Genomic DNA, 227,342 nt, shown 5'->3' with positions numbered 1-227,342 from the left:
GGGCCGGGATATTCCGGTCATGGGCGTGATTGGCGGCGGCTACAGCAAAGACCGCGAAGCACTGGCGCGGCGGCACGGAATACTGCATCACAGCGCGCAGCGGGTTTGGCTGTCGGAGGGGTTGTAGTGCATTCCCTGTTTGCATTTGATCGGTGGGACCGGCTTTAGCCGGGAAGACTATCTGACCGACAATAGAAATGCCTCGGTCATACCTGCCCTTTCCCGGCTAAAGCCGGTCCCACATGAGAGCAAGAACTACGACAGAATGACTCATCAGGTAGAATGCCCCACCCCCACTGCCCTCGATCATCCCGCCATGTCCCAGCCCGCACAAACGCCCCGACCCTCCATCGCCATTATCGGCGGCGGCCCTGCCGGGTTGATGGCGGCCGAGGTTTTGAGTCAGGCAGGCCTGCAGGTGGATGTCTACGATGGCATGCCCTCGGTGGGCCGCAAATTCCTGCTGGCCGGGGTCGGCGGCATGAATATCACCCATTCCGAGCCCTACCCGGCCTTTCTCTCGCGCTACGCCGAGCGCGCCCCCCAAGTGGCCCCGTGGCTGCGCAGCTTTGGCGCCGAGGCGTTGTGCCAGTGGATTCATGAGCTGGGCATCCAGACCTTTGTCGGCAGCTCCGGACGCGTCTTCCCCACCGATATGAAGGCCGCGCCGCTGCTGCGCGCCTGGCTCAAACGCCTGCGCGAAGCCGGAGTAAACATTCATACACGGCATCGCTGGCTGGGCTGGAATGACGATGGCAGCCTGCGTATCGCTCATCCCGATGGCGAACTGGCAATCAAGCCTGACGCCACCCTGCTGGCCCTGGGTGGCGCCAGTTGGGCACGTCTGGGTTCCGATGGCGCCTGGCTGCCGTGGCTGGCAGAGCACGATATCGATATCGCACCGTTGCAGCCGAGCAATTGCGGGTTCGAAGTGACAGGCTGGAGCGAACTGCTGCGCAGCAAGTTTGCCGGGGCACCGCTGAAAAACGTCGCCATCGGTCTGCAAGGCCAGACGCTGCGACTGGGCGAATGCGTCATCACTGAAAGCGGCATTGAGGGCAGCCTGATCTATGCGCTGTCGGCGCCGATTCGCGAACAGATAAACCTGGAAGGCTCGTCAACCATCAGCATCGACCTGCTGCCGAACAAGCCCCTGGCCGCCGTCGAGAAAGCCCTGAACAAACCCCGTGGCTCGCGCTCCATGGCCAAGCACCTGCACAGCCAGTTAGGCATCGACGGGATCAAGGCCGCGCTGCTACGCGAGCTGGCCGACGCCGCCACCTTCAGCGACCCGGCGCGCCTGGCCCAAGCGATCAAGGCCCTGCCCCTGACCCTGATCAGAACTCGCCCGCTGGACGAGGCCATCAGCACCGCCGGAGGCGTCAGCTTCGCCGCACTGGACGAGCGTCTGATGCTGAAAAATCTGCCGGGCGTGTTCTGCGCCGGAGAAATGCTCGACTGGGAAGCACCGACCGGCGGTTATCTGCTGACCGGGTGTTTTGCCAGTGGGCGAATCGCGGGGTTGGGAGTAGCAGAGTGGTTGCGCGGGCGCTGAATGACGTAGGACCGGCTTTAGCCGGGAGGACAATCTGACCGACAATAGAAATGTATCGGTCATACCTGCCCTTTCCCGGCTAAAGCCGGTCCCACCTGTTGCGCGTCAATCTCTGCTTTTAATTACGGCTTACGCTTACGCGGCCCGGTATTGAACACCGGCACTTTGCGTACTGGCTTGGCCACCGGGGCCTGAGGTTCGACTTCGCCGCTGTCGACCCATTTGCCGAGGTTGCGTTTGCCGCCACCGCCGGTCTTGGGCTTTTTCGGTTTCTTCGGCTTTTTCAGAATCTGCCCGCTGGCGTCGGTCTCGGGGACGCGATGCTCGGGTTCGAAGCCCTGCTCGTCTTCACGGCGCAAGGTCTGACGGGTCAGCACTTCAATGGCAGCCAGTAGCTCCACTTCATCGGCACAGACCAGGGAAATCGCTTCCCCGGTCAAACCGGCACGACCGGTACGGCCAATGCGGTGCACGTAGTCTTCGGCGACGATGGGCAAGTCGAAGTTGACCACGGTCGGCAGGTCATCGATATCCAGGCCGCGGGCGGCGACGTCGGTGGCGACCAGAATCTGCACTTCACGCAGTTTGAAGCGATCCAGGGCGCGCTGGCGGGTAGCCTGGGGCTTGTCACCGTGGATGCCGTCGGCGTTGATGCCCAGGCCCTGCAGGCGTTCGACCAGTTGATCGACGCCGTTACGAGTCTTGGCGAACACCAGTACCTGGCTCCAGCGCAGGCGCTTGAGCAAGTGGATGAACAACTCGGGCTTGCGCTTCTTGTCGACCGTCACCACCCACTGCTTGACCGACGCCGCCGCCACGTTGCGCGGGCTGACCTCGATGCTCAAGGGGTTATCGAGCATCAGGGTCGCCAACTGGCGAATGGCGTCGGAGAAGGTCGCCGAGAACAGCAGGGTCTGACGCTTCTTCGGCAGCGCGGCATAGACACTGCGCAGCTCTTCGGAGAAGCCCAGGTCGAGCATGCGGTCGGCTTCGTCGAGGATCAGGGTCTCGACCTGATTGAACTTGACCGCGTTCTGCCGATGCAGGTCCAGCAGACGGCCCGGCGTCGCGACCAGCACATCGACACCTCGGCGCAGTTTCATCATCTGCGGATTGATGCTGACCCCGCCATACACGGCGTAAGTGCTCAGGGGCAGGTGTTCGGCGTACTGACGGATGGCTTCGTGGACTTGTTCGGCTAACTCGCGGGTCGGCACCAGGATCAGCGAACGCACCGAGTTGGCGGCCACTTTCGGGCCTTCCATGGTCAGGCGTTGCAGCAGCGGCAGCGCGAAACCGGCGGTCTTGCCGGTGCCGGTCTGGGCCGCAGCCATCAGGTCACGCCCGGCCAGGACCGGTGGAATGGCCTGGGCCTGTACAGGAGTCGGAGTCTGGTAGCCGAGCGCATCAAGGGCGCGCAGCAGGGGGTCGATCAGGCCGAGGGAGGCGAAAGTCATGGTAATACCGTCAGGAAAATTCAGCGCATTGAAGCAATGGGCGCCATATTACCTTGTCTAGCCTGCGCCCGCCCGACTCAGACGGTCTTGGGTTTGCGCCACTGAGGCAGGCCGATCAGCACCACGGCACTGATAATCACCGTCATCGCAACACTTTCCGCCATGCCGATATGTTCGTCGGCGAAGACAATGCCCAAGAGCACCGCCACCACCGGATTGACGTAGGCATAGCTGGTGGCCGCCGCCGGACGTACGTTTTTCAGCAGGTACATGTAGGCGCTGAACGCGACAATGGAGCCGAACACCACCAGATAGGCCAGCGCCGCCCAACCGGCGACGCCCGGCGCTTGCTCCATGTGCTCGCCCATCAGCGCACTGCCCGCCAGCATCACCACGCCGGCGACGATCATTTCCGCCGCACTGGCCATCGGCCCTGCGGGCAGCGGCAGGTAGCGGCTCCACACCGAACCGAAGGCCCAGGTCGCCGCCGCGAAGATGACCAGCGCCGCGCCATAGGGGCTGGCCTGCAGGTTGGAGCCGAGGTTGAGCAGGATCATGCCGACCAGACCCAGCAGAATCCCCGCCCATTCCAGGCCGGTATTGCGATGGCCCCAGAACAGCCCGCAAATCAACGTGAACAGCGGCACCACCGCCACCGACAGCGCGGCAACCCCCGAAGCGACCCCGGCATGCTCGGCCAGGCTGACGCCGCCATTGCCGCAGACCAGCAGCAGAAAGCCGATCATCCCCGCCGCACGCCATTGCTGCCAGGTCGGCGACGGCACGCCACGAAAGCGCAGCACGGCATACATCAGGGTCCCGGCGATGGTGAAACGCGACCCGGCCAGCAATAGCGGCGGCCAGGTCTGGATACCGATGCGGATGACCAGATAGGTCGATCCCCAGATTACGTACAAGGCAAAAAAGGCACCGATAAGCAGCAAGGGAAAGCGGCGGGCAGAAGGCATGGAAGGCTCGGATCGACAGTTATTTTTATAGGGAAAATGGACAACAACTCATGTGGGACCGGCTTTAGCCGGGAAGAGGCCGGTACAGTCAACACGTCGCCTGCGCCTGGGCCATCGTATTCCCGGCTAAAGCCGGTCCCACAAGATTAGATTCGCATTATTCAGGCACCACGATGACGCTTGAGCGTCTCGCGAATCTTCGCCGCCGGGACCTTCTGCAGCGAACACAGCAACGGATGGGACACTTCGCTCAGACCATGGGTCTTGCGCAATTGCAGGGCCAGGTGGCCGATCAGGTTGGCGGCCATTTCCGCATCGGCCATGGCCCGGTGCGCCTTGCCGGTATCGGGCAGGCCGGCAAACCGGGTCAGGGTGCCGAGCTTGTGGTTGGGGGCTTCCGGCATCAGGCGGCGGGCCAGCAGCATGGAACAGGCAAAGGCCTGCACGCGCTGGCGCTGGATGCGGGCCAGTTCGTCGTCCCAGAACTTCTGGTCGAAGGAAGCGTTATGCGCCACCAGGGGCGTCGCGCCGACGAACTCGGCGACTTCCTGCATGACCTGGGCGGCGGGCGGTGCGCTGCGCAGCATGGCGTTGCTGATGCCGGTCAGGCTTTCGATAAAGCCGGGGATGCGCACACCGGCATTCATCAGGCTCTGGTAACGCTCGACGATGCGCCCCTGTTCCATGATTACCACGGCGATTTCCGTCGCCCGGCAGCCCATGTTCGGGGACATGCCCGTGGTTTCAAAGTCGATGACCGCAATACGTTCCAACACGGGGTAAAACCTTCCTGGCAGGCAAATACAAGACAGACGCGAACGTCAGTTTTTCAGCAGCAACGCACCTTCGATGGGCACATAACGACTGGCGGCGCGGATCAGCGAGTTGGCGGTAAGGCCCGGCACGCCATAAGCCACGGCTTCGACGCCATGCTTGGCGATGATGCGCTCGAGCAACATATCGAAATCGCCATCACCGGAGGCCAGCACCACTTCATCGACCTGAGGCGCGACGTCCATGATATCGATGGTGATGCCCACATCCCAATCGCCCTTGGCCGAGCCGTCGCTGCGCTGGATGTACGGCTTGAGCTTGACGGTAAACCCCAAGTTGCGAAGGATTTGCTGGAATTGCTGCTGTTTACTGTCGCCACGGTCGATAGCGTAGGCATAGGCTTCGACTATCTGCCCGCGCTGGCTGATATCAGCCCACAGCGCCGCATAGTTGAAGTGACAGCCATGGGCCTGGCGCACGGTGTAATACAGGTTTTGTACATCGGCAAATACCGCAATCTTCTTCACCGCACATCCTCATGAAGCAGGATCCCGGAGCGGAATCGACGCCCAGTATGCCAGTTTGAGGATGATCAAGGAGATCAAAGAGCACATCGTACCTGTGGGAGCGAGGCTTGCCCGCGAATTGAGCGACGCGGTATGCCAGACACACTGCATCGAGACATTCGCGGGCAAGCCTCGCTCCAACGAGCACCAACCGTCAGACAAACGAATCGTCGTCATCCATAAAGCCGCCGCCGTCGTTACTGTCGTAGCCGCTGTCGGCAAAACCGCCGCCATTGCCACCGCCCCACGAGTCGTTGTTGCTGACCCGCTGGCTTTCGTCGCCCCAACCGCCGCCACCGTTGCCAAAGCCCGCGTCGCTGGCCTGACTCGGTTGTTGCTCGATGATTTCAACAATCTCCTGAGGCTGACTGTTGTGGTGGAACAGGCTACTGATACCTTCGGCCAGCATCACACCACCGGCCACGCCCGCTGCGGTTTTCAGCGCGCCGCCGAGGAAGCCGCTGCCAAAGGGTGCAGCCGGGGCCGCCGCCTGCTGTTGCGGTGCAGGTGCGGCGTAATTGGCTTGAGGCGCAGGGTTCGCCGGGCCATCGCGCCAGCCCCCGGAGGACGGTTGAGGCGCAGGGGCTTGCGGCTGCGACGAACCGCCACCAAAGATGCTCGACAGGAAACCACCGCTCTGGGCCGGGGCCGGCTGAGCCTGGGCACGGGCCTGCTGCAACTGCGCCTGCAAATCACGGATCTGCTGATTGAGCTTATTGACTGCCACTTCCTGCACCAGGATCGCCTGGGTCATGTAATACGGGGCAGCGGGCTGTTGGCTGAGATGCTCCTTGATCCGCGCTTCCGCTTGGGCGTCCCGGGGGGCTGAAGCGGCTTCGGCACTTTTCAGTTTCGAGAAAAGACCATCGATCAGGGTTTGCTCTTCGCTATTCATGGCGACCTCGTTAGATTGCCGTTGGAAATCGTCGCAGGGCCAAAATGGCCCTGTGTCACCGGGGTAATGGGGCCGTGGCATAGGCTTTCAATAGGTTAAATAAAAAGTTAAGAAGGCCCATGCCACGCGCAGCCTCAAGGACCGTTGTCCTTGGTTCGGCACAGGCCATGGGCTAAAGTGTCCAGCCGCTTTTTTATAGCCTTTGACCGGAAGCCCATGAACCCGCTGAACGTTATTCGTGATGCCCTGTATTTTTCCCGGCGCAACCTGGCCAGCATCATCGTGCTTTGCCTGCCACTGGTCGCCCTCGAAGCCCTGACCAAGGAAGTGCTCGACAGCACCGTATCGGACAACGCCGCCAGCGTTTATGAAGTGATCATCGGCCTGCTGTTCTACCCGCTCTATACCGGTGCACTGATCCTGTTTCTCGACGCCCGCAGCCACGGCGACACGCCGCGCAAACGCGATCTGCTGGCCCTGGCCCTGCGCCTATGGCCGACCTTCGCCCTGCTGTCGGCCATGAGCACCTTGCTGATCATGGCCGGGCTGTCGCTGTTCATCCTTCCGGGCGTGTGGATCATGATCAAACTGGCTTTTGCCGAGTACCTGCTGGTACTGCGCGGCCTGACGCCACTGGCGGCCATGCGCCAGAGCGCTGTGCTGACTCGAGGCCATTTCGTGCAGATCCTGGTCTGCCTGCTGTGCGTCTACCTGCCCCTGGTACTGCTGGGCCGCTTCAGCCTGATGATCCTGCCAGACCCGCAGAATGCCGTGGTCACCCTGCTCATCGACAGCACCAGCAGCTTCCTGCAACTGTTCACCAGTGTGGTGATGTTCCGCCTGTTCATGCTGATCACCGAGCCACCGGCCAACCCCTGAGGGCTGTCATCGCGGCCCGACTGGGCTATGCTCGGGCCACTAATAGTCCGCGAACAGCCTTGAGCCGATGCCCCGACTACCCCGTTACGTCCTGCTTGTGCTGCTATTACTCGGCCTGTCCGGGGCTGCGATCTACAGCCTGACCTGGCATCCGGCCAATCGCGAAAAACTGCCCGTCAGTTGCAGTGCCCAGACGCAGGCGCCACCTCTGATGCCGGGGCAGGCGTTGAAAGTCATGACCTGGAACATCCAGTACCTGGGCGGCAAGCGCTACGTGTTCTGGTACGACCTGGCCGACGGCCGCGGTACCGATGAGCTCCCTACCCCGGAAGACACCGCCTACAACCTCGACGAAGTGGCCCGGGTCGTTCGCGACGAGCAGCCGGATATCGTCCTCCTGCAGGAGGTCAACGACGGTGCCAAGAGCACCGACTACCAGAACCAGCTGGCCCTGTTGCAGGAGCGGGTCGTCGATCTCTACCCATGCAGCACCGAAGCTTTCTACTGGAAGGCCGATTTCGTACCGAACCGCCACATCATGGGCAGCGTCGGCATGAAACTGGCAACCCTGAGCCGCTACCGCATCGACCACGCCGAACGCCTGCAACTGCCGATCCTCGCCACCGACCCCATCAGCCGCCAGTTCCACCCCAAGCGCGCCCTGCTTGTGAGCTACCTGGCCTTGGGCGACGGTCGAGAACTGGCAGTCATCAATACTCACCTGAACACCTTCACTCTCGACGACGACACGCCGCGGCAACAAATCCAGATGACCGTCGGCCTGCTCGACAAACTGGAAAGCAACGGCACGCCCTGGCTGATCGGCGGCGACTTCAACCAGTTGCCCCTGGGCCAATACCAGCGTTTGCCCCCGGAACAACGCAGCCGCTATTCGTCCGACAGCGACCTGCACCTGCTCTGGGACAAATACCCGATGATTCCCAGCAACGACGAAGCCAGCGGCATCGACCGCGAACAGTGGCTGACCCACTTCCCCAACGACCCACGTGTCAACGGCCCGGATCGAACCCTGGATTACCTGTTCTACAGCCCGCTGCTCAAGCGTATTGATGCCAGGGTGAGGCGTGAGGACACCCTATTGATATCCAATCATTTACCGTTGGTGGGTCGGTTTTTGTTGCCGGTGCGGCCTTGATTATTTGGGTGGCCAAGTAAGAGTGGGAAATGCGCAAAAATATGCGCAGGAAAAAATCAAAAAAAATGGCGGAACGTAATAAGTATGCAGTCTACAGGCTAAAAAAAAGTGAAATAAAATGCGCACAAAATTGCGCAATCTATCTATGCTTAAGCGCAGCCACTCACCGTTTTTTCTAGGCCTGCGCCTCATCATGACGCTGATCACTTCCAAATCCTGGCTAGACCCCATTCTGCCGGATCGCCTGCCAGACTCGATCATTGAGAAAGCCGACGCCCTGCCCGCCAAGGCTGCTTTTCTTGCAGGCCGCGTTGCGCCTGAAACCGCTTACCGCCTGGCGGAACTCCTTCGCGTAACCAATACCTACTATTCGAACCTGATCGAGGGCCAGTACGCGGAGCCTGCGGCCATGCAACTGGCCCAAACCGCACCGAAGCGAGAGCGCAAGCTTCTGAAAGACCTCGCTGTAAAGCACATGGAAGTGCAGATGCTGTTCGAACGCGCGCTGAACTGGCATCCGATAGAGTTCAAGGACACCTTTTCACCGCAGCTGATCTGCGCTGTACACCGCCGCCTGTTCAGCGAAACAGACGAAGGCAATCACAGATTGGCAGACGGTCGCTTTTTAGCCCCTGGAGTCCTTCGAAGCGGCCCTGATGACGAGGTAGTGGTAGAACACCATGTAGCACCAGCAGCCAGCGCCGTTTTATCCATACTGAGTCATTTGCAAAATGGCTTCGGCATGAACCGTGATCCGCGACGACGTTTGATTGCCGCGCTCGCCTATCACCATCGACTGGCCTGGACACATCCCTTCCTCGATGGAAATGGGCGTGTTGCCAGGATGATCACTCACTTGCAGCTCACGCAATTGGGCTTGCAACCCTATCTTTGGTCGCTTTCCCGTGGCCTTGCCCGTCGACATGAGGATTACTACAGCGTGCTGGCCAGAGCTGACCGCCCACGTGAGGGGGATCTCGACGGGCGCGGGCAGATGTCTCAGAAACATTATTTTGGCTTCATCGAGTTCATGCTGGACGTCTGCCATGATCAGATCGACTACATGACTGCCGCGTTGAATAGAGACAAGCTGCGGGAACGAGTGATTCGAGCGTTTCGTACCAACGAAAAATTACTGGCGTGCGGCATCAGAGAAGAAAGCGGGCCAGCAGTCGTGGCACTGCTCACACAAGGCACGCTACCCCGAAATGAGTTCAAGACCTTCACAGGCCTCTCGCCACGGCTGGCAACCGCCGAACTGTCCCGATTAATAGAGGCCGGTATCGTCGTCAGCGCCACACCAAAATCGCGCACACTCCAACCCGGTCTACCTATCTGGTTTGCCCAGGATATTTTTCCGGACCTGCATCGGCGCTTTCAATAATTCAAACACGGGTTTGCTAGAGCGGGACCAACTTTGATTAGTCAGGTAACGGCCAACTTGTCGGCGAGCCCAGGCGCTGCCGTGTTTCAGATACGGCGCCTCGCGAACAAGTTCGCTCCTATCCTCTCACCCAAAAGCGCCTCAGCTCTTACGCGGCTTGATCCGCGCCGTCGCTTCCGCTACCAACGGATCATCCGGCCAGTAGTGCTTGGGATAACGCCCTTTCAAATCCTTTTTCACCTCGGCATAGGTTGTGCGCCAGAAGCTGGCCAGGTCCTGGGTGACTTGCACCGGGCGGCGGGCCGGGGATAGCAGGTGCAGTTTGACGATCTGGCGGCCACCGGCGATGCGCGGGGTGTCGGCCAGGCCGAAGAGTTCTTGCAGACGTACGGCGAGGATCGGCGGGTGTTCGCTGTAGTCAAGGCGGATCGAGGAGCCGGATGGCACGCTGATATGGTGCGGCGCTTGCTCTTCCAGACGCTGCGGTAACGGCCAGGGCAGCAGGTTGTGCAGGATCGAGGACAGGTCGAGGTTGCCGAAGTGGCTTAACCGCGAGACTTTGCCGATGTAGGGCAGCAGCCAGGTTTCCAGACTGTCGAGCAGGGCGGCGTCGCGGACGTCAGGCCATTCGCTGCTGTCTTGCTTGTGTAAATCAAGCTGGCGCAGCAGACCGACCCGGGCCTGCCACTGACGCAGCTCCGGCGTCCAGGGCAGCAGTTCGAGGCCTTTTCGGCGTACCAGCCCCAGCAGCGCCTGGCCGCGGGCAGCGTCGTCGAGGCCCGGCAAGGGCTCGCGGCTGAGGATCAGTTCGCCGACCCGGCGCTGACGTTCGGCGCGCAAAACGCCTTCGCGCTCGTCCCAATCCAGCTGGTCGAGAATGACCACCTGTTCGGTCAATACCGAATCGAACAACGCCGGATCAAACTCAGCCGCCAGATAGATACGCTCTTCGCGCTGGCCCTGACGACTGCCCAGGTCGGCAACCACCAGCCAGGGTTCTTTCATCAGCGCATCGACTTCGCCAAACAGCGCTGCACGGCCATTGGCCAAACGGTATTCGGCGCCGCCCTCACGGCGTTGCTGAGCGACACGATCGGGATAGGCCAGGGCCAGCAGCGCGCCGAGCCAGCGCGGGTGATCCGGGTCGCTGACCGCTTCGTTGGCCGCTCCACGCAAGTAGCCGCGATATTGCCGGGCCAGTTGTTTGGCCCGCTGCACACCGCCCTGCCCGCCACGTCCGGCACGTTCGCTGCCGGAGAGCAGATTGAGGCGGCTATGCAGGTCGGCACCGGCGCCACGCAGGATATCGCGCTCGCCCAACAGCGCCGCCACATCACAGGCCAGACTGCCCAACCCCAGCGTCTGACCGCGCAGCAGCAGATGGGCGATGCGCGGATGGGCGGGCAGTTCGGCCATGGCCTGACCATGGGGAGTCAGTTTGCGCTCAGCGCCAGGCTTGCCACTCAGAGCACCCAGACGGCCGAGCAGATCTTGAGCTTGTGCATAAGCGGCTGCGGGCGGGATATCCAGCCAGACCAGTTGCCCCGGCGCCACGCCCCAACGCGCCAGTTGCAGGGCCAGCCCGGCCAGATCGGCCTGCAGGATTTCCGCAGCGCCATAAGCGGCCAGTTGTTCATGCTGGGCTTCGGACCACAGGCGATAGCACACCCCCGGTTCCAGGCGCCCGGAGCGACCGGCACGCTGGGTGGCGCTGGCGCGGGAGATGCGCTGAGTATCGAGGCGGGTCATGCCACTGCCAGGGTCGAAGCGCGGCACCCGGGCCAGCCCGGCGTCGATCACCACGCGCACACCGTCGATGGTCAGGCTGGTCTCGGCGATATTGGTCGCCAGCACCACCTTGCGCTTGCCGACAGGCGCAGGCTCGATGGCCGCCCGCTGCGCGTTCAAGTCCAGTTCGCCATGCAAAGGGCAAAGCACGACATTGCCGCCCTCGCCCAACGCCTCGGCCAGCTGTTGATTGACCCGGCGGATCTCGGCCTGCCCCGGCAGGAACACCAACAGGCTGCCAGTCTGATCATTCAAGGCGTCGAGGACGGTCTGCACCACGCGCGGCTCGATGAATTCTCCCGGCTGAAACGGCCGCCCCCACTGCATGCTCACTGGATACATGCGGCCTTCGCTGCGGATCACCGGGGCGTCGTCGAGCAAGGTCGACAGGCGCTCGCCCTCCAGGGTCGCTGACATCAGCAGGATTTTCAGCGGTTGATCATCGCGCAGCAGCTCTCGGCCATTGAGGCTCAGGGCCAGGGCCAGATCGGCATCAAGGCTGCGTTCGTGGAATTCATCGAAAATCAGCAGCCCCACGCCTTCCAGTGCGGGGTCGTCCTGCAATCGGCGAGTGAGGATGCCTTCGGTGACCACTTCGATGCGTGTATTTGGCCCGACTTTGCTATCCAGGCGAATGCGGTAGCCGACGGTTTCCCCGACCTTCTCACCCAGCTCCGACGCCAGCCGCTCAGCCGCCGCCCGTGCCGCCAGGCGCCGGGGTTCGAGCATGAGAATCTTTTGCCCGGCCAACCAAGGCTCATGCAACAGGGCCAGGGGCACACGGGTGGTCTTGCCGGCGCCGGGGGGCGCTTCGAGCACGGCTTCATGGCGCGTCGCCAGGGCGTCACGCAACTGCGGTAGAACAGCGTCGATGGGTAGAGAAATCATGCAGGCTCCAAGGCTGGCCGCTGAGTATACGAGGCCTGCTTGATCACTCCCAGAACTGCTGCAAGGGGTGGCGCTTATCAAACACAGCCTGACCAACTGAGTCAGCGTGATTTTCGTGGGACCAGCTTCAGCCGGGAAGGGGGCAGGCGATAAAAATGTGTTAATCCTGCCTGCGCCTTCCCGGCTGAAGCCGGTCCCACATGGGCCTGTGTTTGCATCGCGACAGCGCGGTGTCAGGGAAGCTGGGGCAACCCCCACAAGGGCTATTTGAACAACGGGCAATCACCCACAGTCTTAACCTTGCTTGTATATTGGCGTTCTTTCGTTCATCAGGAGCTTTTCATGCGCATTCAATCCCGTGTCCTCGGCGGCGTGCTGGTCGCCACCCTGCTTGCTCAACTGACCGCTTGCGGCAGCATTTTCTATCCTGAGCGCCGTGGCCAGATCGACGGCCATATCGACCCGGCGATTGCCGCGTTCGACGCCATCGGCCTGCTGTTCTATATCATTCCCGGCCTGATCGCCTTCGGCATCGACTTCACCACCGGTGCCATCTATTTCCCCAACAATCAGACGTCCCAGGTTGATCCGCAAAAACTGCAACCGGCCATCAATGCCGACGGCAGCGTCGATAATTCCAAGTTGCAGGCCATCCTCAAAACCGAGCTGGGCCGCAGCCTGCCGCTGGACGATCCGCGCCTGATCCAGCACAAGGGCAGCGTGCAACAACTGGCCATGTTCGGTCTGTCACCCTCGGCCTGAGCCTTGTAAGGAAGCGTCATGAGCACCAGTCCTGAACACGCCCGCCTGTTGCGCCTTGCTACCCGGTCTTCCCTGGCCGTGGCCAGCATTCTGATCGTTGCCAAGGCCGTGGCCTGGTGGCTGAGCGGGTCGGTGAGCCTGCTGGCTGGCCTGACCGACTCGTTACTCGATGGCGCCGCCTCGTTTCTCAATCTGCTGGCGGTGCACTATGCCCTGCGCCCCGCCGACGACGATCACCGTTACGGGCACGGCAAGGCCGAGGCGCTGTCGGGCATGGCCCAGGCGCTGTTCATTGCGGTGAGTGCGTTTCTGATCGGTTTCCAGGCCATCGAGCGCATCCAGCATCCCGAGCCAATGTCAGCTCCCGGACTGGGTATCGTGGTGATTCTGCTGTCCCTGGTCCTGACCGCAGCGCTCTTGGTTCTGCAGCATCGCGTGATCAAAGAAACCGGCTCGGCAGCCGTGCGGGGCGACTCGCTGCACTACCGCTCCGACATGCTGCTCAATCTCAGTATCCTCTGCGCGCTGGTGTTGGCCTGGTTCGGCTGGCAGCAACTGGATGCCTGGTTCGGCCTGGGGATTGCTGTGTATATCCTCTGGAGCGCCTTCTCCATCGCCAAGGAAACCGTGTCGGTACTGATGGATGAGGAACTGCCCGTAGACGTCAGCGCGCGCATGCTGGAACTGGCGCGCAGCGTACCCGGCGTACTCGGCGCCCACGACTTGCGCACGCGCATTTCCGGCAACCACTGGTTCGTGCAGTTGCATCTGGAGTTGCCGGGGGATTTGACCCTGTCGGTGGCCCACGGCCTGTGCGACCGCGCCGCCGAAGCGATCAACCGTGAATACCCGAAGGCCGAAGTGCTGGTGCACGCCGACCCTCAGGAAGTGGTGATGACGTCTGCGGTCAGTTGAAGTTGACGCTATAACCGCGCTTGAGCAGGCAGTCGGTCATCGAGCGGCGATAGGCGTCAATCAGGCTCGGATCCGGCTGATAAGTGACATTGGCCGGGTCCAGGCCGGTCTGCTGCACCGACAGCATGTAGCACTCGTAGCGATCCTGCCCCATCTGCTCCTGGCTCTGGCCGTTGACCGTGGAGAACTGCGGGTCGTACTGGGTACCCGGTTGCTGGCCTTGCTGCTGCACGGGCTGTTGCTGGATCTGCTGTGGTGGCGGTTGCTGGACATAACCCGGATCGACGTTGGCCGGCGGATTGGCTACGACATAGTCCTGGGTATCCGGCTGATAGGCGTAGTAGGTGCCGGCGGCGAGAAACAGCAGCGCACCACCGACCCAGACTTCACTGGAATAGGACGGCAGGCTGCGCACCCGCGCGCCATAAGGTGGGGTCACGACGACATAGCGCGGGCCTTGTGGGCGATACCAATAGCCGCCTGAATAGAAGTAGTCCTGGCCGCGATACGGAATGCGCGAGTAGCCGCCCGGCACCCGGTCGATTTCGTAACCCGGTCGATACTGCGGGCCCGGGCCCCAGCCGTTGCCATGGCCGTCGGGGCGCCCTGGCCAGCGGTCATTGGGCCGGTAATTATTGTTGTTGCGCGGGATATCGCGGTAGTGCCCCTCGCGCGGTGGCTGAGTCTGCCAGGCTTCGCGCGGGCCGCCCTGGATCGGCAGATTGTTCTGACGCTGCTGCGCCTGCTGGCGTTCGTTCTGGCGCTGCTGATTCTGCTGCTCTTGGATCTGCCGCTCTTGATTACGCTGGTTCTGCTGAATCTGCTGCTGTTGCTGACGTTCAACCTGACGCTGCTGATTCTGTTGTTCCTGAATCTGACGCTGCTGGTTTTGCTGATTCTGCTGAATTTGCTGCTGTTGCTGGCGCTCGACCTGGCGCTGCTGATTCTGTTGCTGCTGAATCTGCCGCTCCTGATTTTGCTGAACCTGCTGCACCTGCTGTTGTTGCTGGCGCTGGATCTGTTGCTGCTGCTGTTGCTGCGCGTTGTTGTTCTGCTCGCGACGCTCGCCCCGCAGCTGATCCTGACGATTGGAATCGTCGCGATCATCCGCCAGTGCCTGAGCAGAGATGCTCATACACAAGAGAGTTACACCGGCCAACTGCCAGATGCCCGATTTCATGCTTGCCTCACTGCCAAACGACAATAGATAAGGGTTGGACTGCACCAATGGTGCGTCGTTCGCCGCACTCTAGCAGGCCGCAAGCGGTGTCACGAACAAAGCGTACAGATAAAGAAAAAGGGGGCCACGTCTGGCCCCCTTTGGGAATTTCGTCCTGGCTCAACGCTTCTGGCGTCGGCTCACCTCATGCCGTCTTCTGGACAGTATGTAGCCCGGTAACCTGCCCAACCCTTTGGGGTTGGCGGTTGCGGCCGGCCTGATTCGGCGGGCCGCGCTGGACGCTGTGTCCGGGCAGTGATTCTGTGAAAAAGAATAGGCTTTTACGTGCGGCAGCGGATTGCGAATATTGCTCAACGAAATAGCACTTGCGCAATTTTTACCCAAAGATGAATAATTCAGCGCAATCGAACCAATAAAGGGGAATCTCGTGAGCAAACTCGACAGATATGACTTGAGCATTTTGGCGGAATTGCAGCGTGATGCCCGCATTTCCAATCAGGAACTGGCCGAACGCATTGGCCTGTCGCCCTCGCCCTGCTCGCGTCGGGTCAAGCAGCTGGAAGATGACGGCTATATTGTCCGCCAGGTCGCATTGCTGGATCGCAAGAAGCTCGGTCTGAGCCTGACGGCCTATGTGCTGATCGGCATGGACCGGCATACGCCAGAGCGTTTCGAGCACTTCGAACAACAGATCCGCAACCTGCCCCAGGTGCTGGAATGCAGCCTGGTCACCGGGATGGATGCCGACTACCAGCTCAAGGTGGTGGTGGCGGACATGGACCACTACCAGAAACTGCTGCTCGGCCACCTGACCCGCATCGAAGGCGTGACCAGCGTACGTTCGAGCTTTGTGCTCAATCAAGTCCTGGCGAGTACGGAATTGCCGTTGACGCATTTACGCACGTGAGAATCCAATGTGGGACCGGCTTCAGCCGGGAAGAGGCCGGTACATCCGATACATATTTCGGGCATTCAAAACCACCTTCCCGGCTAAAGCCGGTCCCACAGGTTAGATAGCAGACTCCTCCTACCCTGCGTACATCAGCCGCAGGCAGCGATTATGCGCAAGCGCCTATAATTGCCGCGCATTTCGCCAGCGGAGATGGGTGATGGATCCTGCGGTATTCGAAGAATGGATGATGACCATCCTGGTCACGGTCCTGATCGGTTTCATGGGCTTTATCGTCTGGGATCTGGCGAAGAAGTCCAAGGCCGGCAAGTTCGGCACTTTCATCCTGTTCTTCGCCCTGGGCCTGGGGGTGTTCGCCTTCGTCATCAAAAGCGTGGTGATCGCCTATATAGAATCCGGCCACTGATCACAGTTTCGCCGGTACTTCCCGCCACTGCCCCTGATCCAGTCCTTCGATACTCCAATCGCCGATCCTGACCCTCACCAGCCGCAGCGTTGGCAGGCCCACGGCGGCGGTCATGCGCCGCACCTGGCGGTTGCGCCCTTCCTTGATGATCAATTCCAGCCAACTCGTCGGCACGCTTTTGCGAAAGCGCACCGGCGGGTTACGCGGCCACAGCTCGGGTTCGTCCAACTGTCGCGCCTGGGCGGGTAGTGTCGGGCCATCGTTCAGTTCGACGCCATCGCGCAATTGCTGAAGCTGTTGTTCGCTGGGCTCGCCCTCGACCTGCACCCAATAGGTTTTGGCCAGTTTATGCCGGGGATCGGCAATCCGCGCCTGCAACTGGCCGTCATTGGTCAGCAGCAACAGACCTTCGCTGTCACGATCCAGACGCCCGGCCGGGTAGATGCCGGGGATCTCGATAAAATCCTTGAGTGTCGCCCGCCCTTCGCCGTCGCTGAATTGCGTCAGCACATCGAAGGGTTTATTGAACAGGATCAGCCGGGGCTCGGCAGGCGGGGCCTTGGCGACGCGACGAGGGGCGGCGGCAGGGCGACGGGGAGCGGGGCGTTGGATGCGGGACATGGGCGTTTCGGATCGTTGCAAACAAAGAGGGCCACTGTAGTGGCCCTCTCTCTGGCTGGCAATTTCTAGCTGACAATCAACGGAACGGCGGCTCGTCGAAACTGCGCAGTTTGCGTGAGTGCAACGAGTTCAGCTGTGCACGCAACAGGTCCAGGGCGGCGATACCGATCTTCAAGTGCTGGCTGACCGCACGCTCGTAGAAGGCGTTGGCCGAGCCCGGTAGCTTGATTTCGCTGTGCAGCGGCTTGTCCGAGACACAGAGCAAGGTGCCATACGGCACGCGCAGGCGATAACCCTGGGCGGCGATGGTGCCGCTTTCCATATCCACGGCCACGGCGCGGGACAGATTGATCAGCGGACGCTCCTGTGCCCAGCGCAGCTCCCAGTTGCGATCGTCGTAAGTCAATACGGTGCCGGTACGCAGGCGTTTTTTCAGCTCGTCGCCACGCTCGCCGGTGATCTGCGCTGCGGACTCTTGCAAGGCCAGTTGCACTTCGGCCAGGGCCGGAATCGGGATATTCGGCGGCAGGACCCGATCAAGAATGCCGTCGCGACGCATGTAGGCGTGGGCCAGCACGTAGTCGCCGATGGTCTGGGATTGGCGCAGGCCGCCGCAGTGACCGATCATCAGCCAGCAATGCGGACGCAGCACGGCCAGGTGGTCGGTGATGTTCTTGGCGTTGGACGGGCCGACGCCAATGTTCACCAGAGTCACACCGTGACCATCTTCGGCGATCAGGTGATAGGCCGGCATCTGGTAGCGGTGCCAGACCACACTGGCGACGATGGCCTGGGCCTCGCCGTTGTCCATGCTCTTGTCGACCACGACGTTGCCCGGCAGGACCATGCGGATAAAGCGCGGATCTTCGCGCAACTGTTCAAGGCCGTGGAGGATGAACTGGTCGACGTAGCGGTGGTAGTTGGTCAGCAGGATCCACGGCTGCACATGGCGCCAGTCGCTGCCGGTGTAATGCACCAGACGGCGCAGGGAGAAATCCACCCGCGCGGCGTCAAACAAGGCCAGGGGCAGCGGGTCGGTGTTGGCCCAGTCGTACAGACCGTCGGCGATGCCATCGGTGGCGGCGGACAAATCGGTGCTGGGAAAAACCCGCGCCAGGGCGGCAGCCGTGACGCCGGAGCCAGCCAGCTCATCACCCTGCTCAACCACGTAGGGGTACGGAATATTCTGCTCGCTGACGCCGACTTCGACCGTGACGGTAAAATCATTCATCAACGGGCGCAGCTGTTCCAGCAGGTATTTGCGGAAGGCTGCGGGGTGGGTCACGGTGACGCTGTAAGTACCGGGCAACTGCACCTTGGCGTAGGCCCGCGTGGTCGTAGGCACTTCGCCATGAGCGACGTAGGTCAGGCGCAATTCAGGATAACGAAACAGCGCACGCTGCTCGGCATCGGGTTCGACACGGTCTTTCAGATAGCGCTTGAGGGCCTGGCTCAGGGCCTTGGTCCCACGGTCATGCAGCTCGGCAAGCCGGTCCACGGCTTGCTCGGCGGTTTCAACGACAACAAAAGCTTCGGTCACGTTACGCATCCTGTCTGATCTTGCAGGCCTTCATCATGCCACCTGCGGCGAAGCCCGCGCCACCAACGCTTCGACATCGACACCTCGTGGCAATGCGCCATATACCCGCCCACCCTCACCCAGACGTCCGGCGATAAAGCCGTCACTGACGCAGGCCTGCCCCGCCTCCAGCAGCAATTTGGCCTGCAAGGCCAGGGCGATGTCTTCAGTCAGCTGACGGGCGCGGTACTGGATATCGCCGGTGTCCTTGAATGCCGCTTTCAATTGGCCGATATGCGCAGCCAGACGCCGGTCGCCATGGCCGTCGCCCAACTCATCGAACAAGGCATCGAGCACGCCGGGCTCTTTGGACAAGGCACGCAGTACGTCGAGGCACTGCACATTGCCGGAGCCTTCCCAGGTCGAGTTGACCGGCGCCTCGCGATACAGCCTCGGCAGGATGCTGTCTTCGACGTAACCGGCACCGCCCATGCACTCGGCGGCTTCGTTGATCATCGCGGGCGCCCGTTTGCAGATCCAGTACTTGCCCACCGCCGTGACCAGCCGGGTAAACCGCGCCTCATGGGAGTCATCCAGATGATCCAGTGCCCGGCCCATGCGCAGGCTCAAGGCCAACGCGGCTTCGCTTTCCAGGGCCAGGTCGGCGAGGACGTTCTGCATCAAAGGCTGTTCGCTGAGCAGCCGCCCGCCGACCTGACGATGGGCGCAATGGTGGGTAGCCTGGGTCAGGGCCTGACGCATCAGGGCGCTGGAACCGACCATGCAGTCGAAGCGGGTCATGGCCACCATCTCGATGATGGTCGGCACGCCACGGCCTTCTTCGCCGATCATCCAGGCCAGGGCACCGCGAAATTCCACCTCGCTGGAGGCGTTGGACCAGTTGCCCAGCTTGTTTTTCAGGCGCTGGATGTAGAACTCGTTGCGGCTGCCATCAGGTCGGTGACGCGGCAGCAGGAAGCAGGTCAGGCCCTTGTCGGTCTGGGCCAGAGTGAGGAAGGCATCGCACATCGGCGCCGAGCAGAACCACTTATGCCCGACCAGCTCATAGGCCTGCCCCGGACCGCCCGCGCCCACCGGCCAAGCCTTGGTGGTGTTAGCACGGACGTCGGTGCCACCCTGCTTCTCGGTCATGGCCATGCCGATCGTGGCACCTGCTTTGTGTTCGATGCCGACATTGCGCGGGTCGTATTCGCGGGCGAGGATTTTCGGCAGCCAGATCTCGGCCAGGTCCGGTTGCAGGCGCAGGGCCGGGACGCTGGCGAAGGTCATGGTCAGGGGGCAACCGCTGCCCGCTTCGGCCTGGCTGTGCATATAACTCATGGCGGCGCGAGCAACATGGGCGCCGGGCTGCGGGTCGGTCCAGGGCAGGGACGGGATGCCATGCTCGACCGCCGCCTTCATCAACTGGTGATAGGCCGGATGAAATTCGATCAGATCGATGCGATGGCCATAGCGGTCATGGCTGGCAAAGACCGGCTTGTTCTGATTGGCCAGGAACCCCGCCTCCATCAACGGGCCACCGGCCAGAGCACCGTAGGCATCGATCCGCGAACTCGCCCAACCGGCACCGAAACGCTGGGTCCAGGCCTGCAACGGCAGATCGGCGCGCCACAGGTTCAGGCCGTCCAGTGACGGCGGCTGGTTGGTGACTTCGTGGGTTTCGGCGAACTGATGCAGGTTCATGGCGGTTCTCCTGGCGATTGCGCAAGAGTCGAAGTGAAGCATGGGCAGATGGCATTAAAAAGTGCCATTCATGACGAAGTAGAGGGGGTTATTGAAGTTGCCCGGCGTATTGAATTCCGCCTAGATGCATTGCATAACGCGACCATCCAGATTGGAATGATATCTGTGGGACCGGCTTCAGCCGGGAAAGGGCAGGTACATCCGCCACATTTTCTGAATCAACAAAGGTGCCCTCCCGGCTAAAGCCGGTCCCACATCAGTTAATGGCGTTCTGCTTGAGGGGCAAACTCACATATTGGCCAAACCTCAACGGCAAACGCAGGGTAAATCGACTGCCCTGCCCTGGCATCGATTGATGACTCAACTGGCCACCCTGCAATTCGATCAATTGCCGACAAATGGCCAGGCCGATCCCCAGACCACCGTGCTCGCGGGTCATCGAGCCGTCGACCTGGAAGAAACACTGGTAGAGGGTCGAGGCATGCTTACAGTCAAAACCGATGCCGCTGTCGATCACGTCAAGCAGCAGCCAGGCATCGCCGTTGGGCCCGTACTCCGCACCCGCACGCAGTTGAATCGAGCCTTCGCGGGTAAATTTGATCGCATTGTCCAGCAGACACTCCAGGCACTGGCGCAACCTCGCGGCGTCGCCGAGCAGGTCATCGGGTAATTGCGCCTCCCGCGTCACGAGCAATGCCAGGCCCTTGGCCTGGGCTGCGGGCAGAAACTGACGATGCAACTGGGCAAACAGCCGCTCCACAGAGAAAGGCTGCTGCTCGGCATGCAGGCGACCGGCCTGCAATTCGGTCAGGGTCAGAATGCCATTGATCATGCCCATCATGTCCTCGGCGGAACCGGCAGCGGTCTGTTGGTACTGGGCAAGCTCCTCGCTGAGTTCCACCGTCTCCATCAGCTCAAGGGAACCGATCACGCCATTCATCGGGGTGCGCAGTTCGTGGGTCAGGGTCGCGAGGAATTCGTCTTTAAGACGATTGCTGGTGGCCAGCTCCTGGTTCAACTGTTCCAGGGCTTGACCGGCTTCAAGCAGGGTTTGCGCCTGTTGCGCGCGCATCAGGTTTATCCGTGCTGCCAGGGCCAGCGACAACAACGCCACTTCCAGCGCGGAACAAATCTGCCAGATGTACAGGGTAAATACGGTATTGGGCAGATAGCCGATCAGCATCAGCCCGTGAATCAGACTGCCCAGCAGAAAGATCGACCAGGCCACGACGAAATAGCGCGCCAGGGACACGCCCTTTTTCAAGGCGACGATTCCCGCAGAAAGAACCACTACTGCGAATAACATCACCAACGCAGTCACCAGCCGCAAGGCAATGGTGCAATCGGGCAGCAACGACAGCACCATGACACCGACCGCCGCGCCCATTACCAGGCGCAATAGCCAATCGATCCATTCTCCCAATCTGGGTGTCTGCAGGAAGGTGCGGGAGAACTGACAGGCAAAGAACACCGAAGCCGAGACCAGGAACGGCGTCGCCGCGTTGGTCCACCACGGGCTGTTCGGCCAGAGAAACTCAACCCCGGTGCCGTTTACCGAGACCTGATAAAAGCCAAATGAAGCGATATACATCAGGTAATACAGGTAACTGCGGTCACGCACACCGAAGTAGATAAACAGGTTGTAGACCAGCAATCCAAACAGCACACCATAGCTCAGGCCCCAGACATAGATGCTCGCGGGTTGCATTTCCAGGAAGGCGTGGCTGGACCACAGGTTGAGCGGCACCTGGATCGAGCCATGGCCAGCGACCCTCAGGTACAGGGTCATGGCCTCGCCAGGGTGCAAAGGCAGGGCGAACAGGTAACTGTTCTGCCGGATCTGGCGGCTGGCAAACGGCAGCATGTCGCCGGTGCGTACCGCCAGTTGCAACTGCCCGCTGGCGTCGGGCAGGTACAAGTCGACGTAGTCCAGGGGCGGATACGCCACATCCAGCAGCCAGTCGCGGTGAATCGCAAGGTTTTTGGGGCGATACAGCAGCTCGACTTTCAGCCAGAACGCCGAGCTGGAAAAGCCCGCGTTGAGGGCATCGGCCTGCAACGGCCGGAACGCCGCGGCCATGGCGGTCGAGCTGACGTCATGGATCGATGCCTGACCGCCTGGATCTTCCAGTACCTGCACGGCGCGGCCGAGCACCATCGTGCGGGTGTGCTCGTCGAACTCGACGGCAGCAGCCAGCAACGGCAGCCAGGCGACCAGGATTATCAGCAAATAGCGCATACGGCCCCAGCATGGCCTGCCTGATAACGCTGTTCGTCTTCCTGTCCCTGTGAAGCGAAGCGATCGGCAGATTCCTGTTTTTGGAATAAGCGTCAAACAACCTTAAACAACGGCTGGCTGTGTCAAGGCCCCTCCATGACCTGTCTAACCCAGCGCAATAGAATGTACATCTTGCCGCTGGAGAAGCGCGAAAGTTCAAGCATAGCCGCTCTGCGTGGGAATGGCGTAATGTTTTGGCTTGTAACGGAAGGCTCTAGTACGGGCCTTTCAAGACTTTAAAACGAAAAAAAAACCATTTTCGGTGCGATCAGCGCACTCTTTTCGCTTAAAAAATCCCTCCAGCCCCAGCGGCCCGGAAAAAGGTTTAGTGGTAAGCTCGCGCGCCATGACTATCTATAATTCCCGTCCCGTTGTCCTCTGCCTTTCCGGCCACGATCCCAGTGGTGGTGCCGGTCTGCAGGCAGATATCGAAGCCCTGCTCGCCCAGGGTTGCCATGCCGCTCCGGCAGTCACCGCCTTGACCGTGCAAGACACCGTTAATGTCAGCGACTTCCGCGTACTGGATCGCGAGTGGGTCCTGGCCCAGGCCAATGCCGTGCTCAATGACTCCATCGTTGCGGCGGTGAAGCTGGGCATGCTCGGATCTTTGGAGATGGTCGACACCGTCGTCGAACTGTTGCAGGCGCACCCACATTTGCCGCTGGTCTGCGATCCGGTGCTGCGTGCCGGTGGCGGTGGTCGTCTGGGCAAGGACGAAGTCGGTTATGCCATGCGCGAGCGCCTGCTGCCGCTGTCGAAAATCGCCACGCCCAACCTGCCCGAAGCACGGATTCTCGCCGAACTGCCGCAAGGCTCGGCGGATGAATGCGCGGCCAAATTGTTGCCTTTCGTCGAGCACTTGCTGATCACCGGCGGTCACGGCGACGAGCAGGAGATCCATAACCGCCTGTACAGCCGCGACGGCACGACCCGCACTTTCACCTGCCAGCGTCTGCCCGGCAGCTACCACGGTTCCGGCTGCACCCTGGCCAGCGCCCTGGCTGGCCGCCTGGCACTTGGACAGGATCTGGTCAGCGCCGTCGAGACAGCACTGGACTACACTTGGCGCACGTTACGCGACGCTGAACAGCTGGGCAAAGGGCAGTTCGTGCCCCGCCGCCTGCCCCTGGATTTCTGCTCGTAACGCCACGTCATGAGGCACCTTTATGAAACTGCGTGGCCTGTATGCCATTACCGACAACCAATTGTTGGCTGGCAAATTCCTGTCTTACGTCGAGGCGGCCCTTGAGGGCGGCGTCACCCTGCTTCAATACCGCGACAAGAGTGGCGACGATTCGCGTCGCTTGCGCGAGGCCAGCGAGCTGCTCAAGTTATGCGAGCGCTACAAGACCCAACTGATCATCAACGATGACGCCGAACTGGCCGCCCGCCTGGGCGTGGGCGTGCATCTGGGGCAGACCGACGGCTCGCTGCCCGATGCCCGGGCGCTGCTTGGGCACAAAGCGATTGTCGGCGCGACCTGTCACGGCAAATTGGAGCTGGCTGAACGGGCCAAGGCCGACGGTGCCAGCTATGTCGCCTTCGGACGCTTCTTCAACTCCCAGACCAAACCCGATGCCCCGGCCGTACCGCTGGAACTGCTGGAGCAGGTGCGGGCCAAGGTCCACCTGCCCATTGCGGTGATCGGCGGCATCACCCTGGACAACGCGCCGCAATTGGTTGCCCATGGCGCCGATCTGCTGGCCGTGGTGCATGGCCTGTTCGGCGCAGACACCCCGCAGGAAGTGACCCGTCGCGCTCGGGCCTTCAACGATCTGTTGAGAAAATAAGCCTGAACCTGCCGGTCAGTTGCGGCTGACCAGCTCGAAGGCGAACTCAGCCATACCGTTGTTGTTCTCCAGCGCCAGCAGGGCGCGCTTGCGCTCGACGCCGCCGGCATAACCCGTCAGGTCGCCACTGGCACCAATCACCCGATGACAAGGGACAATGATCGAAATCGGGTTCTTGCCATTGGCTGTGCCGACCGCCCGGGAATGCCCGGCGCTCAGGCCCATCTTTTTCGCCATTGCGCCATAAGACAACAACTCGCCGTAAGGGATGCGCGCCAGTTCGCGCCAGACCTGCTCCTGAAACGGCGTGCCGCGAAAGCGCAGGGGCAGTTCGAACTCACGGCGCTGCCCGGCAAAGAACTCGGTCAATTGTTCCTGAGCCATGCTGATCACTCGCGGTACATGGCGCACGTCGGTGACCAGGACCAACTCGGGGTAATACTTCTGTCCGACGAAATACACGCCGGTCAGGGCGTCATCTTCGGCGCGCAGGGCGATGTCGCCCAACGGGCTTGCGACCAGATAGCCGGGAATCATTGCTTTGCCTCCTCGTATAAACGCCAGACATGCACCGTGGCATAGGCCCGCCAGGGCGCCCACTGACTGGCGTGTTCATTGAGTTGCGCGGCCGAGGCACACGCAAGATGTTTCTTCAGCACGGCATCCCCCTCGGGAAAGGCATTGGGCCAGCCCAGAGCACGCATGGCGATGTACTGCACCGTCCACTCGCCGATACCGCGAATATGCCGCAGGGCCGCCAGGGTTTCCTCCAAAGGCACCAGTGGTTCCAGAACGACGCGCCCTTCAGCGACTTCCCGGGCGACGGCAATGATCGCCTCGGCGCGAATGCGGATCAGGCCGGTGGTGATCAGTTCTTCCGCGTCCAGTGAAGCCAGCGCCTCGGCCATGGCAAAGGCGTGGGTCAGACCGTGGGGCGCATCCGCGACGGGAGTACCGAAGCGCTCGGCGATACGCCCCAGCACGACTCGCGCCCTGGCCACGGAAACCTGCTGGCCGACCACCGCACGCACGGCAACTTCAAAGCCATCCACCGCCCCAGGTACGCGCATGCCGGGTAAATCGGCGGACAGCAGATGCAAATGCTCGTCCACCAGATCGGGCCGGCAACCGGTGTCGAACAACCGCCGCAAACGCGCCAGCACTTGTACGATTGCACTTTGCAGCGAGGCCGAAACCGTCACCACCAAGGCGTGCCGCTGCGGCGCATGAGTCACACTGACCCAGCCAGTCAAGCGCTTGCCACCCTGCTCGACTTCCAGAGTGCGGGCATAACAACTGCTGTCGATATGCTCGACCCCGGCAATGCAGCGATGAGCGAGAAAGGCCAGCACGCCCTCCCAGGCATAGGGTGGCCGGTAGGACAGCTCGAAGCGCAGCGTGGCGGCACCGGGCACATGCACAGCTTTTTTCAGGCGCAGGGGATTGAGCCCGTATTGCGCCTGAAACACGTCATTGAAGCGCCGCACGCTGCCAAACCCCGAAGTCAGGGCTACTTGCGCCATGGACAGGCCGGTGTCGGTCAGCAGGCGCTTGGCGATCAGGAGCCGCTGGGTCTGCACATAATCGAGCAGGGAAACACCGAACTCGGCCTCGAAGATCCGCCGCAAATGCCGGTCCGTCACCCCGACCCGCGCCGCCAGGGCGACCAGATTACGACCATTGAGATAGCCATCCTCGATCAGCCGCGCCGCTGCCTGGGCCAGGCGACTGGACATATCGATCAGGCCATGACCGGGTGCCAGTTCCGGGCGGCAACGCAAGCACGGGCGGAAACCGGCCTGTTCGGCTGCAGCGGCGTTCGGGTAGAAGCTGCAATTCACAGCTTTCGGCGCGCGCACCGGGCACATCGGGCGGCAATAGATACCGGTCGATGACACCCCCATGAAAAACCAGCCATCGAAACGGCGGTCACGGGCGACAAAGGCGGCGTAGCAGACTTCGGGATCGAGAGTGTTCATGGCTCGAACTGTAATCCAGCACTCGGGGAAAGTCTGGCTGGATTCGGACATCTGCCTCCCGAGCGGGCTGGCACAGACGTCGTGGGAGCGAGGCTTGCCCGCGAAGAGGCCGGTACATCCGATATATATGCCGAGGATGGAAAATCGTATTCGCGGGTAATTCGCAACGCCGCCCGCTCACCACAATAGACCCCATGCAGCAATTCGCATACAGGTTGAGCCCCCCGGCATTTGTTATAGTGCCCCTCCTCTCGCCCCGCCGGGCGTAAACAGACTTTCCGGTTCACCAGCAGAGACCCGACCATGTCCCGTTCTGAAACCCTGTTCGCCAACGCCCAGAAACACATCCCCGGTGGCGTCAACTCACCGGTTCGCGCTTTCAAGAGCGTGGGCGGTACGCCGTTGTTCTTCAAACATGCGGTCGGCGCCTATGTCACCGATGAAGACGACAAGCGTTATGTCGATTACGTCGGTTCCTGGGGGCCGATGATCCTGGGTCACAGCCATCCGGAAGTGTTGGACGCCGTGCGCAATCAGCTGGAGCACGGTCTGTCCTACGGCGCGCCGACGGCCATGGAAACCGAGATGGCCGACCTGGTCTGCTCCATCGTGCCGTCGATGGAAATGGTGCGCATGGTCAGCTCCGGCACCGAAGCGACCATGAGTGCCATCCGCCTGGCCCGTGGTTTCACCGGTCGCGACAGCATCATCAAGTTCGAGGGTTGCTACCACGGCCACTCCGACAGCCTGCTGGTCAAGGCCGGTTCCGGCGCCCTGACCCTGGGCGTGCCGAGCTCGCCGGGCGTACCTGCCGCATTCGCCAAACATACCCTGACCGTGCCGTTCAACGATCTGGAAGCGGTCAGCGTCCTGCTTGCCGAAGTCGGTCAGGACGTGGCCTGCATCATCGTCGAGCCGGTCGCTGGCAACATGAACTGCGTGCCGCCTGCTCCTGGCTACCTGCAAGGCCTGCGCGCGTTGTGTGATCAATACGGCGTGGTGCTGATCTTCGACGAAGTGATGACCGGCTTTCGCGTTGCCCTCGGCGGCGCCCAGGCTTACTACGGCGTAACGCCGGACCTGAGCACCTTCGGCAAGATCATCGGCGGCGGAATGCCGGTGGGCTGCTTCGGTGGCAAGCGCGAAATCATGTCGCATATCGCCCCGCTGGGCCCGGTCTATCAGGCCGGTACGCTGTCGGGCAACCCCCTGGCCATGGCGGCGGGCCTCACTACCCTGCGCTTGATCAGCCGTCCGGGCTTCCATGACGAGCTGAGCGAATACACCCGCCGCCTGCTCGCTGGCCTGCAAGAGCGCGCCGACGCCGCCGGTATCCCGTTCGTAACGACCCAGGCGGGCGGCATGTTCGGTCTTTATTTCAGCTCCGCCAGCGCCATTGTTACCTTCGAAGACGTCATGACCAGCGATGCAGAACGCTTCAAGCGCTTCTTCCACTTGATGCTCGAAGGTGGTGTGTACTTGGCGCCGAGCGCGTTCGAAGCCGGCTTTACTTCTATCGCCCACGGCGAAACCGAACTGAAACTGACCCTCGATGCGGCCGAGAAGGCGTTTGCGGCGCTGAAATAAGTCTGGAAAACCTATATGGGATTCCTTGTGGGACCGGCTTTAGCCGGGAAGGCGGCAGCATGACTGATACATCTGTATCGTCTACTCCATCGCTTTCCCGGCTAAAGCCGGTCCCACAGCCGCCCCTACGGACTATCAATCCTGAGCAAAAACAGGCATTTCAAGCCCGTGCAGCAGAAAATCCGTAAAGACTTTGTAAGGTTGGCCCCGCTTATTTCATAATGCGCAGCCAGCACGTTTAGCTGGACGGGTACGCCCGCACCTTTTCAGAGGTATGTCGATTCCCATGAACCGCACCGGCCGCACCCTTGCATTGGGCTGCCTGTTGCTTATTCATCCCCTGCTGGCGAATGCAGGTGGCAACTCGTTGTTGATCCCAGCGGTGGGTCGCTGCACCCTCAATACCCAGCCGGACAACCTGCCGACGGCGCTGGCTGCCTGTCAGGAAGCCGCCAAGGCCGGGGATGCGCAGGCGCAATACGAGTTGGGTGAATTTTACTACGACGGTAAACACGCCCCTCGTGACTTGGCGCAGGCGCTCAATTTCTTTGAGAAAGCCTCGCTGCAGGGCCATGCCCAGGCGCAGTACCAGCTTGGCCTGATGTTCTTCAAGGGCGAAGGTGTGCAGGCCAACAATATTCAGGCCTACATCGTGCTGAAGATGGCGGCGGTCAATGGCTCTGAAGATGCGCTGGACAGCGCGGATGAAGTGTCATCGCACATGCGCCGTGACGAGCTGGAAGTGGCTACCCAGGTGCTGGGCCAGATTTTCCGCAATTACCTGCAAGAGCTGCAGTCTGCCGAAGGTCGTTCGCCCTTCGCGCCCCTGCCTGATCCCAACAGCACAGCCCCGGCGCCTGGCGCTGCGGCACCCGCACTGGCACCGCAACTGCAACCCCAGCAGAACTGAGGCCGGTTACTTCTCCGGCATCGGCATGGGGAATGGCATTACGTTGCTGGTGCCGCGCGCTTCACTGATCTTTGGCGTGCCCATGCGCTCGACCTCGTCGATGCGCACGATCGAATGCATGGGCACGAAGCTGCGCACGACGCCTTCGAACTGCGCCTTGAGCTTTTCTTCGCTGGGATCAACCACAACAGTCGTGCGCTCGCCGAAGACGAATTCCTCCACCTCCAGAAACCCCCACAGATCACTTTGATAGATCTGCTTGGCGTACATTTCGAACACTTGTCCCTGATTGAGGAAAATCACCTTGTAGATTGGAGCTTCGCGTTTGGTCATGGCAGGCGGGTATTGATCGGCACGGTAAAAAGAAGAGGCGAACTATATGCCCATTCGCCAGACGACGCTAGGAACCCGCAAGCGCCGTCCCTATAATGCGCGGTTCTTTGAATCACCTGATGATCAAGCATGGCCAAGAAGCTTTATATCGAAACCCACGGTTGCCAGATGAACGAGTACGACAGCTCGCGCATGGTCGATCTGCTGGGCGAACATCAAGCCCTGGAAGTCACCGCTCGCGCGGAAGATGCCGACGTCATCCTGCTCAATACCTGCTCGATCCGCGAGCGCGCTCAGGACCGGGTGTACTCCCAGCTGGGCCGCTGGCGTGAACTGAAACTGGCCAACCCGGAGATGGTGATCGCCGTCGGCGGTTGCGTGGCCAGCCAGGAAGGCGCGGCCATTCGTGATCGCGCGCCCTACGTGGACGTGGTATTCGGCCCGCAGACCCTGCACCGCCTGCCGGAAATGATCGATGCCGCTCGGGTCACGCGCCTGCCCCAGGTCGACGTGTCGTTCCCGGAAATCGAAAAATTCGACCACCTGCCCGAGCCCCGGGTCGATGGCCCGAGCGCCTATGTCTCGGTCATGGAAGGCTGCAGCAAGTACTGCACCTTCTGCGTGGTGCCTTATACCCGCGGCGAAGAAGTCAGCCGCCCGTTCGATGACGTCATTAGCGAGGTCATTCACCTGGCCGAACACGGCGTGCGCGAAGTGACACTGCTGGGGCAGAACGTCAATGGCTATCGCGGCACCACCGAAGGCGGCCGCCAGGCTGACCTGGCCGACCTGATTCGCGTCGTGGCCGCCATCGACGGCATCGACCGCATCCGCTATACCACCTCGCACCCGCTGGAGTTCTCCGACAGCCTGATCCAGGCCCACGCCGAAGTCCCGGAGCTGGTCAAACACCTGCACCTGCCAGTGCAGTCGGGCTCGGACCGCGTGCTGGCGGCGATGAAGCGCAACCACACCACCCTCGAGTACAAGTCCAAGCTGCGCAAGCTCAAGGCCGCCGTGCCGGGCATCAGTATCAGTTCGGACTTTATCGTCGGTTTCCCCGGCGAAACCGAGAAAGACTTCGACAACACCATGAAGCTGATTCAGGACGTGGGTTTCGACTTCTCGTTCTCCTTCGTCTACAGCCCGCGCCCCGGCACTCCGGCGGCCGACCTGAAGGACGACACTCCGGAATCACTGAAAAAAGAGCGGCTGGCCGCCTTGCAGCACCGTCTGAATCAGCAAGGTTTCGAGATCAGCCGACAAATGGTCGGCAGCACCCAGCGCATCCTGGTCACCGACTACTCGAAGAAAGACCCTGGCGAACTGCAGGGACGCACGGAAAACAACCGCATCGTCAACTTCCGCTGCGACAACCCGAAGCTGATCGGTGAGTTCGTCGACGTACACATCGATGACGCGCAACCCCACTCCCTGCGCGGTTCGCTGCTGATGTAATGCCCGGCAGGTGCAAGCTCTGATGAGTTTTAAACACGTCAGAGCTTTCGCACACACCCTGCCGGGGTTATCCTTCGGTCCATATCCATTGCCGTCGGGCGGCTAAAAACAACCTTGAACGCACCCATAGAACCTCATCATTTCATCCTCGAACCCTTTGAGGCCCATCGCTTCGCCAATCTGTGCGGGCAATTCGACGAGCATCTGCGCTTGATCGAGCAACGCCTGGAAATTGAAATCCGCAACCGCGGCAATCAATTCGAACTGATCGGCACGCGCCAGAACACCACCTCAGCCGAGAACCTGCTGCGTCGTCTCTATCGCGAGACCAAGGGCACCGAGCTGTCTCCGGACATGGTTCACCTGTTCCTGCAGGAATCCGGCGTCGAAGGCCTGGATAACCATCCGGCCGCCGAACCCGGCGTGGCCCTGCGCACCAAGAAAGGCATGATTCGCCCGCGCGGCCTGAATCAGCAGCGCTACGTGAAGGAAATCCTTGGCAACGACATCAACTTCGGCATCGGCCCTGCGGGTACGGGCAAGACCTACCTGGCAGTGGCCTGTGCGGTGGATGCCCTGGAGCGCGAGCAGATCCGTCGCATCCTGTTGGTGCGTCCGGCGGTCGAAGCGGGCGAAAAGCTCGGCTTCCTGCCCGGCGACCTGGCGCAGAAGATCGATCCGTACCTGCGCCCGCTCTACGACGCGCTGTACGAGATGCTCGGCTTCGAATACGTGGCCAAACTGATCGAGAAGCAGGTGATCGAAGTTGCGCCCCTGGCCTACATGCGCGGTCGCACCCTTAATAACAGCTTCATCATTCTCGACGAAAGTCAGAACACCACCGTCGAGCAGATGAAAATGTTCCTGACCCGAATCGGCTTCGGTTCAACCGCCGTGATCACCGGTGACATCACCCAGGTCGACCTGCCCAAGGGCACCAAGTCGGGCCTGAACCATGTCATCGAGGTGCTCAAGGACGTGCCGGGCATCAGTTTCACCCACTTCAAGCCCAAGGACGTGGTGCGCCACCCGTTGGTGCAGCGCATCGTCGAAGCCTACGAGCGTTACGAAGGCCGCGCCAGCGATGAGACCAACGGTTTCAGCCGGGATACGCGCCGCGATGCTTGAGCTGGATCTGCAAATCGCCAGCGACGCTGACGCCCCCACCGAAGCCCGGTTTCGCCAGTGGTGCGAAATGGGCCTGCGTGCGCGCAGCGCCGACTCTGAGCTGACCATTCGCCTGGTCGACGAAGCCGAAGGCCGCGAACTGAACAACACCTGGCGGCACAAGGACTATGCGACTAACGTGCTGTCCTTCCCCGCCGACGTTCCCGATGATCTGCTGGATATCCCCCTGCTTGGCGATCTGGTTATCTGCGTGCCCGTCGTGGCCCGGGAAGCCGCCGAACAGGGCAAGGCACTGGACGCCCACTGGGCTCATCTGGTCATTCACGGTTGTCTGCATCTGTTGGGTTTCGACCATATCGACGATGAAGAAGCCGAAGAAATGGAAGCACTGGAACGAGAGTTGCTTGCTGAGTTGGGCTATCCGGATCCTTATGCCGACGACGAAAGCGACGAACACCCCCATTCAGAAACACCAAGCAAGGACCACGAGTAAGGGCTATGAGCGAAGACCGATCGAGCAACGGGCAAAAGTCATGGCTGGGTAAACTCACCCAGGCTTTTGCCCACGAGCCGAAAAACCGCCAGGAGCTGCTTGAGCTGCTGCGCGAAGCCCATCAGAACAAATTGCTGGACAGCGAAGCCCTCGCCATCGTCGAAGGCGCTATCCAGGTGGCTGATCTGCAAGTGCGCGACATCATGGTGCCGCGCTCGCAGATGATCAGCATCAAGGCCAGCCAGACACCCCGCGAGTTCCTGCCGGCGGTCATCGACGCGGCGCACTCGCGCTACCCGGTGATTGGCGAGAGCCACGACGACGTACTCGGCGTGCTCCTGGCCAAGGACCTGCTGCCCCTGATCCTCAAGCCGGACGGCGACAGCGACGACATCAAGAAGCTGCTGCGCCCGGCGACTTTCGTTCCCGAGTCCAAGCGCCTGAATGTCTTGCTGCGCGAGTTCCGCGCCAATCACAATCACATGGCCATCGTCATTGACGAATACGGCGGTGTGGCCGGGTTGGTGACCATCGAAGACGTACTCGAACAGATCGTCGGCGATATCGAAGACGAACATGACGTCGAAGAAGACAGCTACATCAAGCCACTGCCCAGCGGCGATTTCCTGATCAAGGCACTGACGCCCATCGAGAACTTCAACGAGTTCTTCGACAGCGAATTTTCCGACGATGAGTTCGACACCGTGGGCGGCCTGGTCATGAATGCCTTCGGTCACTTGCCCAAGCGTAACGAAATCACCGAAATCGGTGCGTATCGTTTCCGCATCCTGAGTGCTGACAGCCGTCGTATTCACTTGCTGCGCCTGAGTCCGATCTCGCGCTCTTAAGCTCTGAATCCTGCCAAGGAACGTAGTACATGCATTGGATCACCCGCCCCGGCTGGCCCGGTAATCTGCTGGCCATGGCGGCTGGTGGCCTGACCACCCTGGCCCTGGCCCCGTTCAATATCTGGCCATTGGCGCTGGTGGCGCTGATCGTGTTCTACCTCGGCCTGCGCGACCTGAGTTCGCGCCAGGCCCTGTGGCGCGGCTGGTGCTACGGTTTCGGCCTGTTCGGTGCGGGCACCAGCTGGATTTACGTCAGCATCCACACCTACGGCGACGCCCCGGTGCTGCTGGCCGGCTTCCTGATGCTGCTGTTCACCGCCTCCATTGCCTGGTTCTTCGCCTTGCCTGCGTGGCTGTGGGCGCGCTGGATCCGCCGCAGTGAGGCGCCCCTGGCCGACGCTCTGGCTTTTGCCGCCCTGTGGTTTGCCCAGGAAATGTTTCGCGGCTGGTTCCTCACCGGCTTCCCGTGGCTGTACTCCGGCTACAGCCAACTGGACGGCCCGCTGTCGAGCCTTGCGCCCATGGGCGGCATGTGGTTCATCTCATTCTGCCTGGCCCTGACCGCCGCCCTGCTGTGCAACCTGTGGCGTCTGCGCGAGCGCAAATCGTTCCTGGCTGCGGGCGTGGTTTTGCTGCTGGCCCCGTGGGTAGTGGGTCTGGCGCTGAAAAACCATGCCTGGACCTCACCGTCCGGCGCGCCGCTGAAAGTCGCGGCGATCCAGGGCAACGTCGCCCAGAGCATGAAATGGGACCCGCAACAGCTCAACGCACAACTGGCGCTGTACCGTGACCTGACCTTTACCGCCCGCCCCGTGGACCTGATCGTCTGGCCGGAAACCGCCGTGCCGGTGCTCAAGGAGTCCGCCGAGGGCTTCCTGTCAGTCATGGGCCGCTTCGCCGCAGACCGCCATGCCGCGCTGATTACCGGTGTGCCGATCCGCCAGAAAGGTGGACGCGGCGAGTACCGCTACTACAACGGCATCACCGTGGTCGGTGAAGGCGACGGCACTTATCTGAAGCAGAAACTGGTGCCCTTCGGCGAGTACGTGCCCCTGCAGGACCTGCTGCGCGGCCTGATCAGTTTCTTCGACCTGCCCATGTCCGACTTCGCCCGCGGGCCCGCCGATCAGGCGCTGCTCCAGGCCAAGGGGTATCAGATTGCGCCGTTCATTTGCTACGAAGTGGTCTACCCCGAGTTTGCCGCAGGCCTGGCCAAGCGCAGTGACCTGCTGCTGACCGTGAGCAACGACACCTGGTTCGGCACCTCAATCGGCCCGCTGCAACACCTGCAGATGGCGCAGATGCGTGCTCTGGAGGCCGGACGCTGGATGATTCGTGCCACCAACAACGGCGTGACCGGGCTGATCAACCCGTTCGGGCAGATCACCGAACAGATTCCGCAGTTCGAGCAAGGCGTGCTGTATGGCGAAGTCACACCCATGCATCAACTGACCCCGTACCTGCGCTGGCGCTCCTGGCCGCTGCTGATTCTCAGCGTTCTGATCTTTGCCTGGGCACTGGTGGCGAGCCGGATTGCCAAGACAGTCTGACGAACGCGGCATGCAATCCTTATGCGGTGAACTCAGGGCGAATGTGGGACCGGCTTTAGCCGGGAAAGCAAAGGTAAGATCGACGTACTTCTGTCATCCATACCATTGTCTTCCCGGCTAAAGCCGGTCCCACGGTTCTCATAAAGCTCCTCAGCGATAAATCAACGGATAAACCACCATTCCCGCCGCTTCATTGAGCAATTGCCCGCTATTGGACAACTCCTGAGCTTCAGGCAGCCAGCCGCCGAACAATCTACCGTTATCGGCACTGAGGAAACCCACCGGCGCGCCGATCACGCTGAACCCGGCCTTCTCGAAACACCAGAGCGCCCGACGCATGTGCGCAGCCTGAGTCACGACAATGACCCGCTTGATCCCCAGCGGCTGCAGCAACGCCGCGCTCATCGTGGCGTTTTCCCAGGTCGTGCGGCTGAGGCCTTCCTGCCAGCGTACCGTTGTGCCGAAATCATTGGTCAGGGACTTGGCCATGATCGCCGCTTCACTCGGTGGCTCGCCGTAATGCAGCCCACCGGTAGTGAGGATCGGCAGGCCGGAATCCTTCGATAGCCGCGCCGCAAAGCGCATCCTTTCCAACGCCCCGCCCGTGGGAATATCTTCGCCCCAGGTCGGATCACTGCGCTCGCGCCCTGAACCCAGCACCACAATGGCATCGGCACGCTGGGCCAGAGTCGTCCACTCGCCCAGGGGCAGCGGCGGGACCGTCTCCACCTTGCCTGCCGCCCACTGCACCACCACCGGCAGGCTCATCAGCCACAGCCCGCCCAGCCCCAGGGCGAAGCAACACGCCGCCAGACGCGGACGTGACCGGTGCAGGAACAAGGCCAGCAGCAGCAATAGAAAAAGCCCGCCAGGCGGCAGGAACAGCGTCTTGAGCAAATATCGAACAGGCATCAGGCATCTCCATGGATGCCCGAAGCCTAGAAGGATTGACGCTAAGCAACAATGCTTATCAGGCAGGCTCGCGGCCCGCGAAGGATTAACGCTTGAGATTGGAACCCGAACTGTAACGCTTTGCCTTGGCTGCCGCCTGTGCGCGCCGTTGATCGGCCAGCCAGAACACCTTGGCAGAACGCTGCGCCATGGCAGGTGGCGCCATGGCCTCACGCGGTCTTTCTTTGGCAATGTCGCTGGCTGCCATGACGCCCTTTTCAAGATAGGCCTCGATCAATTCGAACTCGGCCCGGCTCAAGCCTCGCAATTCCACGACAGCGGGCGACTCATCACGCAGTCGAAACGCTGTTTTCGCTGTTTCCAGAGCCAACCCCAGACGATTGATCAAGCTTTCGTACAACTCAGGGTTTGTTACTGTGCGCTGCCACTCTGTCATCCGCTCACCTCGCCGAAGATAAGACATACCCTCGACATATGAGCTTAGCGCCGCCTGCAAAACCCACGTGATGCCGCGACAGACGGCGGCGCAAGGGCCTGCAACAGCAATCAGGGTTTCCCTCGATAGTCGGCGCTCATGTATGCTACGGCGCTTCCTGTCATTCCACTTCCGCTCACTTGAGCCCGAACGCACCGCACAGGCAGTTTTCAATGTCCGGCAAGCGGTGCCGACCAGACTCGGCGAAGCCATGAAGAGGTCAAGGGTCAACATTCTTTAGTCAAAAGTAGCCATGCACGAACTCTATCAGCCCCGCGAAATCGAAGCCGCCGCCCAAACATTCTGGGAAGAGCAAAAGTCTTTTGAAGTCAGTGAACAGCCAGGCAAGGACACGTACTACTGCCTGTCGATGTTTCCTTACCCCAGCGGCAAGCTACACATGGGCCACGTGCGCAACTACACCATCGGTGACGTGATCGCGCGCTACCAGCGCATGCAGGGCAAGAACGTCCTGCAACCCATGGGTTGGGACGCCTTCGGCATGCCGGCGGAAAACGCCGCGATGAAGAACAACGTCGCCCCGGCCAAGTGGACCTACGAAAACATCGCCTACATGAAGACCCAGCTCAAAAGCCTGGGCCTGGCGATCGACTGGTCCCGGGAAGTCACTACCTGCAAGCCGGATTACTACCGCTGGGAACAATGGCTGTTCACTCGCCTGTTCGAAAAAGGCGTGATCTATCGCAAGAACGGCACCGTCAACTGGGACCCGGTCGACCAGACCGTCCTGGCCAACGAGCAAGTGATCGATGGCCGCGGCTGGCGTTCGGGCGCGGTGATCGAAAAACGCGAAATCCCGATGTACTACTTCAAGATCACCGCCTATGCGGATGAGCTGCTGTCGAGCCTCGACGAACTGCCGGGCTGGCCTGAACAGGTCAAGACCATGCAGCGCAACTGGATCGGCAAGTCCCGCGGCATGGAAGTCCAGTTCCCGTACGACCAGGCGTCGATCGGCGAAGCCGGCGCCTTGAAAGTCTTCACGACCCGTCCGGACACCCTGATGGGCGCGACCTATGTTGCAGTGGCTGCCGAGCACCCACTGGCCACATTGGCTGCCACCAACAATCCTGAGCTGCAAGCGTTCATCCATGAATGCAAGAGCGGCAGCGTCGCCGAAGCCGACGTCGCCACCCAGGAAAAGAAAGGCCTGCCGACTTCGCTGTTCGTCGAGCACCCGCTGACCGGCGAGAAACTGCCAGTATGGGTCGCCAACTACGTGCTCATGCACTACGGCGACGGCGCGGTGATGGCGGTTCCGGCGCACGACGAGCGTGATTTCGAGTTCGCCACCAAGTACAACCTGCCGATCAAGTCCGTGGTGCGCACCAGTGCCGGTGACGAGAACCCGGCGCCCTGGCAGGCTGCCTATGGCGAGCACGGCCAACTGATCAACTCCGGCGAGTTCGACGGCCTGGACTTCGCTGGCGCCTTCGACGCCATGGAAGTGGCGCTGATCAAGAAAAACCTCGGCCAGTCCCGCACCCAGTTCCGCCTGCGCGACTGGGGCATCAGCCGTCAGCGCTACTGGGGCTGCCCGATCCCGATCATCCATTGCGACAGCTGTGGCGACGTGCCGGTCCCTGAAGACCAGTTGCCGGTCAAGCTGCCGGAAGACGTGGTGCCGGACGGCGCTGGCTCGCCCCTGGCGCGCATGCCCGAGTTCTACGAGTGCATCTGCCCGAAATGCGGCGCAGCGGCCAAGCGTGAAACCGACACCATGGACACCTTCGTCGAATCGTCCTGGTACTTCGCCCGCTATGCCTCGCCTCACTACGAAGGCGGCATGGTCGATCCGAAAGCGGCCAACCACTGGCTGCCGGTCGATCAGTACATCGGCGGTATCGAACACGCGATCCTGCACCTGCTGTATGCGCGGTTCTTCCACAAGCTGATGCGCGACGAAGGCCTGGTCACGTCGAACGAACCGTTCAAAAACCTGCTGACCCAGGGCATGGTCATCGCCGAGACCTACTACCGTCTCGAAGCCAATGGCAGCAAGACCTGGTTCAACCCGGCCGATGTCGAGCTGGAGCGTGACAGCAAGGCCAAGATCATCGGCGCCAAACTGATCAGCGACGGCTTGCCGGTCGAGATCGGCGGCACTGAGAAGATGGCCAAGTCGAAGAACAACGGTGTCGATCCTCAGTCGATGATCGACCAGTACGGCGCCGATACCTGCCGCCTGTTCATGATGTTCGCCTCGCCGCCTGACATGAGCCTGGAATGGTCCGACTCCGGCGTCGAAGGCTCGCACCGCTTCCTCAAACGCGTCTGGCGTCTGGCCCAGGCCCACGTCAACGCCGGCCTGCCAGGTGCCCTGGACAAGGCGTCGCTGAACGATGAGCAGAAAGCGATCCGTCGCTCGATTCATCTGGCCGTCAAACAAGCCGGTCAGGATGTCGGGCAGAACCACAAGTTCAACACCGCCATCGCCCAGGTGATGACCCTGATGAACGTGCTGGAAAAAGCTCCGCAGGCTACCCCCCAGGACCGCGCCTTGTTGCAGGAAGGCCTGGAAACCGTGGCCCTGCTGCTGGCTCCGATTACACCGCACATCTGTCACCAATTGTGGAACGCCCTGGGCCATGCCGACCCGATCATCGACGCTGGCTGGCCAGTGCTCGACGAGACAGCGCTGGTTCAGGACAGTCTGCAACTGGTGGTTCAGGTCAACGGCAAGCTGCGCGGCCAGATCGAAATGCCCGCCAGCGCCAGCCGCGAAGAAGTCGAAGCGGCTGCTCGTACCAATGAAAACGTCCTGCGCTTCCTCGATGGCCTGACGATCCGCAAAGTGATCGTGGTCCCTGGCAAGCTGGTCAATATCGTAGCAAGTTGATGGGATCGGGCGCCCGGCCGACCGGGCGCCGAACAAACTGCCAAGGGTCGCGAAGCCGGCCCAAACGGATTCAAGGGGAGCATCAAATGATCAAACGCAACTTGCTGGTTATCGGCCTCGCCGTAGTGCTGAGTGCCTGTGGTTTCCAGCTGCGTGGCACCGGTTCCACCGAAATCGCGCTCAAGGAGCTGGATCTGTCGGCGCGTGACGCCTATGGCGATACCGTCAACCTGCTGCGTCGGGTACTGCAAGGCAGCGGCGTGAAGATTTACACAGGTGCCGAATACAAATTGATTCTGGTCAGTCAGCCGGAAACCCAGCGCACCGCCAGCTACTCGGGTTCGGCGCGTTCGGCCGAATACGCCCTGACCTCGACGCTGAACTATGAGATCCACGGTTTCAAGGATCGCTTGCTGCTCACTGATCATGTGCAAGTGGAAAAAGTCTACGTCCACGACGGCAACAACCTGATCGGTTCCGACCAGGAAGCCGACCAGATCCGTGGCGAAATGCGTAACGAGCTGGTACAGAAAATGGTCGTGCAGCTGCAACAGCTGACGCCTGAGCGCCTGCAGACTCTGCAACAGCGCGCCGATGACGTCGCTCGCGCCGAAGCCGAAGCCCTGGAAAAGGCGCAGAAGGTTCGCGACGAGACGCCACAGCAGTCGCCTCTCGAAATCCCGTCCAAGTAAGGCTTGGGGGCCGGTTCGCCGGCCCCTGCCTCGTCTGACCGATGAAACTCGCCCCCGCACAACTCGGCAAACACCTGCAAGGCACGCTGGCACCGGTCTATGTGATCAGTGGCGATGACCCCTTGCTGTGCCAGGAAGCCGCCGACGCCATCCGCGCCGCCGCCCGCCAACAGGGCTTCGACGAACGACAGGTATTCAGCGCTGACGCCAGTTTCGACTGGGGCACGCTGTTGCAGGCGGGTGCCAGCATGTCGCTGTTCGCTGAACGCCGCCTGCTGGAACTGCGCCTGCCGTCGGGCAAACCCGGCGACAAGGGTGCCGCCGCCTTGATGGAATACTGCGCCCGCCCTGCCGAAGACACCCTTCTGCTGATCAGCCTGCCGAAACTCGATGGCAGCGCGCAGAAGACCAAGTGGGGCAAGGCGCTGGTCGAGGGTGAGCAGACTCAGTTCGTGCAGATCTGGCCGGTGGATATCGGCCAACTGCCGCAATGGATTCGCCAGCGCCTTTCGCAGTCCGGTCTGGCGGCCAGCCAGGATGCGGTCGAGCTGATTGCCGCAAGGGTTGAAGGCAACCTGCTAGCCGCCGCCCAGGAAATCGAAAAGCTCAAGCTGATGGCCGAAGATGGCCAGATTACCGTCGAAACCGTGCAGGCGGCCGTGGCCGACAGCGCGCGCTTTGACGTCTTCGGCCTGACCGATGCCGTGCTCAACGGCGAAGCGGCGCATGCCCTGCGCATGCTTGAAGGCCTGCGTGGCGAAGGGGTCGAGACGCCGGTGATTCTCTGGGCCCTGACCCGTGAACTGCGGGTGCTGGCCAACCTGGCCATGCAGTTCAGCCAGGGCGTGCCCCTGGACAAAGCCTTCAGCTCCGCCCGCCCGCCGATCTGGGACAAGCGCAAGCCGCTGATGAGCAAAGCCCTGCAACGCCTTTCAGCCAAGCGCTGGAACCAGTTGCTGGTGGACGCCCAGCAGATTGACGCGCAGATCAAGGGCCAGGCCTCGGGCTCGCCGTGGAGCAGCCTGAGCCGACTGGTGCTGTTGATGGCCGGGCAGCGTCTGTCCCTGCCCTGATCGGATCTGTGGGACCGGCTTTAGCCGGGAAAGGGCCGGTAAATTCAGCACATCCCGTTCATCTGGAACGATGCCTTCGCGGCTAAAGCCGGTCCCACAATGCGATCTCCCGCCTCTCAATCCCATAGCACACATCTATTAGACACAACCCCCGCTGTGTCCGATGATTGCCGCCGCGTCACCCACCTGCATAGAGAGCATCGCCATGAGCAAGCCAAAGAAACGGCCAAACAAGGCCAAGTCCATCGTCGCCCAGCCCTTGTTCCGCAGCCGACAGGAACAACCTACCAAGGGCAAAGGCAGCTACCGCCGCGAAGCCTTCCAGTCTAAAAGCTGGGAGGCTTCTGACTTTCTGGCGGCCTGAAAAGCGACGAAACGCCGCTCAGGGCCCTTTCCACGGGCAGCCGTGTTAAGGTCTGCACCTATCGGCAATCCCTTGGACCCCAGCATGCCCTCTTGTTTTTCCCGTCGTTGGCCAATCCGCCAGCTGTTCGCTGCTTCCAGCCTCGTCGTTCTGGTCGCCTGCGCTGAAAAACCCACCGCCGCCGTCGCCACACCGCTCCCAACATTGCCCACCGCACAACCCGCCTTGCCGGTTCTGCCGGTCACGCCAATGCCCAACAGCGCGCCGGATACCGCCCTCGATTTCACGCCCACGATCAGCTTTGCCGACTGGCAAGCGGGCTTTCGCGTGGATGCGCTGAAAGCAGGCATTCGTGCCGATCTGTTCGACCGCGCGTTCGCCGGAGTAACCCCGGACATGAGCGTGGTCAAGGCCGACCGCAGCCAACCCGAGTTCACCCGCCCGGTGTGGGAATACCTCGACGGCGCCATCTCGCCAGTACGCGTACGCAAGGGCCAGGCCCTGCTCGCGCAGTACGCGGATGTGCTGCAAGGCATCGAGCAGCGTTATGGCGTGGATCGCCAGGCGCTGGTGGCGGTATGGGGCATGGAAAGCAGCTTCGGCCAGTTCCAGGGCACTCAGTACGTGATCCGCTCCCTGGCGACCCTGGCCTACGAAGGCCGTCGTCGCGCCTTTGCCCAGGACCAGTTGCTCGCGGCCCTGCAGATCCTGCAACACGGTGATATCCAGCCGGAGCAGATGCTCGGCTCCTGGGGTGGGGCCATGGGCCAGACCCAGTTCATCCCCACCACCTATAACACCCACGCTGTGGACTTCGACGGCGACGGTCGCCGCGATATCTGGAACACGCCGGCCGATGCACTGGCCTCGACGGCTCATTACCTGCAGAGCAACGGCTGGCAAACCGGCCAGCCTTGGGGCTTTGAAGTGCAACTCGCCCAGGGTTTCGACTATGCCCTGGCCGACGCCGCAACCCGCAAGAGCGTCGCCGAATGGCAACAGCTTGGCCTGAAGCTGCCCAACGGCGCACCGCTGCCCGTCGGCTCACTGCAACAGCAAGCGGCACTGGTATTGCCCGCAGGCTACCGAGGCCCAGCGTTCCTGGTTCTGGATAACTTCCGCGCCATTCTCAAGTACAACAACTCGACGTCCTATGCGCTGGCGATCAGCCTGCTGGCCGACCGTTTCAAGGGCGGTGGTTACATCCAGGGCGAATGGCCACGCGGTGACCTGCCCCTGAGCCGCACAGAGCGCATGGAGCTGCAATCCCTGCTGTCGGCCCGCCAGTACGACGCAGGCACCCCTGACGGCATTATCGGCGCCAATACGCGTAAGGCGATCCGCAGCTACCAGCAATCCCTGGGCTGGCCGGCTGATGGCTATCCGACGCATGAGTTGCTCGACAAGCTGCGCCAGCCTTGAGGTGGTAATGCCTGTACAGACCGTGTGGGACCGGCTTTAGCCGGGAAGAGGCCGAGTCATTCGATAAACATCTATTGCCTGACAGACCGCCTTCCCGGCTAAAGCCGGTCCCACCTCAGCCAAGGCAATAAAAAACGGGCCAAATAGTGATATCCGGCCCGTTTTTTTATCGCGTCAAATCAGGATCAGAGCATCGCCTTGGCGATCTTGGCCTGTTCGTCGGCATGGTACGAGGAACGCACCAGCGGCCCCGACGCGACGTTCTTGAAGCCCATCTTGTAGCCTTCCTCGGCGAACCAGGCGAAGGTGTCCGGGTGCACGAAGCGCTGTACTGGCAAGTGGCTGCGCGACGGTTGCAGGTACTGGCCCAGGGTCAACATGTCGATGTCGTGCTCGCGCATGCGCTGCATGACTTCGATGACTTCCTCGTCGGTCTCGCCCAGACCCAGCATCAGACCGGATTTGGTCGGTACGTGGGGCACCATCTGCTTGAAGCGCTGCAGCAGGGTCAGCGACCACTGGTAGTCCGAACCCGGACGCGCAGCCTTGTACAGGCGCGGCACGGTTTCCAGGTTGTGGTTGAACACATCCGGCGGCTCGGCAGCGGTGATTTCCAGGGCAACGTCCATGCGGCCACGGTAGTCAGGGACCAGAGTCTCCAGCTGCACGTTAGGCGACAGCGCGCGGATTTCACGGATGCAGTCGGCGAAGTGCTGAGCACCACCGTCGCGCAGGTCGTCGCGGTCCACCGAGGTGATCACTACGTATTTCAGGCGCAGGTCGGCGATGGCGATGGCCAGGTTCTTCGGCTCGTCCACGTCCAGTGCTTTCGGGCGACCGTGGCCGACGTCGCAAAACGGGCAGCGACGGGTGCAGATATCGCCCATGATCATGAAAGTCGCGGTGCCGCCGGAGAAGCACTCGCCCAGGTTCGGGCAGGACGCCTCTTCACAGACGCTGTGCAGCTTGTGCTTGCGCAGCAGTTGCTTGACACGATCGACCTCGGGGGAAACCGGGATACGCACGCGAATCCAGTCCGGCTTCTTCGGCAGGTCAACGGTCGGAATGATCTTCACCGGGATACGCGCAACCTTCTCGGCACCGCGCAGCTTTACACCGGCCTCGACTTTCGGGCGGGGCGCACGGTCGGAGACATCGAGCGTCGGGATCAGGGTTTGCACAGCGCTTTGCGCAGTATCAGTAGCAGTAGTCATATCAGTCGATTCCGCCCGTTAGGGTCGTCTGCTCAGCATAGTCGAGGTGTTTGACGAGCTGCGCGCGCAGCCGGGCACTTACCTCGGCAAATTCAATCGGGCCTGCATGGTCGCGCAGCTGGGTCATTGCCAGCCCCGCATAGCCGCAGGGATTAATTCGTCCAAATGGCTCAAGGTCCATATCCACGTTCAGTGCCAACCCGTGGAAGGAACAGCCATTGCGAATCCGCAGTCCCAGAGATGCGATTTTCGCTCCATCGACATACACACCCGGTGCATCGGGCTTGGCGAAGGCGTTGACACCATAATCAGCCAACAACCCGATCAGGCTGCGTTCGATCCGGCTGACCAGATCACGCACGCCGAAACCCAAGCGTCTTACATCCAGCATCAGGTACGCAACCAGTTGCCCAGGCCCATGATAGGTCACTTGGCCACCACGATCGACCTGTACGATCGGAATTTTGCCAGGCAGCAAAACATGCTCCGGCTTGCCCGACTGTCCCTGGGTGAAGACCGGCGGGTGCTGCACCAGCCAGATTTCATCCGCAGTTTCGCGGCCACGCTCGTTGGTAAAACGCTGCATGGCCTGCCACGCGGGCTCGTAGTCCAGCAGGCCGAGCTCGCGAAAGCCCAGGACAGCATCGGTCATCAGAGCACCATATGCACGACACCCGTAGCGCGCAGGGCACTATTGATATCGCGCAGTTGGTCTTCGCCCGTAGCGATGATGTGCAACTGGACGGTGGTGTACTTGCCGTTGCTGCTCTGGCGTTCGGCCATGGTCTTGAGGTCAAGCTTGGCGTGCTTGCCAAGGATCTCGATAACCATGTCCTTGAACCCCACAGTCGTATCACCGATCACCTTGATCGGGTAGTCATTGCAGGGAAACTCGATTTTGTGCGACTTGACGTCTGGCTCTGTCATGGCAGTAAAGGTCTCACAAGCCGTGAAGACGGACGCGCCCGCCCTGGATAAGGGCGGGCGCGCGGTGCGGCATTGCCTACTGGATATAATCAGTTGAACAAGCCGTAGAAGAACAGGCGGATGCTATCCCACACGCGGCGGAAAATGCCACCTTGCTCGACACCATCGAGGGCGATCAGGTTGGCACTGTGTACCACCTTGTCGTCCATTTTCACTTCCACTTTACCGATCACGTCGCCCTTGGCGATAGGCGCGACCAGCTGCGGGTTCATGCTCATGCTGGCGGTCAGCTTCTTCATCTCGCCTTTAGGCATGGTCATGGTCAGGTCTTCGGCCAGGCCGGCCTTGACCTGACGCTCGGTACCTTTCCAGACGGTGGCCTGGGCCAGTTCGGTGCCCTTCTGGTAGAAACTCTGGGTTTCGAAGAAGCGGAAACCGTAGGTCAGCAGCTTCTGGGTTTCAGCCGCACGGGCCTGTTCGCTGTTGGTACCGAAGACCACGGCGATCAGGCGCATGCCGTCACGTACAGCCGAGGACACCATGCAGTAGCCGGCTTCTTCGGTGTGACCGGTTTTCAGGCCGTCGACGGTCTTGTCGCGCCACAGCAGCAGGTTGCGGTTAGGCTGCTTGATGCCGTTCCAGAAGAATTCCTTCTGCGAGTAGATGGCGTAGTGCGCCGGATCTTCGTGAATGATCGCCCGGGCCAGACGCGCCATGTCGTGCGCCGACGAGTAGTGGTCAGGGTTCGGCAGACCGGTCGGGTTCATGAAGTGACTGTTGGTCATGCCAAGGTCACCGGCCGTCTTGTTCATCATGTCGGCGAACGCATCTTCGCTACCGGCGATGTGCTCGGAGACCGCGACACTGGCGTCGTTGCCGGACTGGATGATGATGCCGTGCAACAGGTCGCTGACGGTCACCTGGCTGCCCACCTTGAGGAACATCCGCGAACCACCGGTACGCCAGGCGTTTTCGCTGATGGTCACCGGATCGTTCTCGCCGATCTGGCCACGACGGATTTCCAGGGTCGCGATGTAGGCGGTCATCAGTTTGGTCAGGCTGGCCGGGGCCAGGCGCTGATCACCGTTGTTCTCGACCAGCACGTTGCCGCTGTTGGCATCCATCAGCACATAGGCCTTGGCTGCCAATTGCGGGGCGGAAGGCGTCATCTGCTCGGCAGCCCATGCGGCCGGGGTGATGATCAGCGGTACAAGCAGGCAAAGGCGTTTTGCAAAGGTGGTGATGTTCATCCGTCTCTCGAAAATGCTAATGGGCAAACATGCCCTCGCGGGCAAAGCTGATCAGGTCGGTGAACGCGTCGGCGCTCTCTGCGACCTGCGGCGCCAGGCTACTACCCCGGCTGACAAGACCCCCTGTTCGACAGGCGATCCTGTGAACAGTTGCCTGTGACGCTTGCTCTTATGGCAACTCATGTCGGACAGGCAACCGTAAAACCTTCAATTACTCCGCAGGAATCACGCTGGCCTGGCCCAGATTGGCCGACCGAACGCTGTTCTGCAGCTGCTGGGCTTCACCCGGCGTGCCGACTGGCCCCATCCGAACCCGGTAGAGCGTCTGCTGATTGCGTGCTATTGAACTCACGAATACTGGCGCTTGCACCATCGCGCTCAATTTCGACCTCAGGAGTTCCGCAGCGTCCGGATTGGCGAAAGCGCCCACCTGGACTAACAGACCAGATTGCGGTCCTGAACCGTTTTTTTTTGCGTCGATCTGGATGGGCACGGCCGGTGCCGCGTGCTGTTGCGGCGGCGGCGTGTACTGCTCAATGGTGCCGGTCGAGGCGGTCAGGGCCGGTGCCGCAGCCTGGGCCGTCACTTGCGGCTGATCAACCAATAGCGGCGCTGGCTGACCACGCTGGGCCCACCATTCCTGCGGATCGATCCCCTCGACCTTGACCCTTGCGGTGCCGATTTCGGCATAACCGAGTTTTTTCGCCGCAGCGTAGGACAGATCGATGATGCGGTCGGAGTAGAACGGACCCCGGTCGTTGACCCGCAGGATCACGCTGCGGTTGTTGTCCAGGTTGGTCACTCGCACATAACTGGGCAGCGGCAGGGTCTTGTGCGCCGCGCTCATGCCGTACAGGTCATAGACCTCGCCATTGGCGGTGTTCTGGCCATGAAACTTGGTGCCATACCAGGACGCCGTGCCCGAAGCCACGTAACGTTTGGAGTCGCTCAGCGGGAAATAGGTCTTGCCCAGCACCGTATAGGGGTTGGCCTTGTACGGGCCGTTGTGCAGGGTCGGCGTGGCATCGGGAATGCGCGAGACATCGACATCCCACCACGGCGCGCCGTCCTTGTGGGCACGGTTGATATCCAGGCCCGGTTTCGAGCGGATGGCATTACCCTGCTGCGGCGAACGACTGGTCGTGGAGGTGCAACTGACAACCAACAGACCCAATGCTGCGTAGGCCAAAACCTTGATTGATGTGCGAATCGACAATGATCGCATTACTTGACGCCCCGGGCTTGAACCAGCAAATCAGAGAGCTGATGCACGGCCATGGCGTACATCACGCTGCGGTTATATCGCGTAATCGCGTAGAAATTCTTCAGACCCATCCAGTATTCCGGGCCATTGTCGCCATCCAGGCGAAACGCGGTGACCGGCAGGTCGTCGCGCAGCGCATCATGACTCGCCCAGCCCAGGGCTCGCAACTCCCCAACGGTCTTTACTGGCTCGATACCGGGGCTCAGGCCCTCTTCAGCGCGGTCGCCGCGTATGGTAGCGCGACTGACCACCGGTTCGCCCGCGACCCAGCCATGTTGCTTGAAATAGCTGGCAACGCTGCCGATGGCATCATCGGGATCGCTCCAGATATTAATGTGACCATCGCCGTCGAAATCCACCGCATAGGCGCGAAAACTGCTCGGCATGAACTGCGGCAGCCCCATGGCACCGGCGTAGGAACCCTTGATGGTCAACGGATCGACCTGTTGCTCACGGGCCAGCAGCAGAAACTCGCGAAGCTCCTTGCGGAAGAAGTCGGCGCGCGGCGGATAGTCGAAGCTCAAGGTCGACAGTGCATCCATCACCCGGTAGTTGCCGGTATTGCGACCGAAAAAGGTCTCGACACCGATAATCGCCACGATCACCTGGGCCGGAACGCCATATTCCTGCTCGGCACGGGCCAGGGCAGCCTCATGCTGGCGCCAGAAGTCCACGCCACGGGCAATCCGTGCACTGGTCAGAAACATCGGACCGTAGTCCTTCCACGTCTTGACCCGCTCGGCCGGACGCGAGATCGCGTCGAGAATCGCCTGCTTGCGCTCAACCTCGCGGAACACATCAATCAGCTGTTCGCCGGCAAAGCCGTAGTCGCGGGTCATTTCACCGACGAACTGGGCCACCTTGGGCGAGCCTTCGTATTCCCCGGCCGCTGCGTCCTGCGCAGGGCCAAGGATGCCGACCAGGCCGACCAGAGGGGCAAACCGCGCCGCCCGGTTGAGCATTTCCCGCATTGAATTCTTCACCTTAATCAAACCTGTGCGATCCACTTACGATGTGTATGGATCGACATCAAAACCCCAAACGCTGACAGCAGTGTCACCAGCGAAGTTCCTCCATAACTAATGAAGGGCAAGGGCACGCCCACCACCGGCAGCAGGCCACTGACCATACCGATGTTGACGAAAACGTAAACAAAAAACGTCATGGTCAGGCTGCCGGCGAGCAATTTGCCGAACAGCGTCTGGGCCTGGGCGGTGATCATCAGGCCACGGCCGATCAGCATGACGTAGATCACCAGCAAGGCGCAGATACCGACCAGACCAAACTCCTCGCCCAGTACCGCAATGATGAAGTCGGTGTGGCTTTCCGGCAGGAAGTCCAGGTGCGACTGGGTGCCCAGCAGCCAGCCCTTGCCGAAAACCCCGCCCGAACCGATGGCTGCCTTGGACTGGATGATGTTCCAGCCGGTGCCCAACGGGTCGCTCTCCGGATCGAGGAAAGTCAGGATCCGCTGCTTCTGGTAGTCGTGCATGATGAAGAACCACATGCCCACGGCCACCGGCACCGCAGCGGCGATTACACTGATGATCCAGCGCCAGCGCAGGCCGGCCATGAACAGCACGAAGGTCCCCGAAGCGAGAATCAGCAGCGAAGTACCCAGGTCGGGCTGGCGCACTATCAGGATGAACGGCACGCCGATCAGCCCAAGGCTCAGCACTACGTGCTTGAGATGCGGCGGCAGGGTGCGCTTGGACAGGTACCAGGCAATGGTCGCAGGCATGATGATCTTGAGGAATTCCGAGGGCTGGAAGCGGATCACGCCCGGAATGTTGATCCAGCGCGTCGCCCCCATGGCGTTGTGGCCCATGACGTCCACCACCACCAGCAACAGCACGCCGATCACATACAGGACCGGTACCCACCGCGCCATGAAGCGCGGTTCGAGCTGGGCGATGGTGACCATTGCCACCAGACCGATACCGAACGAGCTGGCCTGCTTGATCAGCAGGTCCCAGTTCTTGCCACTGGCCGAGTACAGGACGAACAGGCTGCCCGCCGCCAAAGTCAGCAGCAGGATCAGCAACGGGCCATCGAGATGGATACGCTGCAGAAAAGTCGCACGACGACGCATCACGTCATCGCTGGAAAGGATGCGATCGAAATTACTCTTCACGGGCCGCAGCCTCCGGATTGGCAGAACTGGCGTACTCAGGCTTGAGCAAGCCGTCCGGGCCCAGCAACCAGGCATCCATCACCTGGCGGACCACGGGTGCAGCGACGCCGGAACCGGCCTCGCCGTTCTCCAGCATCACTGCAACGACGATTTTCGGCGCATCGGCCGGGGCAAAGCCGACGAACAGGGCATGGTCGCGATGACGTTCCTGAACCTTGGAACGGTCGTACTTCTCGCCCTGCTTGATGGCCACGACCTGGGCTGTACCGCTCTTGCCGGCAATGCGATATTGCGCACCGATGGACGCCTTGCGCGCGGTGCCCCGGGCGCCGTGCATCACCTGTTGCATACCGTGATTGACCTTGTCCCACGACGTCGGGTCGTGCAGCACCACGTTGGGCATCGGGTTCGGGTCAACCGGCGGCACACCGTCGATGGTCTTGGCCAGGTGCGGCCGGTTCCAGATGCCCTTGTTGGCTACCAGGGTCGTGGCCTGGGCCAGTTGCAGCGGCGTGACCTGCATATAGCCCTGGCCGATCCCGAGGATCAGGGTTTCGCCGGGGAACCAGGCCTGGCGCCGGGTAATGCGCTTCCAGTCCCGGGACGGCATCAGCCCGGGGGACTCTTCGAACATATCCAGCGAGACCTTCTGACCGATGCCGAACTTGTTCATGTAGTTGGCCAGACGGTCGATGCCCAGCTTGTGGGCCAGATCATAGAAGTAAGTGTCGTTGGAACGCATGATCGCGGTGTCCAGATCCACATAGCCGTCGCCGGTGCGGTTCCAGTTGCGATATTTGTGATCGTAGTTGGGCAGCATGTAGTAGCCGGGGTCGAATACCCGGGTCTGGGCCGTCACCACGCCGCTGTCCAGACCGGCAATCGCCACCACCGGCTTGATCGTCGAGCCGGGCGGATACAGGCCGCGCAGCACGCGGTTGAACAGCGGCCGGTCGATGGAATCACGCAGTTCGGCGTAGGCCTTGAAGCTGATGCCGGTGACGAACAGGTTGGGGTCGAAGCTTGGCGCACTGACCATCGCCAGTACTTCGCCAGTAGCCGGATCCATGGCCACAATGGCACCACGCCGCCCGTCCAGCGCTTTCTCGGCGGCTTCCTGCAACTTGATGTCCAGGCTCAGCACGATGTCCTTGCCGGGCACCGGATCGGTCCGTTTGAGCACCCGCAGCACGCGGCCACGGGCGTTGGTCTCGACTTCTTCGTAGCCGACCTGACCATGCAGCTCGTCTTCGTAGAAACGTTCGATGCCGGTTTTGCCGATATGGTGGGTGCCGCTGTAATTGACCGGATCGAGACTTTTCAGCTCTTTCTCGGCAATTCGCCCCATATAGCCGACAGAATGCGCGAAATGCGCGCCTTGCGGGTAATGCCGGACCAATTGCGCCACCACCTCCACGCCGGGCAGGCGGAACTGGTTGACGGCGATGCGGGCGATTTGCTCCTCAGTCAGTTCGAACAGGATCGGCACCGGCTCGAATGGCCGACGCCCCTGCTTCATGCGCTTCTCGAAAATGATCCGGTCGTCCGGGGTCAGCTCCAGTACTTCAACGATGGTATCGAGAATCTGCGCCCAGTCGCCGGAACGCTCGCGGGTCATGCTCAGGCTGAAACTGGGCCGGTTATCCGCGATCACCACACCGTTGCGGTCGTAGATCAGGCCACGGCTGGGCGGAATCGGCTGCACATGCACCCGATTGTTCTCCGACAGCGTGGAGTGATAGTCGTACTGAATGACCTGAAGGAAATACAGCCGCGCAATCAGCACGCAGACCAGCACCACCACGGCCACTGCACCGACCACGACCCGGCCGCGCACCAGACGGGCGTCTTTCTCATGGTCTTTTAGGCGGATCGGCTGAGACATTTCGGCGAGGTACGCAGGCTATTTGTGATAGGGGTGCCCGGACAGAACGGTCCAGGCACGATAGATCTGTTCGCCGATCAGAATGCGTACCAGCGGATGCGGCAGGGTCAGCGGCGATAGCGACCAGCGCTGTTCACTGCGGGCACAGACTTCCGGCGCCAGCCCTTCGGGGCCGCCGACCATCAGGTTGACCGTACGCGAATCCAGGCGCCAGCGGTCAAGTTCCGCCGCCAGCTGCTCGGTGCTCCAAGGCTTGCCGTTGACTTCAAGCGTGACGATCCGCTCGCCCGGTTGCACCTTGGCCAGCATGGCTTCGCCTTCCTGACGGATCAGACGGGCCACGTCGGCGTTCTTGCCACGGGTATTGAGCGGAATTTCCACCAGGTCCAGCGCCAGCTCGGATGGCAGACGCTTGGCATATTCATGCCAGCCTTCTTCCACCCATTTGGGCATGCGGGAGCCGACGGCGATCAGACGCAGTCGCACGGTCGTATGCCTTATTCGTTACCAGGAGTATGGTGCGCGCCGCTGGCTGCACGGCTCTGCTCGGCTCCCTGCCACAGGCGTTCCAGGTCGTAGAACTGACGTGCTGCCGCGGTCATCATGTGCACGATGACGTCGCCCAGGTCCAGCAGGACCCAGTCGCTTTCGCCCTTGCCTTCTTCGCCCAGAGGCTGTGCGCCCTTGGCCTTGACGTTCTCGCGGACCTTGTCGAGCATCGCGTTGATCTGGCGATTCGAGGTACCGGTAGCGATGACCATGTAGTCGGTCAGGCTGTGCTTGTCCTTGACGTCGATGACCAGGATGTCCTGGGCCTTGACGTCTTCCAGGGCTGCTTTGGTCAGTTCAACCAGCTCTTCGCCGGAAACGGAGATTTTTTGCTTTGTCATATAAAACTCATTCAACTCATTTATGTGGAAAGCCTGAACGCTAGTCGAAAAAGCGTACTCAGGTCGTCCCATCAGTGTTCGGCGCACGGTACAGCCCGTGTGCATCGATGTAGGCCAGTACCGCGTCTGGCACCAGAAAACGTACCGACTTACCGCTGGCCAGCAGTTGGCGGATCTGGGTGGCAGACACCGAAAGCGGCGTCTGCCAGACGAATGTAATGTGTCCGCCCGGCCCTTTGAGGGCCTTCGGATCGCTGACGGCGCGCGCCGCCAGCAGGTTGCGCATGGCGTCGGGCGACTCGCTGTCGGCGTCCGGGCGCTGCAACACCACGATATGGCAGTGCTCCAGCAAGGCTTCCCAACGATGCCAGGTCGGCAGCCCGCAAAAGGCATCCCAACCCAGCAACAGGAATAACTGGTCCTCTGCGGCCAACTCGGCCCGCATCGATTCCAGGGTGTCGATGGTGTACGACGGCTTGTCGCGAAGCAGTTCGCGATCATCCACCGTCAGCGGTGCAACCCCGGCAACCGCGCACTGGACCATCGCCAGACGGTCCTGCGCCGAAACGCTGGGGGTATCCCGATGAGGTGGCCTGGCGCTGGGCGTCAGGCGTAACTCATCGAGTTCAAGCAGGGCTGCCACTTCCAGCGCGCCCCGCAGGTGTCCGATATGCACCGGATCAAAGGTGCCACCGAGCATGCCAATGCGTCGGGGCTTTCCGGGCTCGCTCAAGTCAGGCTGGCTCCTGTCCGCGCAACTGCTGGCCATCGCCGATGACGATGTACTTCTCGCAGGTCAGGCCTTCAAGCCCTACCGGGCCGCGGGCGTGCAGCTTATCAGTAGAAATGCCGATCTCGGCACCCAGACCGTATTCAAAGCCATCGGCGAAGCTGGTCGGGGCGTTGATCATCACCGAACTGGAGTCGACTTCAGCCATGAAACGGCGAGTCTGGCCCTGATGGTCGGAGACAATGGCATCACTGTGGTGCGAACCATAGTGATTGATGTGTTCGATAGCCTGGTCGAGACCGGTGACGATGCGGATCGACAGGATCGCGTCCAGATACTCGGTGTGCCAGTCCTCCTCGGTAGCCGGGATCACATCGATGATGTCCCGGGTACGCTCGCAACCGCGCAGCTCGACGCCTTTTTCGCGGAACTGGGCCGCCATCTGCGGCAGGAAATCCGGCGCGATGGTCTGGTCCACCAGCAGGGTTTCCATGGCCCCGCAGATACCGTAGCGATAAGTCTTGGCGTTGAAGCAGATGCGCTGGGCGCTGCTCAGGTCGGCATGAGCGCTGACATATACGTGGCAGATACCGTCCAGGTGCTTGATCACCGGCACGCGGGCATCACGACTGACGCGCTCGATCAGGCCCTTGCCGCCGCGCGGAACGATAACGTCAACGTATTCAGGCATGGTGATCAGCGCGCCGACCGCCGCGCGATCGGTGGTCTCGACCACTTGCACCACCGCAGGCGGCAGGCCGGCGTCGGCCAGACCGCGCTCGATGCAGGCGGCGATGGCGCGATTGGAATGAATAGCCTCGGAACCGCCACGCAAGATGGTGGCGTTACCCGACTTCAGGCACAGGCTCGCGGCATCAATGGTCACGTTCGGACGCGACTCGTAGATGATCCCGACCACGCCCAGAGGCACGCGCATCTTGCCAACCTGGATACCGGACGGCTGGAAATTCATGTCGCGGATCGAGCCGATGGGATCCGGCAGGTTCGCCACCTGACGCAGCCCTTCGATCATCTTGTCGATGCGCATGGGGGTCAGGCTCAGGCGTTCCAGCATTGCCGCTTCAAGGCCATTGGCGCGACCGGCGGCCAAGTCCTGCTCGTTGGCGGCAGACAACTGCTCACGGGCTGCATCCAGGGCGGCAGCGGTGGCGAGCAGGGCGCGGTTTTTCTGCGCAGTGCTGGCACGGCCGATGACGCGGGAAGCCTCGCGGGCAGCACGGCCCAGGCGGGTCATGTAGTCAAGAACGGACTCAGTCATGGTCTCAGAGGTCTTGGCAAAGAGGAAAGCGGCGGATTATAGCTGTCAAGCGTGACTAACGACAGCGCAGACAGGCGGATGGTCGAAACAACTTGTAAAAGCATGTCGCGGCGCGATTCAGCTGCAATTAAGACGACCCTTGGTAAGATCGCGATCCCGTCCGCCCAGGCAGCGCCCGCCATGCCCAACGCTCTCCCCGATGAGTTCTTCAACCGCGATGCCCAGACCCTTGCCCGAGGCCTGCTGGGCAAGATCATCCGGCATAAGGTCGGCGAGCTGTGGCTGTCGGCACGCATCATCGAAACCGAGGCCTATTACTGCGCCGAACGGGGCAGTCACGCCTCACTGGGCTATACCGAAAAACGCAGGGCGCTGTTTCTCGACGGCGGCCACATCTATATGTACTACTCCCGGGGAGGCGATTCGTTGAATTTCAGCGCCGAAGGACCGGGCAATGCCGTGCTGATCAAATCCGCCTACCCTTGGCTCGACGCCCTGTCAGATGCCAACAGCCTGGCGCAGATGCAACTGAACAACCCCGACGCCAGTGGCGCAATGCGCACACCGCAACGTCTGTGTGCCGGCCAGACACTGCTGTGCAAGGCCCTGGGCCTGAAGGTCCCGGACTGGGACGCCCGGCGCTTTGATCTGCAGCGACTTTACGTCGAGGATGTCGGGCTCAAGCCGACAGCCATTATCCAGACCACCCGCCTTGGCATCCCCGAAGGCCGCGACGAACACCTGATGTATCGCTTCGTCGAGGCCGACCATGCTGCCTTCTGCACGCGGAACCCGCTGCGGCGCGGTCAGGTCGAAGGTCGCGACTACTTTTTAATCGATCAAGGAAACTGATCCATGGGGCCCTGGCTCGACAGCATCACCACCTGGCTGGCGGCCAACCCTTCGTGGCTATCCGTGGCGATTTTCCTGGTGTCCTTTACCGAATGCCTGCCATTGCCGGAATCATCGTGCCTGGCACCGTGGTGTTGTTCGCCGTGGCGGCGCTGGCGGGAAGTGGCGTGCTGCCATTGCAGGAAGTCCTGCTGCTGGGCTTCCTTGGCGGCCTGCTGGGTGACGGCGTGTCGTACTTTATCGGTCGCTATTTCCACCAGAACATCCGCCGCCTGCCCGGCCTGCGCCATCACCCGGAATGGATCGGAGGCGCCGAGACCTACTTCCAGCGTTATGGTATTGCCAGCCTGCTGGTCGGGCGTTTTATCGGCCCGCTGCGGCCCATGCTGCCGATGGTTGCGGGCATGTTCGACATGCCGTTGCCGCGCTTCATTGCCGTCAGTGTCGTGGCAGCAGCCGGCTGGTCAATGGTCTACCTGATTCCGGGCTGGGCTGCCGGGGCGGCGGTACGCCTGCCGCTGCCGGAGGGTTTCTGGCCCCAGACGGCAGTGGTCGCAGGCGGGCTGGCGGTGCTGCTGGGGTTGAGCATCCAGGCCAGCCTGCGCAATAAACGCTACGCCACGCCCTTGATTGCCCTGACCAGCCTGATTTTGCTGCTGGCGGTGTTTCTCGGCTGGCCGTACCTGCCGCAATTCGACCAGGGCCTGATGACTCTGGTGCAGGAACACCGCAGTGATGTCGCACAAACCTTCGTGGTGATCGTGACCCGCCTGGGCGATTTCAGGACCCAGTTCGCCGCCGGCGCCCTGCTGGTGGCGGCCCTGGCCATCGCCCGGCAGTGGCGCCATCTGCTGTTCGCCGCCGGCGCCACCGTCGGCGCGGCCCTATGCAACGGCGCGATGAAAATGCTCTTCGCCCGCGCCCGCCCGGAAGTCCTGCTCAACCCGCTGACCACCTACAGCATGCCCAGCGGCCACTCTTCAGCGGCATTCGCGCTGTTCATGAGCCTGGCGGTACTGGCCGGACGCGGCCAGCCGACCCGCCTGCGCCTGACCTGGCTGCTGCTGGGCTGCATTCCGGCCGCATCGATTGCCATGTCGCGGGTCTATCTGGGCGTACATTGGCCGACTGATGTGCTGGCGGGGATGCTGCTGGCGTTCTTCACCTGCGCTACCAGCCTGGCCATCGTCCAGCGCCATACCTCACTGCCGGCGATGCCCATCCGGGTCTGGTGGCTGGTCCTGCCGCTGCTATTGGCGTTGTTCGCCATCTGCGGCGCACTGGAACTGCCCCATGCCCTGGCGCGTTATCAATACGAGGCTCACGGCTGAAGATCACCCTGCATCTCGTCGAGCAGGTCCTGAATGGCGTCGAGGCGTTCTTCAGGATCATCGATACCCAACAGGTCAACCTTGTCGTTCTCGTTGAACGGCAGCAGATAAGCCAGTTGATTGCTCAGGGACTGCTGGCCGCTGGCATTGAGACCCATATTCAGGGCAGCAACCATGGGGTGTTCGGCCAGTGCAGTCAGCAACGCCAGCAGGTCGGCGTCTTCTTCCTGCAGTGGCTGTTCTGCGGGCTCTTCAAGCCACTGCACCTGAGCGATCAGTGACTTGTCGCGCTGCACCTCGGCGCTGTGCACGCGAAAACGTCGGCCGCCCATGACCCGGATACCCAGCAGGCCGTTGTCCTGCTGCTGAAAGTCCGTGACCAGGGCTTCACAACCGATCTGCGAGAAGCCGGCAGGCAGTTCGCCCACTTCGCTGCCCTCGGTGATGCAGACTACGCCGAACCCCTCGCCCTGCTTCATGCAGCGGCCGATCATGTCCAGATAGCGTGCCTCGAACAATTGCAGATCGAGCACGCACCCCGGAAACAACACAGCATTGAGTGGAAACAGCGGCAAAAGCGGCAGCGTCATATTCAAACCCTTAAACAAGCAGAGACACGGTCAATGGCAGGAACAGCGCCGTCGCCACGCCCATCAGGCTCATCGCCAGGGCGGCAAAGGCGCCACACTCCTCACCTTCCTGCAAGGCCACGGAAGTGCCCACCGCGTGAGCGGTCAGGCCCAGCGCCATACCCCGCGCGGCATGGCTGTGCACACCGGCCCAGGTCAACAAGGCCGGGCCGAATATCGCGCCGATCACGCCAGTAATCAAGACGAACACCGCCGCCAACGCCGCAACACCGCCCATCTGCTCGGCCACCAGCATGGCGATGGGTGACGTCACCGACTTGGGCGCCATGGTCATCAGGATCATGTGATTGGCCCCCAACAGCCAGCCAATCAGCAGGCACAGCCCTGTGGCAAACACCCCACCCACCACCAGCGTAGTCAAAATGGGCCAAAACAGCTGCCGAATGCGCCGCAGATTCAGATAGAGCGGCACCGCCAGGGCCACCGTCGCCGGGCCCAGCAGAATGCCGAGGATTTCCGTGCTCTTGCGGTATTCGGCGTAATCCAGCCCGCAGCTGACCAGCATGATGATCACCACCGACATCGAGGCCAACACCGGCTGGAAAAACACCCAACGGGTTTTCTCATAACAGGCCATGGCCAATTGATAAGCGCCCAGGGTCAGAGCGATACCGAACAAAGGATGGTGAATCACCGACGCCCAGGCGCCCTGCCAGTCAAGAGTCATGATGCTGCGTCCGGCGATCGATGAGTTTTTGCATAAGCCAGCCGACGAAGGTCAGGGAAATCACCAGGGACAGCACCAGCGAACCGGCGATGGCCCAGAAGTTTTCGGCGATGGCGGTGGCATAAATCATGATGCCCACCGCAGGCGGCACCAGCAGCAGCGGCAGATAACGCAGCAGGCTGCTTGCCGCGACGCTGACGGGCTCACTGACCTCGCCGCGCACCATCAGGTAGCCCAGCAGCAAGACCAGGCCAATGATCGGCCCCGGCAGAATCGACAAGAACAGGTGGTTCAGTGCAGTGCCCAGCAATTGGAACAGCACCAGCCAGGTCAGGCCCCGTAGCAGCATAAAAACAACTCCGACAAATTCGCGGCCCATTATAAGCACGCCTGCACACTGTCTATGGTTAGCCATTCGCATAGCCAAGCGACCTTGACCAACTGCCGTGCGCATGCTGATCTTGGGTATCGCCCGCAACCGTTGCGCGGGCGTTCCAATAAAAACAAACGCACCCCATGGAGAGATCAATGCCCTACGTACCTGCAGCAGCGCTCAAGGACTATATCGGCAAGGAACTGGGATGTTCCGACTGGCTGACCATCGATCAGGAACGCATCAACCTGTTTGCCGAGGCCACTGGCGACCATCAGTTCATCCACGTCGACCCGGTCAAGGCGGCACAGACACCCTTTGGCGGCACCATCGCTCACGGTTTTCTGTCGCTGTCGCTGATTCCGCAACTGATGGAGAACCTGCTGGTTCTGCCCGAAGGTCTGAAAATGGTGGTCAATTACGGCCTGGACAGCGTGCGCTTCATCCAACCGGTGAAAGTCGACTCGCGCGTTCGTCTAAAAGTCGAACTGACCGAAGTCACAGAGAAAAAGCCCGGCCAATGGCTGCTCAAAGCCACTACAACACTGGAAATCGAAGGCCAGGACAAGCCTGCGTTCATTGCCGAACCCCTGTCGCTGTGCTTCGTGTAACACCCTTAAAACACGAAACAGTCGGTTCTGACTGTTTCGTCCCTCTTCCCCGCTGCGGCATACTCCCCTCCGGCTGTGATTGAGCGATTGGCTCGATCACGCCTGAATCACATTTTTCGGGACCCGACATGCGCGCGCTTGCTCCACTCGCTCTGACCCTTCTGATTGCTGCCTGTGGCAATGGCGAACCGCTATCACCGCCTGACGCACGCCTGCCCGACGGCGGCCGCTATCGCGGTGACGTGGTCAATGGCCTGCTGCAAGGCAAGGGCCGGGTCGACTACCCCAACGGCAGCTGGTATGCCGGGCAGTTCCAGAATGGCCAGTGGCATGGCCAGGGCGAGTGGCACGCGAGCAACGGTGACATTTACAAAGGCGGCTTCCTCAACGGCCTGTTCGACGGCCAGGGCACCCTGACCACCGGCACCGGCAGCTATGTCGGCGGCTTCAAGCAGGGTCGCCGCGATGGTGAAGGCACCCTCAAGGAACGTGGCCTGACCTACCGGGGCGCGTTCAAGGCCGACCAGTACGACGGCCTCGGTCGCCTCGAGTTGGAAGACGGCAGCCAGTATCAAGGCGTATTCGCCCACGGCAAGCCCAACGGCGAAGGTCAGCGCAGCGACGGCAGCGGCAATCAGTTCAGCGGCAAATTCGTCAACGGCCAGTTGGAAGGCAACGGTAACTTCAACAGCGCCGATGGCGACCAGTACGCTGGCGGCTTCCACAACAACCAGCTCAATGGCAAAGGCCGTTACGAAAACAGTGACGGCGACGTCTGGGTCGGCCAGTTCAAGGACGGCGCACTCAATGGCAAGGGCGAGCTGATCGGCGCCGATGGCAGCCACTACGTCGGCCAGTTCAACAACTGGCGTTATTCCGGCGAAGGCCGCCTGCAACTGGCCGATGGCAGCCTTTATATCGGCGAGTTCGACGACGATGCCTACGACGGCCAGGGCGTGCTGGTCGGCGCTGACGGCAGCGTTCAGGGCGGCACCTGGGCCAACGGTCAGCGCGTGCGCGACGGCCTGGGCAAATTGCTACCCGACCCGCTGGAAGAAGGCATCCTGGCCCAGGGCCCGCTACTGGAAAAAGCCCTGGCCGCCGTGCCGGTGTCCACTCCGGCAGTCGAGCTGTACAGCCTGGTCGTCGGTGGCGACGGCAAGCAGAGCGTGTTCATGCGCGAAGCAGACTACGTCAATAACCTGCTGGCCTCGCGCTTCGGCGCTACCGGCCAGATCACCCTGGTCAATCATCGCGATCACATGGGCGACCGGCCCATGGCGACCCGCGAGAACATCAGCCGCGCCATCCAGACCCTGGCCATGCGCACCGGTCCGGAAGACCTGGTGTTCATTTATCTGACCAGCCACGGCACCCACGATCACCAACTGGTCCTCGACCAGCCGCGCCTGGAACTGGCCGACCTGCCTGCCGACGACCTCGCCGCAGTCATGGCCCCGCTGAAAAACCGCGACAAAGTCGTCGTGATCTCGGCCTGCTACTCCGGCGGTTTCATTCCAGCCCTCAAAGACGAACGCACCGCCGTGATCACCGCCTCCCGGGCCGACCGCGTGTCCTTCGGCTGCTCCGAGGAAGCGGACTTCACTTACTTTGGCGACGCACTATTCGCCAAGGCGCTGGTCGAAACAGATGACCTGCAACAAGCGTTCAATGAAGCCAGGGCCGAAGTGGCCAAGCGCGAGATCGCTGACAACTTTGAAGCGTCCGAACCGCAGATCTGGGCGCCCAAAGGGGTCATCGCGCACTGGCAGCTGCTGCGCAAAACCCAGGCGGAACGGGCCCTGAACACAACGACAATGGTGCGCAAGGAAGCGAAAACCACCGCAAGTCACTAAGGCGCCTAAGCTGTAACGATCAAGGAGAAAGTTTATGTACTTGACCCCGCAATACATTTTGCTCGCAGGGGCCACCGGCCTGACCGGTGAACATCTGCTCGATCGCTTGCTCAGTGAACCTACGGTCAGCCGTGTATTGGCGCCGACCCGCAGACCACTGGCCGAACATCAGCACCTGGAAAACCCGGTCGGCGAACTGGCCAGTCTGCTGCCTGAGTTGCACGGTCAGGTCGATATCGCCTTCTGCTGCCTGGGCAGCACCATCAAACAAGCGGGCTCGCAGGAAGCCTTTCGCGCCATCGACCTGGATCTGGTCGTGGCCTTTGGCAAACGCGCTCGCGAACTCGGCGCGCGGCACCTGCTGGTGACCAGCGCGGTGAACGCCGACCCTGAATCCAGCGTGTTCTACAGCCAGGTCAAGGGCGAGATGGAAAAAGCCCTCGAAGCCCAGGACTGGCCGCAACTGACCATCGCCCGCCCCTCGCTGCTGGTCGGCAATCGCACGGAAACCCGCTGGGCCGAGCAACTGGCCGCACCTATCGCCAAGCTGATCCCCGGCAAATACGGCGCCATCGAAGCCTGCCATTTGGCCCGGGCGCTGTGGCGACTGGCGTTGGAAGAACAGGAAGGAGTAAGGGTTGTCGAGTCGGATGAGTTGCGCAGGTTGGGGAAATAGCGTCGTCGCGCTACACCATTTGAATTGGAATGACTTGTGGGAGCAGGCTTGCCTGCGAAAGGGCCAGTTCAGCCTGCACATTTTTCTCGGTACTGATCGCCTTCGCAAGCAAGCTTGCTCCCACGGGAGTCTGCTGAGCGATAGCGCGGTGTCAGGGACGCCGGGAAAGCTCCTACAATCCCCCACTCGCCTGAAACCCCACCCCCAACACCGTCAGCACCGACAACGGCAGCAGCAAGGTATCAAGCAAGGCACTGCCAGGCAGATCCAGAGCCGGGTAGCGTGGCGCCTCAGTGCCAAAACGGTCCTTGGCGCAGCATCCGCCCTGCATCGCATACAGGTCCAGGCGCGTCCCCGAGTACACCACCGGCGCACCGGGTTTTGCGGCGTCCAGCGTACTGACGCTGGCGCAGCCCGCCGTCATCAGCATCAGCGCAGCCAGCAGCAGCCTATTCATCGGTGCCGAAATGACGCTCGCCCCAGCGCGGCAGCATGTCCTGGGGAATATTCAGCAGGTTGAGTACCCGGGCGACGACGAAATCGATCAAGTCGTCGATGGTTTGCGGCTGATGATAGAAGCCAGGCGATGCCGGCAGAATCACCGCGCCCATATTCGACAGCTTGAGCATGTTCTCCAGATGAATACTGGAATACGGCGCCTCGCGCGGTACCAGAATCAACTGGCGACGCTCCTTGAGGGTGACATCCGCCGCGCGCTCGATCAGGTTATTGCAGGCGCCCGTGGCAATCGCCGACAGGGTGCCAGTAGAACAGGGCACCACCACCATGGCCGCAGGCGAACCGGAACCGGAGGCCACCGGCGACATCCAGTCATCGCGGCCATACACGCGAATCTGCCCCGGCGCGGCGCCCGTGTACTCGGTGAGAAAGGCTTGCATCATGCTCGACTTGGGCGGCAGGCGCACATCGGTCTCGGTCGCCATGACCAGTTGCGCCGCCTTGGAGATCAGGAAGTGCACTTCGCGATCTTCCCGCACCAGGCAGTCGAGCAGGCGCAGACCGTACTGCGCCCCCGAGGCGCCGGTCATGGCCAGGGTGATGCGCTCGGGACCGTTCATGCCGATCATTGCAGTGCCTCGGCCAGTTTGCCGTGCAGGCCGCCGAAGCCGCCGTTGCTCATGATCACCACGTGGGTGCCCGGCTGGGCCTGGCTTTTCACCAAGGCAATAATGGCTTCGAGGGAATCACAGACCAGCGCAGGCACTGAACACAATGCCGCCGTGGCGCCCAGATCCCAGCCCAGATTGGCCGGGGAATACCAGACCACCTGATCAGCCTGCTGCACGCTTTCCGGCAAGCCATCGCGGTGAGCGCCGAGCTTCATGGAGTTGGAGCGCGGTTCGATGATCGCAATCAATGGCGCATCGCCGATCTTCTTGCGCAAACCGTCCAGCGTCGTCGCGATAGCCGTCGGGTGGTGGGCGAAGTCGTCATAAATAGTGATGCCGCGCACCTCGGCGACCTTTTCCATACGGCGTTTAACGCTCTTGAAGGCGCTCAGGGCTTCGATGCCAAGGGCCGCCACAACACCGACATGCCGCGCCGCCGCCAGGGTCGCCAGGGCGTTGGCAACGTTATGCTGGCCGGTCATGTCCCACTCGACCATGCCCTGTACCTGGCCGTCGAACAGCACTTCGAAACGCGAGCCGTCTTCACTGAGCAGGCGCGCCTGCCACTGACCGCCCTGGCCGGTGGTCTGTACTGGCGTCCAGCAGCCCATTTGAATGACGCGGGCCAGAGCAGGCTCGGTGGTCGGATGAATCACCAGGCCTTCGCTCGGGATAGTCCGTACCAAATGATGGAATTGCCGCTCGATCGCCGGAAGATCCGGGAAGATGTCGGCATGATCGAACTCAAGATTATTGAGAATCGCGGTGCGTGGGCGGTAGTGGACGAACTTGGAACGCTTGTCGAAGAAGGCGCTGTCGTACTCGTCGGCCTCGACCACGAAGAAGGGTGTGCCACCCAGACGCGCTGAGACCGCAAAGTTCTGCGGCACACCGCCGATCAGGAAGCCCGGGCTCATGCCCGCATGCTCCAATACCCAGGCCAGCATGCTGCTGGTGGTGGTCTTGCCGTGGGTACCGGCGACGGCCAGGACCCAGCGCCCTTGCAGAACATGATCCGCCAGCCACTGCGGGCCGGAAACATAAGGCAGGCCCTTGTTCAGCACGTACTCGACTGCCGGGTTGCCACGGGACAAAGCATTGCCAATGACCACCAGATCCGGTGCCGGATCGAGTTGGGCGGCATCGTAGCCTTGGGTCAGCTCAATGCCTTGCGCCTGCAACTGAGTGCTCATAGGCGGATAGACGTTGGCGTCGGAGCCGGTGACTTTATGGCCCAACTCTTTGGCGAGCACCGCCAGCGAACCCATGAACGTGCCGCAAATACCGAGGATATGAATATGCATGACCAACCCCTGAAAACATGGGCGCAGGTTAGCAGAAATCGCTCCCCGATCGTCGCCTCAGCGCTCGATGCCGTGCTTGCGCAGCTTGCGGTACAAGGTATTGCGGCTGATCCCCAGTTGCTGGGCGCAATGGCTCATGTGCCAGCGCTGGCTCTCCAGTATCGCGAGCAATGCGCTGCGCTCGGCCTCCTCCAGAGGGCGGTCAGTCACTGCCGCGCATGGCGTAGCGACACTGCCGTTGCGGATAGTGGCGGGCAGATCATCCAGACCGATACGGCCGTCCTCGCTCAAGGCCGTCAAGGTACGCAACACTGTGCGTAACTGGCGGACATTACCCGGCCAGTTGAATGCCAACAGAGCTTGCCGCGCCGAGTCATCGAGGCTGACCACCTGCCCGCCCGCCTCCTGGGCCAACAGGAAATCGAGCAGACCGGACTTGTCACTGCGCTCGCGCAACGGCGGCAAAGCGACTTCCAGGCCATTGAGACGGTAATAAAGGTCTTCGCGGAAACTGCCATCGCCGACCCGCTCCAACAGATTGCGGTGAGTCGCGCTGATGATCCGCACATCCACCGCCTGAGCCTCGCCGCCGATGGGCACCACCATGCGCTCCTCCAGCACCCGCAGCAGGCGGGTCTGCAAGGCCAGTGGCATATCGCCGATCTCGTCAAGAAACAACGTGCCACCATCGGCCTGCTGCAACTTGCCGCGCATGCCTTCCTTGCGCGCGCCGGTAAAACTTCCGCCGCGATAACCGAACAGCTCGCTTTCGATCAGGCTTTCCGGGATGGCCGCACAGTTGAGCGCGACGAAGGGTTTGTCGCTGCGCAGACTGGCCTGATGCACGGCCTTGGCGAATGCTTCCTTGCCGGAACCGGTTTCGCCATTGACCAACAAGGGCACGTCACGCTCAAACACCCGCAACGAACGGCGAAACGCCGTTTGCAGGGCGGCGTCTTCCAGGCAGATGCCGATTGGAACACGCACCGGGACCAACGCAGGTTTTGCCAGAGTCGGCGCATAAGCCGCCGGCGCAGTGGCGGCCGGAGCGCGCAGGGAGGCGAAAAAACCACGACCATCGCGGGTACGCAAAGCCCAGCAGGCCAGGGCCTCGGCACTGGCGCGAGACAGCAGTTGATCCAGCGAACAGTCGAAATAGCGCTCCACCGACTGCCCCAGCATATGGCTGCGACCCAAACCGAGCAGGTTGATCGCACTCTGGTTCAGCGCGGTAATCCGTCCTTCGCCGTCAAACGCCAGCAAGCCCTCGCTGAACAGCCCAACGGACTCGGCCTGAACATGGAAACGCAGCAGCCACTGATCATCGCAATGGCTGAGGAAATAACTGCTTTCAATCACCTTGGCCGACAGATTGACCAGGGCCATGGTGTGAAACTGGCTCTGCCGGGAAACATCCTGGCGCGCCGACGACACATCCAGCACCGCCAACAGATCGCCATGAGGATCGAACACCGGGCTCGCCGAGCAGGTCAGCCCGGTATGACGGCCGCGAAAGTGCTCGTCCCGATGAATGGTCAGGGACTGGCGCTCGACCAGGCAGGTGCCGATGCCATTGGTGCCCTCGCAGGCCTCGCTCCAGTCGGCGCCCAGCCACAGCCCGGCGCGTTCGAAAATACTGCGCTCGGCAGGCGCGGTGACACAATTGAGGATCACCCCACGGGCATCGGTGAGCAGCACCGCATGGCCGCCGGACAACTGCTGATGCAGGCTGGTCATCTCGCCACCGGCTATTTGCAGGACCTGATGCAGGCGCCCGCGACTTTCCAGCACGCGCTCATGTTCAAGCACGGTGGGCGCATTGGCGTGGGCGGGGTCCAGGTGATAGTCCTCCAGGCAACGCAGCCAGGAGCGGGCAATCGAAGGATCGCTGCCGGGGCCGGTCACATGGGCCTTGCCCTCGGCGACCGTGAGGACTTGCTGGGCATGGCGGGTCAGATGATTGCTGTGCACTTTTTATTATTCTCCGAAGGAGTTGCCGCCCAGCATCCTCCTCGGCGCCGCGCATTGCAATGCGCGCTGACCGGCGAGTCACAGGCTGTGCCAGCAACGGTACAAAGTGTCACTCATAGCTGTGTCAGGCTCGCGACAACGCTGTTCATACGCCGCCACGACAGTGGATAAACCCCCTGAAAACATGGCCTTTCCCGGCAGTGGCCCGGCCTTTGCTCTACGCTTTGGCAAGCGCAAATTGCGCGTAGACGTACCGTAGCTCGAAGCTACCCCCGTAAAGCTATCCCCTTAAAAACAAGAACCAGGAGATATCAACATGCGTTATGCCCACCCCGGCACCGAAGGCTCGCTCGTGACCTTCAAGACCCAGTACGGCAACTACATCGGCGGCGAATTCGTAGCGCCAGTCAAAGGCCAGTACTTCGAGAACACCTCTCCGGTCAACGGCAAGCTGATTGCGCAATTTCCTCGCTCCACTGCCGAAGACGTCGAAAAAGCCCTTGATGCCGCCCATGCCGCAGCCGAAGCCTGGGGCCAGACCTCTGTGCAGGCGCGTTCGCTGGTCCTGCTGAAAATCGCCGACCGCATCGAAGCCAATCTGGAACTGCTGGCCATCACCGAAACCTGGGACAACGGCAAGGCCGTGCGTGAGACCCTCAACGCCGACATCCCCTTGGCCGTTGACCATTTCCGCTACTTCGCTGGCGTATTGCGTGCCCAGGAAGGCAGCGCTGCAGAAATCGACGGCAACACTGTGGCCTATCACATCCACGAACCACTGGGCGTGGTCGGCCAGATCATCCCGTGGAACTTCCCGCTGCTGATGGCCGCCTGGAAACTCGCACCGGCCCTGGCTGCCGGTAACTGCATCGTGCTCAAGCCAGCCGAGCAGACCCCGCTGGGCATCAGCGTGTTGATGGAACTGATCGGCGACCTGCTGCCGCCGGGCGTGCTCAATGTCGTGCAAGGTTACGGCCGTGAAGCCGGCGAAGCCCTGGCCAGCAGCAAGCGCATCGCCAAGATCGCCTTCACCGGCTCGACCCCGGTTGGCTCGCACATCATGAAACTGGCGGCGGAAAACATCATCCCGTCCACCGTGGAACTGGGCGGCAAATCGCCGAACATCTTCTTCGAAGACATCATGAACGCTGAACCCGAGTTCATCGAGAAAGCCGCAGAAGGCGTGGTACTGGCCTTCTTCAACCAGGGTGAGGTCTGCACCTGCCCGTCCCGCGCACTGGTTCAGGAATCCATCTATCCGCAGTTCATGGAAGCGGTGATGAAGAAGGTTCTGAAAATCAAACGCGGCGACCCGCTGGATACCGACACCATGGTCGGTGCCCAGGCCTCGCAGCAACAGTTCGACAAAATTCTCTCCTACCTGGAAATCGCCCAGGGCGAAGGCGCCGAGCTGCTGACCGGCGGCAAGGTCGAGAAACTGGAAGGTGACTTGTCCACCGGCTACTACATCCAGCCGACGCTGCTCAAAGGCAACAACAAGATGCGCGTCTTCCAGGAAGAAATCTTCGGCCCGGTGGTCAGCGTCACCACCTTCAAGGACGAAGCCGAAGCCGTGGCCATCGCCAACGACACCGAGTTCGGTCTGGGTGCCGGCCTGTGGACCCGCGACATCAACCGCGCCTACCGCGTCGGCCGCGCCATCAAGGCCGGTCGCGTGTGGACCAACTGCTACCACCTGTACCCGGCACACGCCGCGTTCGGTGGCTACAAGAAGTCCGGCGTTGGTCGCGAAACCCACAAGATCGCGCTCGAACATTACCAACAGACCAAAAACCTGCTGGTGAGCTACGACACCAATCCGCTGGGCTTCTTCTGATAAGTCCTGTTGTTTGAAACCAATGGCTCCTGCGGGGGCCATTGTCATTCCTGACGCTGGCCCTGTGGGAGCGAGGCTTGCCCGCGAAAGGGGCAGTACATTCAATAGATTTCTGTGAGTCGAAAATAGCCTTCGCGGGCAAGCCTCGCTCCCACAGGACTGGCGCACCAACACGGAGCGTCGGTGCCTCATTCACCGCCCTGAATCATTCGATTCATCACCGCCTGCCCCACAATTGGCGCCCCACGCTTTGATGGAGTATTAATTGCTTACCCTTGTCCAAAGACCAGGCCCCGCCTCACCGCAGGCCGTCATGGAGAATCTGTATGGCAAGCTTTTCCCATTCTGTCGGCGCCCAGACCTACCGCTTTGACAGCCTAAGGCAGGTCATGGCCAAGGCCAGCCCGGTGCGTTCCGGGGACATGCTGGCCGGGGTTGCCGCCAGTAATGATGGCGAACGGGTCGCGGCGCAGATGACCCTGGCCAATATCCCGCTCAAGCATTTCCTCGAAGAAGCGCTGATTCCCTACGAAAGCGACGAAGTCACCCGCCTGATCATCGACAGCCACGACGCCGTCGCCTTTGCCCCGGTCAGCCACCTGACTGTCGGCGGCTTTCGTGACTGGCTGCTCAGCGATGCCGCCGACGAACACAGCCTGCGCGCCCTGGCGCCTGGCCTGACCCCGGAAATGGCCGCTGCCGTGTCGAAGATCATGCGCGTACAGGACCTGATCCTGGTGTCGCAGAAAATCCGCGTCATTACCCGCTTTCGCAACACTATCGGCCTGCGCGGCCGCCTGTCGACGCGTCTGCAACCCAACCACCCGACCGACGACCCTTCCGGCATCGCCGCGAGCATTCTCGACGGCCTGCTGTACGGCAATGGCGATGCCATGATCGGCATCAACCCAGCCACCGACAGCACCTCATCCATCGTCGCCCTGCTGGAGATGGTCGACGCGATCATCCAGCGCTACGACATTCCGACGCAATCCTGCGTGCTGACCCACGTCACCACCTCCATCGAAGTGATCAACCGTGGCGTGCCAGTGGATTTGGTGTTCCAGTCCATCACCGGCACCGAGGCGGCCAACACCAGTTTCGGCATCAACCTCAAGCTGCTGCAGGAAGGCTACGATGCTGGCCTGAGCCTCAATCGCGGCAACCTGGGGCAGAACCTGATGTATTTCGAGACTGGCCAAGGCAGCGCGCTATCGGCCAACGCCCACCACGGCCTTGATCAACAGACTTGCGAGGCCCGGGCCTACGGTGTCGCCCGGCATTTCAAACCCTTTCTGGTCAACACCGTGGTCGGTTTTATCGGCCCGGAATACCTGTACAACGGCAAACAGATCATCCGCGCCGGGCTCGAAGATCATTTCTGCGGCAAGCTGCTCGGCGTGCCCATGGGCTGTGACATCTGCTACACCAACCACGCCGAAGCCGATCAGGACGACATGGACACCCTGCTGACCCTGCTGGGTGTGGCCGGGATCAACTTCATCATGGGCATTCCCGGCTCCGACGACATCATGCTCAATTACCAGACCACTTCGTTCCACGACGCCCTCTACGCCCGGCAGACTCTCGGCCTGCGCCCGGCGCCGGAGTACGAAGCCTGGCTGGAACGCATGGGCATCTTCACCCAGGCGGATGGTCAGGTACGCTTCGGCGACAGCCTGCCACCGGCCTTCCGCCACGCCCTGGCGCATCTGGCATGAGCGGGCGCGACGTGAACCCGCCCAATCCCTGGCTGGAACTGCGCCGCCTGACCCCGGCGCGTATCGCCCTGGGCCGCACCGGCACCAGCCTGCCGACCCAGGCGCAGCTGGACTTCCAGCTCGCCCACGCCCTGGCCCGGGATGCCGTGCATCTGCCCTTCGATCACACAGGCCTGCGCAAGCAACTGGCCGTCAAGAGCCGCGACAGCCTGCTACTGCACAGCGCCGCCAGCGACCGCGACACCTATCTGCAACGCCCGGACCTCGGCCGTCGCCTCAATGATGCCTCGGCCGAACAATTACGCGAATACGCCCAGGCCCATCCAGGTGGTGTCGATCTGGCTATCGTCGTCGCTGACGGCCTGTCCTCCCTGGCCGTACACAATCACAGCCTGCCATTTCTCTCGCGCCTGGAAGAGCAGGCGCAGGCCGAAGGCTGGTCGTTGTCGCCGGTGATCATGGTCGAACAGGGCCGAGTCGCCGTCGCCGATGAAATCGGCGAACTGCTCGGTGCGAAAATGGTGGTCATCCTGATTGGCGAACGTCCCGGCCTCAGTTCCCCGGATAGCCTGGGCCTGTATTTCACCTATGCTCCAAAAATCGGCCTGACCGATGCCAGCCGCAACTGCATTTCCAATGTGCGCCTGGAAGGCCTGAGTTATGCCATGGCGGCACATCGCTTGCTTTATCTGATGCGTGAGGCCTGTCGCCGTCAACTCTCCGGCGTGCACCTCAAGGATGAAGCGCAACTGCAAACACTGGACACCGACACACCCGCCAATGGCAGTAATGATAATTTCCTGCTCGCGGCGCCATCGGATTAAGCATTAGATTGCGCTTTCTAAAGCCATTGGGCAGCATCGCGCAAACGCCCACAGAGAAGTTGAGGCCCCACCATGCGGATCATTCAAGCCACGCTCGACCATCTGGACTTGCTGACCCCCCTGTTCGTCAAATACCGCGAGTTTTATGGCGAGCTGCCCTACCCTGATTCTTCACGCAGCTTCCTGGAAAAACGCCTGCGCCGGGAAGAGTCAGTGATCTATCTGGCCCTGCCGGACGATGACGACAGCAAGCTGCTGGGCTTTTGCCAGCTCTATCCCAGCTATTCCTCACTGTCGCTCAAGCGCGTGTGGATCCTCAACGACATTTACGTCGCCGAAGACGCCCGCCGCCAATTGGTCGCCGACCACCTGATGAAACAGGCCAAGAAAATGGCCAAGGAATCCCATGCCGTGCGCATGCGGGTGTCCACCAGCAGCAACAACGAAGTAGCACAAAAGGTCTATGAATCGATTGGCTTCAAAGAAGACACTCAGTTCAAGAACTATGTGTTGCCGATCAACGAATGACGCTGCTCTTTAAATGGGAATGCGTTTTTTGCTGCTCGTACAGAACCAATGTGGGACCGGCTTTAGCCGGGAAAGCGTGGGCAGGATCGATATATTTTCATCGCCTGCCATACCACCTTCCCGGCTAAAGCCGGCCCCACAAAAATCTCACATCCCATTACGCAATTGCCGACAACCTCTTCACATCGTCTCCCTCTATAATGTCGCCCACTTCTCAGTAGTACTTCTTCAGCGCACGGCCCGGTATGGGCTATCGACACAGGTGCCCCCCATGGATTTCAACCCTTTAGACCTTATCCTGCATCTCGACGTTTACCTCGATATGCTCGTCAATCAATACGGCACCTGGGTCTACGCGATCCTGTTTCTGGTGATCTTCTGCGAGACAGGCCTGGTCGTGACGCCCTTCCTGCCCGGCGACTCCCTGCTGTTTATCGCCGGCGCTGTTGCAGCCGGCGGCGGCATGGACCCGATAGTACTTGCAGGCCTGCTGATGCTCGCGGCGGTCCTGGGTGACAGCACCAACTACATCATCGGCCGCACCGCCGGGGAAAAACTGTTCAGCAACCCCGACTCGAAAATCTTGCGCCGTGACTACCTGACCCGCACCCACGAGTTCTACGACCGCCACGGCGGCAAGACCGTGACCCTGGCGCGCTTCCTGCCGATCATCCGCACCTTCGCGCCATTCGTCGCCGGTGTCGGGCGCATGTCCTACCCGCGGTTCCTCGGTTTCAGCGTCCTGGGTTCGATCCTCTGGGTCGGCGGTCTGGTCACCCTGGGCTACTTCTTTGGCAATATCCCGTTCATCAAGAAAAACCTGACCTTCATGGTCCTGGGCATCATTCTCATCTCGCTGCTGCCGATGATCATCGGCTTCGTCCGCAGCCGCATGTCCCGCACCGCCGACGCCCGCTAAGGCATGTGGTCGCTGCGCGACTGGCGGCGACGACGCACGCTGGCCAAACATCCCGTTGCCCCGCAAGTGTGGCAACGAGTGCGCCAACGCCTGCCGATCCTCGACGGCCTGAGCGCCGAACAGGACGGCTGGCTGCGCGACAACAGCGTGCTGTTCCTTCTCGCCAAACAACTCACTGCCCTGCCCGGCGTTGAACTGGACGACGAGCAGCGCCTGTTTCTCGCTGCCCAGGCGCAACTGCCGCTGCTCAACCTTGGTGATCTCAACTGGTATCAGGGCTTTCATGAGATCGTCCTGTACCCGGACGACTTCCTCAGTCCCCAGCGCCATCGCGACACCAGCGGCATCGAACACGAGTGGGATGGCGAGCACAGCGGCGAAGCCTGGCTGCAAGGTCCTGTGATTCTGGCCTGGCCGGGTGTGCTCAGCAGCGGCGGCTGGGACGGCTATAACCTGGTGATCCACGAACTGGCGCACAAGCTCGACATGCTCAACGGTGACGCCAACGGCCTGCCGCCGCTGCACCGCGACATGCGCACCAGCGACTGGGCCAACGCCATGCAAAGCGCCTACGACGACCTCAACCGCCAGCTTGATCACGACCCCGATTGCGAAACCGCCATCGACCCCTACGCCGCAGAAAACCCCGCCGAATTCTTCGCCGTGACCAGCGAATACTTCTTCAGCGCCCCCGACCTGCTTATGACCGCTTATCCAAAGGTCTACGCGCAACTGAGCGCCTTCTATCGCCAGGACACCCTGGCCCGCCTGAACGCACTGCCCCGCAACGCCGACGCTACCAACGTCTAGGGACTAACGTCGCGCATGGCAACGCCCGTGGAATATGCCTATAATCCGGCCCACTTTTTGGCTTAATCAGCCGAAACCTGTCTGGTCAAACTAAGGGGGCAATGCCCAATGAGCTACAGCAAGATTCCGGCTGGTAAAGACCTGCCGAACGACATCTACGTCGCGATCGAAATTCCGGCCAACCACGCGCCGATCAAATACGAAATCGACAAAGAATCCGATTGCCTGTTCGTTGATCGCTTCATGGCCACCCCGATGTTCTATCCGGCCAACTACGGCTTCATCCCCAACACCCTGGCCGACGACGGCGACCCCCTCGACGTGCTGGTCGTGACCCCTTACCCGGTTACTCCAGGTTCGGTGATCCGCGCCCGTCCGGTCGGCATTCTGAACATGACTGACGATGGCGGCGGCGATGCCAAAGTCATCGCAGTACCGCACGACAAACTGTCGCAACTGTATGTCGATGTCAAAGAGTACACCGACCTGCCGCCACTGCTGCTGGAGCAGATCAAGCACTTCTTCGAGAACTACAAAGACCTCGAAAAAGGCAAATGGGTGAAGATCGACGGTTGGGGCAACGCTGACGCAGCTCGCGCCGAGATCATGAAATCGGTAGCCGCCTACAAAGGCTGATACCTGCTGCAAACCCTCGGAGCCGCTCGCCATGAGCGCTCCGAAGGTGCTGCCCCTCCTGCACTCCTCCCTCTCTGCTCTCCCGTCCGGCCCCAAACCGCGCTTTTGTATTACCTGCAAAATGGAAACAATGCACTTTCAATAAACAACTGTTGAAACTTGCAGCGTGACAACACGCGCCTTAAACATCGCGTGACAGGCAGAAAATACGACGCCTTATAAAATTCAATTATTTACCACCTGCGAGATAATTACAGAAGTTTCCTACAACTAAGTAAAAACCCTGTAGTCCATTGCATCGAACTGCAACTTGATGCCTCGCACATTTGAACGCCATGTTTATTTAAACAGGGCAAAGAGCCTCGTAAACTCCCACCCCATGAATACATCAGGTGATCGACTACGTGCCCTCCTGCGGGAGTGCCATCTCTCTGCAACGGACTTCGCCGCCAACCGCAAGGTCACGCCGCAACACGTGAACAATTGGTTCAAGCGCGGCATTCCATTGGCTCGTCTGGACGAGGTGGCTGAACTACTGACCGTCAACGCTCGCTGGCTGAAAACCGGAGAAGGCCCCAAGCATCCCAGCGAATCCGCCAACGAAAACAACGGCGGCGACAACGCGCACCTGCACCATCAAGGCCGAGGCCTGATGCGCGGTGACGCGGAAATACCGCTCTATAAAGAACGCGCCCCCAACCACGAACGCCAACCGGACGAAGAGGTGATAGTGCCCGTCCCCGGCAAAAAAATCCGCTTGCCGCAATACATCCTGCAAGCCATGAACATCGACATGGCCAACACTTTCTGCGTACCCATGACCGGCCGCAACATGGCCGACAAGATCCAGGATGGCTCCCTGATCGGCATCGACCGCAGCCAGACCCACCTCATCGACGGCGAAATGTACGCCGTGGAACACAGCGGCATGCTGCGCATCGCCTACCTCTACCGCCGTCCCGCTGGCGGCCTGCGCCTGCGCAGCCACAACCACCCCGAATACCCCGACGAATACCTCAATGCCAAGCAACTGGAGCAACAACAACTGCGCATCATCGGCTGGGTGTTCTGGTGGTCCACCTTCAACCGCCGACAGGAAGCACCCTTCCCCTGACCTGTAACATTTGCGCACTGTCCATTAACGACAAACACCAGTATCATCCGCGCCACGTTTTACGCAGCCGCCACCCACACGGCGACGGCCGCGACAACGGGCTCGGTGATACACCGACCCCGTCCAGACAACGCCCTTTCAGGGCACCCTTTGCAGGCGATTGCGGTTTACCAAAAATATTCCAAGATTGCCCACGAGAAGCCGGCCACAAGCCGGCTTTTTAATGCGCCACGGAAATCCACCAAGGTCCACGAACCCTATGAATTACGGGGCTCTAGACGTATTATCAGTCTATGGAGATCCATGGACGACCAGTGAAATCCGCGTCCAAAGTGTGGGTCAAGGTGTGGGTCGGCTGAGAGGTGCGGTGTGGGCAAGCTAACGAGCAAGACAGTGGAGTCACTGGCCAAAGCCGCAGAGCCTGGGAAGACCAACGACGGCGATGGGCTCTACTTCCAGGTATCAAAAAGCGGCGCCTCGAGCTGGATCTTTCGCTATAAACTTGAAGGTCGAAGCCGTGAAATGGGACTGGGTCCTTTCCCTACTGTGCCCCTCAGCCAGGCCCGCCAACTAGCTGCGGACCACCGCAAAGTCCTCAATACCGGCGTCGACCCACTATCCGCCCGCGACGCGCAGAGAGAAGCGAAACGCGAAGCTGAACGACAGGCCTCCGCGCGCAGCGTTACGTTCAAAGATTTGGCAACCCAGCACCAAGAGGCACATGGCGCCGGCTGGTCAGACAAATGGCGTAAAGGCTGGCTGCGCAAACTTGAACTGTATGCCTTCCCCACCATTGGCCAACTCTCGGCTGATGCCATCCAGACCGACCACGTCCTCAAGGTGTTGCGCACTATCTGGGCAACCAAGACCCGTACTGCCGATGAAGTGCGCGGCCAGATAGAACAAATATTGGACGCTGCCAAAGCTCGCCGTTTGCGAGAGGGAGACAACCCGGCCCGCTGGCGCGGACACCTGGATAATCTGTTGAGCAAAGCAGAAAAGAAAAAGGCCCGGCAGCGCCAGCATTTCCCGGCGATGCATTGGCGCGACCTGCCGCCGTTGATGAGCACGCTAGCGGGGATACCCAGCCGCGACGCTGTGGCCGCCCGCCTGCTCATTCTGACTGGCGCTAGATCTCACATGGTTCGCTTTGCCCAATGGTCCGAGTTTGATCTGGATAAGGCGATCTGGACGCTTCCTGGGGAGCGCATGAAGATGAAGAAGCCGTTCAGTATTCCTCTTCCCCTTGAAACAGCAGGAATGCTGAAAAGCATAGATCGCACCGACTCGGCTTATCTATTCCCTGGGCAAGGGAAGAGCGGCGTTATTCACGCCAATGCCGTACGCACGCTGCTGCATAAGCTCGGGCATGCCGACATTACTCGGCATGGCTTTCGCTCTACCTTTCGGGATTGGGCGAATGAGTGCACTCAGTATCCGCGAGAGCTGTGTGAGCTGGCACTTGCTCATGATGAGCGGGATCAGACGGAAGCGGCGTATTCGCGGTCAGACTTTTTAGAGAAACGTCGGGCATTGATGGCTGACTGGGCCGCGTTCTGTGTAAATGCTGCGGATTTACCGATTGAGAAACCCCAGTTCTAGCTTGCCGAGCTTTCAATGGCGGATCCGCGAGCATCGGGCGTGAGCCAAGCATCAATAAGAACTCTCCCAATCGGCAGCTATCGGCCGATTCTGTTGAAAAAGTAGATCTCCTGCCTGGCCTGCGGCAAAATCAGGTCATCGGCCATCCGGCCCATACATTTCATGACAGACGACGGGACAGTTATGGCTATGCCATAAGTCATTAATATGAATTCGCGTCGCCAGTGCATTGGCGACGGCAGGTCCAGCCGCGTGTGCGTTTCAAAAATCAGGTTTTGAAGCGCAAGACCAGCTCATTGAGGTTTACGGCAAGGCGCGATAGCTCATTACTGGCGTTCAAGGTCTGTCGAGTACCTTCACTGCTTTCAATTGCCAGATCCCGAATGCTGATCAAGCTGCGATCAACGTCCCGCGCCACATGGGCCTGCTCTTCTGATGCCGTGGCGATTTGCAGATTTCGGTCATTGATTTCGAGTACGGAATCGTTGATCTGCTGCAGAGACGCGCCAGCCTGCTCTGCCGTTTGGCGAGTGCTGTAAACCTCTGATGTACTTTTTTGCATAGATTCCACCGCCGCTGACGAGCCTGCCTGGATCGTCGCAATCATTTGCTCGATTTCCTGCGTCGAGGTTTGCGTGCGATGTGCCAGTGCTCGTACTTCATCAGCGACGACGGCAAACCCGCGTCCCTGCTCGCCTGCTCGGGCGGCCTCGATAGCGGCGTTCAACGCCAGAAGATTGGTCTGCTCGGCGATTGAGCGGATGACGCTGAGCACTTTGCTGATGTCCTGTGCCTGGCTGGCCAGCGCTTGCACCTGGCCCGAAGAAACTTCTACCAGACCAGTAAGGCTCCGCATCGCAGTCAAGGTTTCTGCTACTCGTTTGTTACCGAGCTCCGCCGACACGCTGGATTGTTTTGCCGCTTCTGACGTAGAGGTGGCATTACGGGCAACCTCTTCAACCGCAGCGCTCATCTCGTTTACGGCCGTGGCCGCCTGTTCGATTTCACTATTCTGTTTTTGAAGGGTGCGATCCGCACTTTCGGTGATGGATGTCATTTCTACTGCGGCGGTGCTGAGCTGATCGGACGCCCCGGAAATTTCCCTGATGGTGCTACGCAGATTGCTGAGCATCTTATTAAGCGCCTGCATAAGGCGAGAAGCCTCATCTGTTCCTGTGACTTCGAGCTGGCGAGTCAGATCACCCGTCGCAATGTCTTCTGCCAGTTTTAATGAAGCGCTCATTGGCGCCACAATACTTCGAGTGAAGGCAATCGCCAAAAATACCGTTAGCGCGGAGGCTATCGCAAGGACCGCAATTAGAATATTGACACTGTGATCATAAACACCTCCGGCCTCGACGCCCGATTTTACTGCCTCGTTGGCATTTTGTTCCCGCATCACGTTAAGTTTTTCCTGGTAGGCAGTAGCTCTCTTTGCTTGCTCGGTATTAGAAAAGGCGACAGCTTTGGTTCTGTCTGATGTATCAAGTTCAAGTAGTTTATTGAGACCGTCTATATAGTCATTCATCGCCGCATTTGCTTGTCCAAACTGAGCTAGGTCTTGCTCCCCTGAAATTAAGTGAGTTCGGTAGTACTCGCTTCGAGCTTTGAGTGTTTGTATGGCATCCTTGATCTGTGCCTCTGCAACCCTATGGCTCTCAGGGTCTGTGCTATTGAGCATCCGGACGCTTTCCAGGCGCGCATGCAGCAGGGCGATCTGGACATCGTCGAGGACCTGAATGCTGGGAAGCGAGTTAGTCTCAATATCCTGCTCGGCGCTCCTGAGGTGCAGGATCTGGACATAGGAAAAGGCACCCAGGCCGATCAGCAAGGTGGTGATAACACCGAAACAGAGAGCTGCTCTAGGGGCAAGGTTGATTGATCTAAGGTTCATGAGGGCCTCCAGCGGCCAAATTCGTAGTCGAAGCTGAAGTCCATTTCAATCTATAGCTGCCTGTTAAAACTATAAATCATTAATCCAAAACCGCTAGTCTTATTTGGTATTAAACGTTTGGCATAGTTTGGGTTTTTTCTTGGCGTCAGAAAATCCTGCATACCATGGTTGCTGTTTTTTGTTTCAATTCCTGTTCAGCTTAGGTTCAATTTTCTTTTTTCAAGAAGCCCGTAATATGCTAGATGCTGTGAAGTGCAGAGACTGCTTTATCCTGACTCTATTCAACTGTAATTGGGCTCCGAGACAGTGCCTGTTTGGCTGTTGTTACACAGTTTTTAGGTGTGAGATTGAATCACTGCAGGGGCCGTTTGTGACTTGGCGTCGGATGAAAAGCTGTCCACACCCCTAACGTCCGAGGAACCGTCTTAACCTGACGTCATCTCATGATTTCATGAGGGAGGTTTGGTTGACCTAACATCGTGTCCGGGATCAGTTGATGTTCAGATAGCCATCAGAATGTATCGTCTAGCTGCACGCCAGGCAGTGTTCCCAGCCGAACAGCGCATCCAGCAGATAGTGCTTGTCTCAGCCGATAGGCAAACATACTGACACGCACAATCCGCCCTTTACCCCTGCTTCGCCCAGGCTGACCGTGGCGCCCGTGCGTTCAGCTATCGCCTTGACGATGGACAAACCAAGCCCCGAACCGATTTCATGGCCGCTCAGGCAGCGATAGAACGGGTCGAACACCCGCTCACGCTCTTCGGCCGCAATACCGGGGCCGGTGTCCCGAACTTCGATCAGCGCCATGCCGCGCTCGGTCTTCACCGATAAATCCACCTGCCCACCCTCCGGGGTGTAGCGGATGGCGTTATCGACCAGGTTTTTCAGCAGCGCGATCAGATCGACTTCATCCATCAGTATCCGCGCATCCTCTTCGCCCTCTACGCCAATATCGATCTGGCGGACTTCGGCCAAGGGCAACAAATCTTCCAGTACCCGACGAAACGCTGCCTGAACCGACAGTGGCGCACTCTGCTGGCTGGGGGCCGACTGAGCCCTGGCCAAGGTCAGCAATTGATCGATCAGGTTGCGCCCGCGCTCGATACCCCGACGCAACGGCAGCAGGCGCTCGTGGGCGGCGGCGGGCAGCTCCACAGCAGCCAGACGCTCGGCCTGCAAGGACAGCGCCGTCAGCGGTGAGCGCAGCTCGTGGGCAGCATCGGCGACAAAGCGGCGCTGGGTCTCCATGGACTGGGCCACGCGTTCGAGCAGGCGGTTGATCGCCACGACAAAGGGGCGGATTTCCACGGGCAGGTGGCTTTCGTCGATGGGGTGCAGCTCCTGTTCGGCGCGCTGATCGATTTCCGCCGACACCACGGCAATGGGGCGGAACAATTTGCGCACCAGGTCGCCAACAACCAGCAACAGCACCGGAAACAGGATCAGAAAGGGCAGCAGACTGCGCCAGGCGCTCTCACGGGCGTCCTTGTCGCGGGCGCCGACCTCTTGGGCCACGGCGATACGCTCGCCATGGGCAGTGGTCCTGACCAACACTCGATAGGGCTCACCGGCCACCTGCAAGGTCGAAATGCCGTCGGCCAGGGTGGTCGGCAACGGCAGGGGCGTGTCGCTATCGCTGCCCGGCACGGCGCGAACGCCATCGGCCAGGTACTGAACCGTGACCCGCGACTCTTCGTCGTCGCCTGGGGTGGGTTGGTGGTCGGGGTAGGTCAGGGTCATGTGTTGGCGATCGAACAGGATGGCCACCTGACGCAGGTTTTCGTCCTGCATTTCGTGGGCTTCATCGAAGGCCGAAGCAAAGGCGAACACACCGGCCGCGAGGGCGACAATCAGGATGGCCAGCGACAGCATGACGGATAAGCGCAGTTGCACCGATTCCCTCAGGCGCTTTTTGAAACCATCCATCCGACACCTCTGACGTTCTTGATGACCTGGGTGCCGAGTTTGCGCCGTAGCGCATGGATCAGAAATTCCACGGCATTGCTTTCTACTTCGTTGCCCCAGCCATAGATGCGGTCTTCCAGGTCGCTGCGCGAGAGAATCGCCCCCGGCCGGATCAGCAGGGCCTGCAACAGGGCGAATTCGCGATTGGAGAGTTGAACACTGGGAAATTCGGCGGTGGATGCTTCTTTGCTGGCAGGGTCCAGGGAGACCACGCCATTACCCAGCAAGGGTGCGGCATTGCCGCCCTTACGCCGCAGCACCGCGCGCATGCGAGCCAGCAGCTCAGCCATTTCGAAGGGTTTGAGCAGGTAATCGTCGGCGCCGCCATCCAGACCGCGCAGACGTTCATCGAGGCTGTCCCGGGCGGTGATAATCAGTAAGGGCACCGGGTTGTTGTTTGCGCGGATGGTGCTCAACACCGCCTGGCCATCCTTGCCAGGCAGACCGAGGTCCAACAGCACCAAGTCATAGTGCTGGGTGTCGAGCGCGGCGAGGGCGAGCACGCCGTCGCGGACCCAGTCGGCCGCGTAGCCGGCGTCGCGCAGAGCCCCCTGAATGGCTTCGCCAATCATTGGGTCATCCTCGACGAGCAATATCCGCATGCTTCCTCCTCGGTTACCGATAGGCAGGTATTATTTCTTGCCTTGCAGCGTATCAAAAACTTTCATCAGGTCCGCCATGGCGGCCTTGCAGTCAGACTCATTGGGGCTGCTGGCGCGCAGGGCCGAGAGAGACCGGTCGATGGCCTTGTCGAGCAGGTGCCAGTCGCTGGCGGCACGGGGCTTGATACCGGCTTCGGCGGAGTCCCAGGTTGTTTCGAGATCCTTGATGCGGTTTTTTGCTTTCGGCAGCTCATTTTTGCTGACCAGGTCGCTGACATCGGCGGCGATACTGCGAAAAGCCGAGAGGTCACCCAGTTTCGAGGCAGCGGCATTCTGCCCGTCAGCCTGCAGCACTATCGCACCCGATGCTTCCTTGGGTTTGTCCGCAGGTTTCGAGCAGCCGGTGGCGATGCTCAGCAGGAAAATGGCGGAAACGATGGCGGCGTGACGGACAGCATTTTTAAAGTAGCGCATAAGGGTTCCTTGATTGCGTTGGTAAAAGTTATTCAGCGAGGTATTTACGGGAGATGACGCCGAACTGGGCGACGGTCACCAGAATGAAAATGACGCAGAAGAAAATGGCACTGGTCCAGGTGGCGCCCATACCGAGGCCGCCGTAGGTCTTGGCCTGGGTCAACAGGTCACCGAAGGAAGCGCCGAATGGGCGGGTCAAGATGTAGCCGATCCAGAAGGTCAGCACCGCATTGCCGCCCAGACGCCAGGCGACGAGGGTGGCGGCCAGCAGCGCGGCGAAAATCAGCATGCCAAGGGTAAAGCCCAGGCCCAGCGCTTCAGTGGCGAGATCGCCAGCGGCGGTGCCGAGGGCAAAGGTGCAGAGCACCGTGGCCCAATAGAACATTTCCCGCCGGGGCGTGACGATGTCATGGATGGACAGGGTGCCTTCCACTCGATACCAGACGAAGAAAATGGCCGCCAACACCACGGAGAACACGGCGGTACTGGTGTACAGGCTGACATCCAGCATGTCGGTGAGTACGTCCGTGATCTGGGTGCCGACGATGCTCACCAGCACCACGGTGAGCCAGTAGATCCAAGGAGTGTAGGCTTTTGCACGCATCTGGCCGAACAGCGCAATGGCCAGCAGGACCGCCATGCCGATCGTGGTGACGCCTGCGCCAAGACCGGCATCGACAGCAAGAAAGTCTGCCGCCGTCTCGCCCACGGTCGTGGACATAATCTTGATCACCCAGAAGGCCAGGGTGACCTCAGGGACCTTGTTTAGCCAACCGGCCATTGTCGGGTTCATTGTCGATAGTCCCTCCAGGACAGCGCTTCAAGTGGCGCAAGGGAGAGACTACGCAGGGAAACTTAGGTGGGACTGAGGGCCAGAAAACTCCCGCGTAGCACACCCAAACCCCATGGGACCGGCTTTAGGATCGAAGTCGTAGATCATGCATGGTCTTGGGTGTCGAGAATTATGTTGCTGTAAAGCCAGACGTAAGCACGAAGAGTTCTTCCGCGCGGAGCCAGCATATGTATCTGCTTTTCATCGGATTTTATTACACACTGGGTAAATTCGATTTGCGTACTGCTCTAAGTTATGTGGCTATGTGGACTCCTTGGAATAAGTCAGAGACTAGGCCTATCCTATTGATCTAAAGGATAATTTCCCAACGCGGTGATTGACAATTTCTATAGCTGAGCTAAAGTCAAGTGATCTATGGTAGGTTAATTTTGCAATATTATAGATGTAGTCACTGCTGCTGTTGTTGTGTCAGTTATTTAAAAGGGAGTTTAAAATGCGCATTCTTGTCATCAGGAATGGACTTAAGGAAAATGATAGTTTTGTGAACTACATGCTATGTAATGGCCATCATATAGAAGGGACTTCCTCAGGGATCACAGGGCTAAACCTTGCCATCACAAAAAAATTTGATGCTGCGATTATCGATATAGATTTGAACGACATCTGCGGAATCATGCTTTGTGGTATTTTACGCGCACACTCTGATTTATCTATAATACTGATCGGTACTCATAAGAATCTGACTGAATGCCTTGCTGGATTTGAAGCCGGGGCTGATGACCTCTTAATTCGCCCACTTGCTATGAGTGAGGTTTTGGCTAGGCTGGAGGCGATAGTATCGAGGCGGCAGGATTGTTTTAATCAGGTTTTGAAAGTTGCAGGACTTAACTTTAATGTTGGCACATTAGAAGTGAGTCGAGATGGACTGCCTTTAAAGTTAAACCCTATAAGTCTTAAGCTGCTTGAAATCATGATGAAAAAAAGCCCTAAGCTTGTTGAGAGGGAGGTTCTTGAGAAAAATGTTTGGGGGGATAATAAATCTGCCGGCGAAAGCCTTCGCACTAATATCTATTTGTTACGTCAAGAAATTGATAAAAACTTTGAAAAGCCTTTAATTCATACAGTCTATGGCCGTGGATATAAGGTTTCGGGATGACTATGTTCTACGGTTTGCTCTAAAACCTAAGTCCTCCTCGAATGTCTCGACGCCCCCCGCCCGATAGGCCGCTTTCACATGGAAGCGTCCATTTGGTAATGGCCGTTTGAGTCGACTCAGCCAGCACTTGAACGACTGCTGTAGGTCGATTCTGTTGAAAAAATCGGCTATGGGGTTCCGCGGGAGAAAAATACGCATCTCAGGTTGAGATCATTACTTTTGGATGAGGCTTCGAGGCTCATATTTGACGTAGCTGCGCGTAAAAATGGCGTTTCCCCCGGTCAATTTCCGGGCAGTTTAAACGGAGAGACTTTTTCAACACTATTGGCCGCGTTCCGCCATCTATGAGCCAACAGCATGGCCCGACCACCTCTCAAAAGCTGCCGCAAGTCGGGCATGCCGAGTCTGCCAGACGGCAAACTGATACCTTCTTTTATTCTGTATCTGAGTCTTTTCTAGCCAGGCAGTGCTTCATACAGTGCGCGAAGCGGGTCGGCAGCCACCCGTTTGAGGTCGGTTGGTAAATCGGCCAAACCAAGCTCCTGTTCCAGACTTCCCCGGAATCCCGAAACGCCCGATAAAGCTCCGCATCCCCGGACAGCCGATAAGGCTTTGAGCTGCTGAATTTCCGGTGGTTGCGTTGGCGATCGACAAAGATCCACTTAGGCCGCGATCTGCGGTGCAGGCCACACGGTAAGACGAACATGCTCAACATCGAGGGCATCGTGCCGATACAACTCTTAGGTATGGCTCGGAAAAATGCGCTACGGAAACTATGAAAAATCTGCCCAAATCCTTTAAGTTGGAGTACCGTCACTCCAGTGTTGCGCTGACTCGCAGCTCTCTTTTTAATTTTGTCGCCTTGTTGTTCGGGGTTTTCTTGCTGGCGAGCTTTATGTTGCTTTTCCTGGCAAGGGATCTAGATAAAACCGAGGAAGAAGAAAGCGCTTTTTACACCGCCAAAGCAGTGCATGCCTCAGAGAGGAGCGTGGGTTCGACGCTTAAGGACTACGCATTCTGGGGAGACGCTTACAAACACCTTCATTTACAGGTAGATCCTGAATGGGCCTTTGTTCGCCAGAATATTGGGGCGACGCTCTATAAAGACTTCGGGTTCCAGGGTCTGTTCGTCGTCGACGAGGGCGGCAGTACGGTATATGCAGTAATCAACGGCGAGCTGAAAAATGTCGCGATTGAGGACTGGCTGGGGCAGCCATCAGGCGCTTTGGTTGCCCAAGCGCGGAAGGTGGCTTTGGAGGAAACGCCTGTAACCTCCTTCATGGACGTGAATGGTGTTCCCGCTATTGTCGCCGCCGCGGCCATAACCCCTGGCACCGATCCGACGGTCAAACCCGATGGTCGAGCTGCGTCTGTGCTGATATTTGTCGACTTACTGACCGACGACAGACTGGCGAAGTTGGGCCGGGATTTCGGAGTGAAAGATCTTCATGTCGCCACGCCAACCGAACGGCATCAAGAATCATATTTCGCGCTTGGAGATGATGGCGAGGGCGGTTACTTACGCTGGACGCCGCCCACGCCGGGGCATCGCCTTCTTGCCCTTGGGCTACCTCTGACGGGCTTCGCTGCTTTGCTGGTCTGCTTGATGGCATGGGTGATTTTGCGCCGAACCACCGCTGCTGCAAGTGCGCTGGATGAAAGCTACCTTTCGCTGCAGCGCAGCCAAGCGGCCCTGGCCACAAGCGAGGCCCGGTTTCGCGATGTTGTCGAAGCGAGTTCAGACTGGGTCTGGGAGATTGATCAGGATTGGTGCTTCACCTATCTTTCCGAGCGATTTGAAACCGTCACCGCGTTCTGTCGACAAGACTGGATAGGCGTATCCATAGACTCGTTGCTCAGCAATCAGATGGGGACTGTTTCGCGGTGGCTGTCGATCTCAAATCGCAAACCGGACATAACGATCTCCTGCCGCTACATCGATACCCATGGCGAGGAACGTGTCACCCGTCTTTCTGCTCGGCAACTACCGGAAGGGGGGTTTCGCGGGACCGCCACTGACATTACTGAGGAGGTCGAAGCGCGCCGGCGTATTGAGTTTTTATCTCAGCACGATGCTCTAACAGGTCTTCCAAACCGTGTCAGGCTGCAAGAGTTTCTGGATGGGAAACTCAAGGCGCTGCCGACCAAAGAGCAGCCGCTGGTCATGCTCAGCCTGGACCTAGACAGGTTCAAACCCGTGAATGATCTGCTGGGACACGCTGCTGGGGACAGAGTGCTTAACGACATTTCAGCTCGCTTGTCGGAGTGTGTTCGCCACGGAGATCTGGTAGCGCGGGTAGGCGGAGATGAGTTCGTGCTGATTCTCACCGATGCAAAGGACCCGGAGGAAGTTGAGTCGTTATGCCGCCGCCTCATTGAGGCGATCGAACTTCCGGTGGTGGTCGATGAACAGGAAGTTTTTGTCAGCGCCAGCATTGGTATCGCGATGGCGCCGACCGACGCACGAGAGGCTGCCGAATTGCTACGTTACGCAGACATCGCCTTATACGAGGCGAAAGCTGGCGGTCGCAGCACCTGGCGTTTTTATGCCGGTGACATGAATACCCGTATCATCGAGCGGCGTCGCTTAGAGAGTGATCTGCGTTTCGCGATCAAGCATGGTGAACTGAGGTTGCACTTCCAGCCCCGATTCAGGATTGCTGATGGCAAGATGGTAGGCGCCGAAGCATTGGTCCGCTGGCAACATCCCCAACGAGGCCTGGTATCGCCGGAGAAATTCATACCGATTGCAGAGGAAACAGGGCTGATTTTGCCGCTTGGCGATTGGGTCATGAGAACAGCGTGCAGCTACGCAGCGCAATGGCCGTCCCACCTTTTCGTTTCGGTGAATCTCTCTCCCGCTGAATTCAAGCGCGGCAATCTGATTGAACGGGTTCAACAGGCTCTCGCTGAGAGCAGCATTGCGCCGACTCGCGTGGAGTTCGAGATCACAGAGGGTGTGATGCTCGAAGACGCCGTAGGTGCTTTGGAGGTAATGCACAAGCTCAAATGCCTGGGGGTTCGCATCGCGATGGATGACTTTGGTACCGGATATTCTTCACTAAGCTATCTTCGGACCTTTCCATTTGATGGCCTGAAGATAGATCGCTCCTTTCTGACCCGCCTGGGTGAGAGTGAAGACGACCAGACCATCGTTCAGGCGATTGTCGGTCTGGGTAAGGCGCTTTCGTTGACAGTGACGGCGGAAGGTATTGAAACGGCCGAACATCTCGCATTGTTAAAGGCCGTAGCTTGCGAAGAGGGCCAAGGCTACTTCCTGAGTCGTCCATTGGAAGCGGAGGCCTTTGATGCATTGCTGGGCGAGACGTACAGCTCGGAAGTCAATATGAAAAGTTGAGTGAAGGGATGCTCCGATGAGTAATCAAGTCCGTTCAATTTCACAGCTTGAACCTGACCATCCGACGGCCAATACCCACAACCGGAATAGCCGGACTGAAACCCCTTTGAACCTGATAAGGGTTTTCTGCTGAATTGTCGCAACGCTTTTGCGAAGGTGCCTCACATCATGAGTGAGGCCATCCATGAAGCTACCATTGCAAATTTCGCTAATAAGCCCTGTCGTCCTGAAAGCCCTCTGCGCGGTCGGTTTAACTTGCTGGTGTGGGTATCAGCAATACCAGATTTACCACCTGAGCGCTGCGCTCGCGGGTACGGTGACCCAGGACAGCATCGGTTCACTGATCCAGCGCATCAATAGCGTGGAAGATCGGCTCGATCAAAGCGCAAAAGCACCGTCAGTCACGATGGAAGATTTTCGTGCCGGGCAACAGGCCCTGTCCAATCGTATGGATACCCTTCAGACGCAGATCAAAAAAAATCAAGAGTCCACGCAAGCCCCTTCACAGTCAGCAGCTTCGATGTTGGACATCGTTGCACTGGAGGCGAAATTTGAAGGGCTATTTGCACTCAATGGGACGGTGGCGACAGGCAGAAATCGGCCGATTCTGTTGAAAACAGTCGGATTTTCAAACTGGAAGATTTCGAGATTGATCGTCTCTTCAGAACCTGTTCACCACGTTGCGTGGCTTTTCGCTTCTGCGTTGATCGATGCAGCTTGGTCGATGGGTTGATTTGAAGGTTTTTGCTGATTCCAGGCGTACCTATCCCGTAGTCGGTGGCCCTTGAGAGGTCAGTTTCGCCAGTCTTCTTAAATTCTGTACCGCAGCCGCCAAGGTAAATTCGTCGTTCGCCCCGGTCATTCCTCGTAGTCGTAACCGATCCAGTTTCAGGATTCGCTTAAGGTGAGCGAACAACATTTCGACCTTCTTGCGTTCATGGCGAGAGCACACGTATTGAGGTGTCTTGGCTGCGCATTCCACGCCATCCGGCCACCCAGCCCACCAACATCCGGCCACCTGTTCCACGGTCATCCGGCCGGGCAGTCGGAGCGCAGCGACGCAGGTTTGCATTGTTAGTCTGAAGTCTCTGTCGCCGTCAATTTCGTTGCGCGCCTGCGCATCGATTCGCCCTTCAGTTCGATCCGATAAGCGTTATGCACCAGCCGGTCTAGGATCGCGTCGCCCAAGGTCGGATCGCCGATCAGCGCATGCCATTTGTCCACCGGCATCTGGCTGGTCACCAGCGTCGAGCGGTTGCCGTAGCGGTCGTCCAGCAGCTCAAGCATGTCGCGTCGTTGCGCGGCGGTAAAAGGCGCCAGGCCCCAGTCGTCCAGGATCAGTAAGTCGGTCTTGGCATAACCAGCCATCAGTTTGGCGAAGCGGCCGTCGCCGTGGGCCAGGCCCAGTTCCTCCAACAAGCGTGGCAGGCGCAGGTAGCGCACGCTGTAGCCGTCGCGGCAGGCCTTGTGGGCCAGCGCGCAGGCGAGCCAGGTTTTGCCTACGCCGGTTGGGCCGCCGATGATCAGGTTCAGGCCGTCGCGCAGCCACTGGCCGCTGCCCAGCTGCAGGATCATGGCCTTGTCCAGGCCACGCGGGCTGCGGTAGTCGATGTCTTCCAGGCAGGCGTTGTGGCGCAACCGCGCAGCTTTGAGGCGAGTGGTCATGCGGGCGTCTTCGCGCTCGGTCACCTCGCGGTCGACCATCAGGCCGAGGCGTTCGTCGAAGCTGAGATCGTTGATGTCAGGCGTTGCGTGTTGTTCGCCAAGCGCCTTGATCATGCCGTGCAGGCGCAGGGTTTGTAGCTTGTCGAGTGTCGGATTTGGCAGCATGTTCGTGCTCCTTTTTCAGGTCAGTGGTAGTAGCCGGGGCCACGCAGGTTGATGTGCTCGTCGGGCAGTAACGGCAGGTTTTGCTGGGCCAGCGGTAGCCGTTCCAGTCCTTGGCGCAGTATCGATTCGAGGCTTTTGTAGCTACATGCACCCAGTGCCAGCGCACGCTGGCAAGCGGCTTCCAGCCGCTCTTCGCCGTGCTGTTTGCTCAGGCGCAGGATGCCCAGGCAGGCGCGGAAGCCGTGCTGCGAATGGATTCGGCGTTCGAGGATGTAGGCGATAACGCCAGCGGTGTTCGGCCCTGTCTGCTCGGCCCAGCGGATCAGCCGTTGCGGCGTCCACTCGGCATGTTCGCGGTGGCTCTTGGGCATGTGCTCGATCTGGGTGGTGTGGCGGCCTTTATGGGGCGAGCGCAGATGGCTGGCCACACGTTGGTTGGCGTGGAAGCACTCGACGGTCTGCGCGGTCAGGCGTACTTCGAGTTGGTGTTTCACCAGTTGGTATGGCACGGAGTAAAAATGGCCGTCGACTTCGACGTGGTAGTCGATGTGCACCCGTACCTTTTTCCACTCGGCGTAGATGTAAGGGTGTTCCGGCAGCGCTTGCAGCGCCGGTTGGTCGATGCTCTCGAAGGCTGACCGGCGTGAGCCGGGCAGTTTCTTGAAGGGCTTCTGATTGAGGCGATCCAGCAGCAGCGCGATGGCTGTGTTGAGTTCGCCCAACGAGAAGAACTGGCGGTTGCGCAGCACCGCCAGGATCCACCGCTCGACCACTTGCACGCCGACTTCGACCTTGGATTTGTCCTTGGGTTTGCGCGAGCGAGCGGGCAGCACGGCCACGCCGTAATGCTCGGCCAGATCGCGGTAACTGGGGTTGATGTCGGGCTCGTAGCGATGTGCCTTGGTCACGCCGCTGCGCAGATTATCCGGCACCAGGATCTGTGCGGTGCCGCCGAAAAAAGCAAAACAGCGGGCGTGCGAGCCCAGCCAGTCGGGCAGTTTCTGCGACCAGGTGGCTTCGGCGAAGGTGTAGCTGGAGGCGCCGAGGACGGCGACGAAAATCTGGGCCTGGCGGATCTCTGCGGTTCGCCGGTCGATGATCGGCACGGTCTGACCCGCGTAATCGACGAACAGTTTTTCGCCGGCACGGTGTTCCTGGCGCATGACCACGTCGACCTTGGCGGCCCAGAGGCGGTAGTGCTCGCAGAACCAGCTGTATTGGAAGCCTTGCGGATGGGTGAGCCGATACTCTTGCCAAAGCAGGGCCAGGGTTACGCCGGGGCGGCGTAGCTCGGCGTGGACATGAACCCAGTCCGGTACCGGACGTTCATCACTGGGGACAGCGGGCGGCGGCGGAAAAAGATGCCGTTGCAACTCGGCGTCAGTCAGCGCAGACGGCCAGGTAAGACCGCTGGCAGCAAAGCGATTGAGGTACTCACCGACGCTAGCTCGACCTACTTGCAAGCTGATAGCGACCTGGCGGGCAGATAGGCCGACCTCGAATTTGAGACGTAGCACTTCTCGAATCTTACGCATGGATAACCGCTCCACGACGACCTCTCTGCTTCGATAAAAGAGGTCGATGGTAGTGAATTAATCCTGCGTTGCTGCCTGCCTTAAGGGTGGCCGGATGACCGTGGAATGGGTGGCCGGATCATCGTGGAATCAGTGGCCGGATGTTCATGGAATAGGTGGCCGGATGGCTGTGGAATCCGCAGTCTTGGCGATGCGCCGCGCAATATCGCGCGCTGCTTCATGGACGCTGCGTGCGATTTTTCTAAACGAAGTGTTCGGACAGCAGCGCTCTTTCATTGTGCATTTAGAGCAGTCTGTTTGCCGGGATCGAAAGATGATGGTGTCGGCTTTCGTGACATGTGAGCGCTGATTCTTGAAGGCACGTCACTCGCTACGCAACGCTTGTCCGGCGGGGCAACGATATTGCTGCGCGTCTTCATCCCATTGAAAATCACCGATCGCGAGGCTGTTGTTCTTGCGCTCGGTTTTGTCCCAAACCGGCACATGTGGCTCGATGTCTTTTTCGTCCACCATCCAGGCCAGCATCGGTGCGGTTCCGTAAGCTGTATCGCCGATGAGCCGATCAGGCTTGATGTCGAACTGTTCTTCGACCCGCTCGATCATGGTCTTGGTGCTCTCGACCTCGGCAGTTCGATGCGCTGGCGTCGGCTCCACGTCCATGATCACGCCATGCTCGACATCAATCAGATAGTTCGTCGAGTAGGCGAAAAACGCCGGGCCTCCTGGCGCTGCGGTCCAACGGGAAAGTGGATCAGTCAGTGACAGGCGCTTGGGCAGTGCTTCGGCCAACGCCTCTTCATCCAGCGCTTCAAGGTACTCACGCACGGCGCGAGTACTCAGCGACGGATCGAGCCAGTTGATTTCATCATCGCCAGGTACGCCACGTTGCCGACTGGCATCTGCCTTGATGACGCTGGCGTCGACCGCAAACCCTTCGCCCTTGACCAGACCTGCGTCCATGCAGCGACGCAGCACCTCGTTGAATAGCCAGCGAAACAGCGAGCTGTCACGAAAACGACCGTGGCGGTTCTTGGAAAACGTAGAGTGATTGGGGACTTCGTCTTCGAGGCTCAAGCGACAGAACCAGCGATACGCCAGGTTCAAATGAGCCTCCTCGCACAGCCGACGTTCGGAGCGAATGCCGTAGCAGTAGCCCACCACCAACAGGCGAATCATCAGTTCGGGATCAATCGATGGGCGCCCGATTGGGCTATAAAAATCGGCGAGATAATGGCGCAGATCGCTGAGATCAAGGCATCGATCAATGCTGCGCAGGAGGTGATTGGCTGGGATGTGATCTTCAATGTTGAACGAGTAAAACAGTCTCTCTTGTCCGCTCGACAATTGCCCCATCATGCTGCGAATCCTCCCGCTGGCCGATGACCTGATTTTGCCGCAGGCCAGGCAGGAGATCTACTTTTTCAACAGAATCGACGCATTGCAGTCCGTCGGCACTGGTGCAAATCGGCCGGACGGACATTCGATGTGGTTCGCTTCACCCTCAAATCCGCAAAGAAATCGTCGCATAACACCGAGTGTTATGCGACGGCTCGGCAGGGGACTAATTGACAGCGGTGCTGTTGCACCATTCAGAAGTTGCGATATCGCACAGCGAGCAAACCTGGAATCCCGCTGCAATGCCATGGGCTTCTTCGAACGCAGAGCATCTGATTACAAGGAAGGTGCTTTAAATAAGAAAAACAATAGGTTACGGATTTTCTTATTACGTGGCATGGGACCGGGCGCCTTGATCTACGGTAGGCTTTTGGCCCTTATTACGTGCTTCAACCCCGGCGTTTGTCCCTGTCTACGTCATCAATACGCAGCCCACAGCTTGACTGCTGAGCCCAAAATCTTCGCCAGGTATCAGCCTTCGGAATAAGCCATTACCAAATTGCGGCCGTTTTGTTTAGCTTTGTAAAGAGCTTTATCTGCAAGCAGCAATAGCTCGTCGTGGCCCTGAGAACTCAACAATGGGACATAACCCGCTACGCCGATGCTTACGGTCACCCGCCCTGGTTCAACTGAACTGCTCTCGATGTTGGCTTCCTCAACAGCGCTTCTGATTGCCTCAGCGAGAAGCGCGGCTCCCGTCATATCGGTTACTGGCAAGATAACAGCCATTTCTTCCCCACCGTATCGCGCCGCGAGGTCTGTAGGTCTGCCCACAGCGTTTCGTACGAGCTTAGCGACTCGACGCAAACACTCATCCCCTGCAGGATGGCCATATGTATCGTTATATTTTTTAAAGTGGTCAATATCTAAAAGCAGCAGTGAAATAGGGGTCTGATTGGACTGGGCTTGGTCGAAGCTCTTGGCGAGTACTTGATTGAAATGTCGGCGATTGGCCAAGCCTGTTAAGCCATCTTCAGTAGCCAGTATTTGAAGTTCACCATTGTCAGCCCTAAGTACGATTTCATCATTGGCTCGCTGCTCGATACCACGCATCGTCCTGAACCCCAGATACAGGATGACAACGAGCGTAGCGGCCGTTGCGATGATGGTGAGGAAGAATCCTCTTTGCCAGGAAGCGAATGCATAGTCCTCTGTCATGCCGACTGATAGTCGAATTGGGTAACGGCTACTGCTGGCATAACCGACCATGCGCATAGCGCCGTCTACAGGGGAATTAAAAGTAAGCACCCCTCGCGTGCTACCGGCCTGGATCGCTTTGGCAACAGGGGCGTTTCCGATATTTACTGCTATCAGATCTGGGATAAACGGATAGCGGACAAGCTGAACGCCATCGGTTCGCGCCATGCTGACGATGCCATCTGGACCAAGATCCAATGACCTGAAGAACTCCAGGAAGCTTTCAAGTCTCAGGGTCGCGAGGGCAACGCCAGCAAACGCACCTTTAGCATCTTCTAGGCGGATGGATACTGTCATGATCCATTCCCCCGTTGTGCGGCTACGGATAGGAGGACCTATGTAGGGGGAAAGACTTTCATTCTTTAAATGGTGTTGAAAATACTCACGATCCGCATTGTTGCGCATAGGGGTGTTGGGGGAGAGGGTCGTCATCACCCAACGACCGTCCGCCGCGTAGAAAAATATGCCTTGAATCTCGGATTGCCAGTCGGCGCGGGTGCGCGCAATCCCTAGCATTCGCTCCAGATTCTCAGGGGTCTCACCGTCATGACGGTAACGTTCAGCCAGCCCGACCAGGATCATGCTCGCATAGGTAATAGAGCTCTCCGCTGAGCGCAGTACAGATGAAGATAAGTTCATAAGTTCGGCGTTACGAGTTGCTTTTTCGTCACGGTATTGAAAGTACAGCAGCCCCCCCGTAAAGGTGCATAAGGCAGCGCATGCCACGAAAAGCAACATAATCGCTTGCACTCCCAATCGGCCCGAAGCCGGCATGAGGGATGTGACAGCCGCTGGAGTACTGGTCATAGGCAGGCGCCTGCGTGGCAAACGTTAAAGAATGGGGCTCACCCCCCTTACAGCTATGTCGGCCAAAATTAAGAACGGATTAGCTGCATTAAAGCACCACAGATCGAAAGGGTGCCGCTCTTTAGAGAATCAATTGGCTTTGGGGATGCGCGGCTGATATCCGGGCTGCGTCCCGCATGTTCATAACGCCGTTTATGTTCAATTACCCCCTACAGAACAGCCGCCCCGGCGTGCTTTTTTGCGACGACTGGAAGCCAGACCCCGCATACCTGGTTTACCATTGTGGGGGCTCGCGGTTTGAGCAGCGCTAGTGAACAGGAGAACCGCGTGTCATTACCCATCACCGCCCGGCAGTTGGCCGCGCTGCGGGCATTGCAACAGATGAACCCCGAGCTGGGACAACTGACCAGTGCGATCGCCTTGGCGTTCGATGCGTCGCAGATCGATAACCCGCAGTTGGCCCGGATCATTCTGGAGAACAGTTGCCGGCGTATCGCTGCCGATCAGTCCGGCAGTAAGGACGCATTGATCCAGCACCTGGAGACCTTCGGCAACTTGAACTGTCTGTCGCCGGCGCAGGTCACTGACTTTACCGACCGCATCAGGAAGATGAGCCAACATGCCTCAATGTATCCAGGAAGAAGCACTGCGCGCCATGATCGAGGGCGGCGCCGTGCGGGAAGTGCTGGTCAGTCGTGAGGAAAAATGGACCCTGGCCGTGCGCCTGGGCGGGGCCGGCAGTCGCTGGTTGCGGTGCGCTCGCGCCGTGAAGCACTGCGCACCTGGGCGAGCCTGACCGCTGTGGGTCGGTTCGCCGAGTCGGCGGGTATAGCCACCTTCCAGGTCGAGATCTGATTTTCTCTTAGAAGCCAGCCGGCTCTCAAGGAGACTCTCGGCCAATACAGACGGTTCATGACAGACCGCTATGGATCCTCTCCCGCCCGTCGTGACAGGCATCGAGCGGCCAGGAGCGGACTGTTTCCCAGTAAATAAATCTGTCCCCTTTTCCCTGCTGCTTATCAACTTAGGAAAAAATATTCCGAAAGCAACACAAGAGCGTCAAGTCGATGTCTTTCGTTGGCTAGGATGAGTGCATGCGTTTAATACCTGCGCAATCTCGTCAACGTTCAGGTACCTATCATAGGATGATGTTCGAACCACAGCGAAAGTGTTAAGCATGCGCTGATAAACGTCCATCATAGGGGAATGTGAGTTGAGATATCTGCCCTTGAATCGTTCGAACCGATCAAGATCGTTAACAAGCGTTGATGCAACCCCTATATATCTCGATTCATTATTACCATCAAACCCCCGAAATGTAGGATTTACCCCAAACGGCTTGGCCTTCTCAATAAGCGCTTTTTTGTCGTCGGCAGAAAGCTCAGCGTAGGATTCTTCAATCCAGTCCCACATTTCAAGTACATCCAAAATTTCTCTTAGGCTTTCAGGTTCATCCTGTTCAGTAAAGGGGATGCCTGGGTATTTCCATGCGATACTCCACTCACTTTCTGAGTGGATCGCCGACCTTATGAAATCTGGATCTATCTCGCTGTCTACTCCGAGCTTGTCGTAAAGTTCGCACAGCATCAAAGCGATTATTTTTTCACCGTCTGTAAACTTCATATGATCGCCACTCCTTATTTCACGTCTTCCATGCGTTCGTCAGATATCTGCTTGGCGACTGGCATGAAATTATTGATTTCAATATAAATCAAGGTACCGGCCTTTATAACACCTTCCAAATCAGACTTATTAGCCACAGCTGGCAAATTATTCAATATAGACTTTGAAAGGTTAACTGCATGACTTTCGATATCAACACTAAAAAGATGTCCATGTTCTGAGAGGGCCTGACAATAACTCTCTAGCGCTCTAGATATGTGAGAAAGATCAATACCCTTAATCTGCTTGACTTGTCCAGAGGGCCCTATAGGAGAGATAGTCTGCAATATCGTCCTAGTAGCATGCAGGACCTGATGCGCCTCAGCACTTTGCCTGGAGCTAATCATTCGCGAATACAGTGTATCGGCTTTTGATGCCGAGCCAGATGCATTTAATGCCTCACGCCATGCCCATATAGCGCTGCCGATAGAAGCGATTGACGAGACAAGACCGAGCCACCACATAAAAACTGTTTCCACGCAGCCTCCCTGCCATATGACTTCGCTTTAGGCATTGAAGCTTATCCTCATCAAGCCGCAACCGCCACGCCCCTTTTCTCCCCCAGCACCACCGTCAGCGGCCTCAACGCCTGCCCATCTAGCCGACCAACCACACGGAACAGATCCTGAATAACCCAGCTCCATTACGAAACCAGGTGGGTGGGAAAGGGGACAGATTTATTTACTGGGTGACCGTGCGCTTCTGGCCGAAAGTTGCCCGTGTGCGGGATCTACTCGCCTCTAGGGCAAATCAAAAATTTTACAGTCATACATCACCGCAATGACCCTCCCCCACCCTGGAGCTAACTCATGTCATTGCAATGCCCTCTCTGTAACTCTCCCCAAATCGCATCCATCAGAACCGCCATGAAGATAGGTGCGGCCATCGGTGCCGTTGGCGGCGCAGCACGAGGCGCCAGCTCTGCGCTTGCTGGCGGTCAACTCGGTGCATCTGTTGGGGCCATCGCCGGTCCCGTCGGCGCCACCCTCGGTGCTGCCTCCGGCGCGGTTCTAGGCGGCCTTGTCGGTGGCGTAGGTGGATGCGTACTCGGCGCCCAGCTCGGAGAAAAGCTGGATCGTCATGTCCTGATGAACAATCTCTGTCTCGCCTGCGGCCATCGCTTCAACTTGCCTACCTGATTCAAAACCTCCCAATCCCTCTCCGGCATGACGACTGCGCAGCGCGCAGTCGTCATGCCTTTCTGTGTCTGAAGGAATACCACCATGGCTCATCAAATCGAACAAATGGCTTACGTCGGCACCACGCCCTGGCATGGCCTGGGCAATCAACTGACTCAAAAACAACCTCTCGAAGTCTGGCAGCACGAAGCCGGCATGAATTGGCAGATCCAGGAAAGCCCGGTTCATTTCAAATCCGATGCAGTTGGGCACCTGGGCGCGATTCATTCCTTCCCCGAGCAGAAAGTGCTTTTTCGATCAGATACCAAGGAGCCTCTGTCGGTGGTCTCACAGCGCTATCAAGTCGTGCAGCCGCGCGAAGTGCTGGAGTTCTACCGAGACCTCACGGAGTTTTCGGGCTACGAGCTGGAAACCGCTGGCGTATTGAAGGGCGGCCGCAAGTTCTGGGCATTGGCGCGTACGGGTCAGCATACGGTGCTCAAAGGGAAGGACCAGATCAACGGCTATTTGCTACTGGCAACCTCCTGCGACGGCACGCTGGCCACGACGGCGACGCCCACCACCGTGCGTGTGGTTTGTAATAACACGCTGAGCATCGCAATCAACGGTGCCGCCCAGGCGATCAAGGTACCCCACAGCACACGCTTCGATCCGAAGCTGGTCAAGAAACAACTCGGAATTGCCGTCTCGCAATGGGATGAGTTCATGTATCGGATGCGGCATCTGGCAGAGCGCAAAGTGAAGTCGCATGAGGTCACGGACTTTCTTACGCGAGTGCTCTGCGATACCCAGCCTGCCACCTCAAAGCCCGGATCGCGCCCCAATGAGCGAGCACAGCGTCAGGTGCAGAGCTTGTACGAAGGCCGTGGTCGCGGTTCAGAGTTGGAGGCCGCACACGGCACTGCCTGGGGATTGCTCAACGCCGTCACCGAGTACGTCGACCATGAGCGCCGCGCCCGGAGCAATGAGTACCGCATGGATTCGGCCTGGTTTGGCCAAGGCGCCGTCATCAAACAGAAAGCCCTCAGTGCAGCACTGCTGCTGGCTGCCTGACTTCAACCTCTCCCTTTAAAGCGCGTCCCCTGGACAAGGCAGCCTGTCGGGCTGCCTGCCACCCCATTAATCAAACATCTCAACGAATGGATATGACCTTACAGGTTGTATTTCATAAGGAGCTAAGTCATGCAGAACACATCCTCCAACGCAGACCAGACATGGTTCTACGAAAACAAAGGCGAAAGAAAAGGAGCCTTCAGCCAGCAGCAAATCATCAATCTGATCAAAACGGGCAAGCTGAGCTACGGGTCGATGGTGTGGCAAAAAGGAATGCCCGACTGGGCGCCGATCGAGCGCACCGAACTGCGCCGGCATCTGGAGGAGGTCTCCCCGCCTCCGCTTACAGGCGCTGCGGTCAGCAACAAAGTCGTTTGGGTATTAGCCTTCGCTCCGCTGATTGGCTACATGCTTGAATCGTTCATCGCGGGCTTGCTGGGCAGCACTCATGGCCAGTGGGAACGCGCCATGTCGGAGAACCGATATTGGTACGTGACCGTGATACTCAATATCGCGCTGTGCCTGTTCGATGATCGTCTGATGAAGCAAGCCGGATATGATATGCGACGCTTCAAGTGGTGGGTATTCATCGTACCTGTGTACCTCTACCAACGCGCCAAATTGCTTAAGCAAAACCAGGCGTGCCTCATCGCTTGGATAGTGTGCTTCTTCATTGGCATATCCGCGCACCAGGCCTGATCGCTGGCCTGCTCGACTGTAAAACTCTTCCCCATTAACGTCCGATCGGCTCTGCCGGTTGGGCGTTTTTTTATGCTTTGAGGAGATGCTCATGAAACCCATGCAAACGGCTCCATCGTCGCGTCAGCATCGCCCAGCCCTACGTTTGGTCGGCACCAAAACCCTGTCTCGGGAAGATTGGTTGACCGTGCGCAAACGAGGCATCGGCAGTTCGGATGCAGCTGCAGCAGTCGGTCTCAATCCTTACAAATCACAGCTCGAACTGTGGTTGGAAAAGACTGGCCGTGACGAGAATTTACCGAAGTCCGACCCTCTGGATGAAGACAGTCCCGCGTATTGGGGAAACGTGCTGGAACCCATCGTGGCCAGGCACTACAGCAAACACACGGACCACCGTGTGCGGCGGATCAATGCTGTTTTACAGCACGCAGACCCAACGCTGCCATGGATGCTCGCCAACATCGACCGAGAGGTGATTGGCGCGAAGGATGTGCAGATCCTTGAATGCAAAACGGCCGGCATCAACGGCGCAACGTTGTGGCGAGAAGGTGTTCCGGAGTACGTGCAACTACAGGTCATGCACCAGCTCGCCGTAACCGGCAAGCAAGCTGCGGATGTGGCCGTCCTGTTGGGCGGGCAAGTGCTGGAAATTCATCGGATCGAGCGTGACGAGCAAATGATCGCAAATCTGATCGAGCTCGAACGCCGGTTCTGGTACTACGTTGAAACGGATACCCCACCCCCAGCCGACGGCAGCGCATCGGCCGAGACGGCACTGCGCTGCCTATATCCGCAAGACAGTGGAGCAACACTGGATTTGCGCAACCAGGCAGGCCTGGCCGCCGCGCTCCTGGAACTGAAGGTGGTACGCCAAGCCATCGCCGACAGAGAAACACGGGAGGCCGAACTGAAACAGGTTCTGCAACAAGCCATGGGCAGCGCCAGTCGCATGGAACTGTCCACAGGTCACGTCAGCTGGAAGAAAGCCAAAGACAGCTCAGTACTCGATGTAGAGCGCATGCTCAAAGAGAAGCCGTACCTGCAACTGCGCTACGCCAAGATCAAGGAAGGCAGTCGACGCTTTCTGATCGGCTGATGCGATCCCCTCAACACTTCAACTCCCCCTCAGGCCACCAGGACAACCGTCTGGTGGCCTTTTTTATTTCCGCACCCAGGAGATTTCACCATGTTGAAAGGTTTAGCCATAACACCGCCATTGCTCGGCCGGATTTCGATAGGAAAGGTCGTTGAGAAAAACGGTAAACGCTTACCGGAAAAGGACGATCAATTCACGATCACTTCGCAGGTCCAACTCAAGGATGGTTGGCTCGCCCATCCCTTGGACGAGGAACTGCGCAGCGCCCAGGGCGGTAAAATTCGTAGCATTCCAATCCGCTTATTGTTTAACGCGCCAGAGCTGAATTTTCGCGCCGAATACAGCCTGTTTGATCGGCTTACAGGGAGACCTGTGTGCGTCGGCAATGGCGAAACATGTAAGCGCCGCAGCCCGAACGGGATTGAGTCGTTGTCATGCCCGTCTCCGGACGCCTGCCCATTGGCCCAGGGAGGCGCCTGCAAGCCCTACGGTCGATTAAATGTTGCCATTGGCGATGATGATCCCTTGGGCAGCTTCGTTTTTCGCACCACGGGATTCAACAGCATCCGCACCCTCACTGCCCGTTTGGAATACCTCAAAGCCGTCTCCGGCAATCGACTGCCATGCCTGCCACTGGAACTTCGTCTGCGGGGTAAATCGACACGTCAGAGCCGAGGCACACCGATTTTCTATGTCGACATTACCGTGCGTAGCGGCACTTCGCTGGAGTTAGCCTTGAGCCAAGCAAGGGAGATAAATGCTGCTCGTCAGGCTTCGGGATTTGACCAGGATGCATTGGACGAAGCTGCTCGGCTCGGATTCGCCAACGGTGCTTTCGAAGACAGTGAAGAAGAAGCCGTGGCCGTTACTGAGGAGTTCTTCCCTACAGCGACACCAGAGGAAACCAGCAGCCAACGCACGCAACGCCACTCACCGGCACAGTCGTTGAGCACAAGGCTGCAGGCTCGAGCCAACGCTTAACTCCATTCATTCGAATGAACTGCCATTCCCCACTCATTTAGGAGTCCGCCATGGTGCTGATGCGATTTCTTGGGATGTTGTTTGTATTCGTCTGCGTGCTGTCCGGTTGTGCATTGGCGGTGGGAGCGTTGCTGCTCATGCTGAGGTTCTGGCCATTACTACTGATCGTTCTGCTCGCGCTGCTGATACTCGGTTCACTCCCCCATGAGGGTGAGTGACTCCTCCTCGTTTGACTGCAATCGCCGAGGGCGTATCAGTCGTTCAACATCCTCATACTTCAACTTGGGAGACACGACCATGACCAATCGTTGCCTGATTTGTAACTCGCCCGTCGTTCTGACAAAAGATGCAGCCAAAGCGATCGCGCCTGGATGAGGAAGGTCAAGTCGTTCGCTAATCACTGGAGGGAGGCAGCCGGCGGTTCCATCAGAGACGCTGGCGCCACACCAAGCGCTTCCGCAAGTTTGAAAATGTTCAACAACGCGATATTTCGCATCCCGCGCTCGACCCCTCCGAGATAACTACGCGCCAAACCGCTCTCCAGTGCTAAGCGTTCCTGAGACCATCCTTTCTCCTTTCTGATCTCAATCAGCCTTAGGCCGAACAAGGTCCGAGGGTCAGTCGTCATCTTTCTCTCCCCTAAAGGAAAGGATGCTATGAGTACCCCCTCTATCAGGCCACGCCCTATGAGTTCACGCTCTATGAGTGACAAATTTTTCTGACACATCTATCATGGCCACTATGAGTAACATCAGAGCAAATCAAGATGGCAACATCGAAAGCCCTAGAAACCCGCTACTTCGGCACTGCAGCCGCTCATCTATCAGCCTCAGCCATCACAGAGATGGGGCTCGTTCGCCTCGAGCTCCTCATACCTCAACAGCAAACAGTCACGATGCAGGCCGGGAAGGAAAGACTGAGTCTGTGTGAGAGTCAGTCGCAGAGTCACTTACCTACCTTTGTTGGAGGAACCATGCTTCGCAAGGGCCCTCAGCCTACTAAGACAAATTTAGCGACGGTAGCCAAATTCACCTCCTTTAACCTCAAAAAAGGGGCTTAGCATGACCATTGCCAGCAACAAACAATTTGAAAAAATCCCAACCAGTATTGATGACGTCTTCATACTCGAGAAAACTAGATTCGAAGATCATCGAGGAGTTTTCATAAAAACGTTCAGCGAACGCGCTTTTCGTGAACTGGGCTTATCCACTAACTTTAAGGAAGCCACTTACAGCATCTCAAAAAAAGGGGTGATCCGTGGCTGCCATTACCAACAACATCCTTATGGTCACGCAAAATTAGTAAACGTAGTTGAAGGCGAAATACTTGACGTGATAGTAGGCATTGGCGGTAAAATGAATACACGCAATAGAGGCAAAGTCTTTTCCACCATCTTATCAAAACAGAATAACAGATCACTGTATATTCCGGACGGATACGCCCATGGCTTCCTGTGCCTCAGCGACTGCGCAATTGTTAGCTACCAAACCACATCAATATACAACCCTGAAAACGATACCGGGGTTCACTACAACTCCTTTGGCTTCGACTGGCCCATAGACAACCCAATACTAAGTGACAAAGATCAGAAACTAAATAATTTTCAAGGATTTCAAATTTAGCCCCTATCATTTTTTTGGCAAAAATCTGCATATTTAACGAAACAATAGGCGCCTCCAGCCTATGTTTTTGGATCCGTATCTGTTCTTACCCCACAACAGGAAATAAGCATGAGAATTCATAGTAGCGATCTACTATACAGCACCCCTAAAGTAGTTACGGGCTCAAAATTATCCGAAACAGATATGCTAGCCATAGCCATCTATAGATATCCAAACAAAAAACATATAATTTTAAAACATTGGATAATCATCGATATTGTAGATACAGAAGTAAAGCCGAAGGAAACAAGGCGCACAAAAACAAGCCCTACGGTTGTCTACTACTCTTTAGCCGACAACAAGCCATCAGAAATTCCAAAGAAAGATATTCAGTCATATAGTGACTACCAACTCTCCTACAATGAAGGCTTTTTCGAAACCGAAGAAACCGTTTATCTATTAATGGGCAATGGGTTTCGCAAAACTGCCAGTGCCCGCTTAGTTCACCTCTTGAAAAACCATATCCAGTCTCAATAGAAATTGTGCTTCCAGACACCAAATCTTGGCCCGCATGTATAACCTCGCATGCCATTCGCAATGTTAGTCTCTTAATGGGTTAAGCCGATCATAATTTATAATCTACGACTAAGATCCGCAACGCCGCAAGAGATGGTAGACCCAACCATAAACTACTGTCGCAAGCCTTATGAGCTTTCGACAACATGACAGACGACAGGCCGTTATCAGCAATAGTCAAGCAGCCTTCTAATATAAAAAATAAAATGGAAATCATATATTTAATCCCTCCATTACTTTCACACCTAACCCCTTACGAACCAACCTCACAGAAACTGGCAGTGTCAAGTAGCATGGACCGGCCATATCGGCCGAAAGATATTTAATCTGTATAGAAGTTAACTCTTCATCCGGCAGCACTAAAAACAGCTCCTCCGTCTGAAGCACCTCACCCGCCCTGACAAAATCGGCATCAAAAACTGCGGAAAGGGTGTCCTTGTTTTGTCCTAGTTTGGCTTTCACCGCCATGGGCTCAATGTCACTCCGTGGGTGAGGAAAATCAATCCACGCTTTGTGCAATGGTCTCGATCGAAGCCCTTTTCGGATTGAAAGCCGAAAATCATTCGAACCTGAAGGCGCACTGATCTCGACCCGCAGTGCCCTAACCGGCTCAGATGAGAGGTTTTTTAGCTCCAGTCTGAACCCGAAGGAAGCCACCTTTTCTCGAACAAACTGAGCTTTATCCCAATAATAGTCTTCATTAGTTGGCTCGGTCTCACCCATCACCTTACTGTCCCACCAGCTAGTCTTTCTTAGTTTGGGGTAACGGAATTTACTTTCTAAGCGGTATTGAATATAGTCAATGCTAAATGATTCTAAACGCTGCCCTGCTGAATCTATGGGTGTAACACTGAAACTAGGAGCTCCCTTTGACTGTAACTCCAAATCTTCGAGCCCCATGCGCGAAATTTCATCCAGGCTAGCCAGCTCATTACAAGAACCGCGCCGAATGTAAACCTGGTGCGGCAGCACCCCGGCAAACCTCTTCCTGGCGTGGAAAGGTCGAGGCTGCGCCTCAATGGTGTAGAGGCCTAGAGTTCTATCAGCGTATTTGACGGTTCGATACGAGAACCTAATTGGTCGATTGACGTTGCTGCTCAGGAACTGCTGCATATCTGCATCACCATCATCGCCATCGGACCCTATGCCGATCACCTCACGGGTGCCGTCCTTAATACCAACAAGAATGTACGCAGGAGTAGTTCTGCGGGTGTTCGCAAAGGCTAGAAAATCTTTAAGGATTTTTGCTTTATCACCCATGTCTGCGCCACGAAGCGAATATTCGTATTTGTAGTCAACTACGTTACCTTCCCCTAGCTCTAGGAGATGAGAAATCAGTGCGCTATCATCCATTCATAAAAACTCAAGATCGGAAATTAGGTTACTCGAATCCTACCGCGCTAGTGGGGGAATGGGCATTCTTATTTACCCATTATTAATCGAGCTTTGCCGCTGACTTGATCCAGCGCTGCGCGCCTCCTTGACCACGCCTAACGATTCGGTAGCAAGGGCCAGCAAATCAAGGCATCCTGAGGACCGACGGGCTCTGCCAGCCTCATTACCACCCTCCGGCAACCTCCCGAAATGCTGCATGTCTAATCTCCCACGGAAACCTTGATAGCCCCTTTTTTTAACCGATGTAGGCGGCCTTGATGACGTTTGTAGACAAGTACGTTAAAGAAATCCTCGCACTGGAAGTGGCGTTGTTCCATGCCAAAGCCCGTATGGAGGAAGGCGCCGATGCGGAAGCCCTCCATGACCTTAGAATTGCCATCCGCAAAATCCGCAGCTTGCTGATCCCCGTACGGGCGGTGCCAGGAATGAGTGGGCTACGTGCAGCAGCCGCACAGGTTGGCAAACTGACCACCCCTACGCGTGATCTTGAGGTGATGGCAGACGAGCTTGACAGTCGACTTATGCCCCAGGCCGCTTCAGCGCGGCGCTCCAGGCTAGAAGCCGAGTACCGTCAGATTCTGGCTGATCCCGGGCTGCTGGATCTTTTCGAGGAAATGGATGAGTGGCCTTCTACATTCAGGGCCTCTGAGCCTGGGAGCAACTCGGAAAAGCTACGTCGCCTGGTGATCAAATCGCTGACCAAACACGTCGACCGCCTACACTGTGCCCTGAACGACGATAACTTCGACCGTCATGAGCTGAGGATTCTGGTTAAGCGCACGCGCTATTTGACAGAGGCCTTCCCGAAGCTCTCGCCCCTGTCGCTAAAAGCGGCCAAGTCACTTAAAGCCGTGCAAGCAGCGTTAGGCTCATGGCACGATCATTTTCAATGGTGCTTGAAAGTGAAGCTTGAGCCCGACCTGAAGCCGCTTGAGTCAACCTGGGCTGAAGCCTCGGAGGGTGAGTTGCAAGAGGCAGAGATGGAAATAAAGAAATTGCGCGATCTTCTTCCAAAGCTCTGAATCGGGTAACAATCAACCGTGTTCCACCGAAATCAGATACTGCGAAAGGGGAGCATTTCAGCGAAGGTGTTTGTTGTCTGAAGCGTATCGCCCCCACGCTGAGCTTGCCTCTGACACAGCGTCGCGGTACTGATCATGCTCGGCCCACTCCTCTTCGCTCGACGGATATGGATTGGAGTCGATGTAATTACGGTATTTCGCGTAAGCCTCTGCGAAATGCTGCTCTAGGCGCTGCGCCTCTAAACGGTAGACTTCACTCATCATCCTGCACCCTCATTGATTGTTGGGCGCCGCCACCGTTTACAAAGACCTATTCAGGCCTGAGCGGCTACAGCTCTGTTTTGAATATCAGATGCACAGCGCAAGAGCAGATGGCGAATCGGCTCACGCACGTTGCGCTTGTTCAACTCTTTCGTGCTTAACCATCGGCAATCATCAATTTCGTTGCGTGGACGTGGTTTCTTAGGTAGCAAAAGCTGGGCCTCGAACAGAAAGTGCACGACATCGCCCTGTTCATATTCAGAGATGTACGATAACTCATCGAAAGCCAGACCCGTTTCCTCCACCATTTCTCTTAGCGCAGCCTGCAAAGGTGTCTCTCCCTTTTCAACACGCCCGCCTGGCAAATTCCATTTTGCATGGCGCTTGCGCACGAAAAGAATCTCCTCCTCGCGACGATAGATGATGGTTGCTCGGTGCTTTAAACCTTTCTGCTTGTTCTTTTCAGCTTCCAGGACGCCCATATTTTTTCTCGCTTGGCAGTGTTACCACGCCGTTGAAGCCGATCGAGGCCTAAGGCGTAATCACCATAGTTGCACCTGAGTGGTGTCAGCCTGATGACGGTGTTAACGGGCTAAAATCGCGTGCAATCACTGCTGTACGCCAGCACTTAAACCTTGACCGTCGGCAGGTTAGGCAGTTCATAGTTTCGTCAATAACGCTGTTGATCGAACGGAGAAGACTGATGAAACCACCTAGCCGACCGCTGGGTTCGGTTAACTTGGGAGTACCTCTTGGCGCTACGATCGAGGCGCCAGCGAGGCAGGCTAATTAACAGCTGAAAGCCGGCTGGATGGTCGAAAATATTGCTGCGAGCGAACCCGCCCCTCTGTGGCATCAAGCGACTCATGATTGCTCAGCAGCGTGACCGCACGATCAACTCCCAACGTCATTAATCCGATTAATGATCTCGCCCTATAGCCACAAATGCCTTAAGCATTTAGCCGCGAGATCACGTCATTTAAGCCAACTGACAGGTCATGCAGATTCTCACTTGCGGATTGCGTGCGCAGGACGTTGCTTTGGTTGGTAGTCGCTATCGAGGTGATTTCGGTAAGGTTGCGCGAGATGTCATCGGCAACCGAGGTCTGCTCCTCTGCTGCAGTGGCGATCTGACGGTTCATGTCACGAATCGCCTCCACGGCATTGGTAATCTGCGCTAATGACGAGCCGGCCATGGCTACTTGATCCACACTTTCCTGACTGCGCGCCTGGCCGCTTTCAATAGCTTGTGCAGCATCGATGGCGCCCGTCTGTACGGAACTGATGATTTGGTTAATCTCGGCAGTTGATGCTGCCGTGCGTTGAGCCAGGGTGCGTACTTCATCAGCTACCACGGCGAAACCACGCCCCGCATCGCCGGCTCGCGCAGCTTCAATGGCGGCGTTCAGAGCAAGAAGGTTGGTCTGATCGGCGATACTCCGAATGACTTCAAGCACTTTGCCAATCCGACCACTATCACTTTCAAGGCGGCGAATGACATCGGCTGTATTGCTGATCTCCGCGCGCATTTCATTGATCGCTTTGACGGTAGCATCCATGACCCTGCTGCCTTCCTGCGAACTGCGGTCTGCTTCGTCTGCGGCGTGCGCTGCTTGAGCTGCATGACGAGCAACCTCCTGCGCCGTGGCGGACATTTCGGTCATCGCGGTAGCCACCTGATCGGTGCGCTCAAACTGCTCATGGGTACCCTGGGCCATCAATGCAGCAATGGCTTTCAGCTCGCCGCCTGCACTGTCCAGATCGGTGGTGCTGCGCTTGAGGCGGGTGAACGTGTCAGCGAGAAAGTCACGCAGCGTGTTCGCTGCCACGGCTAGTCGACCAAGCTCGTCTCGGCGCGTTACCGTGACGCGGTCGCTGAAGCGCCCCTGGCTCAACTGCGCCACGTACTCGATAAGCATACTGATCGGGCCGACGATGTTGCGATTAACCATCCACAAGGTGAGTAAGCCCACCAACAGAACAGAGGCCAGCATCACGAGGGTACCAATCAAAATCGTCTGATCGGCACTGTCGCTGATCACGTTCGACTGCGCGTCGCTCAACTGACGCAGGCTACCCACCAGCTCGCTCATTTGATCACTGGCCGCACGGTCTACTCCTTTGACCGCCTGGTCGCCCGCGACCGGATCACCGCCGGCGGCCACGTACGCGTCACGCCCCTTACGATAGGCAACCCCTAGCGCACGATGCTCCTCACGTAACTTTTCTACTTGGGACTTCGTTGCCGAATTCAAATCTTTCATGGCATTCAGACGGCCCAGGGTGTCCTGAACTTGCCGCTCTTGATCTTCGAATTGGCTCCAAAACTTGTCCCGATCAGCAGGTTGTTTGCCGCGTAGCAGAACGTTCTTCCACTCCTGAACCTGGATCTTGAACTGCAGGTTGGCCTGGTCTACGAGCTGCGACGCATGCAGGGGGCCATTAAGCAGACCACGATAGGCTTGAACATTACTGGACAGGAAATGGAAACAGGCCAACGCAATCAAGAGCACCAGAACCAAACTGCCACTGAGCAGCGCCAAAATCTGCAGTCTCAGGGATTTAAACATGCGAGGAATCTCATCAGGGGTAAGTGCGGTTTTTCGGAGTTATCAGTCCTAGAACCTCAGAAAATTTTCTGCTTGTCACTTCCCTGTGCCACCGTGCCGAAAAGGCAAGACGGAGGGCTTGCCTCAGCTGCTTCGACCTCACGAGGAAATTCTTTAAGTGCCTTTTACGAAATCAGACTGGTGGTGGAAAAGTGCCGCATCCCAAATCACGCAGTGGCGCGCTTGAATGAACTGGATAGGCTGAAGGTAGACTAGAAAAGCGGCCTTACTGCTGCCAAATCCGCCCAAAAAAATGGCCGCCCGCAAGGCAGCCATCAAAAAGGGAGTTTCACTTTGATACGAGGTGTTCGCTAAACAGAATTAACCGTAACAGTGAATAGTTTCAATTTTGCTATCGGCATGTGCGTCATGCCCTGGCCGAGTACATAGCTCGGATCTACGTCGGAGCTGATAGCGATGAAGGATTTATCCTGGCCACCTGCAGCTTACGCATCAGATCGATTTTCTTGCTGCGGTGTGCCTGCATGCGACTGAGCACATCATCCAGACAGTGAATGGCTTTGAGAATGTGTGGGCCTTTATTGAGCATGACGCACTCCGCGCGTGCGCCAGCAGCTGCATCGGTTATTTCAGCGCGAGACGGACTCCCCGACTTAGCCAGCGACTCCAGCACCTGGGTTGCCCAGATCACGGGCACATGGGCGGCCTCGCAAATGCACAGCATCTCCTCCTGCAACTCCGCCGTGCGCTCGAAACCATTCTCGACGGCAAGGTCTCCCCGCGCGATCATGATGCCCAATTTCGGCAACTGCATGCCGGCGATCAGCAATTCGCCGAGATTATCAAAACCGCGCCGGGTCTCTATCTTCAACACCACGCCCATGTCCAGGGCGTCGAGCCGCTTGAGATGGGAAATAAGAGATTCGACATCCTGTGCAGTGTTGACGAAGGACATCTGCACCACGTCCGCATGCTCACAGGCGAACTCCAGTGCCCGGATGTCGCTTTCGGACAATGCATCCAGTTTCAGCTCGCTCTCTGGCAGATTGATGCCCTTGTCGCTCTTTAACTTGCTACCACCCGGCGCGTGGTTGATCAGGACGTGCAGAACCTCCGACTCCACAGCCTTAATCACGCCGCCGATCTTGCCGTCATCGAACCACACTGGCTCCCCGACTTTTACATCCGCAAAGATCGATGGCGGCATACAGCCGACGGTAGCTGGCGTCACCACCTTGCCGGCGGTGTCGAGCACCGCAGGCTGACCTGAGTGAACGTCCCGCGTAAGAGTCAATCTGTCCCCTTCCCTCAACCTGATGCTCTGCTCCTGCTTTCGAAAGACATCGAGCACTCGCCCCGCCTTCTTGCGGCCATTGCGATGTTTCAGGTGGAACGTCACTCCAGGCACCAGATAGGCGGTCTTGGCCAGCTCAACCCAGCAGCCACTGTCGGTGACTTCAACGACGTTCATCTGCCGCCGGGAATCCCGGGCATCGCGGAAGGCGACGATGTCTCCGGGCTCAAGCTGCAACAGCCAATTTTCAGGCAGGCGTACGCTCTGAGGCAGATCGGGAAAGGTCTGCTCAGTGGCATGCAGCCATAGCCTGGCGGGCCTGGTCACCCGGCCAAACATATCGCGCTCTGGTCGGACACGGATAACAGCCGGGGGCGGATCAATCACCCCCGTTCGCAGCTTTGGCCCGGCCAAATCCATCATGACGCTGCATGCCTTGCGGGTGGTCTGCTGCGCGTGGCGAAGCTGCCGGATCATCTGCAACCAGGTCTCAGGATCGTCGTGGGCACAATTGATACGCTGGCAATCCATCCCGGCATTCAGCAACTCTTCCAAAAACTCTGGATCCGAGGCGGCCTCAGAGGGCATCGTCACCATGATGCGAACGCCGCGCTCTGGCGCATTACCGCCAAACAAAGCCTCGGAATGACTGTGCAGCAGTTCTTCCCCCTGATCAGGCCCAACCATGCATGCCGAATTAACGCTGCCACTGCCCGAAGCCAGTCGTTGCAACACCTCGATCACACGATCCAGGGATGCCATGACGTTGGCCTCGCACCGCCCCAACGATGAAAGTCCAAGCTTTGCCAGCTTGTGTTGCAGTGGCCGGATGTCATGCCTGCGCAAGGCTAGGTAACTCAGAAGGTTGGCGGCGCTCAGGACATGATTGGGATGAATGTGCATGCCTTGAAGCTGGTTTTGTGCAGCCACCATCTTTGATCGTAGAAACAACACCTCGCGCAACGCGGTGCTGATTGCCTGGTCGTCCAGGGTCGTCACTGTCGCAGGTTGGCTGGCAATCATGGTCAGGCTCCCCTAGAAGATCGAGTGGAACAGCCAGAAAAGCGCAGCCGACAGGGCCATGGCGGCAGGCAAAGTGAATACCCAGGCCAGCATCAGGTTGCGCACAGTGGCCATTTGCAGTCCGCTGCCATTGGCGGCCATGGCTCCGGCAACGCCGGAAGACAGCACGTGGGTGGTAGACACTGGCAAGCCAAAGGCATCGGCGGCACCGATGGTGGCCATGGTGACCAGCTCTGCACTCGCTCCCTGCGCATAAGTCAGGTGTGCCTTGCCAATCCGTTCGCCAACGGTAATGACGATGCGGCGCCAGCCCACCAGGGTGCCAAGGCCAAGGGCAATGGCCACGGCGATCTTGACCCAGAACGGAATGAAGCGCGTGGCCTCGTCAATCTGGCGCTTGAATTCCTTGACGTTGGTGCGGGTGTCGTTAGAGAAATCATCCAGGTGTTGAGTGCCCAGCAGGCGGATGCTTTCCGATGTCAGAAACATGTCATTGCGCACGTTGGTCATGGCTTGAGCCGGGACTTTGGCCAGGGTGCCGTAGTTCTTCACCTCGTCGGCAATGATCCCAGTGACTGCAGCAAGTGCTGGTAGCGTGTCGGGGCTGGCTTTGCGGGTGCGCACATACTCCATCAGGGCCGTGTGCGGATCTTCGACCTTGCGCCCCTGCACTGCCTCGGTCAGCCCCCGATGGGTGACCTGAGCCACGGCGACGAACTGGGTGGTCTGGGTCACCGGCACCGCACGATCCAGGGCGTATGCCATGGGTAGCGTGCCGACCAGGATCAGCATGATCAGACCCATGCCCTTTTGCCCGTCGTTGGAACCGTGGGCAAACGACACGCCACTACAGGTCAGAATCAGCAGACCGCGAATCCAGGGCGGTGGCGGACTGTTGCCTTTGGGTTCCCGGTACAACTCCTTCTGCTTGACCAGGGCCTTCAGCAGAAACAGCAGTCCCGCAGCGCAAACAAACCCTACCAGAGGCGAAAGCAGCAATGCATAGGCCACTTTGGAGACCTGCGACCAGTCCACGCTGTCGGCAGCAGAACGCCCTTGAAGCCAGGCATTAGCCAAACCAACGCCCAGAATCGATCCGATCAACGTATGCGATGAGGACGCCGGCAGCCCCAGCCACCATGTGCCCAAGTTCCAGATAATGGCCGCGATCAACAACGCAAAAATCATGGCAAAACCGTTTGCCGATCCAACCTGCAAAATCATGTCGACTGGCAGCAGTGCAATGATGCTGAAGGCGACGGCACCACTGGAGGCCAGCACACCGCTGAAGTTACAGATGCCCGACCAGACGACCGCGACATTGGCCGGCAACGAGTGGGTGTAGATCACCGTGGCCACAGCGTTAGCGGTGTCGTGGAAACCGTTGACGAACTCGAAGCCCAAGGCAATGACCAGGGCAAGACCGAGCAGACCGTAGGGCAACCAGGTAGTGGCGACTGCGCCAGCCTCATCGACATCTTCGAAGATCCCCCAGCCGCTGACAATTACGCCAATGGCAAGCAGGATGAAGAACAGGGCAATGCTGCGCGGTGTGAGCGCATGATCCAGCTTGGGGCGCGACGGGTGCAGTGATTCGGTGTGAGTGGCTGAATTATTCACGTTGTTTGCTCAGCTCAAGATGAGCTTTCAACGTAGTCAGCGCACATGACGCTTTTCTTACCACGCTTGCCTCCCCGTCAGATTTGCGGCGGCATGCGACTAACGGCAACTGACGCCCTCAAACTATTTTACGTATTACGTCAGGTCGCCTATATTACGTTTCGGTTTTACGACAACAGACAACATTGCGTTCTCTTTTAAGCCCCGGCTAAAGAGGGCCGCGCTTCATACAGGGACGTACGATGCCGTCATCACTCGATGTATTGCGCACCCAGATTCTGGACGCCGAGCCAGTACTGAAATGCCTCGATGCCGAGATGGAAAAGATTCAGTTTGACCCACTGATTCCCGCCAGCGTAGTTGCGGCCAATGAAACGGTCGGGCGGGTCATCGAAACCCTGCTGGCGAACTTCAAGGCCAACCCGATCCTCGCCCCCCTGGCCGAAGCGCTTAAATCCCAATATCTGGAAGGCATCGAAGAGCAAGTCTCGGCCGCCAGAATGAGTCACTGAAATCACTCGTGATCGGGGCGATGATCAGCGCCCCTTCTTCAGCAATGTCTTCACCTGGCTCATCAGACCCGGCACGTCGACGTCAGTCACCACCTCTACCCCTCGCTCGCCCAGCCCCGGCCCCTTGCCTTGGGGCCAGGACAGCGTATTGCCGTAGCCAGCGGTAAAACTGGTATCGATATCGACCAGCACCGTCATCTGATGCCGAATAAGTGAAGGGTCCAACCAGACCCCGGCGGCAATTTCGTCCCACATGGGTAGCGACTGGTCGTACTTTTTCAGGTACTGGCCAAGTTCAGAACCGCTGCGGGCAATATCTTCGTCGTCAGCCTTGGTCCACAGGGTTCGCGTGGACGGATCCACCGGGACCTGGGTAATCCGCCGCCAGGGTTCGTGCAGGACGAGGGAGGCTGCCTCCGGATCGAAACGCATGTTGAACTCCTGACGGGGCGTCTGCCGGTATTCGTCGGCAAAAGCGTTGTCCGCAGGCGAAGGCAGAAAACTGCCACCCATGAACACCAGTTCCCTGGCCTGGACAGCAAATTGCGGATCGAGCCGCGCAGCCAGGGCCACATTGGTCAACGGTCCGCCGGACCAGATCGTCACTTCGCCGGGATATTTGCGCACCATGTCCACCATGAACTGCGCAGCGCTGCCGCTGGCCGGGCGGGTATGGGGCAAGCCTTGGGCAAACGCGGGAATCTCGAACGGAGTTTGCGGATGCTTGCCCGGCACACCCGCACTCCAGGCGCCCTTGTAGACCAGCGGGCCATAGATGGTTTCCCAGCGACGGGTGCGTGCTTCACTGTTGACCAAGGGGAACACCGCCCCCGGATACACCGGCACGTCAGTGCGCCCCACCACTTCCAGCAGGCGCAACAGGCTGGCGACATTCTCGTCGCGCCAGCCGTCACCACTGGACACGGTAAAACCTAATACTTCGACATCCGGCGCATACAGCAGCATCAATAAGGATTTGAGATTGGAACCGGCGGGCCCCAAGGCATCCTGATCGACGATGATCTTGCGCTTGGCACTGGCAGCGTCCGCCAGCGCGCTACCGAGCAGTAACGTCACTAACAACGCCACCGTATGAAATGCACGCAGCCCGCCGCGTTGAATCCTCATGCACCGCTCCTTATATAAACGCCGGGTCAAGGCACCGACAGCACCAGCAGCTTGGTATTGACCGTCTCGAAGCCGTTGTCGGAGACCATCATCAGCGAGCGCCGCCCATCCGCCAGACGCGGCCCCCAGGCCATGCCCTCGAAGTTATAGGGCCGCAGGGACAGTTGTCGACCGAAGTCGAACACTAATGTCTTGTTCAGCGGATTGACCTGCGCCTCGGCCAGACGCCTGATGCCCGAGATATCAGCACCACCCTCCAGAGAAACCCGGTACAGCCGACAGCGAAAATCGAACGCGCCTGCCTTATTCTTCGCCCCTGAACGCTCCAGCACCAGCATGTCGCTGGGGCCATCGAGAAGGATTTCGCTGATGCCGTTGTCGGCTATGCCGCCCACGCCCGGCGCCTGGATCGGGTCGAGACGATAGGCGAACTGCTGCAGCAGATTGCCCTGGCGGTCCAGGCGTGAGATGCGGGCCAGACCGCCCTGTTGCAGGCTCGACATTGGACCGTCCTGCAACAGCGCATCCTCCACCGATACCCAGAACGAGCGGCCCCCCGGATCGAACGTCAGCCCTTCGAATGACTTGTTGCTGCGCGGTCCATTCTGTCCTGCCGGGTCGCGCTGCAAGGGCACCGGTAACGCAAGTTCGGCCGTGCAACCGCCATGCTTGTCGGCGAAGCTGATCGACGGGCCGATGCCGCGCTTGTAATAACCCTCAGAGGACCATAGCAACCCACCCAGCGGGTCAACACGCACCGCCTCGCCATCGGACACCGGCCCCTCCTGACTCAACGGCACGTAGCGCTGCCCTTTGCAGTCGCTCAATGGCCAGACCGCATTCAGTTTCAGGTCATAGCGCTTGCCGGTGTTTTTCAACACGCCGGTATAAAGACGGCCTGCACCATCCTGGGAGTGCTCGTCGGTGATGAAATACCAGCGGTCCTGGCCAGCATCGTAGTCCAGGCCGGAAAGGCCGCCCACTGCCGTGCCGCCCACATGCAAGCCTGCGGGCAGGTCGACCAGGTCAATGATTTCCGGGGCTGACGCCGCTCTCGCCGCGGGTGCGAGCACTTGCGCGCCCCCCAGCAATAGCGCTGCAAACACAGCGCGAGCGCGCATTCAGAAAGTCTCCACGTTCACGCTCAGCACCACATTGCGCGGCGCGCCCTGCATCAGGCTTGGCGAGGAAGAGCTGTAGGTCACCCAGTACTGCTCGTCGGTGAGGTTATTGACCACGGCATTGAGGGTGGTTTTCTTGCCGAACAGCTTGGTCTGGTATTGGGCGCCGACGTCGAACAGGGTGTAGCCATCGACCTTGAGGGTGTTGGCCGCATTGAAGTCATAGCTCGAGTAGTAATTGGCACCCAGGCTGAATGCCCAGCCCTGCAATGCACCGGGGGCGTAGCGAATGCGACTGGCGGCCTGGAAGTCGGAGACGCCCGCCGCACTGTTGCCCTCGAGGCCCGGCACACCACGGTATTTCGAGTCGAGCCACAAGCCGTTGGCCGAAAGCGTCCATTCGTTGGCCAGGCTGATCTCGCCGCCCAACTCGGCGCCCTTGTAGCGAACGTTGCCTTGCTGGCGGAAGGCGTTAGTGCTGTCGGTGTACTGCGCGCCACGGTCGATCTGAAACAGCGCTGCCGTGCTGTTCCAGCCCTGGCCTTGGGTCTTGATTCCCAGCTCGTACTGCTTGCTTTCGATGGGAGCGAACACTTCGCCGTAGTTGGAGTTGCTGATACTGGCCACGCCGCCCTTCTCCAGGGACTCCACATAGCTGGTGTAGATCGTGGTGTCCTGCCACGGGCGGTACATCAGGGCGTAGGTCGGAGTGACCTTTTTCTCCTGATAGTCACCCGCCGCCCCAGTCAGTTGCACGCCGGTGTTGCGGTCGTAGTTCTTCTGCTGGAAGTCTGTATAGCGCCAGCCGGCGATGACCGACCATTGCTCGGTCAGGTCGATGGTGTCGGCAACAAAGGCGGCGTCCTCATCGATATCGAGGAAGCGGTGGCGATTGTGCCCTGCGGTACTGGTGGAGTAACCGGACAGATCAACCGGATCGTAAAGGTTGCCGCCGTTGATGGTGGCACTGGCCGCATTGGCGTCACGGCGCTGCAGGATGTCCAGGGATGACGCCCCGAGCACCAGTTTGTGATAGAGCGGACCGGTCTGAAAACTGCCTTCCAGGGATGCCTGCAACTGGCCGGAGGTAAAGGTTTCGAGTTGTGCAGACTGGGCAATCCGGTAGCTGCCGTTGTTATTGAGCAGGTTCAGGCTGCCTTCGCGCCAACCGGTATATTGCTCACCGTAGCGGTAATGCACATTGGCGGTCCATTCCGGCGACAGTTCCCACTTGAAGCCAGTGGTAGCCAGGGATGTGCGCGTGCGGAAATACGAGCCGTCTTCGGCGAGTTTACTGTCGCCGGGGATGGTGTGAGGGATATCTACGCCGGTGCCCGGAAAAATCCCGTAGTAAACGCCCTTGGACAGGCGCGTCGATTGCAGTGCATCGAAGTCCCAGGTGAGGCTGTCGGTCAGTCGCGCATCCAGCGCCAGGGAACCGGAATCACGGCGTACGTGGCCGCCATCAACATAGGTGTCACCACCCTCGTGCACGGCATTGACCCGATAGCCAAAGCGCTGTTCCGGGCCGAAACGGCCGCCGTTATCGACGCTTTCCGAAAACACACCGTCGGACTTGTAGCGCGCGCCGAAGTCCAGCACCGGCGCATCGGTCGGGCGCTTGAGCTGATAGTTGACCACCCCGCCCGGTGAACCAAAGCCGTACATGAAACCCGACAGGCCCTTGAGCACCTGTACCTGTTCGACCATCTCCAGCGGCAATTCCGCGCGGTTGACGTAGTTCAGCCCGTCGACTTTGTAACCATTGACCTGATCAAGCAGCAGGCCGCGCACCGACACATAGGACACGACACCAGCAACGGCACCGGAGGTCTGGCGCACCGAGCTGTCCCCGGCCAGCACTTCATCAATACTTGAGGCCTGGCGCTCGCGAATGTCCTGGGCATCGACGGTCTTCAACGAGAACGGCGTGTCGATCTCGGCCGTGCTTCCCAGTGCGCCATTAGCCGTCACCCGCCGCAACGATTTCACCGGGGCGTCGGTACTGGCCGACGAGGACGCTGATACCTGCACATCCGGCAGCACCACGGCTTCGCCACTGGCCTGCACACTGGCCGCCTGGGCCAGCGGTGTCAGCGCGAAGCCGCCCAATCCGGCGCATAGCGCGCCTGCCCAATACAACGCTTGCTTCGATTTGCCTGCCTGATAAGCCATGTCCTGTCTCCCAACAAATGCCGAACAATGAGTGGTTATGGCTTTTCACGAGGCGCAGAAACCCGTAACAGCAAAATCGGGGTTTGCCGCCATCATGAATAAGCCGATTACAAAGAAGCCTTTACCGCATGCTCAGAGCGCGTCTTTCACCCACAGGTAAAAGGCGAATACCCCGTCCAGCCCAATCAGAATCGCCGTCAATCGCACCCACTGCCGCCGCGCCAGGACAATAACGGTGTAGCTGAAACAGCCCATGGCCATGCCCACCATCAAGTCCGTGGTGAGCAGGGTTACCAACAACATCAATACAGGGGGAATTGCCGTTTCTGCCTGAGTGAAATCCAGGTCGCCAATGGACTTGAGCATCAACACACCCACCATCACCAGGGCGACAGCACTGGCCTGTGCCGGGACGCAATGGATCAGCGGCCAGAACAGAATCGATACGGCAAACAGCCCTGCCACCACCACGGCCGTCAGCCCCGTGCGCCCGCCGGCCTCCACACCTGCGATCGATTCGACATAGGCAGTCACCGTTGTCGTGCCCACTGCGGCACCGATCACGCTGCTCAGCGCATCGCTGGAAAACGCAGCGCGGGCATTGGGGATGTCCTGCCCCGGAGCCTGCAGATGAGCGCGCCGGGTGACGGCAAAGAGAGTGGCGGTGCCGGAAAAGAATTCGGAAATAAGGAAATACAACGTCACCGGCAGCAACAGTGAAAAGTGGGTAAATAAGCCTTTCAGGTCGAAGGCCAGGAGCATCTGCGGATTGAACGGCGGCAGCGCGAAAACAGCCTGCGGCGTAGCGGTCAACGGCATGCCATCGCTGCCAGGTACGAGCAGGCCGGCCACACTGACTCCGACGATTCCCAGCAACAGCGCACAGGGCACGCGCAGGGCCATCAGCACCGGGGTCAATAGCAACCCTGCCAACGCCAATAGTTGTGCCGGCTGACCGAAAGGCCCGAGGGTCATCGTACTGTCTGGCAAATTGTGTATGAGCCCGCAGTTACTCAAGCCCAGCCAGGCAATAAAACCGCCGATGGACAAGCCGATGCCTTGTTTTATCGGCTCGGGAAAGCCCTCAATGATACGTTGCCGCCAGCGGCTCATTGACAGCAGAAAAAACAGCAGGCCATTGCAGAAGATCATGGCCAGGCCAATCTGCCAGGACACGCCCATCTTGCTCACCAGTACTTGGGCGAACACAACATTGCTGCCCATTCCCGGCGCCAAGCCGATGGGCAGATTGGCCCACAGCCCCATCAGCAGCGTGCCGACCACTGTCGCGATCACCGTTGCCCACAGCAGGTCGGCCTGGGCGATACCGGTAGGCGCCAGAATCGCCGGATTGAGCACGATGATGTAGCCCATGGTGGCGAACGTGGTCAGGCCTGCCACCAGCTCACGACGCGCCGTGGTGCCCTGCTCTGCCAGGCGAAAAAACCCGCGCCAAGCCGAAGGGCGCGCAGCCGCGACTAAGGCACTGACAGGCCCGCGACTCACATCGCCACCCTGGGCAGCTCGACCGCCAGCGGCCCGTACACCGCGCGACATACGGCTTCACACTTGGCCAGGTCGAAGCGACCGTTGCTGCGCACGCCCGATTCCATATCGATCCAATACGCATTGCCGCTACCCAGGTCGAGCTGTTGCAGCACGCTGCGCACATTCTGCGGATTGAGACCGCCGGAGTAGCCACAGAATGGAATATTTCCTTTGAGTGCAATCCACTGCCCCGGCTGAATACCGGTGCCGAATGACACATCGTAAAGCCAGTCGACACCGGGTACCTCAGGGAACGCCGCCTGACATTGCAGGGCTGCACGCATGCCGTGACGAGAGGCGAAGCGCATGCAGTGCTCGATCTGTTGCGCATTACTGCCGCTGAAACCGTGATTGATCTGCAAGCGGGAAAAGCCGTCCAGGTGCAGATCCGGCTCACCACCGCCGGCAATCAGCGCCGCCGGCACGCCACAGATATGGGCCGACAGACGCAAGCCACTGCGGCGGATGCGCTTGACGGTTTCGGCATCCGGAAACAGGGCGTTGTCGAGTCGAGCCGGGTCGATCAGCACGCCCCATTCGATCGGATACTGCTCCGACAGCGCACGCATGCCGGGAATCAGCGCGTCGCTGTCAACGCCAGTGAAAGTGATGAAGGCCGGGGCCAGAAATGCAGGATTACTCATAAATAGTCCGTATCGCTCAGCGCACGCTTGCTGGAAATGGTTGAAGGTCGGCAGAGCGCAGTCGGCTCTCGACATCGACGCGTTGGGGATAGCCGCTGCGGGCACCGAAGGCCTGCACGGCGAAACCGGCCGCAGCACAGCCGAACGCCATGGACTCAGCCAGCGTGCCGCCTTGCAGGGCACAGGCCAGAAAAGCCCCGGCAAAACAGTCGCCAGCACCGGTGCTGTCTACGGCGATCTCAGGAAAACCCGGGTGCTGATAGCTTTCAGTGCGGCTGACGGCCATCGCGCCATCGATGCCCAGGGTCACGATCAGCAGGCGCGGGCCGCGGCCGAGCAACTCTTGCAAGCGCTCAATGGAAGGTGGCTGCCCGGTCAGCTCACGGAAGCTGTCACCGTTCATGAACACCACCTCCGCAGCACTGAGTAGCGCATGGAAAGTCCTGGTGTCCGGGACCATCGCCGCTTCGATATCAATGATTACATCGGTACCGAATCCCTGAGCCGCCTCGGCCTGGAGGAGAAAGCGCGGAAGGTCATAAGGCGCGCTGTAGAACGCCCGGCTTTGCTCAAGCAAGCCAAACATGTCCGCGACCGGATCCAGTGGCGCGGTCATGGCGCTATAGACAAGGGCCTTTTCGCCATCGGGCGGCACCATGATCAGCGCCGAAGCACTGGTCGCCCCAGGCGTACGCGTCACATGCTCAGTGCTCACGCCGAAACGGGAAAATTCGGCCAGCAGCATGGCGGCATAGACGTCATCCCCTACCCGGCCACAAACGCTCACCGTCAGCCCCAGGCGACTGGCCGCACAGGCCACATTCGACTCAGTACCGCCCGCAAAGCAGCCAAGCATCTGCCCCAGACGCTTTTCACCAGCCACGGGAACCCGACGGGTCGAAAAATAGATATCGACACAAGGATCCCCCACCATGAACAGGTCCGATGACCGGTCCGGACGTTGGGCAAACAAAAGGCCGGCGTTACTCAGGTCGCGGCTCATCGTGCGGTCACCACGGCAACCCGAGTGATCCCCGCGCGCTCGATAGAGGCCATGGCCTTGGCCACCGCGCCGTAATTCACCGAAGTATCAGCCTGCAAACGCACCCGGGTCTCGCTGTCCACAGACTTGATAGTTGCCAGTCGCGCTTCCAGCATCCCGGCATCGATCTCGTCCTTGTCAAGGAACAGTTTGCCGTCTCGATCGACACTCACGGTCACCGGGTCCTTCTGCTGCAGAGGCGCCACGGCATCGGTCTTGGGCAACGAGACTTTGATGGAATTGGTCATCAGCGGCGCAGTGACCATGAACACCACCAACAGCACGAGCATCACGTCCACCAGCGGTGTGACATTCATCTCACTGAGCACTTCGTCGCTGTCCTGGGTCGAGAAGGCCATTTCAACTTGCCTCCTTGAAGCTTCTGGTGTTCTGTGCGATCGGCTGCTGGCCGATGGTGAACACACTGCGTTGCGCCAGGCTGTAGAAGTCGTGGGCAAAGTCATCCATGTAGGCGATGGACAGCTTCAGGCGGCGCAGGAAAAAGTTGTAGATCAGCACGGCCGGCACAGCGACCGCGATACCCACCCCGGTAGCCAGCAAAGCGTGACCGATGGGCCCGGCAACTGTTTCAAGGCTGGCGGAACCGGTCTGGCCGATGACCTGCAAGGCATTCATGATTCCCCATACGGTGCCGAAGAGGCCAATGAAGGGCGACGTGCTGCCAATACTGGCAAGCACCGCCAGCCCGGCCTCCAGGTGTCGACGTTCTTTCTGGATCTGCTGTTTCAGATGCCTTTCGACACGTTCGGAACGGTCGATGGACTGGGCCAGGGCGCTGCGCGAGTGCTCTTCCAGGCTCATGGCATCCACCCCCGAAGCGGCGATGCGCGCCAGGCCTCCGGGCAATTGGCCAGCCTGTTTCACTGCAGACGACAGATCGGGCGACGCCCAGAACGCCTGCAAAAAACGTCGGCTCTCACTTTTCTGTCGGCCGAACTGCATCACCTTGATCATCAGCAACGCCCAGGTGACAACGGAAAATGCGATCAGCGCCCACAACACGGCGGGTACGATCAGCGGAGTCAATGAGTCGAGCATATGGGTTTCCTTTTGAATGAAGGGTTCAGGATCACTTGGGCAATTTGAAGTCGATGACTTGGGTCGCCGTGCCGGAAACGGCTGTGTCTCCCCGCTTTGCCGGTAAAAACTTCCAGGTGCGCACGGTTTCGACGGCTGCGTCGTCCAACAACTCATGGCCACTGGAGCGAGTAACACTCACCGAAGCCGCGCGGCCTTCTGCGGTGACATTGATGCGCAATTCCACCCTGCCCTCCCATAAGCGGCGCAAGGCCATCTGCGGATAGGCCGGGGCCGGATTGCCAAGACCTGCAAGACTGGAGACCGCAGCGGTTTCCTTTACCGGTGCCGGTGCGGGAATTGGGCTCAGGGCTGGCGCCGGGCCTGGAGCGGCAACAGGCGCCGAGGGCTGAGCCGGCTCGATACGCTTGGTCACTGGCACGGGTTTCGGCTTGGTCGGCCCAGGCTTCACCGGCGCAGGCTTGGGTGGTGGCGCCACGGCTTCGGCGTCCTCCGGCGCGGGCGGCTCTATCGATTGCTCGACTGGCGCAGGTTCTGGCGCGGGCTCAGGCTCGGCAGGCGGCGCAGGTGTTGGCGCGGCTTCGGCGGCAAACTCGATGGACATCTCCTGCGGCTGAGCCGGGGTGATCCGCTCTGCAGACTGAGAGCTCCACCACAGCAACGCGCCATGCACGATCACGGACAGCAACACCATGAGCATGATTGTCCGCGGCAGCAGCCCGCTCGCCGGAACGTCCAGCACGCTTAGGCGAAACGGCGCAGCAACAGCCTCCCGGCGATGGGTGGGAAGAAAATCCTGGTCATCCAGGACGAGGCTTGCAGTGTGGTTGGCCATGGGCAAATGCCTGTCTCCATCTTCACATCGAACGGACCGAATGCTCCTCGAACACCAACGGAGCACCGGGCACCTTGTCTGGCAAAAGCAATACCCGTACCAATTGGTACGTACCTTTACTCAAGTAAGGCGAATATCCGCAATATGGCTATGCAATATGACATTGCGGCTACAAAAGCCTGTTCATGGCCACTATTTTTCAATAAAGGTACGTACCTATAAAGAATAAAGGCAAGAAATCGGTGCGCAGGGAACAGCCCATGCGCACTTTTTGTTCAAGATCTGCGGGCTTTTATGGTATCTGGGGGTGTTGGAGAAGCGATGGATCCGCCTGGCAATGCGCCCTTGGCTGGCGCATTGGTTCGTACCTTGGAAAGAGGATGTCGGTCAGTTACCGCCCCATTGCGTCACCTTGTTCTTGTAGCGATAGGACGGCCCGTAGCGCATTTCGCAGTACTCAATGGGCACACGCCGCTCAGACATGGTGACGCGCTCGCACAGCAACAGCGGCGCGCCCTTATCGAGATTCAGCAGTGCGACATCCTGCTCGCAGGCCAGTATCGAACCGATGCTTTCCAGCGCGACACTCGGTTGAATCTGCAAATCCTCGACCAACAACCGATACAACGAGCCCTTGCGCTCCAACTGCTCACGGCTGAAACCTTGGCCCTTAGGCAGGCACAACCAGGAATCCTGAATACCAATGGGCTCACCATCGATCAAACGCACGCGTTTGACGTGATGCAGAACCGTATCAGGCTTGATATTCAGGACACTGGCGATCGCCATGCCGGCAGTGACCTTTTCAAAAACAAGCACCTTCTGCCCGGGTACACCGCCACGCCTCAAGGTGTCGAGGGTGAAACTGCCAATCGCCTTGGCCATATCCCGCAACGGCGCCGAGGTGATGAACGTACCCCGGCCGTGATCGCTGTAGATCATCCCCTCTTCATCAAGCAAGCGAATCGCCTTGCGCACCGTATCCCGGCTGACCTTGTAATGCAGGGCAAGCTCACGCTCCGGCGCCAGTGGCTCCTGATCATTCAACTCTCCCGATTCGATCTGCTGGCGCAGGGTATCGGCCAATTGTTTATAGAGAGGGACTGCGGCCTCGTTACTCTGGGTAGGGTCCATGGGGGGCAAGGTATGGCTTCCGTTATGACTGGCGCGAGGTCGGTAGCTGAGGCCGACCGAATTGGTACATACCAGTTAATCCAAATTTTGGAAGTTAGGCAACCGGGATGATGCACGCTCTTATCGTTTGCCCCATGAGAAATCGGGGGCACTGAAGTCGCGCAATGAGGTTTTTATATCGGTCACGCAAAGGCTGGCAGTGAGCGCTCCCTGGCGGGATCCCAGTGGCACGAGCTCAGCCTCTGCTGCAACCAAATGCTCGGCATCGACTACCATAATCCTTGGTAGCTGCCTTGCAGAGATTGCTGACCCGATGGAAGTATTCCTTCATCTGCAGGTGGCCATCATGAGAGAGGAGGTACTGAGGATTAGCAGGGACATGTACCAGTCCATCAGCGTCTTCAAAAGGAACTCTCAGTGCATTCGCCCAAGCAGATTGAAGCCGACTGTATAGATTCTCCTTACCCGAGTTGAAGCGCCCCACGGCGTACGAACAGGCGCTGCATTTTGCAGACACCTGGGAGGAGGACGAAGAGGAGCAAGTCGAACAGGATGCGCTGACGTTCGCGGTTGACCCTGAACATCTTGTTTTCGACCTAAGGGACATTCTTGAGTCACCTAGGCTGACAGCAGACGAGCTGATTGCAATCATCGTTGAAGACGAATTCGAGCATCCCCTTGCCCCGGCCCATGACGAGTTGCGCGATAGCTTGCTGGCTACCAGGGAATGGATCGAGGCGTTGTTCATGGCCAACGAGGACTCGCCGGTTGTCGATGTTCTCGAACGGACATTGGCCGACCCAAGCATGGCGCACCTAGACAGCTAGTCGTAGCTCGAGTCGCACTGGCCGAACGGCTCTATCAGGAGCATGAAGGCCGCGTTACATATCCTGCGCTGATAGCTCTATGAGCCTGTCAGCACGCATATACGCTGAGTAAGTATATTGAGCGCCTCATGAGTGCTGAGGTAGCGAGTCTCGTCGCTGCTGAGGCATGTCAGCCCTACCGGACTGAGTTCTAGCCCAACGTCCTGACACGCCTGCCGGAACACGTGGAGATGCTCATCGACCTCGTAAGCGCATCGATCATCGAACAGCTTCACCATTTGCTCTATGTGGTGAAAATAACGCGATAGCCGGGTGGTCTGGACTTGTTCATCATCAGTATTGAGTTTGCTTATGTTGAACGCATTATCACGCGTGTGCTTGATCGCAGTGACAAGACGCTCGATCAGCACAGAGACGTCGGATTGAGAGAGTGACACTTTTGAGGCCTGGAATTCCATTGCGAAGTACCTGATGGGATTAGTCATAACAGGTACACGCTGTGTGATTTTTAACAGCGCCTAGCTCATCCCCAACTAATCCGTCCCTTTGCTGACACCAAAGGGCTCAGACCATGCGCATCAGCCCCGACTGGTACCCAAACCCCGCTGCCGATCCCCATACGCTTTTGTAGGAGCCTTGCAGAGATAGCTCGCACGATGGAAAAGCTTCGTCAGCTCATCCATATCTCCACCACGAACGTAACGGTCGACACGATACTCAGCGTTGTCAGGTATATGCACCAGCCCCTTCACCTGATCGACTGACAGACCCAGCGCACCAGCCCAGGACTCATCCATACGGCTGATCATATTCACCCTCCCAGAACCTAGGCGCCCCACTGAGTAGTAAGCATCCCGGTTCAGCACGATTAACAGGTGGTAATGAGGCCGACGTTCCTCACCCAACTCTCTCGCCCAGACATACCGGACCTTACAGCCACGGGGATACCCACGCTCACCCACCCTTTCCTGGTGGTACTGGATCTTCTTAGTGAAAGATTCAAAGAACTTGCTTATGACTTCGTTCGTGTAAACGTAATCAGGCAGATCAACGCCCTGTGGCAGCCTGAGGTCGACTCTGAACGCCAATATCCGTGAGTACTGATCCATAGCCGCGTGGATGGTGCGTTTGAGATCGGAAAGGTATTCACGGATGAAAGGTCCCTTCTCGACCATCACAGGTAAACCGGCATAGGTATCGGCATAGTGGTAATTGAGATTGTCGTTGTCGGGGTGACGACGCGGCTTGCGGTTGATGGTATCGGTATGGTCGAGCATGGTGATGACTCCTCGGTGGATGACATAACCAGTGCGTGCTCTGTAATTTTTAACCGTTACCTCTCAGCGATATGATCACCTTTGGCTGAATGACTGATGGTACAGATCTCCGGGTCATGGGTGTCGGCGTATCAGGTGTGTATTGGGTCTAGCAGATAGTAGGATAGATAGTCATTGATCAGATCAATAAGTAGCAACTTACTAGCAACACTAGTAACACTAGTAACACCAGTAACACCAGTAACACCAGTAACACTAGTAACAGCATACTATGACAACAACCTTATAATACTAGACTATAAAGCACTAGACCATACTAATAACATTAGACTAGACTATAAAGCATAATACCCGCGCAGCAATAGTAAGACCGGCTTATCAGGAGTAAATACCTTTCAACAGCCTAGGAATATCGGTGATTTATGTGAAAAGCATATTCCGGAAATAAACTGTCTCTGATCCCCTCGTTATTACCCGTATCAACCCGAGCGATGGGCGCACCACCGCCTCTCGTCTGGAAGGAAGCGCTACAGCATAGATGCTATGACCTGCCGTAGCAGGTCATAGCATCTATACTGTTTGCTAGCTGGCCATACTAAGTTGACCTCTGGTACGCATTACAGGAGCTTCTACTAGCTCCCGTTCCGAGATCCTGGCAAGTATCCAGTCCTGGACCTCAAGCTCAATCCAACCGACAGAACGCTCGCCCAACGATACAGGCTTCGGAAAGCTCCCCTCCCCGACGTATTTGTAAATGGTCGACCGAGCTAGACCAGTCGAACCGATTACTTCTTTCAAGCGGATGATCCTCATGAACAGACTCCTCGTTATCGTTCAGAGGATCGGGGAAGATTGTGAAAATTAAATTAAAAGACTTAAGCCTAGCTACAAGATTGAGGTAAAAACCATGGAGGCATTACTCTTTAACAAGAATATCAGACCCGCTAGATAAATCCGACCGCTGCGTCTCATGATGAATCTATACATAAAGCTATACCGTGAGCCACCAGAAAAATCGAAAGGCACGCCATGTATCAAAAATGGAGCAATAACTAATTGTCACCCACTATTTTTATAGCGGGAGTGAAGAGTAACGGAACTTCTTCAATGAACTCTCTCATAGCAATTATAGGACATATACGATAGCTGAAATGACGGATGACGCCCTCAGCCTACCATTATACGCTCAACACTTCCGCACCATTACCTGCAACTTATAGCATCACCGCATAAATACATAGCTGTAAATCAAGCAATATACAACCAAAACTTCATCATTCATTGAAAAAGAAACAAGAGCAAAAAACCTACTCACCGTACCTACTTACCCCCAGCGGTCCCTCTTAAGATATTAGTTATCAGCTGACTTCCGAAAATCTTCAAACTCAAAAATACTCACAATCACGTAGACCAAAAATCGGTAGCGCTGCTGGCTCTCCACAAATTAACTCTAGCCGTAAATATCGTTTCTCGTCCATCCAGAGCATCCCATGCCCACCCCGAAATATAACAAGCATCCCCGCTATAAAAGTTTCTGCCTAGACCGCCTTAAAAATCATGATATTTAAGACAATTCATAAATTTTCACCTGTAAACATTAGGAAAAAACGTAAAAAAAATCCTAGAATTCCCTATAACAATCATAGAAATTTACGAAAATGCACACAAAAAACCTAAAAACCTGCTAGATTTTCACTAGAAGGAAATAGAATTACAAAAAATTATATATACTTAACAACTAATTAATCGGGATAAATATAGTGGATATTGTGACTGAGGAAGAAGCTAATGCCATGTTTGACCGACATATTAACGGCAACAATATAAATACTCGTCAAGATATATGGATCTGGCTCTATCTCAATAAACAGCCTAATGGTCGTCTACCGGCTGATAGTTGCAATGGGCAATCGATGAAAAATGTCACAGCCAGAGAATTGAGTCGACATCCTAAAATCAGTAACAATATTCAGATACTTAGAGATGAAAATTTAATACCTGACGAAGGGTTAAACTGGATCATAGATGACGAACGCCAATATTGCTGGCTACTTCCTGAGGTTGATCGCCTTACAGAAAGGAGATTCCCTCGCCACCTCGTTCATCTAACCGGAAGATCGCACATCATTGCAATGATTGATATTTGGGATAAAAAAGTCGAAAGGAAAGCGGCGGAAGTTAACGATCTTTACATAAAATGGCGCAGGCACATAGCACATGATACTCAGTTTTCCTGGTTCACTGATAAAAAGGAAGGTGCAAAGCGCTGTCTATGCGCGTGGGACTGGGTAGAAAGAGAACTTTCTGCAAAATATTTGAACCATTTATCAAGTACACGCCCAATTAGCAACTATCAAGAATTACTAATGTTTTTTGACCATGCGGATTTTAGCGGCCATGAACAGAAGGTCATTATCCAAGGAATTAAAAACCTCTGGAATCGTCGACAATTCGATGAGCGCAATGCAGATAAAAGACAAGTCAACATGATGCTCACCCACGCCACAATTAACAAATTAGACGACCTAGTTGAGTTACATGGCATGAAAAGAGCGCAGATCATTGAAAAAATGATAAAAATGGAGACTGAGAAAAGTTTATATTTAACACCATCTGAAAAAATGGATACATCAAAATAGCGTTGAATAGGCGTGCCGTTAATTCTGCATGATTATCTGAGGGGCCAAGGCCCATCACCATCGCTCAGACGGATATTCGAGTTGTTCTACCGCAGCTAGATTTTTCGAATCCAATATGACGCCACTGAGATCGTTAGCAATAGATCTTCACCACTCCGCGCATCCGACCAGCGCGTATTGGGCGATTCCGCCTGCTGAAATATGCTCTGCTGCGAGGAGGATGTATCACCTATCTTGATAGAAGGAATTCCTCCACGCCCTCAGAGACCGGAGTTTTGGGAATGCTCTCGAAAAAACAGGAAAATCAAAGTATGGGTCAGAATGTGGGTCGGCCATCATATAAAAATAAATTTCTTTTAATTTCAATAGCTTATTTTTTAAAAAGGCCGGCCACAAGCCGGCTTTTTAATGCGCCACAGAAATCCACCAAGATCCACAGATCCTACTATTTACTGGGCTCTAGACGTATTATCAGTCTATAGAGATCCACAGGCGACCATTGAAATCCGCCTCCAAAGTGACCAGTCGTTGCCTGATTTGTAACTCGCCCGTCGTTCTTACAAAAGATGCAGCCAAAGCGATCGCGCTGCTCATGGTTGCTCTTAACGGTGCTCTCAAAGGGGTCAGCGATCAGAAGCACATTCGTCAGTGCAATGGGATAAGAGAGGTCAAGTTGTTTGCTACTCACAGAAGGGCGGCAGCCAGCGGTTCCATCAGAGATGCTGACGCCCCACCAAGCGCTTCAGTAAGCTTGAAAATGTTCAACAATGCGATGTTCCGTGTCACCACCGGTAAACATCCCTATAGAAATGCCTGGTATGCCTTTGGAAGTATCAGTCACTCCAGCCCGGCCCCTGTTGTGGGTACCGTCCATTAGGGCATCCCCTTGCGCAATCGCCTCGCGTGACATTTGCGATACTGCAAAAAGAACAGTCAGAACAAGATTTTTCATGGGAGTTTTCATACGCTTTTCAGTGGTGGCTGTGAGGCTCACTAAAGTCCGTAGTTGCGTTTCAGTTCGACGATGCTGGCTGCTGGTGGGCCTGATCTGCGCTCAACAGCGCCGTAGGCGACAACTGCTCAGCACCTAAGGATCTGCCGGGCGCGCCGGTGTTTCCGTCGGCTGATTTTTTTACAACAGACGAAGTTTTCAACCAGCCTCATCTTTTTTAACCGGAAAGCAGCAACGAACGCGGCGTCGCTGAAGAGGATGCACAGCCAGGCGCGATTGACATTCCATGTCGATCTCGGCCCTGTACCCAGTGGCCATGGCCATGGGCAAGGGCAAGGGCAAGGGCAAGGGCAAGGGCAAGGGTTCGATATTTCCCCTTCAGGGGACGCGCACCAACATTTCAATCTCAACCTTGATTTCCGGCTTATAGAGTGCCTGAACACCAATCGTCGTGATGCTGGGCATTGCGTCCCCGAGCAGCTCGCGTAAAGCTGTGACAGCCTGACCGAAGGCTTCGCTGGTTGCATTCACGACGTAGACACGCAGCATGACAATGTCTTGAGCGGTTGCCTCCAGGTCGTGGAGTGCGGCGGCGAGGCTGGCCGTCGCGAGCTTTGCTTGGCCAGCGATGTCGTTGGGCACGTCCTCCTGGCCTGGCGTCGCTGCGATTTGGCCGGACAGGAAGGCGAGGCGACCTGGCTCAACGACACTGATGTGCGACCACCCGAGCGATCCCATATCCCACATCGCTGGCGGGTTGCGGCGGCTCACCGGCGCAGATGGAACGCGTGCGATTACCTTGATTTCGAAGTCGAAGCCCGCAAGCCAGTTGACCCCAACAGCTGTCCAGTTCGGATACGGAATCTGCGGGAACTTTTCGCTTTTTACCGCCAGGACCGCGCTCATTTGCTTTTCCGGATCCGTATGGAATGACGTCACGTCGACTATGTCATCTAACGTGCATCCTCCTGCCGCGAGCGTGGCTTCAAGGTTGGCGAAGGCCAAGCGAACCTGAGCTTCAAAATCGGGCTCGGGCGAGCCATCGGGACGGCTGCCGACTTGGCCAGATACGAATAGAAGATTGTCCGAGCGCACTGCGGCGCAATAGCCGTATGCCTCGTAGAGCGCCTGTCGATTGGCGGGATATACTGCTTCGCGCTGGGTCATATTATCGTCCTTCTCATGGGGGGCGGACATGCCTGATCAAACGTCGTCGAACTTTCCAGCACTATCATGGCTTTCACATACGCTACGTATATAAAACACGCGAGACAGCTATCCGTCAATTCCACATACGCTACGTATACGAAAAAGAGGTCGTGTTGATTAGAAAACGCCGCACCGAAACGATGGCGGAAAACCGCACCAAGCTGATTGGCGCAGCGCGCAAGGCGTTTGCGGCGTCGGGTTTTGCTGCGGCGTCCATGGATGATCTAACGGCGGCCGTCGGGCTCACCCGCGGCGCTCTCTACCATGGCTTTCGCGACAAGAAGGGACTGCTGGCGGCTGTTGTCGAGCAGGTGGACGGCGAGATGGCCGCACGTGCACATCAGGCTGGAGCATCTGCCGCAAACTCGTGGGAGGGACTGCTGGCCGAAGGCGCAGCCTATATCGAGATGGCGCTGGACCCGGAGGTTCGACGAATTGTCCTGCTGGACGGGCCTGCCTTCCTGGGTGACCCTTCGCAGTGGCCTAGCCAGAATGCCTGCCTCAACGTCACGAAACTGTCGGTCGCCGACTTGATCGCCGAGGGGGTCATGAAACCAGTCGATGTCGAGGCTGCGGCACGCCTTCTGAGCGGCGCGGCACTCAATGCGGCGCTCTGGATCGCCGCGAGCGACGAGCCAGATGTTGTCTTGCCAAAAGCGATCGAAGCATTCCGACTCATGGCCGAAGGTTTCTTGGCAAATCGAGGCTGACCGCAATAACGCCGTTTGTTTTTTGACCTGCTCCCCCAACGCGATAGCGGCATTTTCAGGAGAAGTCGAAGCTACAGGCAGTGGTTAAGATTGGGGGGTTGCGATTTCGTCAATCGTCCCCCCGCCGTCGAAGTCGACTGGCCAGATTATCTGGCTGCTGCCTGTGTCGCATTCCTTTGAGGCCAGTTGCGATGATCCGCATCGACGCCATCTAGCTCGGGGTTCAGCCTTTATACATGCTCGCCGGCCCCGACACCTCGCTCCGCCTACCTCTTTGGCAACCGAATAAAAGTGCTGCATCAAGCTCAAACACCATCAATTTACACAGATCCTCACCTTGCCCAACAACACGTTGTTCGCGTCTCACATGTCCGGACGGAAACTGCCGACCAGATCGACGTGAGTAGCCAGCGGCGCGGAGTCCAACGGAGTTCAGAACGGATCTCGACACCCCTAACTGGTCCGTCCAATTTATATTTATAAATATTGGTCTTGCCAATATTTTTATCGATGTGTAGTTTTGAAGCCTTGATCATCCCGGCGGACCGCTGTCCGCCTACAACAAAAAGAGATCGTCTGATATGTAGACTCCCCGCCAGCCGGGCGACCTCTCCCGCTTGTCGACATCCGTTGCCTGCGCGCCAGCCAAGGAGCATCAACATGCTGACTGTCATCTGTAACGAACCCGGTTCACTAACCGGCGTCGAGTGTGAAAAGCCAACCCGAATGCCTGGTGAGATTCTGATCCGCATCAAGCGCGTCGGGGTCTGCGGCACCGACCTGCACATTTTCACCGGCAATCAGCCCTACCTCCAATACCCGCGCGTGATGGGCCATGAGTTCTCTGGAGTGGTGGAAGAAACGGACAGCGCCAGCGACCTCGACACGGGCGATGTGGTCTACGTGATGCCCTATCTTTCCTGCGGCGCATGCATCGCCTGCCGCCAGGGCAAGACCAATTGCTGCACGCATATCCAGGTGCTGGGGGTTCACCGCGACGGTGCCTTTACCGAATACCTGAGCATTCCCCATGCATTCGTCCACAAAGCCGTAGGCGTGTCCCTTGATCAGGCTGCGATGATCGAATTTCTGTCCATCGGCGCGCACGCCGTACGTCGTTCAACAATCCAGGCAGATAAACGCGCACTGGTGGTCGGCACCGGCCCGATCGGTATGGCTGCCGCGATCTTTGCCAGCCTGCGGGGTGCGCATGTCACGGTTCTGGATACGCGGGACGACCGCCTGTCCTTCTGCAAAAAACACCTGAAGATTCAGGCTGCCGTGAAAATCGGCGAGGGCGACAAGGAAAGGCTTGCCGAACTCACCGAGGGTGATTTTTTCGACGTGGTGTTTGATGCCACCGGCAATGCGCGAGCCATGGAGCGCGGGTTCGAATTCATCGCGCACGGCGGCACCTACGTGATGATTTCAGTGGTGCGCGATTCCATCACGTTCTCCGACCCTGAATTTCACAAGCGTGAAGCCACGCTGATGGGCAGCCGCAACGCCACCCACGAAGACTTCCAGTATGTAGAAGAGTGTTTGCGCAACGGATTGATTCCGGACGCCGCCCTCAACACCCATCGACTGACACTCAGCGATGTCCCCAGCTCGTTCGCCACATTGCTCGACCCGAAACAAGGCGTCGTCAAAGCAATCATCGAATGTTAGGAGAGGCGTGATGAACGATAGTCAATCCTTGCTTGTGTTGACCCCCGGCGACGATGTTGCCGTGGCCCGGGGCGATATCGCTGCGGGGCAACATCTGCGCGCCGACGGTATCGCGCTGGTTGCCCGACAACCGATTCCGTCCGGCCACAAGATCGCCCTGCGTGCGGTGGTGGCAGGCCAACGGGTCCTCAAGTACGGCCAGACCATAGGCCTGGCCACCCAGGGCATCGAACCCGGCGATTACGTGCACGTGCACAACCTGGACATGCCCGCCACCAACGCCGAGCACAATGTGCAGAACCGCTATGTACCCACGGTATTGAGCCGTGAGCCGGCAACCTTCGAAGGGTTTGTCCGCGATGATGGGCGTGTCGGCACACGCAACTACATCGGCGTTATTTCCAGCGTCAACTGTTCGGCCACCGTCTGTAAACACATCGCCCATGCGTTCTCTTCCGAGCGCCTGAAAGACTTCCCCAACGTCGATGGCGTGGTGGCAATCACCCACGGCAGCGGCTGTGGCATGGGGGCGAAAGGTGACGGTATCGATATCCTCAAACGGACCTTGCGCGGGTACGCGGATCACGTCAACTTCGCCGGCGTGCTGTTGATCGGCCTGGGCTGTGAGGTCAACCAACTGACCCCACTGATGAATGAGCTGGGCGATCGCTCAGCTACGCTCAAGGCCAGCCTGATCATTCAGGAAGCGGGCGGCACTCGCGAAACCGTACAACGTGGCATCTCTCATATTGAAGAGATGCTGCCCGTCATCAACAACTTTCGGCGTACGACTGTTGCCGCCAGCCATCTACGTGTGGGGTTGCAATGCGGCGGCTCGGATGGTTACTCAGGCATTACCGCAAACCCGGCACTTGGAGCTGCGGTCGACCTGCTGGTTAAGCATGGCGGCAGCGCCATTCTTTCGGAAACGCCCGAAATCTACGGCGCTGAACACCTGTTGACGGCCCGCGCGGCATCAGCCGATATTTCGGAAAAATTGATGGCGCGTATCCGCTGGTGGGAAACCTACGTGCAACACAACGATGGCGACATGAATAACAACCCCTCGCCGGGCAATAAGGCCGGTGGCATTACTACCATCCTGGAAAAATCCCTGGGCGCTGTGGCGAAAGCCGGCACCACTGGGTTAATGGGGGTTTACCACTACGCGGAAAAGGTCGACGCCCAGGGGCTGGTGTTCATGGACACGCCCGGCTACGACCCGGTGTCGGCTACCGGTCAGGTGGCGGGAGGCGCGAACCTCATCTGCTTTACCACCGGCCGTGGCTCGACCTACGGATGCAAACCGACCCCCTCATTGAAGATCGCCACCAACACCGGCCTGTTTCATCGCATGGAATTGGATATGGACTTCAATGCCGGCGGCATTGTCGATGGCCTGGAATCGGTAGCCGAGGCAGGTGAGCGGCTGTTCCAATTGATGCTCGAAACCGCGTCCGGACGCCCCACCTGCAGCGAAGAAAACGGCTTGGGCGACAACGAGTTCCTGCCTTGGCAGATGGGCGCGGTGATGTGAAACGGTCAGCACGTCGCCAGGGCTATGGTAGCCTCGGCGAACTCTTTGATGGACGCCTTACCGATGGCCTCACCGACCCACTACCCTGAGCGAAAGCCGTACCAGAAAATCGCAGATCAACTGCGCGATTACATCGTGCAGGGGGATTTTAAACCCGGCTCCCGGCTTCCGCCCGAACGCGATTTGACGCAACTGCTCGGTGTTTCCAGACCGTCGTTGCGCGAAGCGCTCATCGCCCTGGAAATAGAAGGCGGTGTTGAAATCAAGATGGGCTCGGGCGTATATGTGCGGGCCCAGGCCCTGGACGGAAAAAACAAGACCGTAACCCTCGGCGAGAGCCCTTCTGAGCTGATGCAGGCCCGCGCGCTGATCGAAGGTGAGGCGATGATTCTGGCCTGTCTGCATGGCAAAAAAAGCGACTATCGCTATCTTCAAGACTGTATTGATGCCATGCGCGCCTCCATCGAAAAGGGTTTACCGCCCCTTGAGGACGACCGCAAATTTCACCATCGCCTGGCTAAAATGAGTGGCAACTCCGCATTGGTGCGAATCATCATGGGGCTCTTTGATGAACGACATAACCCAATTTCTGCGCACTTGAGTAAACACTCGGAGAACGCGCTGACCTGGGAAGCGGCCGTCATCGAGCATGAAGCCATACTGCGCGCCGTGGTTCAAAAAGACGTTCTCGGCGCACAAACCTGCATGCGCCAACATTTGAACTGTTCGGAAAATCGTTGGCTGCAAGCGCTTGAGCCGGAAGAGCGCCCGGCCATTGGACGAAACCGGTAGCCAGCGGTTTCGCGCTGACGACTGGCTCCGTTTTTCAAGCCTTCAGCCCAATTGTTGGCGGACCGCCAATTCCACACCGCGGATTTCTGCCAGGCCCTTGAGGCGACCGATCAGTGAATAGCCCGGGTTGCTTTTACGCTGCTGATCGTCAAGCAGTTGATGGCCATGGTCTGGACGCAACGGCAGGCGCGGACCACCTTCGCGCTCACGCCTGCGCTCTTCTGCCACCAGCGCAGCGATGACCCCCACCATGTCGACATCGCCGTCCAGGTGGTGAGCTTCGTGGAAGCTGCGTGGGTCGGCCTCGCGGCGGGTAGAACGCAGGTGAGTGAAGTAGATGAACGGCGCAAAGTGCTTGGCCATCGCCACCAGATCGTTGTCTGCACGTACACCATAGGAACCGGTGCAGAACGTCAGGCCGTTAGCCGGGCTTGGTGCGGCGTCCAGCAACCACTGGGCATCTTCGGCCGTGGACAGGATGCGCGGCAAGCCGAGTAACGCCCGGGGCGGGTCGTCCGGGTGAATCGCCATGCGCACACCCACTTCCTCAGCGACCGGCACCACGGCGCGCAAAAAATACCCCAGGTGTTCACGCAGCCTGGCTTCGTCGATGTGCGCGTAGGTGGCCAGCAAGGTCCGGAAGTCGTCCAGGCTGTAGTGTTCTTCGGCGCCGGGCAAACCGGCGATCAAGGTATTAACCAAGGCTTCACTTTGGGCAAGCGTCAGTTGCTCGAAATAGGCCTTGGCCTGCTGGATGTCCTCGGCACTGTATTCGGCGTGTGCCTGCGGGCGTTTGAGGATGAACAGGTCGAATGCCGCAAACGCGGTGTGATCAAAACGCAGCGCCCAACCGCCGTCCGCCAACTCCCAAGCCAGGTCTGTGCGGGTCCAGTCCAATACGGGCATGAAGTTGTAGCACACGATATCGATGCCGCAGCTCGCCAGGTTGCGCACACTTTGCTGGTAGTTGGCGATGTATTCGTCACGCCGTCCGCAGCCGCGCTTGATGTCCTCATGCACGGGAATGCTTTCCACCACCGACCAACTCAACCCTGCGGCTTCGATCATCTTTTTACGCGCCGCGATGGCGTCCACCGGCCAGACGTCGCCATTGGGGATGTCGTGCAGGGCGGTGACGATACCGGTTGCACCGGTTTGACGGACGTCCGCCAGGGAGATCGGGTCTTGGGGGCCAAACCAACGCCACGTCTGTTCCATGTTGTTCTCCGTTCTTATTGGGGGGGTACCGCAAGGCTGTGCAAAAGACGGCGGATGCCGTCGTGAACCAGAGCGCTATAGGCGCCATGCACGGCATCGCGAAAGGCCGCGTGAGTAGACAAAGCTGCCGGGAATACTTCATCCAGATCAAGAAAGGCATCCACCAACGATGCGCCTTCGAATCGTCCCGCGAGGTCGGCAAAGGTTGCGCTCAAGGGATCGTCAATCGTCTGCGCCGACCCGCTGGGCTGCGGCTGCGTGCAATAGCGAATCCACGCCGCAATACCCAATGCCGTGCAGGCCATGCCGCGTCCTTCGTCGAGCAACTGCTGCGCGCCGAGCAACAGGCGCTGGGGCAGTTTCTGCGAGCCGTCCATGGCGATCTGGCGCAAGCGGTGATGCAGGCTGTCATTGGCAAAGCGCGCCTTGAGATCGTGGGCATAGCGCACCAGATCGACGCCTCCCGGCATGTCCAGGGTCGGCGCCGCTTCCTGAGTCATGTAGCGCTCGATGACGCGAACCAGATCCGCATCGTTGATGGCCTCGAACACCGACGCGTGGCCGACCAACAACCCCACATAGGCCAATAACGAGTGGCTGCCGTTGAGCATGCGCAATTTCATCGTTTCAAACGGGCGGACATCGTCCACCATCTGCACGCCCTCCACCTCCCAGTCGGGACGCCCGAGGGGAAAGTGATCCTCGATCACCCACTGGCTGAAACTTTCACAGACCACGGCCGCCCGGTCGTGGCAGTCCAGTTGCTGCTCCAATCGCGTGAAGGACTCGTCATCCATGGCGGGAACGATCCGATCAACCATGCAGCCAGGGAATGCCACGTGCTCGTTGACCCACTGCATCAACCCTTCGTCCTGCAGCGCTGCCAAGGCGCTCACGGCCTGGCGCGTGCGCAGGCCGTTGTCGGGCATGTTGTCGCAGCACAACACCGTGAACGGCGCCGTGCCGGCAGCGCGACGGCGGCGTAAAGCTTCGAGCACAATGCCGGGCGGGGTACGCGGCGTTCGCGGATGGTCTATGTCATGGACGATCGCCGGGTCCTCCACGCGCAACAGCCCGGTAGCCGGGCTCAGGCAGTAACCTTTTTCGGTAACGGTAAGGGTGACAATCCGCGTCTGCGGCGCGGCCATGCGCTGCAACAGCAATTCCAGATCATGACCACCCTCGCCCACATACAGGGCCTCGCGCACTACACCAATCTCACGCAACGTTACCTGCTCGCGGTCACGGTATTCGGCCACGTGGTAACGGCCATCCTGGGCGCGCAATTGGTCTACCAACGTGCGATTGGAGCGCAGGTTAGCGCTGCACAAGCCCCAGTCACTTTCCCCATGACGGTTGAGATGGCGTTGCAGGTAAACCGCCTGGTGGGCGCGATGAAATGCCCCCAGGCCAAGATGCACGATACCGATCTCAGACGCAGGAAGACTGGAGGGCACACGTTTCACAACAGGCATCGATACGCTCCTTCTGTTCATGACTGACTAGGGCCGGCTCAAGGCCGAAACGGGCTGCGGGCTTTTGGCCTGCGCGTTACCGGTATCCGCCACCGACAGCGGCTTGACGTAGCGCGCCACACACACAGCGCCAATCACGGTCAACAGTCCCGCCAGCAAAAATGCACTGGTGAACGAACCGGTGTATTGCACCAGAAAGCCAGTCAAGGTCGGGCCTATGATGCCCGAGGTGTTGGCCAGAAAATGCATGAAGCCACTGACGCCACCCACCCGCGCGGCAGGTACGGTGTCCTGGATGATCGCCCAGTAGATGGCGCCGGTGAGGTAAAGGAAGAACACTGCCAAGGCGACGAGAATGACCGCCGGATACAGGGTTTTTACCATCCCCGCACAGGCGATACACGCGGCGCACAACAACAGGCACGTTACCAGCACCACCTTGCGGGAGAACATTATCCGTCCGGTTTTCTTAAACACGAAGTCGGAAATGAAACCGCCCAGGGCCAGGCCGAGGAAACCCAGGACCCAGGGGATGACCGTGGCGACGCTCATGTCCTTAACGTTGAGGCCATGTGCCATAGTCAAGTAACTGGGGAACCAGCTCAGGAAAAAGAACAGTGTGTAGTTATAGGAAAAGAACGCCAGGGACGTGAACAGCACCGTGGGCTGCTTGAGGTAGAACCGTAACGGGAATACCGGCTGCGCCGCCAGCTCGCTTTGGCCCTCGGCCCGCGCAATATCCTCGCCGCCCTCGCCTTCAGGCCGTTCCTTAACGAACCTGTACCACACCGCCGCCCAGACCAGGCCGATCACCATGATGATAATGAACGACATCTTCCAGCCGTAGGTGACGGCGATGAAGCCCACCACCGGCCCGGAAATCGCCCCACCCAACGGTGTACCGGACATCGACGTGCCAATCGCCCGCGCCCTGCGCTTGGGGGTGTACCAGTTGTTGATCATCTTGCTCGTAGTGACGCTCAGTGGCCCCTCCCCCATTCCGAACAGGATGCGAATGAGCACTAGCGAGGCGAAGCCAATGGTCAGCACCGTGAGACCGCTGAACATCGACCACAGCACCATCGCCAGCAACAGCGTAGTTTTCGCGCCGTAGCGGTCGGCAGCCCAACCACCGACAAAGTTGAACACTGCATAACCGACAAAAAAACTACTGAAGATCATGCCCATCTCACCCGTCGAAAGACCATAGTCTTTCTGGATGAAGGGGGCCGCAACGGACAACGCCGAGCGATCCAGGTAATTGATGACGCCTGCCAGGAACAGCATGATGATGATTAACGTGCGACCTTGACCAAACATTGGAACCTCCCGCTTCTTGTGTTTATTCGGTGAGGGTGCCCGCAGGGGCACGAGTATCTGAAGACGGCTATGGATGGGCGCCGCTCAGTTCCACGAGAACCTTGCGGGTTTGCTCGGGATGGCTTTCGATCAAATCAATTGCCCCCGGCATTTCGTCGAAGCTGACGCGGTGACTGATCATTTCCTGGACGTTCAATGTGCCGCTGGCGATCAATTCGATCACCCTTGGAAACTTGCGATTGTTCAGGCGCGATCCCACCAGCGTCAGTTCTTTCTTGATCATTTCCAGCTGCACAAGGTCGCTCGGCACCGCGTTGAAACCCAGCAGGCCGATACGCCCTGCGGGCGAGGCCAGGCGCACCATTTGCGGCATCAATGCCGGAATGCAGGCCGCGTCGACGATCAGCGGCACACCTTCGCCATGGGTCAGTTCACGCATAGTTGCCTCGACATCGAGATCCTTGCCGTTGAGCGTGCGGCTGGCACCGAGTGCCTTGGCAGTCTCCAGACGTGTATCCAGAACGTCGGTCACGGTGATATCGGTCAGCCCCAGCGCCTGGGCCATTTGCACCAGCGTCAGGCCAATCACACCCGCGCCGTAGATCAACAGGCTGTCGCCCGGCTGCGGCTGCATGCGATCAAGCACGTTCAGGGCGATGCTGTAAGGTTCAACCAGCGCCGCATGGCTCAGGGACATCGAGTCAGGCAAGCGATGGGCATTGTCCGCAGGTACACACACTTGCTCGCTGAAACCGCCATCGCGATGGACGCCAATCACTTGCAGCCGGGTGCAGACGTTCGGCCGATTGATGCGGCAGGGGTAGCAGGTGCCACAGCTGATGACCGGGTCAATGCACACGCGGTCGCCGACCTTGAGGCTCTCGACCCCCTCGCCCACTTCCCGTACCACGCCTGAGAACTCATGGCCGGTCACTCGCGGAAACCGCACAAAGGCGTTTTGCCCGTGAATGATGTGCATGTCCGAGCCGCAGATACCGGCGTAGGCGACGTCAACCTTGACTTCGCCAGGAGCGACGTGGGGCATCTCGACTTGCGCCAGGCCGTATTCAAAAGGTGCTCTTACTTGAAATGCTTTCATCGGGTAACTCCTGACAGGGCCGGTGGCACTCTGTGCTTTGTCGTTATCAATCAGTCGAAATAGCGCTTACCAGTGCCAGAGCGTGCCGTCTTCCAGGCGATTGACCGGCAGGCTGGCGCGCTTATAGGGGTATTTCGCCGCCAGGTTCTCGTCGATGTCGACGCCATGCCCCGGCGTCTCACCAGGGGTGAAATGGCCATCTTCAAAGCGATAGGCGTGGGGAAACACTTCGTCGATACGTTCGTCATGGGGCATGTGTTCCTGGATCCCGAAATTGGGCACCCAGGTATCGAAATGCAGCGCCGCGCCCATACACACCGGCGACAGGTCGGTGGCGCCATGAAAGCCGGTGCGTACCTGATAGAGCGCGGCAAAGTCGGCAATACGGCGCACATGGGTGATGCCACCTGCATGTACCAGGGTGGCGCGGATGTAGTCGATCAACTGCTCCTGGATAAGCTCCCGGCAGTCATGAATGGAGTTGAACACTTCACCCACCGCCAGCGGCGTCGTGGTGTGCTGGCGGATCAGGCGGAAGGCTTCCTGATTTTCGGCCGGGGTGCAGTCTTCGAGCCAGAACAGATTGAATGGCTCAACGGCCTTGCCCAGGCGCCCCGCTTCAATGGGCGTAAGGCGATGGTGCACGTCGTGCAGGATGTGCAAGTCATCGCCGAAACGCTCGCGAACGGCGGCGAACAGCTTGGGCACATGGTTCAGGTATTTGGCGGTGTCCCACACATGTTCGGCAGGCAGGTCGCTGTCGGCAGGTTCATAACGTTCACCGCTGCGTTTGGCCACGCCATAGGTGGTAGCAATGCCGGGAATCCCGCACTGCACGCGCACAGCCTTGTAACCCAACTCCACGTGCCGGGCGACTTCGTCCAGGCAACCTTCGATGTCCTTGCCCGTGGCGTGTCCGTAGACCATTACCCGCTCGCGGCTTTTGCCACCGAGCAACTGGTACAACGGCATCTGCGCGGCCTTGGCCTTGATGTCCCAAAGAGCGATGTCCACGGCGGCAATCGCGGTCATGGTTACCGGGCCACGGCGCCAGTAGGCCCCGCGATACAGGTACTGCCAGATGTCTTCGATACGCTGGGCATCGCGACCGATCAATGCTGGCAGCACATGTTCTTCAAGGTAGGCGACGACCGCCATTTCCCGACCGTTCAAGGTCGCATCGCCAATGCCGTAGAGTCCGGAGTCAGTGACGATTTTCAGGGTGATCAGGTTGCGGCCCGGACAGGTCACAATGACGCGGGCTTCAATAATTTTCATAAAGTCAGGCCTCTACGGCGGAAGAAAATGAAAGCATTGTCAGGCTCGGCATGGCATCACCCGGAATCAGCGCGCCGCGATGCTGGACGACTTGGGCCGCCAGGCGATGCCCCCAGCGCGCAGCCAGTTGCGGATTACCGCCCTGGAGGCGACACGAAAGATAGGCTGCGCTGAAGGAGTCGCCCGCCGCCGTGGTATCGACGACTTGCCGCACCTGCTCGGCAGGGACTTCGAAACGACCTGAGGCGCACTGGATCAAACACGAGGCCACGCCACGCTTAACGACGACTTCGCATACGCCAAAATCTGCATAGGCGTTAAACAATGTCTCGACATCGGCATAACCGAACAGTGCGGCGTCGTCCTCCCAGGTAATCAGCGCCAGGTCAGTCAGACGCAGCATCTCACCATAGGCCTGGCGCGCAACCTGGGCATCGGGCCACAAATGGGGACGGTAGTTGTTGTCGAAGACGATGCGCGTGCCGGATTCACGGGCAAGACGCAAGGCGTGCATCAGGCGCGATCGGCCACTGACCGTGAGAATCGCCAGGCTGATACCACTCAGGTAGATGTAGTCGTAATCCGCAAGGGCCCGCAATACGGCATCTGCTTCAGGGCCGTCGAACATGCGCCGCGCCGCAGCTTCGCCACGCCAATAAAGAAAGCGTCGTTCGCCAAGTGTGTCGGTCTGGATGAAATACAGCCCTGGTAGCGCATCCTTGATCACGCGCACATGTTGATCTGCGATGCCTTCGTCGCGCCAGGACTGACGCATGGCGTCGCTGAAGCTGTCAGCGCCGATGGCGGTGACGTAGTCCACAGCAATCCCGGCGGCGGGGCTCAGTCGGGTCAGGTAGACCGCCGCATTGAGCGTGTCGCCGCCGAAGGTCTGGTTGAGACCTGAGACAGGATCGCCGCGCATCTCGATCATGCACTCGCCCACCAGCGCCACTTTGAGGGGGCGAGATGAAGCGGTTTGCGGGCATTGCCCTGGAGTTACCTTCATCACTGCACGCCTTTGTTATTTTTAAAACGGCGGTTCATTTTTAATGACTAGTGTCGAGTTTAATCCGTTTTTCCATACCGTCAAGAAAAATGAAACAGCGTTTTGACTTACCAGCGTATATGCTTGGGTTTTTCGTTCCCGTCGGAGCTTTCATGAACGACAGCACCATCCAGAACAACGAACTGGTCTCCTCCGTAGGCCGAACCATGGCCATCCTTGAAGCACTGGCCGCGCATCCGGAGGAAAGCGGCCTATCGGAAATCGCTCAGAAACTCGACATGTCCAAAAGCACGGTTTACCGGTTTTTGCAGTCACTCAAGGCTCGAGGCTATGTGGTGCAGGGTGCCGAGGATCGCTACAGGCTCAGCGTCAAGCTGTTTGAACTCGGCGCCCAGGCCCTGCCCCACCTGGATATCGTCCGCGAGGCGGAACCGGGTATGCGGCGCATTAACGAATTGACAGGCGAGACGGTGCACTTGGGCATTCTTGACGAAGGCAGCATCGTCTACGTGCACAAGATCGACTCCAAATACAACCTACGCATGTATTCGCGCATCGGCCGACGCGCGCCGCTGTACTGCACTGGTATTGGCAAGGTATTGATGGCGTGGCTGGAACAGCCCGATCTGATCGCGCATTTGCAGGAAGAAAGTTTCGAGCGCCGTACCGTAAATACGTTGACCAGCATTGAGGCGTACTTACAGGAAATGGAGGTGGTTCGCGCACAGGGTTATGCCGAAGACCATGAAGAATTCGAAGACAATATGCGCTGCCTCGCCGCACCGATCCGCGACCGTTTTGGCCATGTGATTGGTGGCATGAGCGTGTCATTCCCCTGCTTTCGGTTTCGCGAAGAACTCAAGCAGGACTACGTCAAGCGGTTGATGGAAGCCACGCAGCAGATTTCCGGGCAATTAGGGTGGCACGCGAATTAGCTTACGCAATCTGTCCTGCAAAACGCTCCTGATCGGTATCCGTGCGGGCATCACGCCTTGCGTGATTAAAGCGGTTGGAGCTGCAACCGTAGAGCTCGTAGTCACCCGGTCCGTAGTCGGCACTTGCGAGCTCATAGCAATTCCCGCCGCAAACAGCCAATAATCAGGGCTCACTCCATTCCCCCAGGTTCTGAAATGGATAACCTGCCACCTCTGCGTGCGCTACAGATTTTTGACGTCGTCGGGCGCTGTGGCGGCATTACCGAAGCAGCACGACGTCTCGGAATTTCGGCTGGCGCTGTAAGCCAGCAGATGAAATTGCTTGAGGAAAGCCTTGGAGTGGGCCTGACGATGAAGGACGGCAAGCGTATTCGATTAACCGCTGTCGGCGAACGATACCACCGCAATTGTGCAGCCGCGTTTGAGAGCCTTCAGCTCGGCAGGGCAGAGGTTGAACTAGCCAAAAACACCAGCAATATGCGCGTCAGCTCCCTGCCTTCTTTGATGTCCAAATGGCTCGCGCCACAGATTTTCGGCTGGCAAGATCAATACCCTGATGTTGACCTGTTTTTGGAGGCTCGCCACGCCGAACCCGCGAGCGACGGATATAGCATTGATTTTCGCATTACCTACAGCGACCGTGTGCCGGACTCTCGCAATGCAATTGAGCTGTTCCGGGACTGCATCGTACCCGTCTGTAGCCCAAGCCTGCTCAAGGGCAGGGAGCCGATTACCCGCCCCGAACAAATTCTTGACTACCCTCTTCTTTCGATCGACTGGTTACCCAGCTTTGCTTCACCGCCATCATGGCGAGACTGGCTAACCGCGCAGCAGGTCTCTTGCGCAAAAATACCGGATGGTCATCGGGTATTTTCATTGTCATCGATGGCGATTCAAGCAGCAATTGAACACCGAGGGTTTGTGCTGGCTCAACACTCTATGGTTCGAGCAGATCTTGAATCCGGGCATCTGATCATGCCGCTTGCACAGCCTCTGTTTCTGCTGTCGTCCTATTACCTGGTCTGGAGCGAAAGCACTTTTGAGAAACCCTGGTGCCGAGACTTCCATAGATGGCTGGTCGCCCGTGGAAAAGAGCAGCATGAGATGAACCAGGCATTACTTTAGTTTTTCTAAACTATAAGACACTTTAGCTGATATTAACTAAGCCAAAAAAATCAGCTATTTTGGCTTCGTAAAAAACAAAATAAGAAATCGAGCTCTCCCGCTTTTCCATTTTGCTGCCGATCATGCAGGACTTCACAGCGCCCATTACCGCACTGTGCGCTGCCCTGTCCCGTACGCCAAGCCGGAAACGCTAATATGAAAAACCTGATAGCCGTATTGTTGCTTGCTGTAGCGTCGAATAGTTCTTTTGGCAAAGACATTACAACCATCCGGTTCGGTGTCGATCCCACATTCGCGCCTTTTGAATCCAAATCCCCCCAGGGGACACTTCAAGGATTCGACATTGACCTGGGTAGTGCAATCTGTGCCCAACTGAAAGCCAAGTGTGTATGGGTAGAAACCAGTTTCGACAGCATCATCCCGGCACTCAAGGCGGGTAAGTTTGATGCAATCCTGTCAGCCATGACCGTGAACGAAACCCGCGCTAAACAGGTGGCATTCAGCGAAAAGCTATATAGCTCGCCGACCCGTTTAATTGCCAAGACAGACAGTCCCCTATTGCCCACTCCTGCGTCGCTGGCAGGCAAAACCGTTGGTGTGGCCCAAGGCTCTACCCAAGAAGCCTACGCAAAATCCAAGTGGGTACCCAACGGGGTAAATGTGGTGAGTTACGCAAACCAGGACCTCGTCTACCCGGAGCTGCTTAATGGACGTATCGATGCGACCTTGACCGATGCGGTAGTCGGTGACCTGGGCTTCTTGCAGACCGCACAGGGTAAAGGCTACTCGTTCGCTGGTGGCCCCGTCAGAGACAGCTTTTTACTGGGCGAAGGCGTCTCTATAGGAATCAGTAAATCCAACAAAGAGATGATCGACGCGATTAACTCAGCCTTGCGAGCCCTGCATGAAAACGGGACGTATGACGCCATCCAGAAGAAGTATTTCAGCTTCGATATTTACAACGGTTGATCACTGGACTGTGAGTTATTCCTATGCCTGGTTTATTTCCAGAGACTCCTTGCTATCAGGGTTTGCGAGAGCGCTTTCTGAATGCCGCGACCAAAGCTGGCGCGGCTCTGAGCTGCTACGACCATCCACTGCCGGGGCCCTTCGGGGAGAAACTCAGCACCGATGTGGCGCTGCTGGGAAACCCGCAAGCCAAGCGAGCATTGGTGTTATTAAGCGGCACCCATGGCATCGAGGGCTACTACGGATCGGACTGCCAAAGCCGATGGCTGGACGTACTCGCCACCCGTGAGTTGCCCGATGACATCGCCATCCTGATGGTTCACCTGATCAACCCTTGGGGCACCGCATGGATGCGGCGGGTTAACGAAGACAATATTGATGTGAACCGTAACTACCTGGATTTCAGCCAGCCGCTGCCGACTAACCTGGCGTACGCCGCAATGCACGATGTTTTCGCCAGCGCCGATCTGCGCGGGCCTGAGCGTGCCAAGGCCGACGCTCGCTTCAGTTCACTGGTCGATACACACGGTTGGGCTGGGCTGATGGCGATCGTGGGTGCCGGGCAATACCAGTTTCCCGACGGGCTGTTCTTCGGCGGTCACGGCCCAACCTGGTCAAACCGCACATTAAGGCAAATCCTCGAAACGCATTTAAGCAGCGCATCGGTTGCCATGGTGTTTGATCTCCACACCGGAGCTGGTGAGTATGGTCATCCGATGCTGATGACCATTGCCCAATCTGCTTATCCGGCCCTACCCCAGGCGCAAGCTCTCTTCGGCCCTTGGCTTTATACCCTTATCACCGGCGCCAATACCGTGAGTGAAACCGGCGTTGCGGCTACGGCCGCAGGCTACACGTCACAAGCCTTACTCAATATGCTACCCAACATGCACCTACTACCCTTTGTGATCGAATGCGGTACGTGGCCCGGGCCCTCAGTTCACACTAGTTTGCGAGACGATCACTGGTTGCATCTGCACGGTGATCCGACTGACGTAGTCGGGAAAAAAGTAAAGGGCGTTCTGCTGGAGCAATTTTACCCTTGCGATAGCGACTGGCAAGAAATCGTCTGGATACGAACCCGGCAAATCTGGGAGAAGGCACTACAAGCGTTGCCTACCCTCATAAGCTCTCAGGGCCTGCGCGGCACTGAACATACGCCCCTTTACTAGAACAAGCCCACTGTCAGGAATAACTCATATGTACTTACGTAACGCCTGGTATGTAGCCGCCAGTGACGCAGATATAGGCCGTAGTTTGTACCCTACGACTATGCTGGGAGAGCCAATAGTGCTGTTTCGCAAAACAGATGGCGAACTGGTTGGCCTGGAAGACGCCTGCCCTCACCGAAAGCTCCCACTGTCTATGGGACGACTGGACGGGGATCAAGTTGAGTGTGGCTACCACGGCCTGACGTTCGACGACAAAGGTACCTGCACCAGGGCACCCACTAGCGGCCGAATTCCTTCAAGGGCGAGCGTTCATAGCTATCCGATTCAAGTTCGTTATGGGCTGGTGTGGTTGTGGATGGGCGAGCCGGCTCTGGCCGATCCCGCCAGTTTGTGCGAGGTGCCGGAGTGGGACGACCCGAAATGGGGACTCAGCCGAGGCGCAAGCATGACCGTACCCTGCCATTACCTGTATATAACCGATAACCTGCTAGACCCATCGCACGTTGCCTGGGTACATCAGTCGTCCTTTGGAAACCCCGCCTGCGCTTCAGAGCCCCTCACAACAACCGAGACTGCGAACGGAGTCATCGTATCGCGATGGATGCGCAACGTTGATGTGGCACCGTTTTATGCCCAATTCGTAACCTTCGAGGGGCAGTGTGATCGGCTGCAGCATTACGAAGTCCAGTATCCCTGCCAAGCCATTATCAAAGCGTTGTTTACGCCGGCAGGAACCGGTCAAGAGTCGGGCCCTCTGCATGAGGACGTATTTTTAATGAACTCTTATAATTTCATTACGCCAGTGGACGAGCACTCGACTCGCTACTTCTGGTTCCAGCTACGCAACTTCGAGCCAGGCAATGAAGAGGTATCGCGTCGCTTCGATGAGGACGTTCAACACGCCTTCGCTGAGGATCGTGCAGTGCTGGCGGCAGTACACAAAGGAATGATCCATCCACGCACGCCACCGATTAACTTGCCCAGCGATGCCGGGCCAGTAAAGTTTCGACGCGAACTAGCGAAGCGCATCGCTGCGCAAGATGCTGAAGAACTGCACATCAAATCTGTTTCACCATCTGCGCCAATACCGCTGCTGATTTCATAAACAGCCGAGGCTTGCGCTGGCATTCGGTAACTGGCGCCTTGATCGTCCTTGAGGCGCGAATGTCTTCATTCTGTTCACGCACCGCGGCAAAAGGTTGGCTGCCAGCCCGGCGACGGCCACAGCGAGCAAAATGTTTCTGTGCATTTTTTTTCGGTCCCTCGAACGCTTGCAAGAAGTGCAAGCGCATCCGTGTGGGGTAGACCCATCGCAACCCGGTTGGTGCTCAACTAAAAACAATACGCTGCCTGTATGAGCAGCAGCTCACACATCAAGGTAAAGAACCCAGGTCAGGGAACGGACGGCATATTCTTGCCTCGAATACGTCGTGCCGCGCTTTTCCATTCTCGGCTCAGGGAGTTTGAATGATCATCGGAATAGACCTCGGTACCACCAACAGTCTCGCGTCAGTCTGGAAAGATGGGCAGCCGCACCTGATCCTCAACGCGCTGGGCACCTACCTGACGCCCAGCTGCGTCAGTATTGATGCCGACGGCAGCATCCTCATCGGCCAGGCCGCGCGTGACCGCTTGCAGACTCACCCGCACCTGACCGCCTCGCTGTTCAAACGCTATATGGGCAGCGACAAAACGTTTGAGCTAGGTAGTCGCCAGTTCCGCGCCGAGGAGCTGGCGTCGCTCGTATTGCGCTCACTCAAGGCCGATGCCGAAGCGATGCTCGGCGAAGCAGTCACCGAAGCGGTGATCACTGTTCCTGCGTACTTTTCCGACAGCCAACGCAAGGCCACGCGTATTGCTGGCCAGTTGGCGGGGCTGACAGTCGAGCGGCTGGTCAACGAGCCAACCGCCGCCGCATTGGCTTACGGGCTGCACCAGGATGAAGACGCCACGCAGTTTCTGGTGTTCGACCTGGGCGGCGGGACCTTCGATGTATCGATTCTGGAGATGTTCGAAGGCGTTATGGAAGTGCGGGCTACCGCAGGCGACAACTTCCTGGGCGGCGAAGATTTTGTCGATGCCATTGTTCAACTGTTCTTTGCCCGCACGGCGTTGCCAGATGCCGCTCGCGACGACGGTGTATTCATGCAACGCCTGGTGGCACGGGCGGAGCTGGCCAAGCGAGCGCTGTCGGACGCAGAGAGCGCGACCATCGCTCTATTCTGGCGCGACATTGAGTATTCGTTAGTGCTGACCCAAGAGCACTTTCGCGTGATCAGTGAACCATTGCTCACACGCTTGCGTGCGCCAGTCGAACGGGCGCTGCGTGACGCCAGTATTCGCGCCAACGAGATCGACAACATCGTGCTGGCGGGTGGCGCAACCCGTTCGCCAGCCATCCGGCAGATGGTCACTCGCATGTTCGGCCGCTTCCCTGCCATGGACCTGAATCCCGATGAGGTCGTCGCACTGGGAGCTGCAGTGATGGCTGGCCTCAAAGCCAATGATCAGATGCTTGAGGACGTGGTCATGACCGACGTCTGCCCTTACACGCTGGGCGTCGAAACCGTGCACCGCATGCCCAATGGCGGGGAAGTCGATGGTTACTTTTCGCCCATCATCGAGCGCAATACCGTGGTGCCCGCCAGCCGGGTGAAAAGCTACGTACCGATCCATGAAGGCCAACGGGTGTTGAAACTGGAGATTTTCCAGGGCGAGGCGCGCCTGGTCCGCGACAACATAAAGCTGGGGAGCCTCACGGTCCCGCTGCCGCGCCTGTCACGCGAGCAAGACAGCGTCGACGTGCGTTTCACCTACGACGTCAACGGCCTGCTGGAAGTGGAGGCCACCGTCGACGCCACCCAGGAAGTTCATCACCTGATCATCCAGTCCAACGCCGGGGTCTTGAGCGAGCTGGAGATCGCAGCACGCTTGAGCGCCCTGGCCGACTTGAAGATCCACCCGCGCAGCAAACTCGAAAACCGCGCGCTGGTTGCACAGGCCGACCGCGTTTTTCAGCAGCTCAGAGGGGAATCCCGCGAGCAACTCGGCGACGAGATCGGACGCTTCGAACAGGCACTCGATACCCAGGATGAACGGCTGATTCGCGCCGCCAGGGAACGTCTGCGCAAGGCGATCGGGTATTTCGAGCGCGACAGCTTCTTCGACCCTGACTTTCAGTTCTAGATGACCATGACCACTCATTGGTGCTTCCAGCACCTGGGCATTGCCCCCACTCCCGACAAGAAAGTCATCAAAAGGGCGTATGCGCTTGCGCTCAAGAAAATCGATCAAGGGCACGAGCGCGAAGCGTTCCAGACGTTGCGGCGGGCGTACGAGCAGGCACTGAATTTTGCAGACACCTGGGAGGACGACGAAGAGGAGCCATTCGAGCAGGATGCACTGACGTTCACGGTTGATCCTGAACGCCTGGTTTTTGACCTGCAAGAGATCCTTGAGTCAGCAGGCCCGACAGCAGACGAGGTGATCGCGCCCAGCGTTGAAGACCCATTGGAGCGCCCCCCTGCCCCGCCCCGTGACGAGGTGCGCGAGAGTTTGCTGGCGACCAGGGAATGGATCGACGCCTTGTTTCTCGCCGACGAGGGCTCACCCGCGGCAACGATTCTCGAACAGGCACTCGACGACCCGCGCATGACGCATTTGGACAGCCAGTCGCGGTTTGAAGCACAGCTGGCCGATCGGCTCTATCAGGATCATGAAGGTCGCGTTGCATTGTTCAATGCTGTTGCGCAGCGTTTCGATTGGACCGAACGCAACAGTCGACCGATGGGCAGCACAGCGGCAACGCAGTGGATCTGGCAAGTGGTCAATCAGGATGTGCAATGGCGCGAGCAAGACAAAGCAGCCTGCACGCTGCAGTGCGCAGCGTTAAATGCCATAAATCTGAGCGCAACACCGTCAAGCACCGATGCGTTTAGATACGTCCCCGTTCTTGAAGAACTGCTGGAACAGTTCCCTGAATGGTTTGCCTTGCGGGTAACGTCATCGAGGCTGCAAGCCTGGCGTGAAACTTACTCGGCGATCCTGCCCGGTAAACGACGCAAAGAGCGACTCAAGGCACGCTATTTTGGTAATTGGTCACGATTTACAGCCACTTTGCTGGGACTGATGCTCTGCCTGGCGCTGGCAAAGCCGGTGCTGACAGTACTATTTTTCCCGACACCCGCACCGGCGCCCAAAGAACAACGGGAGCAAGCACCCGCCCCCTCCGAACCTGTACTCTCATTCGAATTTACCGGGGCCGTCACTCGTGACAATTGCGATGACGCTCACGAGTTCGCCCACCACTCCAACTGGCTGGAAATAGACGACGGCAACGCCAACGCACTCTTCACCACTCGTTTATTGCTTTGCCAGCAGGACGGCTTATGGAAGCAAGCCAACGACCCATTGCTCGCCTGCCTGAGAACAGAGCGCATCAAGGCACTGACTGAGGGTCGTCCGGAAGCGGTAAAGGTGTGTCAGGTGATCAACCATGACAGTTAAACCACCCGAAAACGGACAGTCTCACAGACTGCCTTAACCTCTAGCTCCGCCCCCCATCCAACCGCAATCGCCTGCGACGCGCCACCAACGCCCGCCCAAACGACAACTCGGCATACTCAATAAAAAGCCGCGCCATATGATTCAGCGCGGCCTCCTCTTTTTTGTTCTGCCGCGCGATGGGCCACATGCTATAGCGTGAATCGTCTCTAGTGCCTGTAAGGCAATATTTTCAGATTCCGAAAGTGCGTTGGATGTACTGACCTCTTCGCGGGCAAGCCTCGCTTCCACAGGGGGTAGCCGAGACGGGCGAGCTGATAAACGACCGAATCCGATTAGCCTTATTGAGTCAATGGTCAAAGGAAAAGCACACAACCCGCTTGTACCCGCTTTCGAAACACTAAAATCAGCCAAGAAAGAACGCGAGCCAGTTAGGTCATCATTCTGCTGAACACCCACTCACCAGTCAGGGCGCACCTCTTGAAGGGGGGCAAGATTTAATATTGCCGTAAAGCCATGAAAATATGGATCGCCGTTAAAATAACGCCGCCACAAACCGACTTTTTAACTGCCCAAAATAATCCTGTCCCATCCGAGGATTCTGCCGATAGCCTTGCTATCGCGGGCGTTTCAGGCGTTCCCGTGTCCGATGGTGTTCAATGCTGGAACGTGCTGTTACTGTCATGGATCGTGGCGGGTTGACACTTCCAAACTGCAAGTGAGTCTGGTCAATATGAAGGGTGACATTACCGAGCAAGTGATGTGGATTACCGGCCTGTCGGGGGCGGGTAAATCAACATTGGCCCGTGAGCTTGTCGCCAGGCTTCGCAGCGATGGTCATTCGGTTGTCATGCTCGACGGGGATGAGTTGCGCGGCGTCTTCGGCGCAACAGCCACCAATGCGCAAAACCATGGCCGAGAAGGGCGATTGGCACTGGCCATGCAGTACGCTGGCCTGTGCAAGATCATTGCGGCACAGGGACACATCGTGGTGATCGCGACCATTTCGCTGTTCCGCGAGGTTCATGCCTGGAACCGTACCCATCTCCCTGGTTATTTTGAAGTTCACTTGAAGGTGCCGTTGGAGGAACTGCGCCGTCGCGATCCCAAGGGCATATACCGACGCTTTGATGCGGGCGAGTTGCACAATGTCGCGGGGCTCGACTTATCAGTCGATGAACCGGACGCGGCAGATTGGGTGATAGCGTTTGACCCGGACCGCTCCGTACAAGCAATGAGTGATGATTTACTACAGCATTTTTACGAAAGGAAGTTGGTATGAAAACCGAATGGGATTACACAACCCTGGCCGACGCTTATCTCAAACGGCCCGACTATGCCGACGCAGCGATTGACGCAATGCTCTCGATAGCAGGTGCAGAGAAAGGCGACAAGTTTTGCGATGTCGGAGCTGGCGTCGCCCACCTGACCATGATGCTCGCCGCCCGTGGTCTGGATGTTGTGGCCGTAGAGCCCAATGATGCGATGCGAGCCAACGGCATCAAGCGCACCAGCGACCTGGCCAATGTCAGTTGGCATGAAGGCACCGGTGAAGTCACAGGCCAGACGTCCAACACCTTCGATATGGTCACCTTCGGCAGCTCCTTTAACGTATGCGATCGCCAGATGGCACTCAAGGAAACGGCGCGCATCCTTAAGCCCCGTGGCTGGTTTTCCTGTATGTGGAACCATCGCGATCTTGAGGACCCTATACAGGCCCGGATCGAAGCCATCATTAAAGAGCGGGTGCCGAGTTATGGCTATGGCACGCGTCGTGAAGATCAGACCGCAGTATTGGAGGCCAGCGCACTGTTCGGCGCTATCGTCCATCTCGATGCACGTATCATTCACGAGCAAAGCATTGAAGAGTGTCTGGAAGCGTGGCTCTCTCATGCAACGCTGGAGCGTCAGGCCGGTTCGACATTCCACGAGGTGATTGGCGCAATTGATCACTATCTGAAGAGCCTTGAGACAGCCTCGATCCAGATTCCGTACTCGACCAATATTTGGGTCGCACAGTTGAGATAATGCTGATGCCGCTGCATTTCTCCACCAAGGCCGGAACATTGGTCACCCTCCAGGGCCGGCTGATGTCCGCTCGCATCGCCCCGCTGCTGTCGTTCACGGTGAAGGACTGGAAAGTAGGTGCGCAAGCCTGTCTTCGTGATCTTCAGGAGCGAGTGGGGGCGGGGCCCTGGATCGTGCGCTCCAGTTGCCTGCGCGAAGACAGCGCGCAGGCTTCCTGCGCCGGGGCCTTTCTCTCTGTTGCGCACGTCAATGATGCAGGCCTGGTATCGGCGGTTGAACAGGTCATCGCCAGTTATGGTCAGGCGCACGAGTCAGACGAAGTTCTGATTCAGCCGATGCTGAAAAACGTGGTTCGCTCCGGCGTCGCCTTTTCCCACGACCCTAATACCTGTGCGCCCTATCGGGTAGTGAATTGGTCGGAAGGCAGTGACACCGCGTCTGTCACTGGTGGCATGGGCGGGCGGCTTTGGCAACAGGCCGCACACAGCAAAGTACCCACCCCACCCGACATAGCCCCCATGATCGCCTTGCTCGAAGAGCTGTTGGGGTTGTTCGATGGCGCGCCGGTGGACTGCGAATTCGCCGTCACACGCGAGAACGAAGGCGAAGTGCTGTGGCTGCTACAGGCGCGGCCGTTGATTCTGCCGTCGCCTGCGCAATCCGAGACAGTGCAGGCCGCTCATCTGGACAGTATCCAGCGCAAGGTCGCCAGGGGAATGCAGCCGCACCCATTCCTGATGGGCCAACGGACCGTCTACGGAGTGATGCCGGACTGGAATCCGGCCGAGATTATCGGCATTCGCCCCAAACCACTGGCGCTCTCGCTGTACCGGGATTTGGTCACTGATTCGATCTGGGCTTACCAGCGCCACAATTATGGCTACCGCAACTTGCGCAGCTTCCCGCTGATGCCGCATTTTTTCGGGCTGCCGTACATTGATGTGCGCCTGTCGTTCAACTCGTTCATTCCGGCCGACCTCGATGAAGGTCTGGCCGGACGCTTGGTGGATTACTACATCGATCGGCTCCTGGCTGAACCCACGCTGCACGACAAAGTGGAGTTCGAGATTGTTTTTTCGTGTTACACGCTGGATTTGTCACAGCGGCTGGAGCGTTTGGCCAACGCGGGCTTCCTGGAGCATGAGCTGGAGGCGATAAGCACCAGTTTGCGAAAACTGACCAATCGCATCGTTCATCCCAAGGACGGTTTATGGCGTGCGGATGCCAATAAGCTCGACATGCTGAGTTCGCGACGCGAAGAACTGCTGGCATCCAATGCCGACCCTTTGGAGCGCATTTACTGGCTGTTGGAGGATGCCAAGCGCTACGGCACCCTGCCATTCGCCGGTCTGGCCCGTGCCGGCTTCGTCGCCGTGCAGATGCTCAAGTCTCTGGTGACCGTAGGCGTGTTTTCGCAAGCTGACTACGATGGCTTCATGGGGAGCGTCTCGACCGTCAGTGGCCAGTTGGCACGCGATCGAGCGACACTGGACAAGGCGACTTTCCTCGCCCGCTACGGACACTTGCGGCCAGGCACCTACGACATCCTTTCCCCCCGCTACGATGAAGCACCGGAGCTCTACTTCGACTGGGCTCAACGTCCCGCCGTCCCGGAGCCCGCACAGCCATTTTCGCTCACCCTTCCCCAGATGCGCGCGATCGTGAAACAACTGGAGGAGCATGGCTTGCAGCCTGATCCAGTCGGCTTGCTGGACTTCATGCAGGCCGGCATCGAACTGCGGGAACTGGCCAAATTTCACTTCACCCGCAATCTCTCGGACGCCCTGGCATTGATTGCCGAAGTGGGTGCGCAGCACGGCATCAGCCGCGAAGAGATGGCCTATTGCGACATCAGTGCATTCAAGGAGCTGCACGTTGCGGCAGTCGATCCCAAGGACGTGCTGTTGAGCAGTATTGAACAGGGCAAGGCGCGATACGATAAAACGCTCAAGCTATCGCTTCCGCCGGTGATTACCCGGCCTGAGGATGTCTGGTCCTTCGAGTGGCCGGAAACCGCACCCAACTTCATCACTCAGAAACAGGTGACGGCCCCCGTCGCGGGCAGTGATGACAAAGAAAGACTCGCCGGGGCGATTGTCTGCATTCCCAATGCGGACCCGGGGTTTGACTGGCTGTTCGCCTATCCGATTGCCGGGCTGATAACCGCTTGGGGCGGCGCCAATTCACACATGGCCATTCGTGCCGGTGAATTGGGCCTGCCAGCGGTCATTGGTGCCGGAGAAGTCCTCTATCGCCGCTGGTCTGCGGCTCAGCGCTTACATGTGAACTGTCCCGGGCGCTGGGTAGAGATACTGTCATGAAGGTTGTTGCCGTGAGCCAGCGCATGGACGTGCTTGCTGAACGCAGCGAAAGTCGTGACGCGCTCGACCAGCGCCTGATCACTTTTCTTCTGACCGCTGGCTTTTTGCCGGTACCGGTACCCAACGGATTGGGCCTGCCAACACTGGACGGCGGGCTTGCTCACGACGCTTTGCATGAGTGGCTGAACAAGGTATCGCCACAGGCTATCGTGCTTTCGGGAGGGAATGACCTCGGCCAGTGCCCCACACGCGACCTGACCGAAGCCGTATTGCTTGAACATGCACGCTCGCGCAGCCTGCCGGTGCTGGGGATTTGTCGGGGAATGCAGATGATGGCGCATTGGTCCGGTGGCGAGCTAAAACCGGTCACAGGTCATGTTCGAACCCGGCATAAACTGTCAGGAAAAATTGCTGCCGAGGTGAACAGTTATCACTGTTTTTCTCTTGCCGGCTGCCCACAGGAATTCGAGGTCCTGGCGCGCAGTGAAGAGGGAGAAATAGAAGCCATCCGACACCTTAGCCTGCCTTGGGAGGGCTGGATGTGGCATCCGGAACGAGAGGACGTTTTTGCATCACACGACTGTCTTCGACTCAGGCAATTGTTCGGTGAGTAAAAACGGCTCGAACGGACTGAAGCGCCAGCAACTGGAAGCCACCTCGCCGACGCTGATTCTCCTTCGAAACTTCATAAGGTAAAACTATCGTGAAAGCCATTATCCTGGCTGCCGGACGTGGCAGCCGCATGAAAAGCCTCACAGATGAACGCCCCAAATGCCTGGTCGAGTTGCGCGGAAAGAGCCTGTTGGCGTGGCAACTTACGGCACTGCGCGGTGCAGGTATTTCCGAGATAGCCATCGTGACGGGCTACAAGCGCGAATTATTGGCAGACCAAGGATTAACCGAATTCCATAACTCACGCTGGGCTGAAACCAATATGGTGTCGTCATTGGCGTGTGCCGACAGCTGGCTACAGGCCGAGCCGTGCATCGTGAGCTATTCCGATATTTTCTATAGCCCATCAGCGGTGCTGTCGTTGATGACATGCGACGCGTCTCTGGCCGTTACCTATGACCCGAACTGGCTGGAGCTGTGGACACGGCGTTTTGGCGATCCCTTGCTGGATGCCGAAACTTTCCGACTGACACCCGACAACACCCTGGCCGAAATCGGCAGCACAGCAAAATCGGTGAACGATATTCAGGGCCAATACATGGGGCTGTTGCGTTTTACGCCCGAAAGCTGGGCAGAAATAGTTCGGCTACGCGCAGGCCTGCCCCCGCAACAGCGTGACAAAGTGCATATGACAAATACCCTGCAACAGGTCATTGATGCGCAGCAGATCCCGATCCACGCCCTACCCTATGCCGGAGAATGGGGCGAGGTAGACTCGTCCGAAGATCTTTTTCTATATCAGTAAACGAGATGATCGGACCTGTATCGGGACAGGTATTGGCATAAACAAGGGAGGTGATTTAACTCGCCCTCCCTCCCGCAACCTACAACACAAATCGCGAAACCGACGTCTTCAACTCCTGCGCCAGCCGCTCCAGCGACTGCACATTGCTATTGGCCTGCCCTACCGATTCCGCAGTCGCTTCGACCATATTGGAAATACGCTCGATATTTTCCGCGACGCTGGCACTGGCCAGGCTTTGTTCGGTGGTTGAGGTAGCGACCTCACGGACCTGCACAAGCGTGGCCGACGCTTCGCGGTTGATGTCACGCAGGGCGGTGGCGGCTTTTTCAGCCATCTGCACGCCTTGCAGCACCTGCGGGGTGACGGCGCTCATACTGATGACCACGGAGCCGGTGTCATTCTGGATGGAGGTGATCATGCTGGTGATTTCCTCCGTGGCCAGTGAGGTGCGCTGGGCCAGGTTACGTACTTCGTCGGCGACCACGGCAAAACCGCGGCCTTGCTCTCCCGCACGGGCCGCTTCGATGGCAGCGTTGAGGGCCAGCAGGTTGGTCTGGCTGGCGATGTTCTTGATGACGCTGGCAATGCTGTCGATCTCATGGGTGCGTTTGACCAGGCCCTCGATCATGCCCGAGGCCTCCTCGACTCTGACCGACACATCCTGAATGGCCTTGGCGGCATCGTTGACCAGTTGCTCGCCGTCGGCGGCCAGTTGGGTGGAGCTGGCGGAGTTCTTTTCGGTTTCCCCGGCACTGTAGGAAATGTGCTCAATGGTTACGGACATTTCTTCGATGGCGGCCGCCGTGGCCGTGGTGGCGTCGGAAGTTTGCTGGGAAGCCGAGTCCAGTTGATGCATCTGCCCGGACAGTCCCACTGCGGCGTGGCCCAGTTCGACGGCGCCCTGCTGGATGGAGTGGATCATTTCCCGTAGGTTTTTCTGCATCTGCGCCACGCTGGTAAGCAGGCTGAGTTTGCCTGAGCTGTGGACAATCGTCTGGCTCAGGTCGCCATTGGTGATGCTGCCGACCACGCTGGCGGCATAAGACGGCTCTCCACCCAGGCTGCTGTAGATGCTCCGGGAAATACGCCAGGCGACGATCACTACAGCAACTATCACTACCAGGCCGATAATGATGAAGTTAAATGCCAGCCGCCAGTAAGCTTTCTCAATATCGGAAACAAACACGCCGAAGCCGACAAACCAGTTCCAGTCTTGTATCTGTGTGACACCATTTATTTTCGGTGCCATTTCTCCGGTATCGGGGTTCTTGGTGAAGTCATCGTAGTAATAGAACTTGGCCGTGGTCAGATTATCGATGTAGTTCTGGATGCTGGTTTTGCCGTTGGCCGCCTTGCCCATATCGATCTTGCCGACCTTGTCAGCGATGGCATGAACCAGCCCCATGCCGTCAATGCCCCGTGCCCAGACATAGGCGTTGGAGCCGTTGCGCATATTGGTGAGCGCTTCGACCGCTTTAGCCTGTGCTTCGGCGCGGCTAAGCTTGCCGCTTTTTTCCAGGCCCTGGAAATAACCGACCTGCTGCGCAGCGAGGCTGAGAACCGTATGGATTTCATTGCGCTTGTCGTCCTGCATGGTGGAGTGCAGGGTGTTCAAGGCCAGGCCGCCGATGATCGCGAGGCCGAGAATGGCCGTCAGTACCAGGATGAATAATCGATGGGATAACTTCACGTCCTTCTCCAATAAAAGCCCTAAGTCAAATCCCTAAGGGGCGTTAGTTGTGTTTATTAGATAATGGCTATCGGCTATTTATCGAAGGACTTTAGTTTTGGATCCAAAAAAATATGAGTGGCTAGTTTCGATCAATCGAAACTAGCTCGAACAGCATCAGAAGGTGAAAGGCAAGTGAAACTGCACGTGTGTTTAGATTAAAAAATTGTATATGCAGGACCGGTTCATCGATCAACCAAAGCCTCGCTCCAACGTATGACCTGCGATATCAGCCCTGCGCCTTATTCGGCCCGAACCGCATCGGTAGCCTGCTCGGCTTCGTCGCTATCACCCTCGCTGCTCGAATCGGTTTCGATCTCGTAGCTGTTGATCTGCTGGCCGTCAGCGTCATACACCAATATCCGCCCCTCTTTCTCCGGGTCGTAGATGCTGTATTGCGCGTCGTTGTTGTTGGCCGACACGCTGTAGGTGTTGTACCCGCCGAGTTTTTTGACGAGTTGGTTGTGCTTGTCGATCAAGACCAGGCCATCGAAGCCTTCCTCGGGTACAGCAGCCGCCAGCCGCGCCTGAAACGGACGGATCGACAGGTAGTTCAACGGAACGGTCAGCGCACCCTGCATATCGATAGCGCCATAGCGCTCACCCTTGCGCACCACTGCCATGCCATTGGAGAACGGCTGCACCTCGTCATAGGGCAACTTGAAAGGCAGGGTCTTGCCTTGTTGGTCGATAAAGGCAAAGGTTCGGCTTTTGCTGTTTTGTATCAGCAGCGGCTGCCCGGCCGCGAAGTCGCCCAGCACATCGAAACCGGCCGGGTTGAGTTTATTGCCGCTCAGGTCGTAAAGGTCATGGCGTTTGTCATCGGCTGAGGTGGTGTACAGGAAGCCTTCGTACTGGCGCACGCCACCAAAGCGCGGTGGCAGGAGTTCCTTGCCGTCGAGGGTATAGGCGCCGTAAGTCGGCTTGGACTCATACGTTTTGTCGCCCAGCCTGCCCACCAGGACATTGCCTTGCACCTGCGGGTTGACGAACTTCATCGGCACGCTGAAGGCCTGTTTCTTCATGCTGTAGATGCCGAAAGGGCCGTTGTCGTTGCGCTGCACCAGCATCAAGTCATCGTTGATCTGTTCTTCGATACCTGCAAAAGGCAAGGCCTTGAAGTTGAGGGTGCCGGGTTGCAGGTAGTAGTACTTGACCAGCACTTCAGACACGTCATCGCCGACCGACCGTTTACCGGTCACCACCCGGTAAACCCCGGCAACATCCAGGTAGTCGATGCCGATAAAAGTGGGCTTTATTTTCCAGGCGCCGGTGGCATCGACGAAGCCGACCAGATCGGATTTCTGATCGTGAGCGATATAAATGTCCTGAACCGGCAAGCGATTGGGCAGCATCAGCTCGGTCTTGCTGACTTGTACCGGGTCGTAGACCACTATCTCGACCCTGGCGGGTGTGTCGTCATACCGGTATTGGGCCTGAATATTCTTCAGGCTGCCTGCAGCGGGCTGAAGGCTGACCGCAAGTTTCTGCAGTTCATCCTGCAGGCTCTGGCTGTCGCGATACTGGCCGAAGCTGGCTTTTACTTTGAGCAGTGCGTCATACAACTTGCGCAGGCTGGCCATTTCTTCGTCAGAAGGCAGGGTGCTGGAGTTGGAACTGCTGCTGCGCAAGCGCTTGCCTGACTCATCCAGCCCCTGCACGACAAAACTGTCGGCCCTGGGCGTGGAGATCATCAGCGCGGCGGCGTTATCCTGCAGCGACGTCAGGCGGTAGCGCTCGCTGCCCACCGTAACTTGCGGGTGATCTTTATCCAGCACGACCTTGTGATAACCGGGGTAGCTTTTATAGCTGACTTCCACGCTGACTTTATCGATGGGCTTGGCCGTATTCAGTTTGGCGTCGCTGCTGTAATAACCGGTTTCCTCATCATCGGCCTGCACTCGGGCCTCTACCACCGAATAGTCCTGTTCAGAGCCGTCGCGGAAATAAATACGCTTGAAGCGGTAGCGCTCCACCGATTCATTACTGGCGGCCGCTGCCTGTTTCCAGATGGCATCCAGCGCCTGAGTGTTCCATTTGGCCACCGAGCCCGGCACATCGATCACCTGACGAAAATCCACCGCGCCTGGAGCAAGTGCAGCCAGAGCCGCTTCGACATCCTTGCCGGTGAAGGGTTTGATGAGTTCGTCATAGGCTGGCACGACCGCCACTTGATCAACAGGCGTCGCTTTTACCGGGGTGATCTTGAGGGTCAGGCTGCTCAGCCGGTTGAGCGCATTGAGGGAGTCGCGGGTATCGGCGATCAGAAAGTTCAGGCGCTTCTGCGCGTCGGGCAACGACAGGGTGGCGATATCGTCCAGACCGCCCTCATTGAGCTGATCGGGAGCGAACTCTTCGCCACTGATCAACCCATCTTCCGAGCGACCGACCATGAAGGCGTAGGTCAGCCCCCCTGCCAGCAACAGGCCGACGACCAGAGTCGACAGCAGAACGGTCCTTGTCTTGTTGGTTTGCATGGTCATGAACTCTTGCGGCACAGCCGGGTGGCAGACACTGCTTGGTCCGGCCAGGTCCTCCTGAGTTCCCCGGCCCGCCGCAATGAGCGTACCGATTGGCAGGAATCACGACTGGTTCCGCTTTCAGGCGCGCAAAAAATGCTCGGCCAGGACGCCGGACTGTATCGGCTCCACCGAACCGGTGAGGATCACCCCGCCACTGCCGTCCCAGCTCACCTTCAGGGTGCCGCCGTCACACTCCACTTCCACCGTGTTATCCAGCAGCCCGCGACGAATGCCGTTGACCACTGCGCCGCAGCAGCATGAACCGGAGCCCATGGGAATGCCGCCACCGCGCTCCCAGATGCGCAGGCGGATATGACCACGGTCGATGATCTGGACGAAATGCACGTTGGTTTTTTCCGGAAACAACGGATGAGTCTCGATCTGCGCGCCCATCAGCGCGATATCGAGGGTGGTCAGGTCGTCGATGAAATAGGTGCAGTGCGGATTGCCCATGTTGCACGCCGCTGGGGTCGCGGGCAGTGGCAGCAGCAGGGTGTCGGCGGCTTCGCCCAGGGGGATGTCCTGCCAGTCGAGCAGCGGCTTGCCCATGTCCACCGAGATGCGTTGATCGGCTTCGCGGTGGCAGGTCAGCAGGCCGCGGTGGGTTCGCAGTACGACCGAGGAAGTACCGGCCTCAGTCATCAACAGATCAGCCACGCCACGGGTGGCACTGCCGCAGGCATTGAGCTGCGTGCCGTTGGGGTTCCAGAACACCAGCCGCGCGGCTGCATCCGCGCAATCGAGGACGACCGCCAACTGATTGAAACCGATGCCGCAATGGCGATCGCCCAGGCGTCTGGCTATTTCAGGGGTGATCGGGTCAGCCTGGCCGCGCCGGTCGACCACCATGAAGTCATCGCCGTGGGCGTGCATCTTGATGAAACTGAGGGTCATACCTTGCCCTGCTGATGAAGATGTCATTTCGCCAAATTCTATTGTGTGGGAGCCGGGCGTGCCCGCGAAAGCGATTCGTCAGACACGAAAAAAGTATTGCCTGTACCGGCCTCTTCGCGGGCAAGTCGGAACGCCGCCCGCACGCTCCCACAAATATCAATCACGCTATAGAACATTTGGTTTGGACAACCGTAGAAAATGTGTGATCCCCACCCTGAAGCCCCGTGCTAACGTCGGCCGCACATGCACTTTTGCCAGGACGATCATGAACCGAAAGCTCGCGGCGTTGACCTTCGCCACCCTCCTCGCACCAAGCCTCAGTCAGGCCGCCCCGGCCGCAGCAAAAATCACCGACGAGCAATATGCCAGCGTGCTGGCCGGGCCATGGCGCGCACCGGAAAACAGCGTGCGCGATGGCTATCGCCACCCTGAGCAGACCCTGAAATTCTTCGGCCTGCAGCATAACCAGACGGTGATCGAAATCACCCCCGGCGGCGGTTGGTACAGCGAAATTCTTGCGCCGCTGCTCAAGGACCATGGCCATTACATCGCCGCCCTGCAAGCGCCGGCCTCGGGTGATTACTACAAGAAATCCGCCGATGGCCTGAAGCAGAAGTTCAAGGCCGATCCAACCCACTATGCCAAGGCCGGTTTTGTCGAGTTCGACCCCAAGGCGCCAGCGTTCGGCAAGCCGGGCTCCGCTGACCGCGTGCTGACCTTGCGCAACGTACATAACTGGGTGATGGCTGATGACGCGCCGCAGATGTTCGCGGCGTTTTTCAAAGTGCTGAAACCGGGCGGCGTACTCGGCGTGGTCGACCACCGTGCCAAGGACGGCGCCGATCTTGAGAGCATCAAGCAAAGCGGCTACCTGCCCACCGACTACGTGGTCAAACTGGCCACCGATGCAGGTTTCAAGCTTGAGGACCAGAGCGAAATCAACGCCAACCCCAAGGACACCAAGGACTACCCGGGCGGTGTCTGGACCTTGCCGCCGTCGTTGAAACTGGGGGATCAGGACCGGGCCAAATATGTGGCGATCGGCGAGTCGGATCGGTTGACGTTGCGCTTCGTCAAACCGGGGATATAAAGCCTTTGTGGTGCAATTTTGGGGGAGCTGACACACGCCTCTGACAGCGCCCTGTCACGAGGAATAAATAGTCCACGTGGGACCGGCTTTAGCCGGGAAGACGTAAGCAGAATCGGCATCTCTATCGCCTGCTACATCGCTTTCCCGGCTAAAGCCGGTCCCACAATCCCCCCGTGCCTTAGGGGCTATCAGTGCGCCTTGTCGACAGTACGATCCAGGAACCGATGAATCTCGTTGCCAATCGCCTCGACATCGGTTTCCAGAGCGAAATGGCCGGTGTTGTAGAAGTGCACTTCTGCCTTGGCATCGTCACGCTTGAACGCCTCGGCACCGGCAGGCAGGAAGAACGGATCGTTCTTGCCCCAGACCGCCAGCAGCGGCGGCTGATACTTGCGGAAGTAGGCCTGGAATTCCGGGTAACGCTTGACGTTATTGGCGTAGTCACCGAACAGATCGAGCTGGATTTCGTCGTTGCCCGGGCGAGCAACGAAGGCCGCGTCCAGTGTGTAGGCCTCTGGCGCTACGCTGTCGGGGTTGCTCACGCCGTGGGTGTATTGCCACTTGATCGACTCGGGCTTGAGCATCTCGCGCAGGGCATTACGGTTCTCGGCGGTCGGGTCTTTCCAGTAACGCTGAATCGGGTTCCAGCCTTCGCTCAGACCTTCCTCGTAGGCATTACCGTTCTGGCTGATGATCGCCGCGATGCGCTCCGGATGCGCCACTGCCAGGCGCCAGCCGACCGGGGCGCCATAGTCGAAGACTTCAATCGCATAGCGCTTGAGCGCCAGGGCTTCGGTGAAGCCGTCCATGGTTTTTGCCAGGTTGTCGAAGGTGTAGGCGTATTTCCCGCGATCCGGGCTGTCAGAGAAACCGAAGCCGGGCATGTCCGGGGCGACCACATGATAACGGTCGGCCAGTTTTGGAATCAGCTCGCGGTACATGAACGACGACGTCGGAAAACCGTGCAGCAACAGGACGGTCGGCGCCTTGGGATCACCGGCTTCGCGGTAGAAAATCTTCACGCCCTGCACGTCTACGGTGTGATGGCTGACCACCGGCTGCGAGGGTGCCGCCTGGGCGTTGGAGCCGATCAATGCAGTCGCCAGTACCGACGCTGCCAACAACGTGTTAATGGACATGGTCTATTTCCTTTCAAGGGTTTCGAGCTGTCATCAGCTCCTTGACCGAAATAGTGCCGCCTTTCACATATAAAGATAATTCACTAATATCGAGAACCATCCTGCCAATAAATGGAAGAGTTCAATGGATCGCTTCGAGGCCATGTCACTGCTGGTCATGGTGACGGAGAAAGGCAGCCTGTCGGCGGTCAGCCGTGCCCTGCATGTTCCGCTGCCCACGCTCAGCCGCAAGCTCTCGGACCTTGAAGCATTGATCGGTACTCGTTTGCTGATCAGGACTACACGCAAACTGACTCTCACTGACGCAGGTGTCGCCTACGTCGCCGCAGCACGACGCATTCTGGAACAGGTTGAAGACGCCGAACGGGAAGCGGCCGGGGAGTTCAAGGAGCCCAAGGGCGAGCTGGTGCTCACCGCGCCGGTCCTGTTCGGGCGGCTGCATGTGTTGCCGGTGGTGACGGATTTCCTCGAGCAGTTTCCTGAAATCAACGTGCGTCTGGTGCTGGCCGACCACAACATTCATCTGGTCGACGATCACGTCGACATGGCCGTGCGCATCGGCAGGCTGCCCGACAGCAGCATGGTCGCTACGCGTATCGGCGTGATGCGCTCGGTGATGTGCGCAAGCCCGGCATTGCTGGGCAAGTATGACGAACCCCAGACCCCGCAGGCGCTGGAGGGGTTGCCCTGCGTCAAGGTCGATACGCCGCTGCCGGCAATGAACTGGCGCTTCCCGCTACCAGGCGGGGCGCACGACATAGAAGTGCCGATCCGCCCACGCTTGCTGGTCTCCACCGCCGAAGCAGCGATGCAAGCGGCCGTGCGCGGCGTCGGCGTGACCCGCCTGCTGCACTATCAGGTGGCGGATGCGGTGGAAAACGGTAGCCTGCGGATCATCCTGCGCACGTTCGAACCGGAGCCGATGCCGATCAGCCTGGTGCATGCGTCGCGAGGGTTCATGCCGCTGAAGATGCGCCGGTTCATTGATTTTGCCTTGCCGCGATTGCGCGAGGGATTGGACAGGCTGACGGCGTCTACGTGACCGTGATTGGGCTCTGTGGGACCGGCTTCAGCCGGGAAGAGGCCGGTACAACCGATACATATCTATCGTCTGTCCTTGCGCTTTCCCGGCTGAAGCCGGTCCCACAAATCAGTATCAGGCCCTCGGGTATCAGGACACCTTGAACCGCTCCACCAGCGTCGTCAGCTCGCCGCTCAGGCGTGACAGTTCGTCACTGGCTTCGGTGGTTTTCAGGCTGTTGTCAGCAGATTCGTCGGCGATGTCCCGCACTCGCACCAGGCTGCTGCTGATCTGCCGCGACACGCTGGTCTGCTGATCGGCCGCCGTGGCAATACTCATGTTCATGCTGTGGATGGACGCCACCGAATCACGAATTTCGCTCAGCACCTGCCCGGCCGCACGGGCCAGTTCGACGCTGGAATTGCTCATCTCCTCGCTCTGTTGCATCAGTGCCGTGGCATCCTTGGCACCTTCCTGCAAGGACAAAATCAAGCCTTCGATTTCCTGAGTGGACTGTTGCGTGCGCTGGGCCAGCCCGCGCACTTCGTCGGCCACCACAGCAAAGCCGCGACCGCTCTCCCCCGCCCGTGCCGCTTCGATGGCAGCATTGAGCGCCAGCAGGTTGGTCTGTTCGGCGACGGCACGAATCACGCCCAGCACGCCGTCAATGCGCTCGCTGTCGTGGCGCAGGCGGGTCATGGCCTGCCCGCATTGGGCGACGTTGGCCACCAACAGGTCGAAATGCTCAAGCGCCTGGGCAATGATGCGATTGCCTTCGATGGTTTGCTGTTCGGTAACGTGCGTGGCGTGGGTGGTGTCCCGGGCGTTTTCCGCGACATGCTGGGCACTGGCGACCATATCGGCGACCGCATGGGTGACGTGCGCGGTCTGCTCGCGTTGCAGAGTGGCCCCGGCATTGCTCTGGGAGGTCACCACCGACAGCGCCGCAGCCGCCGAGGTCAGGCGCTGGGCGCCGCCACCGATGCGGCTGATGAGCTGGCGCAGATGCTCGGCCATTTCCTGCATGGCGCCCATCATCTGGCCGATTTCGTCCTTGGTATGGCTTTCAAGCTTGCCGGTGATATCGCCGGCGGCAATCTGCCGGGCCACGGTCAGGGCACGGTTGAGCGGCGGCACAATCTGCCGGGTAATCAGCCAGGACGCACCCAGCCCCAACAGCAAGGCCAGCACGGCAGCCACGGACAATTCGCCCTGAGCCATGCGCACATCGTGGCTGCGGCCTTCAACATGCTGCTGATAAATGGACGCACTCAAGGTCTGCAGTTCGTTGGCCTGATCGAGCATCAACTGCTTGGCCTTCTGGCTCTTGAGCAGGTTGTCGCGAAACTCGGCAACCCGGTCCTGATACGTCAGCACGGCCTGCAGGGCATCGACCAGTTGCTGCTGAAGATCATCGCTGGGCAGCAGCTCCCACAGGTCGTTGCCGCGCTGGCGGATGTGATCAACGCTGGCCGCCACATGCTGATGAGCCTGATCGGTAGGGTTGGCAATGTAGTTGCGTACTTCATCGCGCAGGGCGCTCATCAGCCCTTGCAGCTCCACCGCCGTCTGCAGCGGCGCGATGCCACTGGCAGGGTTGCTGCCCAGGGTCTCGAACAGGCTGTTGAGGACCTTGTTCAGCTTGCTGGCAATATCTTCGATCACCGGGTTCATTTCACTCTGCGCGCGCCTGGCCTGATTACGCGCTATCACGAAATCACTGAAGGTCTGTTCATAGGTCTTGCGCACGGTGCGAATGCGCTCGACGGCGCCACGACCGTCTTCACCGGCACTGATACGGACCTTGTCGACGAGGGTGTCGAGCTTGCCGATTTCCCGGTTGTACGCGTCGACGGCCTGGCTCTGGCCGGTGCGGTCGAACTCGTTTTCCTGCAGGCGCACGGCAGCGATCTGACTGTCCAGGGAGATGCTGTCGACCAACGCCTCGCTACGGGTAGTGAGTTGCTTGACGCTGTACAGCGCGATGCAGGTCAGCAGCGCGGTCAATAACAGCACGGCGCCAAAGCCGGCGATCAGTTTGCCTCTGACGGAGGTGTTCATGCGCAGCGCCCCCGGATCAGGCGCATATCCACTTCGCGCTCGACGAACTGCCACTCCAATGTGCCGCGCAACAACCCCAGCAACTCGTCGAAAGCCCCGGCATCAGCGGCGTTGAATTCAAACCAGGTAAGAAAATCGAAAGGCTGGGCACTGGGCAGATCACGGCAATGAAACAGGCGCCGGGCAATGCCCGGCAGGTAGTTCATGCCCACGGCGATGTGCCGTGACTGCTCCTCGACAATACTGCGCCGCTCGTCCTGGGTCAGCCCCCACCATTGCGGGTTCTTGCGCAGGGCAATAAATGCTCCGCAATCCGCGGCAGGGCGGCCCAGCTCTGCCTGACGGGCAACCAGGGCGGTTTTTTCATCGCGGTTGACGTAGCGCTCGTTACTGGTGACGCCTTGCAGAGACCACTGCGAGGCCGATTCCGGCAGGCTCTCGGTATAGCCGATGACGGCCAGACGCGCAGCATCCGGTAAAGACTCCCCCACCACGGCGGTATTGCTCTGGATCGACCAGGAACCCTGTTCGCCAGCAACGAAGCTGAACAAGCGCTGCGATTTATCAATCATGGGGGGAGTGCTCAAGAATTCACGTCAGGCTGACGAGGGTTAATTCGCTCGGGCACGGGTATTGGTTACACCGGTAGAAAATTAATTCGAACCGTTGGAGTGAGGCTTGCCCGCGAAGAGGTCTGTACACCAGACACATTCCCTGAGCCTGGAGCATTGCCTTCGCGGGCGAGCCTCGCTCCAACGGTCAGGGTTTGACGGAGGTTTGCGCGGTGTCATGCAGTTGCGGTGGATAGCGCTGGATCAGCGCCTGGGCAAACGCCTGTTGTTGGGCAAAAGCCTTGAAGTCCGGCTTGTAGTCCATCTGCTTGGGCCAATACTGGGCAGCGATTTTGTGCCAGTAGAGAACATCGTCCGAACCAGCCACCGATGTGTGGTTTTCGCGCTGGATGTACTCCATGGGCTGATCGTCCACCCAGCGCCAGGTACGCCGCAGATCCTTCGGCTCGTCGGTCACTACCTGACGCAGATGACCGTCGATGAACACGTAAACGATCCGCACATCCGAGGTGTATTTCCCGGTATCGGTGCCGCGCAAGTCGTACAGACAGATGCCGCCGTGGTCATCCAGGGTGATGCTGACCTCGACATTGGGGTCGTAGGGCCATTGCGTGGATTTTTCCAGGCGAGCCCGATAGGTCGTGGCAGCAGGTCGCAAGCACAAGTAGGAGAAATCTTTCAGGTTCGCAGTAGGGTTGTAGACCCAGCCTTTGTCGGGCGTGGGAATCAGCCCATAGCTGTCGAGCAGCTCACTGCTGATCATCGAGTTTTTCTCACCGAAGTGACCGCGAATGCGCTCTTTCACGCTTTGCCGGGTTGTCCAAGCGGGCCAGTCCCCTTTGTCCAGCCCACACTGCACAGCCTTGGGATTGCTGCTGACGCCCTTGCGGTAGTTGAGCAGGAATTGCCGGGTGAGCATTTCCGGTTGGCGTTCGTCGGTATAGCAGTCGGTGGTGACGTCCTGGGTGATCGGCTTGCACTGCGCACAGGGCAGCAGACTCAGGTTCAGCGAAGCGATCCGATACTCAGCGCCGCGCACCTTGAGCAGGGGCGCAAAGTCCACGTCGATACTGCGCTCACCGGCAAGGCTGACCTGGCTGGCAGGCAACTGCATCGATTCAGATCGAATGACCATGCTTTCGCATTTTCTGAAACTCGGTACTGGCACGAACACCACATTGCTACCGGGCCTGCAATTATGTCGGCTGGTCGTGGTGATGGTGGTGCCGGGATCGGTCAGGTTGACTGGGTTGTAGGTAGCCTGTACCGAGACACGCCAGCCGCTGGCCAATGGCGCTTCAGGAGTGAACAGGTCGAATCTGACCCGATCCCTGTCCGCCTGCTGAGTCTGGGCGGGAGAAGGCGCTGCAGACGTGCCCCGTGCTTCGCATCCGCCAGACAGTAATAACGTAATGACAGCCAACGCCGCAGCCACGCCTTTCAATAGGACTTCCTTTTATTATTTTTTTGCCGAACGCAGCCACGTTTCGTACAGAGCCTAGACCGGATCAGGCAAATGTCGCTGCACCCATGCCCTGACGGCTGAGCAGTCCAGGGTGTAGTCCCTGTAGTAAAGCTCGTGGGAAGTTCTGGCACCGGTGCGATAGCAGATGAACTCCAGATCGACACCGACAATCGCCGCCAGATTGGAAAAGCACGACAGGTCGCCATATTCCTCGGCCATCCAGCACAATGCCTGGGTACCTGGCGAAGCGAACATGATGTTGGTCCAAGCAGCCCCTGTCGGCCCCACAACCACTTCGGCATTGACCATGATCGCGACCTGCTGGTGAACGTCCAGATCTTCCATGTGCACAGAGACAAAACCGTAGGGCTCAAGCAGATCGACGACATCCTGCTGGTTATAGCGGCGCAAATGCCCCTTGCGCGCAAGAAACACCCGCTTGGGCAAGTCAGCCATGGCGATCCCGGCGGCCAGGCTTAACCCGCTTTTGCGCAGATACTGAATGGATTCAGGCCGCGCAAAATTGCTATTGGTGGTGTTGCCGTTGCTGTTCTTGAAGTTAGGAATCATGTTGTTGGGCGCCGTGATTAGCAACAGATCCGCGACCCGGTATTTATGCTGTGTTTCCAGATAAATAAAAGGCCTGGTAATGCCCTGGCTTTCCACCAAGGCCTTGATCGACGGTATTTTCTGGCTATTGGCAGAAATCAGGATGGGGTAATCCTGATACGCCTCAGGCAACTCGGCAATGAACTGCAACTGGGAAAGAATTTCTACAACCCAGTGATAATAGTTACCCTCGCTGCCACCATTGATCAAAATGCCTTTATCAACAGATTCAACCTTGCCGCACCGCATCAGCACCAGAGACTTGCCGTGAAAAAACAAATCGCCGACGCTGTAATCGGCGTCGCGCGGTGTTGTCGTGGTCACCCGCTCCACCACCGCTCGCTCATCCGCCAGCACTACAGAACGGGATACCGAGCCCACCAGCCCGTCGCGAAAGCGATGCAGTGCGACCTCCGGCAGCGTGATTCTTTCTGCGGCTACCTCCCTCCCGACAAACCGCGGCCCCTGGACTTCAGCGGGCATTGCCGGCCGAAACACATGCACTTTGAACTCATCGGAGCTGTCCAGCCAATGCAGTTTGTAGCGCTTTAGCGCTTTTGCATGACCGGGCTTCCATTTGCGAAAGACCGCCAAGAGCGCGTCGGATATCAGCTCGGGGCTGTGGCAAATCGACTCCAACAGCAGAACCCGCAGGCAGCTGCGCAGACGCATGATCCGCGACACCGGCGCCAGGCCCGGGTGATGAATATCGATTTTTGACCAGGGGACACCCAGGTTGATCAATTGCGGATAAATGGCCGCGTAATAGTCACTGGCAATGACAATCCGGTCGAACTCGAGTTGAGCCAGTTCCTGAGGCGCATAGATCAACTTGCCGACCAAGCGCTCCCCGTGTCGCTGCGCATTGTTATCCAAAAACCCAAGGACGTCATAACGCCTGCGATGGCGATTGTAATAGTTGACGCCGCCTGAACCGGCGCCAAAAACAAGAATGCGTTCTTTCTTTTTCGACCACACAAACATACGAAACTCAGCTATGGATAGGGCATTGATCAAACGCGCACGAGTAACTCTGCGTATTGCTCTTCACTCAGATAATCCGATAATTTTTTACCGGCATGATCCTGAGCTTGCAGATCCGCGCCGTTTTTCAACAGCAGGGAAAAGGTGCGACGGCAGCGCCCGGCAAAATACGCATCCTTGGCGTACATCAAAGGCGTAGTGCCTTTGTTGTTGGGGCGACGTGCTGACGCGCCCTTCTTCAACAGCCAGTTCACCACATCGTAGGCCCCGGCGTAGCTGGCCACGATGAGCGGCGTCCAGCCCTTGATGTTGGCGTCGTTGTAGCCTGCGATATTGCCTTCCAGCCTGATGACCTCCTGCAGGTCTCCTTGCTCACAGGCCGCCAGCATCTGCGCCAGCCTGTCGAAATGGAAACGGACGTCGTAATCAATGGTCGCCACGTCCACGTAATATTCGGTTTCTGCCACGACAAAGCCCGGTTTATTGCAGGACTTCTGCGCAAGAATCGTGGCGGACGTTACGGGCTTACCCTGCCACTTCAAGAACTGGAACTCACGAAAGGCAAACGCCCTGATTTGCTTCACGCATTCCCAGGCGGTGGCGTTGGTTTTGATACTGAGACAGCCGTAGTCGATCGCCGACTTCGAATAGTAACTCGACCCGCGCGCCGACTGTGGTCGCCCCTCGGCCTGATGGTTGACCAGTCGCAGGAACCAGCGGTCCATCAATTCGCAGGCCTGCTGGGTGAATGTCAGGAAGAGTTCCCGGCAGGTCCACCAATCGGCAATCGGGAATATTTGCTGGTCGACTATATCGCCGGTATCAATACCACGGTCCATATAATGAAGCGTCACGCCCGCCTCTTCCTTACCGTCAAGGATGGGCCATACGCAGGTAAACATGCCTTTGTATTCCGGCAATTTGGAAAAGTGAATATTAAAAATAGCCGGGATCGAAAACCGCGACGGCAAGACCAGTTGGTCGAACTCCAGGGATATGAACGCCAGGGCGGCCATCTCATAGGCGGCGTCGAGGCTGATTTCTTTCACGCCCCATTGCGCTGCAGCCTGGCGCAATGATCGCTGCCAGGTATCGACTCCAGGGTCATTTTTATTACATACCACGGCAATGCAGTCAGCCGGGAAGTGCCGCAATGCCAGTTCCAGACCGTGCACGGCAATATTGTTTTTTCCTGCGATGATGATCATTGCCTGCCTGTCTCTACTTCTTTGATCCACAGCCTAGAGCAAATATTGACGACCTACGAAAGCGCTGTCCATAGCAGCGACCGCCGGTTCAAGCATTGCGTCGAAACGATCAAATATTTTCTTTAAGCGCGTTCATTTATATACAACTCCTTGCGCACTCAGGCTGTGCCGAATTTTATTATTTGTCGGCCTCGTCCATCAGTTTCTTCAGCAAGTGTTCGCGAAACTGAAGAACAGCCGCTTCGCTGATCCCGAAATACAGATTGTCCTCATCCTCGCCGGTCCGCAGCGCCCCCATTTTTTCGTTGAAAGAAATAACGCTCTCGTTACCCTTGCGCACATCGAAATGGGCCTTGTGATAACCCAGATGCTGGAAGCCGATCTGATAGATCAGAAAAGCACTCTCCAGGGCGGCATAACGGGTCTTGTCCCCGTTCAGAATCCAACTGCCCCAGCAGAATGAATCCTCGCGCAAATCATAGATACGCACGGTGCCGCAGGGCGTGCCGTCGTGCCTTTCGATGATGAAATAGAACTGGCGACCGGCGCGTTCATCATCCTTGTAGCCTTCGATCCAGAGACGTTGCGCTTCGACGCTGGGGTTACACTGGACAAGAACTGGTTATAACGCTCGTCCAGACGCAGCTTGAGAACGAAGGCTGCATCATCGGCTTCGATCAATCTCAAACGTACGGATTTTCCTTGCAGATCCATGACCACTCCAGACAAGCACTGCGTCGACCGGCCGAAGCCTACACCCGGCTTGGCACTTTCGCGAATAAAGCATCCTCGTCATGGATCCGCTGATACGGCTCAATAGCGCCATGTTGCAACTGCCGGAAGATTAGGCCAGGCGATTGCGCCGAAGCGTTTTTTTTCGCGGCCCGGATTCATTTCAAGACAAGGGGGCCGATAACATCACTGGGATCAACAGCAAGATGAGCGAATAAAGCATGCAGAGCTGCGTCAACAACCTCATGGAACACGGCGCCCACGTGTTCGGAGAAATACTCGACGTTCACCGTACCCAGGCGCTGTACCAACGGATGATCGCCGCCCGGGCGTTCGACGGCAGCCTGTTCATGGATCAGGCCGAGTATCTGGCGCAGGAAAACCACTTCAACGCCAACCCGACCAAGACCTTCAACTTCCTCAATCAGTTCGAAGAGCAGTTGCAGTTCATCGAACAGGACCCACGCCTGACCGCCGTGCTCGGCCATGTGCTGGGTGATGATTACGAAGTGGTGATCAAGAAAGCGGTGTGCGGCGTGCCGGACTCCTGGCTGCCGGAATGGATCCGCGAGAAGATCCGTGATGTCAACGTCGCAAACCTGGGGCCTTATATCAAGAAGCCGTTTCGCGACATCACTTACTTTCGCGGCATCGACTTTCATCAGGACATCATCGATTGGCCTCAGGGCCGGGTAGAACTCGATCCATCGACCTTCCTGACCCTGTATGTCTATCTGCACGATGTCAGCGAGCATGATTCGCCGCTGCACCTGATGCCCGGCACCCATCAATTCGGGGCGACACTCTTCCCTCACCGACTTGAACACCTGCATGACGACAAATGGGTCTATAGCGATGACATGGGCAACTGCACACCGTGCATTGATCAAAAATTGACCGGCGGGCCCGGCTATGTCGGCCTTTGGCACAACTGCACGCTGCATGGAACCCGCCCGGTGACCCATGAGTCGGAACAGTTCCGCCTGTCGCTGCGTTATTTGCTCGGTAAATCCAATGGCAACAGCTACAGGACCGGCATCGACGACATTAACAGCAGGATCAAGGGCGAGCTTAAACCGATCAGGACCCGCCGCGATCTTGACGAAAAAGGCGTGGCGCAGATACGCGGTAACATTATCAACAAGAGCTGACAGGCCGCGCGGCACGCTACCGAACTCCGTTGGCCGACCTGCGGCATGGGTCGGCCCGCTCTACACCACTGTTCCATGACAGGCATTCATGTAGCGATGCAGGCTTGAGGCAGGGAGTTTTCAGTTTTTCCGGCGCCCGTTCGTAAAGGTGCCAAGAGGTCATGTATGGCGGCGGCAGAACAAAAAAAACGCGTCCTTATTTTTGGCACCGGCGCAGGCGGGATCAACTTCTATAAAAGCAGTCGTGGCCGCTACAACGTGATCGGTTTTCTCGACAACAATCAGCAGAAACACGGGCAGAGCCTGTTCGGCAAGACCATTTACAGCCCGCAAAGCCTGAGCGAGCTGCACTTTGACCAGATCATTATCGCCAGCGATTACTACCGTGAAATCTACCCGCAACTGGTCGATGAACTGGCCGTGCGCGAAGAGCAGATCAGCATTTTCCATCGGCAACTGGAAGCCCCAGGCCCCGCCCAGCGTCTGAGCGCTTACCTGGAGCGCGTCGGTTATGCCTTGATGTGCCAACGCTCAGGCCTGATCAGCGAGCTGCTGTTCAGATTCTTCTTTGCCAGGCAGTACGACATCCGCCGCTACACCTTGTGCTGGCTCGATGAAGCCGCTGCCAACAAGGTGAATGTGCTGCGCCCGGCTCGCCCCGGCAGCGTACAAGGCCCGCGTTATCTTGGCCGCGAGGTGGCGCCCAGCCCCATAACCTTGCCGGAAGTGGCGCTTTACCGCTTCAGAAACGCCCAGGTCTGCTCGGTTTCGCGCTCGGTGATCCTGCCGGGCGAGCGGCTGGTCGTCGAGCGGGTGACCACCTCCAAGACTACTGCAGCTGACTACAGCGGCGCGCACCTGCTTTACCATGGCCGGGACCTGGCGCTGGTGCGCAAGGGCATTCAGGCCGAGCCTCTAGACAAGGGGCTGCTGATTACCGGCGTCAGCGAAGTGAATTACTACCACTGGGTCCTGGAAATCCTCAGTCAGCTGCAATTCGTCAGCGAGCTGCCGCGAGAGTACGACGACTATCCCGTGCTGATTTCCGCGCATAGCCAGAATATTCCGGCCATCAAAGCATTGATCGAGGCCATCGGCATCCCGCGCCCGGTGATCTTTCTCAAGAGCGTGGCGGCGTACTGCGTCGCAGACTTGCTGATGATAAGCGCGCCCAACAACTGCATCGCCAATTTCCAGGGCTCAGCGCGGGGCATCGCCGAAAACAGCTTCGCCCGGCCGGAATCGATCCGGTTCCTGCGCGACAGGGCCCTGCCCTTGGCCGCCGATATTAATCCGGCAACCCTGCCCAAGCGGGTGTTCCTCGGCCGCAAGGGTTTCCTGCGCCCATACAATCAGGCTGAAGTACTGGCGCGCCTGGAACCCCTGGGATTCACCTGCGTGTACATGGAGGAGCAGGACATCCATCATCAGGTTGCGATCATGGCCAACGCCGATATCATCATCGGCCCGACCGGTGCGGCCTGGACCAATATCCTGTTCGCCACCAAAGGCGCCAGGGCGTTGTGCTGGATGGCCGAAGAAGCCGGGGCGATTTCGTTTTTTTCCAACCTTGCAGCTATCGTCGACGTTGAAATGGATTACATCCCTTATCAGGCAAATACCTCTGACTCCAGAGAGATTTACTACAAGGGATATTCGATCAACACAGAGACCATCGTGAAGTGGCTCACGAAGGATAAGTCGGCCTCCTACAGCGAAAAGACATCATGAAAGTCCATTATTTGCAGTTGCAGGCCCATGGTGACGAGCGCGGCTCACTGATCGCCCTGGAGGAAGGCAAAAATATTCCCTTTCAGGTCAAGCGCGTCTACTACATGTTCGATACAGGCGAGGGTGTACGTCGGGGCTATCACGCCCACAAGTCCTTGAAGCAGGTGGCCATTGCCGTGCGTGGCTCGTGTCGTTTCATGCTGGATGACGGCACAGAAAAAATCGATATTCGCCTCGATAACCCCAATCAGGGATTGCTGATCGAATCCTTTATCTGGCGGGAGATGTACGACTTCTCTGCCGACTGCGTGCTCATGGTACTGGCCGACAATCTCTACGACGAAGCCGACTACGTACGCGATTACCCAACCTTCCTGGCCATGGTGACGGCATGACGATGAACATTCCCTTCCTCGACCTGAAAGCGATCAATCACGAATACGCTGATGAGTTGAAGGCGGCCTGCGCCAGGGTCATCGATTCTGGCTGGTATCTGATGGGCGAGGAACTGCGCCAGTTCGAAGCCGAATTCGCCGCGTATTGCGGGGCCAGCCACGCCATCGGTGTCGCCAATGGCCTGGACGCTCTGTCGCTGGTGCTGCGCGCCTGGAAAGAGCAAGGCAAGCTGCAGGACGGCGACGAAGTGATTGTGCAGAACAACACCTTTATCGCCACCATCGCCGCCATTACCGAAAACGGTCTGACGCCGGTACTGGTGGACATCGACCCGGCCACGTACAACCTGGATATCAGCGCGGTCGAAGCAGCCATCAACGACAAGACGCGCTTGATCCTGCCGGTGCATCTCTACGGGCAACTGGCGCCCATGCCACGCATCATGGCCCTGGCCGCCCGGCACAAGCTGTTGCTCCTGGAAGACTGCGCCCAGGCCCACGGCGCCAGCCTGCAAGGGCGCAAGGCGGGCAACTGGGGCGACGCGGCGGCATTCAGCTTCTACCCCGGCAAGAACCTCGGCGCCCTTGGCGATGCCGGGGCCGTGGTCTGCAACGATGCCGAACTGGCGAGCCTGGTGCGAGCACTGGGCAACTATGGCTCGCGCGTCAAGTATCAGCATGACCATGCCGGGGTGAATAGCCGGCTGGATGAAATCCAGGCTGCTGTGCTCCGGGTCAAGCTGGCGCGACTGGATGCCGACACCGAGCGACGCCGGTGCATTGCCGAGCGCTTTCTCGCCGAAATCCGCAACCCTTTGATCAAGCTGCCCCATGTCACCGAGCGCGGAGCGCACGTCTGGCACCTGTTTGTCGTCGCCTGCCCATACCGCGAGGACTTGAAGGACTACCTGGCCAGACACGGCATCCAGACCAATATCCATTATCCGCTGGCCATCCCTGAGCAAAAGCCCTATCGCCATCTGACGGTCTCTGCCCGAGCCCGCGATGCTGCGCTGAACCAGCAGATTTTGTCGCTGCCGCTCTATCACACGCTCAGCGATGCCGAGCAAACCTATCTGATCGCCACGCTGAACGCATTTAACAGGGAAGCAAAATGAGTATTCAGGCACTGCTTGCCAAGGATTTCAGGCCAATCGCCTTCATGGTCCATGTCGCCGAGATGTTCAATCACTATCAATCGATATGGCGGCTGCTGGGTGAGGACAGCTTCGACATCGTGATCCATGGCACCGACGAGGAACGCGCCCAAAGCCGGGCCCTGGCCAAAGCCTGGGGTTACCGCTGCTTCGAGAGCTCCAGCATCCTCAATTGCGGTCACCGCTACGACATCGTGGTCTCCAACCTGAGCATGTACGATCACGGTGATCAGCCGCTGATCAAAGCCCTGGGCAATATTCAGGTGCGTTTCATGTACGCCCTGGGCGCGGCCAGGCATAACTTCTCAGCCTGGAACAGCCACTACGACCTGATCCTCTGCTTCGGCCCCTGGGAGCCCAGGCAATTGAAACAGTGCTGCGACGCCGTGACCTTCCAGATGGGTTACCCACGTTATGACGACTACTTCCGCAAGCCGGAGCTGATCGGTGTGAGCCCGCCTGGGTTGACCCTGGACCCGGCCAAAAAAACCGTGCTCTGGCTGCCAAGCTGGAAGGAGTTGTCGTCGATCAGCCGTTTTGCCGATGCGATGGCCACGCTGTGCGACGACTACAACGTGATCGTCAAGACTCACCCACTGTCGGTAGAAGCCGAACCGCACGTGCTGGCGATTCTCGATCGCTATGAGTTCACCGCCGTGATCGTCACGGTCTACGACAACCTCAACCTGTTCCGCTGCGCCGACTATGTGGTGTGCGACTACGGTGGTACGGCGTTTGGGGCCCTGTATCTGGACAAAAACCTGCTGCTGCTGAACGTCCCCGGCGCCGAACAGAGTGACCTGACCGGAGAGAGTTCGCCGGATGTCCTGCTACGCCAGGAGATCGTCAATGTCGAGGAGGCGCAGCGCTGGGGTTTGCCTGCCCTGTTCGCCGATGACGCGCTATGGCAGGCCCAGACAAAAGCACGGCAGCGCCTTCGTCAGCAGTATTTCGTCAACAGCTATGGTTTTTCCGCCGAGATGGCCGCCATGGCCTTGTGCAACGTCGAAACCCTGCTCAAGCAAGGATAAAAACCACGCTGTTAATCGCCCAGCAAGTGGTCAAAAAACAACCGCGCCGCACTCGACAGCCCTTCCCGTGAGCGCACACACAGGCTCAGTTCACGCCGGGCCCAGGGTTCGTTGAGGTCGAGGGTGCGGATATTGGCCAGGTTGTACAGACCGACACTGCCAAGCGGCATGACGCCCAGGCCAATACCGGCCTGCACCATCAGGCCCAGGGCGTCGTAGTTGGACACTTCCATGCGGATTTTCAGCGAGCGGCCGACGTCGTTGGCCGCCTTGATCAGCTGGAAATTCAGGTGCGTGCCGCTTCTCAGGGCCACGAATGGCTCATCCAGAGCCTCTTCGAAACGTACGCTGTCGCGCCCGGCCAGGGGATGATTGTCGGGGACGAGCAGGACCAGTTTGTCTTCACGAAACCGGTAGACCTCGACGTCCGTCCCGTGGGGCAGGCGGGTGAAGATGCCGATATCAGCCTGGTTCTGGGCCACGGCCTGGGTAATCGCCAGGCTTTCGCGCTCTTGCAAGGCGATGTCGATCAGCGGGTAGCGATCCATGAACGAGCGGATCAGGGCGGGCATGAACTGGGTGATCGCGGAAATATTGGCCAGTACCTGCACCGAACCGCGCAGGCCATGGGCGTAGTCGCGCATCTGCACGACGATATCGTTGAGGTTATTCAGCGCACTGCGTGCCAGATACAGCAACGACACCCCCGCCGCCGTCGGCGTGATGCCCTTGTTACTGCGCACCAGCAGTTGCGCATCGAGCAATGCCTCCAATTCACTCAGACGCTTGCTCACCGCCGCAGCCGCAATGTGCTCACGCTTGGCGGCAGCAGCGATGGTGCCTTCTTCGATGACACTGACGAACAGGCGCAGCGAGACGGGGTCGAGCTTCATGCCATATCTCCAGGCAAACTCAAGACCGGTGGGACCGGCTTTAGCCGGGAAGAGGTCGGTGCAGTCCAAACACCTTCAGCGTCTGTACTGCAGTCTTCCCGGCTAAAGCCGGTCCCACAGGAAGCCCCGCAATCTAAATAATTACAGGGCGCCCGACAACAAATACCCGGCATTCGGCACTTTGGCTTCCAGGCCCAGGGTCTTGAGGATCTGGTAGACCGTGGCCACCGAGGCCGACAGCACCGGCTTGTCCAGGCGATCCTGCACCACCTGGATGGCAGGCAGCGAAGGCATCTGCACGCAACACGACAGCACCACGCCATCGGCCTGGCCGATATTCAGGCGGTCGGCGTGGGCGACCAGATCCATCGGGTCGAGGCGGCCGACGGCGAGGTTGTCCGAGACTTCCAGGCTGATGGAGTCGGTGACTTCGATTCCGGCGGCTTCGATGTAATCGATCACCTGCTGGGTCAGGGGCTTCATGTAGGGAGTGATAATGGCGATTTTCTTGTATTGCATCAGATTCAGGCTGTCGATCAACGCACCGGCTGAACTCAGCACCGGCGTCGGCGCCTGATTGGACTCCACGGCCTTGCTCAGGCGCGCCTGGGAAACACTGTGATAACCCGGCCCCTGGCACATGATCGCGACCAGGCAGGCATAGGCCATGACATCGACCCGCGCATCACTCAACTCCAGAGCGCAGCGATCACTGTCCACGTCCATTTTCTTCAGCTCTTCGGGGCTGACTTTCATCATGCGCATACGCGCCGAGTGAAAGGTGAAGTGCTCTTCAGGAAACAGCGGATAGCGCGACGTCAGCATCGCCGGGATCTCGGTTTCCATGGTGGTGTTGGAGCTGGGGACGATCTGGCCGATACGGAAGTTCTTCATGGTTCGCGGCTCGCAGTGATGAAAAGGCAGTCACTGCGATACTAGGAGGGCGAACCGGGGCGGCAAATCAGTCATTGGCGAGCTTGCCATCGTCAACGGCGATGGCAGCGTAGATTGAGATACGGCGATATGGTGAGAACGCCTGTAGGACCGGCTTTAGCCGGGAGAGCGCCCTCGCGGCTAAAGCCGCTCCTACAGATGTAACCTGCAGATGTAAATTACCAACGCAACCAATGCGGCCCCATGGCCGCGCCGATCAGGGTCGGTACCAGCATACCCAGCAGATACCAGATGCCCCAGAACGGCACGGCCATTTCCGGGCAATGCAGGCAGTAGGCAAGGGTCGCCAGGGAGCTGGCGAGCAGGCCGCCGCAGGCTCCGGCCAGCCTCGGTTGCGTCGGCGCCAGGCCACGCAGGGCCCAGAACACGGCGATAAAGCCCGGTATCGACAGCAGCGAGATATTGAAGGCACAGACCTTCCAGGTCTTGCCCAGCACCATGGCCACGCGCTCATCGGCTGGCGCCACGGCCAGGCCATACAAGGCGCCAACCCAGATCGCCACCACCCCGAGGGTCACCCAGAGCTTGCCGCCGCCAGCCGTCATGCCCGGGCGAGCCAGGCGCGTCACCATCAGCAGCGCGCCCACCATCAGGCTCAGGGGAAAGGCAATCTTGGCCCAGAAAATCGGGGTCGTCGCCACTTCGGCCAGATCAGGCCGCACGCCAAAGCGCAGCAGGATCACCAACAGAGCGCCCACACCGCCAATCAGGATCGCCAGGCTGAAGCGCTTGGCGATCGCCCTGGGATCAACGGGTTCGACTCCTGTCGAGAGCATGGAAATAAGATCGTCTGTGTTCATCATTTACCTCTGATCATGGCCGCCAGCGCCTTGAGGCCGCGATGCACGCCAATCTTTACCGCCGACTCGGAAAGTCCGGTCAACTGCGCCGTCTGCGCCACGGAAAGCCCCTCGAGCTTGACGTGCACGATCGGCAGTCGTTGTTTGTCCGGCAGCTCTTCGAGCAACTTGTCCAGATCGCGACTCGCCTGAGCCGGTTCAAGACAGGGCTCGGCAAACAGCTCCTCGGTGTCATCTATGGAATCGGTGAGGCCGTCGTGCCGCGAGCGTGAACGATAGAAATCGGCCAGCTTGTAGCGCGCAATGGCAAACACCCAGGCCGTCAACGGCTGCTCGGATTGATAGGTCTGGCGGCCGTTATGCACTGCCAGCAGGATCTCTTGCAGCAGATCCTCTATCTCATCCGGCTGACGCAGCAGCCGTGCCCTGAGAAAACCACGCAAATGCGTGCTTAACTCTCGCAGGAAACGCGCGTAGTCCGCCTGATTGCCCTTGAGCCCCGACAGGAAGAGCGTCTGAAGATCGATCTCTCGCCTGCGCAACGATTCGTTATGTGTAGTTCGGTCCATCAATCGCCCTGGTTACACAAAAGTTAGAAATTTTTTAATTGTTTTTCTCATAAGCGCGTTACGAGCGCGCACTCACTGAGCGCAAGGTGGGCAGTGAACTGAGAAACCCTGCCCGGCGCAAATTTTTTCACGATATTTCAAAAAATTTTTTCGATGGCTGTAACCGGTTGGCGTTTCACGACGAATTACTTCTCGGATCGCAAGCACAGCGACAAATTCGCTGAACTGTTGACCAACTAACTACATCCTCGGAGAAACACCATGAAAACTATGAATATCGCCGCTATCGCCATCGCCCTGTCTTCCGTTGCTGCCGGTTCTGTCATGGCTGCCGAAAAACCAGCGGCAATGGAAAAATGCTACGGCGTTTCCATGGCTGGCAAGAACGATTGCAAAGCAGGCGCAGGCACCACGTGTGCTGGCACCTCGAAAACCGACTATCAGGCCAACTCCTGGAAAAACGTTCCAGCCGGCACTTGCACCTCGATCAAGACGCCGAACGGCCACGGTACTCTGGAAGCCATGTAACCCGCCACATCAAGGGACACGTCGATCATGAAAACTTCCATAAAGATGGGCGCCGGACTTGGCCTCAAGGCAGAGCATTACGAGCACGCACTCGATTGCACCGCCGGCGGCCTGTGGTTTGAAGTCCATCCGGAAAACTACATGGTTGACGGCGGTCCCCGACTGGCCTGGCTTGAAGCGATTGGCAGTCGGCACCCGCTGTCCCTGCACGGTGTATCCCTGTCCCTGGCGGCCGATTGCCCGCCGGACATGGCACACCTGCAACGGCTCAAGGCGCTTGCCGATCGCGTTCAACCGGCACTGATATCGGAACACCTGGCCTGGTCAACCTGGCGAGGCCAGTACCACCCCGATCTGCTGCCGTTTCCACGCTCCCATGAAGCGCTGCAACGGATCGTCGACAACATTGATTGCACCCAGAACATCCTCGGGCGCCGGATTGCGATTGAAAATCCGACCCACTATTTAAGGCTCGACGGCCATGACTGGAGCGAGCTCGATTTTCTCACCGAGCTGAGCAACAGAACCGGCTGCGGGCTGCTGCTGGACGTCAACAACGTCTTTATCAGCGCGCACAACCAAAGCTTCAACGCCGCCAGTTACCTGGATGCTTTCCCCGCCGATGCGGTCATGGAAATTCATCTGGCCGGTCACACCGCTGACCCTGGCGACTCGAACCTGCTGATCGACTCCCACGACAGCCCCATTAGCGACGCGGTCTGGTCGCTTTATCAGCGCTTGATCAAACGCATTGGCCCAAGGCCGACGCTGATCGAGCGCGATGACCAGATCCCTGCCTTCGATGAACTGATGATCGAACGCAATCGGGCCCAGAGCCTGCTGGACACCCATCGGCACCTGCAATTGGAGACCGCACAATGAACCTGTCACTGGCCGGTTTTCAGGACGCCTTTATCAGCGCCCTGTATGGCAAGGACCCCGAAACCTTGCCGGTACTGACTGAACAGTCGGGGTTTCTGGTGTATCGCAACACCGTGATGAAGGGCGCCAGCGATGCCCTGCTGGCAAACTTCCCCACGGTGGAACGCTTGGTCGGCACCGAGTGGATGCAAGCCGCTGCGGCGCTCTATGTTCGCCAGTCGCCGCCCACCGATGCGCGCTTGCTCAATTATGGTAAAGGCTTCCCGGATTTCCTCGATGACTTCGAGCACGCTCGGGACCTGCCTTACCTGGGCAATGTCGCGCGCCTCGACCTGCTGTGGAACGAAGCGCACGGTGCCGAGGACGAACTCGCCCTCGACGTCGCCGCCTTTGCGGCCATCGAACCTGAGCTGTTAGCCAGCGTAAGACTCAAGCTGCGCGCCACCGCTCGCTGGAAATGGTTCGCCACTCAGCCGGCCTACACCATCTGGCGCTGCAATCGCGAACAGACCGACGTGCCTGCCGAACTGGAATGGGTCGGCGAAGGTGCGCTGATCAGCCGCAGTACCGGGTTCATCACCTGGTCACCCCTGAGCATCGGCGAGTGCGCCTTTCTCGATGCCTGCGCCGCCAATCTACCCCTGGAAGATGCAGCCGAACACGCAACCCAGGCCGAACCCGACCTGGACCTGATGAACATGCTCAGCCGCCTGATCGCTGCCGACGTATTTGCCGCTCACTGAGCATTGGAGAACACCATGAATCCGCCCCGCCTGCTCGTGCTGTGGAATGGTCTCGCCGACCGCATGCAACGCCTGATCAGTGACTCAACCCTGGCGCTGGTGGCACGGATCTCGATTGCCGCAATCTTCATCATGTCCGGGCGGACCAAGGTCGAGGGCTTTTTGACCATCAAGGACAGTACCTACGAGCTGTTCCGCACGGAATACAACCTGCCGCTGATCGACCCGCAAGTGGCGGCCCATCTGTCGGCATACGCCGAGCACCTGTTCCCGGTCTTGCTGATTCTCGGGCTGTTCAGCCGACTGTCGGCCCTGGCCTTGCTGGGCATGACCCTGGTGATCGAGATCTTCGTCTATCCCGATGCCTGGCCGACCCACCTGTCCTGGGCCGGGTTGCTGCTGATCATCATCAGTCGCGGTGCGGGGGCGATCTCGCTGGATCGGCGGTTGGGTATCAAATAGGCTCATTGTGGGACCGGCTTTAGCCGGGAAGAGGACAAGGCAGGCGATAGAAATGTATCGCTCTTGCCTGCGCCTTCCCGGCTAAAGCCGGTCCCACAGGTGGTCAACCTACCCCCATGTCATTTGCCCCAAAGCCCATGCTCTGCTAGTGTCGCGCCGGTTTAACCTCTACCGGAATACCCGCCATGGCCCGCAAGAAAGCTGCACTGGATTTCGAACAGTCACTCGCCGACCTGCAAACGCTGGTAGAGCGTCTGGAAAACGGCGAGCTGTCGCTGGAAGACTCCCTGACCGCCTTTGAACAGGGCATCCGCCTGACGCGTGACTGTCAGAGCGCGCTGGCCCAGGCCGAACAGAAAGTGCAGATCCTGCTCGAACGCGACGGCGAACTGGCGGAAGAACCCTTCGATGCGGAACAACCCGAATGATCGCTGACTATCAAGCTCGCAGTCAGGCCCGCGTCAATGCGGCGCTGGAGAGCCTGTTCGAAGCCCCAAGTCCTGAATTGACCCGCCTGTACGCCGCCATGCGCTACAGCGTGATGAACGGCGGCAAACGCGTGCGCCCGTTGCTGGTTTATGCCGCCTGCGAAGCTCTGGGCACTGACGCCGGGCAAGCCAATGGCGCGGCCTGCGCGGTGGAGCTGATCCATGCCTATTCACTGGTGCATGACGATCTGCCCGCCATGGACGACGACGATCTGCGTCGCGGCCAGCCCACCACTCATAAAGCCTTCGACGAAGCCTGTGCGATTCTCGCCGGTGACGGCCTGCAAAGCCTGGCCTTCAGCGCCTTGCTCAATGCCAGCCTGAGCCCGCAGAACGCCGAAACCCGCTTGCAGATGGTCGATGCCCTGGCCTTTGCTGCCGGCCCTGCCGGTATGGTGGGTGGTCAGGCTATCGACCTCGGCTCGGTCGGCCTCAAGCTTGATCAAGACGCCCTCGCCTTCATGCACCGGCACAAGACCGGTGCCCTGATCGAAGCCAGCGTCAAACTCGGCGCCCTGGCCAGCGGCAAGGCTGGTCAGAGCCAGCTCGACGCCCTGCAGACCTACGCCCGGGCCATCGGCCTGGCCTTTCAGGTGCAGGACGACATCCTCGACGTCGAAAGCGATACCGCGACCCTGGGCAAGCGCCAGGGTGCCGATATCGCCCGGGACAAACCGACCTACCCGGCCCTGCTCGGCCTCGACGCGGCCAAGGCCTACGCCCTGCAACTGCGCGACCAGGCCCTCGACGCCCTGCGACCTTTCGACACAGCCGCCGAGCCACTGCGGGCGCTGGCGCGGTTTATTGTTGAGCGGCGTAGCTGATCAGCCGCTTTATTCGCTGGCAAACTTCATGACCAACTGAATCAATCACATTGATTTGTGGGAGCGAGGCTTGCCCGCGAAGACATTTTCCCAGGCAGCGCATCATCCATCGAATGTACCGGCCTCTTCGCGGGCAAGCCTCGCTCCAACGGCACCTTTGCCCCGCATTTAGCTTCGCCCTGAACATCCATAAGCGCACCTTCATGGGCAGCATGCGCTGCATCAGGTAAACTGCCGCCTCTTTTACTTATAACGATTCGCCTGATGCCCACGACGTTCAAAGAGATTCCCCGCGAACGCCCGACCACGCCTCTGCTCGACCGTGCGCAAACGCCGGACGGACTGCGTCGGTTGGGAGAAGCCGAGCTGGAAGCCCTGGCCGATGAACTGCGCCTGGAGCTGCTCTATACCGTTGGTCAGACCGGCGGGCATTTCGGTGCCGGGCTGGGTGTGATCGAACTGACCATCGCCCTGCATTACGTCTTCGATACCCCCGACGACCGTCTGGTCTGGGATGTGGGCCATCAGGCGTACCCGCATAAAATCCTCACCGGTCGGCGCGAACGCATGTCGACCCTGCGTCAGAAGGACGGCATCGCCGCCTTTCCGCGGCGCAGCGAGAGTGAGTACGACACCTTTGGCGTCGGCCATTCCAGCACGTCCATCAGCGCCGCCTTGGGCATGGCCATTGCCGCCCGTCTGCAAGGCAGCGAGCGCAAGGCCATTGCGGTGATCGGTGACGGCGCCCTGACCGCAGGCATGGCGTTCGAGGCGCTGAACCACGCGCCGGAAGTCAACGCCAACATGCTGGTTATCCTCAACGATAACGACATGTCGATTTCGCGCAATGTCGGCGGCCTGTCCAACTACCTGGCCAAGATCCTTTCCAGCCGCACCTACGCCAGCATGCGCGAAGGCAGCAAGAAAGTGCTGTCGCGCCTGCCCGGCGCCTGGGAAATTGCCCGGCGCACCGAAGAATACGCCAAGGGCATGCTGGTCCCCGGCACCCTGTTCGAAGAGCTGGGCTGGAACTATATCGGCCCGATCGACGGCCACGACCTGCCGACCCTGATCGCCACTCTGCGCAACATGCGTGACCTCAAGGGCCCGCAGTTCCTGCATGTGGTGACGAAAAAGGGCAAGGGTTTCGCCCCGGCCGAGGTCGACCCGATCGGCTACCACGCCATTACCAAACTCGATCCGCTCAACGCACCGGCTGCCGCCCCGAAAAAGGCCGTAGGCCCGAAATATTCAGCGGTGTTCGGCGACTGGATCTGCGACATGGCCGCTGCCGACGAACGGCTGGTCGGCATCACCCCGGCCATGAAGGAAGGCTCTGATCTGGTGGCGTTCAGCGAACGCTTCCCGACGCGGTACTTCGACGTTGCCATTGCCGAGCAGCACGCCGTGACCCTGGCGGCGGGTATGGCCTGCGAAGGCAGCAAGCCGGTGGTGGCGATCTACTCCACCTTCCTGCAACGCGGCTACGACCAGTTGGTGCATGACGTGGCGGTGCAGAACCTCGACGTGCTGTTCGCCATCGACCGCGCCGGTCTGGTGGGCGAAGACGGCCCGACCCACGCAGGCAGCTTCGACCTGTCTTACCTGCGCTGCATCCCCGGCATGCTGATCATGACGCCGAGCGATGAAAACGAACTGCGCCGCATGCTCAGCACCGGCTACCACTTCGTCGGCCCCGCCGCCGTGCGTTACCCACGCGGCAGCGGCCCGAACGCGGTGATCGAGAGCAGTCTCGAGCCGCTGGAAATCGGCAAGGGCGTGATTCGCCGCAACGGTCAGGGCGTCGCCATCCTGGTATTCGGTGTGCAACTGACGCAAGCGCTGAAAGTCGCCGAGCGACTGGATGCCACGGTGATCGACATGCGCTTCGTCAAACCGCTGGACGAAGCCCTGATCCGCGAAGCTGCTGCCAATCACGAGCTACTGGTGACCCTGGAAGAGAACGCCGTCATGGGCGGTGCTGGCGCCGCTGTCAGCGAGTTCCTGGCGCGGGAAAACATCCTCAAGTCTGTGCTGCACCTGGGCTTGCCGGATGCCTACGTCGAACACGCCAAGCCTGCGCAGATGCTGGCCGAGTGCGGGCTGGATGAGGCGGGAATTGAAGCGGCGATCAATGAGCGGTTGGCGTTGATTGGCTGACACCCACAGACTGGAATGACATCGTGGGACCGGCTTTAGCCGGGAAGAGGACGGTATGGGCGATGCATTTTCGGCGCCAGTACTACCGCCTTCCCGGCTGAAGCCGGTCCCACAGTCCAGTGTTCACAGCACAAGGTCCGCACCTCACGCCAACTGCCGCGGTATCCGGTAGAGATACAACAACACCACACTGGATAGCGTCAGCAGGCACAGCGGCACTGCTTCCAGCCCGGTGAACACCGCTATCGCGGCAATCCATGCAGGCAAACTGGCAGCCAGCATCGCCTTGCGGCGGGCAGCATCAAGGTTGCGCCAGGCGGCATCTTCTTCAGGGGTGTCGAGGGCTTTGCCGGTAGCGATCAGGACGTGTTTGTAGCGGCCAAACGGGCGCAGGCTGACAAACATCGAGCTGATCCCGACGATAAAGGCGGGCATTGCCAACATCGGCGCCAGTGCTTGAGAAGCGCCGAACCAACGGCTGATGACTACCACCGGCAACACAACCAACAGCAACTGCCACCACCAGGCCAGAGCCAAACGGCGGCGTCTGTTATGGCGGGTCACGCCTTGTCGGTCTCGCTCTGGTGCTCGTTGCCCATCATGTGGCCAAGCTTGCCAGCCTTGGTTGCCAGGTACAGTTTGTTGTGCGGGTTATGGCCGGTGTGCAGCGGTACGCGCTTGGCGACCTTGATGCCCATGTCCGTCAGGGCTTTCACCTTGCGCGGGTTGTTGGTCATCAATGTCAGCGACTCGACGCCCAGATGCTGCAGCATCGGCAGGCAGATAGCGTAGTCACGCTGATCGGCGGCAAAGCCCAGGCGCTCGTTGGCTTCAACGGTGTCGGCACCGCCATCCTGCAGCTCATAGGCGCGGATTTTGTTCATCAGGCCAATGCCACGACCTTCCTGACGCAGATAGAGCAATACACCACGACCTTCGGCAGCAATGGCACGCAGGGCGGCTTCGAGCTGAGAACCGCAATCACAGCGCTGACTGAACAGGGCGTCGCCCGTCAGGCATTCCGAATGCACGCGACCGAGTACGGGAGCGCCATCGGCTATATCACCGAGGCTCAAAACGACATGTTCACGCCCGGTTGCCTGCTCAAGAAAGCCATGCATGGTGAATTGCGCAAAAGGGGTAGGCAGCTTGGAAGCAGCAACAAATACGACGGGCACCTTGTGCTCCTGATCTGTATGAGGGTGTGGATTAACAGGGCGGCATTGTAACAGTAGGTTCCTACAGACGCTTATGCCGAATTATTGAGCATTCAGATCAATAAGATCGATTGGTCATTTGCTCAAACCTCTGGTTTGCATGCCCGCCGCCTCGAAGGGATAAGGCCGCTTCCAGCGCTCGAAGACTGGCCGCAACTGGCCACTGGTGATCAATTGCTCCATACGCTCGTCATAGATCGTACGTAGGACCCGGCCCTTATCCGTGTCAGAAAACACCAAAAACAGAGGCAGATCTGTCAGATAAGTCGCCAGATAAAGGTCTGGTCTCGGGGTCTGGCTGAGCAGAAAATCAACTTCCGGCTGCGCGTCGATATAAAAATCCACCCGCGAGTGCTGCAACATCGACAGCACATTGTCGCGCCGCAACACTTCTTCGAATCGGCTGACACCGGGCAGATAACGCTGATACTGGTAACCGTGTATCCAGGCCAGGCGGTAGTGACGCAGGTTGATCAGGCTCGGTGCCGGGTTGTTGGCCAGCCCCAAGGCATAGATGCGATCAGCATCGAAATGCCAGCGTGGGTACAGCACGCCGTTGGTTTCGGCCGCGTAGGAGCCGACCCAGGCATCCACCGCGCCCTGCTTGACCAGGCCAACGGCTCGCACATAAGAGGCGGAGTTGGTTTTTACCGTGATCCCGCGCGGCTCGAACACCAGACGCAGGATGTCCCAGCCCAAGCCGCGACCATCAATGTCGGTGTAGTCACTGCGCGGCTCACCGACCAGAAAGATCTCGCTGATCACGGGCGCAGACGAATGCTCCTGAGCCGTCGCCGGAAAGATGGGTAAAAGCGTCGACAACATCGACCAGCACAACATCCACCATCTGCGACTGCTCATGATGCTCTCCTAGAGCAAATGCGTTCCCCAGATCAACGCTTGCACACCCAGCCAAGCGAAAACACCGGCCAGCACATCATCGAGCATGATGCCCGTCCCCCCATGCACATGGCGGTCGATCCAACTGATCGGCCACGGCTTGAGAATGTCGAAGAAACGGAACATCAAGAAGCCCGCCAATAGCCAGTACCAACCCTGGGGCACGTCCCACAGGGTGATCCACATGCCGACCATTTCGTCCCAGACGATGCCTTCGTGGTCATGCACGCCCAGATCGTCTGCCACCTTGCCGCACAGCCAGAAGCCGAACAGCGTGGTCAGCACCAGCATCAAGCCGTAACCCCAGCCCGGCAGCATCTGCCACAGCGGCATGAACGGCACCGCGACCAGCGAGCCCCAGGTGCCAGGGGCTTTAGGCATGGTGCCAGAGCCAAGACCGAAGGCCAGGAAATGCCAGGGATTGCTCCATACCGACGGCATCACGGCCTGGGCCGTAACCTGATTTGGCTGATCTGTCACCGTGTCTCCCGAAAATGTTGATAACCCCGCGTCAACGGAGTGATGTCCTGCCCATCGGCATCGGTCAGCACCACACCCTGCCCCGTTTCGACGGTGCCGATGACACGGATCGGCCAACCGGCATCGAGCAGTCCGGACAAAAACTCCGGCGGCAAGGTGAACGCTAGTACATAGTCATCGCCGCCGCTCAGGGCAGCCTGTTGTGCGGCGTCTTTTTCCAACAAACCAAGCAGTGCTGCCGACAGCGGCAGCCGCTCGCGCTCAATGCGCAGGCGCACGCCGGAGGCCAACGCGATATGCCCACAATCGGCCAACAGCCCGTCGGAAATATCCAGCGCCGCCGTAGCCTTGCCCCGCAGCGCCTGGCCCAGAGCCAATTGCGGCTGTGGCGACCAGTAGCGGGCCAGCAAAGTTTCGCTGATGGCGGCCGGGGCCGTGCGCTGGTTCAACACCAGAGCCAGGGCACCCGCACCCTCGCCGAGATCGCCACCGACACACAGCAGGTCGCCCACCCGAGCACCGCTGCGAGTCAGAGCCTGACCGGCAGGAACGTGACCGAAGACAGTCAGGGTCAGGCTTAGCGGGCCGCGCGTGGTATCGCCGCCGACCAGGCGCAACGAACAGAACTGAGCCATGACATTCAAGCCACGGGCAAAATCCTGCAGCCAGCCGGCATCGACTGACGGCAAGGTCAGGGCCAGGGTAAAGGCAGAAGGTGCGGCGCCCATGGCCGCCAGATCGCTTGCCGATACCGCCAGGGCACGCTGGCCCAGCAGGAACGGATCGCAGACCTCGGGAAAATGCACCCCGGCAACCAGGGTATCGGTGGACACCGCCAGTTGCTCGCCGGGCGGCAGGGTCAATAGCGCACAATCGTCGCCAATGCCCAGAGCAACACCTTCGCCCGCCTGAGCACAGGGCGCAGCGGCGAAGTAGTTGCGGATCAGTTCGAACTCGCCCATTTCAATCTCGTCACGCAGCCAGGCAAACATCGGACTAACGTGGGACCGGCTTTAGCCGGGAAGGCGCAGGCATGATCGACACATTTGTCTCACCAGTTATACGGCCTTCCCGGCTGAAGCCGGTCCCACAGAAGGTGCCGGGCGGCAGGCGCGCCCGAGTCAGCGCTTGTAGGCTTTGACTTCAGCTTCACGCAGGCGCGGGGCCAGTTTGTCCAGCACGCCATTGACGAACTTGTGGCCGTCAGTGGAGCCATAGACTTTCGCCAGCTCGATGCCTTCGTTGATCACCACGCGATACGGCACATCAACGCGCTTGAGCAGCTCGTAGGTGGACAGGCGCAGGATGGCCAGTTCGACCGGGTCCAGCTCTTCGATGGTCAGGTCCAGGCAAGGCTTGAGAGCGGTGTCGATCTCGGTGTTGTTGGTGCCCACACCGTGCAGCAGCTCGCGGAAGTAGACGCCATCGACATCCTTGAAATCATTGTCAACGCGGAACTGCGCTTCGATTTCAGTCATGGTGTGCTTCGCCATGTGCCACTGGTACAGCGCCTGGGTCGCCAGCTGGCGCGCTTCGCGACGCTTGGCGCTTTTGCCCTTGGCGGCTTCAGGAGACTTGGGGTCACGCGGGTTGAATTGATCGCTGTCGTCGGAAATCACTTGGCCTCCAACTGCGCCAGCAGGCTGACCATTTCCAGGGCGGACAGGGCAGCTTCGGCACCTTTGTTACCGGCCTTGGTGCCGGAACGCTCGATGGCTTGCTCGATGGAATCCACGGTCAGCACGCCGAAGGCAACCGGTACGCCGAATTCCATGGAGACCTGGGCGATACCCTTGACGCACTCGCCTGCAACATATTCGAAGTGCGGAGTACCGCCACGAATGACTGCGCCGAGGGCGACGATGGCAGCGAATTCGCTGCGCTGGGCGACTTTCTGCACGACCAGCGGCAGCTCGAAGGCACCCGGTGCGCGGACGATGGTGATGTCGCTTTCCTTGACGCCGTGGCGGACGAGGGCGTCAACGGCGCCGCTCACCAGACTTTCCACGACGAAGCTATTGAAACGGCCAACCACCAGGGCATAGCGACCTTGGGGAGCGATGAAGTTACCTTCGATGGTCTTCAGAGTCATTCGCGAGAGTCTCGTCTTTATAAAGAGCAAACACGCCAGTTCGGCGTGTTTTTATGGATTTTAGGCCACGAATCGTAACAGCAGGCAGCATTTGCTGTGAAAACGCGAAGGTTTTCACAGCGCGGCGCCCGCCGGATTTATTCGGAGGGCACGTATTCTACAACTTCCAGATCGAAACCGGATATCGCATTGAACTTCATGGGTGAACTCATCAGGCGCATTTTGCGCACCCCGAGGTCACGCAGGATCTGTGAACCGGCACCGACGGTGCTGTAAGTGGTCGGTGTCTTGACCACAGTCTGCCCGGCGGTTTCGCGAATATGCGCCAGCAGCACGTCGCCATCCAGCGGGTGACCAAGCAGCAGCACGACACCGCTGCCGGCCTCGGCAACAGTGCTCATGGCGGCGCGCAGGCTCCAGCGGCCGGGCTGGTTGACCATCAGCAGGTCGCGCAGCGGGTCCATGTTATGCACGCGAACCAGGGTCGGTTCTTCAGCGCAGATCTTGCCCAGTGTCAGGGCCAAATGGACGTCGCCCTCCACCGAATCGCGGTAGGTCACCAGGTTGAACTGACCCAGTTCGCTGTCCAGCGGCTGCTCGGCAATCCGCTGAACGGTACGTTCGTGGATCATGCGGTAGTGAATCAGGTCGGCAATGGTGCCGATCTTGATGTTGTGTTCGGCGGCGAACACTTCCAGTTCGGCGCGACGGGACATGGTGCCGTCATCGTTCATCACTTCGCAGATCACGCCACTTGGCTCGAAACCGGCCATGCGCGCCAGATCGCAGGCGGCTTCAGTGTGACCGGCGCGGGACAGGGTGCCGCCGGCCTGAGCCATCAGCGGGAAGATATGCCCGGGGCTGACGATATCTTCAGCCTTGGCATCCTTGGCAGCAGCGGCTTGCACAGTGCGGGCACGGTCAGCGGCGGAGATACCGGTGGTCACACCTTCGGCGGCTTCGATGGACACGGTGAACTTGGTGCCGAAACCGGAACCGTTGCGCGCAGCCATCAGCGGCAGCTTGAGGTTTTCGCAACGCTCACGGGTCATGGGCATGCAGATCAGTCCACGGGCGTACTTGGCCATGAAGTTGATGTGCTCGGCCTGCACGCATTCGGCGGCCATGATCAGGTCGCCTTCGTTCTCGCGGTCTTCGTCATCCATGAGGATGACCATTTTGCCCTGGCGAATGTCTTCTACCAGTTCTTCAATGCTGTTGAGCGCCACAAGGCACCCCCTTCAATTCAGGATTTGAGGTAGCCGTTGGCGGCCAGAAAGCTTTCGGTAATGCCGCCCGAAGTTGGTTCGGCAGCCTTGTCACCGAGCAGCAGGCGCTCCAGATAACGGGCCAGCAGGTCCACTTCAAGGTTGACCTGACGACCTGGGCGGTAGTCGGCCATGATGGTCTCGGCCAGGGTGTGGGGCACGATGGTCAGTTCGAACTCGGCGCCGTTGACTGCGTTGACGGTCAGGCTGGTGCCGTCGACGGTGATCGAGCCCTTGTGCGAGATGTACTTGGCCAGCTCGCGCGGCGCGCGGATGCGGAACTGGATGGCGCGGGCGTTTTCCTCGCGGGAAATCACTTCACCAATGCCGTCGACATGGCCGCTGACCAGGTGGCCGCCCAGGCGCGTGGTCGGGGTCAGGGCTTTTTCCAGGTTGACCCGGCTGCCCGCTTTCAATTCGTTGAACGCGGTCACGTCCAGAGTTTCGCGGCTGACATCAGCCCAGAAACCGTCGCCTGGCAGCTCCACCGCCGTCAGGCAGACGCCGTTGACTGCGATGCTGTCGCCCAGTTTGACGTCGCCCAGGTCGAGCTTGCCGGTTTCCACGTAAACGCGGACATCGCCGCCTTTGGGGGTCAGGGCGCGAATGCTGCCGATGGATTCAATGATGCCGGTAAACATGAGGTCCTCCAGGAGAACAAAGCCAGCGCTATAAGCGAAAGCCGAAAATTATACGCATTTCATCCAAACCTCGTGAAAACGTAGCGAGCGAAGAAAAGACAAGGCGAAAACAGGCGAGGAAGCGGAGTTTACTGGTTGTAAATGAGCATTCCGAGCCTGCTTTCAACGCAGTATTTTCGAGCGCAGTAGTTTTCACGAGGTTTGGGCAGGGATTGCGATGACTCGCCAGTCACTGCCCACAGCGCGCATTTCCACGATTTGCAGTTCCTTCGCCTCGCTCATATGCGACAGCGGCAGATCCAGCAGCGGCCGGGCCGAGGAGCCCATGAACTTGCCCGCGATAAAAATCTGATACTCATCGACCAGGCCCAGACGGGTAAAAGCCCCGGCCAGTCGCGGCCCGGCCTCGACCAGCACGTCGTTGACGCCCCGGGAAGCCAGCTCAACCAACAGCTTGCGCAGGTCGACATGCCCGGCCGTACTGGCCATGGCCAGCATCTCGTGGCCTTCCTCGTGATAGCGCACGCGGGCCGATGCCGCAGCGCAGGTCACGACCAGGGCACGACCTTCCTGAAAGAACGGAGCGGTCAACGGCACACGCAGGCGCCCGTCGATCAATACGCGCAGCGGCGGACGGGTGACGCATAAGGCGGTCAGCTCGGCATTCAGGCCCAGCTCATCGGGGCGTACGGTCAGGCGGGCACGGTCGGCCAGCACGGTATCGGCACCGGTCAGCACCACACTCGATTGCGCACGCAAACGCTGCACCGCGGCTCGGGCTTCGGGGCCGGTGATCCACTGGCTTTCGCCGCTGGCCATGGCAGTGCGCCCGTCCAGGCTCATGGCCAGTTTCACTCGCACGTAGGGCAGGCCCTTTTCCATGCGCTTGAGAAAGCCTTTGTTCAGCGCCCGCGCCTCAGCTTCCAGCACACCGCTCTGCACAGCGATGCCCGCGCTCATCAGGCGCAACAGGCCATGACCGCCGACATCGGGATTGGGGTCCTGCATGGCCGCAACCACCCGGCTCACGCCAGCGCTGATCAGCGCATCAGCGCATGGCGGCGTGCGGCCAAAATGGCTGCAGGGTTCGAGGGTCACGTAGGCGGTAGCGCCACGGGCCTTGTCGCCTGCCTGACGCAGGGCGTGGACTTCGGCATGGGGCTCGCCGGCACGGGCATGCCAGCCTTCGCCGACGATCTTGCCCTCACGCACGATGACGCAGCCGACCCGCGGATTGGGATGCGTGGAATAAATACCCTTGCGCGCCAACTCAAGCGCACGAGCCATGTAGTGGACATCCAAAGCGCTTTGTTCAGTCAAGCGGGCACTCACTCTTTATTCGGCTCGCGGGCCAGACGGTCGATTTCTTCGCGGAATTCGTTGAGGTCCTGGAAGCGCCGGTAAACCGAGGCGAAACGGATATAGGCCACTTCGTCGAGCTTTTGCAGCTCGGCCATGACCAACTCGCCCACGACCAGGGATTTGACTTCGCGCTCGCCGGTAGCGCGCAGCTTGTGCTTGATATGAGCCAACGCCGCTTCCAGGCGCTCGACACTGACCGGACGCTTCTCCAACGCCCGCTGCATGCCGGCGCGCAGCTTTTCTTCGTCGAACGGCTGACGGCTGCCGTCCTGCTTGATCAGGCGCGGCAACACCAGTTCGGCGGTTTCGAAGGTCGTGAAACGCTCGCCACAGGCCAGGCATTCGCGACGGCGACGGACTTGCTCACCCTCGGCGACGAGGCGTGAGTCGATGACTTTGGTGTCGTTGGCACCGCAGAAGGGACAGTGCATGGTGGCAGGCAACAATAAATAAGGTGGGTCATGTTATGGGTTGTTACGGTTTCAGCGCAACCCGACCGTCCAGCGGGCCACAAGACAAGTTTCCGGCTTTGCGGTATATAGACGCGCAGCACAGCGCTACAGTGCTGTATCGCCTATACCTGAGCGGTTGCTGCTGTCCTTCGTATTCTGTTTTGCTGGAGCTGTTCATGACCCTCAGACCGCTTGTTTTGCTCTGTCTGGCAGGCCTGCTGGCCGCCTGTAGCAGCACCGAGCCGCCCAAGCCCGCCGCCAAGCCCGCTACCGCGACCCAGGCCATCAAGTTGCCGGAGGGTCCTGGCCCGCTGCTGCCCTATCAGCGCGAGTTGAGCGGCCAGTTGCTCGGCGTGCCAAAGGGTGCCGAAGTCGAGCTGGCGCTGTTGGTGATCGATGAGCGCAATCGTCCGCAAAAACTGCTGTCGAGCACCAAACTGCTCGGCAATAACCAGTCCCTGCCCTTCCAGTTGCGCTTCAACCCCGAAGCCTTCCCGCCCGGCGCTCGCGTTGAATTGCGCGGTCGTGCCAGCCAGTCCGGCCAGTTGATCCTGCATCTGCCGTCGGTACGCATTCAGGAAGCCAACACCCAGGCCCTCGGCGCTCTGCAGTTCGTTACGGCGCCGTGATCGAGCTGCAACAGCCACTGAGCGAACTTCAAGCGTCATTGAGCGAACTGCTCGGTGACGCCCGGCTGGTGGAGACGCCACTGCCGGGTACTGATCTGCGCCTGTGGCTGATCGACGCCGACAACATGGACCGCGCCTTCAGCCCCGAAGAAACCCGCCGCATCCTCGACGAGCCGCCTTACTGGAGCTTCTGCTGGGCCAGTGGCCTGGCGCTGGCACGCTTTCTCGCCGAGCAGCCCGAGTGGGTCGCCGGCAAGCGCGTGCTGGATTTCGGTGCCGGTTCGGGCGTGGCCGGGATTGCCGCGAAACAAGCCGGCGCCCTCGAAGTGGTGGCCTGTGACCTCGACCCGCTGGCCATTGCTGCGTGCCGGGCCAATGCCGAACTCAATCAGGTGGAATTGGGTTATTCGACGGACTTCTTCAACGAAGCCGACCGCTACGACCTGATCCTGGTCGCCGACGTGCTCTACGACCGCGCCAACCTGCCGCTGCTTGATGCCTTCCTCGGCCGTGGCCGTGAAGCCCTGGTGGCAGACTCGCGGGTCCGCGACTTTGCCCACCCGGCCTACCGGCGCCTGGGCATGCTCCACGCCCACACCCTGCCCGATCTGGCCGAGCCCCATGAGTTCCGCGACGTCAGCCTCTATCACACGCAACGGACCGCTGACTGATTCGCCGCTTTCAGCAAAGCCTCGCGGCCTTTATAGTTGACGGCATTCAGATTCCCGAGACTTGTGATGAGCCAGGACACCCCGTACATCTTCGACGTCACCACTGCGACCTTCGACCAACTGGTGCTGGACAAATCCTTCGATCAACCGGTGCTGGTGGATTTCTGGGCCGAGTGGTGTGCGCCCTGCAAAGTGCTGATGCCGCTGCTGGCGCAAATCACCGAGAGTTATCAGGGCGAATTGCTGCTGGCCAAGGTCAACTGCGATATCGAGCAGGACATCGTCGCCCGCTTCGGCATCCGCAGCCTGCCCACCGTGGTGCTGTTCAAGGACGGCCAGCCGGTAGATGGCTTTGCCGGTGCGCAACCCGAGTCAGAGATCCGCAAGATCCTCGAACAGCACGTCGTTATGCCGCCACCGGCCGAGGTTGATCCGCTGCAACTGGCCCAGAGTGCCTTTAGCGAAAGCCATTTCGCCGAAGCCGAAGCCCTGCTCAAGCAGATCCTCAGCGAAGATAATACCAATGCTGCCGCGCTGATCCTCTACGCGCGCTGCCTGGCCGAACGTGGCGAACTGGGCGAAGCCCGTACCGTGCTCGATGCAGTCAAGAGCGACGAGCACAAGGCCGATCTGGCCGGCGCCCGCGCACAACTGACCTTCCTCGCCGAAGCCGCCAGCCTGCCCGACGCCGCCGACCTCAAGGCGCGCCTGGCGCAGAACCCATTGGACGACGAAGCGGCCCACCAACTGGCCATCCAGCATCTGTCCCGCCAGCAATACGAAGCGGCACTGGACGGTCTGCTGAAACTGTTTATCCGCAACCGCAGCTACGCCGACGGCCTGCCGCACAAGACCTTGCTGCAAGTGTTCGACCTGCTGGGCAATGACCACCCGTTGGTGACGGCGTATCGACGCAAGTTGTTTGCGGCGTTGTATTGAGGTTTAACGACCAACATTGTGGGACCGGCTTTAGCCGGGAAGACGTCTGCCGGATCACAGGCATTTATCGGATGTTCCGACGCTTTCCCGGCTAAAGCCGGTCCCACAAGAGCCTTCGATAACACTTACACCCAGCTATACACCGGCGTATCCGCGCTGCTTTCCACCTTCACTTGCGGGCTATGCCGCAACCTCACTAACAGGCGCTTGCCTGCTGCGGTATTGCCCGTCAGCCCTTCCAGTTGCGCGAGCAGATCCGGCCCACTCATCTGCCCGGCCTGGCGCAGCAGCTCCCTGGCCGTCTGCCAGATCACATCGTCCTGATTCAAAGGCTTGCCCGGCGCCATCGGCGCAGCCGCTTGAGGCTTGGCCGCCTGCAATTGCGCACCCAACTGCGCCCAATCGCCTTCGTCCAGCTCCAGCGTCAAATCCACCGGCAGATCGCCGATGGTTCCGCGAATTCGTAGCATGTCCCGTTTTCTCCTTTTTTTGCAGAAAGCCGAGCCAAGAGAAACAGACTCGGAGTGTCGTAGTCTTTTTCTGATTTTCCTGTCCCGCCGACACAGCATTCTACTAAAGCGTTAGCCTGCCACTTTGCCAACGCCGCCTATAAGTGACACAGCACCGCGATGTTACGATTGCCGCCAGTAAGGATTCTTATCATGGTCAAGCCAATAGCCCTATCAAAACTCAGCCGAGTAGCCCCAGCCGCCGATTCGGAACTTGCCAAAGTCGTTTCACGAGCCAGTGATATCGTTGAACGCAATGCATCAAAAGCCTTGGCTGGCTCATCGGTTTCGAAAAAGTCTCGCACCGTACGAACGCTTCAGTTGTCCACCCTCGAGCGTGAGTTGCACGAATTACAGAAGGTGGTGCAGGCCTTGTCGATTTGCTCGGTTATCCATGACCAGGAGACTCACTTTGTCGACCCGTGCGGCATGACCTGGATGGATGCGGACACCGCGTATCACCTGCTTGATAATCCGGGCGAACCGAATGAAGCACTCAACGAGATCCTGGCACTTCGATGAGGCCCCGCCTGAATGGATTTCATCACCATCGGCTACGACAGGTCGATTGATCGCTCTGCGTTCGATTGCGAAAACCACACCGCCCTTAACGCTTACATCGCTCAGCACTCCAGTCAGGATGAAAAAAGAAACCTCTCTCGAACCTTTCTTTACCTGGAAAATGGATCGCTGCGTGGTTATTACACGCTCGCCAATAGCGCAGTTTCGCTGGCAGAACTGAGCGACGAGATGACCAGGAAGATGCCCCGCTATCCCATGCCGGCGGTGCTTTTGAGCCGTTTGGCTGTCGCCAGGGAAATGCAGGGCAAAGGACTCGGCAACAGGCTCATCGCAGACGCCTTTCGACGGGTGTATGCCCTCTCCAAGCAATCCGGGGTCGCGTTCATCACGGTCGATGCAAAAGATCAGTACGCCGCAAACTTTTATAAGGATAAGCTCGGCTTTATCCCTTCCCCGCCAAACCCGCTACGCCTGCTAATGCCGACGGCGAGTTTTTTCCCGAAACTGGCAAGACTGGAAGCAGAACGGGCTTAAGCCGATTTATGGAAGTCATTTCAAGAGACTTCCTACAGCATTAGTAGCTACTGTTACCTCCCGGCCTAAAGTCCAAATGCGTAATGTGCGCCGGTCGCCGCACCAACTGCAGCGACTGGGTTTCGCAGCCCGAAAGTACGAGTCGTTTAACCGTCTACTAGCCTGAAAGCTATATGGCGGCTGTATGTGGGACACCTGCGGGTGTGCCGTGTTGATTCGTACCTCGGTCTGCGAACCCGCGTACAGCTGCCACCCTCTCCCCGGCAGCTCCTGAACAATAACGAAGGAGCCTCAGCATGAAACCCGGCAAATCCGCCCGCCATCTCGAAACCCTGCTTGAAGCCAAACGCCTGGGCTTTGCCTTTCTGACACCTGACGAACATCGCCTGATTGAGCACCTGCGCTGGACCACCCATGCCGGGCGACAGCCGGTCTACAGCCTTGCCAGCCAGATGCGTCGCGTGTGCCCGTGGGAAGTGCAAGGTTAAATTTCACAGTCACCGGCCGGAATAATTGTTATAAGATCACATAACGATTTTCATTCAGTCATGTCCGGAGTCTGTTTTATGCGCCGTCTGCTGCTCGCCCTGCCCTTGACCCTTCTGCCCCTGACCGCCGCGATGGCCGCCGATGCCCACGAGCACGGCAGCCTCGGCGCCCACGAGCATGGTGTCGGGCGGCTGGACGTGGCGCTTGACGGCCGCACGCTGGAGTTCGAGTTCGACAGCCCGTCGATGAATATCGTCGGTTTCGAGCACGAAGCCAGTACCCCGGAAGACAAGGCCAAGATCGTCGCCGCCCGTGAGTTCCTGCAAAAATCCCACGCCCTGTTCAGCGTGCCGGAAGCGGCGCATTGCTCGGTGCAGTCGCAGAAGCTGGAAAGCCCGTTGTTCGGCGACAAAGTCGAGGATCACGACCATGACGACGATGCCAAAGCCGGCGAGCACCACGAGCACAGCGAAATCCATGGCCACTATGTTTTCGTCTGCGATGCGCCCGGTGTGATCACCAAACTGGACCTGACTCAGATCTTCAAGGACTTCCCGGCCACACAGAAAATCCTCGTGCAGGCGGTTTCCCCACGCGGTCAGTTCGGTGCCGAAGCGACCCCGGCCAAAGCCTCGTTCAAATTCTGATGAGCGATCAGGCCCTCATCGAGCTGTCCGAGCTGAGCTTCGCCTGGCCGGGTCAGGCGCCGTTGCTGGATATTCCGGCATTCCGCCTGGAGCCGGGGGAAACCCTGTTTCTCAAGGGCCCCAGCGGCAGCGGCAAGACCACGTTGCTCGGCCTGCTGGGCGGTGTGCAGCGGCCTGACCGTGGCAGCATCCGCCTGCTCGGTCAGGAGCTGACGCAACTGGCCGCCGGCGCCCGCGACCGTTTTCGCGTCGATCACACCGGCTATATTTTCCAGCAGTTCAATCTGCTGCCGTTTCTCTCGGTGCGGGAAAACGTCGAGCTGCCCTGCCGCTTCTCCAAGAGCCGCGCCGCCCGGGCCGTAACGCGCCATGGCAGCGTCGATCAGGCAGCGGCCACCCTGCTCGCTCACTTGGGCCTGAAAGACCCGGCCATGCTGGCGCGCCGTGCCGACTCGCTGTCCATCGGCCAGCAGCAGCGGGTCGCGGCTGCTCGTGCGCTAATCGGCCAACCGGAGCTGGTGATTGCCGATGAACCCACCTCGGCGCTGGATGCTGATGCCCGGGAAGCCTTTATCCGTCTGTTGTTTGCCGAGTGCCGCGAAGCCGGAGCCAGCCTGCTGTTTGTCAGCCATGACCAGAGCCTGGCCCCGCTGTTCGACCGTCATCTGTCCCTGGCCGAGCTGAACCGCGCCGCCGTCGCTCCTGAGGTTTGACATGTATTTATTGCGCCTGGCCATGGCCAGTCTGGCCAACCGCCGCTTCACGGCCTTCCTCACCGCGTTCGCCATTGCCCTGTCGGTGTGCCTGCTGCTCGCCGTGGAGCGGGTGCGCACCGAAGCCCGCGCCAGTTTCGCCAGCACCATCAGCGGCACCGACCTGATCGTCGGCGCGCGTTCGGGCTCGATCAACCTTTTGCTGTATTCGGTGTTTCGCATCGGCAATGCCACCAACAATATTCGCTGGGACAGCTTCGAGCACTTCGCCAACGACAAGCAGGTGAAATGGGCGATCCCGATTTCCCTGGGCGACTCCCATCGCGGTTATCGGGTCATGGGCACCAACGAGTCCTACTTCGAGCACTACCAGTTCGGACGCCAGCAGCACCTGGAACTGGCCGAGGGTCGGGCGTTTGCCACCGATCCATTCGAAGTAGTGCTCGGCGCAGAAGTGGCCGATGCCTTGAAATACAAGCTCGGCGACAAACTGGTGTTGTCCCATGGCGTGGCGGTGATCAGCCTGGTCAAGCACGACGACAAGCCGTTCACCGTGGTCGGCATCCTCAAGCGCACCGGCACGCCGGTGGATCGCACGTTGCATATCAGCCTCGGCGGCATGGAGGCGATTCATATCGACTGGCACAACGGTGTGCCGGCCCGTGGCAACGAACGGATATCGGCTGATCAAGCCCGCAACATGGACCTGACGCCCACCGCCATCACCGCTTTTATGCTCGGCCTGAACAGCAAGATCGCGACCTTCTCGGTGCAGCGTGAAATCAATGAATTCCGCGGCGAGCCGATGCTGGCGATTCTGCCGGGCGTGGCCTTGCAGGAGTTGTGGAGCCTGATGGGCACGGCGGAGCAGGCGTTGTTCGTGATCTCGCTGTTCGTGGTGCTGACCGGCCTGATCGGCATGCTCACGGCGATCCTCACCAGCCTCAACGAGCGTCGCCGCGAGATGGCGATCCTGCGTTCGGTGGGCGCGCGGCCCTGGCATGTCGCCAGTCTGTTGATCCTCGAAGCCTTTGCCCTGGCCCTGGCTGGCGCGGTGAGCGGCCTGGCCTTGCTGTATGCCGGGATAGCCGTGGCCCAGAGTTATGTGCAGTCCAATTACGGTTTGTATTTGCCGCTGTCGCTGCCCAGCGCCTATGAATGGCAGCTGCTTGGCGGCATCCTGCTTGCTGCCTTGTTGATGGGCGTGGTGCCCGCGTGGCGCGCCTATCGCCAGTCACTGGCCGATGGCTTGTCGATTCGTTTGTAAAAACCTAACCAACAGAAGTAACTGGATTTTTGTGGGAGCGAGGCTTGCCCGCGAAGAAGTTGACACGGTGAATCAGAGGCACCGCGTTATCGTTTTTCGCGGGCAAGCCACGCTCCCACAGGCACCGATAACGAGAGATAGCTTATGAACAGCAGGCAAATACATCGTTTGTTGCTTGTGCTTGCCCTGATCGCCAGCCCATCTTTGTGGGCCGCGCAGACACGGGTGCTGACCTGGGAAGAGATGATCCCGCCGGACGCACCCAAGGTGGCGCCGGTGATGACGCCGCTGCACGACCTGTCGAAGATGTCCGACGCGCTGTCGGTGGAGTCGTCACCGGCCGCTCACCAGTTGGCCCCCGACGCACCGATGGTCAAGGCGCTGGACGGCCAGCAGGTGCGCCTGCCGGGCTATATCGTGCCGCTGGAAGTCAGCGAGGAAGGTCGCGTCACCGAGTTTCTGCTGGTGCCATATTTCGGCGCCTGCATCCATGTGCCGCCACCGCCGCCGAACCAGATCGTCCATGTCACCAGTGAACTGGGCGTGAAGGTCGATGAGTTGTATCAGCCGTACTGGATCGAGGGGCCGATGAAGGTCAAGACCTCCAGCAGCGAACTGGCGACTGCCGGGTACGAAATGGAAGCAGACAAGATTCTGGTCTATGAGTTGCCGGATTCCTGAGCCGCCGCACCTTTCATTGAGCTGAGTCAAAATCCGCTTTGTGCTGCTCCGTAACATGAACGTATCAATTTGAAACGTTCTCTGGAGCCACCATGAACAAGTCCCTGCTCAGCGCTTCCCTTGTCGCGCTTGCCCTCTGCACTCCGCTCGTTGCACAAGCCCACGAGCCGGGTGATTTCATCGTCCGCGCAGGCGCTGCACGGGTCGTTCCAAACGAGGACAGCGGCAACGTGAAGCTGGACGGGGCCAAGGTTTCCGGCACCAAGGCAACGGTTGATAACTCCACTCAACTGGGCCTGACTTTCGCCTACATGATCACCAACCACATTGGTGTGGAACTGCTGGCGGCCACTCCGTTCAGCCACACCGTTTCGGTCAAGGGCCTGGGCGCTGGCCTGGACGGCAAGCTGGCAGACGTGAAACAACTGCCACCGACCCTGTCGCTGCAATACTACCCAATGGATTCGGCCTCCAAGTTCCAGCCTTATGTGGGCGTCGGCCTGAACTACACCAAGTTCTTCGACACCGACTTGAGCGGCACCCGCAAACAGGAAGGCTTCAGCAACCTGAAGCTCAAGGACTCGGTTGGCTTTGCTGGCCAGGTCGGCATGGACTACATGCTCACCGATCGCATCATGCTCAACGCCTCGGTCTGGTACATCGATATCGACACCAAGGCCAGCGTCGACGGCCCGTCAGCCCTAAGCGTCGGCAAGACCAAAGTGAACGTGGATATCGACCCTTGGGTCTACATGGTTGGTGTCGGCTACAAGTTCTGATAGCAGCCCCTCCAAACAAAAAAGGCACCTTCGCGGTGCCTTTTTATGGTTTGGAATCAGGCCTGTGGGACCGGCTTTAGCCGGGAAGGCATATTCCCGGCTAAAGCCGGTCCCACAACTGTGTATGCTCCCTGCTCTTTTGTAATGCTTTGGCGGTTTCTCAGGTGCGCGTACCGATCTATGGTGCTGGGCTCTGACAGCAGCCAATGGAGTGGCAGCCCATGTACCAGCGTCTTCAACAGGTCTTCGGTTATTCACGGTTTCGCCCCGGTCAGGAGGCGGCCATCAGTGCCGTGTTGGCCGGACGCTCGGCGGCGACGATTTTCCCCACCGGTTCCGGCAAATCACTCTGTTACCAACTACCTGCTCTGATGCTGCCCCATCTGACCCTGGTTATTTCGCCCCTTTTGGCGTTGATTCAGGATCAATTGGCGTTCCTCCATCGTCACGGCATCGCTGCGGCCAGTATTGATTCGGCGCAGAGTCGCGAGGATGTCGCTCGGGTCATGGCCCAGGCCCGGGCGGGGGAATTAAAGATCCTGATGGTGTCGGTGGAGCGCTTGAAGAACGAGCGCTTTCGCCATTTTATCGCCCAGGTGCCGATTTCCCTGTTGGTCATCGACGAAGCCCACTGCATCTCCGAATGGGGGCATAACTTCCGCCCCGACTATCTGAAACTGCCGGACTACCAACGCGAGTTCAATATCCCCCAAGCGCTGCTGCTGACCGCCACCGCAACGCCCCAGGTGATTGCCGATATGCAGGCGCGCTTTGCCATTGCGCCGCAGGATGTGGTCACCACAGGTTTCTACCGCGCCAACCTCAACCTGCTGGTGGAGCCCGTGGCCGGGCGCGACAAGCGCCAGCGTCTGGTTGACTGGCTCGCGCCCAAGGCCGGGCAGCCCACCATCGTCTACGTCACCCTGCAGAAAACCGCCGAATTCATCGCCGCACATCTGCAGCAGAACGGCCTGCCAGCCAGTGCCTATCACGCCGGGCTGCCCAACGAACAACGCGAAGCCATCCAGCGCCAGTTCATGGCCGGGCAACTCAACTGCATCGTCGCCACCATCGCCTTCGGCATGGGCATCGACAAGAGCGATATCCGCAACGTCGTGCATTTCGACCTGCCCAAGTCCATCGAGAACTACAGCCAGGAAATCGGCCGGGCCGGGCGTGATGGTGCGGCGTCGGACTGCCTGGTTCTGGCCAATCGCGACAGCCTCAACGTGTTGGAGAATTTCGTCTACGGCGATACGCCGGAGCTGTCCGGGATCCGTCACGTTTTGGATGAACTGCACGATGCGGTGCCCCACGGCCAGTGGGAATTCCTCCTCGGGCCGCTGTCGGAGCAGAGCAATGTACGTCCGTTACCGCTCAAGACCTTGTTGGTACAGTTGGAACTGCGTGGCCTGATCGCCCCGCGTTACGCCTATTACGCCGAGTATCGCTTCAAATTTCTGCTTGAGCCCGATGCGCTGATCCAGCGTTTCGACGGTGAGCGTCAGCAGTTCGTGCAGGCATTGATTGAGACGTCAAAAAGGGCCAGGACCTGGGCAACGGTGGATTTCGACGCGCTGTATCAGCGTCATCAGGCCGAACGTGGGCGCGTGGTGAAGGCTCTGGATTACTTTCAGGAGAAGGGCTGGATCGAGCTGGAAAGCAAGCAGATGACCGATGTCTACAGCGTGCTGACCGGGGGTTTCAACGCCCAGACGCTCAGCGTCGAACTGCATGATTACTTCAGCAGCCACGAAAACAGCGAGATACAGCGTATTCACGCGATGCTTGAGTTGTTTGCCAGCGAACAATGCCTGAGCCGGCGGCTGGCCGATTACTTTGGCGACCATCAGGCGTCGCAGCGCTGCGGGCATTGTTCAGTGTGTACGGGGAAAGTCGCCCGGCTGCCGGCACCGCCTGCGTTGGACGACCTGCACACAATGGATTTTCAGGCGTTGTGCAGCGAGTTCATCGGCAAGTATCGGGATTACAAAGGCGATGAGCCGAGCACGGAATGCCTGACACGCTTTCTGTGCGGCATCAGCGTGCCGGTATTTACCAAGCTGAAGGCACGAGGGATAAGCGGCTTTGCCGGGCTGGAAGATTATCCGTATGGGCGGGTGCGGGAGTGGGTGCGCAATAGCGCTGCGGTATCAAGCTGAAATGCACACACCTGTGGGACCGGCTTTAGCCGGGAATACGCCTTCCCGGCTAAAGCCGGTCCCACAGGATGTCATCAACGCCCCAACAAACGCGCCAGACCTTCCACCAACGGCGTCGGCTCTTCAAGCACCAGCAATTGGCACAGACGCGCATTGTTGGCCCGGGAATGGCGGATATCGCCTGGGCGGGCGGCCTGGTAGCTGACCGCTGGCAACTGGCCGATCACCTCGGACAGGGCCTTGAGCAACTGGTTGAGCGAAGTGGTCTTGTTCAGGCCGACGTTGATCGCGTCTTCCGGCGCCACCGGCAATTCCAGTGCCTGCACCAGCAGCTTGACCAGATCGCCGACGTAGAAGAAGTCACGGGTCTGCTCGCCGTCACCGAAGACAGCAATCGGCACGCCCTTCTCGGCTCGCTCGGCGAAGATGCTGATCACGCCGGAGTACGGCGACGACGGGTCCTGGCGTGGGCCGAAGATATTGAAGAAACGAAAAATCACCGGCTCCAACGCGTGCTGGCGACGGTAGAAGTTCAGGTAGTGCTCGCCGGACAGTTTGTCCGAAGCGTAAGGCGTCAGCGGTGCCTTGGGCGTGTCTTCGCTGATGGCCTGGCCTTCACCGTTGTTGCCGTACACCGCCGCGCTGGAGGCATAGACCACGCGCTTGGCGCCAGCCTGACGCATGGCTTCGCAGACGTTCAGGGTGCCGATGAAGTTGCTTTGGTGAGTCTTGACCGGGTCATCCACAGACGCCTGCACCGACGCTACCGCCGCCAGGTGAGCCACGGCCTGGCAGCCTTCGGCGGCACGGGCGACCAGGGCGGCATCGGCGACGTCGCCGACGATCAGCTCGACCTTGGGATTGTCCAACGGCAAATTGCTGCGCTTGCCGGTGGACAGGTCGTCGAGCACGCGCACGGCGTAACCCTTGGCAAGCAATGCATCAACCAGATGAGAACCAATGAAACCGGCGCCGCCGGTAACCAGAACAGGTGCGTTAGACATGGCGGTAGTAACGATCCAATAAGCTGGGCAAACCCGCACGCCAGGCGCGCGGCTTGATGCCGAAAGTGTGGAGAATTTTCTTGCAGGCCAGGACGGCGTGCTGGGGCTCTTCAGCGGCGTCGGCGAAGGCCGCGTGGGCCTGGGCGGTCGGTGCTTCCAAAGCCAGCGGGTGCAAGGCCCGGGCTTCGGTCAGGATCGCCTGGCCCAACGCCAACGGCGTAGTCGCTTCGTGCCCGGCATAGTGGTAAGTGCCCCACAGCGGCGCGGCGCAGTCCAGTTGCTTGAGCACGGAAATGATCACCCGGGCCGCGTCGTCGATGGGCGTAGGGTTGCCCCGACGGTCATCGGCCATCAGCAGCTCATCGGGAGACTCGGCACGGGTCAGGAAACGACCCAGCACGCCATCGGCGCTGTCATCGAGCAGCCAGCCAAAACGCAGCAGCACATGTTGCGGGCAGGCCGCACGTACGCTTTGCTCGATCCGCCACAAAGCCTGGCCGCGCAGCCCCAAAGGCACTGGCTCATCTTTTTCGCTGTAGGCAGTGGCGCGGGAACCGTCGAACACCCGGTAGCTGGACGGCTGCACGAGGACAATATTGTGGTGCTGGCACAGCTCGGCCAGACGCTCGACGGAGCGCTCCTGGCTGGCCAGACGGGTCTCGCTCACTGTTTCGGCCTGGAACCAGTCGAAATAGTAGGCAAGGTTGATCAGTGCATCGGGGCGGGTGTCATCAAGCAGTTGCGTCAGACTCGCAGCGTCCCAGCCGTCTTGCGGCGGACGCGGTGCGAGGAAGCCAATGTCTTCCTCGGCACCCAGGCGAATCAGCGCCTGCCCGAGGGCATTCCCGCCGCCCAACAGCATAAGGCGCATTCGCATAGAGTCAGCAGGCTCGGTCCGGAATTCAGGGTGAAAAACGCCTGCAAACATAACACGTCAAGGCTTATCCCCCAACCGTTGCCGCCCCACTGTTCGCGGGCGGTGCTGGCGGGCCTTCGACGGCCGGTAGTGGCTGGGTGCCCGGCCCGCCGTAGGGGCTGAGCACGGTCTGTGGATAAGTCTGGGCGAACCGTACATCATCTGACTTATCAACCAGCTTTTTCAGACGTTCATTGAAGGCCCTTCCTACACTGTACTGTCCACCTGAGGACGTTCGGAACTGCGCGGTCAGTACCACGCCGTTGAGATCCATGCGATCCACGCCAAACACTTCAAGCGGCCCTTGCAGGTTGCCCTTGAGCAGCAGGTCCTCGGTGATGGAGTTGCCGGTTTCACGGATCAGCGACAGGGCCGAGTCGATATCCGAGTCATAGGTGAACTGCACCGAGAAGAACGCATAGGCGAACTGCCGGGACTGATTGGTCACCGCCTTGATCTGGCCGAAAGGCACCGAATGCACGAAACCCTTGCCGTCACGCAGGCGCACGGTGCGGATGGTCAGGCTTTCCACCGTGCCGGAGTGGCCGGTACTGAGCACCACCCAGTCGCCCACCGAAAAGGTGTCCTCAATGATGATGAACAGACCAGTGATCACGTCCTGCACCAGTTGTTGCGAGCCGAAACCGATGGCCAGGCCGACCACTCCGGCACCGGCCAGCAGCGGCGCGACGTTGATCCCCAGGTTGGCCATGGTGGTAATGGCACAAATCACCACCAGGACGATTTTGATCGCATTGCGCAGCAGCGGCAGGATGGTCTTGGTCCGTGTGCTCGGCTGACGCGTCGAGCGACTGCTGGCGGGAGGTTTAAGCGCCTGCTGAATCGCCGTGTCGAGCACCACCCACAACAGCCAGGTGACCAGCAGGATCAGGCCGATACTGCTGAGCGAATCGCTGATGACCCGGCCCACGGTGTTGCGCCGGGCAAATTCGAACAGGGAAAATCCCCAGATACGCCCGAGAATTTCGATAAAGGACAGGGCCAGGACGATACGCAAAAGCGCATAGAGCAGGTCCAGCAGGCGGGTCTTGTAGACACTGCCATGGCGCTCGGCCTGATCCACAGGCTTGAATAAATGCTGAAACACCGTGCTGAGAAATACCGTACTGATCAGCAACACCGTGGTCAGCAAGGCGCAACGCAGGGCCTTCTGGCTGTCCTCCCCGGCGCCGATCAGGTGCACCGCCGATACCAGAATCATCAACAGGATCGGCAAATGCCAGAGGTTGGAAAAGACTTTCAGCGACTCCTGCAAGGCCGGGCGGCGCAGGCGGGTACTCAGGGAGCGGTTGCGGATCAGATGGGCAATGGGTCGGCGCACCTTGATGATCAGCAGGCAGAACAGCACCGAAGCAAACAACCCGGCGAAAACCCCGGCACTGGTGGTGACGTTATCGCCCAACTGGCGGGAGATCTGCGGGCTGGTCAGGGCATCGCTCAAGGCCGCAAGAAAGCCCACCATGAACAAAGGCCTTGGCGCATAGCGGCGGATCATGCCGACGGCGGCGCGCTTGTGACCGTAGTTGAACATCACGATCACGCACAGCAGCACCGAAGTGGAAACGATGCCGCTGCTGGTGGCGTAGGCAAAGCACAGGGCCAGAGCGCGACCGATTGAAGTCGGCAGGAAATGGCTGACATACAGCGTCAACGGCAGGCTGATCAGCGCTGGCAGCGTATAGGGCAGCAGGTAGCTCAGCAGGGCCTGCACACGCGGATGCCTGACTATCCAGGGCCGACGGCTTACCCGGCGCACCAGCAAGTGGCCCAGGGTCGTCAGCACGGCAAAGGCGCCGATCCACACCACCGACAGCGCAATAAAGTCCCCAATGACTCCCCAGGGCGAGCGCTTGCTCGGCTTGTTGACCAGATCGCCCAACTCATCGGCAGCGAGATCGGCACGCAGACGCCAGGTATCGATGACATTGCCATTGAGGTCGAGATTGTCCTGCACCGTATCGATGCCGGAACTGATCGCCCCGAGCAGGCCGCCCTGAACGAGGATTTCCGGCTTGGCCGGCTCCGCAGCGGGGGCCGGTGCCGGGGCTGGAGCAGCAGCTGGCGCAGCGGCAGCAGGGGCGGATGCAGGCGGTGCCGCAGCAGCAGGCGCATCGGCCGCCTGAAGATTGCAACTGCCTGCGGCGAACAGGACGCAAAGCAGCACAAAAGACTTGAAGTTCGAAAACACGCGGGTCCTCCTTCATCAGGGGCCATCAAAAAAACGGTCCACAGGAACTGATCTTTATTTGCGTGCCAAGTTCGCTGTCGCCGCAAACACGAAATCAATGTGGGACCGGCTTTAGCCGGGAAGGCACCGGAAGGGTCCATATATTTCTCTCGCCTGATATACCGCCTTCCCGGCTAAAGCCGGTCCCACAAAAACCATATTCATTCAGTTGACAGTGGTGCCCTGCAGAGAGGTATCAGGCACACCGCCCTTTCGCGGGCAAGCCTCGCGCCCACAAATCAATGCAAGATTTGCTTGACGAGGTAGAACGATCGTTCTACCTTTCACACCATGAACAAGACATCGACCTCTCCCGTACAAGCCAAGGTGCTCGCCACCGCCGAGCAACTGATCTACCGCAACGGCATCCACGCCATGGGCATGGACCTGCTGGTGCGCACGTCAGGGGTGGCGCGCAAGAGCATCTACCGCTACTTCGCCACCAAGGAAGACATCGCCGCCCAGGCCCTGAGCGCGCGGGATATTCGCTGGATGAACTGGTTTCGCAGCGAGTCCGACAAGGCTGAAACAGTCGAGGGTCGCATCCTCAATATGTTCAGCGTGCTCAAGGGCTGGTTCGAGTCCGAAGGCTTCCACGGCTGTGCCTTTATCAACACCGCCGGTGAGATCGGCGACCCGGCCGACCCGGTGCGCCTGGTGGCCAAGGAACATAAGCAGAAGCTGCTCGATTACTGCCTGCAACTGTGCCGACAACTGCCCGCGACGGACCCCGAGGCTCTGGCCAAACATCTGCTGATCCTGATCGACGGTGCCATCACCCTGGCCCGCGTGATGGGCGACTACAGCGCCGCCGACAGTGCACGCGAGGTTGCCCGGATGCTGTTGCAAAACGCTATTGCCAAACACCCATGACCTTTCCTGCCCGAGGTATCGCTGCCATGACGTCCGCTCCTGCAACCCGTCCACCGCTGCCACCCTTTACCCGCGAATCGGCCATCCTCAAGGTGCGCCTGGCCGAAGACGGCTGGAACGGCCGCGACCCGGAGAAAGTCTCACTGGCCTATACGCTGGACACCAAATGGCGCAACCGCGCCGAGTTCGCCAATAACCGTGAAGAAGCCAAGGGTTTCCTGACGCGCAAGTGGGCCAAGGAACTGGATTACCGCCTGATCAAGGAATTGTGGGCTTTCACCGACAACCGCATCGCCGTGCGTTACGCCTACGAATGGCACGACGATTCGGGTAACTGGTTCCGTTCCTACGGCAACGAGAACTGGGAGTTCGACGAAAACGGCCTGATGGCCAACCGTTTTGCCTGCATCAACGATATGCCGATCAAGGAATCCGAACGCAAATACCACTGGCCCCTGGGCCGTCGGCCGGATGATCATCCGGGGCTTTCGGAGTTGGGTCTGTAACGCACCTGTCGAACGGGAAAACACAGTCCTATTGTGGGACCGGCTTTAGCCGGGAAGGCGTTCTTGATGATCAAGAAAATGCAGCGGCGGTACCGGCCCTTTCCCGGCTAAAGCCGGTCCCACAAATATCATTCCACTTCTTTTAATTGCCTCAAGGCTGCGCAATCCGGCGCTTCTGCCCTTCCAGCCAGGCCGCCGGAACCTTGGCCAGCCGCGGGTCATTCTCAACCAGATTGCGCCAGTGCCGCCCGCCATCCCCCGAATACGCCAACAGATAAGGGCTGGGCGTATCGTCCGGCAGAATCGCCGCCAGCCAGATTTCGTCCTGGTCGACCACATAGCTGCTGATCAGCGAAGACAACCCTGCAGGCAACTTCAGCGGCTGCCATTGTCGGCCATCCGCGGAGCGCAACAGCGTCTGTTCGATGGAGCCAGTCAGCCACCAGCCGCCCTTGGCAGAATGCCCAAGCTCAACCAACAGATCCGGATTGCCCAGATTCTTGCCAAGCGTCACCTTGCACGTCCGCGCATCGATGCTTTCGATCCGGTAATTATCGGCCCGACCCTGCGCACCAAACTGCGTGACCAGTGCCAACAGGCCGTTTTCGCTGGCCGTCAGCATCAGGTTGCTGTCCTGCAGGTTTTGCAGCGCAGTCTTGCCTGGACCAAGGTGCAACTGCGCCAATGTCAGATGACACTCGCGCCCCTCACGTCGCACACGATAGCCGCCGGACAACGCCGTGACCTCGACGCCATGGGGCAGCAACAAGGTCGCGTCGCTCTGTTTCAGCAGTTGCCCGGTCGCGGCATCGAGCACCTTGCTTCCGGCGTAAATCCGCCCGTCCTCGCCCAGCGACAGCAGCGGCCAGTTGTGCCCGCCCGGCAGAATGGCGATGGTAAGCGGCGGCGCGGCATGGATCAGGATCTGCTGGCCGTCCTCGGTCACCTTGGTTGCGCCCAACTGATAATCAAAGGCCGTGACGTCTGCCGCGGCTGTTTGTGCCAGCAACAGGCCGGCAAGCAGAAAACCGGCGGCCCTCATTGCTGCACCTGCTCGTTGGCCAGGGCGGAAATGACCAACACCGACAGGCTCAGATTGGCGTTGGCGACGGTGCCGGACACAGAAGCCTGCAACCTCGGATTGCTCAATCCGCACACCAGCGACACCACCGGTTGCGCCTGCTGCCAGTTACGCGGCGGCTGAACAATTTCCACCGGCACATCACGCATCAGCATGAAACTCACCGGCACCTCGTAGCTTTCCACCATGACCTCGGTGATCGCCCCCGCCGCCTGATGCAGGCGCTGGCGCACGGCGTCGGGGTCGCCGCAGTGTTGCTGCACGATCTGATTGAAAGGCGCCGAGTCGAGGCTGGCCAAGGCAAAGAAAGGCAGGGCGTGATAACTCACATTGATATTGCCCGACGCCCCCGGCAGCAAATTCTCGTGCCATGTATAGGCGACATAACCCTGCCACCGCTCGGGATGCAGGCCCTGTACGGTCAAGCGTTTACTGTCGACCTGAAAATCCGGCAACGGCCCCAGCCCGGCCCGGGCCAGCTCGGAGGTGATATCCCGGCCCATGAAATAGCCACGCTGATAGACCGCCGCCTTGCTCGGCTGTCCATTGAAGCGCGCATTGATATCGGCAAACGATTTGTCCGCGTACTCCTCGCCCTCGCCCAGCACACCGAAGTGCGGCGTGTTGGCGTACCAGCTGATCTTCTGCGCGCTATTGGCGTTGTTGGTCAGGCGGGTCGCAATGCTGACGTCGCGCCCGTCGAGCTTGATGCTCAAACCCTGCTCCAGCGCCCCGCCCGCTTCCAGGCCGAAATCCAGCGGGATAGCGTTTTCGCTTTCGTAGGCCATTGCCGGGGCCGAAGCCAGCGCGCCAGCCAGCAGCGCATAGGGGAGCAGGGTTCGCGGAGTCATCAAGGCGTTGTTCCTGGCCGGACACAAAGTAAGAACCCTGACTTTACCTTGCTCCCGACCAGGACGCGCGCCCTCAATCAGGCATTCCAGTCCGGCGCAAACGGTGGTTGCACAAAGCGCTGGTCCTTGGGCAAGGCGGCAATGGCCCGGCGATCTTCGTCGTCGAGGGCGATGTCCTGCGCGGCGAAATTCGAGCGCTGGCGCTCGGCATGCCGGGCCTTGGGAATCGCAATGACGCCCGGTTGATCAAGCAGCCAGGCCAGGGCAACTTGCGCAGCGGTGACCCCGTGCTTGTTGCCGATCTGCGTCAGCAGCGGATCATTCGCCGCGCGGCCCTGAGCCAGCGGTGCATAGGCCACCAGCGGGATGTCCTTGCCGCGCAGGTAATCAAGCAGGCGGCTCTGATCGAGAAACGGGTGGTACTCGACCTGTACCGCCGCAATGGGCGCACCGAACTGATCGATGGCTTCGCGCAGCATCGACAAATTGAAATTGCACACGCCAATACCGCGCACCCGCCCGCTGTCGCGCAGGGACACCAGGGTGTTCATGATTGCTTCGATATTCATCGAAGGCGACGGCCAATGGACCATGAACAGGTCGACGTACTCCATCGCCAACTTGCCCAGGCTGACGTCCAGCGCCTTGCTGATTGCGGCCGGTTCAAGCTGGTCATGCCAGACCTTGGTGGTGACAAACAACTCGTCCCGAGGCACGCCCGACGCCTTGATACCACGGCCGACTGCAGCTTCGTTGTCGTACATGGCGGCGGTATCAATATGCCGGTAGCCCACTTCAATAGCGCTCTCGACCACCGCCTTGCACTCATCGCCCGGCATGCGGAAGGTGCCGAAACCCAGGCGGGGGATGGTCAGGTTTTTTGAGATTAACGTGTTCATGTTCAACCTACCTTTGACGTTAATGAATGAGGCCAATGCGCCCGGGGTTCAGCACATTCAGCCAGACCAGAAAGGCTTTACCCTCGATATTGGCCGCCGGTACAAAACCCCAGTAGCGGCTGTCAGCGCTGTTGTCGCGGTTGTCGCCCATCCCAAAGTAATAGCCTTCGGGAACACGGCAGCTGACCGCGCCAACCCGGTAACTGCAGTTCTGCAGATGCTCGAACGCCCAGATGGGCCGGTAGCTTTGTCGGCCATCCGGGTCGACGTAGATATCATGGCTGCCAGCACCGAGCTGCTCATGGAATCGATGCCGGAATGCGCCATCGAAAAGGCTGGCAACCACTGTTTCAGGGACTTTTACACCATTGATAGACAGCTGATTGTCCTCGTAGGAAACCGTATCGCCGGGCAGCCCAACAATACGTTTTATGTAGTGAATACTCGGCTCCTGTGGATATCGGAAAACAAATACATCGCCGCGTTCCGGACTTCCGACATTGAGCATCTTCAACCCGGACAGTGGCAGACGCAGACCATAGAGAAACTTGTTCACCAGAATAAAATCGCCGGACTCCAGGGTTGGCAGCATGGAGTCCGAGGGAATCCTGAACGGCTCCACGACAAAGGCGCGGATCAGGAAAACCACCAGAATCAGCGGGAACATATCGGCCAGAAAGCTCACGCCGGGAATGCCCACTCGACGCCATGCCGCTACCTTTGCCATACCCAGAACGGCTACGGCCAGCAGCAACAGCCATTCGAAATCCAGATTCATCGGCAGGCTCCATGGCGTTGTCTACCCAAGACCGCCAGCAGAGGCGGCTCCTGCATGGACATCTCATTGCGATTCAAATTTTTGCGTCGCCCACTACCCTCCGCAACACCGTCTCCAACCGAGTCTCGCCCCTGGCCCGCTGCGCCTCATCTCCTTCAAAGCAGATCCAGCCCTCATTGAAACCGTCGATCATCCGCGCACGCGGCAAGGGGTTTTGTGCGCCCTGGCTGCGGAACAAGGCTTCCCAGCCGTCACGGGGCACGGCTTCGACGCGCACAGGTTTGCCAAGGATTTCGGCGAAGGTGCGGGCGATGTCATTCGGTGAGACCTGCTGGCCTTCCAGTTCAATCACCCGCTCACCCTGCCACTGTTGCTGCAACAAATTGGCAGCGCAGCGGCCGACGTCATCGGTGGCGATCATAGGGACGGTCTTGTCCAGCGGTTGCAGGAAGCTGTGGATAACCCCCTGCTCAAGGACGCTGGCCAGGTCGAAGGCAGCGTTTTCCATGAACCAGCCCGGCCGCAGGAAGGTCACCGGCACCGGCAGTGCGCGCAAGGCGTCTTCCATCATGGTACGCTGGGTCAGCAGATTGCTTTGCCTGGCCTGCGCGCCGATAGTGGAAATACACACCACTTTCTGTGGCCGGGCAGCCGCAATGGCCTGGACCACGGCGTCGATCACCACCCGCGCCTGCGGAAAACCCGGCGCCGGATCGAACTCCGATGGCGGCAGGATAAATACCCCGGTCGCGCCCTTGAACGCCTCGGTCAGGGCCTGAGCATCTTCCATATGGGCAAGGGCCACCTCGCAGCCCAATGCCTGCCAGGCCGCAGCCTTGGCCGGGTCGCGCAGCACGGCACGCACAGTTTGCCCATTGCTGAGCAACGCCCGCGCGACCGCACCGCCGACTTTGCCGGTAATCCCCGTAATGACATACATGCTGTGATTCCTGTTGGCTGGAAAAGAGACAGGAATCAAGGATAGGGCGCTGGCATCGTTGACAGAATGCCTATCGACTCACATGCTTAATGACTTTTACGCACGAGTGAATCATGAGTTTCGACGGTCGCCTGTTGGCCAATATCAGCGTCCTGGCCGCCATCGTGCATAGCGGTAGCTTTGCCCGGGCCGCCGAAGCCCTGAGCATGTCGCCTTCCGGGGTCAGCCGTGCAGTGGGGCGGCTGGAAGCCAGCATCGGCGTGCGCCTGTTCGATCGCACCACCCGTTCGGTAACGCTGACGGATGAAGGCAGACGGCTATACGGTGAGATCAGCCCGTTGATCTCCGGCATCGGCGATGCCGTGAATATGGCCTCGGGAGCCTCTACTGCGGTGCGTGGACGCTTGCGGGTCAATGTCGATGCCTACTTCTCGCGACGTATGATCGCACCGCATCTGGCGACCTTTCTCGACCGCTACCCGGAAATATCCCTGGAACTGATCGTGCGCGAGCAATTGGGCGATCTGGTCGCCGAAGGCTTTGATATCGCCGTGCGTTTCGGCCAGCCGCCCTCTTCGTCCCTGGTCGCGCGCAAACTGCTGGAAACCCGTACCACCACCGTGGCCTCCCCTGCCTATCTGAAAAAATACGGCACGCCGCAGACGCCTGCGGACCTAGTCCATCACGCCTGCATCCAGATGCGCAGCGCCATGACCGGGCTCCCCCTGGAATGGGAATACGGTCTGTCGGGCCAGGTGACCCCGGTCAAGACCAGCAGCCGGCTGTTGGTCAACGAATCCGGCACCCTGATCGGCGCCTGCCTGGCTGGTGCCGGTATTGCCAGGGTCAAGGCCAGTGGCGTCGAAGACCTGATCGCCAGCGGGCAGTTGGTCGAGCTGCTGACGCAGTGGACCGGGGAAAGTTTTTATCTCTACGCGCTCTACCCTTCACGGCATCTGCCGCCGGCGAAGGTGCGGGCGTTTATTGATTTTGTGGCGCAGATAGTGCGGCTGGAGCCGAGCGTGTAGCTCGGCAGTCCCACAGATCATGTGGGACCGGCTTTAGCCGGGAAGGCGTAGCCATGGTCGATACAACTCTGTCGCCCGTCATAGCGTCTTCCCGGCTAAAGCCGGTCCTACAGACATCTAAAAACGCTCAGGCGCCACACCAAATGTGACGAATTTGCAGGACGCGTCTCTTTCTCTTGAGTGAAGTTTCCTAAACAATCCCGACCGCATTGTGCCTGTGAATTTCCACGACTAGTCTGCGCCCCGCCACTGAAAACCAGTGGTCGGGATTGAGACCCCGGCGTCAGGAATTTGCAGCACATGCCATCTGGCTTCACGCTTTATGGCGGCTGTTGCGGGCAGACTTCGGTCTGGCCGAGCTTTGCTTATTCCCTCGGGTCTCAACCTGCATACAGCCGTCACCTCCCTTGTCCTTGAGACCGATAAGGGGGTGGCCTCATGAAGGTAATAAGCGATGTCCACACTAGTCCCCGATCCCCCAGAAACCCTCGAACAAAACCTCACCCAGGCCTGCGACATGCTGCGCTGTCTGCTGGCCGTTGCCTATGAATCCGCTGACCAGGACTGCGGCCCGAAACGCGATCTGGCGTTTTCGGTTGTGCACCTGGGGCAAGGGCTTAAAGCCTTGCTTGATCGTTCACTGACCCAGGCCGAAGCGCGTCATACCCCTAATCCGTGGGACCGGCTTTAGCCGGGAAGGCTTAGGCATGATCGACACATTTCTATCTCCTGCCCCATTGCCTTCCCGGCTAAAGCCGGTCCCACAGGGTCGGATGCCTCTCCCTCTTACACATCCCGCTGCTTGCGAAACTGCCCCGGCGGCATGCCGTGGGCGTTGCGGAAGCGCCGGGAGAAGTAGGCTTCGTCGGCAAAGCCGCACAGCCGGGCGATTTCGCCTACGGGTTTGGTGTCGTTAAGCAGCAGGGTGCGGGCCAGGTGCATGCGCCGTTCCAGTACCAGCTCGCTGAAGGTCTTGCCCACTTCCTTGCGCAACCAGTGGGTCAGGTAATTGGGCGAGAGGAAGGCGGCAGACGCGGCTTTTTTCAAACTCAAGTCCGGGTCGCTAAGGTTCTTGCGCACGTATTCCGACATCCGCGCCAACGCATCGCGGCGGCTGCGTTCGGCGGCGTTGTCGTCGGCCAGCACCTTGATCTGCTCGGCAAAGCGCTCGCAAACGGTGCCGATCAGTTGCAGCAGGCAACCCTTGAGAATCTCCCGGGTGCCGAACTGGCGCTGTTGATCGAGCCTGCGCATGCGCATCAGCAAGGTCTCGATTTCAGCGAAGTCGGCCTGATCGAGAATGAAGTCCAGGCTCTCCTGAAAACGAAACGGCGACAGCTCCGGCGCCAGGGCAATGGGCACGTCTTCCAGGTCCAGCGGGTCGCATTGCAGCTGCGGCATGAGGAAGGTCTGGGCAAAGTTGATCAGCAGGAAATTGCCGTCGTCCGGGTGCGGGATCAGGTGCAGCTTGTGCGGCAGGATAAACGCCAGGGCGTTGCGCGGAAACGGCCGGACCACGCCGCCGATATGCTGCACGGTATCGCCACCCAGGTTGACCTGGATCTGGAAATACTCGTGACGATGCGGCCCCGTTTCAGCGCTGCGGGCGTGTTTGTCGCGAATGTAGAAATCGGGGCGCTCGCTGCGCTGTTGCATGCCATAGGTCGGCACTTGAATCGCTGAATCCATCTCGGGACCTCTTGTTCGAATAGCCGCCGCGTCGATGACGAGCTATCTGATGCGCTTGCCTGGGAAGCGCGTCAAGAAGTCTTCAGCGGCGGCCAATCTTGTCACATGTCAGACGACATTTTTCGTGAAAACCTCTTCACGCCACGGTCTGACAATGTCCAAGAAAAAATATTCTTTCTGTCACATTACGAAGGCTCTAAGACGAAGCTCTCGTCAGTTTTTTCATGATTCCTGCACGGTCCGGCCCGTCGCGGATTTCTTGGACAAATATCAACGCCTGCGGCTTGAAATCCAAAAACGTTCTAAGCGCTCGGTTGTATTTGCGTGGTCGTACGATAACTTGAAGAGGCTTCTCCGACACCAATAAAAACAGTGAGGAAACACCCATGTCGAATCCTGACATTCAGGCTATCGACGCCCGTGTCGCCGCTTCCGCGGCAGCAGCACCGGCTCGTCTGCCCTCCCGTCGTCGCTGGTTCATGCTCTCGCTGTTGTTGATCGCCACCATCATCAACTACGTAGACCGTGTGAACATCTCCATCGCCGCACCGTTCATGGCCAAGGACCTTGGCCTGGACAAAGTGGAAATGGGCCTGATCTTCTCCGCCTTCGCCTGGACCTACGCCTTCGCCCTGGTGCCCGCCGGCTTTATCGCCGACCGCTTCGGTTCGCGCTTCACGTACGGCGCTTCGCTGATCTCCTGGTCGGCGGTCACGGTGTGCCAAGGCTTTGCCGGCGGCTTCGCGTCGCTGTTCGGTCTGCGCCTGGCCATCGGCGCCATGGAAGCCCCGGCCTTCCCGGCCAACAGCCGCGCCGTAACGGTGTGGTTCCCGGCCAAGGAACGCGGCACCGCCAGCAGTATCTACGTGTGCGGCCAGTACTTGGGTACGGCGCTCTTCACCGGCGCACTGCTGTGGCTGGCCACGACCTACGACTGGCGCCATGTGTTCTACAGCACCGGTATCGTCGGCGTGGTGTTCGGCATCATCTGGCTGTACGTCTATCGCGACCCGATGTTCTGCAAGAAAGTCAGCAAGGAAGAGCTGGCCTACATCGAGGACGGCGGCGCACTGGTCAAGGCCAGCAAGGACAAGAACAAATTCAAGTGGGCACAGATCGTCGAGCTGATGAAATATCGTCAGGTCTGGGCCATCTGCCTGGGCAAGTTTGCCAGCACTTCGGCACTGTATTTCTTCCTGACCTGGTTCCCGACTTATCTGATCGAAGAGCGCCACTTGACCATGGTCAAGGTCGGTATCTTCGCCATCCTGCCGTTCATTGGCGCGACCGTCGGCGTGCTGCTGGCCGGGGTGATTGCCGACTGGATGATCCGTCGCGGTTTCTCCCTGTCAATCTCGCGCAAGCTGCCATTGGTGGTGGGTTCGGCGCTGGGCATGTCGATCATGCTGGTCAACTTCACTGACTCCAACGAGTTGTGCATTGCCCTGCTGACCGTCGCCTTCTTCGCCCAGGGTATCGCTTCGTCCTCATGGGCGGCGGTATCGGAAATCGCACCGAAGGAACTGATCGGCCTGACCGGGGGCATCACCAGCCTGGCAGCCAACATCGGCGGGATCGTCACGCCCATCGTTATCGGCCAGATCCTGCATGTCACCGGGACCTTTGCCTACGCCTTCTGGTTTATCGGCGGCGTGGCGGCGATCGGCACCCTGTCCTACTCGCTGCTGCTGGGCAAGATCTACCGCATCGAACTGAAGTCGTAATCCAGGGCGTGTGAAAACGTCGCGAGCGAAGGCAAGACAAGGCAAAAACAGGCGAGGAAGCGGAGTTTAGGCCTCTAAATGAGCATTCCGAGCCTGTTTTTAACGCAGGATTGTCGAGCGCAGCAGTTTTCACACGGCCTGGGGATCCGTTGTACGTGTGACCTTATGCCCTCCCCCTATGGGCAACGGCGTACGCGAGTACGCCTTTTTCTTCCCTGCACTTCGCCGTTTTTACTCCAATTTGAACACCGCGTTGTCCAACTTTGCGCGTCACTGATCCCGTAGGCTGATCACTGACGACTGGACTCGCCCGAGGAATGAACATGATTGATTACGTATTTGAACCTGGGCACGTGCGCAGCCTGCCGGTGGAGAACAGCACCGCGCGCTTTCCGGTTGCCCGGGTGTTTTGCCTGGGGCGCAACTACCACTGGGGCGATTCGCAGAATGCACCGCGGGAAATGCCAGCCTTTTTCATGAAGCCCGCCACAGCGGTGATCGATGCCGTCGGCGAGCTGGAGTTTCCAAGCCAGACCGAGCAATTCTGCCATGAGATAGAACTGGTGGTTGCTATCGGCAAGGGCGGTTTCGAGATCGACGAAGCCCAGGCGCTGGAGCATGTCTTTGGCTACGCTGCTGGCCTGGATATGACTCGCCGCGATCTGCAAATGGCGGCCAAGGCGGTCGGCCAACCCTGGGAAGCGGCCAAGGCTTTCGACGGCTCGGCACCGATCACGCCGATCCGCCCGGCCAGTGAATTAGGCCACCCCAGTCAGGGCGCGCTGTGGTTGAGCGTCAACGGCGTGGAGCGCCAGCGCTCGGATCTGGAAAGCCAGATCTGGACGGTGGCTGAAATTGTCAGTCGCCTGTCTCGTTCCATTCAATTACTGCCCGGCGATCTGATCATGACCGGCACGCCGCCGGGTGTGGATTCGCTGCAAAGCGGTGACGTGATCACCGCAGGCATTGCCGGTATCGGCCAACTCGAAGTACGTGTCGGTGGGCGTCGCGCCGCCTGACCCATCCAAACGATAAGCAGGAGATAGAACAATGACTGACAACACCCTCCCGAGAATCGCCCTGGTCACCGGCGCTGGCAGCGGCATCGGCCGCGCAGTGGCCCTGAGCCTTCTGGCTGATGGCTACAAGGTCGTGGTCACCGGCCGCCGTATCGAACCGTTGCAGGAACTGGAAGTTCTGGCCCGTGAACAAGGCGGCGAAGTGCTGGCTGTGTCCAGCGATGTGCGTGATCCGGCCAGTGTCGACGCGCTGTTCGCGACCATCGAGGAGGTCTATGGCCGCGTCGACGTGGTGTTCAACAACGCCGGCGTCAACGCCCCTGCCGTGCCGGTGGACGAGCTGCCAGTGGAAAACTGGCTGAACGTGATCAACACCAACGTCACCGGCGTTTTCCTGTGCAGCCGCGCGGCCTTCGGCCTGATGCGCAAGCAGTCGCCACAAGGTGGCCGGATCATCAACAACGGTTCGATTTCCGCCCACACCCCGCGCCCGTTCACCTCGCCTTACACCGCCAGCAAGCACGCCGTGCTGGGGATCACCAAGAGCCTGGCGCTGGATGGCCGCGAGTTCAACATCGCCTGCAGCCAGATCGATATCGGCAATGCCCTGACCGAGCTGTCAGTGCGCATGACCAAAGGCGTGCGCCAGGCCAACGGCGAGATCGCCGTGGAGCCGATGATCGACGTCAAACACATCGCTGATGCCGTGCGTTACATCGCCGGGCTGCCGCTCTCGGCCAACGTGCTGAACATGACTGTCATGGCCACCAACATGCCGTTTGTCGGCCGTGGCTGATCGACCCCGATTCTGTGAGTGATAAAAGATGAAAGCTGAAGTTCTGCAACTGAGTCCGATCCTGATCCCCGAGATCAACGCGCGCCTGAACGAGTTGTACACCGTGCGCCCGTACTTCCAGCAAACCGACAAGGCCGCCTACCTGCGTGAGCATGGCGCCAACATCACAGCCGTCGTGACTGGCGGCCATACCGGCATTACTCGCGCAGTAATGGAGCAGTTACCTGCAGTGAAAGTGATTGCGGTCAATGGCGTCGGCACCGATGCCGTGGACCTGGCTTATGCCCGCGACCGTGGCATTCATGTCACGGCGACTATCGGCGCCCTGACCGAAGACGTCGCCGACCTGGCTATCGGCCTGCTGATTTCTACCTGTCGCGGCCTGAACACCGCTGACCGTTATGTGCGCAGCGGCGCCTGGCCAAAAAGCCCGACGCCGCTGGCGCCGATTCCCCTGGCCCGGCAGTTCAGCGGCATGCGTGTCGGCATCGTCGGCCTGGGCCGAGTGGGCCGCGCCGTCGCCACCCGCGCCGCTGCCTTCGGTTGCCCGATCAGCTACACCGACCTGCGCGCCATGGATGACGTGCCTTACACCTTCGTCCAAGACCTGGTCGAACTGGCCCGGCAGAGCGACGCCCTGATCGTCGCCGCCGCTGCCGACAAGGCCAAGGGCATTATCAATGCCCAGGTTCTGGCCGCGTTGGGCGCCGAGGGTTACCTGATCAACGTCGCACGGGGCAGCCTGGTCAACGAACCGGATTTGGTCGCCGCCTTGCAGACCGGCTCGATTGCCGGGGCTGGCCTGGATGTATTCGTGGATGAGCCGAACGTACCGACCGAGCTGTTCGAGCTGGAAACCGTGGTGCTGCAACCGCACCGAGCCAGCGCCACCGTGCAGACTCGCACGCGCATGGGTGAGATGGTGTTGGCGGCGTTGGCCCAGGGGTTGGCAGGGCAGAAGCCGGCTGCGGCTGTAGCCTAATTCGAAACCCTGTAGGACCGGCTTTAGCCGGGAGCGCGCTCTCGCGGCTAAAGCCCGCTCCTACAGGTCCGGTTCCAAATCAAAAATTGAGCGCCAAAAACAACAAAGCCCCTGCGGCTTCAACCGCAGGGGCTTTGTGTTGTTACGGCGTCGGTTAGAAGGTGTAGTCAGCCGACAGCACGGCGGCACGGGCATCGCCCGGTGTCGCCCAGCCGTTGTTGCGGATGCGGGTCAGGTAGTCCTTGTCGAACAGGTTGTTGACGTTCAGACGCAGGCCCAGGTTACGGTTGACCTTGTAGGCCACCATGGCGCGGTGAACGGTGTAGCCCGACGAAGTCGGTGCGGCATCGGCGCTGGCCAGGTACTGCTTGCTCTGGGTGGTCAGACCGTAGCCGACCTGGAAGTTATACGGCAGATCGTACGTGGTCCAGATGCTGGCTGCGTTCTTCGGCGTGAAGGTCAGCGGCTTGCCCTTCTGCGCATCGACACCGGTGGTCAGCTTGGTGAAATCACTGACGCTCTGCAGCACTTCGGTGTGCAGGTAGGTGTAGTTGGCGAAGATCTTCCACTTGTCCGTGATCGCGCCCGACAAGCCCAGGGACGCGCCATCGACACGCGCTTCACCGTCGAGGGTCTGCTCGCCCGTCAGGTTGCTTGGGTCGTTGCTCGCCACTTTGTAGTTGGTGCGGTCGTTGCGGAATACCGAGCCGGTGAGGGACAGCGCGCTGTTGAAGAAGTCCCACTTGGTGCCGATTTCGTAGCTGATGGATTTCTCCGGATCAGCATTACAGTTGTTGGACGCCGCAGTAGTACCCCGCGCCGCCGTGTAGCAACCGCCGTTAACGGTGGCCTGGGACGGCGTCTTGGTGTTGCCGTAGGCGACGTAGACACTGCCGTTTTCCGCTGGTTTGTAGACCAGGGCCAGGCGGTAGGACGTCAGGTCGTCGGTGTTGTGGAAGCGCGAACCTGGCGTTACGACACCGTTGGTGGCATAGGCGTCGGTGACCGAGCTGCCGTCGTTACGCTCATAGCGCACGCCGCCGTTGATTTCCCACTGCTCGTTGAACTTGAGCGTGTCGAAAGCATAGGCGGCGCGGTTATTCAGCTCGCCGTCGATGTGGCTGGCGCGAACGAAGTTGTGATCACCGGCCCAGTAGGAGTTCGGGTCGCTGATGCTCACAGGTGGCGGAACGATGGTTGCGCCGGAACCGGTGCGCAGCCAGTTGCCGGTATTGGCCTCGTACTCTTCACGGGTCAGCGCCACACCGGTGACGAGGGTGTGGTCAATGAAGCCGGTGGCGAAACGCGTGGTCACGTCGGTCTGGTTGGTGAAGATCTTGTTTTGGGTATCGCGAGCGTTACCCAGGGAGCCGCCACTTGGCTGGAAGTAGCCTGGCGCCAGGCCTGCGGTACACGCCGCGCCGTTGGGCTGACGACCGTTGGCCAGACACGCCGTCGACGCGCCTTCCGGGCCGGACGCACGCAGGTCCTGACGGACACGGGCCACGCGGCTGAAGTTGCGTACCGAGACATTGTCATTGAAATCATGCTCGAGCTTCAGGCTGAAAGCGTCGGTGGTGATTTCCTGCTTGTTCATGTTGTGGTAGCCGTAATAATCGCTGGTCCCTACGCCCGGCAGCAGCTTGCCGTTGTAGATCGGGACGCCGTATTGCGGCAGGTTGTCGTCTTTCTGGTGTTCGTAGCTGGCGGTGACGCGGGTGTCGGTGCCCAGGCCGAAGGCGATGGACGGGGCGATACCCCAGCGCTCGTAGTCTTCGTAGTCACGGCCCGGCGCATCGTTGCCGTGGGCCATCAGGTTCAGACGAAACGCGGTGGTGTCGTTGAGCTTCTGATTGCTGTCCAGGGTGATGCGCTTGTAGTTGTCGGTACCGACACCGGCGCTGATCGTGGTCTTGTCATGCAGCTCGGGCTGCTTGGTCACGATATTGATGGTCCCGCCCACGGAGCCTGAGCCCGAGTAGACGGAACTTGCGCCGTTGACCACTTCCACTTGTTGCAGGTTGAACGGATCGGTGCGGCTGTACTGGGCGCTGTCGCGCACGCCATCGACGTAGATGTCGTTGCTGGCCGAGAAACCACGCAGGTTGATGCTGTCGCCGTAGCCGCTGCCACCTTCACCGGCACCAAAGGTGATGCCTGGCACGGTGCTGAGGATATCGCGCATGGTCAGCAGGTTCTGATCCTGGATCACCTCTTTGGGGATGATGGTGATCGTCTGCGGGGTATCGCGCAGTGGTTCGGTGTACTTGGCCGAAGCTGGCGCCACCGGGTTGTAACCACCACCAGTGGCGTCGGCCTGACCTTCAATGCTGGTTGCGCCCAGTTCTACGGCGCCCTTTTTCACAGCGTCGTCTGCGTAGGTAAAACCTGCTTGCGCTGCGACGGCCAACCCGACCGCAGATGCCAGCAAATGACGCTGTGAAAGCAGCGCCGAATCCGTTCTTGAAGTCATTTAATTTCCTCCCCGAAATGTAAATGCGGCGCGATCGTAATTGAAAATCAATCTCAAACAAAGTAATTTGTAACAAATGTTTTTGACATACTACAAATCCGGTACAGGTCGGGATTCGCCCGGCCCTGCGCCATCTGACGGCCACTCATGAACACTCAACGCTCAATCCACGACGACCCCCGCGCTTACGCCAAGGCAGTCATGCGCGCTGCCGAACTGGGTGATCTCGATGCCCAGACCACCCTTGGCCAGTTGCTGCTCGACGGGCGCGGCATCGCTGGCGATCAGGCACTGGCCCTGACCTGGTTTCGCATCGCTGCCCGGCAGGGCCATGCCATGGCGGGCAATATGGTCGGGCGCTGCCTGGAGAATGGCTGGGGTTGCGAGATCGACCTGACGGGCGCGGCGCAGCACTACCGGCAGGCCGCCGAACTCGGGCTGGATTGGGGGTTGTACAACTACGGCCAGTTGCTGACCCGTGGTCGCGGTGTGGCGCCAGACATGAGCGCCGCCTACGCCCTGTTTCAACAGGCCGCCGCCATGGGCCACGCAAAGTCCATGAACCTGCTGGGGCGCTTTCACCATGAGGGCGTGGTGGTGGAACGCAACGAGGAACAGGCGCAGCACTGGTATCTGCTGGCGGCTCAGGGCGGGGACTTTCGCGGGCAGTACAACCATGCCGCCGTATTGGCCGATCAGGGTCGCTACGACGACGCCTGTCTGTGGCTCGGGCGTGCGCTGGAGACGGCGACGCCGGGGTTTCTGGAGGCGGCCGGGCCGGTGTTGCTGGCTTCAAAGAATGAGCAGATTCGAGAGATGGGGGAGCGGTATCGGCGGGTGAATGGCTGAGTAGAACGGTTTTCCCTGTAGGAGCGGCTTCAGCCGCGAGAGCGTCCTCCCGGCTAAAGCCGGTCCTACTGTGTGTGGCGATACAGTCGCTTGGCTGAACACCCCCCCGAAAAGCATTCCTGCGCCGCCGTTCCATGGTAGATATTTCGAAATATTTTCTGGGGGCCGTATGAACCGTCGAAATTTCCTTACCTGCTCGACCGCCGCACTGATCGCGCTGCGCATGTCCATGGCCAACGCCAGCCTGATTATCCCCGACAACGAAGGTACAAAAATTCTCCTGTGGGAAGGCACTCCACCTGGGGGTGGCGGCCCGACAGGCGATGAAATTGTCTCGGCCAAAGGCGCGCTGACCAACGTCTCTCGCCCGTCGCTGCGAGTCTTCAAGCCCGAGCGCCCGAACGGCAAGGCCGTACTGGTGGCCGCAGGGGGTGGCTACAAACGCATGGAGATGGGCATGGAAGCCTGGCCCGCCGCGCAATGGCTGACGGCACGAGGCTATACCGCTTATGTGCTCAGCTATCGCCTGCCCGGTGAAGGCTGGGCAGACGGCAATAAGGTCGCGCTGCAAGACGCCCAACGTGCCCTGCGCATTATTCGTAGTCGGGAAAAACAGGTCAGCGTGTTGGGTTTTTCGGCGGGTGGGCATTTGCTCGGCATGGCCGTCACCGCGACGGGCGAAGCGACCTACGCGCCTCAGGATCATCTGGACTCGACCCCGGCAGTCGCCGATGCCGCCGCCCTGATCTATCCAGTGATCACCCTGCTGCCGCCGTACGATAAGACCTCGACCCATAAACTGCTGGTCGGGCCTCATGCGCCAGAGGCCGAGGATGCCAAGTGGTCGGTGCAGACCCGGGTCACCTCACGCACGCCACGGATGTTCCTGGCGCAAGCGGAAGATGACCCGATCTCCGACCCGGCCAACACCCTGATCATGGCCGCAGCCTGCGAACATGAACATGTCGCCGTGGAGATGCACCGTTATGCCAGTGGCGGCCATGGCTTTGGCCTGGGCAGGCCGGGGACGCCCACTACGGAGTGGCCGGCCGCCTACGAGAAATGGCTGAACGCTTAGCTACCCAGGGGCTGTACGAAGAGTCGCCGAGCGTACGCACTTTTCGTACAGAGCCTAGTCGGCCTGGACCGTCAACTGCTGCTGCTCGCCCAATCCTTCGATCCCCAGGCGCATGCGTTGCCCGGCGCGCAGGAACACCGGCTGCGGCTTGACGCCCATGCCGACGCCCGGCGGCGTGCCGGTGGAAATCACGTCGCCCGGTTGCAGGCTCATGCAGCGGCTCAGGTAGGCCACCAGTTGCGGCACGTTGAAGATCAGCGTGCGGGTGTTGCCCTGCTGATAGCGATGGCCGTCCACTTCCAGCCACAGGTCGAGGCTGTGCGGGTCGGCGACTTCGTCACGGGTCACCAGCCACGGGCCGATGGGGCCGAAGGTATCGAAGCCCTTGCCTTTGTCCCAGGTGCCGCCGCGTTCCAGTTGCCATTCACGCTCGGACACATCATTGATCACGCAGTAACCGGCCACATGCTCCAGGGCATTGGCTTCGTCGATATTGCGCCCGCCTTTGCCGATCACCACGCCCAGCTCCACTTCCCAGTCGGTCTTGACCGAGCCGCGCGGGATCTCCACGTCGTCGTTGGGGCCGTTGATGGCGCTGGTCCACTTGTTGAAGATGATCGGTTCCTTGGGCACTTCCATATTGGCTTCGGCGGCATGGTCGGCGTAGTTCAGACCGATACAGACGAACTTTCCGATCTGCCCCACGCAGGCGCCGAT

General features: G+C 59.0%; 214 protein-coding genes and 8 pseudogenes (2 of these 222 cut by a window edge). 107 read left to right on the top strand and 115 right to left on the bottom strand.

Annotated elements, in window-relative coordinates:
- Both AC1Z24_RS04115 and AC1Z24_RS04110 read left to right on the top strand, forming a co-directional pair.
- Positions 1-127: the final stretch of a histone deacetylase family protein gene (locus AC1Z24_RS04115; protein WP_483744641.1), read on the top strand. It extends 791 nt beyond the left edge of the window; 127 of the gene's 918 nt are visible here — the last part of the coding sequence; its start codon lies beyond the left edge, outside the window; it ends in the stop codon at positions 125-127.
- Positions 128-316: 189 nt separating this feature from the next.
- Positions 317-1,555, top strand: coding sequence for a TIGR03862 family flavoprotein (locus AC1Z24_RS04110; protein WP_483746520.1), 1,239 nt, complete (start codon positions 317-319; stop codon positions 1,553-1,555).
- Between the two features lie 122 nt (positions 1,556-1,677).
- Here the strand turns inward: AC1Z24_RS04110 and rhlE1 are convergent, their stop codons facing one another.
- From rhlE1 to AC1Z24_RS04085, 5 genes are all read right to left on the bottom strand, one after another.
- Entirely contained in the window at positions 1,678-3,012 is a 1,335-nt protein-coding gene (gene rhlE1 / locus AC1Z24_RS04105; RefSeq protein WP_259104748.1) for an RNA helicase RhlE1, read from the bottom strand.
- A gap of 77 nt (positions 3,013-3,089) precedes the next feature.
- Positions 3,090-3,980, bottom strand: coding sequence for a drug/metabolite exporter YedA (yedA, locus tag AC1Z24_RS04100; RefSeq protein ID WP_483744640.1), 891 nt, complete (start codon positions 3,978-3,980; stop codon positions 3,090-3,092).
- A gap of 161 nt (positions 3,981-4,141) precedes the next feature.
- On the bottom strand, positions 4,142-4,753 hold the full coding sequence (locus AC1Z24_RS04095; protein ID WP_483746519.1) for a 3'-5' exonuclease: 612 nt from the start codon (positions 4,751-4,753) through the stop codon (positions 4,142-4,144).
- Positions 4,754-4,801: 48 nt separating this feature from the next.
- A complete protein-coding gene (locus tag AC1Z24_RS04090) occupies positions 4,802-5,281 on the bottom strand; it encodes an NYN domain-containing protein (RefSeq protein WP_483744639.1) in 480 nt (159 codons plus the stop codon).
- 193 nt (positions 5,282-5,474) lie between these two features.
- Positions 5,475-6,215 carry a DUF2076 domain-containing protein gene (locus tag AC1Z24_RS04085; protein WP_483744638.1) on the bottom strand — a complete coding sequence of 247 codons (741 nt, stop codon included), beginning with the start codon at positions 6,213-6,215 and terminating at the stop codon, positions 5,475-5,477.
- Positions 6,216-6,431: 216 nt separating this feature from the next.
- Here AC1Z24_RS04085 and AC1Z24_RS04080 point away from each other — a divergent pair, with 216 nt between their 5' ends.
- The 3 genes from AC1Z24_RS04080 (at position 6,432) to AC1Z24_RS04070 (ending at position 9,634) form a co-directional block, all read left to right on the top strand.
- On the top strand, positions 6,432-7,094 hold the full coding sequence (locus AC1Z24_RS04080) for a YciC family protein (protein ID WP_483744637.1): 663 nt from the start codon (positions 6,432-6,434) through the stop codon (positions 7,092-7,094).
- A gap of 67 nt (positions 7,095-7,161) precedes the next feature.
- Positions 7,162-8,250, top strand: coding sequence for an endonuclease/exonuclease/phosphatase family protein (locus AC1Z24_RS04075; protein ID WP_483744636.1), 1,089 nt, complete (start codon positions 7,162-7,164; stop codon positions 8,248-8,250).
- 118 nt (positions 8,251-8,368) lie between these two features.
- Positions 8,369-9,634 carry a Fic family protein gene (locus tag AC1Z24_RS04070; protein ID WP_483744635.1) on the top strand — a complete coding sequence of 422 codons (1,266 nt, stop codon included), beginning with the start codon at positions 8,369-8,371 and terminating at the stop codon, positions 9,632-9,634.
- Positions 9,635-9,775: 141 nt separating this feature from the next.
- Here the strand turns inward: AC1Z24_RS04070 and hrpB are convergent, their stop codons facing one another.
- Positions 9,776-12,310: an ATP-dependent helicase HrpB gene (gene hrpB, locus AC1Z24_RS04065; RefSeq protein WP_483744634.1), complete on the bottom strand. Its 2,535-nt coding sequence runs from the start codon at positions 12,308-12,310 to the stop codon at positions 9,776-9,778.
- 342 nt (positions 12,311-12,652) lie between these two features.
- Between hrpB and AC1Z24_RS04060 the strand changes: the two genes are divergently transcribed.
- On the top strand, positions 12,653-13,072 hold the full coding sequence (locus tag AC1Z24_RS04060) for a polyribonucleotide nucleotidyltransferase (RefSeq protein WP_483744633.1): 420 nt from the start codon (positions 12,653-12,655) through the stop codon (positions 13,070-13,072).
- Between the two features lie 18 nt (positions 13,073-13,090).
- The gene (locus tag AC1Z24_RS04055) at positions 13,091-13,987 is read left to right on the top strand and encodes a cation diffusion facilitator family transporter (protein WP_483744632.1); all 897 of its coding nucleotides are present in this window, start codon (positions 13,091-13,093) and stop codon (positions 13,985-13,987) included.
- Here AC1Z24_RS04055 and AC1Z24_RS04050 read toward each other — a convergent pair.
- Complete coding sequence (locus AC1Z24_RS04050; protein WP_483744631.1) at positions 13,980-14,522, bottom strand: DUF6515 family protein; 543 nt, start codon at positions 14,520-14,522, stop codon at positions 13,980-13,982. The genes AC1Z24_RS04055 and AC1Z24_RS04050 overlap by 8 nt on opposite strands.
- Before the next feature lie 150 nt (positions 14,523-14,672).
- Here AC1Z24_RS04050 and AC1Z24_RS04045 point away from each other — a divergent pair, with 150 nt between their 5' ends.
- The 3 genes from AC1Z24_RS04045 (at position 14,673) to AC1Z24_RS04035 (ending at position 16,483) form a co-directional block, all read left to right on the top strand.
- Positions 14,673-15,194: a hypothetical protein gene (locus AC1Z24_RS04045; RefSeq protein WP_483746518.1), complete on the top strand. Its 522-nt coding sequence runs from the start codon at positions 14,673-14,675 to the stop codon at positions 15,192-15,194.
- Positions 15,195-15,594: 400 nt separating this feature from the next.
- Complete coding sequence (locus AC1Z24_RS04040) at positions 15,595-16,074, top strand: Lrp/AsnC family transcriptional regulator (protein WP_259104736.1); 480 nt, start codon at positions 15,595-15,597, stop codon at positions 16,072-16,074.
- 202 nt (positions 16,075-16,276) lie between these two features.
- The gene (locus AC1Z24_RS04035) at positions 16,277-16,483 is read left to right on the top strand and encodes a DUF2788 domain-containing protein (protein WP_413301236.1); all 207 of its coding nucleotides are present in this window, start codon (positions 16,277-16,279) and stop codon (positions 16,481-16,483) included.
- Here AC1Z24_RS04035 and AC1Z24_RS04030 read toward each other — a convergent pair whose 3' ends face one another.
- The 4 genes from AC1Z24_RS04030 to AC1Z24_RS04015 all read right to left on the bottom strand — a co-directional run bounded on the left by AC1Z24_RS04030 (position 16,484) and on the right by AC1Z24_RS04015 (position 22,566).
- Positions 16,484-17,104: a pseudouridine synthase gene (locus AC1Z24_RS04030; protein ID WP_483744630.1), complete on the bottom strand. Its 621-nt coding sequence runs from the start codon at positions 17,102-17,104 to the stop codon at positions 16,484-16,486.
- A 76-nt stretch (positions 17,105-17,180) separates the two neighbouring features.
- On the bottom strand, positions 17,181-18,653 hold the full coding sequence (amn, locus tag AC1Z24_RS04025; protein WP_483744629.1) for an AMP nucleosidase: 1,473 nt from the start codon (positions 18,651-18,653) through the stop codon (positions 17,181-17,183).
- A gap of 24 nt (positions 18,654-18,677) precedes the next feature.
- Positions 18,678-20,327 carry an acyl-CoA dehydrogenase family protein gene (locus AC1Z24_RS04020; protein WP_483744628.1) on the bottom strand — a complete coding sequence of 550 codons (1,650 nt, stop codon included), beginning with the start codon at positions 20,325-20,327 and terminating at the stop codon, positions 18,678-18,680.
- Positions 20,328-20,583: 256 nt separating this feature from the next.
- A complete protein-coding gene (locus tag AC1Z24_RS04015) occupies positions 20,584-22,566 on the bottom strand; it encodes a sensor histidine kinase (protein ID WP_483744627.1) in 1,983 nt (660 codons plus the stop codon).
- Positions 22,567-22,951: 385 nt separating this feature from the next.
- Here AC1Z24_RS04015 and AC1Z24_RS04010 point away from each other — a divergent pair, with 385 nt between their 5' ends.
- Positions 22,952-23,749, top strand: a complete 798-nt coding sequence (locus AC1Z24_RS04010) for a hydroxymethylpyrimidine/phosphomethylpyrimidine kinase (protein ID WP_483744626.1) — start codon at positions 22,952-22,954, stop codon at positions 23,747-23,749.
- A 22-nt stretch (positions 23,750-23,771) separates the two neighbouring features.
- Positions 23,772-24,395, top strand: coding sequence for a thiamine phosphate synthase (gene thiE / locus AC1Z24_RS04005; protein WP_259104726.1), 624 nt, complete (start codon positions 23,772-23,774; stop codon positions 24,393-24,395).
- A 15-nt stretch (positions 24,396-24,410) separates the two neighbouring features.
- Here the strand turns inward: thiE and AC1Z24_RS04000 are convergent, their stop codons facing one another.
- Both AC1Z24_RS04000 and AC1Z24_RS03995 read right to left on the bottom strand, forming a co-directional pair.
- Positions 24,411-24,932, bottom strand: a complete 522-nt coding sequence (locus AC1Z24_RS04000) for a methylated-DNA--[protein]-cysteine S-methyltransferase (protein ID WP_483744625.1) — start codon at positions 24,930-24,932, stop codon at positions 24,411-24,413.
- Entirely contained in the window at positions 24,929-26,374 is a 1,446-nt protein-coding gene (locus AC1Z24_RS03995; RefSeq protein ID WP_483744624.1) for an AlkA N-terminal domain-containing protein, read from the bottom strand. The genes AC1Z24_RS04000 and AC1Z24_RS03995 overlap by 4 nt, the downstream gene beginning before the upstream one ends.
- Before the next feature lie 303 nt (positions 26,375-26,677).
- On the opposite strand from AC1Z24_RS03995, the gene hemL reads away from it, so the two are divergent.
- Positions 26,678-27,961, top strand: coding sequence for a glutamate-1-semialdehyde 2,1-aminomutase (gene hemL / locus AC1Z24_RS03990; RefSeq protein ID WP_483744623.1), 1,284 nt, complete (start codon positions 26,678-26,680; stop codon positions 27,959-27,961).
- 286 nt (positions 27,962-28,247) lie between these two features.
- Positions 28,248-28,793, top strand: a pseudogene (locus AC1Z24_RS03985) (tetratricopeptide repeat protein); the annotation flags it as partial.
- Between the two features lie 84 nt (positions 28,794-28,877).
- Here AC1Z24_RS03985 and AC1Z24_RS03980 read toward each other — a convergent pair.
- A complete protein-coding gene (locus AC1Z24_RS03980) occupies positions 28,878-29,204 on the bottom strand; it encodes a DUF1820 family protein (protein ID WP_003313868.1) in 327 nt (108 codons plus the stop codon).
- Positions 29,205-29,333: 129 nt separating this feature from the next.
- Here AC1Z24_RS03980 and miaB point away from each other — a divergent pair, with 129 nt between their 5' ends.
- The 5 genes from miaB (at position 29,334) to lnt (ending at position 34,681) form a co-directional block, all read left to right on the top strand.
- Positions 29,334-30,662 (top strand): tRNA (N6-isopentenyl adenosine(37)-C2)-methylthiotransferase MiaB, encoded by a 1,329-nt coding sequence (gene miaB, locus AC1Z24_RS03975; protein WP_483744622.1) that lies wholly within the window; start codon positions 29,334-29,336, stop codon positions 30,660-30,662.
- Between the two features lie 114 nt (positions 30,663-30,776).
- Positions 30,777-31,790, top strand: coding sequence for a PhoH family protein (locus AC1Z24_RS03970; RefSeq protein WP_483744621.1), 1,014 nt, complete (start codon positions 30,777-30,779; stop codon positions 31,788-31,790).
- Complete coding sequence (ybeY, locus tag AC1Z24_RS03965; protein WP_259104715.1) at positions 31,783-32,283, top strand: rRNA maturation RNase YbeY; 501 nt, start codon at positions 31,783-31,785, stop codon at positions 32,281-32,283. Before AC1Z24_RS03970 ends, ybeY begins: the two co-directional genes overlap by 8 nt.
- Before the next feature lie 5 nt (positions 32,284-32,288).
- On the top strand, positions 32,289-33,131 hold the full coding sequence (locus AC1Z24_RS03960) for an HlyC/CorC family transporter (RefSeq protein WP_259104713.1): 843 nt from the start codon (positions 32,289-32,291) through the stop codon (positions 33,129-33,131).
- 29 nt (positions 33,132-33,160) lie between these two features.
- Entirely contained in the window at positions 33,161-34,681 is a 1,521-nt protein-coding gene (gene lnt / locus AC1Z24_RS03955; RefSeq protein ID WP_483744620.1) for an apolipoprotein N-acyltransferase, read from the top strand.
- 150 nt (positions 34,682-34,831) lie between these two features.
- On the opposite strand, the gene AC1Z24_RS03950 is transcribed toward lnt, so the two are convergent.
- Positions 34,832-35,593 carry a YdcF family protein gene (locus AC1Z24_RS03950; protein ID WP_483744619.1) on the bottom strand — a complete coding sequence of 254 codons (762 nt, stop codon included), beginning with the start codon at positions 35,591-35,593 and terminating at the stop codon, positions 34,832-34,834.
- Positions 35,594-35,678: 85 nt separating this feature from the next.
- Entirely contained in the window at positions 35,679-36,029 is a 351-nt protein-coding gene (locus tag AC1Z24_RS03945; RefSeq protein ID WP_259104939.1) for a hypothetical protein, read from the bottom strand.
- A gap of 292 nt (positions 36,030-36,321) precedes the next feature.
- On the opposite strand from AC1Z24_RS03945, the gene leuS reads away from it, so the two are divergent.
- The 5 genes from leuS to AC1Z24_RS03920 all read left to right on the top strand — a co-directional run bounded on the left by leuS (position 36,322) and on the right by AC1Z24_RS03920 (position 42,479).
- Positions 36,322-38,928: a leucine--tRNA ligase gene (gene leuS, locus AC1Z24_RS03940; protein ID WP_483744618.1), complete on the top strand. Its 2,607-nt coding sequence runs from the start codon at positions 36,322-36,324 to the stop codon at positions 38,926-38,928.
- An 86-nt stretch (positions 38,929-39,014) separates the two neighbouring features.
- Positions 39,015-39,620, top strand: coding sequence for an LPS-assembly lipoprotein LptE (locus AC1Z24_RS03935; protein WP_483744617.1), 606 nt, complete (start codon positions 39,015-39,017; stop codon positions 39,618-39,620).
- A 41-nt stretch (positions 39,621-39,661) separates the two neighbouring features.
- A complete protein-coding gene (gene holA / locus AC1Z24_RS03930) occupies positions 39,662-40,693 on the top strand; it encodes a DNA polymerase III subunit delta (protein WP_483744616.1) in 1,032 nt (343 codons plus the stop codon).
- 205 nt (positions 40,694-40,898) lie between these two features.
- Positions 40,899-41,057 (top strand): alternative ribosome rescue factor ArfA, encoded by a 159-nt coding sequence (gene arfA / locus AC1Z24_RS03925; protein ID WP_259104703.1) that lies wholly within the window; start codon positions 40,899-40,901, stop codon positions 41,055-41,057.
- 84 nt (positions 41,058-41,141) lie between these two features.
- A complete protein-coding gene (locus AC1Z24_RS03920) occupies positions 41,142-42,479 on the top strand; it encodes a lytic murein transglycosylase (protein ID WP_483744615.1) in 1,338 nt (445 codons plus the stop codon).
- 185 nt (positions 42,480-42,664) lie between these two features.
- On the opposite strand, the gene lipA is transcribed toward AC1Z24_RS03920, so the two are convergent.
- The 12 genes from lipA to AC1Z24_RS03860 form a co-directional block, all read right to left on the bottom strand.
- A complete protein-coding gene (gene lipA / locus AC1Z24_RS03915; protein ID WP_259104701.1) occupies positions 42,665-43,693 on the bottom strand; it encodes a lipoyl synthase in 1,029 nt (342 codons plus the stop codon).
- Position 43,694: 1 nt separating this feature from the next.
- On the bottom strand, positions 43,695-44,345 hold the full coding sequence (gene lipB / locus AC1Z24_RS03910; protein WP_483744614.1) for a lipoyl(octanoyl) transferase LipB: 651 nt from the start codon (positions 44,343-44,345) through the stop codon (positions 43,695-43,697).
- Positions 44,345-44,620, bottom strand: a complete 276-nt coding sequence (locus tag AC1Z24_RS03905; protein ID WP_483744613.1) for a DUF493 domain-containing protein — start codon at positions 44,618-44,620, stop codon at positions 44,345-44,347. Before AC1Z24_RS03905 ends, lipB begins: the two co-directional genes overlap by 1 nt.
- 89 nt (positions 44,621-44,709) lie before the next feature.
- Positions 44,710-45,870, bottom strand: a complete 1,161-nt coding sequence (locus tag AC1Z24_RS03900; protein WP_259104698.1) for a D-alanyl-D-alanine carboxypeptidase family protein — start codon at positions 45,868-45,870, stop codon at positions 44,710-44,712.
- A 211-nt stretch (positions 45,871-46,081) separates the two neighbouring features.
- Complete coding sequence (locus tag AC1Z24_RS03895; protein ID WP_483744612.1) at positions 46,082-47,095, bottom strand: septal ring lytic transglycosylase RlpA family protein; 1,014 nt, start codon at positions 47,093-47,095, stop codon at positions 46,082-46,084.
- Positions 47,095-48,096: a lytic murein transglycosylase B gene (gene mltB, locus AC1Z24_RS03890; RefSeq protein ID WP_409033949.1), complete on the bottom strand. Its 1,002-nt coding sequence runs from the start codon at positions 48,094-48,096 to the stop codon at positions 47,095-47,097. Before mltB ends, AC1Z24_RS03895 begins: the two co-directional genes overlap by 1 nt.
- 26 nt (positions 48,097-48,122) lie before the next feature.
- Complete coding sequence (rodA, locus tag AC1Z24_RS03885; protein ID WP_259104935.1) at positions 48,123-49,226, bottom strand: rod shape-determining protein RodA; 1,104 nt, start codon at positions 49,224-49,226, stop codon at positions 48,123-48,125.
- A gap of 31 nt (positions 49,227-49,257) precedes the next feature.
- On the bottom strand, positions 49,258-51,153 hold the full coding sequence (mrdA, locus tag AC1Z24_RS03880; RefSeq protein WP_483744611.1) for a penicillin-binding protein 2: 1,896 nt from the start codon (positions 51,151-51,153) through the stop codon (positions 49,258-49,260).
- An 18-nt stretch (positions 51,154-51,171) separates the two neighbouring features.
- Complete coding sequence (gene rlmH / locus AC1Z24_RS03875) at positions 51,172-51,639, bottom strand: 23S rRNA (pseudouridine(1915)-N(3))-methyltransferase RlmH (protein ID WP_259104695.1); 468 nt, start codon at positions 51,637-51,639, stop codon at positions 51,172-51,174.
- A gap of 11 nt (positions 51,640-51,650) precedes the next feature.
- Entirely contained in the window at positions 51,651-52,043 is a 393-nt protein-coding gene (rsfS, locus tag AC1Z24_RS03870; protein ID WP_081569285.1) for a ribosome silencing factor, read from the bottom strand.
- A 58-nt stretch (positions 52,044-52,101) separates the two neighbouring features.
- Complete coding sequence (nadD, locus tag AC1Z24_RS03865; protein WP_259104694.1) at positions 52,102-52,812, bottom strand: nicotinate-nucleotide adenylyltransferase; 711 nt, start codon at positions 52,810-52,812, stop codon at positions 52,102-52,104.
- Positions 52,778-54,052, bottom strand: a complete 1,275-nt coding sequence (locus tag AC1Z24_RS03860; RefSeq protein ID WP_483744610.1) for a glutamate-5-semialdehyde dehydrogenase — start codon at positions 54,050-54,052, stop codon at positions 52,778-52,780. The genes nadD and AC1Z24_RS03860 overlap by 35 nt, the downstream gene beginning before the upstream one ends.
- A 180-nt stretch (positions 54,053-54,232) precedes the next feature.
- Here AC1Z24_RS03860 and AC1Z24_RS03855 point away from each other — a divergent pair, with 180 nt between their 5' ends.
- Complete coding sequence (locus tag AC1Z24_RS03855) at positions 54,233-54,904, top strand: DNA-3-methyladenine glycosylase (protein WP_483744609.1); 672 nt, start codon at positions 54,233-54,235, stop codon at positions 54,902-54,904.
- 3 nt (positions 54,905-54,907) lie between these two features.
- Positions 54,908-56,235, top strand: a pseudogene (locus AC1Z24_RS03850) (bifunctional DedA family/phosphatase PAP2 family protein).
- Here AC1Z24_RS03850 and AC1Z24_RS03845 read toward each other — a convergent pair.
- The 3 genes from AC1Z24_RS03845 to AC1Z24_RS03835 are packed head-to-tail and all read right to left on the bottom strand — an operon-like array spanning position 56,226 to position 57,901.
- Positions 56,226-56,825: an LON peptidase substrate-binding domain-containing protein gene (locus AC1Z24_RS03845; RefSeq protein WP_259104690.1), complete on the bottom strand. Its 600-nt coding sequence runs from the start codon at positions 56,823-56,825 to the stop codon at positions 56,226-56,228. The pseudogene AC1Z24_RS03850 and the gene AC1Z24_RS03845 sit on opposite strands and share 10 nt — an antisense overlap.
- Positions 56,826-56,835: 10 nt before the next feature.
- On the bottom strand, positions 56,836-57,552 hold the full coding sequence (locus tag AC1Z24_RS03840; RefSeq protein WP_483744608.1) for an LrgB family protein: 717 nt from the start codon (positions 57,550-57,552) through the stop codon (positions 56,836-56,838).
- The gene (locus tag AC1Z24_RS03835; protein WP_483744607.1) at positions 57,542-57,901 is read right to left on the bottom strand and encodes a CidA/LrgA family protein; all 360 of its coding nucleotides are present in this window, start codon (positions 57,899-57,901) and stop codon (positions 57,542-57,544) included. Before AC1Z24_RS03835 ends, AC1Z24_RS03840 begins: the two co-directional genes overlap by 11 nt.
- Positions 57,902-58,080: 179 nt before the next feature.
- Here AC1Z24_RS03835 and AC1Z24_RS03830 point away from each other — a divergent pair, with 179 nt between their 5' ends.
- From AC1Z24_RS03830 to AC1Z24_RS03820, 3 genes are all read left to right on the top strand, one after another.
- The gene (locus AC1Z24_RS03830; RefSeq protein WP_483744606.1) at positions 58,081-58,536 is read left to right on the top strand and encodes a MaoC family dehydratase; all 456 of its coding nucleotides are present in this window, start codon (positions 58,081-58,083) and stop codon (positions 58,534-58,536) included.
- 128 nt (positions 58,537-58,664) lie between these two features.
- Positions 58,665-60,392, top strand: coding sequence for a C13 family peptidase (locus AC1Z24_RS03825; RefSeq protein ID WP_483744605.1), 1,728 nt, complete (start codon positions 58,665-58,667; stop codon positions 60,390-60,392).
- A gap of 34 nt (positions 60,393-60,426) precedes the next feature.
- Entirely contained in the window at positions 60,427-61,068 is a 642-nt protein-coding gene (locus AC1Z24_RS03820; RefSeq protein ID WP_483744604.1) for an oxidoreductase, read from the top strand.
- A gap of 172 nt (positions 61,069-61,240) precedes the next feature.
- Here the strand turns inward: AC1Z24_RS03820 and AC1Z24_RS03815 are convergent, their stop codons facing one another.
- From AC1Z24_RS03815 to AC1Z24_RS03800, 4 genes are read right to left on the bottom strand one after another with little or no spacing between them, the layout of a single operon-like run.
- Positions 61,241-61,525 (bottom strand): YceK/YidQ family lipoprotein, encoded by a 285-nt coding sequence (locus AC1Z24_RS03815; RefSeq protein ID WP_483744603.1) that lies wholly within the window; start codon positions 61,523-61,525, stop codon positions 61,241-61,243.
- A complete protein-coding gene (gene ubiX, locus AC1Z24_RS03810; protein WP_413301361.1) occupies positions 61,518-62,147 on the bottom strand; it encodes a flavin prenyltransferase UbiX in 630 nt (209 codons plus the stop codon). The genes AC1Z24_RS03815 and ubiX overlap by 8 nt, the downstream gene beginning before the upstream one ends.
- A 5-nt stretch (positions 62,148-62,152) precedes the next feature.
- Positions 62,153-63,502, bottom strand: a complete 1,350-nt coding sequence (mpl, locus tag AC1Z24_RS03805; RefSeq protein WP_483744602.1) for a UDP-N-acetylmuramate:L-alanyl-gamma-D-glutamyl-meso-diaminopimelate ligase — start codon at positions 63,500-63,502, stop codon at positions 62,153-62,155.
- A 57-nt stretch (positions 63,503-63,559) separates the two neighbouring features.
- The gene (locus AC1Z24_RS03800) at positions 63,560-65,473 is read right to left on the bottom strand and encodes a sigma-54-dependent Fis family transcriptional regulator (protein ID WP_483744601.1); all 1,914 of its coding nucleotides are present in this window, start codon (positions 65,471-65,473) and stop codon (positions 63,560-63,562) included.
- 316 nt (positions 65,474-65,789) lie between these two features.
- Between AC1Z24_RS03800 and exaC the strand changes: the two genes are divergently transcribed.
- From exaC to AC1Z24_RS03755, 9 genes are all read left to right on the top strand, one after another.
- A complete protein-coding gene (gene exaC, locus AC1Z24_RS03795; RefSeq protein ID WP_483744600.1) occupies positions 65,790-67,310 on the top strand; it encodes an acetaldehyde dehydrogenase ExaC in 1,521 nt (506 codons plus the stop codon).
- A gap of 326 nt (positions 67,311-67,636) precedes the next feature.
- Entirely contained in the window at positions 67,637-69,031 is a 1,395-nt protein-coding gene (locus tag AC1Z24_RS03790; protein WP_483744599.1) for an ethanolamine ammonia-lyase subunit EutB, read from the top strand.
- Positions 69,028-69,855 (top strand): ethanolamine ammonia-lyase subunit EutC, encoded by an 828-nt coding sequence (eutC, locus tag AC1Z24_RS03785; RefSeq protein WP_483744598.1) that lies wholly within the window; start codon positions 69,028-69,030, stop codon positions 69,853-69,855. Before AC1Z24_RS03790 ends, eutC begins: the two co-directional genes overlap by 4 nt.
- 72 nt (positions 69,856-69,927) lie before the next feature.
- Entirely contained in the window at positions 69,928-70,383 is a 456-nt protein-coding gene (locus AC1Z24_RS03780) for a GNAT family N-acetyltransferase (protein WP_483744597.1), read from the top strand.
- Positions 70,384-70,654: 271 nt separating this feature from the next.
- The gene (locus tag AC1Z24_RS03775) at positions 70,655-71,302 is read left to right on the top strand and encodes a DedA family protein (RefSeq protein ID WP_259104676.1); all 648 of its coding nucleotides are present in this window, start codon (positions 70,655-70,657) and stop codon (positions 71,300-71,302) included.
- 3 nt (positions 71,303-71,305) lie between these two features.
- Entirely contained in the window at positions 71,306-72,112 is an 807-nt protein-coding gene (locus tag AC1Z24_RS03770) for a M90 family metallopeptidase (protein WP_483744596.1), read from the top strand.
- A gap of 108 nt (positions 72,113-72,220) precedes the next feature.
- Positions 72,221-72,748, top strand: coding sequence for an inorganic diphosphatase (ppa, locus tag AC1Z24_RS03765; protein WP_259104673.1), 528 nt, complete (start codon positions 72,221-72,223; stop codon positions 72,746-72,748).
- 379 nt (positions 72,749-73,127) lie between these two features.
- Positions 73,128-73,862, top strand: a complete 735-nt coding sequence (locus AC1Z24_RS03760; protein ID WP_483744595.1) for a LexA family transcriptional regulator — start codon at positions 73,128-73,130, stop codon at positions 73,860-73,862.
- Positions 73,863-74,231: 369 nt separating this feature from the next.
- The gene (locus AC1Z24_RS03755; RefSeq protein WP_483744594.1) at positions 74,232-75,464 is read left to right on the top strand and encodes a tyrosine-type recombinase/integrase; all 1,233 of its coding nucleotides are present in this window, start codon (positions 74,232-74,234) and stop codon (positions 75,462-75,464) included.
- Between the two features lie 268 nt (positions 75,465-75,732).
- Here AC1Z24_RS03755 and AC1Z24_RS03750 read toward each other — a convergent pair whose 3' ends face one another.
- The 5 genes from AC1Z24_RS03750 to AC1Z24_RS03730 all read right to left on the bottom strand — a co-directional run bounded on the left by AC1Z24_RS03750 (position 75,733) and on the right by AC1Z24_RS03730 (position 81,195).
- On the bottom strand, positions 75,733-77,358 hold the full coding sequence (locus AC1Z24_RS03750; RefSeq protein ID WP_483744593.1) for a methyl-accepting chemotaxis protein: 1,626 nt from the start codon (positions 77,356-77,358) through the stop codon (positions 75,733-75,735).
- A 585-nt stretch (positions 77,359-77,943) separates the two neighbouring features.
- Positions 77,944-79,287, bottom strand: coding sequence for an ATP-binding protein (locus AC1Z24_RS03745; RefSeq protein ID WP_483744592.1), 1,344 nt, complete (start codon positions 79,285-79,287; stop codon positions 77,944-77,946).
- Positions 79,263-79,928, bottom strand: coding sequence for a response regulator (locus tag AC1Z24_RS03740; RefSeq protein WP_483744591.1), 666 nt, complete (start codon positions 79,926-79,928; stop codon positions 79,263-79,265). Before AC1Z24_RS03740 ends, AC1Z24_RS03745 begins: the two co-directional genes overlap by 25 nt.
- Positions 79,929-79,958: 30 nt before the next feature.
- Entirely contained in the window at positions 79,959-80,402 is a 444-nt protein-coding gene (locus AC1Z24_RS03735) for a hypothetical protein (protein ID WP_483744590.1), read from the bottom strand.
- Positions 80,403-80,430: 28 nt separating this feature from the next.
- Positions 80,431-81,195, bottom strand: coding sequence for a COG4705 family protein (locus tag AC1Z24_RS03730; protein ID WP_483744589.1), 765 nt, complete (start codon positions 81,193-81,195; stop codon positions 80,431-80,433).
- Positions 81,196-81,688: 493 nt separating this feature from the next.
- On the opposite strand from AC1Z24_RS03730, the gene AC1Z24_RS03725 reads away from it, so the two are divergent.
- From AC1Z24_RS03725 to AC1Z24_RS03715, 3 genes are all read left to right on the top strand, one after another.
- Positions 81,689-82,351, top strand: coding sequence for a response regulator transcription factor (locus AC1Z24_RS03725; protein WP_483744588.1), 663 nt, complete (start codon positions 81,689-81,691; stop codon positions 82,349-82,351).
- A 775-nt stretch (positions 82,352-83,126) separates the two neighbouring features.
- Positions 83,127-85,709 carry a bifunctional diguanylate cyclase/phosphodiesterase gene (locus tag AC1Z24_RS03720; protein ID WP_483744587.1) on the top strand — a complete coding sequence of 861 codons (2,583 nt, stop codon included), beginning with the start codon at positions 83,127-83,129 and terminating at the stop codon, positions 85,707-85,709.
- A 184-nt stretch (positions 85,710-85,893) separates the two neighbouring features.
- Complete coding sequence (locus AC1Z24_RS03715) at positions 85,894-86,442, top strand: hypothetical protein (RefSeq protein ID WP_483744586.1); 549 nt, start codon at positions 85,894-85,896, stop codon at positions 86,440-86,442.
- Positions 86,443-86,472: 30 nt separating this feature from the next.
- Here the strand turns inward: AC1Z24_RS03715 and AC1Z24_RS03710 are convergent.
- The 5 genes and pseudogenes from AC1Z24_RS03710 to AC1Z24_RS03690 form a co-directional block, all read right to left on the bottom strand.
- Positions 86,473-86,679: pseudogene (locus AC1Z24_RS03710) on the bottom strand (transposase); the annotation flags it as partial.
- A gap of 104 nt (positions 86,680-86,783) precedes the next feature.
- A complete protein-coding gene (gene istB, locus AC1Z24_RS03705; RefSeq protein ID WP_483744585.1) occupies positions 86,784-87,539 on the bottom strand; it encodes an IS21-like element ISPsy14 family helper ATPase IstB in 756 nt (251 codons plus the stop codon).
- Between the two features lie 20 nt (positions 87,540-87,559).
- On the bottom strand, positions 87,560-89,074 hold the full coding sequence (gene istA, locus AC1Z24_RS03700) for an IS21 family transposase (protein ID WP_483744584.1): 1,515 nt from the start codon (positions 89,072-89,074) through the stop codon (positions 87,560-87,562).
- 174 nt (positions 89,075-89,248) lie between these two features.
- A pseudogene (locus tag AC1Z24_RS03695) lies at positions 89,249-90,430 on the bottom strand (transposase); the annotation flags it as partial.
- 510 nt (positions 90,431-90,940) lie between these two features.
- A complete protein-coding gene (locus tag AC1Z24_RS03690) occupies positions 90,941-92,473 on the bottom strand; it encodes a sensor domain-containing diguanylate cyclase (RefSeq protein WP_483744583.1) in 1,533 nt (510 codons plus the stop codon).
- Between the two features lie 327 nt (positions 92,474-92,800).
- On the opposite strand from AC1Z24_RS03690, the pseudogene AC1Z24_RS03685 reads away from it, so the two are divergent.
- Together AC1Z24_RS03685 and AC1Z24_RS03680 are read left to right on the top strand one after the other, a co-directional pair.
- Positions 92,801-93,088 (top strand): annotated as a pseudogene (locus tag AC1Z24_RS03685) (hypothetical protein); the annotation flags it as partial.
- A 4-nt stretch (positions 93,089-93,092) separates the two neighbouring features.
- A pseudogene (locus tag AC1Z24_RS03680) lies at positions 93,093-93,328 on the top strand (hypothetical protein).
- A gap of 204 nt (positions 93,329-93,532) precedes the next feature.
- Here AC1Z24_RS03680 and AC1Z24_RS03675 read toward each other — a convergent pair.
- Both AC1Z24_RS03675 and AC1Z24_RS03670 read right to left on the bottom strand, forming a co-directional pair.
- Entirely contained in the window at positions 93,533-94,096 is a 564-nt protein-coding gene (locus AC1Z24_RS03675; protein WP_483744582.1) for a YfbU family protein, read from the bottom strand.
- 14 nt (positions 94,097-94,110) lie between these two features.
- Positions 94,111-94,614: a hypothetical protein gene (locus AC1Z24_RS03670; protein ID WP_483744581.1), complete on the bottom strand. Its 504-nt coding sequence runs from the start codon at positions 94,612-94,614 to the stop codon at positions 94,111-94,113.
- 330 nt (positions 94,615-94,944) lie between these two features.
- Here AC1Z24_RS03670 and AC1Z24_RS03665 point away from each other — a divergent pair, with 330 nt between their 5' ends.
- From AC1Z24_RS03665 to AC1Z24_RS03640, 6 genes are all read left to right on the top strand, one after another.
- A complete protein-coding gene (locus AC1Z24_RS03665) occupies positions 94,945-95,274 on the top strand; it encodes a hypothetical protein (RefSeq protein ID WP_483744580.1) in 330 nt (109 codons plus the stop codon).
- A gap of 84 nt (positions 95,275-95,358) precedes the next feature.
- Positions 95,359-96,327: a DUF932 domain-containing protein gene (locus AC1Z24_RS03660; protein ID WP_483744579.1), complete on the top strand. Its 969-nt coding sequence runs from the start codon at positions 95,359-95,361 to the stop codon at positions 96,325-96,327.
- A 129-nt stretch (positions 96,328-96,456) separates the two neighbouring features.
- The gene (locus AC1Z24_RS03655) at positions 96,457-97,026 is read left to right on the top strand and encodes a DUF4339 domain-containing protein (RefSeq protein ID WP_483744578.1); all 570 of its coding nucleotides are present in this window, start codon (positions 96,457-96,459) and stop codon (positions 97,024-97,026) included.
- A 91-nt stretch (positions 97,027-97,117) separates the two neighbouring features.
- Positions 97,118-98,122 (top strand): YqaJ viral recombinase family nuclease, encoded by a 1,005-nt coding sequence (locus AC1Z24_RS03650; RefSeq protein ID WP_483744577.1) that lies wholly within the window; start codon positions 97,118-97,120, stop codon positions 98,120-98,122.
- Between the two features lie 90 nt (positions 98,123-98,212).
- Positions 98,213-99,103, top strand: coding sequence for a recombination directionality factor (locus tag AC1Z24_RS03645; protein WP_483744576.1), 891 nt, complete (start codon positions 98,213-98,215; stop codon positions 99,101-99,103).
- Between the two features lie 50 nt (positions 99,104-99,153).
- Positions 99,154-99,321: a hypothetical protein gene (locus AC1Z24_RS03640; RefSeq protein WP_483744575.1), complete on the top strand. Its 168-nt coding sequence runs from the start codon at positions 99,154-99,156 to the stop codon at positions 99,319-99,321.
- Between the two features lie 179 nt (positions 99,322-99,500).
- Here the strand turns inward: AC1Z24_RS03640 and AC1Z24_RS03635 are convergent, their stop codons facing one another.
- Positions 99,501-99,731: a helix-turn-helix domain-containing protein gene (locus tag AC1Z24_RS03635; protein WP_483744574.1), complete on the bottom strand. Its 231-nt coding sequence runs from the start codon at positions 99,729-99,731 to the stop codon at positions 99,501-99,503.
- A 433-nt stretch (positions 99,732-100,164) separates the two neighbouring features.
- Here AC1Z24_RS03635 and rfbC point away from each other — a divergent pair, with 433 nt between their 5' ends.
- The gene (rfbC, locus tag AC1Z24_RS03630) at positions 100,165-100,725 is read left to right on the top strand and encodes a dTDP-4-dehydrorhamnose 3,5-epimerase (protein ID WP_483744573.1); all 561 of its coding nucleotides are present in this window, start codon (positions 100,165-100,167) and stop codon (positions 100,723-100,725) included.
- Positions 100,726-100,833: 108 nt separating this feature from the next.
- Complete coding sequence (locus AC1Z24_RS03625; RefSeq protein ID WP_483744572.1) at positions 100,834-101,241, top strand: DUF6957 family protein; 408 nt, start codon at positions 100,834-100,836, stop codon at positions 101,239-101,241.
- 252 nt (positions 101,242-101,493) lie between these two features.
- Here AC1Z24_RS03625 and AC1Z24_RS03620 read toward each other — a convergent pair whose 3' ends face one another.
- Complete coding sequence (locus AC1Z24_RS03620; protein WP_483744571.1) at positions 101,494-102,633, bottom strand: AlbA family DNA-binding domain-containing protein; 1,140 nt, start codon at positions 102,631-102,633, stop codon at positions 101,494-101,496.
- Positions 102,634-102,932: 299 nt separating this feature from the next.
- Here AC1Z24_RS03620 and AC1Z24_RS03615 point away from each other — a divergent pair, with 299 nt between their 5' ends.
- Positions 102,933-103,697, top strand: coding sequence for a CHAD domain-containing protein (locus AC1Z24_RS03615; protein ID WP_483744570.1), 765 nt, complete (start codon positions 102,933-102,935; stop codon positions 103,695-103,697).
- Between the two features lie 314 nt (positions 103,698-104,011).
- On the opposite strand, the gene AC1Z24_RS03610 is transcribed toward AC1Z24_RS03615, so the two are convergent.
- From AC1Z24_RS03610 to AC1Z24_RS03595, 4 genes are all read right to left on the bottom strand, one after another.
- Positions 104,012-104,440 (bottom strand): NUDIX hydrolase, encoded by a 429-nt coding sequence (locus tag AC1Z24_RS03610; protein WP_483744569.1) that lies wholly within the window; start codon positions 104,438-104,440, stop codon positions 104,012-104,014.
- Between the two features lie 468 nt (positions 104,441-104,908).
- Positions 104,909-106,528, bottom strand: coding sequence for a methyl-accepting chemotaxis protein (locus AC1Z24_RS03605; RefSeq protein ID WP_483744568.1), 1,620 nt, complete (start codon positions 106,526-106,528; stop codon positions 104,909-104,911).
- A 436-nt stretch (positions 106,529-106,964) separates the two neighbouring features.
- Positions 106,965-108,845: a pyruvate kinase gene (locus AC1Z24_RS03600; RefSeq protein WP_483744567.1), complete on the bottom strand. Its 1,881-nt coding sequence runs from the start codon at positions 108,843-108,845 to the stop codon at positions 106,965-106,967.
- A gap of 12 nt (positions 108,846-108,857) precedes the next feature.
- A complete protein-coding gene (locus AC1Z24_RS03595) occupies positions 108,858-110,465 on the bottom strand; it encodes an inorganic phosphate transporter (protein WP_483744566.1) in 1,608 nt (535 codons plus the stop codon).
- A gap of 242 nt (positions 110,466-110,707) precedes the next feature.
- On the opposite strand from AC1Z24_RS03595, the gene AC1Z24_RS03590 reads away from it, so the two are divergent.
- Positions 110,708-110,977, top strand: coding sequence for a hypothetical protein (locus AC1Z24_RS03590; RefSeq protein WP_483744565.1), 270 nt, complete (start codon positions 110,708-110,710; stop codon positions 110,975-110,977).
- 24 nt (positions 110,978-111,001) lie between these two features.
- Here AC1Z24_RS03590 and AC1Z24_RS03585 read toward each other — a convergent pair whose 3' ends face one another.
- The 11 genes from AC1Z24_RS03585 to AC1Z24_RS03535 form a co-directional block, all read right to left on the bottom strand.
- Positions 111,002-112,105 carry a nucleoside hydrolase gene (locus tag AC1Z24_RS03585; RefSeq protein WP_483744564.1) on the bottom strand — a complete coding sequence of 368 codons (1,104 nt, stop codon included), beginning with the start codon at positions 112,103-112,105 and terminating at the stop codon, positions 111,002-111,004.
- Between the two features lie 26 nt (positions 112,106-112,131).
- On the bottom strand, positions 112,132-113,226 hold the full coding sequence (locus AC1Z24_RS03580) for an esterase-like activity of phytase family protein (RefSeq protein WP_483744563.1): 1,095 nt from the start codon (positions 113,224-113,226) through the stop codon (positions 112,132-112,134).
- Positions 113,227-115,401: a TonB-dependent siderophore receptor gene (locus AC1Z24_RS03575; RefSeq protein WP_483744562.1), complete on the bottom strand. Its 2,175-nt coding sequence runs from the start codon at positions 115,399-115,401 to the stop codon at positions 113,227-113,229.
- A 132-nt stretch (positions 115,402-115,533) separates the two neighbouring features.
- The gene (locus AC1Z24_RS03570; protein WP_483744561.1) at positions 115,534-116,958 is read right to left on the bottom strand and encodes an NCS2 family permease; all 1,425 of its coding nucleotides are present in this window, start codon (positions 116,956-116,958) and stop codon (positions 115,534-115,536) included.
- Entirely contained in the window at positions 116,904-117,593 is a 690-nt protein-coding gene (gene trpF / locus AC1Z24_RS03565; RefSeq protein WP_483744560.1) for a phosphoribosylanthranilate isomerase, read from the bottom strand. Before trpF ends, AC1Z24_RS03570 begins: the two co-directional genes overlap by 55 nt.
- 16 nt (positions 117,594-117,609) lie before the next feature.
- On the bottom strand, positions 117,610-118,596 hold the full coding sequence (locus tag AC1Z24_RS03560) for a carbohydrate kinase family protein (RefSeq protein WP_483744559.1): 987 nt from the start codon (positions 118,594-118,596) through the stop codon (positions 117,610-117,612).
- Positions 118,593-118,994, bottom strand: coding sequence for an ExbD/TolR family protein (locus AC1Z24_RS03555; protein ID WP_483744558.1), 402 nt, complete (start codon positions 118,992-118,994; stop codon positions 118,593-118,595). The genes AC1Z24_RS03560 and AC1Z24_RS03555 overlap by 4 nt, the downstream gene beginning before the upstream one ends.
- 1 nt (position 118,995) lies before the next feature.
- Positions 118,996-119,694 (bottom strand): MotA/TolQ/ExbB proton channel family protein, encoded by a 699-nt coding sequence (locus tag AC1Z24_RS03550; protein WP_483744557.1) that lies wholly within the window; start codon positions 119,692-119,694, stop codon positions 118,996-118,998.
- A 31-nt stretch (positions 119,695-119,725) separates the two neighbouring features.
- Complete coding sequence (locus tag AC1Z24_RS03545; protein WP_483744556.1) at positions 119,726-120,529, bottom strand: energy transducer TonB; 804 nt, start codon at positions 120,527-120,529, stop codon at positions 119,726-119,728.
- 387 nt (positions 120,530-120,916) lie between these two features.
- Positions 120,917-121,663 carry a GntR family transcriptional regulator gene (locus tag AC1Z24_RS03540; RefSeq protein WP_483746517.1) on the bottom strand — a complete coding sequence of 249 codons (747 nt, stop codon included), beginning with the start codon at positions 121,661-121,663 and terminating at the stop codon, positions 120,917-120,919.
- 235 nt (positions 121,664-121,898) lie between these two features.
- Positions 121,899-122,147 (bottom strand): YagK/YfjJ domain-containing protein, encoded by a 249-nt coding sequence (locus AC1Z24_RS03535; protein WP_483744555.1) that lies wholly within the window; start codon positions 122,145-122,147, stop codon positions 121,899-121,901.
- Here AC1Z24_RS03535 and AC1Z24_RS03530 point away from each other — a divergent pair.
- On the top strand, positions 122,134-122,490 hold the full coding sequence (locus tag AC1Z24_RS03530; protein WP_483744554.1) for a hypothetical protein: 357 nt from the start codon (positions 122,134-122,136) through the stop codon (positions 122,488-122,490). The genes AC1Z24_RS03535 and AC1Z24_RS03530 overlap by 14 nt on opposite strands.
- A gap of 77 nt (positions 122,491-122,567) precedes the next feature.
- Here the strand turns inward: AC1Z24_RS03530 and AC1Z24_RS03525 are convergent, their stop codons facing one another.
- The 3 genes from AC1Z24_RS03525 to AC1Z24_RS03515 form a co-directional block, all read right to left on the bottom strand.
- The gene (locus tag AC1Z24_RS03525) at positions 122,568-122,948 is read right to left on the bottom strand and encodes a hypothetical protein (RefSeq protein WP_483744553.1); all 381 of its coding nucleotides are present in this window, start codon (positions 122,946-122,948) and stop codon (positions 122,568-122,570) included.
- Between the two features lie 120 nt (positions 122,949-123,068).
- Positions 123,069-123,767 carry an inovirus Gp2 family protein gene (locus AC1Z24_RS03520; RefSeq protein WP_483744552.1) on the bottom strand — a complete coding sequence of 233 codons (699 nt, stop codon included), beginning with the start codon at positions 123,765-123,767 and terminating at the stop codon, positions 123,069-123,071.
- Positions 123,768-124,349: 582 nt separating this feature from the next.
- Positions 124,350-124,580: an AlpA family transcriptional regulator gene (locus AC1Z24_RS03515; protein ID WP_483744551.1), complete on the bottom strand. Its 231-nt coding sequence runs from the start codon at positions 124,578-124,580 to the stop codon at positions 124,350-124,352.
- Positions 124,581-125,527: 947 nt separating this feature from the next.
- Here AC1Z24_RS03515 and AC1Z24_RS03510 point away from each other — a divergent pair.
- Complete coding sequence (locus AC1Z24_RS03510) at positions 125,528-126,406, top strand: hypothetical protein (RefSeq protein WP_483744550.1); 879 nt, start codon at positions 125,528-125,530, stop codon at positions 126,404-126,406.
- Between the two features lie 471 nt (positions 126,407-126,877).
- Here the strand turns inward: AC1Z24_RS03510 and AC1Z24_RS03505 are convergent, their stop codons facing one another.
- From AC1Z24_RS03505 to AC1Z24_RS03490, 4 genes and pseudogenes are all read right to left on the bottom strand, one after another.
- Positions 126,878-127,000 (bottom strand): hypothetical protein, encoded by a 123-nt coding sequence (locus AC1Z24_RS03505; protein ID WP_483744549.1) that lies wholly within the window; start codon positions 126,998-127,000, stop codon positions 126,878-126,880.
- Positions 127,001-127,148: 148 nt separating this feature from the next.
- Positions 127,149-127,358, bottom strand: a complete 210-nt coding sequence (locus AC1Z24_RS03500; RefSeq protein WP_483744548.1) for a hypothetical protein — start codon at positions 127,356-127,358, stop codon at positions 127,149-127,151.
- 378 nt (positions 127,359-127,736) lie between these two features.
- The gene (locus AC1Z24_RS03495) at positions 127,737-128,096 is read right to left on the bottom strand and encodes a RidA family protein (RefSeq protein ID WP_483746516.1); all 360 of its coding nucleotides are present in this window, start codon (positions 128,094-128,096) and stop codon (positions 127,737-127,739) included.
- Between the two features lie 33 nt (positions 128,097-128,129).
- Positions 128,130-128,525 (bottom strand): annotated as a pseudogene (locus AC1Z24_RS03490) (RidA family protein); the annotation flags it as partial.
- A gap of 155 nt (positions 128,526-128,680) precedes the next feature.
- On the opposite strand from AC1Z24_RS03490, the gene AC1Z24_RS03485 reads away from it, so the two are divergent.
- The 4 genes from AC1Z24_RS03485 (at position 128,681) to AC1Z24_RS03470 (ending at position 133,277) form a co-directional block, all read left to right on the top strand.
- Positions 128,681-129,277 carry a TetR/AcrR family transcriptional regulator gene (locus tag AC1Z24_RS03485; protein ID WP_483744547.1) on the top strand — a complete coding sequence of 199 codons (597 nt, stop codon included), beginning with the start codon at positions 128,681-128,683 and terminating at the stop codon, positions 129,275-129,277.
- 660 nt (positions 129,278-129,937) lie between these two features.
- Positions 129,938-130,948: a zinc-binding alcohol dehydrogenase family protein gene (locus tag AC1Z24_RS03480; RefSeq protein ID WP_483744546.1), complete on the top strand. Its 1,011-nt coding sequence runs from the start codon at positions 129,938-129,940 to the stop codon at positions 130,946-130,948.
- A 10-nt stretch (positions 130,949-130,958) separates the two neighbouring features.
- The gene (locus AC1Z24_RS03475; RefSeq protein ID WP_483744545.1) at positions 130,959-132,485 is read left to right on the top strand and encodes a UxaA family hydrolase; all 1,527 of its coding nucleotides are present in this window, start codon (positions 130,959-130,961) and stop codon (positions 132,483-132,485) included.
- 63 nt (positions 132,486-132,548) lie between these two features.
- On the top strand, positions 132,549-133,277 hold the full coding sequence (locus tag AC1Z24_RS03470) for a FadR/GntR family transcriptional regulator (RefSeq protein WP_483744544.1): 729 nt from the start codon (positions 132,549-132,551) through the stop codon (positions 133,275-133,277).
- A 42-nt stretch (positions 133,278-133,319) separates the two neighbouring features.
- Here AC1Z24_RS03470 and uxuA read toward each other — a convergent pair whose 3' ends face one another.
- The 6 genes from uxuA to AC1Z24_RS03440 form a co-directional block, all read right to left on the bottom strand.
- Positions 133,320-134,495: a mannonate dehydratase gene (gene uxuA, locus AC1Z24_RS03465; RefSeq protein WP_483744543.1), complete on the bottom strand. Its 1,176-nt coding sequence runs from the start codon at positions 134,493-134,495 to the stop codon at positions 133,320-133,322.
- Between the two features lie 14 nt (positions 134,496-134,509).
- A complete protein-coding gene (locus AC1Z24_RS03460) occupies positions 134,510-135,970 on the bottom strand; it encodes a mannitol dehydrogenase family protein (protein WP_483744542.1) in 1,461 nt (486 codons plus the stop codon).
- Between the two features lie 27 nt (positions 135,971-135,997).
- The gene (locus AC1Z24_RS03455; RefSeq protein ID WP_483744541.1) at positions 135,998-137,290 is read right to left on the bottom strand and encodes an MFS transporter; all 1,293 of its coding nucleotides are present in this window, start codon (positions 137,288-137,290) and stop codon (positions 135,998-136,000) included.
- A gap of 67 nt (positions 137,291-137,357) precedes the next feature.
- Positions 137,358-138,389, bottom strand: coding sequence for a Zn-dependent oxidoreductase (locus AC1Z24_RS03450; protein ID WP_483744540.1), 1,032 nt, complete (start codon positions 138,387-138,389; stop codon positions 137,358-137,360).
- 66 nt (positions 138,390-138,455) lie between these two features.
- Positions 138,456-139,667 carry a D-mannonate dehydratase ManD gene (gene manD, locus AC1Z24_RS03445; RefSeq protein WP_483744539.1) on the bottom strand — a complete coding sequence of 404 codons (1,212 nt, stop codon included), beginning with the start codon at positions 139,665-139,667 and terminating at the stop codon, positions 138,456-138,458.
- Between the two features lie 4 nt (positions 139,668-139,671).
- Positions 139,672-140,673 (bottom strand): sugar kinase, encoded by a 1,002-nt coding sequence (locus tag AC1Z24_RS03440; protein ID WP_483744538.1) that lies wholly within the window; start codon positions 140,671-140,673, stop codon positions 139,672-139,674.
- A gap of 152 nt (positions 140,674-140,825) precedes the next feature.
- Here AC1Z24_RS03440 and kdgR point away from each other — a divergent pair, with 152 nt between their 5' ends.
- From kdgR to AC1Z24_RS03380, 12 genes are all read left to right on the top strand, one after another.
- Positions 140,826-141,608 (top strand): DNA-binding transcriptional regulator KdgR, encoded by a 783-nt coding sequence (kdgR, locus tag AC1Z24_RS03435; RefSeq protein WP_483744537.1) that lies wholly within the window; start codon positions 140,826-140,828, stop codon positions 141,606-141,608.
- A 195-nt stretch (positions 141,609-141,803) separates the two neighbouring features.
- The gene (locus tag AC1Z24_RS03430; RefSeq protein WP_483744536.1) at positions 141,804-142,733 is read left to right on the top strand and encodes a LysR substrate-binding domain-containing protein; all 930 of its coding nucleotides are present in this window, start codon (positions 141,804-141,806) and stop codon (positions 142,731-142,733) included.
- A 195-nt stretch (positions 142,734-142,928) separates the two neighbouring features.
- Positions 142,929-143,702, top strand: coding sequence for an ABC transporter substrate-binding protein (locus AC1Z24_RS03425; protein WP_483744535.1), 774 nt, complete (start codon positions 142,929-142,931; stop codon positions 143,700-143,702).
- Between the two features lie 23 nt (positions 143,703-143,725).
- A complete protein-coding gene (locus AC1Z24_RS03420) occupies positions 143,726-144,874 on the top strand; it encodes a DUF2817 domain-containing protein (protein ID WP_483744534.1) in 1,149 nt (382 codons plus the stop codon).
- Between the two features lie 28 nt (positions 144,875-144,902).
- Complete coding sequence (locus AC1Z24_RS03415) at positions 144,903-145,979, top strand: aromatic ring-hydroxylating dioxygenase subunit alpha (protein ID WP_483744533.1); 1,077 nt, start codon at positions 144,903-144,905, stop codon at positions 145,977-145,979.
- Positions 145,980-146,341: 362 nt separating this feature from the next.
- Complete coding sequence (locus AC1Z24_RS03410) at positions 146,342-148,060, top strand: Hsp70 family protein (RefSeq protein WP_483744532.1); 1,719 nt, start codon at positions 146,342-146,344, stop codon at positions 148,058-148,060.
- Between the two features lie 6 nt (positions 148,061-148,066).
- Positions 148,067-149,380: a hypothetical protein gene (locus AC1Z24_RS03405; protein ID WP_483744531.1), complete on the top strand. Its 1,314-nt coding sequence runs from the start codon at positions 148,067-148,069 to the stop codon at positions 149,378-149,380.
- 730 nt (positions 149,381-150,110) lie between these two features.
- Positions 150,111-150,659 (top strand): adenylyl-sulfate kinase, encoded by a 549-nt coding sequence (locus tag AC1Z24_RS03400; protein ID WP_483744530.1) that lies wholly within the window; start codon positions 150,111-150,113, stop codon positions 150,657-150,659.
- The gene (locus AC1Z24_RS03395) at positions 150,656-151,405 is read left to right on the top strand and encodes a class I SAM-dependent methyltransferase (protein WP_483744529.1); all 750 of its coding nucleotides are present in this window, start codon (positions 150,656-150,658) and stop codon (positions 151,403-151,405) included. The genes AC1Z24_RS03400 and AC1Z24_RS03395 overlap by 4 nt, the downstream gene beginning before the upstream one ends.
- Before the next feature lie 5 nt (positions 151,406-151,410).
- Entirely contained in the window at positions 151,411-153,726 is a 2,316-nt protein-coding gene (locus AC1Z24_RS03390; protein WP_483746515.1) for a PEP/pyruvate-binding domain-containing protein, read from the top strand.
- A complete protein-coding gene (locus AC1Z24_RS03385; protein ID WP_483744528.1) occupies positions 153,723-154,340 on the top strand; it encodes a gamma-glutamyl-gamma-aminobutyrate hydrolase family protein in 618 nt (205 codons plus the stop codon). Before AC1Z24_RS03390 ends, AC1Z24_RS03385 begins: the two co-directional genes overlap by 4 nt.
- Before the next feature lie 89 nt (positions 154,341-154,429).
- Positions 154,430-155,143 (top strand): phosphocholine cytidylyltransferase family protein, encoded by a 714-nt coding sequence (locus AC1Z24_RS03380; RefSeq protein ID WP_483744527.1) that lies wholly within the window; start codon positions 154,430-154,432, stop codon positions 155,141-155,143.
- Between the two features lie 79 nt (positions 155,144-155,222).
- Here AC1Z24_RS03380 and AC1Z24_RS03375 read toward each other — a convergent pair whose 3' ends face one another.
- The 3 genes from AC1Z24_RS03375 to dapF form a co-directional block, all read right to left on the bottom strand.
- Positions 155,223-156,833 (bottom strand): methyl-accepting chemotaxis protein, encoded by a 1,611-nt coding sequence (locus tag AC1Z24_RS03375; RefSeq protein WP_483744526.1) that lies wholly within the window; start codon positions 156,831-156,833, stop codon positions 155,223-155,225.
- Positions 156,834-157,114: 281 nt separating this feature from the next.
- On the bottom strand, positions 157,115-159,349 hold the full coding sequence (locus AC1Z24_RS03370) for a WG repeat-containing protein (protein ID WP_483744525.1): 2,235 nt from the start codon (positions 159,347-159,349) through the stop codon (positions 157,115-157,117).
- A gap of 123 nt (positions 159,350-159,472) precedes the next feature.
- A complete protein-coding gene (gene dapF / locus AC1Z24_RS03365; RefSeq protein WP_483744524.1) occupies positions 159,473-160,288 on the bottom strand; it encodes a diaminopimelate epimerase in 816 nt (271 codons plus the stop codon).
- A gap of 265 nt (positions 160,289-160,553) precedes the next feature.
- On the opposite strand from dapF, the gene AC1Z24_RS03360 reads away from it, so the two are divergent.
- A complete protein-coding gene (locus AC1Z24_RS03360) occupies positions 160,554-161,378 on the top strand; it encodes a class I SAM-dependent methyltransferase (RefSeq protein ID WP_483744523.1) in 825 nt (274 codons plus the stop codon).
- A 188-nt stretch (positions 161,379-161,566) separates the two neighbouring features.
- Here AC1Z24_RS03360 and AC1Z24_RS03355 read toward each other — a convergent pair whose 3' ends face one another.
- Complete coding sequence (locus AC1Z24_RS03355; RefSeq protein WP_483744522.1) at positions 161,567-162,517, bottom strand: alpha/beta fold hydrolase; 951 nt, start codon at positions 162,515-162,517, stop codon at positions 161,567-161,569.
- A gap of 124 nt (positions 162,518-162,641) precedes the next feature.
- On the opposite strand from AC1Z24_RS03355, the gene AC1Z24_RS03350 reads away from it, so the two are divergent.
- Positions 162,642-163,559 carry a LysR family transcriptional regulator gene (locus tag AC1Z24_RS03350; RefSeq protein WP_483744521.1) on the top strand — a complete coding sequence of 306 codons (918 nt, stop codon included), beginning with the start codon at positions 162,642-162,644 and terminating at the stop codon, positions 163,557-163,559.
- Positions 163,560-163,688: 129 nt separating this feature from the next.
- Here AC1Z24_RS03350 and AC1Z24_RS03345 read toward each other — a convergent pair whose 3' ends face one another.
- From AC1Z24_RS03345 to AC1Z24_RS03315, 7 genes and pseudogenes are all read right to left on the bottom strand, one after another.
- Positions 163,689-164,396: a methyl-accepting chemotaxis protein gene (locus AC1Z24_RS03345; protein ID WP_483746514.1), complete on the bottom strand. Its 708-nt coding sequence runs from the start codon at positions 164,394-164,396 to the stop codon at positions 163,689-163,691.
- A 198-nt stretch (positions 164,397-164,594) separates the two neighbouring features.
- A pseudogene (locus tag AC1Z24_RS03340) lies at positions 164,595-165,599 on the bottom strand (methyl-accepting chemotaxis protein); the annotation flags it as partial.
- Complete coding sequence (locus AC1Z24_RS03335; RefSeq protein WP_483744520.1) at positions 165,596-166,171, bottom strand: hypothetical protein; 576 nt, start codon at positions 166,169-166,171, stop codon at positions 165,596-165,598. The pseudogene AC1Z24_RS03340 and the gene AC1Z24_RS03335, both read right to left, overlap by 4 nt.
- A gap of 187 nt (positions 166,172-166,358) precedes the next feature.
- On the bottom strand, positions 166,359-167,615 hold the full coding sequence (locus AC1Z24_RS03330; RefSeq protein ID WP_483744519.1) for a hypothetical protein: 1,257 nt from the start codon (positions 167,613-167,615) through the stop codon (positions 166,359-166,361).
- 54 nt (positions 167,616-167,669) lie between these two features.
- The gene (locus AC1Z24_RS03325; RefSeq protein ID WP_483744518.1) at positions 167,670-169,229 is read right to left on the bottom strand and encodes a glycosyltransferase 61 family protein; all 1,560 of its coding nucleotides are present in this window, start codon (positions 169,227-169,229) and stop codon (positions 167,670-167,672) included.
- A gap of 29 nt (positions 169,230-169,258) precedes the next feature.
- Entirely contained in the window at positions 169,259-170,437 is a 1,179-nt protein-coding gene (locus AC1Z24_RS03320; protein ID WP_483744517.1) for a formyltransferase family protein, read from the bottom strand.
- Positions 170,438-170,615: 178 nt separating this feature from the next.
- A complete protein-coding gene (locus AC1Z24_RS03315; RefSeq protein WP_483746513.1) occupies positions 170,616-171,011 on the bottom strand; it encodes a GNAT family N-acetyltransferase in 396 nt (131 codons plus the stop codon).
- 379 nt (positions 171,012-171,390) lie between these two features.
- On the opposite strand from AC1Z24_RS03315, the gene AC1Z24_RS03310 reads away from it, so the two are divergent.
- The 5 genes from AC1Z24_RS03310 to AC1Z24_RS03290 all read left to right on the top strand — a co-directional run bounded on the left by AC1Z24_RS03310 (position 171,391) and on the right by AC1Z24_RS03290 (position 176,634).
- Positions 171,391-172,320 (top strand): phytanoyl-CoA dioxygenase family protein, encoded by a 930-nt coding sequence (locus tag AC1Z24_RS03310; RefSeq protein WP_483744516.1) that lies wholly within the window; start codon positions 171,391-171,393, stop codon positions 172,318-172,320.
- 165 nt (positions 172,321-172,485) lie between these two features.
- Positions 172,486-174,051, top strand: coding sequence for a glycosyltransferase 61 family protein (locus tag AC1Z24_RS03305; RefSeq protein WP_483744515.1), 1,566 nt, complete (start codon positions 172,486-172,488; stop codon positions 174,049-174,051).
- Complete coding sequence (locus AC1Z24_RS03300) at positions 174,048-174,446, top strand: sugar 3,4-ketoisomerase (protein ID WP_259104644.1); 399 nt, start codon at positions 174,048-174,050, stop codon at positions 174,444-174,446. Before AC1Z24_RS03305 ends, AC1Z24_RS03300 begins: the two co-directional genes overlap by 4 nt.
- Positions 174,447-174,448: 2 nt before the next feature.
- Positions 174,449-175,564: a DegT/DnrJ/EryC1/StrS family aminotransferase gene (locus AC1Z24_RS03295; RefSeq protein WP_483746512.1), complete on the top strand. Its 1,116-nt coding sequence runs from the start codon at positions 174,449-174,451 to the stop codon at positions 175,562-175,564.
- Entirely contained in the window at positions 175,561-176,634 is a 1,074-nt protein-coding gene (locus AC1Z24_RS03290) for a CDP-glycerol glycerophosphotransferase family protein (RefSeq protein ID WP_483744514.1), read from the top strand. The genes AC1Z24_RS03295 and AC1Z24_RS03290 overlap by 4 nt, the downstream gene beginning before the upstream one ends.
- 11 nt (positions 176,635-176,645) lie before the next feature.
- Here the strand turns inward: AC1Z24_RS03290 and AC1Z24_RS03285 are convergent, their stop codons facing one another.
- From AC1Z24_RS03285 to AC1Z24_RS03270, 4 genes are all read right to left on the bottom strand, one after another.
- Entirely contained in the window at positions 176,646-177,527 is an 882-nt protein-coding gene (locus AC1Z24_RS03285; protein ID WP_483744513.1) for a LysR family transcriptional regulator, read from the bottom strand.
- A 141-nt stretch (positions 177,528-177,668) separates the two neighbouring features.
- Positions 177,669-178,421 (bottom strand): maleate cis-trans isomerase family protein, encoded by a 753-nt coding sequence (locus AC1Z24_RS03280; RefSeq protein WP_483744512.1) that lies wholly within the window; start codon positions 178,419-178,421, stop codon positions 177,669-177,671.
- A 218-nt stretch (positions 178,422-178,639) separates the two neighbouring features.
- Entirely contained in the window at positions 178,640-179,281 is a 642-nt protein-coding gene (locus AC1Z24_RS03275) for a DUF1109 domain-containing protein (RefSeq protein WP_483744511.1), read from the bottom strand.
- Complete coding sequence (locus tag AC1Z24_RS03270; protein WP_483744510.1) at positions 179,281-179,850, bottom strand: sigma-70 family RNA polymerase sigma factor; 570 nt, start codon at positions 179,848-179,850, stop codon at positions 179,281-179,283. Before AC1Z24_RS03270 ends, AC1Z24_RS03275 begins: the two co-directional genes overlap by 1 nt.
- A gap of 261 nt (positions 179,851-180,111) precedes the next feature.
- Here AC1Z24_RS03270 and AC1Z24_RS03265 point away from each other — a divergent pair, with 261 nt between their 5' ends.
- From AC1Z24_RS03265 to dxs, 7 genes are all read left to right on the top strand, one after another.
- Positions 180,112-180,378 carry a BufA1 family periplasmic bufferin-type metallophore gene (locus tag AC1Z24_RS03265; protein ID WP_073163725.1) on the top strand — a complete coding sequence of 89 codons (267 nt, stop codon included), beginning with the start codon at positions 180,112-180,114 and terminating at the stop codon, positions 180,376-180,378.
- Between the two features lie 27 nt (positions 180,379-180,405).
- Positions 180,406-181,260: an MNIO family bufferin maturase gene (bufB, locus tag AC1Z24_RS03260; protein WP_483744509.1), complete on the top strand. Its 855-nt coding sequence runs from the start codon at positions 180,406-180,408 to the stop codon at positions 181,258-181,260.
- Positions 181,257-182,003: an HvfC/BufC family peptide modification chaperone gene (locus AC1Z24_RS03255; RefSeq protein ID WP_483744508.1), complete on the top strand. Its 747-nt coding sequence runs from the start codon at positions 181,257-181,259 to the stop codon at positions 182,001-182,003. The genes bufB and AC1Z24_RS03255 overlap by 4 nt, the downstream gene beginning before the upstream one ends.
- Positions 182,004-182,018: 15 nt before the next feature.
- Positions 182,019-182,465, top strand: a complete 447-nt coding sequence (locus AC1Z24_RS03250) for a DoxX family protein (RefSeq protein WP_483744507.1) — start codon at positions 182,019-182,021, stop codon at positions 182,463-182,465.
- A gap of 185 nt (positions 182,466-182,650) precedes the next feature.
- Entirely contained in the window at positions 182,651-182,893 is a 243-nt protein-coding gene (locus AC1Z24_RS03245; RefSeq protein ID WP_259104622.1) for an exodeoxyribonuclease VII small subunit, read from the top strand.
- Positions 182,890-183,777, top strand: coding sequence for a (2E,6E)-farnesyl diphosphate synthase (gene ispA, locus AC1Z24_RS03240; protein ID WP_483744506.1), 888 nt, complete (start codon positions 182,890-182,892; stop codon positions 183,775-183,777). The genes AC1Z24_RS03245 and ispA overlap by 4 nt, the downstream gene beginning before the upstream one ends.
- Before the next feature lie 264 nt (positions 183,778-184,041).
- Positions 184,042-185,937, top strand: coding sequence for a 1-deoxy-D-xylulose-5-phosphate synthase (dxs, locus tag AC1Z24_RS03235; protein ID WP_483744505.1), 1,896 nt, complete (start codon positions 184,042-184,044; stop codon positions 185,935-185,937).
- A 144-nt stretch (positions 185,938-186,081) separates the two neighbouring features.
- Here dxs and AC1Z24_RS03230 read toward each other — a convergent pair whose 3' ends face one another.
- The 11 genes from AC1Z24_RS03230 to nrdR all read right to left on the bottom strand — a co-directional run bounded on the left by AC1Z24_RS03230 (position 186,082) and on the right by nrdR (position 194,328).
- On the bottom strand, positions 186,082-186,501 hold the full coding sequence (locus tag AC1Z24_RS03230; protein ID WP_483744504.1) for an MFS transporter: 420 nt from the start codon (positions 186,499-186,501) through the stop codon (positions 186,082-186,084).
- Positions 186,498-187,115: a GTP cyclohydrolase II gene (gene ribA / locus AC1Z24_RS03225; RefSeq protein ID WP_259104617.1), complete on the bottom strand. Its 618-nt coding sequence runs from the start codon at positions 187,113-187,115 to the stop codon at positions 186,498-186,500. The genes AC1Z24_RS03230 and ribA overlap by 4 nt, the downstream gene beginning before the upstream one ends.
- Before the next feature lie 114 nt (positions 187,116-187,229).
- Positions 187,230-188,015, bottom strand: coding sequence for an ABC transporter substrate-binding protein (locus tag AC1Z24_RS03220; protein WP_483744503.1), 786 nt, complete (start codon positions 188,013-188,015; stop codon positions 187,230-187,232).
- A gap of 9 nt (positions 188,016-188,024) precedes the next feature.
- The gene (locus AC1Z24_RS03215; RefSeq protein WP_483746511.1) at positions 188,025-188,495 is read right to left on the bottom strand and encodes a phosphatidylglycerophosphatase A family protein; all 471 of its coding nucleotides are present in this window, start codon (positions 188,493-188,495) and stop codon (positions 188,025-188,027) included.
- 35 nt (positions 188,496-188,530) lie between these two features.
- Positions 188,531-189,496, bottom strand: coding sequence for a thiamine-phosphate kinase (gene thiL / locus AC1Z24_RS03210; RefSeq protein ID WP_483746510.1), 966 nt, complete (start codon positions 189,494-189,496; stop codon positions 188,531-188,533).
- Positions 189,497-189,655: 159 nt separating this feature from the next.
- Entirely contained in the window at positions 189,656-190,153 is a 498-nt protein-coding gene (gene nusB, locus AC1Z24_RS03205; protein WP_483744502.1) for a transcription antitermination factor NusB, read from the bottom strand.
- Positions 190,150-190,626 (bottom strand): 6,7-dimethyl-8-ribityllumazine synthase, encoded by a 477-nt coding sequence (ribH, locus tag AC1Z24_RS03200; protein WP_259104612.1) that lies wholly within the window; start codon positions 190,624-190,626, stop codon positions 190,150-190,152. The genes nusB and ribH overlap by 4 nt, the downstream gene beginning before the upstream one ends.
- Before the next feature lie 137 nt (positions 190,627-190,763).
- Complete coding sequence (ribBA, locus tag AC1Z24_RS03195; RefSeq protein ID WP_259104611.1) at positions 190,764-191,855, bottom strand: bifunctional 3,4-dihydroxy-2-butanone-4-phosphate synthase/GTP cyclohydrolase II; 1,092 nt, start codon at positions 191,853-191,855, stop codon at positions 190,764-190,766.
- Between the two features lie 17 nt (positions 191,856-191,872).
- Positions 191,873-192,535, bottom strand: a complete 663-nt coding sequence (locus AC1Z24_RS03190; RefSeq protein ID WP_259104610.1) for a riboflavin synthase — start codon at positions 192,533-192,535, stop codon at positions 191,873-191,875.
- 192 nt (positions 192,536-192,727) lie between these two features.
- A complete protein-coding gene (gene ribD, locus AC1Z24_RS03185) occupies positions 192,728-193,822 on the bottom strand; it encodes a bifunctional diaminohydroxyphosphoribosylaminopyrimidine deaminase/5-amino-6-(5-phosphoribosylamino)uracil reductase RibD (protein ID WP_483744501.1) in 1,095 nt (364 codons plus the stop codon).
- A 41-nt stretch (positions 193,823-193,863) separates the two neighbouring features.
- Positions 193,864-194,328, bottom strand: coding sequence for a transcriptional regulator NrdR (gene nrdR, locus AC1Z24_RS03180; protein WP_259104609.1), 465 nt, complete (start codon positions 194,326-194,328; stop codon positions 193,864-193,866).
- Between the two features lie 197 nt (positions 194,329-194,525).
- Here nrdR and AC1Z24_RS03175 point away from each other — a divergent pair, with 197 nt between their 5' ends.
- From AC1Z24_RS03175 to trxA, 3 genes are all read left to right on the top strand, one after another.
- Complete coding sequence (locus AC1Z24_RS03175; protein WP_483744500.1) at positions 194,526-194,978, top strand: hypothetical protein; 453 nt, start codon at positions 194,526-194,528, stop codon at positions 194,976-194,978.
- A gap of 5 nt (positions 194,979-194,983) precedes the next feature.
- Entirely contained in the window at positions 194,984-195,649 is a 666-nt protein-coding gene (locus AC1Z24_RS03170) for a class I SAM-dependent methyltransferase (protein ID WP_483746509.1), read from the top strand.
- Between the two features lie 66 nt (positions 195,650-195,715).
- Complete coding sequence (gene trxA, locus AC1Z24_RS03165) at positions 195,716-196,588, top strand: thioredoxin (protein WP_483744499.1); 873 nt, start codon at positions 195,716-195,718, stop codon at positions 196,586-196,588.
- Positions 196,589-196,713: 125 nt separating this feature from the next.
- Here the strand turns inward: trxA and AC1Z24_RS03160 are convergent, their stop codons facing one another.
- Positions 196,714-197,058 (bottom strand): hypothetical protein, encoded by a 345-nt coding sequence (locus AC1Z24_RS03160; RefSeq protein ID WP_483744498.1) that lies wholly within the window; start codon positions 197,056-197,058, stop codon positions 196,714-196,716.
- Positions 197,059-197,250: 192 nt separating this feature from the next.
- Between AC1Z24_RS03160 and AC1Z24_RS03155 the strand changes: the two genes are divergently transcribed.
- From AC1Z24_RS03155 to AC1Z24_RS03115, 9 genes are all read left to right on the top strand, one after another.
- Entirely contained in the window at positions 197,251-197,619 is a 369-nt protein-coding gene (locus AC1Z24_RS03155) for a hypothetical protein (protein ID WP_483744497.1), read from the top strand.
- 12 nt (positions 197,620-197,631) lie between these two features.
- Positions 197,632-198,153 carry a GNAT family N-acetyltransferase gene (locus AC1Z24_RS03150; protein ID WP_483744496.1) on the top strand — a complete coding sequence of 174 codons (522 nt, stop codon included), beginning with the start codon at positions 197,632-197,634 and terminating at the stop codon, positions 198,151-198,153.
- Between the two features lie 296 nt (positions 198,154-198,449).
- On the top strand, positions 198,450-198,641 hold the full coding sequence (locus AC1Z24_RS03145; protein ID WP_483744495.1) for a hypothetical protein: 192 nt from the start codon (positions 198,450-198,452) through the stop codon (positions 198,639-198,641).
- Positions 198,642-198,719: 78 nt separating this feature from the next.
- On the top strand, positions 198,720-199,289 hold the full coding sequence (locus AC1Z24_RS03140) for a DUF2796 domain-containing protein (RefSeq protein WP_259104599.1): 570 nt from the start codon (positions 198,720-198,722) through the stop codon (positions 199,287-199,289).
- A complete protein-coding gene (locus AC1Z24_RS03135; RefSeq protein WP_483744494.1) occupies positions 199,289-200,002 on the top strand; it encodes an ABC transporter ATP-binding protein in 714 nt (237 codons plus the stop codon). Before AC1Z24_RS03140 ends, AC1Z24_RS03135 begins: the two co-directional genes overlap by 1 nt.
- Position 200,003: 1 nt before the next feature.
- On the top strand, positions 200,004-201,269 hold the full coding sequence (locus AC1Z24_RS03130) for an ABC transporter permease (protein WP_483744493.1): 1,266 nt from the start codon (positions 200,004-200,006) through the stop codon (positions 201,267-201,269).
- Positions 201,270-201,413: 144 nt separating this feature from the next.
- Complete coding sequence (locus AC1Z24_RS03125) at positions 201,414-201,950, top strand: DUF3299 domain-containing protein (protein ID WP_483744492.1); 537 nt, start codon at positions 201,414-201,416, stop codon at positions 201,948-201,950.
- Between the two features lie 92 nt (positions 201,951-202,042).
- Entirely contained in the window at positions 202,043-202,729 is a 687-nt protein-coding gene (locus tag AC1Z24_RS03120; RefSeq protein ID WP_483744491.1) for an OmpW/AlkL family protein, read from the top strand.
- Positions 202,730-202,950: 221 nt separating this feature from the next.
- Positions 202,951-204,891 carry a RecQ family ATP-dependent DNA helicase gene (locus tag AC1Z24_RS03115; RefSeq protein ID WP_483744490.1) on the top strand — a complete coding sequence of 647 codons (1,941 nt, stop codon included), beginning with the start codon at positions 202,951-202,953 and terminating at the stop codon, positions 204,889-204,891.
- Positions 204,892-204,965: 74 nt separating this feature from the next.
- Here AC1Z24_RS03115 and AC1Z24_RS03110 read toward each other — a convergent pair whose 3' ends face one another.
- The 3 genes from AC1Z24_RS03110 to AC1Z24_RS03100 all read right to left on the bottom strand — a co-directional run bounded on the left by AC1Z24_RS03110 (position 204,966) and on the right by AC1Z24_RS03100 (position 209,020).
- A complete protein-coding gene (locus AC1Z24_RS03110; RefSeq protein WP_483744489.1) occupies positions 204,966-205,895 on the bottom strand; it encodes an NAD-dependent epimerase/dehydratase family protein in 930 nt (309 codons plus the stop codon).
- Positions 205,888-206,772 carry a sugar nucleotide-binding protein gene (locus tag AC1Z24_RS03105; RefSeq protein WP_483744488.1) on the bottom strand — a complete coding sequence of 295 codons (885 nt, stop codon included), beginning with the start codon at positions 206,770-206,772 and terminating at the stop codon, positions 205,888-205,890. The genes AC1Z24_RS03110 and AC1Z24_RS03105 overlap by 8 nt, the downstream gene beginning before the upstream one ends.
- Positions 206,773-206,836: 64 nt before the next feature.
- Positions 206,837-209,020, bottom strand: coding sequence for a mechanosensitive ion channel family protein (locus AC1Z24_RS03100; RefSeq protein ID WP_483744487.1), 2,184 nt, complete (start codon positions 209,018-209,020; stop codon positions 206,837-206,839).
- Between the two features lie 330 nt (positions 209,021-209,350).
- On the opposite strand from AC1Z24_RS03100, the gene AC1Z24_RS03095 reads away from it, so the two are divergent.
- The gene (locus tag AC1Z24_RS03095; protein WP_483744486.1) at positions 209,351-209,932 is read left to right on the top strand and encodes a TetR/AcrR family transcriptional regulator; all 582 of its coding nucleotides are present in this window, start codon (positions 209,351-209,353) and stop codon (positions 209,930-209,932) included.
- A 26-nt stretch (positions 209,933-209,958) separates the two neighbouring features.
- On the top strand, positions 209,959-210,438 hold the full coding sequence (locus tag AC1Z24_RS03090; RefSeq protein WP_259104583.1) for a nuclear transport factor 2 family protein: 480 nt from the start codon (positions 209,959-209,961) through the stop codon (positions 210,436-210,438).
- Positions 210,439-210,589: 151 nt separating this feature from the next.
- On the opposite strand, the gene AC1Z24_RS03085 is transcribed toward AC1Z24_RS03090, so the two are convergent.
- The 5 genes from AC1Z24_RS03085 to AC1Z24_RS03065 all read right to left on the bottom strand — a co-directional run bounded on the left by AC1Z24_RS03085 (position 210,590) and on the right by AC1Z24_RS03065 (position 214,987).
- Positions 210,590-211,480: a beta propeller repeat protein gene (locus tag AC1Z24_RS03085; protein ID WP_483744485.1), complete on the bottom strand. Its 891-nt coding sequence runs from the start codon at positions 211,478-211,480 to the stop codon at positions 210,590-210,592.
- A complete protein-coding gene (locus tag AC1Z24_RS03080) occupies positions 211,477-212,370 on the bottom strand; it encodes a hypothetical protein (RefSeq protein WP_483744484.1) in 894 nt (297 codons plus the stop codon). Before AC1Z24_RS03080 ends, AC1Z24_RS03085 begins: the two co-directional genes overlap by 4 nt.
- A gap of 77 nt (positions 212,371-212,447) precedes the next feature.
- Positions 212,448-213,269 (bottom strand): aldo/keto reductase, encoded by an 822-nt coding sequence (locus AC1Z24_RS03075; protein WP_483744483.1) that lies wholly within the window; start codon positions 213,267-213,269, stop codon positions 212,448-212,450.
- 19 nt (positions 213,270-213,288) lie between these two features.
- On the bottom strand, positions 213,289-214,047 hold the full coding sequence (lepB, locus tag AC1Z24_RS03070) for a signal peptidase I (RefSeq protein ID WP_483744482.1): 759 nt from the start codon (positions 214,045-214,047) through the stop codon (positions 213,289-213,291).
- Positions 214,048-214,120: 73 nt separating this feature from the next.
- Positions 214,121-214,987 carry an NmrA family NAD(P)-binding protein gene (locus tag AC1Z24_RS03065; RefSeq protein ID WP_483744481.1) on the bottom strand — a complete coding sequence of 289 codons (867 nt, stop codon included), beginning with the start codon at positions 214,985-214,987 and terminating at the stop codon, positions 214,121-214,123.
- Between the two features lie 113 nt (positions 214,988-215,100).
- Between AC1Z24_RS03065 and AC1Z24_RS03060 the strand changes: the two genes are divergently transcribed.
- Together AC1Z24_RS03060 and AC1Z24_RS03055 are read left to right on the top strand one after the other, a co-directional pair.
- Entirely contained in the window at positions 215,101-216,015 is a 915-nt protein-coding gene (locus AC1Z24_RS03060; protein ID WP_483744480.1) for a LysR family transcriptional regulator, read from the top strand.
- 454 nt (positions 216,016-216,469) lie between these two features.
- Positions 216,470-216,706, top strand: coding sequence for a DUF6124 family protein (locus AC1Z24_RS03055; RefSeq protein ID WP_483744479.1), 237 nt, complete (start codon positions 216,470-216,472; stop codon positions 216,704-216,706).
- A 95-nt stretch (positions 216,707-216,801) separates the two neighbouring features.
- Here the strand turns inward: AC1Z24_RS03055 and AC1Z24_RS03050 are convergent, their stop codons facing one another.
- Positions 216,802-217,704 carry a helix-turn-helix transcriptional regulator gene (locus AC1Z24_RS03050; RefSeq protein ID WP_259104579.1) on the bottom strand — a complete coding sequence of 301 codons (903 nt, stop codon included), beginning with the start codon at positions 217,702-217,704 and terminating at the stop codon, positions 216,802-216,804.
- A gap of 386 nt (positions 217,705-218,090) precedes the next feature.
- On the opposite strand from AC1Z24_RS03050, the gene AC1Z24_RS03045 reads away from it, so the two are divergent.
- From AC1Z24_RS03045 to AC1Z24_RS03030, 4 genes are all read left to right on the top strand, one after another.
- Positions 218,091-219,428: an MFS transporter gene (locus tag AC1Z24_RS03045; protein WP_483744478.1), complete on the top strand. Its 1,338-nt coding sequence runs from the start codon at positions 218,091-218,093 to the stop codon at positions 219,426-219,428.
- 317 nt (positions 219,429-219,745) lie between these two features.
- Complete coding sequence (locus AC1Z24_RS03040; RefSeq protein WP_483744477.1) at positions 219,746-220,447, top strand: fumarylacetoacetate hydrolase family protein; 702 nt, start codon at positions 219,746-219,748, stop codon at positions 220,445-220,447.
- 31 nt (positions 220,448-220,478) lie between these two features.
- Complete coding sequence (locus tag AC1Z24_RS03035) at positions 220,479-221,243, top strand: SDR family oxidoreductase (protein WP_483744476.1); 765 nt, start codon at positions 220,479-220,481, stop codon at positions 221,241-221,243.
- A 28-nt stretch (positions 221,244-221,271) separates the two neighbouring features.
- Positions 221,272-222,225: a 2-hydroxyacid dehydrogenase gene (locus AC1Z24_RS03030; protein ID WP_483744475.1), complete on the top strand. Its 954-nt coding sequence runs from the start codon at positions 221,272-221,274 to the stop codon at positions 222,223-222,225.
- A gap of 154 nt (positions 222,226-222,379) precedes the next feature.
- Here AC1Z24_RS03030 and AC1Z24_RS03025 read toward each other — a convergent pair whose 3' ends face one another.
- On the bottom strand, positions 222,380-224,698 hold the full coding sequence (locus AC1Z24_RS03025; protein ID WP_483744474.1) for a TonB-dependent receptor: 2,319 nt from the start codon (positions 224,696-224,698) through the stop codon (positions 222,380-222,382).
- Positions 224,699-224,845: 147 nt separating this feature from the next.
- Between AC1Z24_RS03025 and AC1Z24_RS03020 the strand changes: the two genes are divergently transcribed.
- Positions 224,846-225,547, top strand: coding sequence for a tetratricopeptide repeat protein (locus AC1Z24_RS03020; RefSeq protein ID WP_483744473.1), 702 nt, complete (start codon positions 224,846-224,848; stop codon positions 225,545-225,547).
- Between the two features lie 169 nt (positions 225,548-225,716).
- The gene (locus tag AC1Z24_RS03015; protein WP_483744472.1) at positions 225,717-226,625 is read left to right on the top strand and encodes an alpha/beta hydrolase; all 909 of its coding nucleotides are present in this window, start codon (positions 225,717-225,719) and stop codon (positions 226,623-226,625) included.
- A gap of 54 nt (positions 226,626-226,679) precedes the next feature.
- On the opposite strand, the gene AC1Z24_RS03010 is transcribed toward AC1Z24_RS03015, so the two are convergent.
- On the bottom strand, positions 226,680-227,342 hold the 3' portion of the coding sequence (locus tag AC1Z24_RS03010; RefSeq protein ID WP_483744471.1) for an ureidoglycolate lyase. It continues 186 nt past the right edge of the window; the window shows 663 of its 849 coding nt (coding positions 187-849); the start codon falls outside the window, past its right edge; it ends in the stop codon at positions 226,680-226,682.

It is taken from the genome of Pseudomonas sp. JL23 (assembly GCF_056933585.1).
The sequence above is the reverse complement of the archived record's forward strand: the minus strand, read 5'-3'. Positions and strand labels throughout refer to the sequence as shown.

What these genes read in the sequence shown, in the direction of transcription:
- AC1Z24_RS04110 (WP_483746520.1), top strand. Translation starts at nt 317, where the DNA reads ATGTCCCAGCCCGCACAAACGCCCCGACCCTCCATCGCCATTATCGGC.
- rhlE1 (WP_259104748.1), bottom strand. Translation starts at nt 3,012, where the DNA reads ATGACTTTCGCCTCCCTCGGCCTGATCGACCCCCTGCTGCGCGCCCTT.
- yedA (WP_483744640.1), bottom strand. Translation starts at nt 3,980, where the DNA reads ATGCCTTCTGCCCGCCGCTTTCCCTTGCTGCTTATCGGTGCCTTTTTT.
- AC1Z24_RS04085 (WP_483744638.1), bottom strand. Translation starts at nt 6,215, where the DNA reads ATGAATAGCGAAGAGCAAACCCTGATCGATGGTCTTTTCTCGAAACTG.
- AC1Z24_RS04080 (WP_483744637.1), top strand. Translation starts at nt 6,432, where the DNA reads ATGAACCCGCTGAACGTTATTCGTGATGCCCTGTATTTTTCCCGGCGC.
- AC1Z24_RS04075 (WP_483744636.1), top strand. Translation starts at nt 7,162, where the DNA reads ATGCCCCGACTACCCCGTTACGTCCTGCTTGTGCTGCTATTACTCGGC.
- AC1Z24_RS04070 (WP_483744635.1), top strand. Translation starts at nt 8,369, where the DNA reads ATGCGCACAAAATTGCGCAATCTATCTATGCTTAAGCGCAGCCACTCA.
- hrpB (WP_483744634.1), bottom strand. Translation starts at nt 12,310, where the DNA reads ATGATTTCTCTACCCATCGACGCTGTTCTACCGCAGTTGCGTGACGCC.
- AC1Z24_RS04060 (WP_483744633.1), top strand. Translation starts at nt 12,653, where the DNA reads ATGCGCATTCAATCCCGTGTCCTCGGCGGCGTGCTGGTCGCCACCCTG.
- AC1Z24_RS04055 (WP_483744632.1), top strand. Translation starts at nt 13,091, where the DNA reads ATGAGCACCAGTCCTGAACACGCCCGCCTGTTGCGCCTTGCTACCCGG.
- AC1Z24_RS04035 (WP_413301236.1), top strand. Translation starts at nt 16,277, where the DNA reads ATGGATCCTGCGGTATTCGAAGAATGGATGATGACCATCCTGGTCACG.
- AC1Z24_RS04030 (WP_483744630.1), bottom strand. Translation starts at nt 17,104, where the DNA reads ATGTCCCGCATCCAACGCCCCGCTCCCCGTCGCCCTGCCGCCGCCCCT.
- amn (WP_483744629.1), bottom strand. Translation starts at nt 18,653, where the DNA reads ATGCGTAACGTGACCGAAGCTTTTGTTGTCGTTGAAACCGCCGAGCAA.
- AC1Z24_RS04020 (WP_483744628.1), bottom strand. Translation starts at nt 20,327, where the DNA reads ATGAACCTGCATCAGTTCGCCGAAACCCACGAAGTCACCAACCAGCCG.
- AC1Z24_RS04015 (WP_483744627.1), bottom strand. Translation starts at nt 22,566, where the DNA reads ATGCGCTATTTGCTGATAATCCTGGTCGCCTGGCTGCCGTTGCTGGCT.
- AC1Z24_RS04010 (WP_483744626.1), top strand. Translation starts at nt 22,952, where the DNA reads ATGACTATCTATAATTCCCGTCCCGTTGTCCTCTGCCTTTCCGGCCAC.
- thiE (WP_259104726.1), top strand. Translation starts at nt 23,772, where the DNA reads ATGAAACTGCGTGGCCTGTATGCCATTACCGACAACCAATTGTTGGCT.
- AC1Z24_RS04000 (WP_483744625.1), bottom strand. Translation starts at nt 24,932, where the DNA reads ATGATTCCCGGCTATCTGGTCGCAAGCCCGTTGGGCGACATCGCCCTG.
- AC1Z24_RS03995 (WP_483744624.1), bottom strand. Translation starts at nt 26,374, where the DNA reads ATGAACACTCTCGATCCCGAAGTCTGCTACGCCGCCTTTGTCGCCCGT.
- hemL (WP_483744623.1), top strand. Translation starts at nt 26,678, where the DNA reads ATGTCCCGTTCTGAAACCCTGTTCGCCAACGCCCAGAAACACATCCCC.
- AC1Z24_RS03980 (WP_003313868.1), bottom strand. Translation starts at nt 29,204, where the DNA reads ATGACCAAACGCGAAGCTCCAATCTACAAGGTGATTTTCCTCAATCAG.
- miaB (WP_483744622.1), top strand. Translation starts at nt 29,334, where the DNA reads ATGGCCAAGAAGCTTTATATCGAAACCCACGGTTGCCAGATGAACGAG.
- ybeY (WP_259104715.1), top strand. Translation starts at nt 31,783, where the DNA reads ATGCTTGAGCTGGATCTGCAAATCGCCAGCGACGCTGACGCCCCCACC.
- AC1Z24_RS03960 (WP_259104713.1), top strand. Translation starts at nt 32,289, where the DNA reads ATGAGCGAAGACCGATCGAGCAACGGGCAAAAGTCATGGCTGGGTAAA.
- lnt (WP_483744620.1), top strand. Translation starts at nt 33,161, where the DNA reads ATGCATTGGATCACCCGCCCCGGCTGGCCCGGTAATCTGCTGGCCATG.
- AC1Z24_RS03950 (WP_483744619.1), bottom strand. Translation starts at nt 35,593, where the DNA reads ATGCCTGTTCGATATTTGCTCAAGACGCTGTTCCTGCCGCCTGGCGGG.
- AC1Z24_RS03945 (WP_259104939.1), bottom strand. Translation starts at nt 36,029, where the DNA reads ATGACAGAGTGGCAGCGCACAGTAACAAACCCTGAGTTGTACGAAAGC.
- leuS (WP_483744618.1), top strand. Translation starts at nt 36,322, where the DNA reads ATGCACGAACTCTATCAGCCCCGCGAAATCGAAGCCGCCGCCCAAACA.
- AC1Z24_RS03935 (WP_483744617.1), top strand. Translation starts at nt 39,015, where the DNA reads ATGATCAAACGCAACTTGCTGGTTATCGGCCTCGCCGTAGTGCTGAGT.
- holA (WP_483744616.1), top strand. Translation starts at nt 39,662, where the DNA reads ATGAAACTCGCCCCCGCACAACTCGGCAAACACCTGCAAGGCACGCTG.
- arfA (WP_259104703.1), top strand. Translation starts at nt 40,899, where the DNA reads ATGAGCAAGCCAAAGAAACGGCCAAACAAGGCCAAGTCCATCGTCGCC.
- AC1Z24_RS03920 (WP_483744615.1), top strand. Translation starts at nt 41,142, where the DNA reads ATGCCCTCTTGTTTTTCCCGTCGTTGGCCAATCCGCCAGCTGTTCGCT.
- lipA (WP_259104701.1), bottom strand. Translation starts at nt 43,693, where the DNA reads ATGACTACTGCTACTGATACTGCGCAAAGCGCTGTGCAAACCCTGATC.
- lipB (WP_483744614.1), bottom strand. Translation starts at nt 44,345, where the DNA reads ATGACCGATGCTGTCCTGGGCTTTCGCGAGCTCGGCCTGCTGGACTAC.
- AC1Z24_RS03905 (WP_483744613.1), bottom strand. Translation starts at nt 44,620, where the DNA reads ATGACAGAGCCAGACGTCAAGTCGCACAAAATCGAGTTTCCCTGCAAT.
- AC1Z24_RS03900 (WP_259104698.1), bottom strand. Translation starts at nt 45,870, where the DNA reads ATGAACATCACCACCTTTGCAAAACGCCTTTGCCTGCTTGTACCGCTG.
- AC1Z24_RS03895 (WP_483744612.1), bottom strand. Translation starts at nt 47,095, where the DNA reads ATGCGATCATTGTCGATTCGCACATCAATCAAGGTTTTGGCCTACGCA.
- mltB (WP_409033949.1), bottom strand. Translation starts at nt 48,096, where the DNA reads ATGCTCAACCGGGCGGCGCGGTTTGCCCCTCTGGTCGGCCTGGTCGGC.
- rodA (WP_259104935.1), bottom strand. Translation starts at nt 49,226, where the DNA reads ATGCGTCGTCGTGCGACTTTTCTGCAGCGTATCCATCTCGATGGCCCG.
- mrdA (WP_483744611.1), bottom strand. Translation starts at nt 51,153, where the DNA reads ATGTCTCAGCCGATCCGCCTAAAAGACCATGAGAAAGACGCCCGTCTG.
- rsfS (WP_081569285.1), bottom strand. Translation starts at nt 52,043, where the DNA reads ATGACAAAGCAAAAAATCTCCGTTTCCGGCGAAGAGCTGGTTGAACTG.
- nadD (WP_259104694.1), bottom strand. Translation starts at nt 52,812, where the DNA reads ATGGCCAGCAGTTGCGCGGACAGGAGCCAGCCTGACTTGAGCGAGCCC.
- AC1Z24_RS03860 (WP_483744610.1), bottom strand. Translation starts at nt 54,052, where the DNA reads ATGACTGAGTCCGTTCTTGACTACATGACCCGCCTGGGCCGTGCTGCC.
- AC1Z24_RS03855 (WP_483744609.1), top strand. Translation starts at nt 54,233, where the DNA reads ATGCCCAACGCTCTCCCCGATGAGTTCTTCAACCGCGATGCCCAGACC.
- AC1Z24_RS03845 (WP_259104690.1), bottom strand. Translation starts at nt 56,825, where the DNA reads ATGACGCTGCCGCTTTTGCCGCTGTTTCCACTCAATGCTGTGTTGTTT.
- AC1Z24_RS03840 (WP_483744608.1), bottom strand. Translation starts at nt 57,552, where the DNA reads ATGACTCTTGACTGGCAGGGCGCCTGGGCGTCGGTGATTCACCATCCT.
- AC1Z24_RS03835 (WP_483744607.1), bottom strand. Translation starts at nt 57,901, where the DNA reads ATGCTGCTACGGGGCCTGACCTGGCTGGTGCTGTTCCAATTGCTGGGC.
- AC1Z24_RS03830 (WP_483744606.1), top strand. Translation starts at nt 58,081, where the DNA reads ATGCCCTACGTACCTGCAGCAGCGCTCAAGGACTATATCGGCAAGGAA.
- AC1Z24_RS03825 (WP_483744605.1), top strand. Translation starts at nt 58,665, where the DNA reads ATGCGCGCGCTTGCTCCACTCGCTCTGACCCTTCTGATTGCTGCCTGT.
- AC1Z24_RS03820 (WP_483744604.1), top strand. Translation starts at nt 60,427, where the DNA reads ATGTACTTGACCCCGCAATACATTTTGCTCGCAGGGGCCACCGGCCTG.
- AC1Z24_RS03815 (WP_483744603.1), bottom strand. Translation starts at nt 61,525, where the DNA reads ATGAATAGGCTGCTGCTGGCTGCGCTGATGCTGATGACGGCGGGCTGC.
- ubiX (WP_413301361.1), bottom strand. Translation starts at nt 62,147, where the DNA reads ATGAACGGTCCCGAGCGCATCACCCTGGCCATGACCGGCGCCTCGGGG.
- mpl (WP_483744602.1), bottom strand. Translation starts at nt 63,502, where the DNA reads ATGCATATTCATATCCTCGGTATTTGCGGCACGTTCATGGGTTCGCTG.
- exaC (WP_483744600.1), top strand. Translation starts at nt 65,790, where the DNA reads ATGCGTTATGCCCACCCCGGCACCGAAGGCTCGCTCGTGACCTTCAAG.
- AC1Z24_RS03790 (WP_483744599.1), top strand. Translation starts at nt 67,637, where the DNA reads ATGGCAAGCTTTTCCCATTCTGTCGGCGCCCAGACCTACCGCTTTGAC.
- eutC (WP_483744598.1), top strand. Translation starts at nt 69,028, where the DNA reads ATGAGCGGGCGCGACGTGAACCCGCCCAATCCCTGGCTGGAACTGCGC.
- AC1Z24_RS03780 (WP_483744597.1), top strand. Translation starts at nt 69,928, where the DNA reads ATGCGGATCATTCAAGCCACGCTCGACCATCTGGACTTGCTGACCCCC.
- AC1Z24_RS03775 (WP_259104676.1), top strand. Translation starts at nt 70,655, where the DNA reads ATGGATTTCAACCCTTTAGACCTTATCCTGCATCTCGACGTTTACCTC.
- AC1Z24_RS03770 (WP_483744596.1), top strand. Translation starts at nt 71,306, where the DNA reads ATGTGGTCGCTGCGCGACTGGCGGCGACGACGCACGCTGGCCAAACAT.
- ppa (WP_259104673.1), top strand. Translation starts at nt 72,221, where the DNA reads ATGAGCTACAGCAAGATTCCGGCTGGTAAAGACCTGCCGAACGACATC.
- AC1Z24_RS03760 (WP_483744595.1), top strand. Translation starts at nt 73,128, where the DNA reads ATGAATACATCAGGTGATCGACTACGTGCCCTCCTGCGGGAGTGCCAT.
- AC1Z24_RS03750 (WP_483744593.1), bottom strand. Translation starts at nt 77,358, where the DNA reads ATGAACCTTAGATCAATCAACCTTGCCCCTAGAGCAGCTCTCTGTTTC.
- AC1Z24_RS03745 (WP_483744592.1), bottom strand. Translation starts at nt 79,287, where the DNA reads ATGGATGGTTTCAAAAAGCGCCTGAGGGAATCGGTGCAACTGCGCTTA.
- AC1Z24_RS03740 (WP_483744591.1), bottom strand. Translation starts at nt 79,928, where the DNA reads ATGCGGATATTGCTCGTCGAGGATGACCCAATGATTGGCGAAGCCATT.
- AC1Z24_RS03735 (WP_483744590.1), bottom strand. Translation starts at nt 80,402, where the DNA reads ATGCGCTACTTTAAAAATGCTGTCCGTCACGCCGCCATCGTTTCCGCC.
- AC1Z24_RS03730 (WP_483744589.1), bottom strand. Translation starts at nt 81,195, where the DNA reads ATGAACCCGACAATGGCCGGTTGGCTAAACAAGGTCCCTGAGGTCACC.
- AC1Z24_RS03725 (WP_483744588.1), top strand. Translation starts at nt 81,689, where the DNA reads ATGCGCATTCTTGTCATCAGGAATGGACTTAAGGAAAATGATAGTTTT.
- AC1Z24_RS03720 (WP_483744587.1), top strand. Translation starts at nt 83,127, where the DNA reads ATGAAAAATCTGCCCAAATCCTTTAAGTTGGAGTACCGTCACTCCAGT.
- AC1Z24_RS03715 (WP_483744586.1), top strand. Translation starts at nt 85,894, where the DNA reads ATGAAGCTACCATTGCAAATTTCGCTAATAAGCCCTGTCGTCCTGAAA.
- istB (WP_483744585.1), bottom strand. Translation starts at nt 87,539, where the DNA reads ATGCTGCCAAATCCGACACTCGACAAGCTACAAACCCTGCGCCTGCAC.
- istA (WP_483744584.1), bottom strand. Translation starts at nt 89,074, where the DNA reads ATGCGTAAGATTCGAGAAGTGCTACGTCTCAAATTCGAGGTCGGCCTA.
- AC1Z24_RS03690 (WP_483744583.1), bottom strand. Translation starts at nt 92,473, where the DNA reads ATGACCAGTACTCCAGCGGCTGTCACATCCCTCATGCCGGCTTCGGGC.
- AC1Z24_RS03675 (WP_483744582.1), bottom strand. Translation starts at nt 94,096, where the DNA reads ATGAAGTTTACAGACGGTGAAAAAATAATCGCTTTGATGCTGTGCGAA.
- AC1Z24_RS03665 (WP_483744580.1), top strand. Translation starts at nt 94,945, where the DNA reads ATGTCATTGCAATGCCCTCTCTGTAACTCTCCCCAAATCGCATCCATC.
- AC1Z24_RS03660 (WP_483744579.1), top strand. Translation starts at nt 95,359, where the DNA reads ATGGCTCATCAAATCGAACAAATGGCTTACGTCGGCACCACGCCCTGG.
- AC1Z24_RS03655 (WP_483744578.1), top strand. Translation starts at nt 96,457, where the DNA reads ATGCAGAACACATCCTCCAACGCAGACCAGACATGGTTCTACGAAAAC.
- AC1Z24_RS03650 (WP_483744577.1), top strand. Translation starts at nt 97,118, where the DNA reads ATGAAACCCATGCAAACGGCTCCATCGTCGCGTCAGCATCGCCCAGCC.
- AC1Z24_RS03645 (WP_483744576.1), top strand. Translation starts at nt 98,213, where the DNA reads ATGTTGAAAGGTTTAGCCATAACACCGCCATTGCTCGGCCGGATTTCG.
- AC1Z24_RS03640 (WP_483744575.1), top strand. Translation starts at nt 99,154, where the DNA reads ATGGTGCTGATGCGATTTCTTGGGATGTTGTTTGTATTCGTCTGCGTG.
- AC1Z24_RS03635 (WP_483744574.1), bottom strand. Translation starts at nt 99,731, where the DNA reads ATGACGACTGACCCTCGGACCTTGTTCGGCCTAAGGCTGATTGAGATC.
- rfbC (WP_483744573.1), top strand. Translation starts at nt 100,165, where the DNA reads ATGACCATTGCCAGCAACAAACAATTTGAAAAAATCCCAACCAGTATT.
- AC1Z24_RS03625 (WP_483744572.1), top strand. Translation starts at nt 100,834, where the DNA reads ATGAGAATTCATAGTAGCGATCTACTATACAGCACCCCTAAAGTAGTT.
- AC1Z24_RS03620 (WP_483744571.1), bottom strand. Translation starts at nt 102,633, where the DNA reads ATGGATGATAGCGCACTGATTTCTCATCTCCTAGAGCTAGGGGAAGGT.
- AC1Z24_RS03615 (WP_483744570.1), top strand. Translation starts at nt 102,933, where the DNA reads ATGACGTTTGTAGACAAGTACGTTAAAGAAATCCTCGCACTGGAAGTG.
- AC1Z24_RS03610 (WP_483744569.1), bottom strand. Translation starts at nt 104,440, where the DNA reads ATGGGCGTCCTGGAAGCTGAAAAGAACAAGCAGAAAGGTTTAAAGCAC.
- AC1Z24_RS03605 (WP_483744568.1), bottom strand. Translation starts at nt 106,528, where the DNA reads ATGTTTAAATCCCTGAGACTGCAGATTTTGGCGCTGCTCAGTGGCAGT.
- AC1Z24_RS03600 (WP_483744567.1), bottom strand. Translation starts at nt 108,845, where the DNA reads ATGATTGCCAGCCAACCTGCGACAGTGACGACCCTGGACGACCAGGCA.
- AC1Z24_RS03590 (WP_483744565.1), top strand. Translation starts at nt 110,708, where the DNA reads ATGCCGTCATCACTCGATGTATTGCGCACCCAGATTCTGGACGCCGAG.
- AC1Z24_RS03585 (WP_483744564.1), bottom strand. Translation starts at nt 112,105, where the DNA reads ATGAGGATTCAACGCGGCGGGCTGCGTGCATTTCATACGGTGGCGTTG.
- AC1Z24_RS03580 (WP_483744563.1), bottom strand. Translation starts at nt 113,226, where the DNA reads ATGCGCGCTCGCGCTGTGTTTGCAGCGCTATTGCTGGGGGGCGCGCAA.
- AC1Z24_RS03575 (WP_483744562.1), bottom strand. Translation starts at nt 115,401, where the DNA reads ATGGCTTATCAGGCAGGCAAATCGAAGCAAGCGTTGTATTGGGCAGGC.
- AC1Z24_RS03570 (WP_483744561.1), bottom strand. Translation starts at nt 116,958, where the DNA reads ATGTCGCGCGGTGTACGGGCCGCTGGCGGTCGAGCTGCCCAGGGTGGC.
- trpF (WP_483744560.1), bottom strand. Translation starts at nt 117,593, where the DNA reads ATGAGTAATCCTGCATTTCTGGCCCCGGCCTTCATCACTTTCACTGGC.
- AC1Z24_RS03560 (WP_483744559.1), bottom strand. Translation starts at nt 118,596, where the DNA reads ATGAGCCGCGACCTGAGTAACGCCGGCCTTTTGTTTGCCCAACGTCCG.
- AC1Z24_RS03555 (WP_483744558.1), bottom strand. Translation starts at nt 118,994, where the DNA reads ATGGCCTTCTCGACCCAGGACAGCGACGAAGTGCTCAGTGAGATGAAT.
- AC1Z24_RS03550 (WP_483744557.1), bottom strand. Translation starts at nt 119,694, where the DNA reads ATGCTCGACTCATTGACTCCGCTGATCGTACCCGCCGTGTTGTGGGCG.
- AC1Z24_RS03545 (WP_483744556.1), bottom strand. Translation starts at nt 120,529, where the DNA reads ATGGCCAACCACACTGCAAGCCTCGTCCTGGATGACCAGGATTTTCTT.
- AC1Z24_RS03540 (WP_483746517.1), bottom strand. Translation starts at nt 121,663, where the DNA reads ATGGACCCTACCCAGAGTAACGAGGCCGCAGTCCCTCTCTATAAACAA.
- AC1Z24_RS03525 (WP_483744553.1), bottom strand. Translation starts at nt 122,948, where the DNA reads ATGGAATTCCAGGCCTCAAAAGTGTCACTCTCTCAATCCGACGTCTCT.
- AC1Z24_RS03520 (WP_483744552.1), bottom strand. Translation starts at nt 123,767, where the DNA reads ATGCTCGACCATACCGATACCATCAACCGCAAGCCGCGTCGTCACCCC.
- AC1Z24_RS03515 (WP_483744551.1), bottom strand. Translation starts at nt 124,580, where the DNA reads ATGAGGATCATCCGCTTGAAAGAAGTAATCGGTTCGACTGGTCTAGCT.
- AC1Z24_RS03505 (WP_483744549.1), bottom strand. Translation starts at nt 127,000, where the DNA reads ATGAGCAGCGCGATCGCTTTGGCTGCATCTTTTGTAAGAACGACGGGC.
- AC1Z24_RS03500 (WP_483744548.1), bottom strand. Translation starts at nt 127,358, where the DNA reads ATGAAAAATCTTGTTCTGACTGTTCTTTTTGCAGTATCGCAAATGTCA.
- AC1Z24_RS03495 (WP_483746516.1), bottom strand. Translation starts at nt 128,096, where the DNA reads ATGGGATCGCTCGGGTGGTCGCACATCAGTGTCGTTGAGCCAGGTCGC.
- AC1Z24_RS03480 (WP_483744546.1), top strand. Translation starts at nt 129,938, where the DNA reads ATGCTGACTGTCATCTGTAACGAACCCGGTTCACTAACCGGCGTCGAG.
- AC1Z24_RS03475 (WP_483744545.1), top strand. Translation starts at nt 130,959, where the DNA reads ATGAACGATAGTCAATCCTTGCTTGTGTTGACCCCCGGCGACGATGTT.
- AC1Z24_RS03470 (WP_483744544.1), top strand. Translation starts at nt 132,549, where the DNA reads ATGGCCTCACCGACCCACTACCCTGAGCGAAAGCCGTACCAGAAAATC.
- uxuA (WP_483744543.1), bottom strand. Translation starts at nt 134,495, where the DNA reads ATGGAACAGACGTGGCGTTGGTTTGGCCCCCAAGACCCGATCTCCCTG.
- AC1Z24_RS03460 (WP_483744542.1), bottom strand. Translation starts at nt 135,970, where the DNA reads ATGCCTGTTGTGAAACGTGTGCCCTCCAGTCTTCCTGCGTCTGAGATC.
- AC1Z24_RS03455 (WP_483744541.1), bottom strand. Translation starts at nt 137,290, where the DNA reads ATGTTTGGTCAAGGTCGCACGTTAATCATCATCATGCTGTTCCTGGCA.
- AC1Z24_RS03450 (WP_483744540.1), bottom strand. Translation starts at nt 138,389, where the DNA reads ATGAAAGCATTTCAAGTAAGAGCACCTTTTGAATACGGCCTGGCGCAA.
- manD (WP_483744539.1), bottom strand. Translation starts at nt 139,667, where the DNA reads ATGAAAATTATTGAAGCCCGCGTCATTGTGACCTGTCCGGGCCGCAAC.
- AC1Z24_RS03440 (WP_483744538.1), bottom strand. Translation starts at nt 140,673, where the DNA reads ATGAAGGTAACTCCAGGGCAATGCCCGCAAACCGCTTCATCTCGCCCC.
- kdgR (WP_483744537.1), top strand. Translation starts at nt 140,826, where the DNA reads ATGAACGACAGCACCATCCAGAACAACGAACTGGTCTCCTCCGTAGGC.
- AC1Z24_RS03430 (WP_483744536.1), top strand. Translation starts at nt 141,804, where the DNA reads ATGGATAACCTGCCACCTCTGCGTGCGCTACAGATTTTTGACGTCGTC.
- AC1Z24_RS03425 (WP_483744535.1), top strand. Translation starts at nt 142,929, where the DNA reads ATGAAAAACCTGATAGCCGTATTGTTGCTTGCTGTAGCGTCGAATAGT.
- AC1Z24_RS03420 (WP_483744534.1), top strand. Translation starts at nt 143,726, where the DNA reads ATGCCTGGTTTATTTCCAGAGACTCCTTGCTATCAGGGTTTGCGAGAG.
- AC1Z24_RS03415 (WP_483744533.1), top strand. Translation starts at nt 144,903, where the DNA reads ATGTACTTACGTAACGCCTGGTATGTAGCCGCCAGTGACGCAGATATA.
- AC1Z24_RS03410 (WP_483744532.1), top strand. Translation starts at nt 146,342, where the DNA reads ATGATCATCGGAATAGACCTCGGTACCACCAACAGTCTCGCGTCAGTC.
- AC1Z24_RS03405 (WP_483744531.1), top strand. Translation starts at nt 148,067, where the DNA reads ATGACCACTCATTGGTGCTTCCAGCACCTGGGCATTGCCCCCACTCCC.
- AC1Z24_RS03400 (WP_483744530.1), top strand. Translation starts at nt 150,111, where the DNA reads ATGAAGGGTGACATTACCGAGCAAGTGATGTGGATTACCGGCCTGTCG.
- AC1Z24_RS03395 (WP_483744529.1), top strand. Translation starts at nt 150,656, where the DNA reads ATGAAAACCGAATGGGATTACACAACCCTGGCCGACGCTTATCTCAAA.
- AC1Z24_RS03390 (WP_483746515.1), top strand. Translation starts at nt 151,411, where the DNA reads ATGCCGCTGCATTTCTCCACCAAGGCCGGAACATTGGTCACCCTCCAG.
- AC1Z24_RS03385 (WP_483744528.1), top strand. Translation starts at nt 153,723, where the DNA reads ATGAAGGTTGTTGCCGTGAGCCAGCGCATGGACGTGCTTGCTGAACGC.
- AC1Z24_RS03370 (WP_483744525.1), bottom strand. Translation starts at nt 159,349, where the DNA reads ATGCAAACCAACAAGACAAGGACCGTTCTGCTGTCGACTCTGGTCGTC.
- dapF (WP_483744524.1), bottom strand. Translation starts at nt 160,288, where the DNA reads ATGACCCTCAGTTTCATCAAGATGCACGCCCACGGCGATGACTTCATG.
- AC1Z24_RS03360 (WP_483744523.1), top strand. Translation starts at nt 160,554, where the DNA reads ATGAACCGAAAGCTCGCGGCGTTGACCTTCGCCACCCTCCTCGCACCA.
- AC1Z24_RS03355 (WP_483744522.1), bottom strand. Translation starts at nt 162,517, where the DNA reads ATGTCCATTAACACGTTGTTGGCAGCGTCGGTACTGGCGACTGCATTG.
- AC1Z24_RS03350 (WP_483744521.1), top strand. Translation starts at nt 162,642, where the DNA reads ATGGATCGCTTCGAGGCCATGTCACTGCTGGTCATGGTGACGGAGAAA.
- AC1Z24_RS03345 (WP_483746514.1), bottom strand. Translation starts at nt 164,396, where the DNA reads ATGGTCGCCAGTGCCCAGCATGTCGCGGAAAACGCCCGGGACACCACC.
- AC1Z24_RS03335 (WP_483744520.1), bottom strand. Translation starts at nt 166,171, where the DNA reads ATGATTGATAAATCGCAGCGCTTGTTCAGCTTCGTTGCTGGCGAACAG.
- AC1Z24_RS03325 (WP_483744518.1), bottom strand. Translation starts at nt 169,229, where the DNA reads ATGTTTGTGTGGTCGAAAAAGAAAGAACGCATTCTTGTTTTTGGCGCC.
- AC1Z24_RS03320 (WP_483744517.1), bottom strand. Translation starts at nt 170,437, where the DNA reads ATGATCATCATCGCAGGAAAAAACAATATTGCCGTGCACGGTCTGGAA.
- AC1Z24_RS03310 (WP_483744516.1), top strand. Translation starts at nt 171,391, where the DNA reads ATGCAGAGCTGCGTCAACAACCTCATGGAACACGGCGCCCACGTGTTC.
- AC1Z24_RS03305 (WP_483744515.1), top strand. Translation starts at nt 172,486, where the DNA reads ATGGCGGCGGCAGAACAAAAAAAACGCGTCCTTATTTTTGGCACCGGC.
- AC1Z24_RS03300 (WP_259104644.1), top strand. Translation starts at nt 174,048, where the DNA reads ATGAAAGTCCATTATTTGCAGTTGCAGGCCCATGGTGACGAGCGCGGC.
- AC1Z24_RS03295 (WP_483746512.1), top strand. Translation starts at nt 174,449, where the DNA reads ATGAACATTCCCTTCCTCGACCTGAAAGCGATCAATCACGAATACGCT.
- AC1Z24_RS03290 (WP_483744514.1), top strand. Translation starts at nt 175,561, where the DNA reads ATGAGTATTCAGGCACTGCTTGCCAAGGATTTCAGGCCAATCGCCTTC.
- AC1Z24_RS03285 (WP_483744513.1), bottom strand. Translation starts at nt 177,527, where the DNA reads ATGAAGCTCGACCCCGTCTCGCTGCGCCTGTTCGTCAGTGTCATCGAA.
- AC1Z24_RS03280 (WP_483744512.1), bottom strand. Translation starts at nt 178,421, where the DNA reads ATGAAGAACTTCCGTATCGGCCAGATCGTCCCCAGCTCCAACACCACC.
- AC1Z24_RS03275 (WP_483744511.1), bottom strand. Translation starts at nt 179,281, where the DNA reads ATGAACACAGACGATCTTATTTCCATGCTCTCGACAGGAGTCGAACCC.
- AC1Z24_RS03270 (WP_483744510.1), bottom strand. Translation starts at nt 179,850, where the DNA reads ATGGACCGAACTACACATAACGAATCGTTGCGCAGGCGAGAGATCGAT.
- AC1Z24_RS03265 (WP_073163725.1), top strand. Translation starts at nt 180,112, where the DNA reads ATGAAAACTATGAATATCGCCGCTATCGCCATCGCCCTGTCTTCCGTT.
- bufB (WP_483744509.1), top strand. Translation starts at nt 180,406, where the DNA reads ATGAAAACTTCCATAAAGATGGGCGCCGGACTTGGCCTCAAGGCAGAG.
- AC1Z24_RS03255 (WP_483744508.1), top strand. Translation starts at nt 181,257, where the DNA reads ATGAACCTGTCACTGGCCGGTTTTCAGGACGCCTTTATCAGCGCCCTG.
- AC1Z24_RS03250 (WP_483744507.1), top strand. Translation starts at nt 182,019, where the DNA reads ATGAATCCGCCCCGCCTGCTCGTGCTGTGGAATGGTCTCGCCGACCGC.
- AC1Z24_RS03245 (WP_259104622.1), top strand. Translation starts at nt 182,651, where the DNA reads ATGGCCCGCAAGAAAGCTGCACTGGATTTCGAACAGTCACTCGCCGAC.
- ispA (WP_483744506.1), top strand. Translation starts at nt 182,890, where the DNA reads ATGATCGCTGACTATCAAGCTCGCAGTCAGGCCCGCGTCAATGCGGCG.
- dxs (WP_483744505.1), top strand. Translation starts at nt 184,042, where the DNA reads ATGCCCACGACGTTCAAAGAGATTCCCCGCGAACGCCCGACCACGCCT.
- AC1Z24_RS03220 (WP_483744503.1), bottom strand. Translation starts at nt 188,015, where the DNA reads ATGAGCAGTCGCAGATGGTGGATGTTGTGCTGGTCGATGTTGTCGACG.
- AC1Z24_RS03215 (WP_483746511.1), bottom strand. Translation starts at nt 188,495, where the DNA reads ATGCCGTCGGTATGGAGCAATCCCTGGCATTTCCTGGCCTTCGGTCTT.
- thiL (WP_483746510.1), bottom strand. Translation starts at nt 189,496, where the DNA reads ATGGGCGAGTTCGAACTGATCCGCAACTACTTCGCCGCTGCGCCCTGT.
- ribH (WP_259104612.1), bottom strand. Translation starts at nt 190,626, where the DNA reads ATGACTCTGAAGACCATCGAAGGTAACTTCATCGCTCCCCAAGGTCGC.
- AC1Z24_RS03190 (WP_259104610.1), bottom strand. Translation starts at nt 192,535, where the DNA reads ATGTTTACCGGCATCATTGAATCCATCGGCAGCATTCGCGCCCTGACC.
- ribD (WP_483744501.1), bottom strand. Translation starts at nt 193,822, where the DNA reads ATGGCTCGTGCGCTTGAGTTGGCGCGCAAGGGTATTTATTCCACGCAT.
- nrdR (WP_259104609.1), bottom strand. Translation starts at nt 194,328, where the DNA reads ATGCACTGTCCCTTCTGCGGTGCCAACGACACCAAAGTCATCGACTCA.
- AC1Z24_RS03175 (WP_483744500.1), top strand. Translation starts at nt 194,526, where the DNA reads ATGACCCTCAGACCGCTTGTTTTGCTCTGTCTGGCAGGCCTGCTGGCC.
- trxA (WP_483744499.1), top strand. Translation starts at nt 195,716, where the DNA reads ATGAGCCAGGACACCCCGTACATCTTCGACGTCACCACTGCGACCTTC.
- AC1Z24_RS03160 (WP_483744498.1), bottom strand. Translation starts at nt 197,058, where the DNA reads ATGCTACGAATTCGCGGAACCATCGGCGATCTGCCGGTGGATTTGACG.
- AC1Z24_RS03155 (WP_483744497.1), top strand. Translation starts at nt 197,251, where the DNA reads ATGGTCAAGCCAATAGCCCTATCAAAACTCAGCCGAGTAGCCCCAGCC.
- AC1Z24_RS03150 (WP_483744496.1), top strand. Translation starts at nt 197,632, where the DNA reads ATGGATTTCATCACCATCGGCTACGACAGGTCGATTGATCGCTCTGCG.
- AC1Z24_RS03145 (WP_483744495.1), top strand. Translation starts at nt 198,450, where the DNA reads ATGAAACCCGGCAAATCCGCCCGCCATCTCGAAACCCTGCTTGAAGCC.
- AC1Z24_RS03140 (WP_259104599.1), top strand. Translation starts at nt 198,720, where the DNA reads ATGCGCCGTCTGCTGCTCGCCCTGCCCTTGACCCTTCTGCCCCTGACC.
- AC1Z24_RS03135 (WP_483744494.1), top strand. Translation starts at nt 199,289, where the DNA reads ATGAGCGATCAGGCCCTCATCGAGCTGTCCGAGCTGAGCTTCGCCTGG.
- AC1Z24_RS03130 (WP_483744493.1), top strand. Translation starts at nt 200,004, where the DNA reads ATGTATTTATTGCGCCTGGCCATGGCCAGTCTGGCCAACCGCCGCTTC.
- AC1Z24_RS03125 (WP_483744492.1), top strand. Translation starts at nt 201,414, where the DNA reads ATGAACAGCAGGCAAATACATCGTTTGTTGCTTGTGCTTGCCCTGATC.
- AC1Z24_RS03120 (WP_483744491.1), top strand. Translation starts at nt 202,043, where the DNA reads ATGAACAAGTCCCTGCTCAGCGCTTCCCTTGTCGCGCTTGCCCTCTGC.
- AC1Z24_RS03115 (WP_483744490.1), top strand. Translation starts at nt 202,951, where the DNA reads ATGTACCAGCGTCTTCAACAGGTCTTCGGTTATTCACGGTTTCGCCCC.
- AC1Z24_RS03110 (WP_483744489.1), bottom strand. Translation starts at nt 205,895, where the DNA reads ATGTCTAACGCACCTGTTCTGGTTACCGGCGGCGCCGGTTTCATTGGT.
- AC1Z24_RS03105 (WP_483744488.1), bottom strand. Translation starts at nt 206,772, where the DNA reads ATGCGAATGCGCCTTATGCTGTTGGGCGGCGGGAATGCCCTCGGGCAG.
- AC1Z24_RS03095 (WP_483744486.1), top strand. Translation starts at nt 209,351, where the DNA reads ATGAACAAGACATCGACCTCTCCCGTACAAGCCAAGGTGCTCGCCACC.
- AC1Z24_RS03090 (WP_259104583.1), top strand. Translation starts at nt 209,959, where the DNA reads ATGACGTCCGCTCCTGCAACCCGTCCACCGCTGCCACCCTTTACCCGC.
- AC1Z24_RS03085 (WP_483744485.1), bottom strand. Translation starts at nt 211,480, where the DNA reads ATGAGGGCCGCCGGTTTTCTGCTTGCCGGCCTGTTGCTGGCACAAACA.
- AC1Z24_RS03080 (WP_483744484.1), bottom strand. Translation starts at nt 212,370, where the DNA reads ATGACTCCGCGAACCCTGCTCCCCTATGCGCTGCTGGCTGGCGCGCTG.
- AC1Z24_RS03075 (WP_483744483.1), bottom strand. Translation starts at nt 213,269, where the DNA reads ATGAACACGTTAATCTCAAAAAACCTGACCATCCCCCGCCTGGGTTTC.
- lepB (WP_483744482.1), bottom strand. Translation starts at nt 214,047, where the DNA reads ATGAATCTGGATTTCGAATGGCTGTTGCTGCTGGCCGTAGCCGTTCTG.
- AC1Z24_RS03065 (WP_483744481.1), bottom strand. Translation starts at nt 214,987, where the DNA reads ATGTATGTCATTACGGGGATTACCGGCAAAGTCGGCGGTGCGGTCGCG.
- AC1Z24_RS03060 (WP_483744480.1), top strand. Translation starts at nt 215,101, where the DNA reads ATGAGTTTCGACGGTCGCCTGTTGGCCAATATCAGCGTCCTGGCCGCC.
- AC1Z24_RS03055 (WP_483744479.1), top strand. Translation starts at nt 216,470, where the DNA reads ATGTCCACACTAGTCCCCGATCCCCCAGAAACCCTCGAACAAAACCTC.
- AC1Z24_RS03050 (WP_259104579.1), bottom strand. Translation starts at nt 217,704, where the DNA reads ATGGATTCAGCGATTCAAGTGCCGACCTATGGCATGCAACAGCGCAGC.
- AC1Z24_RS03045 (WP_483744478.1), top strand. Translation starts at nt 218,091, where the DNA reads ATGTCGAATCCTGACATTCAGGCTATCGACGCCCGTGTCGCCGCTTCC.
- AC1Z24_RS03040 (WP_483744477.1), top strand. Translation starts at nt 219,746, where the DNA reads ATGAACATGATTGATTACGTATTTGAACCTGGGCACGTGCGCAGCCTG.
- AC1Z24_RS03035 (WP_483744476.1), top strand. Translation starts at nt 220,479, where the DNA reads ATGACTGACAACACCCTCCCGAGAATCGCCCTGGTCACCGGCGCTGGC.
- AC1Z24_RS03030 (WP_483744475.1), top strand. Translation starts at nt 221,272, where the DNA reads ATGAAAGCTGAAGTTCTGCAACTGAGTCCGATCCTGATCCCCGAGATC.
- AC1Z24_RS03025 (WP_483744474.1), bottom strand. Translation starts at nt 224,698, where the DNA reads ATGACTTCAAGAACGGATTCGGCGCTGCTTTCACAGCGTCATTTGCTG.
- AC1Z24_RS03020 (WP_483744473.1), top strand. Translation starts at nt 224,846, where the DNA reads ATGAACACTCAACGCTCAATCCACGACGACCCCCGCGCTTACGCCAAG.
- AC1Z24_RS03015 (WP_483744472.1), top strand. Translation starts at nt 225,717, where the DNA reads ATGAACCGTCGAAATTTCCTTACCTGCTCGACCGCCGCACTGATCGCG.